Source organism: Skermanella aerolata KACC 11604, from assembly GCF_000936425.1.
Lineage (GTDB): Bacteria > Pseudomonadota > Alphaproteobacteria > Azospirillales > Azospirillaceae > Skermanella > Skermanella aerolata.
The window spans coordinates 225,797-456,482 of the sequence record NZ_AVFK01000002.1 but is presented as its reverse complement, the minus strand read 5'-3'; the positions used below and the strand labels follow the sequence as shown (position 1 = coordinate 456,482).

Sequence of the window (230,686 nt, the reverse complement as noted above, 5' to 3'; positions counted from 1 at the left end):
GGCTGGATGTAGTCGGGCGCAACGTAATCGGGGTCTCGGGTCCGTCCGGTCATGACAGGAAGTCTCCGACCAGGAATTCTAGCGCCTGATCCAGGCGGATATTGGGCAATCCGCGCCCGTGGCGGCCGGCCAGGGTCGGCGGCCGGAAATCCAGGAAGTTGAGCTTGCGGATGCCGTCGCGGTCCAGTAGCCGGTGATCGTCCGGAATTTCACCCGGATACAGCACCGTTGGCTCCGTCCGCCCCAGCGGAATGCCGCGCACGCAGGAAAGCTGACGGCCCTGATGCTCGGCCATCACGGTCTCCGTGCATTTGAGCGCGGCCAACGCCATGGTTTCGACGGCGGCGCCCTCGAACCGGATCGCGTTCCGCCGCTCGGCGACCAGCCCGTCCAGCAGGCGGCGCAGGTTGCCGTGCTGGTTCGACGGGATGTGGTCGGCCTTGGTCGCGGCGAACAGCACCCGGTCGATCCGCCCACCGAGCAGCCGGTCCAGCCAGCTCGATCGCCCGTGATGGAAGGATTCCAGCGTGGCGGACAGGGAGGTCTGCATATCGGCCAGGGCCGCCGGTCCGGCGTTGAGCGCGCCCAGCACGTCGACCAGCACGATCTGGCGGTCCAGGCGGGCGAAATGTTCGGCGAAGAAGCGGCGGACCACGTTGGTCTTGTAGGCCTCGAACCGCTCCTCCATCATCGACCACAGGGTATGCCGGCCGGCCCGGGCCGCCGGTTCCGGCAGCGGACAGAAGGCCAGCACGGGTGCACCGATCAGTTCGCCCGGCTCAACGAAGCGGCCGGGCTGGATCAGGCTGAGGAGTTGGTCGGACGCCCGGCAAGCGAGCAGGTAATTGGTGTACAGCTCGGCCGCCCGGCGGGCGACCGCCTCTTCCGCCGGCCCCGACGGGTCGCGGTTGGACAGGTAGGCCAGCCACTCGGCTGCCAATGCATCGCGCGGTGCGCGGCGCGAAAGCGCCAGCGTCTCACGCGACCACTCGGCGTAGGTGCGGTCGAGCAGAGGCAGGTCGAGCAGCCATTCGCCCGGATAATCGATGATGTCCAGGTTGAGCCGGGTAACGCCGCGCAGTCGCCGCTTCAGCAGCGAGCCGGGCATATAGCGGATCGCCACCCGCGCCTGACTGGTGACCTTGGTGTTGTTCGGCCAGGCCGGATCGGGGGCGGTCAGCCGGGCGATCTGGGTTTCGTAGTCGAAACGCGGGACTGCCTGATCGGGCTGCGGCTCCATGCGGGCGGCGATGAAGCGCCCGGTGGCGACGACGTCCAGGAACGGGAGCCTGTCGGCATGCAGCAGGTTGTCGATCAGCGCGGTCGTGAAGACCGTCTTGCCGGACCGGCGCAAACCGGTGACGCCGATGCGCAGGTTGCCGTCGAGCATGCGGTCGGTCAGTTCGCCGACCCGGTCGAACGCCCGTCCGCCCAGGTTGGTCAGATCGCGAAATGGTGAAGGAGGCAATGCGGTCTCGATCAGTCGAATGAATCTTGAATCAGATGAAGCCTGGAACACAAACACGTGGCGCCGGTCATCGTGCCCGGTCCTGCAATGCTTGATCCGGCAGCATATCGATCTTGTGCGCCCTGGCCCAACGGTGCGGATCGTCGCCCTGAACAGCCGAGGTGCCGACATCGGGTGCGGGATCGGGGCGGTTGTTCTCAAGCCTGTTGTCGTAGTTGCCCATGGGAGCATGGCCGCGGTCGCTGACCATTTCCGATACGCAGCTCTGCCTGCCGCCGCACCGGTTGTTGGCGACCATGTTGCCGGTGGCGCCGAAGATCAGCAATCCGTTGCGTCCGGCCTCGATGTCGTTGCCGACGACGGTGTTGAATTTCGCCTCGGAGTCGGTGCCCGGACGCATCCACTTGCCGGTCGTCAATCCGCCGACCGACAGGCCGTCGCGCTCGCAGCCCTTCATGATGTTGCCCGCGACGAAGTTGCCCTCGCTGCCGCCCTTCATCATCAGGCATGTGTGTCCGGGCGTGCCGTCCACGACATTGGCGACGATCTGGGAGTGGTTGACCGCCACCATGTCGATGCCGCCATCGCCGTTGCCGTTGCGGTCGGCACCGCTGTTGCGGACGATGTTGCCGTAAAGGAAGACGCCGTCCGCCTGGCTGAGCTTGATCCCGTCCTCACCCGCATCCTCGACCAGGTTGTCGGCGATCACCAGATTGCGGACATAGCGGGACTTGGCGCTGGTGTCGCTGCCGGACAAGCCGAACTGGATGCCATTGCCGCCGCTCCCCGCGACGATATGGAAGCCGAAGACTCCGGCGTTCTTGGTGCCGAAGCCGTACAGTCCCGTCTTATCGGAAACGATGCGAGCCTTGCCCCGGCCATCGGCCGAGATCAGCCGGATCGGTGCCCCGTCGTCGCCGCTGCGGGCGAATTTCACGGCGCCCTGATAGGTGCCCGCCTTCACCATCACGTCCGTTCCGGGTGTGGCCATCTGAAGCGCCGCGTTGATGTCGCTGACTGGGCCGTCCGGCGATACCCAGATCTGCTTCGCCTGTGCTCCCTCGCCGTCGAACGGCGGCGTCATCTGGGCCGCCGACGTCAGATTGTCGGCGCACCCGGTCAGAAGGAGAGCCAGGATAATCATACGCGTCATCGGCCGCTTCATCGGCTCCAGCTCCTTGTTTGCACGGGCTAGCCTCTCTCGACAGGATTTCTCCCAGGATATGGGGCTTGGGATCGTGGATCACACGGGGTTCGGGGCCGGTGAAGCCGTTAGGGCTACGCACCCCGAATAAGGAGACCTACGCCAGGACCGTTCGACAATCAGGACGTAAGCTCGAACATCAGCATCAGCGTGCGCTGAAAACCCCAGAAATTGTCGTCCGACACGACGTAGAGCATCACCTTGCCGTCCGGCTGCCGGACCGCCGAAATACCTTCGTAGTTGTCGACCGTCACCGGCTGCTCGAGGACGGCAAGCTCCGTCCCCGACAGTTCGGCACCGGGACGTATCTCGGACGCCGGGATACGCATGATCCGCGCGCCGAACCCTCCCAGGATCGAGGCCCGGCGTTCCAGCACCACGACATCGCCATTGGGCAGCGTCGTCGCATCGGTCGGACGATAGGGCGCCTTGCCGCGGTAGCCGAGACTGGCCCAGCCGTTCTCGCCACCGATCCAGGCGCGGCTGAAGCCGGCCTTGTCCTCGGTCCCCTCCTCGATCACCAGCAGGCGGCCATCGGACAGCGCCGTTACCGCTTCAAGACCGCTGTTGCCCTCGGCGCTCTGGATACCGGACGGGCGCGGCAGCTTCGGCAGCGGCGGAGACACCGGGCCGGCGGGGTTCGCCGGATACAGCTCTACCCTATGCCAGCGCTCGAAACTGACGGCCCAGCGCCCGTCCGGCAGCAGCGCCAGCCCTTCGGAATCGCGCCGGTTTCCCTTGACCCTGGTTCCGTCCAGATCGAGCAGAGGCATCACGGCGATGTCGCGAGCACCCGTCAGGTCGCCGGCGTCGTCGTAGTCGAGCACGCCGTTGACGACCGCTCCCTTGTCTGAGATCGCAACGAAACGCTGTCCGTCGGCGGAGACCTTGATACCGGACAAGCCGCCGAAATCCTCGTCGCCGTCGCTCAGCGCCAAGCCGCCGCGATAGCGCAGCACGCCGATATCCCTGCGCTCGGGGCGGCTGTCGTCCAACTGGACGCGATAGGAGTTCTGTGGTGGCCCATTGGCGATGAGGGGAGAGCAGCCGACTGCGGCAAGCGTGCCGAGCGTGACGATGAAGACCGCCCGCCGGGCGAATTCAGGAATAGCGACCATGGCCCCCTAGATGGCACTTCGGATGCTGCGGTGCGACAGAATTCGGCCGAGCGTCCCGGCTACCAAGGGCTAATCCCACGGCATGCCACGTCTGAGATGCAGGTGGGAAGTCCAACCCGGCAAACTCAGTCGGCTCTCAATCCGCGACTCCGAAAGATATTGCGGACCGTCCGGACTTGGGAGATGGCTGCCGGTTTGAGGGTGCGAATGCCGGGGAGCGGACAGCGCGTCTGCCATTCTTCAACGTCCATGCGCTGGAACGGAACCACATCGACCCGCTCCAGATCGGGAAAGGAAGCGGCGAACTCCGCCAGGGCCTCGACATGGGCCGGGTCGTCATTGAACCCGGGGACCAGTGCCAGACGCATCCACACCGGTTTATCCGTCTGCCGAAGGATACTGGCAAACCGGGCCAGCGGACCGGCGGGAACGTCCTGAACGGTCGCGGTATCGAACCCGGTGAGGTCGAGCACGACAAGATCGGTCAGGTGCAGCAGGCCCCGCGCAGCGAACAGGTTGCCGCTGCCCGTGGTATCGAGTGCGGTCGGTATCCCCATTGAACGGCAGCGGCGGAACAACTCGCGGACGAATTCCGCCTGCTCGAGCGGTTCGGCACCGGCAACCGTTACCCCACCGCCCGATACCCGCATGTAATCGGCATGCTGGGCGATCCGGTCGGTGAGTTTCTCGACGGTATCCAGACGTATGTCGCTGCCTTGGGCACTGCCCTTGCTTGGGCAGTGAACGCACCGCAGCGGGCAGCCGTGCAGAAAGATCACGAAGCGGACGCCTGGTCCGGCTCCTGTCCCGCGCGCCGAAATCGAATGTACTCGCCCGGACAGGTTGAAAGGCTCACCTGGGGGCGGCAATCGCATCACGTCGGAAGGAATGGTCATGACGCTGTCCGCTCCCGTCATCGATCCGAAGGTACGGCAACGATCAACCCGCTAACGATGACCGACGACGCCGGAGAATGCCTTGATCCATGTCAACGTTGTGAGATGCGACGGATCGGCGCTTCCAGTAACCGAATCTATACGCCTTGTGCTTACGATCGACCACCGGCCCCGATGACCGGATTACCCATACCGGGCCTTTACTGTAGACCGCAAAGCGGGAAAGCCATGACATCGCATCTGACGTACGAAATCGTTCATAAGTTCCGCGGCCAGGGCAAGATGAACGAGGCCGAAGACTGGATGCGCGCGAATATCAGAGGGCTTTGGGAGTTGGAGTTCCTTGGAATGTCCGAGGAAATCGACGACTTCAAGAAAACCAAGACCTATATATTCCATGTCCGCTTCAACTTCGGCCGGTCCGAGGATTTGAAGCGTTTCAAGGAAGAGTACATTCAGGGCAAGCCCCCTGCCCCTAAAGCCAAACTTCCAGTCGCAAAAAAGAAAGGTATTCTCAGCCGCATCTTTGGCTGACCGTTACGCACCGGAGGGGGAGAAACAGCAAATCGAGTGCCTGCTACGCTTCACAACGCCTGCTTAGGGTAGCTACGTTCATTCCGCTGGCACTTAAATATAAAAATCTATGCATATTCTATATGTATTCCGTGTCTACGCCGGAAAGTATATTTGAGAGTTAGCTTGCCTGTTGTACAAATTGGCGAATACTCTAGGAACGCGGCTGATATGGAAACATCCGCCCGTTGAAGCTACCGCTCCCGCATACGTTTGACGCGGTCAGGAGACCCGCCTTTGACCATAGCTAGCGCTCCTGATATGGACGACCATACCAAGCAGCTCGAACAGGCGCTGAGGGAAAAGGAGGCGGCACTCAAGGAACTCCAGCACCGTGCCAAGAACAGCCTTCAGCTGGTAATCAGCCTTCTGAAGTTGCAAAGCGGCCGCATCCGCGACCCTGACGCAAGGACAGCCTATGACCTCACCTTGCAGAGGATCGAGGCGCTTGCCATAGCCTACCGCCACCTCCATGAGTCGGGCACGGAAACCAAGGTAGAGTTCGGCCGCTACCTGACGGAACTGGTCACGACGACCAGCGCGAACCTGCCCGGTGGTGCACAGGGTACCGATATCGACGTTCAGTCGGAGAAGATCACGGGCGGATTGTCGCTCGCGGTGCCGCTTGGCTTGATCGTCAACGAGCTGCTGAGCAACGCGTTGCGCCATGCTTTCCCGGCGAAAAGCTGGATCCGGATCTCCTTGACTAACCCACAACCGGAAGTTCTCGAGCTGGTAGTGTCAGACAACGGCAGAGCCCTGCCCACCGGCTTCGATCCGGATGCCGATGCCGGCATGCTGCTGGCGGAGGCTCTGGCGGCGCAGTTGGGATCCGTGCTTGCAGTGGAAGCAACCGGCAGCGGGACAAGCGTGAAAATGTCGGTGCCGCTCTAGCGGACGTATATGCGGCCGGAGTTAGCATCTACCGTAAAGATGCTTTTCGTTTCAATCCGGTCGATTCTGGCAAGTATGACAGCATGCCGCAGCATGCAAGTTCGCGTACCAAGACGCCACTCTAAGCCCTATTCTCGCCAGTGTCCGGTGAAGTGGATAATCCACCCCACCGAGACAACTAGAGGAGGGAGTCCAGGATACGATGGACATTCCGGCTCCGCTGGAAGGGACAGACGATCGAGATTGAAATCGAGATCGGCATGAGCCTCTAACGGAGTCAGGAGGAGGTGTGTGAAGCACCTCTCCCGCTCCTCTAATTTACTTAAATCCGACCGGCTTGTGAAGCCCCCTGAACTCATGCCGATGCATGAAATCGTGAAGCACGGATGCAACGGCGACCCCAGAGCAACGATCTTTCGACGGCAGCGCCGTGACGCGATAAAAACGCCCGCCGAATTATTTTCGGCGGGCGTTTTTATCGCGTCACGGTCTCCAATGGATAGTTGGGCCGAAGCCCAACCACCAAGCAGATTAGTTCGTAACGTCGCGGCCGTTGACCATGCCGCGGCCGGTCGTCCGCTCGCTGATGCGGGCGCGCTTGCCGCGCAGCTCGCGCAGGTAGTACAGCTTGGCGCGACGGACGTCGCCCTTGCGGACCAACTCGATGCTGTCGATGCGCGGGCTGTAGAGCGGGAATATGCGCTCGACGCCTTCGCCGTAGCTAATCTTGCGGACGGTGAAGCTGGAGTTGACGCCGGCGTTCTTGCGGGCGATGCAGACGCCCTCATAGGCCTGGACGCGCTCGCGCGTGCCTTCGACGACCTTCACGTTGACGCGCAGCGTGTCACCGGGAGAAAACTCCGGCACCGGCCGCTTTTCGACCAGCTTCTGGACCTGTTCGGCCTCAAGTTGCTGAATGATGTTCATCGCACTCACCCCTTACATTCAACTGTGGCGCGCCGAAGTCCTGAAAGGCAGCCCGGCGGACCCGATTGTCATCTATTCCATCGTCGCGATGCGGTCGCGCCGCCGGCGCTTCCGCGGTTCTTCCACCTCGCGGGCGGCCTCGTAGAGGGACCACAAGTCCGGCCGTCTGGCCTTGGTGATCCGCTCGGCCTCGGCCAGCCGCCAGGCGCGTACCTTTTCGTGGTGGCCGGAAAGCAGGACTTCCGGCACCATGCGGCCCTGCCAGTCGGCCGGCCGCGTATAGTGGGGATATTCCAGCAACCCCCGCTCGAAGCTTTCTTCCCCCGCGGTCTCTTCGTTGCCCATGACGCCCGGCAACAGCCGGACGACGGCATCGATGAGAGCCAGCGCCGCCGGCTCGCCGCCGGACAGCACGAAATCGCCGAGGCTGACCTCTTCGGCCCCATGCGCTTCCAGAACCCGCTCGTCCACCCCTTCGTAACGCCCGCACAGCAGGGTCACGACCGGCTCCACGGCAAGCTCCCGGACGAGAGCCTGATCGAGCAGCCTGCCGCGTGGCGACAGGTAGATCACCCGGCCGCGTCCCGCACTTTCCGGACCGCCGGTAACGGCGGTCAGGGCAGCGTCGAGGACGTCGGCCCGCATCACCATGCCGGGACCGCCACCGAACGGAGTATCGTCAACCGTACGGTGCTTATCGCGTCCGAAGTTCCGGATGTCCACTGTTTCCAGGGACCATACCCGGTTCTCCAGGGCGCGTCCGGCAAGGCTGAAACCCAGTGGTCCCGGAAACATTTCCGGGAACAGGGTCAGGATGCGGACGGTCCAGACGGGGTCCATCACTCGGCCTCGCCATCGGCTGCCGAACCGGCACGCTCGGCTGCCGCTTCCGCCGCCTTTTCCCGCGCCTGCTCGGCGGCATCCGGAGGTGCCAAGAGGTCGTCAGTCAAGTCGGCGACGATACGGCCACCGGCGACATCCACCACCGGCACGAGCGCCTTGGTGAAGGGCACCATAACCGTGCGGCGCTCCGGCAAGTTGACTTCCAGCATGTCGCCGCCGCCGAAGTTATGGAGAGCTATGACCGTGCCGATACCGGAGCCGTCCGGCCTTTCAACCGAAAGACCGATCAGGTCGGCGTGATAGAACTCTTCCTCGTCCTCGGTAGGCGGCAGCCGGTCGCGGTCCACATGCAGCAGAACGCCCCGCAGAGCTTCCGCAGCGGTCCGATCGGAGACCCCCTGTACCCTCGCGAGCCAGTAGTCCTTCATCGCCGACTGGAGTTCGACGGTGAAGCTGCGGGTGCCGGTCGGGTCCATCAGCGGATTGTAGCCCGCGATGGCCGCAGGGTCCTCGGTGAAGCTCTTCAGCTTCACAAGGCCACGCACGCCATGAACGCCGACGATCTGGCCGACGCACACCGTGCTTCGCGCCTTGCCTGCGTTCCTGGCCTGGCTTGCGCCTTTGCCTGCGGGTTGGGTTGCCATGGGGAGGTACCGGGCCTGTCAGCGCAGCAGCTTATTCGGCGGAGCCGGCGGCTTCGGCTTCGGCGCGCTTGGCGGCGGCAGCCTGCTCGGCCTTGATGCGCTCCTGGGCCTTCGCCTTGGGGGCGGCCTTCTTCGGGTTGTTCGCCTGGGCCGGAGCCGGGACGATCTCGGCGCGGCCGAGGAACAGCGTAACGCGGTCGGTCGGCTGGGCACCGACGGACAGCCAATGCTTGGCGCGCTCGCCGTTCAACACGACGCGCTCCGGATGATCCTTCGCCAGCATCGGGTTGTAGGTGCCGATCTTTTCGATGAAACGGCCGTCGCGCGGGCTGCGGGCATCGGTGACGACGATGGAATAGAACGGGCGCTTCTTGGCGCCGCCGCGGGTCAGACGAATCTTCAGGGACATTGCTGAATTACTCTCTTCACTCAGGTTGCAGTCGTATCGGCTAAACTCTCAGCCCGGCAGATGGCACTGGGCGTCGATCGGAGATGCCTGCGGGAACGATCAACGATCCCAAGGCGAAATTCTATGTAGGCACGGCATAAGGCAGGCGGATCACGGGAAACCCTTCCCGCCGCCGCGGCCGCCCGGCATAAGACCGGCCAGACCCTGGCGCATGAAGCCCTTCTGACCCATCTTCTTGACCTTCTTCATCATGGTCTGCATGTCCTGGAACTGCTTGAGCAGCTTGTTGACGTCCTGGACCTGCACACCCGATCCCAGCGCGATGCGGCGCTTGCGGGATGCTTTGATGAGGTCGGGATTGCGGCGCTCCGCCTTAGTCATCGACGAGATGATGGCTTCCTGCCTCTTCAGGATGCCTTCGTCGATCTTGGCATCCTTGAGCTGGTTCTTGATCTTGCCGATGCCGGGCAGCATGTTGAGCATGCCGCCCATGCCGCCCATGTTGCGGATCTGCTTGAGCTGGTTCGCCATGTCGTCTAGGTCGAAGGTTCCCTTCTCCATCTTCTTGGCGAGCTTTTCAGCCTCCGCCTTGTCGATGTTCTCGGCGGCCTTCTCGACCAGACTGACGACGTCGCCCATGCCCAGGATACGGCCGGCGATGCGGTCGGGGTGGAACGCTTCAAGCGCGTCGACCTTTTCGCCGACGCCCAGCAGCTTGATCGGCTTGCCGGTGATCTGGCGCATCGACAATGCGGCGCCGCCGCGCGCGTCGCCGTCGATACGGGTCAGCACGATGCCGGTGATGCCGACGCGATCCTGGAAATTGGTGGCGACAGTGACAGCGTCCTGACCGGTCATGGCGTCCACGACCAGCAGCGTTTCGGCGGGCTTGGTGGCGTCGCGGACGGATGCCACTTCCGCCATCAGTTCGTCGTCGATCGCGAGACGGCCGGCGGTGTCGAGCATGACGACGTCATACCCTTCGGTCCGGCCCATCAGCATGGCGCGCTTGGCGATCTCGACCGGCTGCTGGCCGGGAACGATCGGCAGCGTGGCGACCTGAACCTGCTCGCCCAGGATCTTCAACTGTTCCTGAGCCGCCGGGCGCCGTGTGTCGAGCGACGCCATCAGCACTTTCTTGCGCTCCCGCGTCTTCAGGCGGAGAGCGATCTTGGCGGTGCTGGTGGTCTTGCCGGAACCCTGGAGGCCGACCATAAGGACCGGGACCGGCGCGGCAGCCTCGAGGTTGATGCCCTCGCTGACGGAGCCCAGCATCTCGACCAGATGGTCGTGGACGATCTTGACGACCATCTGGCCGGGCGTGACCGAGCGCAGGACTTCGGCCCCGACGGCCTTTTCCTTGACGCCGGCGATGAACTGCTTGACCACGGGCAGGGCAACGTCCGCCTCGAGCAGGGCGATACGCACCTCGCGCAAGGCGGCGCCGACGTCTTCCTCGCTCAGCGCGCCACGCCGTGTCAGGCGATCGAAGATGTCGCCCAGCCGTCCGGTCAGCCCTTCAAACATGCATCACTCGATCAAGGTTCGAAAATCCGAGCCGCTTCATTCCCATGTGCCGCAACGCGCCCAAACGAAAATGCGCCAGTGCGCGAAACTCGCGGACCGGCGGGCACCCGTAGGCGCATTGCATGCTCATGGGATTGAGCGGTGCTGGAACCTAGGGGAGCGGCGGTCCCAAGTCAACGGGAAGATGCGTCCCGCTTGGCTTCAGATCCGGTCGTTACACCAGAGCCAGGAAGGGGAGTTGTTGGGCCACGGCCCAACCTACGAAGCAGGAGCCTGTAGGTTGGGGCCGTGGCCCAACATGGACGCGCCGCCAAGTCAGACCCTTGCCGGCTCCGCCATCACTGACCGCTCGGCTGCTGCTGGGTGATGCAGTGGATGCCGCCGCCGCCCTTGACGATGTCGAGCGCTGGCACCTGGATCACCTCGCGGTCGGAGAAGACCTTGCGCAGGGTCCGGAAGGCTTCGTCATCCGCCGCGTCTTCATAGGCCGGCATGACGATGCCGCCGTTGGCGATGTAGAAGTTGGTGTAGGAGAGCGTCAGGCGGACGCCGTTGTGGTCGCGCCGTTCCGGCTGGCGGAGCGTGACCACTTCGATCTCCCGGCCGTTCGCGTCGCGGGCGGCCTTCAGCCGGTCCAGGTTGTCCTGGAAGATCTTGAAATTGGGATCGCCGGTATCGTCGGTCGTCAGGGCCAGCACCAGTCCCGGACGGGCGAAGCAGGCGATCTCGTCGATATGGCCGTCGGTTTCGTCCAATTCGTAGCCCTGGCCGAGCCAGATGACCTGACGAATGCCCAGATAGTCCTTCAGGTGCTGCTCGATCTCCGCCTTGGTCAGGTTGGGATTGCGGTTGGGATTGAGCAGGCATTCTTCCGTCGTGATCAGCGTGCCCTCCCCGTCCACGTGGATCGAGCCGCCTTCCAGGATCAGCGGAGCGCCGTAGCGCTGCATGCCGAGATGCTCGAGCATCCGTCGAGCCAGCTCCGCGTCGAGCTGGTGGTCGGGATAATTGTTGCCCCAGGCGTTGAAGCCCCAGTCGACACCCGCGACCTGACCGGTCCCGTCGACCACGAAAGTCGGGCCGGTGTCGCGGACCCAGCTATCGCTGATCGGCATGGGCAGCACTTCGATGCCGGGACCGCAAGCCAGCGACACTTCAGCCACGTCGGACTGATTGCAGACCATGGCGACCGGTTCGAACTGCGCGATGGCCTGGGCCACCTCGGCATAGGCGGCACAGGCGGCGTCGATACCGTTGGTGAATGTTTCGGGGCGGCAGGGCCACGCCATCCAGCAGCGGCTGTGGCTTTCCCATTCCGCAGGCATGCGGAACCCGTCCGCGACAGGGGTGGACATGGTTTCTAAGCCCTCTCAAAGAATACGCCCCGGGGACACTAACCACCGGGGCGCTGTCTTGGCAACCTCTCGGAACGGACATGATCCGCCTCCGGTAAAACCCTGAGTTTTCTAAAAAATTTGAAAAGAGGGAAAAAACGAAGGGAGGCCGCTGGCGCTCTATCGACGACGCTGGGCCGGAGGGTGCTGCACAGGAGCATCCGAAATAGGATATGCCGGTTCGTAGAATCGGGTCTGGGCGGCCGAACCAAGACGGACAAGGCCAAGGAATACGAGAAAATTCATGATACGCCTCTTCAGCAGTTTCTCCTGATGAAGAAGATATTCTTTTAACCTGCGGCCGGCAAGCCCCCGCGCACGGCCGCCAGGGCGGCCATGCGCGGCTCGCATGCAAGAAAAGCATTTCCGGGTTCAGGAAAACCTCAAGGAAAGCTGAAAAACTCAGGCGTTCGACGCGGACGCCATCTGTTCGTCGATCCTTCTGATTCTTTCCTGCCGAGCCATGATAACTCCAGCAGCGATGATGCCGGTCGTCACGATGGCGACGATGATCGTCGCAAGCGCGTTGATCTCCGGCGTCACTCCCAGCCGGACGCTGGAGAAGATCACCATCGGCAACGTCGTGGAAGCAGGACCCGACACGAAGCTGGCGATCACCAGATCGTCCAGCGACAGGGTGAAGGCGAGCAGCCAGCCGGACACGATCGCGGGCGAGATGATCGGCAGCGTAATCACGAAGAAGATCTTGGCGGGACGAGCGCCCAGGTCCATCGCCGCTTCCTCGATCGATTCGTCCAGGCTGACCAGCCTGCTCTGCACGATCACCGCGACGAAGGCCATCGTGAAGGTCACGTGGGCGATCGTGATGGTCGTCATACCGCGCCCTTCCGGCCAGCCGATCAACTGTTCGAGCGAGACGAACAGCAGGAGCAGGGATAGACCGGTGATCACTTCCGGCATCACCAGCGGCGCCGTGATCATGCCGCCGAACAGCGTCCGCCCCTTGAAGCGTCCGAACCGGGCCATCGCCATGCCGGCCATGGTCCCCAGGATGACCGAAATCGTAGCGCTCAGCGCCGCGATGCGCAGCGATAGCCAGGCCGCCGAGAGCATCTGCTGGTTATGCAGCAGCCCGACATACCACTTGGTCGACCAGCCGCCCCAGACGGTGACCAGACGGCTCTCGTTGAAGGAATAGATGATCAGCAGGATGATCGGCACGTAGAGGAAGGCGTAGCCGAACGCCAGCATGGTCAGCACGAAGCCGGAACGGCGCATCATTGCTTTGCGGCCTCCTGTTGCTTTTCCTGGAAATACTGGAACAGCATGATCGGCACGACCAGGAACAGCAGCAGCGCTATCGCCACCGCCGACGCCACCGGCCAGTCACGGTTGGAGAAGAACTCGTTCCACAGCACGGCGCCGATCATCAGCGTGTTGGGTCCCCCCAGCAGCGATGGGATGACGAACTCTCCCACCGCCGGGATGAACACCAGCAGCGAACCGGCGACGATGCCGGGCATCGACAGCGGCAAGGTGACCGCCAGGAACGCCTTGACCGGCCGGGCGCCAAGGTCGGCCGCGGCCTCCAGCAAGGTATCGTCCAGCTTCTCCAGCGTGGCGTAGAGCGGCAGGATCATGAACGGCAGATAGGAATAGACGATGCCGATATAGATCGAGACGTCGGTGTAGAGGATGTTCAGCGGCGTATCGATCACGCCCAGCCAGATCAGGAAGTTATTGAGCAGCCCTTCCTGCTTCAGGATGCCGATCCAGGCATAGACCCGGATCAGGAACGAGGTCCAGAACGGCAGGATGATCAGCATCAGCAGCGGACCGCGCCACGATGCCGGTGCCTTGGCGATGCCGTAGGCCATGGGATAGCCCAGCAGCAGGCACAGCACGGTCGAGACGAAGGCGATCTTCAGCGAATTGAGATATGCTACCGCATACAAGCTGTCCGTCAGCAGGAACATGAAGCTGGCGAAGTTCAGCTTGACCGTCAGCATCCCTCCCTCCGCCCAGTCCAGCAAGGCGGTATAGGGCGGGATCGCGATGTCGGCCTCGGCGAAGCTGATCTTCAGCACGATCGCGAAGGGGATCAGGAAGAACAGCAGCAGCCAGACATAGGGCACCAGGACCACGAGGCCACGCCCCGACAGGCCGAAACGGCTCAACAACCTACGGCTGGAACTTGTTTTCAGGCTCGAAGCGGGCTGGCTCATTGAGTCAGGACCACGCCGGCGAAGGGTTGCCAGGAGACATGGACGCGGTCCTCCCAGGTGATCGGCATCTCGGTCAGCCGGTTGAAGTTCGGCTGGGTGATGCGGACCATCTTACCGGAGTCCAGTTCGATCAGGTAGTTCGACAGGTTGCCAAGATAAGCGATCTCGCGGACCGTGCCGCGCGTCACGTTGCGGCCGCTGTCGACCGGCGGCGGCTCGCGGGAAATCGACATCTTCTCCGGCCGGACGGCGACCGAAACCGGCGTGCCCAGCGGCACCGGGACGCCGTGGTTGATGTAGAGGTCGCAGCCGGCTTCCTCGCTCTGGATCAGTACGTGGTCCGGTTCGTCCTCCAGGATGCGGCCGGCGAACATGTTGACCGACCCGATGAACTCGGCGACGAACTTCGTGGCCGGGTATTCGTAGATCTGCGCCGGCGTGCCGACCTGCGCGATCCAGCCGCTGTTCATGACGGCGATCCGGCTCGACATGGTCATTGCTTCCTCCTGATCATGAGTGACGATCACGAAGGTGATACCGACCTGTTCCTGGATATTGACCAGTTCGAACTGGGTCTGCTCGCGCAGCCGCCGGTCCAGCGCCCCCAGCGGTTCGTCGAGCAGCAGCAGCTTGGGCCGCTTGACGAGACTGCGGGCGAGCGCCACGCGCTGGCGCTGGCCGCCCGAGAGCTGGTGCGGCCTGCGCTTGGCGAAGCGGCCGAGCTGGACCAGGTCCAGCACTTCCGCGACGCGTACGCGGATCTGGTCGCGCGGCACGCGGTCCTGCTTCAGGCCGAAGGCTATGTTCTGCTCGACCGTCATGTGCGGGAACAGGGCATAGCTCTGGAACATCATGTTGACCGGACGCTCGTACGGCGGGATGTTCGACATATCCACGCCGTCGATGAAGATCTTGCCCGAAGTCGGGGTCTCGAACCCCGCCAGCATGCGCAGCAGGGTGGTCTTGCCGCTGCCGGACCCGCCGAGCAGCGAGAAGAACTCGCCCCGGTAGATCGACAGCGATACGTCGTCCACGGCGGTAAAATCGCCGAACTTCTTGGTAACCTTCTCGATCCGCAGGTAGGGCTGTTCCTTGGGGTCCTGCCAGGGCTCGAGCTTGATCTTGCGGCCGGACTGGGTCGTCGTCTGAGCCATCGGGTTCTCCCTGCGATCAAATATTCCGGCAAAGAGAAGCCCCGGCCGTCATCGGGCGGCCGGGGCATCGTCTGCTGAGCGTCGCCGCCCTGCTCTTCACCAAGGCTTACTGGCCGGTCTTGATCTTGGTCCAGGACCGGGTGCGCAGCCGTTCGGCCGCCGGCGCCACCGCCGACACGGTAAACATCTTCTGCTTGGCCGCATCGGTCGGAAAGACCGACGGATTGGACTTCACCGCCTCGTCAACGGTTTCCAGCGAAGCCGGCACCGCGTTGGCATAGTTGGTGTAGTTGGTGATGCCGGCCATCGTTTCCGGCTTCAGGATGAAGTTGATGAACTTGTGCGCGGCATCGACGTTGGGAGCATCCTTGGTGATCGTCATCATGTCGAACCAGAGCTGCACGCCCTCCTTCGGCACGACGTAGTCGACGGTCACGCCGGCATTGGCTTCCGCGGCGCGGGCCTGGGCCTGGATCACGTCGCCGGAATATGCCAGCGCCACGCAAGCGTCGCCGGCCGCGAGATTGTTGATGTTCTGCCCCGTGACGAAGTTCTTCACGTAAGGGCGGATCTTCATCAGCGCCTCTTCTGCCTTCTTCAGGTCTTCGGCCTTGTCCGAGTTGGGGTCGAGGCCGAGGTAGTGAAGCACGGTCGGGAAGGTGTCGGTCGCCGAATCGAGGATCGTGATGCCGCAGGGCGCCAGCTTCTTGGCGACTTCCGGGTCGAAGATCAGCTTGAAGCTGTCGAGCGGCGCATCCGGCATCAGTGCCTTGATCTTCTCGGCATTGATACCGATCCCGATCGTTCCCCACTGATAGATGACGCCGTACTGGTTGCCGGGGTCAGACCGCTCGACCTGCTTCATCAGTTCAGGGTCGAGGTTCTTCAGGTTCGGGATCTTCGACTTGTCGAGCTTCTGAAGTGCGCCGGCCTTGATCAGGCGGCTCATCGTGGGCTCGGCGGTCGGGACCGTGATGTCGTAGCCGGAGCGGCCGACCAGCAGCTTCTGCTCCAGAATCTCGAGGTTGTCGTAGATGTCGTAGTTGTACGAAATACCGCTGTCCGCCTTGAAATCCTCAAGGGTCGTCTCGCCGATATAGTCGTTCCAGTTGTAAATATTGACCGTCTGTGCCGACGCCAGCCCCGGCGCACCCACGGCGCTGGCTGCGGTGACCGCGGCAATGGCGCCGAACAGGCTGCTTACGATCCTCTGCTTCATCCCACTGAACCCCGACCTTGTAGGAAATTTCGTAAATCGGCGAAGCTGACACGGCACTTAGCCCAAACGGACGGTGCATTGCCGCATCGGTGGCTATTGCACCTATGGGCATGGGAATTGTCAACGGCGCCGCACGAACTTTTATGCAAACCACCGATTTACCGCGGCGGTTCCCGGGACGGCAAGACGCTTGGGAAGCAGGGATCAGGTAGCTGGCTTGACCTTGCCGTCCCTGGAAGGTCTATCGTGCGGGTATCGGCCACGAGGCTTGATCGAACATGGAAATCGAATGCAGACCGGGGAGACTGTTATGGCGGCTGGATGCTGCGGCGGCGGGTGCTCATCGTCGAAACCGCCGATAGACAGGACATACCGGCGCGTCCTGTGGATCGCGCTGATCGTCAACGCGGGCATGTTCCTGGTCGAGCTGATAGCCGGAGCCGCCGCCGGATCGGTGTCGCTCCAGGCCGACGCGATGGATTTCCTGGGAGATGCGGCAAACTACCTTATCTCGCTCCTGGTGCTCGGCATGGCGCTTCAGTGGCGCGCCCGCGCGGCACTGCTGAAAGGTCTGTCGCTGGGCGCCGTCGGTTTGTGGGTTGCCGGCCAGACCGCGTGGAACGCGGTCTATCAGACGGTGCCGCAGGCGGAAGTCATGGGCATCGTCGGCGCGATGGCGCTGGCCGCGAATGTCGGCTGCGCGCTGATGCTGTACTTCCACCGCGACGGCGACGCGAATCGCCGCTCGGTCTGGATCTGCTCCCGCAACGACGCCATCGCCAACATCGCCGTGCTCGCGGCGGCCCTGGGCGTGTTCGGCACCGGCACGGGCTGGCCCGACATCGCTGTCGCGGCCATCATGGCAGTCCTGTCGGTCTCCGGCGCTGCCCAGATCATCCGTCAATCGCTGGCGGAGCTGCGACCCGTTCAGATGACGGCGATTTGAAACGCAGTCCGGACCCACCTATACCAGAACCGGAAAATCCTGACCTTTCGAGCGTGCCTGGGATGCGACGCTGATGTCGGGCTGAAGAGGCCCGACCTACGGGTGACACCAGCGGGGAAGGCCGATTCCGACATCCGATCAAGCCGAGGTCGGGCCTCTTCAGCCCGACATCTAACGCCCCAAACCGGTCGAAACTTTCCGCCATGGGTGTAACAGGCTGCGATGACGCTTTGCCGCATGCTGACGTGTGCGGCAAACTTTGACCACGGCGCGGACCGCAGTATGGTGCGGCATGACTCAACTGAGACGCGCACTGACCGACCTTGATCGGCTTGACTGGCTGCGGCTGATTCGCACCGAGAACGTCGGTCCGGTCACCTTCGCCCGTCTGATGGAACGGTTCGATACCGCCGGGAAAGCGATCCAGGCGTTGCCGGACTTGGCTAAGCGCGGCGGACGCAAGGCTCCGCTGCGGATAGCCTCGCTGGCGGAAGCGGAACGTGAAGCCGCGGCGGTGACCAAGTACGGGGCGCGGCTGATTGCCTCATGTGAGCCTGACTACCCGCAGGCCCTCGCCGCGATTGACGACGCACCGCCCCTGATCTCGGTCAAGGGCCATCCTCACCTTCTGGGAAAGCGCGCCGTCGCCATCGTCGGTGCCCGCAATGCCTCGATCAACGGAAAACGCCTGGCGGAAATGCTGGCGCGCGATTTGGGAGCCGCCGGCTTCGTCGTCGTCTCCGGCCTTGCGCGCGGGATCGACGCCAGCGCCCATGCCGGCTCGCTGGCCAGCGGCACGGCGGCCGTGGTGGCCGGCGGAATCGACGTCGTCTATCCGGAGGAGAACCGGGCCCTTCAGGAGCGGATCGCCGAGCAGGGCGCCGTCGTCGCGGAATGTGCGATCGGCACCCAGCCGCTCGCCCGCCACTTCCCGCGCCGAAACCGCATCATCTCCGGGCTGGCGCTTGGTGTCGTGGTGATCGAGGCGACGCTGAAATCAGGCTCGCTGATCACCGCCCGCGTGGCGGGAGACCAGGGCCGCGACGTCTTCGCGGTACCCGGATCGCCGCTAGACCCGCGCTCGCAGGGCCCCAACCGTTTGATCCGCGACGGCGCCACCATGACCGAGAGCGTCGAGGACATTGTCCAGGCGCTGGCGAACAGTGAGTCACGACCGCTGCGGGAGCCGCAATCCGACCTTTTCTCGGCCGACAGGGGTATTCAAGTGGACGAGGCGACCGTGCGGGAAATCGGCGAACGGTTGCTCGAAAGCCTCAGTTACACACCGGTCCCCGTTGACGAACTCATCAGAGGGTGCCAATTGTCTGCGTCGGTAGTACGGATCGTGCTCACCGAACTCGCCCTCGCGGGCCGGGTTCAGGAGCTTTCCGGAAATCAGGTCGTCCTGATTCAGCAATAAAAACTGAAAAAGAGACCGAACGCAAACAAGAGGCGGAATTCGCTTGTCTGGCAGCAATCTAGTCATCGTCGAATCCCCGGCCAAAGCGAAGACGATCAATAAGTATCTTGGTCCGGACTTCACGGTTTTGGCCAGTTTCGGCCATATTCGGGATCTTCCTCCCAAGGACGGCTCGGTTCGTCCCGAGGAAGACTTCGCCATGTCCTGGGAACTTGGCGATCGGTCCAAGCGCCACGTCGATGAGATCTCGCGCGCCATCCGTGGCGTCGATCACGTCTTCCTCGCAACCGACCCGGATCGCGAGGGAGAAGCGATTGCCTGGCACGTCCAGGAGGTGCTGCGGGAAGCGAAGCTGCTGGACAAGGTCGATGTCCGCCGGGTCACTTTCAACGAGATCACCAAGGGCGCGGTGCTGGATGCTATGGCGCATCCTCGCGACCTCAACAAGGAACTAATCGAGGCTTACCTGGCGCGCCGGGCGCTCGACTATCTGGTCGGGTTCACGCTGTCGCCGGTGCTCTGGCGCAAGCTGCCGGGATCGCGCTCGGCCGGCCGCGTCCAGTCGGTGGCGCTCCGCCTGATCTGCGAACGCGAAGCGGAGATCGAGGTCTTCCGCCCCCAGGAATACTGGTCGATCGAGGTCGTGTTCCGGACCGCCGAAGGCGCCCTGGTCAAATCCAGGCTGACGCAACTCGACGGCAAGCGGCTCGACAAGTTCGCGCTCGGTGAAAAGGGTGTCGCGGAAGCCGTGGTCGAGCGGCTGAAGCCGCTCAGCTATGCCGTCCACTCGGTCGAGCACAAGCAAGTCCGGCGCAATCCGTATCCTCCCTTCACGACGTCGACCCTTCAGCAGGAAGCTTCGCGGAAGCTTGGCATGGGTGCCACGCGGACCATGCGGGTGGCCCAGAAGCTTTACGAGGGCGTCGATATCGGTGGCGAGACGGTTGGCCTGATCACCTATATGCGAACCGACGGCGTGCAGCTTTCGAACGACGCCATCGGGCAGGTCCGCGAGCTGATCGGGTCGCATTACGGGCCGGATTACCTGCCCGGCGCCCCGCGCATCTATAAGAGCACCGCCAAGAACGCCCAGGAGGCGCACGAGGCGATTCGGCCGACGGACCTCAACCGCCGGCCGGAAGAAGTAGCAGCTCAGCTCGAGCGCGACGAACTGCGGCTTTACGAGCTGATCTGGAAGCGCACCGTCGCCTCGCAGATGGAAAGCGCCGTGCTGGACCAGGTCGCGGTCGATATCGCGTCCGCCGACGGCAAGGCCGTGCTCCGGGCCACCGGCTCGGTCGTGGTGTTCGACGGCTTCCTGCGGGTCTATCAGGAAGAGCGCGACGATTCGGTGGACGAGAAGACCGCCGCCGAGGAAGACGCCGAGGCGCGCCTGCCTCCGGTCAAGGAAGGCGACCCGATGAACCGGGACGCCATCGACGCCGAGCAGCACTTCACCCAGCCGCCGCCGCGCTATACCGAGGCCAGCCTGGTCAAGAAGCTGGAAGAGCTTGGCATCGGCCGGCCCTCGACCTATGCCAGCATCATGCAGGTGCTCCAGGACCGCGACTATGTCGAGATCGACAAGCGGCGGTTCGTGCCGCACGATCGCGGCAGGCTGGTGACGGCGTTCCTGTCCAGCTTCTTCGAACGCTACGTCGAATACAACTTCACCGCCGACCTGGAAGCCAAGCTGGACGACGTGTCCGATGGAAAGCTGGACTGGAAGACCGTGCTGCGGGACTTCTGGAAAGCCTTCTCGGCGGCGGTCGAGGGCACAAAGGACCTGACGATCACCCAGGTCATCGATGAGCTGGACAAAGACCTCGGCCCGCACTTCTTCCCCAACGACACGCGGGACGGCCACGACCCCAGGGTCTGCCCGTCGTGCCACGCCGGCCGGCTGGGCCTCAAGCTGAGCAGGACGGGCGCCTTCATCGGCTGCTCCAACTATCCGGAATGCCGATACACGCGCTCGCTCGCGGTGGCGACGGGCAGCGAGGAAGCCGACGCGCTGGCCGATGGCCCGCGCGAACTGGGCGACGATCCGGAGACCGGCCTGCCGGTCAGCGTCCGGCGCGGCCCCTACGGCGCCTATGTCCAGCTGGGTCCGCCGCGAGAAGCGGAGGCGCCGGCGGAGGTCGTCGTCCCCGAACCGGAACCGGACGCGAAGAAGGCCAAGGGCAAGGCGAAAGCCAAGGCCAAGCCCAAGGACGCGCCGAAGCCGAAGCGCGTCTCGCTGCCCAAGGGCATGCCCCCGGCCGAGATCGATCTGGAAACGGCCCTGAAGCTGCTGGCCCTGCCGCGCGACATCGGTCCCCATCCGGAAACGGGTGAGATGATCTCGGCCGGGATCGGGCGATTTGGCCCGTATCTGAAGCTGGGTTCTACCTACAAGTCGCTGGCGGCCGACGATGACGTCCTGAGCATTGGCCTCAACCGCGCGGTGGTCCTCCTGGCGGAAGCCAAGAAGGGACCGGCGCAGGTGCCCGGCCGCGTGGTCGGCGACCATCCGCGCGACGGCAAGCCGGTCAGCCTCAACAACGGGCGCTTCGGCCCCTATGTCAAGCACGGCAAGGTGATGGCGTCGCTACCCAAGGCGATGGCGGCCAACGCCGACGAGCTGACCATGCAGCAGGCGGTCGAGCTGCTGGACGCCAAGATCGCCAAGGACGGCGGCAAGGTCCCCGCCGCGAAGGGCGCCAAGGCCAAGCCCGCGAAGCCCGAAACGGCGGTCGACGACGCCGGCGACGACGAGGCGAAACCGGCCAAGAAGCCGGCGGTCGAGAAGAAGCCTGCCGCCGCCAAGAAGGCCACCACGACCAAGACGGCCGCCAAGGCCACCGAAGCCCCGGCCGCCAAGCCGAAGGCCCGGGCCGCCGGGTGATCCCGTTCGGAGAAATCGACTCAGCATTGACCGACGAAGAACCCTCCAGGAAAGCAGCCTCCTTCCCCAGCCGGGAGGAGGTTCTGTCCTTTATCCGCAACAGCCCCGTACCGGTCGGAAAGCGGGAGATCGCACGCGAGTTCCACCTGCGCGGCGACGACCGCATCGCTCTCAAGGCCCTTCTGAAGGAGCTGGAAAGCGACGGCAGCGTCGAACGCGACCGCGCCCGCCGGCTGGCTCCCCCGGCGGCTCTGCCGGCCGTCGGCGTGCTCGAAGTGGTCGAGATCGACACCGACGGCGAGGTGCTGGCCCGGCCCATCGCCTGGACGTCCGAAGAGCCGCCACCGAAGATCTTCATGCAGCCGGAACGGCGCGGGCACCCTGCCCTGCTGCCCGGCGACCGGGTACTGGCTCAGCTTCAACGGCAGAACGACCGCACCTACAGCGGCCGGACGATCCGCAAGCTGGAAAAGACCGGTTCGGCTCGGGTACTGGGCATCTACGAGATGACTCCGGACGGCGCCCGCCTGCGTCCGACCGACAAGCGCCAGCGAGCGGAGTTCCTGGTCACTCCGGCCCACTCCGGCGACGCCGTGTCGGGCGAACTGGTGGTGGCGGAAGTGCTGCCGTCGAGCCGGTTCGGCATGAAGCAGGCGAAGGTGGTCGAGCGGCTGGGCGACATCGCCAACCCGCGCTCCATCAGCCTGATCGCCATCCACGGCCAGGACCTTCCGACCGTCTTTTCCGAAGCGGCGCTGGAAGAGGCGGAGCGTGCCGAAAAGCCGACGCTGGAAGGCCGCATCGACCTGCGCGACATCCCGCTGGTGACCATCGACGGCGCCGATGCCCGCGACTTCGACGATGCCGTCTGGGCGGAGACCGATCCGGACGTCGAAGGCGGCTGGCACATCGTCGTCGCCATCGCCGACGTCGCCTTCTATGTCCGGCCCGGCAAGCCGCTGGACCGCGACGCCTTCCGGCGCGGCAACTCGGCCTATTTCCCCGACCGCGTCGTGCCGATGTTGCCGGAAGCGCTGTCAAACGACCTCTGTTCGCTTCGTCCCGGCGAGGACAGGGCCTGCATGGCAGTCCACATGTGGATCGACGGCCAGGGCGAGTTGAAGCGGCACCAGTTCGTCCGCGGCCTGATGCGCTCGGCGGCGCGACTGACCTATGAGCAGGTTCAGGATGCCCGCGAAGGCCGTGCCGACGACACGGCCGGCCCCCTGCTCGACACGGTCATAGCGCCGCTGTATGCGGCCTATGAGGTCCTTAACGCCGCCCGTATCAGGCGCGGCACCCTGGAACTCGACCTCTCGGAAAGGCAGGTCCGGTTGAACGAGAGCGGCGGCGTCGTGGAGATCACGCCGCGCAAGCGGCTCGACAGCCACCGGCTGATCGAGGAGTTCATGATCTGCGCCAACGTCGCGGCGGCGGAAGCTCTTGAAGCGCGAAGCATGCCCAGCCTCTACCGCGTCCACGACCAGCCGTCGATGGACAAGCTGGAAACGCTGCGGAGCTTCCTGCAAGGCCTCGGCTACGGCCTGAACAAGGGAACGCTGAAGCCGGCCGACTTCACCCGCATCCTGGACCGGGCGCGCGGCACCGACGAGGCGTCGCTGATCAGCGAGGTCGTCCTGCGGTCCCAGGCGCAGGCCGCCTACAGCCCGGAGAACATCGGCCATTTCGGGCTGGCGCTGCGCCGCTACGCCCATTTCACCTCGCCGATCCGCCGCTATGCCGACCTGATCGTCCACCGCGGCCTGATCCGCGCCTTCGGCCTGGGTCCGGGCGGTCTGGACGACAACGAGGCGGCCCGGATGACGGAGATCGGCGACCACATCTCCTCGACCGAGCGGCGCGCGGCGCTGGCGGAACGGGATGCCGTGGACCGGTTCACGGCGGCCTTCCTGGCCGACAGGGTCGGCGCCACCTTCAGCGGCCGGATTACCGGCGTCACCCGCTTCGGCCTGTTCGTCGAGCTGGACGAGACCGGCGCCGACGGACTGGTCCCCGTCAGCACCCTGCCCGACGACCAGTACGAGCACCGGGAGAAGGAGCATGCGCTGGTCGGACGACGCCTCGGCAAGGTCTACCGGCTGGGCGCCGCCGTGAAGGTCAAGCTGACGGAGGCCGATGCCGTGCTGGGAAGCACCTTGTTCGCCCTGCTGGAGCCGGACGACTCGACGCCGGAATGGCTGCGCAAGGGAGGCGGAGGAAAGATGGCGCGGAAGGAGCGCGCCAAAGGGTCGCGCGCTCATCCTCGTGGCAGATAGGCGCGTGGCAGATAGGAAAGTACCGTCGGCTCCTCTACCAAATTCGCCGATTCGTGTTAAAAGTTACATCCATGAACATATCGCCCCTCCAGCAGCCTGAAACCGCGGCCGACCGGCTGGACATCGCTCCGCCGCCCGGTTCGTTCTGGAAAGGGCTTCTGCGGGGTATCCGCAGGCTGTGCCCGCGCTGCGGGGAAAGCCACCTGTTCTCCCGCTATGTCACCGTGGTTCCGGAATGTCCGCACTGCGGACTGGAAACCGACGCCTACCGTGCCGACGACGCGCCGCCCTACTTCACGATCTTCGTCGTGGGACATATCGTCGTACCGGGCATGCTTCTGCTGGAACAGAACGTGCACCCGCCTTCCTGGGTGCATATGGTAACCTGGGTGCCGGTCACTCTGCTGTTGACCTTGGCCTTGTTGCCCCCGATCAAGGGGGCCGTAATCGGAGCGCAATGGGCACTTCGGATGAAAAGCTGAGGTCGCGGCGGGGAATTCCCGGCCTGCTGCTGAGCGTCCTGCTGATAGCGGGATGCACCGCCGACCCGACTTCGCTGGCGGCCCAGCCGCCCGGCCCCCAGGTGGGCGAACAGGTCTTCGCGGTGGGATACGGCAGGATCGCCGAGATCTACCTGAACCCCGTGGACATGGGGCAGATCACGACCGACGGACTGCGCGGGCTGACCCGGATGGACCAGTCCATCTCGGTGGACCGGTCGGCCAGCATGGTCAGGCTGACCAGCAACGGCCACCCGATCGGCGAGTTCACGGCGCCGCCGGCCAACGACGCGGGCGGCTGGGCCGCCGTCACCGCGCAGGCGATCGAACGCGCCCGCCTGTCTTCGACGCCGCTCCGGCAGGCCTCTCCCGAAGACATCTACCAGACCGTCTTCGACGCCATCATGGCCGACCTGGACGCCTATTCGCGCTACACCAGCGCCAAGCGCGCCGGCAACGAGCGCGCCCAGCGCGAGGGCTACGGCGGGATCGGCATCGGAGTCGACGAGCGCGACGGCAAGTTCTTCATCACCGAACTGGTCGGCCACGCGCCGGCCGCCCGCGCCGGCCTGAAGACCGGCGAGGCCGTCATCGCCATCGACGGCGACCTGACATCCTATATGCCCCTGCAGGAGGTCCGCGACCGCCTGCGCGGACCGACCGGGACCCTGGTACTGGTCACGGTCGCGACCGAGAACGGCGCGCAGAGCCGCCGGGTGGCGCTCCGACGCGAGCGGGTCATCCCCAATACCGTGGCGATGTCGATCGACAACGGCATCGCCGTGCTGTCGATCGAGCGGTTCAACGCCGCGACATCGCTCAACCTCCGCGAGGCGATCGACGTCGCCCGCACCCAGATGGGCAAGAAGGCCATCGGCTTCGTGCTCGACCTGCGCGGCAATCCCGGCGGCTTGCTGGATCAGGCCGTCGCGGTTGCCGACCTGTTCATCCCGCAGGGCCAGATCATTTCCACCGCCGGCCGCCATCCCGACAGCATCCAGCGCTTCGAGGCGACCCTGGACGACCAGCTGGACGGGCTGCCGCTGATCGTGCTGGTGGATGGCCGCTCGGCCTCCGCGTCGGAGATCGTCGCGGCGGCGCTCCAGGACAGCGGCCGGGCCGTGGTGGTGGGCGCATCGTCGTTCGGCAAGGGCAGCGTCCAGACCGTCACGCGGCTGCCCAACGACGGCGAGCTCTTCCTGACATGGTCGAGGATCTACGCGCCGTCCGGCTACACGCTGCACCGCCAGGGCGTCACGCCGACGATCTGCACCAGCAAGGACCTGAGCGACCCCGATGCCGTCATCAGCCAGCTGAGGGCCGGGCAGCTCGGCATGCCGGGCACGTTGGCGAGCTGGCGGGCCGCCGCGCCCGATGACGAATCGGCGCTCAACCAGCTGCGCGCCTCCTGCCCCTGGAAGATCCACGAAGCCAACCTCGACCTGCGGGTCGCGCGCCAGCTGCTGGCTGACAAGGGGCTTTATCAGCGCGCCTTGCAGCTTTCGACCACGCTTCTGGCCGAACGGTGAGAACATCTTGGACGCAGGACGGTGCGGGGACTTGACATGAGCCCCGTGCTGGCTATCTTCCGCACTCACTTTGTCGTGCTACCGGGTCAACGCGATCCTGGGGCATCGCGGACGAACACGGGATTGTAGAGTTATGGCGAAGCAGAACACCGTTCTCATTCGGCTGGTCAGCTCGGCTGGCACCGGCTTCTTCTACGTGAAGAAAAAGAACCCCCGCAAGACCACCGAGAAGCTTGAGTTCCGGAAGTACGATCCGGTCGTGCGTCAGCACGTCGCTTTCAAGGAAGCGAAGATCAAGTAAGTCCAAGCCGACATCAGGCGCAGACACAGAAAAGGCCGTCCCTCGGGACGGCCTTTTCGCTTTTGCATCTTCGGCTCAGGTCTTCGATTTCCATCTACCCGGATCATCCGCCCGGACCATCGATCCGGGCGGGATTCAGGCACCGCCAAGGCTTCAGCCGACCGGCGCTTCGGCCACTCCCGATGCCACCGTGCGGTTCCGGCCGGAGCGTTTCGCCTGATAGAGCGCATCGTCGGCGCGCTTCAGGATCGCCTCGGCGGTGTCGCCCACGCCGTCGACCACGGCGACGCCGATGCTGATCGTGACCGTGATCTCGCCGACATCGGCCGACACCGTGAAGGTCTCCTCCCCAACGCGGCGGCGCAGACGCTCCGCGACCGCGTAGGCGGCGTCCCGATCGGAATCGGGCATGACGACGATGAACTCCTCGCCGCCGTAGCGCGCCACCAGATCGAAGTTCCGGAGGTTGCGGTTCGTCCGGTTCGCGACTTCCCGCAGGACTTCGTCGCCGACGCCATGGCCGTAGGTGTCGTTGACGGCCTTGAAGTGGTCGATGTCGAACATCAGGATCGCCACCGGCTTTTGGCTTTCCCAGCTCCGCTCCAGCAGGCGCGGCAGATGGGCGCTGACATAGCGGCGGTTGAAGACCCCGGTCAGGCTGTCGGTCAGAGCCATCGACAGGCTCTGCTCGTAGTTATGCCGCAGCTTTTCGTGATAGCGCTTGCGCCGGACCTGAGTGCGGACCCGCGCCAGAAGCTCGTTCCGGTCGATCGGCTTCAGCAGATAGTCGTTGGCGCCAAGTTCCAGGCCTTTCGCGACGCGGCTCAGATCGCCTTCGTCGGCGATCAGCAGGATCGGCGCCTGCCGTGTCCGTTCGTGGCTGCGAAGCTGCGAACAGAGACGAAGGCCATCCTCATTGAGCAGGGTAAGGCTGACGATGATCAGCTCGAAGTCCTCCGACATGCCAAGGTCGAGCGCCTTGGCGGACGTGTCGGCGGCCACCACGCTGTCGGTATCCCGGCGCAGGGTCTCGGCGATCTTGTCCAGATCGATCGGGCTGTCTTCGATCACGAGCACGCGGGCATTCGCCGCCGTCTCGTTCTTGACGGTCGTGGTCTGATCGAGGATGCCGAACTGTCCTGACGTCGATTCGCGCAAACGCCATTCGTCCATCATCATCTTCAGCCGCACGAGCGACCGGACGCGGGCGAACAGGGCGATGTCATTGACCGGCTTGGTCAGGAAATCGTCGGCGCCGGCCTCCAATCCGCGGACACGGTCGGCGGCATCCGACAAGGCGGTGATCATGACGATCGGAATATGCATCGTGGTCGGATCGGCCCGGATGCGCGCGCACACCTCGAATCCGTCCATCCCTGGCATCATGACGTCCAGAAGGATGATGTCAGGTGCTTCCTTTTTGATGCGTTCGAGCGCTTCCGGTCCATTGAAGGCCGTAATCACATCGAAATATTCGCGGGTGAGCTTCGCCGCCAGCAACTTTACGTTGGGCAGGACGTCGTCAACTACGAGAACGCGCGCCGACATGGCCCCTCAGTTTCCGGCCGCTTCCATCCGAGCCCCGTCAGCTCAGGAAGCGTTGAACGGTTTCGAGAAATTTCGCAACGGAGATCGGTTTGGCGATGTAATCCTCGCATCCCCCCTCCCGAATCTTCTCCTCATCACCCTTCATGGCGAATGCGGTCACCGCGATGATGGGAATCGCCTTCAGGTCGTCGTCTTCCTTGATCCACTTGGTAACTTCCAGCCCGGAAACCTCCGGCAACTGAATGTCCATCAGGATCAGGTCCGGCCGATGGAGACGCGCCAGCTTGAGCGCTTCCATCCCGTCCTTGGTCTGCAAGGTGGCATAGCCATGCGCCTCCAGCAGATCATGGAAAAGCTTCATGTTAAGTTCGTTGTCTTCCACGATCAGCACCCGCTTCGCATTCGCGGAGCCTGAGGATTCAACGCCGCCCCAAACTTGACCGACCGACATTATAACTCTCCATGAACCCTTACAACCAGCACTGCCACGGCTTTCTGCCAGGAAGGCCCGAGTGTACCGACGGCCGCACACCTACACCCACTTCTATAAGGCGAAGGTTAAGGTGTAGTTACCACGCAGATGTTGCAGGGATTTCGCGTTCACGAAAGACATACGACAAACGAGACCATTAAAGGGCAACAGCGTGGCGCTACGTCCACGCCTGAGGCACAATGACACCTTACACGGCTACCCCATGTCCGTCCACGTACAGTCGAGCCGGCAAGGCACCGGAATGATTACGATATCACAATATGAACGAACAGGTTGAGGATCCCGAAAAGGTACGCACGCTCGAAGGCCGCTCCCGCATCGTGGCGGAGCCGGGCCTCTGTCGCGACTGCGGCGCTCCCGTACCGCCTCGCCGGCCGCGCTGTCGGGAATGCGGATCGCGCCGCGTGACGCGTCATGCGGAACTTAACTCGCTCTCGATCGCCCATATCGACTGCGACGCCTTCTACGCCAGCGTGGAGAAGCGCGACAACCCGGCGCTTGCCGACCTGCCGGTGATCGTCGGGGGCGGCCAGCGCGGCGTCGTGGCGGCCTGCTGCTACGTCGCCCGCCTGTACGGCGTCCGGTCCGCCATGCCGATGTTCAAGGCGATGGCGCTGTGCCCCCATGCGGTGGTCCTGCCGCCCAACATGAAGAAGTATCAGGCGGTCGGCCGGCAGGTTCGCGCCACGATGCTGGAGCTGACACCGCTCGTCCAGCCGCTGTCGATCGACGAGGCCTTCCTCGACCTGACGGGGACCGAAGACTCCCTGGGCCTGAGCCCTGCCCGTTCGCTGATCCTGCTGGTCCGCCGGCTGGAAACCGAGATCGGGATCACCGCGTCGATCGGGCTCAGCTACAACAAGTTCCTCGCCAAGGTGGCCAGCGACCTCGACAAGCCGCGCGGCTTCAAGGCGATCGGCCGGGCCGAGGCCCTCGTCTTCCTGGGACCTCGCCCGGTCGGCCTGATCTGGGGCGTCGGCGCGGCGCTCCAGTCGAAGCTGGAGCACGACGGCATCACGACCATCGCCGAATTGCGCGACCGCGACGAGATCTGGCTAATGAAGCGCTACGGCGTCATGGGCCGGCGCTTGTACCGGTTCGCCCGCGGCGAGGACCTGCGAACGGTCGATCCGGACGAGGAGACCAAGAGCATTTCGGCGGAAACGACCTTCAGCCGGGATATCTCCGACCTGGGCGACCTGCGGAACCGGCTTTGGCCCCTGTGCGAGACGGTATCCCGCCGGATGAAGGCGGCCGGACTGCTCGGCGGTTCGGTCGTGCTCAAGCTCAAGACCGGCGACTTCAGGCTGGTTACCCGCAGCCGCAGGATCGGAGCACCCACGCAGGAGCCGGAAGCCGTCTTCGAGGCCGTCATGCCGCTGCTGGAGCGGGAGACGTCCGGCATCGCTTATCGCTTGATCGGAGTCGGCTGTGCCGACCTCACGCCGCTGGACCGGTCCGATATGCCCGACCTGCTGGCCCCGGAACTCCTGCTTGCACCGCGCGCCGACCCGCCGGCGGAACCGGCGCCCGACGTTCCGGTGCCCGCAACCGCTCCCGATCCACGGCGAAGCTTCGTCACGAGCGGCAATCCCAGCCCCATGCTGCCGGGATTCGAGCGGCTGTACAGGCGGAAGCGGCGCAGATAGCCGCTCCGCGGCCCCGTCAGCAGCGTGGCTTGGGCATCGACTCCAGCTTCTCCAGCACGGCGGTCACCGTGAAATCGCCGTAGTCGATCAGCATCGACTGCGCGACGCCGTTTTCCAGCAGGCTGAGGCTCATTTCGTATTCCGGCGCCGCCTCCTCGCTGGTAAGCGGAAAGAAAGCCATCCTCACCGGCCAGGTCGCCCCGTGGAACAGCTTGGCGTCGAAGCGGCTGTCGTTTGCCAGCTCCTTCCGGAGGCCGAGCACGGTATTGATCTCCGTCGCGCCATCGGTGTCGGAACCGTCGAAAACCGTGGTCGCGAACACCTTGTCGCCGGCCCTCGCATGGCGCAGGAGCTGGATCGTATGCATGGTCGGGAACATGGTGCCGCCCGGCAGCTCGATCTCCTGCGCCTCCGGCTTCAGGTAACGCGCGATGCCCGGCCGGCCCTCGCGGGACTCGGCGGTGCCGCGCAGCTCCTCGTCCACCTCGCCATTGACCAGCTTCCGCACGTTGAACCGGTAGGACTGGCCGTCCTTCGCCTCCCACGTGGCGTAGTTGGTCGTCATGTCGACCTGATCGCCCTCGGTGTACAGGAAGCGAAGCTGGAAGCGCTGCTCGATGGTCCATCCGTCGCAGGCGTCGGCCCACTCGAACATCATCTGCCCGCGCACGTCGGAAACCGTGCTGCTGCTGCGCGCGGAGGCCAGCGACATCTTGTAGATCGCCCGGTGCGGGGCGATCTCGACGGCGGCGGGGGCGACCGGAGCCGGCAGCGCCGAGGGTACTGATGTCAGCACTCCGACCAGCGCCAGGGCGACGGTTCGGGCGGCGGATCGGAAATCTTTCAAGGTGGTGACCACAAATTGTTTTACGGCGGTTTACGGCGTGAAGCTCATGAACAAGCATAGTATTTTCGCGCGCCCTAAAAACCCGGCGCAACCTTTTTTGGCGTTTCACCCATAAACATCGATTTTCGGCAGCGGAGGATATCCCGATGAATCACCCGAATGGGACAAAACTCCCGGTCCTGCTCCTGACAAGACGCTTCCCCGATGCCGTGACGGCCCGCGCCGCACGCGATTATCGGATCATCGTCAACGACGACGACCACGCCTACGGCCCGGACGAGATCGCGGCGAAGGCCAAGGGCGCAGACGCGGTTATGGTAAGTGCCGTCGACAAGATTCCGGGCGACCTGATACGCGCCCTGCCCGACTCGGTTCGCATGATAGCGACTTTCTCCGTCGGTACCGACCATATCGATCTGGCTGCGGCCAAGGAACGTGGCATCGTCGTCAGCAATACCCCCGGCGTCCTGACCGACGCCACCGCCGACATCGCCCTGCTGCTCCTGCTGGGCGCCGCCCGGCGCGCGTCGGAAGGCGAACGGCTGATTCGCGAAGACCGATGGGAAGGCTGGGCACCGACCCACCTTGTCGGGGTCCATGTCACCGGCAAGCGGCTGGCCATCCTCGGCATGGGCAGGATCGGTCAGGCGGTGGCCCGGCGCGCGCGCGGGTTCGACATGGAGATCCACTACCACAACCGTCGCAGGCTTCCGGCCGGCGAGGAACTGGGCGCCGTCTACCACGCCGACGCCGACGACCTGCTGGCCGTCGCCGATTTCCTGTCGATCCACAGCCCCGCCAGCCCGGAAACCCACCACTGGCTGAACGCCGAACGCATCGCCCGCCTGCCGGACGGCGCCGTGGTCGTCAATACGGCGCGCGGCAGCGTGGTGGACGACGAAGCCCTGATCGCGGCGCTCGCCTCCGGCAAGCTGGCGGCCGCCGGACTCGACGTGTTCGAGAACGAGCCTCGGCTTCACCCCGGCTATGCCCCCCTGGCAAACACCTTCCTGCTGCCGCATCTGGGCAGCGCCACCGACCAGACCCGCGACGCCATGGGCTTCACGGCGCTCAACAACCTGGATGCTTTCTTCGCCGGGCGGGATCTACCCAACCGCGTCGTCTGAGCCGCCCCCGGAACCGCGTCCGCCTGCCAGCGGGCGCCGGGGATCCGCGGCAGGGTCACGCAGCTTGCGGGGACCGGCGATCTCCAGCTGGATGATCTCGGCTCCGGGCTGCGGCGGCGCCGCGCGCCCGGCTGCCGGAAACTCCACGGCCCTGAAACCGGCCAGCCGGCTCAACACGATCTGCGGGAACTGTGCGCGATAGGTGTTGTAGGCCGCGATCTTGGCATAGCACCGTTCCCGGCGCAGAAGATCCTGTTCGGGCCCCGCCGCAGTTCCGGTTGCAGGTCTAGTTTCGGTATCGGCGCTGGCCAAAGCTTCCAGCACCGACTGCCAATGCTTTTGCATACGGTTGTATACTGAAACGACATACATGAATATGATAGATGATATGACGATAGCCGCATCCATATCGATACCTCCCGATGCGGCACGATCATACATGCGTGTGCTTCCAAAGGGAAATGTCTGTGAACGGTCGGAGCAGCGGGCAACTTGTCGCGCGGTGCCGCGCCCCGGCACCTGCTAACCTAGGACAAGGTCAGAAAATGGCCCGACCCTCAGATCGCAAGTATAGACATTGATCAAAACAGGAGCACGCATATGGCATCGTACATGATCAAGGTAGCCGGCGAAGGCGCTATCACAAAAGCGCACCGTACCGCCGATGTCGGTCCGACAAGCGGATCGTCCGTTGTTTATGAAATACAGAATGTCCCCGAAGGCGTCAGCCTTGAGGACGTGATTTCCGCTTTCCAGGGCTTCAAGCCGGACGAGAAGACGTACGAGTACGATTACGCCGCCCTGAAGGCCTAGGTTACGGCGAATCGCGGCACGGACAGGGGACATCCATCCCCGGTTCGTGCCGAGCCCCGCACTACGTCCGTGGCGTCACGCCGCTTCGTAGCGCTTGACCCACTTCTTCAACTCGGCGACATGTTCCGCCTCTTCCTCGGCGAACTCCTCCGCCATGGTGCGGATTTCGACGTCCTTGGTGGTGACGGCGACGTTCTGGTAGAAGGCATATCCGTTCTCCTCGCTCTGAAGAGCCAGGGCGAGCGCATATTCCGCCGTCATCAGATAATGGGAGCCTTCCATGGAAGTCGCTTCCGGGCTCTCGTCGTCCGGCCACTTGTAATCTTCCGGCTTCATGTCCGGCAGCGTGTGGAATCCAGAGCGCTTGCGGGCTTCAGCCAGATGCAGCCGCGAGAAATGGGCCATCTTGCCGAAAAATTCAGCCACTTCGCGGTTGCCGTAGGTCTTCATCGACTCTGCCAGATCGGAAAACCGCGCTGCGGCATCTTCCTCCAGCTTGATCGCATAGGCTAGGAATTCAGCGACGTCATTCATGATCAAACCAGCTTGGACAGTGGGAAAGACGGGTTGGCCCCGAGATTAAGGCCAGTCCAGCCCTTTGTCTTGCGCCGATCCTCTCAACCAGCTGCCGCGTGACGATTTGACATAGCCATTTATTGGTTGTTAACTATACAGACCCGTCTTTACTTTGCGGAGTGCCGGCTCCCGGCGCGCCGTTTCCGGCACGAGCACCGGCGCCAAAGACTGTTGCGCGCCGGCCCGCCCCGTCGGATGATTGGATGGGGAAATGACGACCGATCCGAAAACATCAGGGGGAACCGGACCATGAAAAGCATCCTCATCCCGGTCGAAGAAAGCGAATTGCTGGAATCGGTGCTGGAAACGGCCCTGCTGGTGGCGCGGCGTTTCGGCAGCCATATGGAAGGCCTGCATGTCCGGCCCGACTTCGCCGGGATCATCGCTGCGACCGGCATGGGGGCGCCATACGTCGTCGAGGACTTCCGCAAGGAGGACTGGGACAGCATCCAGCGCAGCCGGACGGAGTTCGAACGTTTCCTCAACCGCCACGACGTTCCGCTGGACGGCGGCGCCGGCACCGGCCAGCCCTGGGCGACATTCCGGATCGAAGCCCCGCCCGGCGACGACTTTATCGGCCAGCACGCCCGTCTGTTCGACTTGACGGTACTGGGCCAACCGTCACGGGGAGCGACGCCGCCCCGCATGAGCACGCTGGAAGCGGCCCTGTTCGACGGCGGCAGGCCCGTCCTCGTAGCGCCGCCGACGGCGCCGCAGAGAATCGGCGACTCCATTATGATAGCCTGGAACGCCAGCACGGAAACCGCACGGACCGTCGCCTTCGCCCGGCCCTTCCTGGAACGGGCCGAACGGGTCTTCATCCTGTCCGTCGAAGGCGGCATGGTGGCAGGTCCGTCGGCCGAGGAAGCGGCCCGCTATCTGACCAGATCGGGCGTTCCAGCCCAGGCCATGCACGTGCCGCAGAACCGGGGCGTCGGCGAGACGATCCTGGAGCACGCGAAAGCGCTGGAGGTCGATCTGCTGATCAAGGGCGCCTACACGCAGAGCCGGCTCCGCCAGATGATCTTCGGCGGCGCCACCAGCCATATCCTGGCGATGTCGAACGTGCCGGTGCTGCTGGCCCACTGACGGCATCGGCACGGCGCACAAGGTTCTTCCGAAATGGCTCCTGCCCTAAAGGCCCCTGGCTTCGCCCCTGTGGCCGGGCCGCGCCTGGATGGTCTGGAGGCTGGTGCGGAACAGCCATGTCAGCCAGAGCAGGATGCCCGTGAATTTGCATCCGTCCTCGATCACGTAAAGCACGAAGCCGCTTTCGAAGGAGCCGAGCAAGTTCAGCACCACCGGATTGTCGAAGGTGAAGCTGGCGGCGAAGAACAAGCCCGAGGCGATCAGGATCATCGGGCTGTTGCCGATCAACTGCTTGATGAATACAAGGCCGAAGGCGCCTGCCGCCGCCAGGTAGGCCAGCTTGATATAGCGCTCCCGGATGCCGAAGCCTTTCGGCAATACCTGTTCATGCAGCATGAAGGCGTCATCCGCCATCAGGAACAGGGTTAACATCCCCGCAGCGAGGAAGAAGCGCCGGAGATAGGGCGAACTGTTCTCCCGAATCACGGCATAGCTGAGAAAGCACACCCCGGCAGCGGCCGCCCACCCGAACAGCCCCAGCATGGAAACCAGACCGAGAAAGGGATGAAAGCCGATGATGTCGGCCGGATCGTTGAACAGCTCTTCGTAAGTGAAACTTGTCTGAATCACAGACAGTACGACAACGCTCAGGGAGCATAACAAAGCGGCCATCAACCACTTCAGACTTGATCCGCTTCGGGCTGGGCTTCGCCCCTCCGCTTCCACTCTGCTCCCGGCGACCGCTACCACTCCGTCCATCCCTCATGACACTTTTGTTAAGCAAGCATCATGTCGAGCTGAACATCGCGATGTCAAAGCCTCGAGGAGCGCGATAAGTGGTTAATGCGGCGATGGTTCGGTTAGTATGGCGAACCGAAAAGAGCATCCGGGAATCGATAACCTGAAGCGTTTCGTCCTGGACAGCGGGGTCAGCAGGATATGACGAAGCAACCGACCGAAACCTTTATGGAAGGCGGATGCCAATGCGGCTTGATCCGCTACAGGGTCGTTGGAGCACTCGTCGATCTCTATGTCTGCCACTGCCGGGAATGCCGGAAGCAATCGTCCTCCGCCTTCGGCATCTCGGTGATGGTCAAAAGCTCGGATCTGGTACGCTTGTCCGGCACGCCCCGGATATGGACCAGGCATGCCTCCGTCGCAGGCACCCTCGACTGTGCATTCTGCCCGCGATGCGGAACACGCCTATGGCACGGCGATCCCGATCGCGATCCGACGGTCAGCATCAAGGGCGGCTCGCTCGACATCCCGCCAGACCTATCCCAAGCCAAGCACATCTGGGCATCCCGAAAGCTCCAGGGGATCCTGATCCCGGAAGGTGCTGAAATCCATGCGGAAGAACCGCCCGGATAGAAAACCTTCAGCCCGATCAGTAACCGGTCCACCGACTGCTCTAATAGAGATGCTGTCCGCCGGTGACGAAGATCTCGGTCCCCGTCACATAGTTCGAATCCGCCGAACTGAGATAGAAGATCGCCGAAGCGACGTCGGAGGGCTGGCCCAGCCGGTGCAGCGGGATGCGCGGGATCAGGATGTCGGTTTCGGGCGACAGCATGGCCGTCTCGATCTCCCCCGGAGCGATGGCGTTCACGCGGACGCCGAGATCGGCGAACTCGACCGCCATTTCGCGGGTAAGCCCGGAAAGCGCCGCCTTGGACGTGCTGTAGGCCGAACCGGCGAAGGGGTGGACGGCGTGTCCGGCGATGGACGTGATGTTGACGATCGCGCCCTTTCCCTTGGCCAGCGACGCGGCGAACCCGCGCGCCAAGACCAGCGGCGCGAAGAAGTTGAGTTCGAACACCGCGCGCCACGCGTTGAGATCGCCGTTAAGGCAACCCAGCCTCTCCTTGATCGGCGTCTTCGGCGACACGCCGGCATTGTTGACCAGAGAGTGCAGCGGCCCGCCAGCCAGCACCTTGTTGGCCTCCCGCACAAATTCCGACCGGCTGTCGGGATCGCCCAGATCGGCGGCGATATGGTGCGTCCAGTTTGGATCGGCCTTGCAGTCCTCCGGAATCTCCTCCCGGGAGCAGGTGATCACGCGCCAGCCCTCCTGGCTGAAGCGCTGGACGGTGGCGTGGCCGATCCCCCGGCTGGCGCCGGTCAGGATGACGGTTTTTCTCTCGGGAACGGGCGTGTCGGACATGCCGCCGACATTACTCCATCGCCGGGACTGCTGCCAAGTTCGGCCTGCCAGCTTCAGCCGGTAAGTTCTAGCCCAGCAGCCGGAAAGCCGGCCCCGCCCTGCTTAGAAGTTCCGCACGGAAGGCCTCGACGGCGGCTTCGTCGTTCCGCAGCGATCGGGGAAGATCGATCGGCAGGTCGGCGAGGACGCGGGTCGGCGCGGCGGAGAGCAGCACCAGCCGGTCGGCAAGCTGGATTGCCTCCCGCAGGTTATGGGTGACGAACAGCACGGTCGTCGGCCGCGCGTGCCAGACATCCAGCATAAGCGCCCGCAGCCGCTGTGCCGTCAACTCGTCCAGCGACACGAACGGCTCGTCCATCAGCAGCAGGTCCGGCTGAACGACGAAAGCGCGGGCCAGCGCCGCGCGGCGCGCCATGCCGACCGACAGGCGGCTGGGATACTGGTCGCGGACGGCGGTCAGTCCGACCGCCTCCAGCAGCGCGGCGATCCGCTCGTCGTCGTCGGCGCCGCCGTCCAGGACCAGCGCCAGGTTCTGATAGACCGTGCGCCACGGCAGCAGGCGGGGGTTCTGGAACATGTAGCCAAGGACGGGACGGCTGCGGCCCGGCGCCGTGGGCAGGCCGATGCGGCCTTCGAAATCCTTGTCCAGCCCTGCGGCGATGTTAAGGGTGGTGGTCTTGCCGCACCCGGACGGCCCGACCAGGGCCACGAACTCCCCGCGCCGTGCCGTCAGGCGCAAGCCCTGGATCGCCACATGGGCCGGAGCATCGCCGACCGGGGGATACCGCTTGCTGTCGATCTCGATCGATAGGCCCGGCCCCGCAGACCGGTCCGCCGTTTCATCGGCAGACTGGGCGACAGGCTGGGCGACATGCGGAGAGACGTGTCGGGAGGAATAAGCTGTCATGCGTGGACTACCATCAGACGCCAAGGCGGCAGCATAGCCGTTAAGCTCCGTGACGCCTATGCCACTATCGATGCACTGGCCCCCGCCGCCGCCTTCGTGCTTGGCTCGCACGATGACGCGGAAACGTTGCTGGCTGCCTGCACTGGCGCTCCTTATCACGATCCTGCCGGCAGTTGCGGCTCCGGCTTCCCCCGACACCCGCCCAGGCTCGGACGTGCCTGTCCCTGACGGGTACCGCCTGGACCGTTACCGTGCCCCCGTCCCCGCCGAAGTGCCGGGCGCCACGACCGTCACGCTCGAACAAGCGGAAGCCCTGTATCGCACCGGCACCGTCCTGTTCATCGACGTCATGAAGGTGCCGCGCGGCGAATCGGCCGGCCTGGAAGGCAAGTGGCTGGTCGCCAAGCCGCATGTCGCCATCAAGGGCAGCACATGGCTGCCCGAAACCGGCGAAGGCATTCTCAAGCCGGAAATCGAGAGCTACTTCCGCGCCAACCTGGAACGCCTGACGGATGGCAACCCCGGCACTCCCCTGCTCTTCTACTGCGTCACGGATTGCTGGATGTCTTGGAACGCCGCCAAGCGGGCGCTGTCCTGGGGCTATACCCGGATCTACTGGTACCGTGACGGCATCGAGGTCTGGCAGCAGTTCGACCTGCCGACCGAGTTGGTCGATCCCATTCCCCTATCCAGGCCATGAGCCCCACGCGATGAGCCATCCTTACCGGTATGGCCGTGACCGCGCCCCACACTACATGTCAGGGTAGCCTGAACGGAAAATAGGATGGTGCCGGTGCGAGGATCGATCGCTGTAGCAGCCACCGCCGCCACATTGCTGGCCGGCTTCGCGCCGATGACATGGGCGCAGGCAGCAGAGCCACCGCCCGCTTCCTCCGCCACCTGCGTTCCCCAGGCCGGCTGGGTCGAACCGTCCAAAGGAACGGTTCCCGGGCCTCAACTCCTCCAGCGGGCCGCCGGGTCGGCCGTCGTCATGCTGGGCGAACGCCACGACAGCGCCGAGCAGCACCGCTGGCAGCTTCAAACCCTGGCGGGACTGCATGCCTACCGCCCCGATCTCGTCATCGGCATGGAGATGTTCCCGCGCCGGGTCCAGCCGGCCCTCGACCGCTGGATTGCCGGCGAGACGACCGAACGGCAGTTCCTGGAAGAAACCGACTGGCGAACCGTCTGGGGCTATGACAGCCAGCTCTACATGCCGATCCTCCATTTCGCCCGGATGAACCGCATTCCGGTCACGGCCCTCAATGTCGAGCGCGCCCTGACCAGTCGCGTCGGCAAGGAAGGCTGGACACAGGTCCCTGCCGACCAGCGCGAAGGCATCGGCGACCCCGCCGCCGCATCGGAGGCTTACACCGACTTCCTCGCCGACATCTACGCCGCCCACGGCCGTCCCGGCGGCGCCACCGCCGAGGTGAAGGAAGATCCCGCCTTCCAGCGCTTCCGCGACGTGCAGGTCCTATGGGACCGCGCCTTCGCCGAAGGTCTGGCCGCCGCCCACAGAAAGGCGGGATCCCTCGCGGTAGGCATCATCGGCGGCGGCCACCTGGAAAACCGCCACGGCGTCCCCCACCAGCTGAACGCCCTCGGCCTCCAGGACAACGTTGTCCTTCTCCCCTGGGCCGCCAACCGCCCCTGCGCCGACCTGACACCGGCCCTGGCCGACGCCGTCTTCGGCGTCTCCGCCGACCCGGAAACCGAAGAACCTTCATGGCGTCCCCGCCTCGGCGTCAGCCTCGCCCCGCAGGAAGGCGGCATCCGGATCGAGTCCGTCGCCAACGATAGCGTAGCGTCGGCCGCAGGCTTGCAGACCGGCGACATCATCCTGGCGGCAGCCGGGACGCCGACCAGCGAAGTCGGCAAACTGGTCGAAATCGTCAGCCGGCAGGCGCCGGGTACATGGCTGCCGCTGAGCGTGCGGCGGGAGGGTGCGACGCGAGAGGTCGTGGCGAAGTTCCCTGGTTTATGAAGAAAGGGGCGTTGCCGTGTAACTGCCCGATTATATGAGGGATTGAATTCCTAATTTGTTTTTGGTAAAAGTCGCAGCCGTCCTATACCAACCGCATTGAAGATTGACATGTGAGTTCCGGCAAAGATGTCGGGCTGAAGAGGCCCGACCTACAAAACCAAGCGTGGGCAAAAGCACGCTGGCGTAGGTCGGGCCTCTTCAGCCCGACATCTAATGCTCCAGACCGGTCAATGTTTAATGCCGTTGGTATTAGATAGCGGTTCTTTGACATCGTGAATCACCAAAAACGCTCCGGCGGGTCCGATCCGCCGACAGTTCGCGCGCGGTCGCCCTCCTCTGCCATCACTGCCGCCCCCATCACAGTGACGCCGGTAGTGACGCTCTCCCCGAAAATGATGACGTTCAGCCCGAAACAGTGACATTCGATGACCATCCACAGGTTTTTTCCGGAAGGTCTTCCGTCATCCCGTGCGCTTGTATGGCACCCCTACCGGGGATAAGAAGGGACGGGAGGTAACGATATGTCCATAGAACAGAACTACCCGCGCGACATGGTCGGCTACGGCGCCAACCCGCCCGACGCCAAGTGGCCCGGCGGGGCCAGGATCGCCGTCCAGTTCGTGATGAACTATGAGGAAGGCGGCGAGAACTGCGTTCTTCATGGCGATGCCGCTTCCGAAGCGTTCCTGTCGGAGATCGTCGGGGCACAGGCGCTCAAGGGCGTGCGCCATGTCAACATGGAGTCGATCTACGAATACGGCAGCCGCGCCGGGTTCTGGCGGCTGATGCGGATGTTTGGGGAACGGAAGCTGCCGCTGACGGTCTTCGGCGTTGCGATGGCGATGCAGCGCAACCCGGACGCCGTTGCCGCCATGATGGAGGCGGGGCACGAGATCGCTACCCATGGCTGGCGCTGGATCGACTACCAGTACATGAGCGAGGAGGAAGAGCGCGACCACATGCTCCGCGCCATCCAGGTCCAGACCGAGCTTACCGGCAGCCGTCCGCTTGGCTGGTATCTGGGCCGGTGCAGCCCCAATACCCGGCGGCTGGTGGCGGAGGAAGGGGGCTTTGTCTATGACGCCGACAGCTACGCGGATGAGCTGCCCTATTGGGACGACAGCCACGGCAGGCCGCAGCTCATCGTGCCCTATACGCTGGACGCCAACGACATGCGCTTCGCCACGGCGCAGGGCTTCAACTCCGGCGACCAGTTCTTCAGCTACCTGAAGGACAGCTTCGACGTCCTCTACGCCGAAGGGGCCTCGAAGCCGAAGATGATGTCGATCGGACTGCACTGCCGGCTGGTCGGGCGTCCCGGCCGCGCCGCCGCCCTGGCCCGCTTCCTCGACTACATCCAGAGCCATAACAGCGTCTGGGTCTGCCGCAGGATCGATATCGCGAACCACTGGATCGAGCACCATCCCTACCGGCCGGTCTCATCCAAGGGTTGATGCCTGCGGGAGGAACCCCTTCGCGCCGTCGGTGTTGGCTTTTTCGGAACCAGCAAGCACGGCGCGAAGGAGACGACAGGGCATGTTCAGACTTTTAGGCGGAGCAATCGGAATCATCTTCCTGATCGGCCTGCTGGTCGTCATCGGCCTGCTGACGCTGATCTTCTAGCCGAGGAAGAGGCCGCTTTAGTCCAGGCTCAGGTCGAGGGCGTGGAGTTCGACCCTGCCGCCGCTGGCCGACAGGATGTAGCCCTCCGGCACCTCCTGCCACACCGCCTCGATGGCATCGAGCGGCTCCGACAGGACCAGCACGTCGCCTTGGCTGCTCTCGAACCGGCAGCATCCCTGATCGACGCTGATGCCGCCACCCGACGCATGGAACAGCGTCGGCGATGCGTGGTCGCTGGAATGACGCAGGGCGAACAGGCGCTCGCCATCGGTCAGACAGGCGGTCATCCGGAACGGCTCGACGATGCCATGGGCGGCCATGACGCCCTCGACCTGCCGGCAGGTGCGGGCGAAGGCGGCATCGACGTTCTCTTCCACGCCGTTGGACAGCAGCAGGTAGAAGATCACCTCGCTGTCGGTGCTGCCCTCGCGGAAGGGATAGAGATCGTTGGATATCAGGTTCTCCAACTCGCGTCTGACGATCGGCCAGCCTCCGACCTGGCCGTTATGCATGAACAGCCAGCGGTCGTAGCGGAAGGGATGGCAATTGACCCGCGCCGTCGACGTCCCGGTCGATGCCCGGACATGGGCGAAGAACAGCCTGGACCGGATCTGCTCCGACAGGGAACGAAGGTTGAAGTCGTTCCAAGCCGGCATCGTGTCGCGGTACAGGCCCGGCTTCCTCAGCTCGCCGTACCATCCAAGGCCGAACCCGTCGCCATTGGTCGGAACATGGCCGCGCTGGGCGGAAAGCGACTGGTGGATCAACGAGTTGACGGGCTTGAAAAGAAGAGTGTCGATTGGAATCGGACGGCCCTGATAGGCCAGCCAACGGCACATGCTCACTCCGGAATATCGTTCGGTCTCATGGGGCTCACCCAATCAGGTAAGGTTAACCCCATGGCGGAATTATGTCGATGCCTGGACCCGAAACATTTCTTGCAGGTTGCGGTATAGGCCCCGGTACAGTGCCAATTTGGCCGCATGCCGCTCGGATGCTTCCGGATCCGGTTCGCTCACGAAGTCGCTGTCTGGGGGAGTGCAGACCGTCAGCGGGTCTTCTCCTGTCACCGCCAGACGCCCCAGCCGGGCAGCGCCGAACGCCGGCCCGACATCCCCGCCCGCATGGTAGGTCAGGGGCCTGCCCAGCACGTCGGCCAGGATGCCGCCCCACAAGCGGCTGCGGGCGCCGCCACCGATCACCGAGACGCTGGTGATCTCGGTGCCCGCTTCGCCAAGGACGCCTTGTCCGTCGGCGAAGGCGTAGGCCACTCCCTCCAGCACCGCGCGGGCAAGGTCCGCCCTGGTATGTTCATGGGTCAGGCCGAAGAAGACGCCCTTCGCGTGGGGATCGTTGTGGGGCGTACGCTCGCCCGACAGGTACGGCAGGAACAGCAGCGATCCGGTGCTCCGCCCGGCGGCCTCGACCTCCGCCAGAAGCTGGCTTTCACCGGCGGCTCCCGTCAGGCGGGTGACCCAGGTCAGGCAACTGGCGGCGCTCAGGATCACCGACATCTGGTGCCACAGGCCGGGAAAGCAGTGGCAGAAGGCATGGACGCCCCGGTCCGGATTAGGCGCGAACCCCGCATTGGCTACGAACAGGACGCCGGAGGTGCCGAGCGACAGGAAAGCCGATCCGGGCTTCAGCACCCCTACCCCGGCGGCCCCCGCCGCGTTGTCGCCCGCCCCGCCCGCGACTTCGACCGCATCGCCCAAACCCCAGGCGGACGCGACCTCCGGCAGCAGCAGGCCGGTCGGTTCGGTGCCCTCGAACAGCTCGGGCATCTCGTCCTCGTCCAGGCCGGTGGCGTCCAGCAGTTCCGGCGACCAGCGGCGGCCGGCGACGTCGAGCCAGAGCGTTCCGGCCGAATCGGACATATCGGAAGCGTAACGGCCGGTCATGCGCAGGCGGATATAGTCCTTGGGCAACAGCACCTTGGCGATCTGGCCGAAGATCTCCGGCTCGTGCTCGGCGACCCAGAGCAGCTTCGGCGCGGTGAACCCCGGCATCGCAAGGTTGCCGGCGATACGGGGAAGCTCCGGAACCCGGCGGGTCAGCTCGGCACATTCGGCTCCGCTGCGCCCGTCGTTCCACAGGATGGCCGGCCGCAGCACCCGGTCGCGGCCATCGAGCAGCGTGGCGCCGTGCATCTGGCCCGACAGGCCGATGCCGGTTACCTCGGCCATGTCGCGGGGATAGCAGCGCCGGAGTTCGGTCACCGCGGAGTTGGTCGCCTGCCACCAGCTTTCCGGGTCCTGTTCCGACCACAACGGGCGAGGACGGGACACGGTCAGCGGCGCCGTCGCCTGCGCGACCACGGTCTGGTCGTGGTCCACCAGCACGGCCTTGACGCCCGATGTCCCTAAATCGATCCCGAGATACACGGTCCCGCCTCCCTGCCCTTTTGCCCATCGCCACTCGCCGATCGCCATCCGTCTGTTGCCAGATCTTGCCGACACGGCTTTCATTTGTTTGCAGGCTATGTCATATCCGCCGGTCTCCACAACGCCGCAGCAGCATCCGAGGCACCCCATGGCATCACCGGCAGGTTCGATCGTCCTGAGGCACGGCCCCCTTGAATGCGGGATCAGTCCGTCCTGCGGCGGATCGATCACCCGGCTGATGCTGTACCGGGACGAGCAGCCGCCCATCCACCTGATGCGTCCCGCTCAGCCGCAGGGGATCGACCGCTCCGATCCCAACGACATGTCCTGCCATCCGCTTGTGCCGTTCTCCAACCGGATTGCCGGCAGCCACTTCGTCTTCCACGGCCGCGCGGTGGACCTGCCGCCTAACGCTCCCTTCATCCAGGACGTGATCCACGGCCACGGCTGGAAGACTCCGTGGAACGTCGTCGAGCAGGACGACCAGACGGCGCTCCTCTCGTTCTCGCATGAAGCCGATTGCTGGCCCTATCCATACCGGGCGACGCAGCGGTTCCACCTGGACGAGGATAGCCTGAGCATCACGCTGGAGCTGGCCAACCTGGGCGACCTCCCCATGCCGGCGGGATTGGGGCTGCATCCCTACTTCCCTAAGCCGCTTGGGACGACCCTGACGGCAGAGCTGGATGGCGTATGGCTGGGCGACGACCGGCACATTCCGGTCGAGCGCGTGCCCCTTCCGATCGGCTGGGATTTCCCACATGGGATAGCGCTGGACGAAGCCGTCCTGGACAACAACTTCACCGGCTGGAGCGGGCTTGCCGCCATCGACTGGCCCAGCGCCGGGACGCGCCTGACGGTCGAGGCCACGCCGCCGTTCCGGCATGCCGTGATCTACGTCCCGGCGCACCAGGACTACTTCTGCTTCGAGCCGGTCAGCCACATGACCGACGCGGTCAACCGGGCGGCGACGGGGGAAAGCGGGACCGGCTTCGCGGAACTGGCACCCGGACAGGTCTTCGGCGGCACGATCCGCTTCAAGGTTTCCAGCCTGCGCTGATACGCGGGATTGAACAATGCTCGGGCGTCGCGATATCTGAGCTTCAATCCGAACGAGACGCGACAGGACCGACCGTGAACGAGACGACCGAGACTCTGAACAAGGCGACCGATGCGGCCCACGACTTCGCCAACGACGCCGGGACCGCGTTCAACACCATCGCGAGCGGCTGCTCCGGCTTGTGGGACGCCGGCTTCACCGCGGCCGGGCTCGCCTGGGACGGCAAGACGACGGATGCCCTGGCGGTGATGTTCAGTCCGACGCTGACCTGCTACGACAGCGTGGTCGCGGCCGTCATGGGGTTGTTCCCCTTCCTGTCCTGAACACGCTTCTCCGAGCTAGGAACCCGCCATGGGCCAACCACTGCTGCATTTCCCCATCCTCGAAGGACATGAGGTCGCCGTCACGGAATGGGGAGCCGGGCGGTCCGCGACCGTCGTCCTGTGGCACGGGCTGGCCCGCAGCAGCGCCGATTTCCGCGACCTCGCCGAGGCGCTGGCGCCCCATTACCGCGTGCTGGCGGCAGACCAGATCGGCCGGGGCCTATCTCAATGGGCGCGGGATCCCGCAAGCGACTACAGCTTCGAAAGCTACGGCAGGATCGCGGTGGCCCTGTGCGATCATTTCGGCGTGGGACAGATGCGCTGGGTCGGGACGTCGATGGGCGGCGCCCTGGGCGTCAGGATGGCGGGCGGTCCGCTTCGCGACCGGATCACCCACCTCGTCATCAACGACATAGCACCGGAACTCCCGGCGCCGGCCGTGGAACGCATCCTCGCCTATGTCGGCAATCCGCCGGTGTTCGATACCATGGCGGAGCTGGAAGGCTGGCTGCGCAAGGCCTACCTGCCCTACGGGCATTTATCCGAAGCCCAGTGGCGCCATATGGCGCGGACATCGTTCCGCCGCCGTGACGATGGCAGGATCACCGCTCATTACGATCCTAAGATCGTACAGCAGTTTACCGGTCACCCGCGCGACTACGACCAATGGGAAGACTATGAGCGGATCGGCGCCCGGACGCTCCTTCTGCGCGGCGCCGACTCCGATCTGCTGCTGCCCGATCCGGCGAAGCGCATGACCGAAACCGGCCCGCGCGCGACGCTCGTCACCGTGCCCGCATGCGGTCATGCGCCGGCGCTGAACGTGCCGGATCAGATCGGCCGAGTGAGGGATTTCCTGGCCTCCTGATGCCACCAAAAAACCCGATTGTTCAGCTTTAGTTCTGTGGATAAACCAGATAGACTCGCAATGGAATCAACATTTTATTGCATGTCTCTCAGATGGTCTCTCAACGCCTCCCGGCAGATCGGGATAACTCGGACACCGGCGCGCCATGATGGCCGGCTCGCATGTCCTGATCGGAGCGGCAGCGTGGCTTTACATCGCCCATGACATGGGTCTGCCGCTGCTCGACCCGGTGGCCCTGGGATTGGCCGTGGCAGGATCACTGAGCCCCGATATCGACCACCCGAAATCCTGGGTCGGCCGCCGCGTGAAAGTCATTTCGGTACCGGTTTCAAAGCTGTTCGGCCATCGGGGCGTGACCCATTCGATCGTCGCCGTCGCCGCCTGCATCGCCTGCCTGCGCTGGGACGGTCAGCAATGGCATCACACCCTGCCCTTCGTCATCGGCTATGCCAGTCATCTGGCGGCCGACCTGATAACGCCGCAAGGCCTGTGCCTCGCATGGCCGCTACGCCGTACCTTCGCCTTTCCGCTGGTCAAAACAGGCTCCTTCGCTGAACAGGCCCTGGTGACGCTGGTGGCGGGTTGGCTCTTCGCCCGATCGATGGGAGCATGCTGATCGAAGAATTCGAACGGGGAAGACAGTGTTCAGCCTCTCCCCACGGCAGTAGCTCGCATGCCGTCCAAGCACCTGCGGATAGAAGTCTTGGTAGAGACTCGGCTGAATCTCATATAGCGGCTATAAAGACCGACCAACAATCAAAAAGCCTACTGGGGGAACAATGCCGGACGACAACGTGAAGACCCTAAATCAGAGCGTCGCCATGCGTGCCGCCCTTATGCACATCATGTTGCTTGACGACTACATAGGCGCTGTTTTGAGCCGGGCCGAAGCATGCGGCCCCGGCTTCTTGAGGGAGAGCCTGATCGACTACGTCGAAACGCTTCAGCGGGAGCGGCTCTCGTATTACCGCATCGGCCTTCAAAGTCCCGTTCCTTCGGAAGACGAAGATCAGGCCGCCGCACTGGAAGAAGCGGCCTGACCGTAATGATCGGGCGCTGTTGGGTCTGATGCCCCAACAGCGCGCTTCATCAATCCGCCGCGTTCAGACGCTCGGCCTCGCTGAGGAACGGATAGTCGGTATAGCCTTCGGCACCACCGCCGTAGAAGGTCTCCTGGTTCGCCGGGGTCAGCGGCGCATCGATGCGCAGGCGCTCCACAAGATCCGGGTTCGAAATGAACGGCCGGCCAAACGCCACCAGATCGGCGGCATTGGTGCGGCGGAGTTCCAGGGCGGCATCGCGATCGATCAGGTTGTTCGCGACATAAAGGCCCTTGAACAGGCTGCGGAGCTTCTGGAGATCGACCTGACCCGTGACCGCCCGGCTGCTGCCGGTGGCGCCCTCGACCAGATGCAGATAGGCAAGGCCGAAGCGGTTCAATTGCTCGACCACATAGCTGAACAGCGGTTCGGGATTGCTGTCGGCAATGTCGTTCGCCGGGCTGATCGGTGACAGGCGGATACCGACGCGGTCGCCGCCCCAGACCTTGACTACCGCTTCAGTCGCCTCCAAGAGCAACCGAGCACGGTTCTCGATAGAGCCGCCATAGGCGTCGGTGCGTTTGTTGGTGCCGTCACGCAGGAACTGGTCGAGCAGGTAGCCGTTGGCGCCGTGGACTTCGACACCGTCAAAGCCGGCCCGCTTCGCGTTCTCGGCAGCAACCCGGTACTGTTCGACCACACCGGGAATCTCGTCCAGTTCAAGGGCACGCGGCGTTACGAATGGCACGAAGCCGGCTTCGGTGAAGGCCTTGCCTTCCGGCTTAATGGCGCTGGGAGCGACCGGAAGCGCACCGTTCTCCTGGAGATCGGGGTGCGAGATGCGGCCGACATGCCAAAGCTGAAGGAAGATGCGGCCACCCTTGGCGTGGACGGCGTCGGTCACCTTCTTCCAGCCCGCGACCTGCGTGTCGCTGTGGATGCCGGGCGTGAAGGCGTAGCCCTTGCCCTGCCGGGAAATCTGGGTCGCTTCGCTGATGATCAGCCCGGCGGTCGCGCGCTGGCCATAATATTCCGCATGCATTTCATAAGGCGCATCATCTTTGTTGGCGCGGCTCCGGGTCAGCGGAGCCATGACGATGCGGTTGGCCAGAGTATAGGGACCGAGTTCGACGGACTGGAACAGGTCGCTTTCAGCATGGCTGCTCATTGCGCTTCCTTTTGTTTGAAGAATGAGAGGGTGAATTGGACCAATCGGTCCAAAATAGGTGCGGAATTGGTGATCTGCAACATCGCGTCAGTCCAATGCTGACAGGATTGTCGTGACAACATCGTCGAGCGCCTGAGTGTTCCGGTCGGCTTTCGCCATGACCTGAAGACCACATAGAGCGTTGACGAAATATCGGGCAAGGGAACGAGCATCGTGGCGGCGCGAGATGCCACCTTCCTCCTGACCACGCGCGATCAGGCGGTGGAACAGCTCTTCCATCCGGTCCAGATGACTGGAAACCGCTGTATGAACCGTTGGATCGTGGGGAGCGAGTTCGACCGCGCAGTTGACGGTCAGGCAACCTCGGCGGTCGCCATCCCCGCTTGGGCGTTCGATCACGCTGCGGAGCTGGACTTCGATTAGACGGCGGGCGCATCCGCCAGAGCAGACCGTCGCATCAAGCCGCGCGACCTCTCGGTCGCCATATCGACGGAGGGCCGCCATGAAGGCATCGTGCTTGCTGCCGAAGAATTCGTAGAAGCTGCTTTTGCTCAAGCCCATGGCATCGAGCAGATCCTGCATCGAGGTCGACGCATAGCCCTTGGTCCAGAAAACGTGCAGAGCACGATCCAGAGCTTCATCGGCATTAAATTCGCGCGGTCGTCCCATGGCAGGCGGCAGGCTCCCCAAATTCCTCACACTGAGGAGATGGGCCTTCCGGACCGTTCAGTCCACAAAAATCTTTTGCAATTCGGGCGGTAGATCAATTTCCTGATGGGGGCCGCCGAAAGCGATACCGGCGATTCGCCTGCATGGCCGGAGTCGCTTTATCGGCGCCATCAAGGGACAGGGTATGGAAAACGCCGGATCAGGCGGCTTCGGAAACCGGCATCACGCCACCCAGGGCACCGTAGCCGCGGCGGTCATGGCGCATCGTGTAGAGGAGGTCTTCCAGGCTTTCGCGAACGAAGGTATCGGTCTGACCCGCGAGTTCGGCTTCCGTAACTTCGATGAAGCGTTCGATCAAGCGGGCATGAACACGGCTCGACTGGGCGATGCGGAGATCAGTGTTGCGACGAACATCGGTCATGATCGGCTCTCTCTTGAGGGTTTCTTCGAAGTGGCGTCTTGCTGTCCACGAGCCGATACTGACCTGAGAAGCTTAACGACAAGTAAATAATGCTCGCTGAAGGCTGGCAGTTTAAGGATTACCACTTTTATAAAAGTCATAGCCTAGCTTGTCACAAGGCTTATCCGATCGAGCCTTTCAGTGTTTTGCCGATGGTCTTCATTTCGGTCTACCTCTTTCGAGTAAACCAGCTGGTCTCTCTGTTTCTGGGAGAGACGACATTGTAAGTTGATCTCTTTTTGTTGATACTGAAATTACTTAGCGCAATACAAAAGTTCGCAAAGGGAGGATTGGAATTGAACGATTTGGCGGTGATCGACAGCCATGTCCATCTCTATGATCCAGCCGCTCTTTCGTATCCTTGGATGGCTGACATTCCCCAACTGAACAAACCCCATTCACTCGCCGACTTCGCGGCGGTCTGCGGGCCGGTCAGAGTGGAAGGCTTCATCTTCGTCGAAGTCGATACAGCCCCTGGCGACCGGTTGGCGGAAGCGGAATGGGTCGCAACGCTTGCATCGCGGGACGACAGGATAAAGGCCATCGTAGCGGCGGCTCCGATCGAGTTGGGCGACGCTGCACGCGCTGACCTCGATAACCTCAAGGCATTGCCGCTGGTACGCGGCGTCCGCCGCTTGATCCAGTCGGAACCCGATCCTGACTTCTGCATTCGCCCTGATTTCGTCGCCGGGGTCAGGCTGCTGGCGGAATACGACCTCAGCTTCGACATATGCGTCTATCACCACCAATTGGGTGCGGCGGTAGAACTGGCGAAACGGTGCGGAGAGGTTCGCTTCGTTCTGGATCACGTCGGGAAGCCGGATATCCGTTCCGGATCGCTTGCCCCATGGCGTGAGCATATCCGGGCAATGGCCGAGTTGCCCAATGTCTGGTGCAAGCTGTCCGGCATGGCGACCGAGGCGGACCATCAAAACTGGACCCGCGATGACCTCCGGCCCTATATCGACCACGTGGTCGAGTGCTTTGGATTCGATCGGTTGATGTTCGGCGGCGATTGGCCGGTCAGCACACTGGCGACGGATTACCCGCGCTGGGTCGACACTGTGCTATGGGCGACAGGTTCCTGCTCGGAAATCGAGCGCAGGCAGTTGTTCCGTGACACGGCCGCCGGGTTCTATCGTCTGCCGTGAGCGCGGAGCCGCCGTACCGGCGACTCCGCGCTCACGGCATTCGAGCTCAGGCGTTGTAGTCCAGGTTCCAATCCCTGTAACGCTCCGGATCGTTGGTCCATTCCTCACGGACCTTGACGTGCAGGAACAAGTGGACCCGGCGCTCCATCATCTCTTCCAGCTCGGTACGGGCGGCGGCACCGATCTGCTTGATCCGCTGTCCGCCCTTGCCCAGAATAATCGCCTTCTGGCTGTCGCGCTCGATATAGACGACCATGGATATCTTGACGCTGCCGTCGTCGAGCTCCTCCCAGCCTTCCGGTTCGACCGTGGCCGAATAGGGAAGCTCCTGGTAAAGCTGAAGGAACAGCTTCTCGCGGACCAATTCGGCCGCCAGCAGGCGCATCGGGATATCGGAGAGCTGATCGCCAGGGAAGTGCCACGGTCCTTCCGGCATCCGCGTCGCCAGCAGGTTGCGCAGGTCCTCGACGCCATCGCCCGTCTCGGCGGAGATCATGAAGGTGTCGGTGAAGATGCCCTCAGCATTCAACGTGGTGGCGAGCGCCAGCAGCTTGTCGCGCTTGATCAGGTCGATCTTGTTGAGCGCCAGGATGGCTTCACGGCCGGAGTCCTTGAGGCGCGCGATAATCGCGCGCGTGTCGGCATCGATCGATTTGCGTGCCGCGTCCACCAGCAGCACGACGAGATCGGCATCGGTCGCACCCTGCCACGCGGCGGCCACCATGGCGCGCTCTAGCCGCTTCTTGGGCGAGAAGATGCCGGGCGTGTCGATGAAGACGATCTGGCTGTCGCCCTCGGTTGCGATCCCCAGCACCCGCGTACGGGTGGTCTGAACGCGCGGGGAAACGATCGAGACCTTCTGCCCGATGATATTGTTCAGCAAGGTCGACTTGCCGGCGTTCGGCGCTCCGACCAAGGCCACGAACCCGCAACGCGGGTGTTCGGGCACATATACCGTTTCGGGCGCCGCTTCCTGCGCGGCGGCCGGCTCTTGTTCGGGGACCTTATCGTCGTCCGGAGCGGAAGTATCGTTACTCATTGATCTGTGCTCCAACGCGGCGCAGCATGGCGCTGGCCGCAGCTTTTTCCGCCGCCCGTTTCGAGTTGCCTTCGGCGGTCACGGTCTCATGACCTTCGACATGCACCCTGACCTCGAATTTCGGGCTGTGATCCGGGCCGCTCTGGCCCAGAACTTCATATATCGGCAGGGGTTTGCCCCTGCCCTGCGCCCATTCCTGAAGCGCCGTCTTGACATCCTGCGGCGGCCCGGCGGTCCGGTCGATCCGCTCCGCCCATCGTTCGCGGATGAACTTTTCCGCGGCCGGGAGGCCGCCGTCCAGGTACATCGCGCCGATGATCGCCTCGCAGCTATCGGCCAGGATGGCGCCGTTGGTCCGGCCACCCGATTCCGCCTCACCCGTGGACAGACGCAGGTAGCGCCCCAGGTCGAAGGTCGAGGCGACGGAACTCAGGGTCTCCCACCGGACCAGACTGGCGAGACGGCGAGCCAAAGCCCCCTCCCGCTCGGCCGGAAAGCGTTCCAGCAGCCAGTTCGCGATGACGACGCCCAATACACGGTCACCCAGGAACTCCAGCCTCTCATAGGCAAGGCCCGGAGCCGGCGTACGCGACCCGCGCTTGCCGACCCTCTCCATGCCACTCAGGCTTGGATGGGTCACCGCGTCCGCCAGGAGCTCCGGACGCCTGAAATCGTGCCCCAGCGCAGCCGCAAGTTCGGAAAGGTCCGCGTCGACTGTCATCCCCTGTCCCACTCAGTTCACGCCGTCGAAAATGCGGCCGAAGCGAACGGCCCAAGGCCACTTCCAGAACTCCCAGAAGCTGGAGCCTTCGTCGATCGAGAAGAACAGGAACTCGGCCCGGCCGACAAGGTTTTCCACCGGCACGAAGCCGACCATCGAGCTGACGCGGCTGTCCAGCGAGTTGTCGCGGTTGTCGCCCATGGCGAAGAAGTGATCTTCAGGCACGGTATAGACCTGGGTATTGTCGAGTGAGCCCGTATCGCTTTCCTCGATGATCCGGTGCTTGCGGCCATTGGGAAGGGTTTCGACATACTGGGCGACCCGGATCTGGCGGCCGAACTGGTCGGTCGTGACGAAGTCTTCGACCCGGTCGCGCTTCACCGCCTCACCGTTGATATGCAGGATGCCGCCGATCATCTGGATACGATCGCCGGGTAAGCCAATGATCCGCTTGATGTAGTCGGTTTTGTTGTCGCGCGGCAGCTTGAACACGGCGACGTCGCCGCGCTCCGGCTTGGTGTAGAGCACCCGGCCGTCGAACACCGGCGCACCGAAGGCGACCGTGTATCGGCTGTAGCCATAGGAGAACTTGGAGACGAACAGATAGTCGCCCACGAGAAGCGTCGGGATCATCGAGCCCGACGGGATGTTGAACGGCTCGTAGGCGAATGTACGGACGCCGAACGCGATGACGACGGCGTAGACGACCGTCTTAATGGTCTCGCCGATGCCGCCGCTCTTGTTCTTCTGCATCGAATCGATCTGCTTTCTGGTCAGTTCTGTCATGGCATGACGCCACCCGAAGGCGGCTGCTCCGTGGCGTTCAGGTTTGGGTGGCGGGCGACCCGCTGCCGGATTGGCCGGTGTTGGGCTGGCCGGTGGTAGGCTGTCCGGCGGTAACTTCTCCGGCAGTGCCTTGTCCAAACGAGGGCACGGCCGAGATCAGCACGATGGCTTGCGCCAAAGGCAGGTCGTCGGTCAAGGTAAGATGGATGACGGCTGTCATGCCGGGTGGCGTGATTCGGTTCAAGCGCTCCAGCGCGCCACCCGTCAACTTCATGGTAGGCTGGCCGCCGGGAAGATTGACCACGCCCATGTCGCGCCAGTAGACACCTCGGTTCAGCCCCGTTCCCAATGCCTTGGCGCAGGCTTCCTTCGCCGCGAAACGCTTGGCATAGCTGGCCGCCCGCTGGTTGCGCCGGTCGGACTTTTGCCGCTCGACATCGGTGAAGACGCGGTCGAGAAATCGCTCGCCGTACCGCTCGAGGGTACGTTCGATGCGACGGATATCGATGAGGTCGTTTCCGATTCCAAGGATCATGATGTTTGTCGGGCGCTGCGTTCGTCATGGGCGGCAGCCAGGTCGCCGCGCGCGTCCGCCCGCGCCCGATCCATCAACGCCCGCATATGCCTGATGGTGGCGTCCAGCCCGCTGAAGATAGCCTCGCCGACCAGGAAATGGCCGATGTTCAGTTCCACGATGGTCGGAATGGCGGCGACCGGCATTACCGTGTCGAAGCTGAGGCCGTGACCGGCGTGGCATTCCAGGCCCACCGCTTCGGCATGGGCCGCCGCGATGCGGATGCGTTCGAACTCACGGGCACGGGCGGCATCCGTCTCCGCATCGCAGTAGGCGCCGGTATGGAGTTCGACCACGGGGGCGCCCAGGGCTGCCGCAGCATCCAGTTGGGCGGGATCGGGATTGATGAACAGCGAGACTCGGATGCCGGCGGCGCTCAGGTCGCGAATCATGGGCACCAAGGCATCGCGGTTGCCGGTCACGTCCAGACCGCCTTCGGTCGTTCGCTCTTCCCGCCGCTCGGGCACGATGCAGGCGGCATGCGGCCGGTGGCGCAACGCGATTGCCAGCATCTCGCCCGTGGCTGCCATCTCCAGGTTCAATGGCAGGTCGATCTCGCTGCGAAGGCGCTCGATGTCGTGGTCGGTAATATGGCGCCGGTCTTCCCGGAGATGCGCGGTGATTCCATCGGCACCGGCCCGGGCCGCGGCGAGGGCGGCCCTTACCGGGTCCGGATGGGGACCGCCGCGCGCGTTGCGGATCGTGGCGACGTGGTCGATGTTCACGCCGAGGCGCAGAGAGCGTTTCATGCTTCAAGCTCCAGCTTGCGGTGCCGGGCCTTCTTCGTCCGACGCATCAGGCTCCGCGCACGATAAGCCGAAACACCCGCCCGTACCGGAAAGAAAAAGAGGAACCAAGCGACGATCCCCGCCAGGGTGCCGCCCACCATCATGGGGAGGAAGACCTGCCCGGGCTGTTCGACTATGAGCATCAGGGTCAGCCCCTCCGGCGTCAGAGCTTCCGCCGGCTGTCCGGCCACCATAGACCCCAGCCGGTACGTCGCCAACCAGATGCCTGGAAAAGTCCACGGGTTCCCAACCGCCGTTCCCAGCGCCGATGCCAGCAGATTGCCCCGGACGAGGAGAGCCAAAAGGGCAGCGAGGGCGAAATGGAGGCCGATCAGTGGCGTGAAGGATACGGCGGCGCCGCAGGCGAAGCCGGCAGCGATCGAATAGGGCGTTCCCGGCAATCGCCCGATCCGGTGCGCCACATAGGTCGACGAACGCCGCCATCCTGACCGCGGCCAGAAGAAGTCGCGTATACGACGGTACCAACCATGCGGGATGCGGCGGCGGAACATGGGATGTGGGAATCACACTATCGGACAACACGGGACTTCTTTTAAATGGAGCTTCCCGACGGAAGCGCCATGCGGTCTATATGGAGGCGACGACACGTTCAGTCAGCGCCCACGTGCCCGATCGACCGAATTGATGACCGGAGTCGCCCGAAGAGCTGCGATGATATTGGTCAGATGCTTGACGTCCTTGACATCGATGTCGATCAGCATCTCGAAAAAGTCGGTATTGCGGCTGGTTATCTTCAGGTTGGTGATGTTGCCGCCATTCTTGCCGATCACGGTCGACAGGGTCCCGAGACTGCCGGCCTCGTTGGCGATGATGACGCTGATGCGGCCGACATGCTCGATCGCGTCGCCGCCACTGTCCCAGCCGACGTCGATCCAGCGCTCCGGCGTATCGGTGAAGCTCTCCAGCGTTTCGCAGTCGATCGTGTGGATCGTGACGCCCTTGCCGGTGGTGACGATGCCGACGATCCTGTCGCCGGGCAACGGATGGCAACAGCCGGCGTAGTGGACGGCCATGCCCGGGATCAGGCCGCGAATCGGCAGCGGGTTGTCCCGCTTGCCCTTGGCGCGCGCCGACCGGCTGATCGGAACGACCTTGTCGTCGCGGTCAGGCGGCGGCTTGTGACCGGGGAAGACCGAATTGAAGACTTCGCGGGCCGATTGGAGGCCGGCACCGACGCTGGCGAACAGGTCTTCGACCGATGACGCCTGGAAGATCTTGATGACGCCTTCCACTGCCTTTTCGGTGAATTCGTAGCCTTCCTGGCGGAACAGCTTCTGGAGCAGCGCCTTGCCGAGGTCGATGTACTGCGAGCGCTGCTGCGTCCGGATGAAGCGGCGGATGCGCGCCCGCGCCTTGCCGGTGACGACGAAGCGCTCCCAGGTCGGCGACGGGGTCTGGGCCTTCGACGTGAAGATCTCGACCTGATCGCCGTTCTGAAGCTGACTGCGCAGCGGCAGCATGCGGCCGTTTACCTTGGCTCCGACGCAGGTGTCGCCGATCTGGCTATGGACCGCATAGGCGAAGTCGACCGGCGTAGCGCCGCGCGGCAAGGCTATCAGGTCGCCCTTGGGCGTGAAGCAGAAGACCTGGTCCTGGAACAGTTCGAGCTTGGTGTGCTCCAGGAACTCTTCCGGCTTCTGCGCGTGCTCCAGAATGTCGAGCAGTTCGCGCAGCCAGCGGTACTGGCGGCCTTCCGTGCGCTGGCTGTTCTGCTTGTAGGCCCAGTGGGCGGCGACGCCGAGCTCTGCGACCTCGTGCATGTCGTTGGTGCGGATCTGGACCTCGATCCGCTGGCGCTCCGGTCCGATCACCGAGCTGTGGATGCTGCGGTAGCCGTTCGGCTTCGGGGTCGAGATGTAGTCCTTGAAGCGGCCGGGCACGACCGGGTAGCGGGCATGGATCACGCCCAGCGCCTGATAGCACTGCTCCACCGAATCGACCATGACGCGGAACGCCATGATGTCGGAAAGTTGTTCGAACGCGACGTTCTTGCGCTGCATCTTGCGCCAGATCGAGTACGCGGTCTTCTCGCGCCCCGTCACGCCGGCGTTGGGCAGGCCGTGTTCGTTGAGGGTGTGGCGCAGCTCGTCCAGCACGCGGCCGACCAGCCCCCCCTCGGCGGTCCGCAGGAAGGACAGGCGCGCCAGGATGCTGTCACGGGCGTCGGGATTCAGTTCGGCGAAGGAGAGGTCTTCAAGCTCGTCCTTCATCTTGTGAATGCCGATTCGCTCGGCCAGCGGCGCGTAGATCTCCAGCGTCTCGCGAGCAATGCGTTTACGCTTCTCCGGGTCACGGAGATGGTAGAGCGTCCGCATGTTGTGGACGCGGTCGGCCAGCTTGACCAGCAGGACGCGGATATCCTCCGACATCGCCAGCACGAGCTTCCGGAAGTTCTCCGCTTGCTTGGCTTGGTCGGTCTGCGTCTCGATGTTCTGGAGTTCGATCCGCGACAGCTTGGTCACGCCATCGACCAGCTTGGCTATGTCGCCGCCGAACAGCCGCTCGACATCCTCCAGCGTGGCAACCGTATCCTCGACCGTGTCGTGCAGCAAAGCCGTCACGATCGAGGCGGTATCCAGCTTCATCTGTGTGAGGATGCCGGCGACTTCCAGCGGGTGCGAGAAGTAAGGGTCACCATTCGCCCTGGTCTGCGAACCGTGAGCGCGCATGGAAAAGACGTAGGCGCGGTTGAGGGCATCCTCATCCGCGCTGGGATCATACGCTTTGACGCGCTCGACCAGCTCGTACTGCCGGATCATCGGCACTCACCCACGGCAAACGACAGCGTCAATGGTGGGATTTCGGACACTCGAACGGCAAGCCCCCGCCAATCGGCAGCCGATCGCTTATTCGTAGACCTTGCCGCTGTCATCGACATCACGATCGACAAGGGCGCCTTCCTCGCTGTCGACGTCGATACCTGGCTCGGCTTCCATGCCGGCAAGGACATCTTCCTCGTCGTCGCCATCGCCGTCAGCGTCGGCATCGATGTCGGCTCCAAGTTCGTCGCCCTCTCCCTCGCCGTCTTCGGCCATGCTCATCTGCTGTGCCCAGGCCTGCTCGCCGGCCATCAGTTCGACGATATCGTCCTCGGGCTCGTCAGCCTCGACCACTTTCTGGTGGCCCTTGATCAGCGCATTGCGCAGTTCGTCGAGGCCGATAGTTTCGTCGGCTATCTCGCGCAGCGCCACGACCGGGTTCTTGTCGTTGTCGCGGTCGATCGAAAGCGATGCACCGGTCGCGACGTCCCGCGCCCGTTGGGCGGCCATCATCACCAGCTCGAAACGGTTGGGAATCTTGAGGACGCAATCTTCAACGGTAACGCGTGCCATTACGGGCAAACTCCAACTATATGACAAGCCATTTTATATACGGCCCCTATACACGCGAAGCAAGTCCGACGGACCGGAAGCCTGGCTGCGATACCCGGTCAATCTTCCATCTCCTGCGCGACCGGTTCGGCGCGCTGATCGGCGGGAAGCGCCGAGATCAAGTCGGCTATGCCGGCGCCAGTGACGGGATGACGCCAATCCGGTGCGACATCGGCCAGTGGAAGAAGCACGAATGCACGCTCATGCAACCTCGGGTGCGGAATAATAGGACCGCTCGCCTCGGAGAAGACTTCGTCGTCGTAGGCAAGCAGGTCGAGATCGAGGATGCGCGCTTCGTTCCGGATGGTCCGGGTCCGTCCAAACTCCGCTTCCACGTGATGGAGCAAGCCGAGTAAATCCGCAGGCGGAAGGAACGTTTCAACCGCTATTACACCGTTGACAAACCACGGCTGATCGGACACTGGAACTGGAGCGGTCCGGAACCAGCGTGACTTTGCGGTAACTGTAACACCATGTTTCTCAACGGCTTCGACTGCGGCAACGCATATGTCTTGAGGAGATCCATAGGCGTCACTGGAAAGGTTTGATCCTAATGCGATCAATATCACTTTTGCTGCATCCTCCAGCGAACCTCTTGTCTGTTCGCAAGCATTGCCCTATCTCTACATGGTGGCCAATGTGACATTAATGCCTCCTCTCATAGCCACAGGGGCGGTTAAAACAAAATTGGCCGGCCGACGATAACCATTATAGTCAAAAAAGGTTCTAAGATGATTTTCTATCAAGAAGAACGTATCGCGATGTTCATTGACGGAGCAAATTTATATGCGGCCGCGAGAGCGCTGGGGTTTGATATCGACTACAAACGTTTGCTGGATCTGTTTGCATCTAAAGGGCGCCTAGTCAGAGCTTTTTACTACACCGCCCTTGTAGAAGATCAGGAATATTCTCCGATACGCCCACTGGTCGATTGGTTGGACTACAATGGATATACCATGGTAACCAAGCCGACCAAGGAATTCACGGACGCGTCCGGCCGCCGCAAGATCAAGGGCAACATGGACATCGAACTGGCCATCGACGTTATGGAGATGGCCGAACACGTCGATCATATACTGCTGTTCTCGGGCGACGGTGACTTCCGCCGGTTGGTCGATGCGGTTCAGCGCAAGGGCGTTCGGGTGTCGGTCATCAGCACCGTGCGCAGCCAGCCGCCGATGGTCGCCGACGAACTCCGCCGCCAAGCTGACAACTTCATCGAACTTCAGGACCTTTCGCCCTCGATCGCACGGGTGCATCAGCACCGTGATCCGCCGTCGAGCGATCCGCACGGCAACATGTACGAAACAGCCTGATATACTTCGCAGGTGGACTGAACAGAACAGGGCGCGGCATTTCGGCCGCGCCCTGTTTCTTTGACGATACTTTGAGATCTCATCAAGACCGCCTCGGTCGCGACAAGTCCCGAGTTCAGTCGAAATCCTTGCCTTTGCTGCGTATTACACGCGCTTTGTCGCGTTGCCAGTCACGATCTTTCTCCGCGGCGCGCTTGTCGCCCTTCTTCTTGCCGCGTCCAACCCCAAGTTCGACTTTGGCTATCCCGCGTTCGTTGAAGTAAATCGACAACGGTACGACCGTGACGCCTTCGCGCTTGATGGCGCCCATCAGGCGGTTCATTTCCCGCTTGTGGACCAGCAACTTGCGCGGCCGCTTGGTTTCGTGCTGGTAATACTGGCCCGCCAACTGGTATTCCGGAATATAGGCATTCACCAGATAAAGCGCGCCGTTCTGCTCGCCCGCATAGGATTCGGCAATGCTCCCTTTGCCGGAGCGGAGGGACTTGACCTCCGTTCCGACCAGCATGATTCCCGCTTCAAGGGTCTCATCGATGAAGTAATCGAACCGGGCGCGGCGGTTCTGAGCCGCGATCCGGCCCGAAACAGGACCCGGCTTAGCCATAGTGCTTCCTCTTCTTCTTGTTCGTCAGACAGTTTTGCTCAGTTGAGCACACCCGCCTTTACCATCGCTTCACGCACCGCTACCCGTGTCGCCTCGGTTACCGGAACGACCGGCAGCCGCAACTCTTCCGAGCAGATCCCGAGCAGGCTGGCGGCATACTTGACCGGTGCCGGGCTGGTTTCCAGGAAGAGCGCGTTATGAAGCGGCATCAACTGGTCGCGCAGCCGCTCCACGGTAGCCCAATCCTTCGCCTGCCAGGCGGCATGAAGCTGGGCCGATTGAGCCGGCGCCACGTTTCCGGTGACGGAAATGCATCCGTGCCCGCCCTGGGCCAGGAACGCGACGACGCTGGCGTCCTCACCCGTCAGCTGGCAGAACTCAGGGCCAATTTCGAGACGTGTCCTTAACGGTCTGGTTAAATCGGCTGTGGCATCCTTGACGCCAACGATATTGGGTAGCTTGGCGAGACGAGCCATGGTCGAGACCGACATGTCGATCACGCTGCGACCCGGTATATTATAGATGACGATCGGGATCTCGGCAGCATCATGGATCGCCTTATAATGCTGATAAAGACCTTCCTGGGTGGGCTTGTTGTAGTAGGGCGTGACTTGCAGCACCGCATCCGCGCCCGCCTGCTTGGCATGACGGGTGAAAGCGACCGCCTCGGCGGTAGAGTTGGAGCCGGCCCCGGCAATAACGGGAACGCGTCCGGCCGCGGCCTCGACGCAAAGCTCGACCACGCGCATGTGCTCTTCATGGGAGAGCGTGGGCGACTCGCCTGTCGTACCGACCGGAACAAGGCCGCTGGTGCCTTGGTTGATCTGCCAGTCGACGAAGGACTGGAAGGCTTTCTCGTCGACTTTGCCGTTCTTGAATGGTGTCAAGAGAGCAACGATGGACCCCGAGAACATACCAACCTCCGTGCGGGCAGAATAAATGAGGCGCGCACCTTACCCGCCAAGCCGCATAACGGCAAGTGCGCCCGCCTGATCCAAACAATGGTGATAGGATTTTCCCTCATGCTGGGAACCGCCGGCCTTGCGGCGGCCGACGGTCTCAGCGAGCGAGATTTGGGATTGTATCGGGCAGCTTTCAAGGCAGCGGAGGCAGCGCGGTGGCCGGAAGCGAATGCCATCGCATCTCAGGCGGGTGAGAAGTTGCCGGCCAAGGCCATCCAGTGGCTCGACATGGCACGAAGCGACACGGATGCCGGCTTCGAGGCGATCGCCGATTTCATCCGCCGCAACCCCGAATGGCCCAACCTGAACACGCTGCGCCGAAGCGCCGAAATGGCGATGCCGCTTTGGATGCCGGACGGTGACGTCAAGGCCTGGTTCGGCAAGTATCCGCCGCTTACGGGAGGGGGCGTGCTGCGTTACGCGACCGTCCTTCTGAACGACGGCAAGACCCGCGAAGCCACCGAATTGGTGCGCGAGCGCTGGGTTTCCGGCGGGTTCGGCGCCACGGAGGAGATGGACTTGCGCGCCCGCTTCGGCGACCTGCTGCGTCCGCGCGATCATATCGCACGGCTGGACCGGCTTGTCTGGGACAACGAGGAAGCGGCGGCCCGCCGGATGTTCAGCCTTATCGACGGCGGCCATCAGGCGCTGGCCGAGGCGCGCCTGTTCCTCGCCAACATGAAGAAAGGCAATGTCGATACGGTGCTGAACAAGGTGCCGCCCAGTCTTCAGAGCGATCCGGGCCTGCTCTATGAGCGGGCACGCTGGCGCCGCCGGAAGGACATGGACGACGGCGCGCTCGATATCCTGATGAACAGGCCGGCCGATATGGTCCGTCCGGCCGCGTGGTGGAGCGAGATGCATATCCTCGCCCGCCGCAGCATCGAGAAGGGCAACTACGCGGAAGCCTACCGGATTGCCCGCAACAGCGGGCAAAAGGACGGGCTCGCCCTTTCCCAAGCCGAGTTCCTGGCCGGCTGGTTGGCCCTCCGGTTCCTCAACAAGCCGCAGGAGGCCCTGAAGCACTTCGAGCAGTTATACGCTGCCGTCAGCGCGCCGATCAGCCGGTCACGCGGCGCATATTGGGCCGGACGCGCGGCGGAGGACCTGAAGCAGCCCGATCAGGCGCGTAGATGGTACGATCTGGCGGGCGAGCATGTAACGACCTTCTACGGCCAGCTTGCCCGGAAGCGGGTGCGCAACACCAACGATGCGGCGGTTCCCGGCGACGCCCGGATCGGGCAGGACGCGGTCGCCGCCTTCAATGCGGCGGAGCTGCCGCGACTCGCCCGGATGCTGAACCTGATCGATCCCGTAGCCGACCGCGAAGGCATCTTCGTCCGTCGCTTGGGATCGAACGCGAAGACGGCGCAGGACTATGCCCTGGTGACGCGGCTTGCCCAGGACCTCGTCCGGCCCGATCTGGCGGTCACCGTCGCCAAGCAGGCGGTCCAGGATGGCGTCACCTTGATCAATGCGGGCTATCCTGTAGTGAGCATGCCTGATCTGGGATGGCTGGAACCGGCGCTGGTCCACTCCCTCATCAGGCAGGAAAGCACGTTCAACGAGAATGCCGTCAGCCCTGCGGGCGCCCGTGGCCTGATGCAGCTGATGCCGGCGACGGCGAAACAGGTCGCCGGCCAGCTTGGGATGCAGCACACCAACAGCCGCCTGACGTCTGACCCGACCTACAACATAGCTTTAGGCAGCGCCTATATGCGGGAGCTGATAGACCGCTTCAACGGCTCCTACGTCCTCGCCATCGCCGCGTACAATGCCGGTCCCGGTCGTGTCAGGGAGTGGCTTCAGACCAACGGGGATCCCCGGGCCGAGGGTGTCGACGTCGTCGACTGGATCGAGTTGATTCCGATCTACGAGACGCGCAATTATGTCCAGCGGGTGATGGAAGCCGTCCATATCTATCGTGCCCGCATGGACGGGGGGCACGCCAAGCTTCTGCTGGAGGAGGATCTGAGACGCTGATGGAACAGGCGGGAATGGAACATGCGGCTGGGTCACTTGCGGCCATCGAGGTATGCGTCTTCGATGCTTACGGAACCTTGCTCGACGTCCGGTCGGCAACCGCCCGCCTGTCTCGGGATTTGGACGGCAAGGCGGAGCAACTAGGCGCCCTGTGGCGTCAGCGGCAGCTCGAATACACGTGGCTGCGCAGCCTGATGCACCGGCACCGGGACTTCTGGGGCGTGACCCGCGATGCCCTGGACCATGCATTCGGCGCCATCGGTTTGCCGGAAGACGAAGGCTTGAAGGCCCGGCTGATGGACGCCTACCTGTCGCTGGATGCTTATCCGGACGTGGCGCCGGCACTGATGCAGCTTCGCACCGATGGGATCCGGACCGCTATCCTGTCCAACGGCACTCCCGCCATGCTGAAGGCCGGCGTCGACAGCGCAGGGATCGGCGGCAGCCTGGATGCTGTGCTCTCCATCGAAGAAGTCGGCATTTACAAACCGGATCCATCGGTTTACCAGCTTGCCTGCGACCGGCTGGGTGTCCGGCGCGATGGGATCTGCTTCGTTTCCTCCAACGGATGGGATGTGGCCGGCGCGGCAACGTTCGGGTTCCAGACGGTGTGGCTGAACCGGTTCGGGCTTGAGCGCGACCGTCTGCCGGGCGAGCCATGCGTCGTCCTGGAAGGACTCGAGGAGTTACCGGCGCTGATCGCATCCGCCGCCCGCTGACGTTTCTCCGTTTCTCATGGTAGCCGACATGATTTCCACCACCTTGCCGACCTTTGCCGACGTCGAGGCCGCCGCCGTCCGTCTGGCCGGCCAAGCCGTCCTGACGCCCCTCCTGGAGTCGCCCTTGCTGAACGACCGCCTTGGCGGCCGGCTGCTGGTAAAGGCGGAAGTGCTTCAGCGCACTGGCAGCTTCAAGTTCCGGGGAGCCTTCAACCGCATGAGCCTTATTCCGGAAGCCGAGCGGCCACGTGGCGTCGTGGCTTTCTCTTCCGGCAACCATGCGCAAGGGGTAGCGGCCGCGGCGCGGCTGCTGGGGCTTCCGGCAACCATCGTGATGCCGTCGGACGCTCCGGCGATCAAGGTCGCCAATACCCGCGAATGGGGCGCTAGGGTCGTTCTGTACGACAGGTGGAAGGAAGACCGGGAGGCCATCGGCGCCGGTATCTCCGCTGAAACCGGCGCCACCTTGGTACGGCCTTACGACGATCCGTACATCATGGCGGGACAGGGGACCATCGGGCTGGAACTGATCGAGCAGGCAAAGGCGGCAAGTGACGGCCTGGACGCGGTGCTGGCGCCTTGCGGCGGCGGCGGCATGATCGGCGGAATAGCGCTGGCGGTTGCGGCGCGAAGCCCGGGCACCAAGGTCTATGCGGTTGAACCGGCAGGGTTCGACGATACGGCGCGGTCGCTCGCCGCCGGCGAGCGGCTGAGCAATGCCGCCGGAGCGTCATCCTTCTGCGATGCGTTGCTGGCGCCGATGCCGGGCGAACTGACCTTTGCGGTCAACTCGGCCCATCTGTCGGGGGGCTTCGCGGTCACCGATGCCGAAGTGGCGGCTGCCATGGCAATCGCCCGCGATAATTTCAAACTGGTCGTCGAGCCGGGAGGCGCCGTGGCGCTCGCGGCTGTTTTGTCGACCAAGATGGAACTTGGCGGCAGGACCATCGCGGTCGTGTGCTCCGGCGGCAACGTCGATCCGGAAGTATATGCCAAGGCTCTGGCGAGCGTACGATAGCTGGACGAGTAGGAAGGTATCGGGCCGTGGATGGCCCGATACCTTCCTGACTTCAAGGTTTTCCGTCAGTCGGCCGCGTCCAGCTTTACAGAGTCTCGCGCCATCATCCACTCGGTGACGAGAGGCGTCATCAGGCCGATCTTGCCGCATTTGGGGCATTCGCTTGCCAGCGCCGGCCGGTGCTGGACGAATTGACCACCCCGAGCACAGCCGCATTCCATCAGATAGCCGCTTTGGCGACGTTCGACGATTTTCATGTGCGGTCCCTCCATTCCCGGCAATAACGGATGAGATGGATATTCAGCACCGCTTCCCGGATGGCTAAACCGTCAGAACACATGCTTCCAAACCTAATCGTGCTCACGTCCTCACGCTTGGCGGTCCATTATTTAACGGAATTTTATCACTTGCCAAATGTGTTGGTGTCATGGACGAGACGACGAGCTTGAACATCAGCCCCTACCTTCTGCGGCCAATCCGCAAGCTCGAGGACGTGCTCGCAAAGCGGGAGGAAGACCAGCTGCGTAAAATCAGGCCTCCGATGACAGCGAACAACCGTTTCGTCCTGATCCTCGGAGGCAAGCGCTGACCCCTGCCCCAATCCTGTAACGCCAAGTTATAGAAAGGTTCATTTGCCATAAACGACGACACCGGGTATCCGCAGCGCAGTCCACAGGGCTGATCGCTTGCTGGAAAGGATGACCGGCGATGAGTTATCAGAAGTACGAGCGCATCGCTCCCCTGTATGATGTGCTGGATAAAGCCTATGAAGTCTCCTGGAAGCGAAGGCTTAGGGGCGAAGTCTTTCGAGGCTCGGTCGGATTGGTGCTGGATGCTGGGGCCGGCACCGGATGCAACATCCCATTCTATCCGCGAAACGCAACGATCGTTGCGGTCGACAACAGCCCTGCCATGCTGTCGCGCGCCGCGAAGCGGGCTGTCCGGGAAGGCGTCGAAGCCGAGTTCCTGGAAATGGACCTGACCCGCACCAGCTTTCCGGACAACCATTTCGACGCCATCGCAGTTACCTTGGTCTTCTGCGTCCTTCCGGAGGAGCTTCAACTTCCTGTGCTGCGCGAGTTGAGCCGGATCTGCAAGCCGACCGGGACGATTCGCATCCTCGACTACACGCTGTCCCGGAAGGCGCCGGTCCGCTTGATGATGCGGGTCGTCTCACCCTGGCTGAACTTCGCCTTCGCCGCTCGCTACACGGCACGGTACGAGTCGTATCTGGAACAGGCCGGGCTTTCCGTCGTCGAGAACCGGTTCGTCATGGGTGACGTCGTCAAGCTGCTGGTTGTCAGCCCACGAAGCCGCTAACGCGCTCCCGCTGTCCGCCGGGCGACTGCCGGAAGACCCGGCTGGACGGCAGGTGGACGGTGACCGAAGTACCGACTCCCGGGGCACTTTTGATGACAAGGCTGCCGCCATGAAGTTCGGTCAACGACTTGGTGATCGGCAAGCCCAGCCCCGTCCCTTCGTATTTGCGATTCAGCGTGCTTTCGACCTGGGCGAAGGGCTGAAAGGCGAGAGCCAGTTCATCCTCGCTCATGCCGATGCCGGTATCCTCGACCTGGATATCGACGCCGCCATCCGCCGCCAGTCCGGCGGACACCATGACGCTCCCGCCACTTTCGGTGAACTTGACCGCGTTCGACAAGACGTTGAGCAGGATCTGCTTGAGTTTCAATGTGTCGGCGACGACGGGAGGAAGTCCTTCATGGATGGACTGGCGAAGTTGAACACCGGCGCTCTCCGCACGGTTGATCACGACGCGAATCGAGGCAGATATGACGTCTCCGATGTCGTTGATGTCGTCGGAAAGCTCGGTCTTGGCGGCATCGATCCGGGAATAGTCCAGGATGTCGTTGATGACGGTCAGGAGATGCCTGCCGCTGTCACGGATATCGCGGGCATATTCGGTATACATCGGCAGGCCGTCCGGGCCGAAGCTGTCGTCGGCGATGATTTCCGAAAAGCCGATGATGGCGTTGAGCGGTGTCCTCAATTCGTGGCTCATGTTGGCGAGGAACTGGCTCTTGGTGCGGTTGGCCAATTCGGCCTGCTCCTTTGCGTCGCGTAACGATGTCTCGATCCGACGATGGTCCGAGACGTCGCGTGCCATCAGCAGGACCATGCGATCCGTCGGCGACGGAAGCGGCACACCTGTCAACTCGGCGCAGAATGCCGTACCGTCCGACCGGGACAACCAGACTTCGCATCGGGGCAGCCCGGCACCTGCCGACAGGGCGGCAAGGACGTGACCGCGATCGACCGCCGAGGTACCGGCGCCCAACAGGCTGGCAACAGGGCGCGCCAGGATGAAGTCGTCCGACTCGGCGCCAAGCATGGCCGTGCCGTTGCCGTTGACGTAATCGACCCGCCCGTTGCGGGCGATCATCACCAGCTCCGGGGTTGCCGTGACGATCGTTCGATACCGTTCTTCGCTTTCGCGCAGCCGCCTGCTCTCATCCACCAGCAGGTCCACGGTCTGGATGGAGCGCTTCGTGAGGCTGCTCAGCCTGAACAGCAGCCAGACCGTCGCCGCTCCGAGTAGCAACACCGCTCCCGGAAGCGCACCTGACGCCGCCTGCGCCGCGATGACGGGCAGAAGGATCAGCAGAACCACCGCTATCGCCAAGGCTCCAGTGATTCGCTGGACGGCACGCGCGTGCGCCTTGGCGGCGGCCTTGTCATATGCGTCGATGTTCATCGATTGCACCGGAAGAGCCGCCCTTCGCCTTTGCCTCATAAGCCGCTTCAATTAAGCGGCGACTGTCGTAAAGAAAACCGGAAGCTCGGGCAGGAAATATTACCGTGGAGTCGCCAGCCTGCGGATCAGCTCGGCCCGGACCGTGGCGGCATCCTCGTTGGGGATCTGGCAAGTGCCGGCGGCGAGATGGCCGCCGCCGCCGTACTCCAGCATCAGCGGCCCGACAGCGACCGGCGACGTGCGATCGATGATCGACTTGCCGACGGCAAACACCGTGTTCTGCTGCTTCAGTCCCCACAGGATATGCATGGAGACCCGGGCCTGCGGATGGAGTGCGTAGATCATGAACCGGTTGCCGGCGTGGATGATCTCCTCCCCGCGAAGGTCGAGGACGACGACATCGTCATGGACTTCGGCCAGACGCTTCACCTGATCGGTGAACATCTTCTCCTGCGCGAAGTACAGCTCGACCCGCTCAGCCACGTCGGGCAGCGCCAGGATGCTGTCGACGTCATGATCGCGGCAATAGTCGATCAGGGTCATCATCAACTGGTAGTTGGAAATCCGGAAGCTGCGGAATCGACCCAGGCCGGTGCGCGGGTCCATCAGGAAGTTCAGGAGCGTCCAACCCGTCGGCTTCAGGATATCGTCGATGCCGTAATCGGCGGAGTCGGCCTTGTCGACCGCCGCCATCATCGCCTGCGGCACCATGGAGAAACGCTCCAGCCCGCCGAAATGGTCGTAAACGACCCGCGCCGCCGAGGGGGCCTTGGGATCGATGATGTGATTGGACTGCTGGCCGCCGACGCGCTCGGCCTCGCTCAGATGATGGTCGAAGGCGAGGTGGACGCCGGGCACGAAGGGAAGGTTGGTCGTGATGTCGTTGGGACCGACCTCGACAAGGCCGTCCTGCATGTCCTTGGGATGGACGAAGGTGATCGTGTCGATCAGGTCGAGTTCGCGCATCAGGACGGCGCATGCCAAGCCGTCGAAATCGCTCCTGGTGACCAACCGATATTTCTGTCCGCCCATCTCGCCCCCGCTACCGCGTCGCACTACCGTTCAGAGGTAATACTTATGGGATAGAAGCGATGCCAGGGTCAAGCGGAGCGGACGACTCCCGGTGCGGCACTTGAGGGTGCATCACCGGGAGGCATACGGGTCAGTGCGCCGGGTCAGTGCGCCAGGATCTGGCTCAGGAACAGCTTCGTTCGTTCCGACTGCGGGTTGTTGAAGAACTCCAGCGGTTCGTTCTGCTCGACGATCTCGCCCCGGTCCATGAAGATCACCCGGTTGGCGACCGTCCGGGCGAAACCCATCTCGTGGGTGACGCAGATCATGGTCATGCCCTCGTTGGCGAGGCCGATCATGACGTCGAGCACTTCCTTGATCATCTCGGGGTCGAGCGCCGAGGTCGGCTCGTCGAACAACATGACCTTGGGGCTCATGCACAGCGAGCGGGCGATGGCCACGCGCTGCTGCTGTCCGCCGGAAAGCTGGCCGGGATACTTGTTGGCCTGATCGGGAATGCGCACCCGCTTCAGGTACTTCATCGCGATCTCTTCCGCCTGGGCCTTGGGCATCTTGCGGACCCAGATCGGCGCCAAGGTGCAGTTCTCCAGGACGGTCAAGTGCGGGAACAGGTTGAAGTGCTGGAACACCATGCCGACGTCGCGGCGGACGGCGTCGATGTTCTTCAGGTTGTTGGTCAGTTCGACGCCATCGACCACGATCTTGCCGCGCTGATGTTCTTCCAGGCGGTTGATGCAGCGGATCAGGGTGGACTTGCCGGAGCCCGACGGGCCGCAGATGACAATCCGCTCACCGCGCGCGACCGACAGGTTGATGCCCTTCAGGACGTGGAACTCGCCGTACCATTTATGGACGTCGCTGAGTTCGATCGCGACCTCGTCGCCCGGCCGGGGCGCCACGGTGCGGTTCGTGTCACTCATAGATGGTCTCCCCATTCATGGATGGATGCCGGGTCATCGCTTGTGACCCCGGTGGAGCTGGACTTCGAGCCACTGGCTGTACTTCGACATGAAGAAGCAGAAGATGAAGTAGATGAACGCCACGAACATGTACGACTCCTTGTAGAAGCCGCGCCATGCCGGGTCGGTCAAAGCCGCCTTCGACGCACTCATCAGGTCGAACAGGCCGATGATGATCACCAGCGACGTGTCCTTGAAGAAGCCGATGAAGGTGTTGACCAGCGGCGGGATCGTGATCGACAGCGCCTGCGGCAGGATGATCTTGCCGGTCTTCTGCCAATAGCTGAGGCCGAGACTGTCGGCCGCTTCGTACTGCCCCTTCGGGATCGCCTGGAGACCGCCCCGGATCACTTCGGCCAGATAGGCCGACGCGAACAGGATCAGGCCGATCTGGGCCCGCAGGAGCTTGTCGATGGTGACGCCGGTCGGCAGGAACAGCGGGAACATGACGGACGCCATGAACAGCACCGTGATCAGCGGCACGCCGCGGATCAGCTCGATATAGGTCACGCACAGCGACTTGACGATCGGCAGGTCCGACCGCCGTCCCAGGGCCAGCATGATCGACAGCGGAAAGGCCACCACAAGGCCGACGACCGACAGGATCAGCGTCAGCGGCAGGCCACCCCACAGGGTATTCGGTACGAACGGCAGGCCCAGGATGCCGCCCCACATCAGGGTCGCCACCACGATGCCGCCGGCCGCCCAGACGCCCAGTAGCCAGGGCCGCCAGAAGTTGCGGTTACAGCTCAACCCGAGCAGGCCGATGATCAGCAGGACGACCAGGATCGGGCGCCACTGCTCCTCGTAGGGGTAGAGGCCGAACAGGATCAGCCGGTATTTCTCATGGATGAAGGCCCAGCAGGCGCCGCCGGACGCCCGGCAGGTCTGGTTGGTCACCCCTTCGCCCGGCAGCACGCTGTTGAAGACCAGCCAGTCCAGCAGCGGCGGGATCACCTTGTACGCCAGCCACAGGATCAGGATCGTCAGGATCGAGTTGAACCAGTTGTTGAACAGGTTCGCCCTGACCCAGCCGAGCGGCCCCAGCGCCAGCGCCGGCGGCTTGACCATCTCTGCCGGCGAAGGGCTATCGGACACGGTGGCGTGGCCTTGAATGGAGAGGTTGTCTGCCATCGTCAGCGCTCCACCAGGGCTATGTGCTTGTTGTACCAGTTCATGAACAGCGAAATGCCGAGGCTGATGGTCAGGTAGACCGTCATCATGATCGCCACCGCCTCGATCGCCTGCCCCGTCTGGTTCAGGGTGGTGTTGGCGACGCTGACGAGGTCAGGATAGCCGATGGCGACCGCCAGTGAGCTGTTCTTGGTCAGGTTGAGGTACTGGCTGGTGGTCGGCGGAACGATGATCCGCAGAGCCTGGGGCAGCACGACCAGACGGAGGATCGTCCCCCTGTGAAGGCCCAGGGCGGATGCCGCCTCCGTCTGGCCCCAATTGACGGCCCGGATGCCGCTGCGAACGATCTCGGCGATGAAGCTGGACGTATAGACCGTCAGGCCCACCAGCAGCGCCGCGAATTCCGGGCTCATATTGGAGCCGCCCCGGAAGTTGAAGCCCTGAAGTTCCGGCACGTCGAGCGCCGTGGGGGCGCCTCCGGCGAGCCATGTCAGCAGCGGCACCGCGATCAGCACCCCGATCGAGGCGAGCACGATCGGAAACTGCTGGCCGGTAGCCTCTTGCCGCTTCCGAGCCCAGCGCGCCAGGAACCAGACGCCAACGATCGCCACCAGGATGGACAATCCCACCCAGATCCAGATCGGATCGTCGGCCAGCGCCGGGATCTTCATGCCGCGGTTGCTGAGGAACACGCCGGGTATCGGGTTCAAGGCCTGCCGGGGATTGGGCAGGCTCTCGCCGATCACGGCGTACCAGAAGAAGAGCTGAAGCAGCACCGGGATGTTGCGGACGATTTCGACGAAGGCCGAGGCCAGCTTGGCGACCAGGAAGTTGCTGGAAAGACGGGCGATGCCGATGATGGTGCCCAGAATGGTGGCGAGCACGATGCCCAGCACCGCGACCTTGATCGTGTTGAGGAACCCGACCAGCAAAGCATGGCTATAGCTGTTGGCGGGCGAATAGGCGATCAGGGACTCCCCGATCGCAAAACTTGCCTCGCGGTCGAGGAACGAGAAACCAGTCGCGATGTTCTGCCGCGCCAGATTTTCGAGCACGTTGGTTACCAGATACCAGCCGAGCAGTGCGACACCGCCGAGCACCAGTATCTGGAAGAAGACCGCGCGGGCGTTCGGATCGTTGATCAGGGAACGGCGCGGCGCCTGGGGAGCCGGGTTCCCGAGATTTCTGGAGATTGCCAACGATCACTCCTTTCCCGGTTGAAACGAAGGCCCGGCCATCCTGGCGGACGGCCGGGATCTGGATCGGAAGCGGCGATTTTCCGACTCTGCGTTCTCGCAAGCCTGGATACCGCCGCTCCCCCGGCTTCAGCGGACCGGCGGGGCGTACATCAGGCCGCCGTTGGTCCATAGCCCGTTCAGGCCGCGCTCCAGCTTCAGCGGGGTCTTGACGCCGACGTTGCGATCGAAGATCTCGCCGTAGTTGCCGACCGTCTTGATGATGTTGTAGGCCCACTTCTCGTTCAGGCCGAGCGCCTGGCCCATGCCCGGAGTGGTGCCCAGCAGACGCTGGACGTTCGGGTCCTGGCTCTTCGTCTGCTCATCCACGTTGGCGGAGGTGATGCCCCGCTCCTCGGCTTCCATCGTCGCGTAGATCACCCACTTGACGATGTCGAAGAACTCGTCGTCGCCATGGCGCACGGCCGGGCCGAGCGGCTCCTTGGAGATCAGCTCCGGCAGGATGATGTAATCGTCGGGGTTTGGCGCCAAGGTCGAGCGGATCGACGCCATGCCGGAAGCGTCCGTGGTGTAGACGTCGCAGCGGCCGGCGAAGAAGGCGGCATTGACCTCGTCGAAGGACTCGATGACGACCGGCTGGAAGGTCATGCCCTTGCTGCGGAAATAGTCGGCAAGGTTCAATTCGGTCGTGGTGCCGGACTGGACGCAAACGGTGGCGCCGTTCAGTTCCGTCGCGTGGGAAACGCCCAGCGACTTCGGCACCATGAAACCCTGGCCGTCGTAGAACGTGGTCGGCGCGAAGTTGAGACCCAGCGAGGTGTCGCGAGTCAGCGACCAGGTCGTATTGCGCGACAGGATGTCGATCTCGCCCGATTGAAGGGCGGTGAAACGCTGCTGGGCGGAGAGCGGCGTGAAGCGGACGGCCTTGGCGTCGCCGAAGATCGCCGCACCCACGGCGCGGCAGAAATCGACATCCAGGCCTTGCCAGTTGCCTTGGCTGTCGGGGTTGGAGAAGCCGGGCAGACCGGGATTGACGCCGCACTGGACGAACCCTTTCTGCTTCACTGCGGTCAGGGTCGGTCCCGCGACAGCCGCACTGGCCCCAAGAGCGATTGCGACTGCGGTCCCCATCGCGGCAAGAATTTTCGTTTTCATTCGGTCCTACCCTGTTTCTTAATTCGAAGTTTGAGCTTGCGAGCAACTGTTCGCACACCCCACGAAGTTCTAGCAATGTTTGAGCCACTTGGAATAGCGTTTGATTGTAGCTGCCCCCACAAAAGTGCATGACCCCAATCGCACCATCCCGTCTTTACGCTACGCATCATTGCTTCGATCGATCGAGTATGAGCTAAAACCTGCCCATCTGTCCCATCCGTTTTAGACGGGGGTTGGCCGGAGCGTTCCGGAATGCCAGACTGGAGTTCCTCTTCCGGCAGCTTATCCGATTGTTGATCGCACCAGCTCGCTAAAACGCCTCTTTTCTCAGCAGAAGCCATGAAAAACGTCAAGCCAGACACGATCCTTACCCATGCCGGCAGCAATCCCGGCGCCAACCATGGCATCGTCAATCCGCCGGTCTATCATGCCTCCACCATGCTGTTCCCGACCGTCGAATCCCTGGAGGACGCCGGGCATTCCTTCGAGGGCGTGCGCTACGGGCGGATCGGGACACCGACGTCGCAGGCGTTCGAAACCGCGGTCGCGGAGCTGGAAGGCGCCTACAAGGCGGTCACGGTGCCGTCCGGACTGGCCGCGATCACGACGGCGCTGCTGGCCTTCGTCTCGGCCGGCGACCATATTCTGGTGAGCGACAGCGTCTACGGCCCGAACCGCCTGTTCTGTTCCGACATGCTCAAGCGGATGGGTGTCGAGGCTGAGTTCTACGATCCGCTGATCGGCGCCGGCATCGGCCGGCTGATGCGCCCGAACACACGCGTCGTCTTCGTCGAATCGCCGGGCTCGCTGACTTTCGAGATCCAGGACGTCCCCGCCATAGCGGCGGCGGCGAAGGACGCGGGCGCGGTCGTCATGATCGACAATACCTGGGCGACGCCGCTGTTCTTCCGGCCGTTCGACCATGGCGTCGACTTGTCGATCCATGCCGCCACCAAGTATATGGTCGGCCATTCCGACGCGATGCTGGGCGTCATCACCGCCCGCACGCCGGAACTTTGGCATCGGCTGAAGCGCTATGCCGTGCAGTTGGGCACCTGTGCCGGGCCGGACGACATCTATCTTGGCCTGCGCGGGTTGCGAACCATGGGCACCCGGCTCCGCCAGCATCAGGCGACCGGGATCGAACTGGCCCAGTGGCTCCGAAACCGGCAGGAAGTCGCGCGCGTTCTCCACCCTGCCCTGCCCGACGATCCCGGCCATGCGCTTTGGCGGCGCGATTTCCTGGGCGCCAGCGGTCTGTTCGCGATGGAGCTGAAGCCGGTATCCAAGCAGGCCATATCGGCATTCCTGAACGGCATGGAGCTGTTCGGCATGGGCTATAGCTGGGGCGGCTACGAGAGCCTGATCCTTCCAGCCAACCCGGAAAAGCTGCGCACCGCGTCCACCTGGAAAAGCCAGGGTCCGATGATCCGGCTTCACGCGGGACTGGAGGACATCGGCGACCTGATCGCGGATCTCGAGCGGGGACTGAGCAGACTGGGAGAGGCGGCATGACCGCGACTACGCATGACGAATTGCTGGCCCTCGTCAGCTTCAATGCCGACGGACTGGTCCCGGCGATAGCGCAGCAGCACGATACCGGCGAAGTGCTGATGATGGCCTGGATGAACCGGGATGCCATTGCCGAAACGCTGGGCACCGGCCGGGTTTGCTATTACTCCCGGTCCCGCGCGGGACTGTGGCGAAAGGGCGAGACCTCGGGGCAGGTCCAGCACCTGAAGGAACTGCGCGTCGATTGCGACGGCGATACCCTGCTGCTGCTGGTCGACCAGGAGGGCGTGGCCTGCCATACCGGACGGCGCAGCTGCTTCTATCGCGCCGTCAGGGATGGCGGCGTCACCACTATCCTGGATGTCGAATCTCCACCCGAACGGCTCTACGGACCTCGCGATCCGCAGTAAGTCGAAATGTTTCGAGTGAGATTTTTAAGGCTTTGGAAAGGGTAATCTTCGTGGGCTTTTCCAAAAAATTTTGGAAGTCTCCTTTCCTTTGATCTAGATCAACGTAGCCCCCCAGGGTGTGAGATAGAAACACTCTTGTCTCTAACCCTCCCTGTAATCGCCTTTGAGCCAGGGGTTCTTCAAGAACCTCTGGCTTTTTTTATTTCGCGCCCAACGCTCATGATTAGAAGCGCACAAGTAAATTGCAGCCAAAAAAGAGGTGACAGGCTAGCTGTCACCCTGAGGCGAATGCGCGATGAGTAGAGGATGCGAACCAACCTCGTCCTCGATGCACTCATCGGGGATCCGGTCATAACCCGGTCGCATGGTTAATTTATCTGGACCCGGCGGTTGCCGACACTGCGCACGCGGGACATCACAGGTTTGTCACATTCTCCTATCGGCTTTCAGCGCGGCCGACGGAGGTAGCGCAGCAGCGCACTGATCAGCGCGATCGGCACGACGACGACGGCCCCGACCAGGATGTAGGGCAACGCCCAGTCCGCCACTCCCTTGAACAGTCCTCCTACGGCAAGCACCGTGTCCCAGGTATCGTTCAGTATCCCCATGGGATTGATATCGAAGAACGATATGGCCAACCCGACGATCAGTGAGAGTACGAGAATTCTGATGATCCAACTCATCGGGCCGAAACGCTCCATCTATTCCAGGTTCCATCATGCACCGTGACGGTGAACCGCTGTCAGATCGGTATCCGCGTACGAGAAAAAAACCACCGACCTGCGGAATAGTTGATGCAGCCAGACTGTTTTAAAGGAGTAGCACTGCGGAAGTCATGGATAAGCCGGGTTACACGGCAATAGGAGATGGCATGGTGGTGGAACACGAGCATTGGGCTGTCGCGAACCTGCTTATCGGCCGCTACGGTCGTCAAGCCGTCAGTCAGGCCGAGGCGCGCGCGGAAGATGCCGATGCGAATGGCGACCGCGAGGGCCGGGAGATCTGGCAAAGCGTAAAGGGAGCACTGAGCCGTCATCACGGCTGCCTGAGCCGGTACGAATAGCCGCCAGTTTCCAGCTCGGACACCCAGCATCGGACTTATGTCCTGATCTCGCAAATTAGGCTAATTTACCCGAATTATTTGCTGCTGATGCCGGCAAAATCCATGCCTGTGACGGCTGGATCCTGACCATCGCCGGCAAGCCAAACGCCCTGCCACCTCCCGCGCCATCCCGAGTTAGACAGCCCACGTTCTCAGACAATAGTCATAAGTCGAAGGTCGGATGTGACAGGGGACTTCGTCGATCAATCAACTGCCTTCCATTCAGGCTTTTTTCATCCCCAGAATCTGGGGATAACTCTGTGGATCGAGGTGCGCTCGTCCAGCCAAACCCTACCACTTGAACCCAATGCACATTTTTTAGGCACGCTCAGCGCATGATGCTGTCAAGCAAAACTTTCTAGTTTCAGGTGGAAGTTTAGCAGTGCAAAATCAGTATTCGTGTGCCATAGACACAACACTCCCAGCAATACTTTCGTGATCCCAGAGTAGTTGCATCCGAGCCTTCCAGCCACATCACTGACTACAAAACAGCCAGCCATCTAAGCATGGTTGGTGCAGATGCTTATCCGAACGACCTGGACAGGCCTTGGCCGGGCTCTCCCCCGTATATTACGAACATGAAGGTTCCTCCGAAGAGCCGGCGAGGACCGGTCACGCAGCCCGGCGGCATCGTTCCTCAGCGCCGCTTCGGTCCAAAACGCTTGCGCGGCGCACCGCGAAAGCCTTGCTTCGGCCGCCCGTGACCTGGATCGCGCTGGCGGCGTGCCCGGGACGCCAGAAGCTCGCCAAGGCGGGAGGAAAGGGCGGCCCTGCGCTGTGCAACGATGGCGCGATCCGGAAAAAGGTCCGGAAAACGGCGCGATGCCCAATAATAGAGATCGCAGGCACGCGAAAGGTCCTCCAGCGCCTGATCGTCCAGCCCCTCGGTCCGAGCCGGAACGACATGCCCGACAGCCATCGCCTCACGACGTTCGACCGCCTGTACGATCGTCGTGAACAGCCGGGCCTCCGCTTCCTTCTCCAGGTCGGCCGGAATGAACAGCAGGTTCAGCTTGTCCGCGAAAATCAGAGAACGCTCGTCCAGCAACGCCGCATGCCGCCGCAATGGTGCCAGTTCGGACACGGCATAGGGCGAACCATCGGTTTTCGCCGCCGAGAACCAATCGAGCAGGAGGGCCAGTTCCGACGTGCCGCTGTAATCCGCAAGGCGCGCCAGCATGCCACGAGTCGGCCGGACGGTAAGGGCCGTCTTCGGCCCCAGGCGTGGATCGGGGCGCCCCAGAAGGGTGCGCAAAGCCTGCGGCGTATTGCGGGCGACCACACCGAACTCACCCGTCTCGAACTGGCCGAAGCGTCCGGCGCGTCCCGCGATCTGGCGAACTTCTCCCGCGGAAAGCGGCCGAACAGCAGTGCCGTCGAATTTTTCCAGCGCCGTGAACAGGACACGCCGGACCGGCAGGTTCAGTCCCATGCCGATGGCATCGGTCGCCACGACGACGTCAACCTCCCCCGACAGGAACCGCTCCGCTTCCCGTCGCCTGACCTCCGGCGCCAAGGCTCCGTAAAGCAGGGCCGCCGTCAGATCGCGGGACTGGACGGCGTCGCGGATCAGATGGACATCGCGGCGGGAAAACGCGATCAGCGCATCGCCTCGCTCGACATCGTCCCACTCAAGCCTACGCTCGATCATCCGGAGAGGCGTCTTGCGCTCAAGCTCGACGATCTCCAGCGGCTCGCCCAGATGCGCCGCCACCCTTTCGACCAGGGATCGGGCCTCGGGCGCACCCAGGAGGTACACGGTGCCGGCAGGCACCCCCATCAAGGCCGATGTCCAGGCCCAGCCCCGGTCGGGGTCCGCCAGCATCTGTATCTCGTCGATCACGGCGACATCGACCGGCCGGTCCGGATCGAGCATCTCGATGGTCGATGAGAGGTGCCGGGCATCCGGCACTCTCGCCTCCTCCTCGCCGGTCAGCAGCGTCGTCGGCGTCCCATCCCGGTTCAAGCGATCGGCGACCTCAAGGGCGAGCAGGCGCAGCGGCGCCAGATAGAGGCCCGAGCGTGCCTCCCTGAGAGCCTCCAGTGCCCGATGGGTCTTTCCGGAGTTGGTCGGTCCCACCACCAGGACCAAGCGGCGGGCCATGCCGCGCGCCACCGGGAACAGACGTTCGAAGCGGGAGAAATCGAAGTGGCGGTCCACAAAGGCGCGCCCGCGCGCTTCAGCCCGGCCGCGTCGCCAGATATCGTATTCCCGGTCCCAGCGGCGCAGGATCTCGTCGGCGTCCTGATGATTGCGCCCCGCCCGAACCAGACGGTCGCATAGACTGCCGAAGGTCCAGCCGTCGTCGGGTGTCCCCGCCTCTTCGGTATAGATCCAGAGCCTTTCGGCGAGACGGCCGGCATCCTCGTGCAGGCGTTCGATCAGGGCGGCGTCGGCGTTCAGGAACCTGTGCAGGTCGGCCTCGTGCAGGCCGCTCAATTCGTCGACGTCGATCGTACGGGAGACCGCGAAGCGGATCGGCTGCGTCATCCCTGTCCACGGCATCTCGTCCGTCATGACCAGCTTGACCCGATCCCGTGCATCGCCGGGATGAAGCGAGATATGCGCACCGTCGAGCACGCGTCTTGCCGTCTCCAGCAAGCCGTTCCGCCGCAGTTGCCGGTCGAGTTGCCCCAGTATCTCCCGGACGATGGCTTCACGCCGTGCCGCGGGCACCAGCAGGTCTCGCTTGCCCCGGGGCAGAGGCAGCCCCAGCGGAGCCAGCCCGACCTGCTCCGCTCGTTCAATGCGGGCAAGACCGGCGTCCGCAAGGGTCAGGCAATCGGGATGATGGCGTGCGATTTCGTGGATCAGATCGGGATCGGCTTCGGCAGGCGCCGCAGGCGCTTCCGGGTGGTCGGCCATTCGGCGGCTCCAGAACTTCATTCAGCGGCGAACATGCGTGCAGCCACGCCACAAGGTCAACTAGCGACGTTGAGTTCATCCGAACTGGGAGAGATTTGAGGCCTGCAGGGGGTTTCTTGTTCCAACGTTCAAGGTTCCATGCCTTGAACGAGACGAAGGGCCCTTGATCGAGAAGAAGGGCGGGCACCGTCAGGTCCGTAAAGTTCAAAACAACGACATGAAACTTCAAAGGTCCATCATGTTCATTGCTTTGGTCGGACAATGCATCTTTCGGCCTTTAGTGATCTGTATCGAACTGGATAGGTCCAGCATTGCAATATCCAAAAAGTTTTATAGATATTTCTATCTCATTGGAGCAAATTTCCCTTCGAAAAGTAGGGACACTAACCCAATCGAGAAGAGCCTCGTGAATATCGGCGAGCTAACTTAAGGATGTGTTTGATGTCAGCGGTCGGCATGAACCATGACGAAATGCAGCGGTTGAACTTCCTGATGATCGATGACGAGACGCGCAAGGCCCTTGGCGAATTCGTGCCTGCGCTCAAGGAATTGCTGCCGTCGATCCTCGACGCCTTTTATTCTCACCTCAGGAAACACCCTGAGATGATGAAGTTCTTTTCCAGCGACAGCCGGGTAAGCCACGCCAAGTCAGCCCAGTTCGATCACTGGATGAAGCTCTTCTCCGGACGTTTCGATGCGGACTACTTCGCCTCGGTGAAGAAGGTCGGACTGACACATAGCCGCATCGGCCTTGAACCGCGATGGTATATCGGCGGTTATACCTTTACCCTCAGCATTCTGCTGGATGCGGCGACCCGCCAACATCGAAGCATGCTGCACCCGGAAGCCGCCCGGCAGAAACTGGCGTCCCTTCTCAGGGCCATCAACCAGGCGGTCATGCTCGACATGGACCTGGCGATCAGCGTCTACCTTGAAGAGAACAAGGCGACGCTTGACCGGAAAATGGACCAGCTTGCCGCCGATTTCAGCGGATCGGTGCTCGGCATCGTCCAGAATGTCAACGGCAAGGCGGACGAACTCTCGATAACCGCCGATACCATGTCCGCCTCGGCCGAAGAGACCAACCGGCAGGCGATTGCGGTTGCCGCCGCCGCCGAGCAAGCAAGTCAGAACGTCCAGACCGTCGCGTCCGCGGCGGAGGAGCTTTCCACGTCTATCCGCGAAATCACCGTCCAGGTCACCCGGTCGTCGGACCTGTCGAACCGCGCGGTGGCGGACGGAGCCAGGACCAACGAGTTGCTGGCGGCTCTGGCAAGTGCCGCGAACAATATCGGTACCGTGGTCGGCCTGATCAACGACATCGCCAATCAGACGAACCTGCTGGCGCTGAACGCGACGATCGAAGCCGCCCGGGCCGGCGAAGCGGGCAAGGGCTTTGCGGTCGTCGCCAACGAGGTCAAGCAACTCGCCACCCAAACCGCTCGTGCTACGGGCGACATCAAGGGTCAGGTGACGGAGATGCAGACGGTGACCGACGGCGCGATCGGTGCGATCAAGAGCGTGCTGTCCGGCGTGTCCGACATGAACGAGATCTGCACCCTGATCGCGGCCGCCGTGGAAGAACAGGCGGCGGCAACCCGGGAAATCGCCCGCAACGTGGATCAGGCCGCCGCCGGCACCCGCGAGGTCGCTCTCAACATCTCGGGTGTAACGGCGGCTTCCACCGAAACCGGCCATGCCCTGGTCCACGTTCAGCAGGCCGCCGGCAATCTGAACAGCCAGTCGGTCGCCCTTCAGAACGAGGTCGATACCTTCCTCAAATCCATCAAGGCAAGCTGACCGGCGGTCGAGGCCGCCGGACCGCAGTTCCGGGAGTTTGCAGTTCGTGGAATCTGCTGCGTCGCCTCAGCCTTCCGCTGGCGCGACGCGGAGGATTTCTCCGTCCGATTCGTCGGTCAGCAGATACAGATCGCCCTTGTTGCCTTGTATGACCGCCCGGATGCGCTCGCCAAGGCCACCGAACAAGCGCTCCTCGTGTTCGACGCGGGAGCCGTCCAGTTCCAGGCGAACGACATCCTTCGCTACCAGTCCGCCATTGAGCAGGCTGCCCTTCCACTCGGGGAATGCGTCTCCCGTGTAGAAGAGCATGCCGGACGCGCCGATCACCGGCGTCCATTGGTAAAGAGGGTCTTCCATGCCCTCAGCTTGCTGCTTGCCGGTGCCGACGGGCGAGCCGTCGTAATTGACGCCGTTCGAGACCACGGGCCAGCCATAATTCTTGCCCGCCTGGGGCCGGTTGACCTCGTCGCCGCCGCGAGGACCGTGCTCGTTAACCCACAACTCGCCCGTCGCGGGGTTCAGCGCCGCGCCCTGGATGTTCCGGTGGCCGTAGGACCAGATCTCCGGCAAGGCGCCGGGGCGGTTCACGAAGGGATTGTCGTCCGGCACGGATCCGTCCGGGTAGATCCGGACGACTTTCCCGAGATGGGAGTCGAGGTCCTGCGCCTGGGTGCGGAACTGTTCCTCCGACCGTTCGCCGAGGCCGATGAACAGGTGACCCTCCCGGTCGAAGACCAGCCTGGACCCGTAATGCTTGGTACTCCGCACCTTCGGCTTCTGTGAGAAGATCACCTTGAGATCGTTGAGGGCGCTGCCGTCCGCACTGAGCGCCCCGCGCGCCACGGCAGTCGAGTTGCCGCCCTCTCCCAGTTCGGAATAGCTTATATATACCAGCCGGTTCTGCCGGAACTGCGGATCTACTGCCACGTCGAGCAGACCGCCCTGCCCCCTGTTGTCCACTTCGGGCACGCCGGTCAACGGTTCCGACAACTTGCCGTCGGCCGTGACATGACGAAGATCACCCTCCTTCTCCGTTACCAGGAAGCCTCCATCGGGAAGGGCAGCCATTCCCCAGGGTTCCGTCAAGCCGTCGGCGAAGGTGGTGACATGGATTTCCACCTTTTCGGTACTTATGACCTTGTCCATGGCGAGTGCTGGACCGGAGGCGGCCAGCGTAGTCATCGCCAGAGCCAAGGCAGCGGTAACCGGAGAGACGTTGGGCATCGGTTGTAGTCTCCTGGACTTTGCGTTCTTCAGGAAACTGTAGTTATGGGCCAAAGCGGGTTGAGCAACAGGCATCGAACTTCAACTTCAATCCGATTATCCCACTATCTGGACATTAAGAAACCTATTTGACGCATCATCGCTCCGTGCATACGATCGACATCCGGGAATGCGGCGACGGAACGGCAACGATGGCGGGCGATCAAGCGGGAGTTCTGGAACGGCCTGAAAAACAGCAGGGAACCGGAACGCAGACACTGCTCCGCGGGCTGGCGTTGCTGGAATGCGTGGCCGACGGCATCGGCGACGTCAAGGGCATCGCATCCCGCCTGGGAACACCGAGAAGCACGACCCACAGGATGCTCAACAGCCTGGTTGCCGAAAGATATCTGCTTCACATTCCCTACAAAGGCTACCTGCTGGGCCCGAAGCTGATCCAACTCGGCATGAAAGCGCTCGAGCAGCGTCCGCTGATAGCACTCGCCCGCCCGCATATCGAGGCGTTGGCGATGCGCACCGGCGACACGGTCCATCTTGGCGTCCTTGAAGACGGCGATGTGTTCTACCTGGACAAGATCGCCGGCACACGCGGACTGGAGATGAGGTCGCGCGTCGGCCGGCGGATGGCCCTGGCGTCGACCTCTCTTGGAAAGGGCCTGCTGCTTGGGCTGCCGCGCGACAAGTGGCGGCAGTATTACGAACGTGCGGTCGACTCCGAGGTAGGGATGCCGGACCGTCCCTCACAGGACCGTCCGCCTCTGGCCCCGTGGCCGGAATTCGAGCGGCGGATGGCAAGCTATGTCGATCGGGGCTGGTCTTTCGACCTGGAGGAAAACGAGATCGGCATCCGATGCGTCGGCGCTCCCGTGCGGGATGTCCGCGACCAGGTGGTGGCGGCGGTCAGCGTCGCTAGTGCCGTGCCCTACATGCCGGATGACCGCATGGCGGAACTTGGTCCGGTCGTCCGCGCCACCGCCGAGGCGATTTCAAAGGAACTGGGATGGAAGCCGGAATGACGGCCGCCTTGATAGCGCTCGATTGGGGAACGTCGAGCCTGCGGGCTTATCTGATGGATGGGAAAGGCCGGGTACTGGAACGGCGCTCCAACGGGCACGGCATCCAGAACCTGCCTGTACCGGGCGCCGCCGGGTTCGAGCAGGTATTCAGCGCGTTATGCGGCGAGTGGCTGAACCGGTCTCCGAAGCTGCCCGTCGTCGCCGGCGGCATGGTCGGCAGCGCCCAGGGCTGGGCCGAAGCACCCTATGTCCGCTGCCCGGCCGATACTGCGACGCTGGCCGGAAGTGCCGTAACCGTGGAGAGCGCCGCCGGGGTCCGCCTGCTGATTGCGCCCGGCGTCATCTTCGACCCGGCGGACGACACGCCCGACGTGATGCGGGGCGAAGAGATCCAGATCGCCGGCGCGCTTGCGGACAATCCGGAATTCTCAGCCCGCGCCTGCGTGGCATTGCCCGGCACCCACTCCAAATGGGTCCAGGTCAGCGACGGCAGGATCGTCCGCTTCGCCACCTATATGACGGGCGAGCTGTTCGCTGTTCTGACCAGGCACTCGATTCTCGGCCGGCTGATGCCGAAGGGTACCGATAGCGGCGCCGAGACGCGCGAGGCCGCCTTTACCGCCGGGGTCGAAGCCGCGCGCAACGGCTCCACCGGGGACTTGGCGCATCAGATCTTCGCGGCCCGCACGCTTGGCCTGACACGCCGGCTGCCGGCGGACGCGCTGAAGGATTATCTGTCGGGGCTGCTGATCGGGAACGAACTGGTTTCGGGTCTTGCCCTTGTCCGGGACACCCTCGACTCCGATACACCGCTTGTCCTGATCGGCGAAGACGCCCTATGCGACCGCTATGTCAGCGCTCTCGCTGTGCTGGGCGTCCGGCCGGCTGCCAAGCTCGACAACACGGCCCCACGCGGCCTCTTTCAGTTCGCCGTCTCGGCCGGACTTGTCACGCCCAATTCCTCCGAAGGAGCGACCATCCCATGACCGGCACTCCCCTGGCCGCACGGATCGACACCGCCTTCGCCACCCTGCCGCTGGTAGCGATCCTGCGCGGCCTGACGCCTACCGAAGCGGAAGACACGGCGCAGGCACTGTACGAGCGCGGCTTTCGCCTGATCGAGGTGCCGCTCAACTCGCCCCAGCCGTTCGACAGCATCGCATCGATCCGCAAGCTGCTGCCGGCCGATGCGCTGGTCGGGGCCGGGACGGTGATGACGGTGGAGCAGGTATCGAGACTTTCCGATCTGGGCGCAGAGCTGGTCGTGATGCCCCATGCCGATGCCGAGATCATCCGGGCCGCCAAGGCGCGCGGCATGGTCAGCCTGCCCGGTATTACGACTCCGACCGAAGCCTTCTCCGCGCTGAAGGCAGGGGCCGACGCGTTGAAGCTGTTCCCCGCCGAACTGATCGGCCCGAAGATCGTGAAGGCGATGCGGGCGGTACTTCCCCCGGATGTCCGGCTGCTGCCGGTGGGCGGCATCTCGCCGGACACCATGACGGACTACCACGACGCCGGTGTCGCCGGGTTCGGGCTGGGATCGGCACTTTACACGCCCGGGATGACCGTGGCGGAGGTCGCTGAACGGGCCAATCGCTTCGTCACGGCCTGGAGCAGGCTGAAGGCTCGATAAGGCCTTTGCTTACTTTCCGGCGGGCTTACTCCTCGGCGGAAGGACAAAGGTTGACGTCGTCGATTCGGCACACTGCCGGGATAGTCACGTGGGGGCGGGAGCGTAGTCGGAACGAGCGGATTTCGATACGCCCCTGCCCCTCCAGCCATGTCACGGCCTTTTGGATCAGGCGCGGGTCGGTGCCCAGTTGTTCGCTGATGTGGTTGAAGGATACGGCGACGGCCTTCCGTTCGAGCAGGCGATTGCGGCAGGCGCCCGCCACCTTTTCAGCCAGTTCTGGAATGCCCTGGTCCTGACCCAGTTGAACGACGATCCCCATAGACGGTGTCCTCCCCAGAGAAGCGCCCTCGTTCTTTTTGTTGTTCGCGATCCTTCGGCCGGGCGGTTCTGCCTCCGGACTTAATCTTGTATGCGCTTGGTCTGCGACATTCTGTCGCCCCAGGTAGTTTGCCGTGCCTGAGGCGGCAAGGCTAGCCGATTTCGCCAAAGGTCGATTTTGAATAGACAGCGGCGTACCGCATTGCGGCATATGGTGTTAGGCTTACACGCTGCGCCCTGCCCCCATTTCCTCTGAGGCGAATTCATGGCGATCCACGTCGCACTCAATCACAAGACGTTCTACAAATATGACCGGCTGGTTTCACTGGGTCCGCAGATCGTCAGGCTACGCCCTGCCCCCCACTGCCGGACGCCTATTCTCAGCTATTCGTTGAAGGTCGAGCCTAAGCATCACTTCCTGAACTGGCAGCAGGACCCGCAGTCCAACTATCTGGCACGGTTCGTCTTCCCGGAGAAGACCGACTTCCTGTCGATCGAGGTCGATCTCGTCGCCGAGATCTCGGTCATCAACCCGTTCGACTTCTTCCTGGAGCCCAGCGCGGAGCAGTGGCCGTTTGAATACGAGCCCTGGCTTCAGCGGGAACTGCGCCCCTACATGGAGACGACGGAAGTCGGTCCCAAGCTCAAGGAATGGGTCGCCGGCGTGTCGCGCGACAAGATGCAGTCGGTCAACTTCGTGGTGGCGCTCAACCAGCGACTCCAGCAGGACATTGGCTACGTCATCCGGATGGAACCGGGCATCCAGACGCCAGAGGAGACGCTGACCCTCAGGACCGGGTCGTGCAGGGACAGTGCGTGGCTGCTGGTCCAGATCATGCGGAATCTCGGCCTGGCGGCCCGCTTCGTGTCCGGCTACCTGATCCAGCTCACGGCCGACCAGAAGAGCATCGACGGTCCCAGCGGCACCGAGGTCGATTTCACCGACCTGCACGCCTGGACCGAAGTCTACCTGCCCGGCGCCGGCTGGATCGGTCTTGACCCGACCTCCGGGCTGCTGGCCGGCGAAGGGCATATCCCGCTGGCCTGTACCCCCGACGCGTCGAGCGCCGCGCCGATCACCGGCGCCGTTGACGAAGCGGAGGTCGAGTTCGGCCACGAGATGTCGATCACCCGCATCTACGAAGCGCCGCGCGTCACTAAGCCCTATACCGACAGCCAGTGGGGCGCCATCGAGGCGCTGGGCCATAAGATCGATATCGAGCTGAACGAGGGCGACGTCCGCCTGACCATGGGCGGCGAGCCGACCTTCGTGTCGATCGACGACGCCGAAGGCGCGGAGTGGAACACGGCCGCCGTAGGACCTACCAAGCGCGCCTATGCCGCCAACCTGCTGGACCGGCTGATGCGCCGCTTCGCGCCCGGCGGTCTGGTCCATTACGGACAGGGCAAATGGTATCCGGGCGAAAGTCTGCCGCGCTGGGCGCTGACGATCTATTGGCGTCAGGACGGCGACGCGCTGTGGGCGAATTCCGACCTGCTCGCCAAGGAGACGGTCGATTACGGATTCGGCACGCAGGAAGCCGGGCTGTTCCTGGTGACGCTGGCGAAAAGGCTCGGGATCGACCCCAGCCTCGTGCTGGCGGCCTATGAGGACCCCTGGCACTACCTGCGCAAGGAATCCCAGCTTCCCGTCAACGTCGATCCGCTGGAAAGCAAGCTTGAGGACAAGGAGGAGCGCGCCCGCCTCGCCAAGGTCTTCCAGCGCGGGCTGAACGAACCGGTTGGCTTCGCCCTGCCGATCAACCGCCGGATGGACCAGAAGGGTCCGGTCTGGTTGTCCAGCACATGGCCGCTCCGCCAGGAACGGCTGCTGCTCGCTCCCGGCGACAGTTCGCTGGGCTACCGCCTGCCGCTGGGCTCGCTGCCCTGGGTCGATATGCGCGACTATCCCTTCACCTGGGAACAGGACCCGTTCGACACGCGTGGTCCGCTGCCGCCGCACGCGGTACCGCTGCGCCAGCGCACGGTCGAGCCGCCCAAGCCGGAAGCGCTCCGCCGGCAGGCCTATCAGGCCATGGCCGAGGTCCGCACCGAGATCCCGGAAGAGGGCAAGTCCGCCTGGTGGATCGTCCGCACCGCGATGTGCTGCGAGGCGCGCGACGGCAAGCTCTACGTCTTCATGCCGCCGATGAGCATGCTTGAGGACTATCTGGCGCTGGTCGGCGAGATCGAGGCGACGGCGCTCGAGCTGAACATGCCGGTCATTATGGAGGGCTACCCACCGCCCCGCGACCCGCGCCTGAACAGCATGGCGGTGACCCCGGACCCCGGCGTGATCGAGGTCAACATCCATCCGTCCCATTCATGGGACGAATTGGTGCGCAACAACTTCGCCCTTTACGAGGAAGCGCGGCTGGCGCGGCTGGGTACCGAAAAGTTCATGCTGGACGGCCGCCATGTCGGCACCGGCGGCGGCAACCATGTGGTGGTCGGGGGAGCGACGCCGAACGACAGCCCCTTCCTGCGGCGGCCCGACCTGCTGCGCAGCCTGATTACCTACTGGCAGAACCACCCGGCGCTGTCCTACATCTTTTCCGGGCTGTTCATCGGCCCGACCAGTCAGGCGCCGCGCATCGACGAGGCGCGCAACGATTCGCTCTACGAACTGGAAATCGCCTTCAACCAGATCGACCATGCGGCCGACAGCGGCTGGTGTCCGCCCTGGCTGATCGACCGCGTGCTGCGCCACCTGCTGACCGACATGCAGGGCAACACGCACCGGGCGGAATTCTGCATCGACAAGCTCTATTCGCCGGACAGCAGCAGCGGCCGGCTGGGTCTGGTGGAGTTCCGGGCGTTCGAGATGCCGCCGCACGCCCAGATGAGCCTGACGCAGCAACTCCTGATGCGGGCCATGATCGCCCGGTTCTGGAAGACGCCGTACAAGAACAAGCTGGTGCGCTGGGGCACCGAGCTGGCCGACCGCTTCATGCTGCCCCACTTCGTCCAGCAGGACCTTGCCGACGTGCTGGCCGACATGCGCGAGCACGGCTATGCATTCCAGGATGAGTGGTTCGCCCCCCACTTCAATTTCCGCTTTGCGCTGTGCGGCGAAGTGGCACATCGCGGCATCGTGATGGAGATCCGGCAGGCGCTGGAACCGTGGCACGTCCTAGGTGAAGAGCCGGGCGGCGGCGGCACGGTAAGATACGTGGACAGCTCGGTCGAGCGGGTTCAGGTCAAGGTTAGCGGTCTGACCGGTTCGCGTCATTCCGTCGTTTGCAACGGGCGCCTCGTTCCGCTGCATCCCACGGGCGTTGAAGGGGAATTCGTCGCCGGCGTGCGGTACAGGGCATGGCAGCCGCCTTCCTGCCTGCATCCGACCATACCGGTCCACAGCCCGCTGGTGTTCGATATCCTGGATACGTGGTCGGGACGGTCCGTCGGCGGCTGTTCATATCATGTTGCTCACCCGGGGGGACGCAATCATGAAACTTTCCCGGTAAATGCGCATGAGGCCGAGGGACGGCGACTTGCCCGCTTCTTCCCATTCGGTCACACTCCGGGACATATGGAGACGCCGCCCGAGCGGCGCAACCTGGAGTTTCCGTTGACCCTAGACCTACGCCTTGGCTGAAACTGAAGCACCAGAACCTGAAGAGCGTTCAGCCGTCGCCGGCCAGGGTCCCCCGACCAGCGACGGCCGCGTGCTGTATTACGGCACCGGCCCCGTCTTCGACGAGATGGTTACCGGAGGTGGCCGTCTGCGGCCACACTGGCAGAAGTTCATGGGTGCCCTTGGTGCCCTGGACCCGTCGCTGATGCATGAACGGTGGGAGGCGGCGCGCCGCCTCCTCCACCAGAACGGCGTCACCTACAACATCTATGGCGATCCGCAGGGAATGGAGCGGCCGTGGCCGCTCGACATGATCCCCCTGCTGATTCCCGCGGTCGAGTGGGAGAAGATAGAATGCGGGCTAGTCCAGCGGGCCAGCCTGCTGAACTCCGTTCTGGCCGATCTTTACGGCAAGCAGGACCTGGTCCGGTCCGGCCGCCTGCCACCGGCGCTGCTGTTTTCCGACAGGGGGTTCCAGCGCGCCGTGCACGGCGCCGTGCCGACCGGCGGGGTCTACCTGCATCTCTACGCCGCCGACCTCGCCCGGTCACCCGACGGACGCTGGTGGGTGCTGGGCGACCGAACGCAGACGCCGAGCGGCGCCGGCTATGCGCTGGAGAACCGGTCCGTCGTCAGCAGGATCCTGGCCGATGCCTTCAAGGACGGCAACGTCCAGGCGCTCGCCCCCTTCTTCACTTCGCTCCGCGAGATGCTCGTCAGTCTGGCCCCCGCGAAGACGCCGGATCCAAGGATCGTGCTGCTGACGCCCGGCCCCTACAACGAAACCTACTTCGAGCACGCCTATCTCGCCCGGCATCTCGGCATCACCCTAGTCGAGGGTGGCGACCTGACGGTGCGCGACCGACACGTCTTCCTGAAGACGCTGAGCGGGCTCGATCCGGTCCATGTCATCCTGCGCCGCCTGGACGACGATTATTGCGATCCGCTTGAGCTTCGGACCGACAGCTCGCTCGGCGTCGCCGGCCTGGTCCAGGCGGTACGTGCGGGTACCGTGACGGTCGCCAACGCGCTCGGGAGCGGGCTTGTCGAGTCGCTCTCGTTCAAGCCGTTCCTGCCCATGCTGTGCCGTCACCTGCTGGGCGAGGAATTGAAGATACCTGGCGTCGCCATGTGGTGGTGTGGCCAGAAGGAAGAGCGGACCTATGTCACCGAGCACCTGGACCGGCTCGTCATCAAGCCCGCCTTCGCCCATCTGGGAGTGGAACCGGTTTTCGGCGCATCGCTGACCAAGGCCGAGCGCGCCGCCCTGACGGCGAAGATCAACGAGCGGCCGGGAGACTTCATCGGGCAGGAGCAGCTCGGCCTGTCCACGGTGCCGACCTGGATCGACGACTCGCTCCAGCCGCGCCCGCTGGTGATGCGGGTATATCTCGCGGCCAAGCCGGATGGCGGCTATACGGTGATGCCCGGCGGATTGACCCGCATGTCCGCCACGGCGGGCCGGCTGATCGTGTCGATGCAGCACGGCGGCGGCAGCAAGGACACCTGGGTCCTAGGCCGCAGTCCATCGGAATACAGGGTCGCGACCTCGCGCATCCAGGGAGTGCCGTCGGAAGTCCGAAGCATGGAGCCCAGGACGATCGCGGCGCGCGAGGCCGAGATCAGGCCCCACAGCGGTGACCTGCCGTCGCGCGTCGCGGACCAATTGTTCTGGCTGGGACGCTACGCCGAGCGGTCGGAAAGCGTGCTGAGGATCCTGCGCGGCGTCTACAGCCGCCTGTCCGACGGCGCCAGGCCAGGGGCCAACGACCAGCTGGTGCCGCTGATGCGCCTGATGGACTGGTCCGGCATGGTGCCGCGCGACTTGGTCGACCTTGCGGAAAGCGGAACGGGCCGCGGTTTGCGGCAGGCGCTTCAGGGTGCGGTGTTCGACGGCAGCCATCCCAACAGCCTGCGCGCCAACGTGCAGCGCCTGCACCGGACCGGCGCCGGCGTGCGCGACCGCCTGTCGCTCGACATGTGGCGGGTGATCACGCAGCTCGACCGCCAGTGCGAGCCGGCATCGGCCCGCTCCCGCGTCGATACGGCGATGCTGCTGCGGCTGGACGACCTGATAACGACACTGGCCGCCTTGGCGGGTCTTGAGCAGGAAAGCATGACGCGCGGTCCCGGATGGCGTTTCCTGGACATCGGCAGGCGGCTGGAACGCGGGATCAACTGCGTGACGCTGATGCGCGGAACGCGCATCGCCGACGGCGCGGGCGACGATCCGGCGGTTCACGAGGTCCTGCTGGAACTGGGCGAGAGCTTCATGACATACCGCGAGCGTTTCTATACCACCGCCCAGCGGACGCCCGTGCTGTACCTGCTGCTATGCGACGAGACCAATCCCCGCGCGCTTGCCTACCAGCTCTCGCACCTGTCCCGGCATCTCGCCGCCCTGCCCCGTCCACCGATGATCGACTCCAAGTCCCAGCACAGTCCCACGGCGGCGGCTATCCGCCTTGTGGACGAGGCTCGGGAAGTGCTGCGCGAACCCGACATCATCCGCGACCGGTTCGCCCTCCGGAGCGCGCTCAACAGGCTCGCCGACCGGCTGCCTGAAATCTCGAACCTGCTGGCCCATGCCTATTTCAGCCATGCCTTCTCCCGCTCCGCCTGAACCCGCCGCACCGGAACCGGTTGCCGTGACGCCAGCCGCTCCGGTGCCGGACGAACCGGAACCCGTGCCGGAGCAAGTGCCGGAGCAAGGCCCGGAACCGACCGGACCATTACGCTATCGTACCCGTCACACGACGCGCTACGAGTACGGAGAGGGTGTGTCCGTCTCCCAGCACATCGTCCATCTGCTCCCGCGCGACAACCCCCGTCAGGTCTGCACCAGTGCCGTGCTGTCGGTCTCGCCCGAGCCGTCGATCCGCAACGAGTGGCAGGATTATTTCGGTAATCCGGAAGCCTACTTCGCGGTTCAGGAACCCCACCGGACGCTGGTCATCGAGTCACGCATCGAGCTTGAAGTGAAGCCGCCGGCTCCGCTCGATCCGACGGAAACGCCTTCATGGGAGACCGTATGCAAGCTGGCCGCCGATCCGGAGACGCCGGACGCGATCGACGCCAGCCAGTTCCTGTTCGACAGCGTGATGGTCCGCGCATCGCCGGCATTGGCAGAATACGCGGCTCCCTCCTTCAAGGAAGGAAGGCCGGCGGCGGACGCGGCGCTGGACCTGATGCGCCGCATCTTTACCGACTTCACCTTCGACTCGACCGCGACGACGGTGGCGACCCCGCTGACCGAGGTGCTGGCCCATCGGCGCGGCGTCTGTCAGGATTTCGCCCATCTTGGGGTCGGCTGCCTGCGTTCCGTAGGATTGCCCGCACGCTATGTCAGCGGTTACCTCCGTACGCATCCGCCTCCGGGACGGCCCAGGCTGGTGGGCGCTGATATGTCGCATGCCTGGTTTTCCGTCTGGTGCGGCGACGAGGCCGGGTGGATCGACCTCGATCCGACCAACGACAAGCCCGTTGATGCCGACTACATAACGCTGGCCTGGGGCCGTGATTACGATGATGTGAGCCCGGTCCGAGGGATAATTCTCGGCGGCTGGGGGCATACGCTGAACGTCCAGGTCGATGTTGAACCTATAGATGATTGAGCTATCCAACTAAACCCTTCGAATAATGATACCCCTACCAAAGTAGGATTATTTTTATTATAATCTCCCGTGAATTTTAAAAGCCTTGCGGGAGAAGGCGTGAAGGACAGGATCTCAAAAATTGCGATGGGGCTGGCCGACAGAACGTTGGCGAATATCGACGGTGACTTGTCGCTCAGCCAGGTCCACGACCTTATCCAGCCGTTCCAGCACTCGTCGCTGATCCAGCGTCGTCGCGCCGCGCTGATCGTTTCGCGTGCGCGACTGGTCGCTGGTGTCTTCTCGATCCTGACGCCGCTCTGGATCGTCATCGACATGTATCTGTTCACGTGGCCGCAATGGGGATATCTCGCGGCCCTCCGGATCGTGGCCAGCGCCGCCTTCGGAGCCTTGGCGGTCTGGTATCGAGGCGGGGAAGGCATCTGGCATGCGTGGAAGGCGCTGGGATGGCTGCTCGCCGTCCCGGTGATGTTCTTTGTCGCATCGCATCCCATGGTCAACCAGTTCGACCCTGACAGCCCGGCCGCCGCGATCGCGGCGGGCTACGCTTTCCTCCCCTTCGTCATGTGCGCCGGCCTCAGCGTCTTCCCCATCACGGCGCTGGAAGGGGTGCTCTTCGCATCGCCGCTGGTTCTGGCCCATCTCCTGGCCGGAGTTTACGGGTCGGCCATTTTCCCGTTCAATTCCTACCTGGGGGCGATGTGGCTGCTCCTCCTGCTGTCGTCGGTCGCCACGCTTGCGGCCATGAGCCAGCTCCACTTCCTGATGGCTTTGGTTAACCAGTCGTCGCATGACAAGCTGACCGGCACCTATGCCCGCCGGATCGGCGAGGAGATGCTGAACCTCCAGTTCGGCAACGCCCGCCGCAACAAGCGCCCGCTCTCCCTGGTTTTCGTCGATCTGGACGACTTCAAGAAGGTCAACGACCGCTTCGGCCACGACGAAGGCGACCGCGTCCTCCGCAATGCCGCCCAGTCCCTGCTGAGCGGGCTGCGCCAGGGCGATCTGGTGATCCGCTGGGGCGGAGAGGAGTTCCTGGTCGTGATGCCGGATACTGACACCCCCGGAGCGCTGACGGCCATCCGCCGTCTTCGCTCCGAAGGGCTGGGAGTCCGGCCGGACGGCAATCCGCAGACGGCCAGCATCGGTATCGCCGAATGCATCGCCGAAGCGCCGGAAAGCTCCACCCAGCTTGTCGAGATCGCCGACCACCGGATGTATACCGCCAAGCAGTCCGGCAAGGACTGCATCTGTGCCGGCGAGGAAGCGATGCCGGAGATCCTCGAAGCGAGAGAGCTCGAGACGGCCTGAGAAGCAGCAGTCAGTGCCCCAGCGACTGCTGCCGGACGGCGACACCTGACGTTTTCTCCTCCGGATGGGCGAACTGCTTGATCATCAACGCAGCCGCCGCAATCAGGCCCGGTATGGCCAGGATCGTGAAGATCTCGCTGAAGGTCATTTGCCGGCGGGAAAGCTCGGCCACCAGGAACGACCCGGCAATGCCGCCGAAGCGCCCCAGGCCCAGCATCCAGGCGACCCCCGTCGCTCGCCCATTGGTCGGATAGAAACCGGCGGCGAGGGCCGGCAGCGACGACTGCGCGGTGTTCATCAGGGTGCCGCCGACGAACACGACCACCACCAGCAAGCCAAGGTTGCCTGCCACCTGACCGATGGCATAGATGGCGAATGCCGTCAGCACGAAGCCGGTGGCGATGATCTTGTTGGCGTTGAAGCGGTCCATCAGCCAGCCGAACAGGATGGCACCGACACCGCCCAGAGGAAACAGGGCCGAGATCAGCGCCGCGTTGTGCTGCTCCAATCCTGCATCCCGGAACAGGATCGGCATCCAATTGATCAGCGCATAGAAGATCACCAGCCCCATGAAGTAGGTGATCCACAGCATCACCGAACCGACCGCATAAGACCTTGAGAGCACGACGCCGATGCCGCTCTTGCCCACCGGCTGCGCCATCGTCGCCTTTTCGCTCATGACGAAGGAAGTCGCGTTAGCGGCAGATGCCGAGATGCGGCGGAGCACGGCGCGGATGCGCTCAACCGGCGCGTTCTTGGCGACCATATAGCGGACCGATTCCGGGAGTAGAACGATCAGCAGAACCGTCAGGATCAGCGGAGCGACGCCACCCAGTATCAGCACGCTGCGCCAGCCCCAAATCGGGATCATCCAGGCCGCCAGGAAGCCGCCGAACGCGGCGCCTAGCGGAAAGCCGCAGAACATCGCGTTGGTCAGCATCGCGCGCTTGCCGTCGGGACAATACTCGCTCATCAGGGTGACGGCGTTGGGCATCGCGGCGCCCAATCCCAGTCCGGTGACGAAACGCCAGATGACGAGATGGTCCAGCTCAGCCGAGAAGGCGGAGGACAAACACGCGGCTCCCATCACAAAGACGGAGCCGACCAGCACCGTCTTGCGACCGAAGCGGTCGGCCATAGGACCGGAGGACAAGGCGCCGAATGCCAGGCCGAACAGGGCGGCGCTCAGCACGGGCGCCAGCGCCGGGCGCTGCACGCCCCATTCCGTTATCAGCGAGGGCGCTATATAGCCGATAGCCGCCGTGTCGAAGCCGTCGAGCAGGACGATGAAGAAACACAGGGCGAAGGTCAGCCACTGGTAAGGCGAAAACGGATTGTCGTTGAGAAAGTCTTGAACGTCGACACTGCGTTCCGGCGGCATCGGTTTCCCCCATTTATATTGTCGTTGTTTCTCATAACCGCCGTCGGCTCACCCGATCGGCATGCCCACGTAGTTCTCGGCAAGCATCGTGGCCGCCGCCCGCGAGTTCACGACGTTGTTCAACTCCGATACCTGAAGCCGGTTCTGGAATGCATCCTGGTCGGGGAAGCGGTGCAGCATGGACGTCATCCACCAGGAGAAATGCTCCGCCCGCCATACCCGCTTCAGCGCGATGTGCGAGTAGGCGTCGAGCCGGTCGCGGCTGCCCGATTTGTAGAAGCCGGCAATCCCCCGGCTCAGCACGACAACGTCGCCGACGGCGAGGTTCAGCCCCTTTGCACCGGTCGGCGGCACGACATGGGCGGCGTCGCCAGCGAGGAACAGCCTGCCGTACTGCATCGGCTCGAACACGAAGCTGCGCATGCCGATGATGCCCTTCTGGAAGATGCGCCCCTCGTTGAGCTGCGATCCTTCCGCCGTGTCGAGCCGAGCGTGAAGCTCCGCCCAGATGCGGTCGTCGGACCAGTTATCGACGCTATCCTTGGGATCGCACTGGAAGTAGAGCCGCTGGACATCGGCGGAGCGGGTGCTGACCAGGGAGAAGCCGCGCTCGTGGTGGGCGTAGATCAGTTCTTCCGAGGACGGCGGCGCTTCGACCAGGATGCCGAACCAGCCAAACGGGTAGATGCGGGAATACTGGCTTCTCTTGTCTTCAGGGATGTTCGAGCGGCACATGCTCTGCGAACCGTCGCAGCCGGCGACGAAGTCGCAGGCAATCTCACGCTGCTCGCCGTCCTGGATGAACCGGATCTTCGGGCTGTCACCGTCGATGCCGTGCAGACTGACGTCGCTGACGCCGAACAGGATCTCTCCGCCGGTCTCCAACCTTGCCTTGACCAGATCCTTGATGACTTCGTGCTGGGCGTAGACGGTGATCGCCTTGCCTCCCGTCAGGTCGCTGAGGTCGATGCGGTGCCCCTGCCCATCGAAACGCAGTTCGACACCGGTATGGACGAAGCCTTCCCGCTTCATCCGCTCGCCTACACCGATCTCGGTCAAGAGGTCGACAGTCCCCTGCTCAAGAACACCGGCGCGGATCGTGGACTCGATCTGTTCGCGGGTCCGTGTTTCCAGAACGACGGAAGAGATGCCTTCGAGATGCAGAAGATGAGACAGCAAGAGACCTGCCGGTCCCGCTCCGACGATGCCGACCTGGGTGTGCATCAGCCTTTCCTCCACGATGTTTTTGCTTACAACAGGGCGGCTGCGCATTGCGTCAGCGGCTACCCCGGAAAATTGACGTCAGGATAGCGGCTTAAGACGAACCGTGAATGGACAGATCCGTCTAGTCCTGGCATTTTTCGAACATTGGTAAATGTTCGCTATGCGAACAATCAGGGCTGAGCGGAAGCGGGACTGGATGACCGGCGAGATACCGACATATGAACTGTATGGCGAAGACAGCGCGGCGCCCGAGCTCGACATCTTGCACTGCGAAACCATTGCCGCCCGCAGCACCCTTCACGCTGGCCTGATAAGCCCGCACCGGCATGCCAACCTGTTCCAGCTCTTCTTTCTTAGATGCGGCACGGTGCGGATGACGCTGGACGGCAACGATCTGGAGCCGCCGACGCCGTGCTTACTGGCGATCCCGTCCATCACGGTCCACGGCTTCGCCTTTACCGGCGTTGATGGCTGGGTGCTGACGATGCCCGACGTCCTGATCGAGCGGCTGACGGCTCATGCGCCCGACCTGACACTTCACCTGGACAAGCCCCATGTCGTGGATGCCGTAGATCAGGACGTCGAAGCGCTGTTCAGCCGTATCGCAGACGAGTTCAGCGATATCAGGCCGGGACGGCTGCTGTCGATCCAGGCCTGTCTTGAATTGTTGCTGGTTTGGCTGGCGCGGCGCCTGCTGATCGAGCGTCAAGGCGGCGTCTCCTTGCAAAGCAAGGCGGAGACGCATGTCCGGCGTTTCAGGCAATTGGTGGAGACGGGGTTTCGGGAGCAGCGCCCGCTCGACCGTTATGCGCGGGAGCTTGGCATGACGACGACCCAGCTCAACCGGGTCTGCCGGACCGTTTTGGGCAAGTCGGCGCTGACGGTGATCCACGACCGCTTGGCTTTGGAAGCGAGGCGCGCCCTGGTCTACACGTCCATGTCGGTGGCCGAGGTCGGGTATGCCCTGGGCTTCTCCGATCCCTCGTACTTCACCCGGTTCTTCGTCCGGGCGGCAAAGACCGCGCCGTCCGAATTTCGCCGCAGCCAGCGCGAGCGGCTGCGGCGAAATTCGTAAGGTGCCGGCAGAACGCCGTTACGCAGACTGCCTTTACTGTGCGGCGGCCTGCTGAACGATGCGGTTCTGCTCTCGCGTCTTCAGGAACTGCACCTTGGGGAAGTCTTCCTGGGTGCGGTTCATGTGCCACGTGTTGCGCGACAGGAAGACCAGCGCGCCGTCGTGGTCCTCGGCAAGGTTGGCCCGGTTGCTGTCGACGAACCGCTTCATCTCCAGCGGGTCGTCACACTCGATCCAGCGCGCCGCATCGACGGACGCCGTTTCGAACCGGGCGGCAATGCCGTATTCGGCCTCGATCCGCGCCGCCAGCACTTCGAACTGAAGCTGGCCGACGACACCGACCAGCCAGTCGGAACCGAGCATCGGCTTGAAGACCTGACTGGCCCCCTCCTCCGCGAAATGCTCCAGCGCCTTCCGCAGATGCTTGACCTTCATGGGATCATCCAGCCGCACGCGCTGCAACAATTCGGGCGCGAAGCTCGGCACGCCGGTGAACCGCAGGTCCTCGCCCTCGGTCAGCGTGTCGCCGATCCGCAGGCTGCCGTGGTTCGGAATGCCGATGATGTCGCCCGGCCACGCGTCTTCCGCCAATTCGCGGTCGCGCGCCAGGAACAGCACTGCATTGTTGACGGCAAGCTGCTTGCCCGACCGCATATGCTTCAGCTTGACGCCGCGCCGGAAATGACCCGAGCACAGGCGGAAGAACGCGATGCGGTCGCGGTGGTTCGGGTCCATGTTGGCCTGGACCTTGAACACGAAGCCGGTGACCTTGGCCTCGTCCGGCTCGACCAGCCGGCCATCGGCCGGCTGCGGACGCGGGGGAGGAGCCAGCTCACCAAGACCGCGCAGCAGTTCCTGCACGCCGAAATTGTTGATGGCGCTGCCGAAGAAGACCGGAGTCAGGTGACCGGCTCGGTAGGATTCAAGATCGAACTCCGGACACAGCCCGCGCGCCATCTCTACCTCCTCGCGGAGGGTCGCGACGGCATGGGCGGGCAGAAGCTCGTCCAGCCGGGGATCATCCAGGCCTTCGCACTTGATGCCTTCGCTCGCCACGTCGCCTTGGGTCTTGTCCATCAGGACAAGCTGGTCCTTGAGCAGATCGTAGCAGCCGAGGAAGCCACGACCGGAGCCGATCGGCCAGCTTGCCGGCGTCACGTCGATGGCAAGCGTGTCCTCAATCTCGCTGATCAACTCGAACGGATCGCGGGCTTCGCGGTCCATCTTGTTGACGAACGTGATGATCGGCACGTCGCGCAGACGGCAGACCTCGAACAGCTTCCGCGTCTGGCTCTCGATACCCTTGGCGGCATCGATCACCATGACGGCGCTGTCGACGGCTGTCAGCGTGCGATAGGTGTCTTCGGAAAAGTCTTCGTGGCCTGGAGTGTCCACAAGGTTGAAGGTCCGGTCGGCATAGTCGAAGTTCATCACAGACGCGGTCACCGAGATGCCGCGTTCGCGTTCGACCTTCATCCAGTCCGACCGGGCGCGCCGCTGCTCGCCACGCGCCTTCACAGCACCCGCGAGCTGGATGGCACCACCGAACAGAAGCAGCTTTTCGGTCAGTGTCGTCTTCCCGGCGTCCGGGTGCGCGATAATCGCGAAGGTCCGGCGCCGGGAGACGGCTTCTTGCAGATCACTCATGCGATCCTCCGCCTGTCGTCTCCCAACTTAAACCTTCAGGCCTTAGCTGGCCGAGGAATAACCCCGGCGGCCGCCGCCCGTCGAACGGTCACGATCACGGTCCCGACGGGCCGGATTGAAACCACCGCGCTCGCCGTGCGGACGGTCGCCGCCGCCGCGATGCTCGGCAGGACGGCCGTCGGCATGACGATGCTCGGTGTGGGGCCGGTCACCGCTGCGCTCGGCATCCGGACGACGGGGACCGCCGCCAAAGCCGCCGGGACGGCCACCGGGAGCACCCTGCCCGCCACCACGGTACGGACGCTTGGCATAACCGCCGGGAGCGGAGGCGCCGCGCGGACGCTCGGACGGCTCGAGGCCGGCGATGGTGTGGTTGGTCAGCGCCTTGCCGATGTAGTTCTCGATCGCCTTGACCTGCTTCCAGTCGTTCCGGGTAAAGAACGAGTAGGCGGTGCCGGTTGCGCCGGCCCGGCCGGTGCGGCCGATACGGTGCAGGTAATCTTCCGCGATCTTCGGCAGGTCGAAGTTGATGACCTGGGTGATGTCGGAGATGTCGATGCCGCGCGCTGCCACGTCGGTGGCGATCAGCAGCCGGATACGGCCGCGACGCAGGTCATCGATCGTACGGTTACGCTGGTGCTGCTTCATGTCGCCATGAAGAGCGCCGGCGGCATGGCCCTTGGCGCACAGCTCCTCGGCCAGACGGTCGGCATCGCGCTTGGTGGCGGCGAAAACGATGGTCTTGCCTTCGGCATCGGTCGAGACGAGGTGATCGAGCAGGCGATGCTTGTGGCCGAGATCGTCGGCGCGAAGCAGGCGCTGGTCGATGGTGTCCAGGCTGACCTGCTTGCCGGCGATGTCGATCCGCTCCGGGTTCTTCAGCAGACGGGCGGCAAGGCGCTCCATCGGGCCGTCGCAGGTGGCGGTGAACATCAGCGTCTGGCGGGTCGGCGGGCAGGCGGCGGCGATCTGCTCGACCGGCTCGATGAAGCCCATGTCCAGCATGCGGTCGGCTTCGTCCAGCACCAGCAGCTCGAGGCCGCTGAGGTTGACGCGGCCGCGCTCCAGGTGGTCGATCAGGCGGCCCGGCGTGGCGACGATCAGGTCGACACGACGCTCCAGCATGCGAAGCTGTTCACGGTACGGCATGCCGCCCAGGATCACGCCGGTCTGGACGCGGTCGAACTTGGAATATTTGCGGACGGCGTCCAGGATCTGGGTCGCCAGTTCGCGGGTAGGGGACAGGATAAGGACGCGCGGCCCGAAATTGCCGGGTGTGCGCGGGGTCTTCAGTTTTTGCAGAGCCGGCAGCACGAAGGCCGCGGTCTTGCCAGTTCCGGTATTGGCCGACGCAACCAGATCCCGACCAGCCAGCGCCAGGGGAATAGCTTTTTCCTGGATCGGAGTCGGCTCATTGTAGCCAGAGGCTTCAACGGCCTGGAGAAGGGTCGGGTGCAGGTCGAGTTCAGCGAAAGTCATGGTCAAAAAGGTCATCCTCGGTACGTGTTTCCCTAAAGCGGGGCACGCGGCCGCCACTTTGGGACAAGACAAAGGCAACGCTCTCACCGGAAGGACCGATGATGAACGTCGCGCGTAACGAGCGGCTGCTTTCGGAAAATGAGCGAGCGGGTCAATCGGGCGAAAGTCGCGTCCGAAGGTCCGCAATACAATATCCGCAAGGCACGAGGGGCCGAAATGCGGATACGGCACCATGCCGACCGTCGGGGGCCCAAGCCACTCAACAAGGGCTTAAATAGCATCTCCGTCAGAAATTACCAGAGATGATTTCCAGTAAATCCGCGCCCGCGACAAGCTGGCATACCCCGAAGGCCAGTGCCGGCGGTATTACCACCAGAATAGACCCTGTCATGAACCCGCCAAGTTGCCCAAAGCTCGCGGTGGGATCGAGGTCGGCGAACCGACCGCCTTCGACGCCCAGAGAGCTCCCACGCTCAACGCATCCTGGATCGGCCTGCCGCCAAGCAGGCCATGGATCAGGCCCGCGATGAAAACATCCCCAGCACCCGTGCTGTCCACCACGTCGGCCGGCACGGCGGAAACGTTGACGACACCGGTTGGGCCGTAGGCGGTGGCTCCTCGGGCACCATCGGTCACGACCATCCACCGCAGCGCGTCACCGGCAAGGCCCTGGGCATAGGCCAGGGGATCGGCAAGTTCCCGCTCGCTCATATGCGCCGCCGAGTTGACAAGGACATGGGCAGGCCAGTCGCCGGTCCCTGGGGGCGGCGCGTGGGACACGACGAGGCAGCGGTCGAGACGTGCCCGCATCAGGCCGGCCACTGCCGTACCGTAAGTCTTTATATAGAGCGCATCGGCTGGCTCGTCCGCGTCGGGAAGAGGTGGAGCGTCGGAAGCCTGCGCCGTTCCCCGGATGATGGTGCGCTCTCCGTCCGGGTCGAGCAGCACCATGACAGGCGGCGACGGCTCGTCAAGCCGGCGCACGCGCGACGTGTCGGCGCCGAAGCCGGCGAGTTGCGAAAGCATGTCGTCACCCGTGGGGTCGCCGCCGACTTCGGCGAACAGGCTGACGTCGTGCCCGGCGAGACAGAGCGCCACCCCGGTATTGGCGCCGCCTCCCCCCAGGCGTCCCGGCTGGAATCGGCCTTTCAGCTGGGCGCCATTGCTGACGGGACCATCGAGCCTGACGACGATGTCGAAGTTGATACGGGCGACGATCTGAATTTTGACCATGACAAAGGACTCGAGAAAACTGTTCACGGGAGGGCTTGGCCGGGTGATGATCGGTGTTCCGGCCGGCGCCGGACGACTTCACTCGACTTTCGAAAGGTGGGTCACCAATTGGGAAGGATGGCGCAGTGTATTCCTGTACGCATTTCCAATCCACCGCCACTCTGGCGGCCCCTTCTGACCCATTGCCGGTCCATCATGAGGGACCTGGGCGCGCCGGCTGTCCTGATCGACGGTTGCTTGCGTGATACGCCCTTCGGGCCGAGGATCATCGCCACCCTGGACCTTCCGCCCCAGATGGGCAAGACGGCATTGTCCGGGCATCCAGCCTACCGGCTGGTGATGAGGGACGCGGCTGGAATGGTCGCGTTCTCCCGCATGGCTGCCCATGGCGCCAGCGGCATCGACCCGATCACCGCCAGTCGGGAGCAGGAGGAGGTGATGTGGCAGGTGATCGTGCTGCCGGCGGGAGTGGTGCTGATCGCGCGCACGGAACAGGCCGATTTCGGCCCGTTCCTGCTGGAGGAAAGCGATCCCGATGAGCGGCGGATCGATCTGGTCAACCTGCAACTGGACTTCGCAGTGGAGACGGGTGCCGATAACGTCCGGCACGCCTGACCGCAGGGCCGACTACATCAGCCCTTATACGCCACCCGCCAGACCGTATCGGCGGCGTCGTCCGCCACCAGGATCGAGCCATCCGGCAGTTCGGTGATGCCGCAAGGGCGGCCGTAGACTTCGCTTTTCGACTGCTCGGCGACGAAGCCGCTCAGGAAGTCCTCTGCCGGGCCGCTGGGCCGACCGCCGGCGAATGGGACGAACAGCACCTTATAGCCCGACAGGTCGGCGCGGTTCCAGGAGCCGTGCTGGCCGATGAAGGCGCCGCCCCGGTAGCGTTCCGGGAACTTGGCGCCGCGATAGAACATCAGGCCGAGCGACGCCGTGTGCGAGCCGACCGCCAGATCGGGAACGATCGATTTCTCGACCAGATCCGGCCGCTTGCCGGCAAGGCGCGGATCTTCGATCGAGCCGAAATAGGCATAGGGCCAGCCATAGAAGCCGCCGTCGCGGACGCTGGTGATGTAGTCGGGGACCAACTCGTCGCCCAGTTCGTCCCGCTCGTTGACCGCCGTCCACATGGCGCCGGTCTCCGGTTCCCAGTCGAGGCCGACGGGGTTTCGGAGGCCTGAGGCGAACAGACGTTCGCCGCTGCCGTCAGGGTTGATCTCCAGGATCGCGGCGCGGCGCTCCTCCTCCTCGATGCCGTATTCGGCGACATTGCTGGCCGAGCCGACAGTGACGTAGAGCTTCGTGCCATCGGGGCCGACGCGGATGTTGCGGGTCCAGTGGTTGTTATAGCCACCGGCCGGCAGGTCGAGGATCTTGCGGCCCTGGGCCTCGATCCGGGTCTGACCCTCGGCATAGGGGAAGGTGAAGACGCCGTCGGTGTTGGCGACGTAGAGGGTGTCGCCGAGCAGAGCCATGCCGAACGGCTGATTAAGGCCGATGAGAAAAGTTTCGCGGATTTCCGGCACGCCGTCGCCGTCGGCATCGCGCAGCAGGGTGATGCGGTTGGCGCTCTGGCCGAGTGCGCGCGACCGCATGTCGCCCTGAACGGCGGGAGAGTTGGGGTTGTGGGTCGGCTTGAGCTGGGTCCGTGCTTCGGAAACCAGGACGTCGCCGTTGGGCAGCACGTGGAACCAGCGCGGGTAGTCCAGACCCGTGGCATAGGCAGTCACTTCGAAACCGTCCGGCGCCGAAGGCTTCATGCCCCCCGGCCAGCCTACCACGGTCGAGAAGTTGAGCGCCGAGGGCGTTTCATAGGGCTTCGGCAGCGGAGGAACGGTCGGCTGAGGCGATGCGGTCGAGGTCATGGCGTGACTTCCGTCTTTCTCAGGTTCGTCCAGGGGCAGCGGAGAAGCCGAGCCGCCTGTCGGTCAGATAAGGGTTCGATGCGCGGATGACGGCGAACGCCGCCGGATCGATATCCGCAATCAACACTCCCGCGGCCGTTTCGGATGCACGGGCCAGATCGGAGCCGTCCGGAGCGGCGATGCCGGAAAGACCCGCATAGGTGAAGGCGTCGTCGCGGCCGGCATGGTTGGCATAGGCCACGAACACCTGGTTTTCGAAAGCGCGGACCGGGACGATCGACCGCGCGATGAAAGCGGCATGGTCGCAAACCGGCAGGGCGGTCGGCACCAGCACGAGGTCGGCGCCGCTGGTAGCCAAATGCCGCACCATTTCCGGGAACTCGACGTCGTAGCAGATCACCATGCCAGCCTTGAGACCGCCGATCCGGAAGACCGGCGGAGCGGTGTCGCCGGGGTGGAACAGCGACTTCTCGTAGTCACCGTATAGGTGCATCTTGCGATAGACGTGTCGTCCGCCGTCCGGCGTCACGGCGACCGCGCTGTTGTACACGACGCCGTCGGCGGCCTCGGCAAAGCCCGCGACGATGGCGATGCCGGTTTCAGCAACGATGGTTTGCAGGCGCTCGACGTGCTTGCCGTCGGCGGGTTCCGCCGTCGCTCGAATGGTCTCCCCTGCCCCGTAGCCGGTAAGCGCCAACTCGGGCGCCAGCAGGCACGCCGCTCCGGCGCCGACGGCTTCAACAGCCGCGGCCTGGATGGCACGAAGGTTCGCTTCGATATCGCCGCCAACCGCTTCCATCTGAAGCAGGGCAAGGCGGAAGGGTTTGTTTTCCGGGGTCAATCTTTCGAACTCCAGGCGCCGAGCAGCTTCGGCAGGTCGCCAAACCGGGCGATCAGACCGAAGATCAATGCCGCCACGGCGACGAACAGGATGCTGACCGCCGCCATGGTCGGCGTGTAGCCGTAGCGGAGCGAGTTGAAGATCTTGATCGGCAGCGTTTCCAGCGTGAAGCCGACAGCCATATAGGCGACGATGTACTCGTTGAGCGACAGCACGAACGCGAAGGCGAAGCCGGAGATCAGGTAGGGCCGGATCAATGGCAGGACGATGGTGCGGAGGATCGTCCTGTCGTCGGCTCCCATGGTCGATGCCGCTTCGACCAGCGAGCGGTCGATCGACGCGAAACCCAGCGACAATGTCACCAGCGGCAGGGTGACGAAGAAGATGCCGTGCGCAACCACGACGGTCCACGGCTGCCCGTAAGCTCCCACCGTGGTCCAGAACGCCAGGAACCCCAGTGCGGTGATGACGGGAGGCAGCACGAACGGCGCTGTTCCGAGCATCTGGAACACTCGCGCCCAGGGCGCGTGCCGCCGCCACAGGAACCACGACAGCGGGAAGGCGATGCAGACCGCCAAGGCCGCGGCCAGCGTCGCCACCACCACCGATGCCGTCAAGGAACCGCGCCATGCGGCATCGGTAAAGACCGAGCCGTACCAGCGCATCGAAAATCCGACCGGCGGAAACACCAGCGTCCGTTGGGCATTGACGGAGACACCCGCGATGACGATCAGGGGAGCCGCCATGAACAGAGCCACCAGCCCGAACAGAACGCGGCGGAACAGGGTACCGGTCATGTCGCGGCGTCCTTTCGTCCGACCAGAAGCGCCAACCCGACCAGCGACAGCGTTACCAGGACCAGGAACACCGCCATGGCCGCCGCGAACGGCATGTTCGACTGATAAACCGCCTGATCCGTGATCAGCACGGACAGTGTCCAGTGCTGCGGGCGGCCGAGCAGTTGCGGCAGCAGATACGATCCCAGCGCGAAGACGAAGACCATGATGAAGGTCGCGACGATGGTGTTGCGTAGCGCCGGGACCACGACGGTCAGGAACGCCTTCAGCGGATGTGAGCCCAGTGTCCGCGCCGCCTCCATCAAGGTCGGGTCCAGTCGCGCCATCGCCGGGTACAGCACCAGCACGGTATAGGGGAAAGCCTGATAGACCATGCCGGTCAGGACGGCGCCGAAGTTGGGCGTCAGCGCAACCGGCTTGTCCATCATGCCGAGCCAGACCAGCAGGTTGGAAATGCCGGCGGTGCGCGACAGCAGCGTGGACCACGCGAAGCCGATGATGACTTCGGACAGCGACAGCACCGACAGCAAGGCCACCAGCCAGCTCACTTGAACCCAGCGTTTGGCGCGCGCCAGTTCATAAGTGAAGGGGAACCCGACTATCACGCAGATCAAGGCGACGCAGGCCGCCAGCCCGAGCGAGAAGCTGAGGACGCCGCCGAAGAAGGTGGAGAGGAAGCGGGCGTAGCTCTCCAGCACGAAGTCGGGCGTGTAGAAACCGCCTTGCTGGCGGCGGAAGAAGCTGACCATGACCATGATGCCGAACGGCACCACGAAGAACACCGTCAGCATGACGGCCGGGAAGGCCAGCGGCGAGTAGTCGGCGATCCGCCGGGGCGGCTCCGGCCTCACGATGACAGGACCCGGCAGGCTTCGGGGTCGAGCCTCAACCCGACGGTGTCGCCCACCTGAAAAGCCGCGCGCTCGCGCGGCGAGGTCACCGCGACGATCTGGGTGCCGCCGGCATCCACGAAGGTTTCGATGCTGGCTCCCAGGTCGCGGATGAAGCTGATGCGCCCGGTCAGCGGCGCTTGGTCGGCGGGGACCAGATGGACGTCCTCCGGCCTGACCGACAGGGTGGCCTGATCGCGTCCCGCACCGAGCGCCACTCCCGGAATCGTCCCTCCCGGCGCCGACACCCCCTGCCCGTCCATGGCTTGCCGTACCGGCAGCAGGTTGGTCGAGCCGATGAAATCGGCGACGAAGCTGTTGACCGGCTTGCGGTAGATTTCGACCGGAGAGGCTGCCTGCTGAATGCGCCCGTTGCCCATGACGACGACCAGATCGGCCATGGTCATGGCCTCGCGCTGGTCATGGGTCACGACGATGGTGGTGATGCCCAGACGTTGCTGAAGCTTCCGCAACTCGACCTGCATGGCCTCCCGCAGCTTGGCGTCCAGGGCTGACAGCGGCTCGTCCAGCAGGAATAGCTTGGGCGACAGCGCCAGGGCGCGGGCGATGGCGACGCGCTGGCGTTGGCCGCCGGACAGTTTCGAAACCGGACGGCCGGCAAAGCCGCCGAGATCCACCAGCGCCAGCAACTCCTCCGCCCGCTTGACCTGATCGGCCTTGCCGACGCCTCGGATGCGGAGCGGATATGCCACGTTCTCGCCGACGTTGAGGTGCGGGAACAGGGCCAGCGACTGGAAGACCATGCCGAAGTCGCGCTGATGCGCTGGGAGCTTCGTGATGTCCTTGCCATCGATCAGGATGCGGCCAGAGGTCGGTTCCTCAAGGCCGGCGATCGTCCGCAGTAGTGTCGTCTTGCCGCAACCGGATGGTCCCAGCATGCAGACGAAGGTGCCGTTGGGGACGGACAGATCGACGTGATCGACCGCCGCGACGTTGTTGAAGCGTTTGGAAATGCCCTCAAGGACAAGGCCGGACATCGGGCCTCCAACTGGATCGGGAAATCGGTACGCCGCTCCCCGACGCCTGGGGATCGGGGAGCGGCGGCACGGACAGGTGTCAGCCGGCGACGATCAGTTCGGTCCACTTCTGGTTCAACCAGTCGGACTTGGTCTGATACAGGTCGTAGCGCGGGATGATCGGCGCGATGTCGGACGACACCGACGCGAACTCGTCGTCCGTCAGGTCGGTGACTGAGCGTGCGACCGTCGGCGCTGTGCCGACGTTGCGCGACAGGGTCGCCTGGATCTTCGGCTGCGACATGTAGTCGATGAAGACGTGGGCTTCCGCCGACTTGGTCGAAGCGCTGGAGATCGCCCAGCAGCCGCTGTCGAGGATGCCGCCTTCCTTGGGGAAGGTCGAGCGGACGGGGTTGCCGTCGGCGGCGGCGAGGCCAGTGACGTCGTGATAGTACTGGCCCATCGGGATCTCGCCCGACTTCAACGCCTGCTCGAACTGCGCCTCGTCCCTGTACCACAACCGGACATTGGGCTTCAGCTCGGCCAGCTTCTGCATGACTTCGAGGATGCCGTCCTCGGTGTCGAGCTTGTTGGCACCGCCGAAGAAGGTCTTGGCCGTGACTTCCAGCAGGAAGGAGTTAGACACCAGCGCCAGCAGGCCCAGCTTGTCCTTGTTGGCGGGGTCCCACAGGGCGGTCCAGGAGGTCGGTGCCTCCGGATAGACGTCGGTGTTGGTGACCAGCGTGATGTACCACGACACCGCACCGATGCCGGCGATCCGTCCGTCCGGGTACTTGTTGACGAACTGCGGCAGCAGGTTCTTGACGTTGGGGATCTTGGCCGGGTCGAGCGGTTGCCACAGGTCGATTGCCTGCCCCTTGAGCATGGCGACCTGGGACATCATCGACACGTCGGCCGGAGCCTGCTTCGCCTTGGCCGCCTGGGAAAGCTGAACCAGCCACGCCTCACCCGTAGGCTCGGAGATTGACTGGACTTCGATGCCGGTGGCGGCGGTGAAATCCGGGAAGATGTGCTGGTCGAAGGACTCCTGGAAGTATCCGCCGTAGACGCCGACCTTCAGCGACTTGTCCTGTGCCCTGACGATCGACGGCATCGAGAGCAGTGCTGTCCCGACGGCGGCACCTGCCAGAACCGTGCGCCGGGTGACTGCCGTCTTTCCAATACCGGTCTTGGCATTATCGGTCATCGTTTCACCTTCCTGTTCTGTCTTTTTGCGTTTTTATTGCTTGTTGCCGATCAACGGGCTGAAGACCATCAGGCTGAGGATCTCGAACAGCATCTGGGCGCCCGCCTGGGCCGTGTTGGTGCTGGCGTCGTACTGAGGAGCCACCTCGACCACGTCGCCGCCGACGATGTTCAACCCCTTCAGTCCGCGCAGGAGTTCCAGAGCCTCGCGCGTGGTCAGCCCACCGATCTCAGGCGTGCCGGTGCCCGGCGCGAAGGCGGGGTCGAGGCTGTCGATGTCGAAGGAAACGTAAGTCGGGCCATCGCCGACCACGGCACGGGCGCGCTCGATCACGGCCGGGATGCCGAGGCCCGTCAGTTCCTCCGCATGAACCACGGTCATGCCGCTGTCGTAGGAGAACTCCCACAGGTATTCAGCCGGGCCACGGATGCCGATCTGGATCGTGCGCTTCGGATCGAGCACGCCTTCGAGTACCGCTTCCCGAAATGGGCCGCCGTGGTGGAACTTGGTCCGGTCGAAGCCGCCGCTGGTGTCGCAATGGGCGTCGATGTGGATCATCCCAACCGGCCGGTCCTTGCCCAGGGCTTTCAGGATCGGCAGCGAGATCGAGTGATCGCCCCCGACCGACAGCGGGGCAACGCCGGCGTCGCGGATGCGGGCGATGTGCGCCTCGATATCCTCGTGCGAGAGGTCCAGGCTGAACCGGCTGCGGAACGGCACGTCGCCGATATCGGCGACCCGCAGGTCCGACACCGGGGCCGTCTTCAGCACGTGGTTGTAGGGACCGATTCGCTCGATGGTACGCAGAGCGCGCGGGCCGAACCGGGAGCCGTTGCGGTTGGTGACGCCCAGATCCATCGGAACGCCGAGGATAGCGACTTGAAGGTCGCCGAAATCTGGGTTCTCGGGATCGATCGGCCGATGGGGAGCCGTCAGGAAGGTCGGCATGCCGGCATAGGGAGCCAGCCGGGTTCCGTTGGAGAAGATGGTGTCCGCGACCTTGCGGAATTCCGGATCGAAGATGTCGCCGCCGCCGAGCGATCCGTACTTGTCCCGCAGGCGTTGCAGTTCGTCCTTATCCATGGATGGCTTTACCTCATGATGAGTCCGCGGAACCGGTCGGGCAGCGTCTCGATCGCAGCCCTGTCCGCATTGGCGAAAGCGATGCGCAGATGGCGCTCGTTGCCGGGTCCGAAATAGCTGCCGGGCAGGCAGAGCACGCCGCGCTCAACCGCCAGGGCCTCGGCGACCGTAGCGGCAGGTGCGTCGAACGGGTGGCGCAGGAAGGCGAAATAGGCGCCGATGGCGTCCAGCTTCCAACCTTCCAGTTGGGCGACGGCAGCGCGGAAACCGTCCGCCCGCGCGACGATCTCCCGCCGGTTCTCCTCCCGCCACGCCACCATCGGCTCCAGAGTGGCAGCCAGCGCATGCTGCCCGGCGCGCGGCGCGCAGATCTGGAGGCAGTCCATCACCTTGGCGAATTCGCCCAGGAAGTCTTCGCCCGCGATTACGGCGCCGAGCCGGTGACCGGGGACGCAGAAGGATTTGGAGAAGCTGTAAAGCTCGACCAGCGTTTCCCGCCAGTCCGGCTCGTCGAACAAGCCATGGGGCTTGGCGCCGGCATCGGACAGGAAGTCGCGGTACGTCTCGTCCAGGATCAGCGCCACGCGGCGCTCGTGGCAGACCTTGAAGATCGCCCGAACCGTTTCCGGCGGATAGACGGCGCCGGTCGGGTTGTTCGGGCTGATCAGGACGACCGCGCGCACCCGACCGTCGATGGCCGCCGCGATGTGGTCCGGATCGGGGATGAAGCCATCCTCGGCCAGCGCCGGGACCGCCCGCGCCTCGATCCCGAGCATGTCCAGCGTCATCTTGTGATTGAAGTACCAGGGGCTCGGTAGCAGGATCGCGTCGCCAGCCTTCGCCAGCGCCATGGCCGCGATGAAGAACGCCTGATTGCAGCCCGACGTGACCGCGACTTCACCGGATGCTATCCGGCAACCGAATGTCGCCGAGACATGCGCCGCATATGCGTCGCGAAGGTCCGCGTCACCCAGGATCGCACCGTATCGCGCCATCAGCGGAGACGCCGCCGCACTCGCCAGCGCTTCCAGGATATCGGGATGCGGCGGGTAACCGGGAACGGCCTGCGCCAGATCGACCAGCGGGCCAAGATCGCCCTTGTAGCGGGTCGCCCAGGCCTGCGCCTCGGGGATCGGCGGGCTCGATGTCGCGAGCAGATGAGGGTTGACGGGTATCACCAGAAACCTCCAGACGCGGGGAGTATTCCCCGCCTGTCTTTCGGTGATACAGCGTTAATTTCCCGAAATCCAGGGAGCATCGTTAGATGCCGATGCTCCCTTTCGTCTGGTCATACCGGATCGCTTAAACGACGGAAACCTTCAGCTCGGTTACCCCGTCCACGCCGCCGACCAGCACGTTGCCGCGCTTGACCGCGCCGACGCCGGCGGGGGTGCCGGTGAAGATCAGGTCACCGGCGGCAAGCGTGAAGTAGTCGGACAGGTAGCTGATCATCTCCGGCACCTTCCAAATCATCTGGTTTAGGTCGCCTTCCTGGCGCAATTCGTCGTCGCACTTCATCCAGACGCGGCCCTGGTTCGGATGGCCCAGTTCGGATGCCGGAATGATCTCCGTGCAGGGAGCGGACGCGTCGAACGCCTTGCCGATTTCCCACGGACGGCCAAGCTTCTTGGCCTCGCCCTGAAGGTCGCGGCGGGTCATGTCGAGCCCGACGCCGTAGCCGTAGACATGGTCGAGTGCCTGATCGATCGGGATGTTCTTGCCGCCCTTGGCGAGCGCCACGACCAGTTCCAGTTCGAAATGGACGTCGTCGGAGCGGTCCGGGTACGGGAACTTGCCGTCGGTGACCAGATTGTCCGGGTTCTTCTGGAAGAAGAAGGGCGGTTCGCGGTTGGGATCGTGGCCCATCTCGATCGCGTGGGCGGCGAAGTTACGGCCGATGCAGTAGATCCGGTGGACCGGGAAAAGAGCGTCGGAGCCGCGAATCGGCAGGCTGGGGGTGGCGGCGGGTTCGAAGGCCCAGCGGCCGGTGTTTGAGGCACTCATTGACGGACTCCAGCGTAATATTCGACACGTTTTTCAATGGCGCCGACGAGTTCGGACACCAGGATGGCGAAAGCGAAGACGAGAATGGTCAGGGCCCAGAACCGCTCCATCAGGAAATTGCGGGAGTAAAGCTCGAACAACTCACCATAACCGATGACCGAGACGAGAAGCTGCCCGATCACCACTCCCTTCACACCGCGGATCATGCCCAGGCGGATGCCGGCGAGAATCTCCGGCAGGGCCGCCCAAAGCAGGATTTTCAGATAGACGTCGCGCTGCGACGCCCCGAACGAACGGCTCATTTCGACCAACGAGCCTGAGATGTGCTTGACGCCGGCCTGGGTGTCCAGGGCGATGATCCAGACCGCGAACAGGAAGACCGTCGCGACGATGGTCGCGTCGCCCAGCCCGAACAGGATCATCAGGATCGGCACCAGGGCCGACAGCGGCGCGCTGACGAACAGGTTGACCCACATGCCGAGCAGCCTGTCCGCCGCCCGGAACCGCCCCATCAGCACGCCGAGCGATACGCCGGCGACGATGGCCAGCACCATGCCGGTGACGAAGCTTCGCAGCGTGACGGCGGTGGCGGCCAGGAACTGCTTGGTCTGAATCAGCTCGACCATCGCGACGACGACGGAAGACAGCGGCGGGATCAGGAACATCAGGTCCAGCTGGCCGACGATCTCCCAGATCAGGCACCAGACCAGCAGCGAGGACATCATGGGCAGGCGGTAACCGAACAGCATCATGACGGCATCTCCCCTTCCCCGCTCAATCGACAAACTGCTTCAGGCCGTCCCAGATATCCTCGACCGTGTCGAGATACCGGCGGTCGCGGCGGATTTCGTCGGGCGTGCCGTCGCGCGGGATATCCGGCTCGATGATCCGGGAAACCCGGCCCGGCCGGCGCGACAGCAGGACGATCCGATCGGAGACGTAGACCGCTTCCTCGATGCTGTGGGTGACGAAGATGAAGGTCTTGCGCTGGACGCGGCGCAGGTGCAGCAGGTCTTCCTGGAACTTGCGCCTTGTCTGCTCGTCCACGGCGGAGAACGGCTCGTCCATCAGCAGCACGTCGGCGTTGACCGCCAGCGCTCGGGCCAGTCCGACGCGCTGGCGCATGCCGCCGGACAGTTCGTGCGGATAGCGTTCCTCGAACCCGGCAAGACCGACCTCGGCGATGTAGCGCCGCGCGGTCTCGTGCCGCTCCGCCTTTGGCGTTCCGCGCAGTTCCAGCCCGAAGGCGACGTTGCGAAGCACGGTCGCCCAGGGCATCAGCGCGAAGTCCTGGAAGACGAAGGCCCGCTCCGGCCCTGGTCCAGTGACCGCCTTGCCCTTGACGAAGACCTGACCGGCGGAAGGCTCCAGCAGGCCGGCGATCATCTTCAGCAGCGTGGTCTTGCCGCAGCCGCTGGGACCCAGCAGGGAGATCAGCTCGCCTTCCGGGAAGTCGAGATCGATTTCCTTGAGCGCCTGGAAGCCGCCGTAGAACTTCGACAGGCCGCGGACTTCGACGATGTTGTCACGGATTGCTGGCATTGGGCGCTCGTGGATGCGTGGCAGGGCGGCCGGCATCAGGCAATCTCCCTTTTCTCGGGCCGGAACAGGGTCAGCTCGACGCGCTGCAAACCCCCTACGGTGACGGCGGAGAATACGATGATGGAAACGACTGTCGCGTACATCTCGGCATAGTTGGCGACCGAGCGGTGATAGGTGATCAGGTCGCCGATGCCGGTCGGCGTGATCAGCAGCTCGGCCAGCACGATGCCGATGAAGCCTGCCGAGATGCCGAGCCGCAAGCCGGCGAAGATCAGCGGGCTGGCGTCGGGAATGACGATCTTCGCCACCTGCTGCCAGCGCGTCCCCTGGAACGACCTGCACATCGCGACCAGCGACGGATTGACGTTGCGGACCGCCTTGTAGCAGTTCAGCACGATCACCGGCAGCGCCAGCACGCAGACCGCCAGCACCTTGGACGTCATGCCGATGCCGTAGACGAAGGTGATCAGCGGGATCAGCGCCGCCATCGGGGCCGCCTGCATCACGATGAAGACGGGAGCGGCCAGCCATTCCGCCATCGGCCGCAATCCCATAAGGACGCCGATGGACACCCCCAGCACGGCCGAGATCGCGATGCCGATCAAGAGCGGCTGGAGCGTCGTGGCATAGGCCCCGATCAGGCTGCCGTCCAGCACCATGCCGACGAAGGCCATGAAGGTCTGGGAGAACGGCGGCAGCGCGTAGTTGATCGGGATCTGCCCCGCGATTTCCCAGGCGCCGGCGAACAGCCCCAGGGACAGCAGGCGCCACAGCAGGGTGTGATCCCGCGTGGCCGCCCACCTGATCCAGCCCGGTACTTCATTGTTAGGGACGGAGATATGAGCCATTACTTGCGGCCGACTTTCTGCAAAGCCTGATCGAGCGGCCCGAGCGTCCAGAAATCCTCGACCTTCAGGCTTGCCGGGTCGCCCTGGATCTGGCCGGCCACGGTATAGAACTCGAAGTCGTCGCGCGCCGCATCGGCGCCGCCGCCGTTCGCCGGGAACAGCCCGACCTCGACCGCGTCGGCGTAGTAGGGCTTGATGTCCTCGACCACCTCGGGCGGCAGGTCCGGCAGCAGGCTGTACTTGCTTCGGAATTCCGTGACCACGGCCGGATTGGCGTTGATCTCGCGGAAGGTGGTCAGCAATTCCTCGGTCAGGATGTTGACCGCGTCCTTTTCCTTCTGGAGGAAATTGGTGTTGGCGTAGAGCGCCTCGTCGCTGGCGTCGATGCCTTCGACCGGCAGCACCTTGAACTTGCCGGGCGCCTTGGTCTCCAGCAGCCGCCAGCCGGCCGAATCCACGATGGTCGCCTTGACGTTGCCCTGGAGCAGGGCTCCGGTCCGGACTTCGGACCCTGGAACGTAGCTGACCTGTCCGTATTTGATGCCGTTCTTCTTGGCGAGCAGGTTCATGATCGCCTCGGTGCCGGAACCGCGCGAATGAACCGCGATCTCCTGGCCGTTGAGGTCGGACCAATCCTTGTAGAACTCCGTGTTGACCACGGGATAGAAGCGCAGCGTGCTCATCTGGTAGAAGATGCGGATGGGAGCCCGGACCTTCTGGAGCAGAGCGTAGGGCGTGCCGACGCCGACATCAGCCTGCCCGCCGACGACGGCCTGGGCGGCGATGTCTTCCGACTTCAGATAATTGATCTCGATTTCGACGCCGCGCTCCTTTGCGCGCTCCAGCGCCGTCAGGAAACCCAGCGCCTCGACCGACGCGATATCGCCGAAAGCGACCCGGATCTTGCCGGCGGCGAAGGCATCGGATGCCCAGCCGCCAAGCCCGGCGGAGAGCGCCAGCGCCGCTCCGAGATGGACCGCTTTCCGGGCAAACCTTGATGGAGTTGGTAATTTCATCGCTTCCTCCCAGGAAGGCCGCCTGTCACCGACATCGATGACGGCGGTGGTGTGAACTTCGCTCACCGGGTGGGTTGATCCCAACCATTCGTAACCAATAAGACAATGGTAAACAGATTGTTTATGGGACGTCAAGCAATCCCCTTGCGTAATAGCCTAGTTTCGGGCGATTATCTTCTGACCAATCCGAACATTGGTTGAGAGATCATGACAACTGACGGTGTCGATCCCCAAGGCACGCTTACCCAGCTTCGCGCTTTCCTGGCGCAGGCTCCGCTGTCGGTGGACAGCCGCCTCCCGCCCGAGCGCGAGCTATGCCAGCAACTCGGCGTCAGCCGGGGGGAGTTGAGGAAGGCGCTCGCGACCCTGGAGGCGGAAGGCCAGCTCTGGCGCCATGTCGGCAAGGGCACCTTCATCGGCGCCCGCCCGGCGGAAAGCCTCGCGGACCTGTCCACGGCGACCAGCAGGACCAATCCGGCCGAAGTGATGCAGACCCGCATCCTGATCGAGCCGGAAATCACAAGATTAGCGGCGCTGAACGCGACGGCTGCCGACATCGCCGAAATGCGAACCTGCATGGCGCGCTCACGCTCAGCCACAAGCTGGCGGCAGTATGAGTCATGGGACAATCGCCTGCACCGCTCCATCGCGGAGGCGACCCGCAACACCCTGCTGCTCGCCATGTTCGACACGCTGAATGCAGTGCGGCGCGCCGTGGTCTGGGGACGGCTGCGGGCCAACAGGACCCGTCCTGACCCCGACCACCACAGCTTCAAGGAGCACGAGGAGATCGTCGGCGCGATCGCCGACCGCGACATGAACGAGGCGGCGCAGGCCATGCGGCGCCATCTCCAAACGGTGGAGCGTAAGCTGCTGAACTACAGCCAATAGACCATATTGACGGGACTCTTTTTGCCTCGGTCGAATCGCAGGCCGCGACTCATCTCCGGTCATGCTGTTGAGCCGCCACAGGAAAGCCCACAACCTGTGGAGGATACTTTCGTTACTTCTCGCTCGTGCTCGGCGTTGTTTTCCTGCTGATCGGCATTGCCGGCTTCGTTCCGGGCCTCATGCACAGCCCCGAACACGTGGGCGATGTCGAGGTCACGCAGAATTTCGGACGGCTGATGGGATTGTTCCCGGTCAACGCCCTGCACAACGTCGTTCATATCGTCTTCGGTATCTGGGGTATCGCCGCGTATCGCAGCTATACCGGCGCGCGGGGTTACTCCAAGGCCGTGGCGGCCCTCTACGCCGTGCTCGCGGTCATGGGTATCATTCCCGGCCTCAACACCACCTTCGGCCTGATCCCGCTGTACGGTCATGACATCTGGCTGCATGCCGTCATCGCCATCGCCGCCGCCTATTTCGGCTTTGTCGCCACCGACCGGAGCGTCGGGTATTCGAGCACGACGACCACCACGAACCACCGGATCTAAGAAGGCTGGCCGTGGCCGCCCGGCATTGCCGGGCGGTTGTGCTTACCGCCCGGTTTACAGTTCCCGAAGCGTCAGGCCTTGACCTTGGCAGCCCGTTTCGGCTTCTCGGCGACTTCCTTGGAAGCGGCCGTGGTCTTTGCTTCGGTCTTGGATGCGGATGTCTTGGCAGCGACGGCCGGCTTGGATGCGGCGGCCTTGCGCGTCTTCTTCGGAGCCTCAGTGGTCTCAGCAGCTTCAGCAGGTTCGGCGGCCTCCACCTTGGGCGCCGCAGTCTTCTTGGCACGCGACTTCTTTACAGGAGCAGGCTCCTCCGCCGTGGTCGTCGCACCTTCGGGCGCAAGGGCAGCCTCGGCCGATCCGAGCTGACGCGACAGGTCGTCCGTCGGACCATCCGAATCAGCCGCATCGTCTACCCAGCCGTCCTCGGCACGAATTTCCTGAACAGCCATCGACCAATGCACGTCGCCGCGCCCATCCGGGCAGCCTTCGCGCTCCCAGATTTCGTAGGCGCGCTGTTTGATACGGTCTTCCTGTTCTGGTGACATGATGTCCTCCAAGCACGGTTGTTTTAGGCCCAAACACATGCCACCGCACGATGTTCCGGGATTGAATAATCATAAAGAAGAGGCTCTGGGAAGCAAGTTCCCAGAGCCATTCAGTTCATCCGCCAATCAGGTTGGCGTCAGGGAGGTTGGTCGTTCTTACGATCGCCGGGCAAGGTGCCGGGATCAGTGGGCCGAGGCGCCTTCGGCACCGATGCCGGTTTGAGAGCGGATGTACTGCGCTTCGAAGGCGCGCTCCTCGGCACGGGCGTTCTCGCTCTTGTCGATGATCGAGAAGAACCACGACCCGAGGAAGGCCAGCGTAACCGAGAAGATCGCCGGGTTGTCGTAGGGGAACGGTGCGCTGCCCTTCGGGTGGGCCAGCACGCTTTCCCACACGGTCGGTCCCAGGATCACCATCACGGTGGCGCTGATCAGGCCCATGAAGCCGCCGATCAGGGCGCCGCGGGTGGTCAGCTTGGACCAGAACATCGACAGGACGATGATCGGGAAGTTGGCGCTCGCCGCGATGGCGAAGGCAAGACCGACCATGAAGGCGATGTTCTGCTGCTCGAAGGCGATGCCAAGGACGATAGCCAGGACACCCAGGGCGACGGTCGCCATCTTGGAGACCCGGATTTCCTGCTGCTCGTTAACCCGGCCACGGCGGAACACCGAGGCGTAGAGGTCATGGCTGACTGCCGAAGCACCCGCCAGCGTCAAGCCCGACACGACGGCCAGGATGGTGGCGAAGGCGACGGCGGAGATGAAGCCCAGGAACAGGTCACCGCCGACCGCCTTGGCCAGATGGATCGCCGCCATGTTGTTGCCGCCCAGCATGTTGGTCAGTGGATTGACCGTGCCGTCGGGACCGGGACGGAAGAACTCGGGGTTGTTCATCAGCAGGACGATGGCGCCGAAGCCGATGATGAAGGTCAGGATGTAGAAGTAGCCGATGAAGCCTGTCGCGTAGAAGACCGACTTACGGGCTTCCTTGGCGTCGGCGACGGTGAAGAAGCGCATCAGAATATGCGGCAGCCCGGCGGTGCCGAACATCAGCGCGATGCCGAGCGAAATCGCGGATATCGGATCGCTGACCAGCGTACCCGGCTGCATGATCGCCAGATGCTTCGGGTGCATGTCCACGGCGGCCTGGAACAGCGCACCGAAGTTGAAGTTGTACTGGACCAGCACCATGATCGCCATGAACGAGGCGCCGGAGAGCAGCAGGACGGCCTTGATGATCTGGACCCACGTGGTCGCCAGCATGCCGCCGAACGTCACGTACAGGATCATCAGGATGCCGACCATGACGACGGCGTAGACGTATTCCAGACCGAACAGCAACTGGATCAGCTTGCCGGCACCGACCATCTGGGCGATCAGGTAGAGCGCCACGACGACCAGCGAGCCGGAAGCGGCCAGCAGGCGGATCGGTGTCTGCTGGAGCCGGTACGAGGCCACGTCGGCGAAGGTGTACTTGCCGAGGTTGCGGAGCTGCTCCGCGACCAGGAACAGGATGATCGGCCAGCCGACCAGGAAGCCGATCGAGTAGATCAGGCCGTCGAAGCCCGACGTGTAGACCAGCGCCGAAATACCGAGGAAGGACGCTGCCGACATATAGTCGCCGGCGATCGCCAGACCGTTCTGGAAGCCGGTGATGCCGCCGCCGGCGGAGTAGAAGTCCTTGGCGGTCTTGGTCTTGGACGCGGCCCAGTAGGTGATGCCCAAGGTTCCCGCCACGAAGAGCAGGAACATGACGATGGCGGTCCAGTTGGTCGCCTGCTGCTGGACGGCGCCCGCGATCGCATCGGCAGCGAACGCGGTACCGGCCGTACCGACGGTCAGGGCGGCGGCCGCTCCCGCGATTTTCAGGGAAATGCGCTTCATCGTCTGGCCTCCTCGATGATCTGCCGGTTCAACTCGTCGTATTCGGAATTGGCGCGACGGACATAAATTCCGGTCAGCACGAAGGCCGTCACGATGATGAAGAGGCCGGCTGGAATGCCAAGCGTGATAACGCCGTAGATCGGTATCCCGAGCACCGAAGGCGCGAATGCGACAACCAGAATGAAACCGTAATAGATTGCCAGCATCAGGATCGATAGCTGCCAGCCGAATTTAGTTCTCTTTTGAGTCAATTCGGCGAATTTTGGATTGTTCCTGATCCTGCGGGTCAGTTCTTGTTGCATTTGGGGTCTCCTCGGAAGGCTGTTTTTACAAGGCCGCCTCCATCGAGCAATCTTTAATCTTATCTTCAGCATTTGGGACCCCCGACCTTGGTCTATGGTTAATAAATTTCGAGAAACACGCGGCAAACGGAATTAAACTAAGGAATGGAAACCTGGGTCGTGGCCCTGGTGTCGCTTGGCACTCTGCTCGTCCTGTTCGCCGTCGCATGGCAAGGCGACCGCTGGGCCGCGTCCGGGCGTCCGCCTACCCGCGCGCCGCTTCTCTACACCCTCAGCCTCGCGGTCTACTGCACGTCCTGGACCTTCTACGGCTCGGTCGGGCGGGCCAGCGTCAGCGGTTTCGACTTCCTGCCGATATATCTCGGACCGATCCTGATGCTGGGACTGGGATGGCCGGTACTGGCGCGGCTGGTAAGGATCGCCAAGGCGGAAAACACCGTCTCGATCTCCGACTTCCTGTCCGCCCGCTACGGCAAGAGCCGGGCGGTAGCGGCCCTGGTAACCGTGACGGCGGTGATCGGCGTCATGCCCTATCTGGCGCTCCAGTTGAAGGCGATCACCATCAGCTTCGAGGCGCTCACCGGCGCAGATACCGCCGACCGCCTGGTATCGGCGGATACCGTGCTGCTGGTGACGGCATCCATGGCCGTCTTCTCCATCCTGTTCGGCGTCCGCAACATCCACGCGACCGAACATCACCGGGGACTGGTCCTGGCCGTAGCCTTCGAATCGCTGGTCAAGCTGGCCGCCTTCCTGGTGGTAGGGATCGTCGTGACCTTCGCGATCATGGGCGGACCGGCGGAGCTTTGGGGCCGGGTCGCGGCCGATCCCCGGCTGAGCAGCCTGATGGTGCCGGATCTGGCGACGTGGAGTTGGTGGACCATGACGCTGCTGTCCGCCTTCGCCATCCTGTGCCTGCCCCGGCAGTTCCACGTCGCTGTGGTCGAGAACGTCCATGTCGATGACGTACGGACGGCGGCGCGCCTGTTCCCGCTCTACCTGATCATCATCAACCTGTTCGTCATGCCGGTGGCCCTGGCGGGGGTCCTGCTGTTCCCCGACGGCACCGTCAGCGCCGATACCTTCATGGTGTCGATCCCGATGGCCGAGGGATGGCCGGCCGTGGCGCTGATCGCCTTCATCGGCGGGCTGTCGGCCGCGACCGGGATGATCATCGTCGCGGCGGTGACGCTCAGCACCATGCTCTGCAACGATGTCGTCGTCCCGGGCCTGATGAGGATACGGCCTGGCAACGCGGCATGGCGCGACGATCCGGCCCGGATGCTTCTGGTGGTCCGGCGTTCCGCCGTCGTTGGGATCCTGGCGCTGGCTTACGGTTTCCACCGGGTTATCGGCGAGACCTATCCGCTGACTACGATCGGGCTGGTGTCGTTCGCCGCGGTGGCCCAGTTCGCCCCTGCCCTGTTCGGCGCCATCCTGTGGCGGCGCGGCAACCGGGCCGGGGCTATCGGCGGCATCGCTATGGGCTTCGCCGTCTGGGCCTATACGGCCCTGGTGCCGTCCGTCGCCGACGCCGGCTGGATCGATGCCGGCCTGGTGGTCCATGGACCGCTGGGGATCGGCTGGCTCAACCCGCGCGCCTTGATTGGCTGGCCGGGACCGGATCCGCTGACCCATTCGGTCATGTGGAGCCTCGGCCTCAATCTGACCTGCTACGTCGGCTTGTCTCTGACGATGCGGCAAGGGGAGATCGAGCGGCAGCAGGCGGAGCGATTCGTCGGAATGGGTTCCGACGGCACCGCTCCCGCCTTGCGCGGCATGACGCGGATAGCCGACCTGCACGCGCTGGCCGCACGCTATGTCGGGTTCGAGCGAGCCGACGCCGTCTTCGCCGGCCGGCCCGGCTGGCTTGACAAGGCCGATGCGGAAGCGGTCCGGCAGACCGAAAACTTGCTGGCCGGCGCGCTCGGCTCCGCGTCCGCCCGCGTCGTGGTCGCCGGCATGCTGAAGGGCGGGCGGCTGTCGCAGCTCGACGCACGGTCGATGCTGGACGAGGCGTCGAAGGCGATCCTGGCCAACCACGACCTGCTGCGGACCACGCTGGAAAGCATCGCCCAGGGAATCTGCGTGGTGGACCGCGCAAACCTGCTGGCGACCTGGAACCGGCGCTTCGTAGAGCTCAACCAGCTGCCGAACGGGTTGCTGAAGGCCGGCATGCCGCTAAGCGACGTGAAAGCCCTCATCCGCCCGCGCAACGACGGGACGGAGCTGGAGGTGGCGACCCATCCCATGCCCGACGGCGGATTCGTCATAACCTATACCGACGTGACGGAGCGCAGCCGGGCAGCCATGGAACTCCGGGAAGCCAATGAAAGCCTGGAGCGCCGGATCGGAGAGCGGACCGCCGACCTGCTCATCGCCAAGGCGGAGGCCGAGCGGGCGAACCAGGGCAAGACGCGCTTCCTCGCCGCCGCCGGTCACGACCTGATGCAGCCGCTCCACGCCGCCCGCCTGTTCCTGTCGGCCCTGGCGGAACGGAGCGGCGATCCGCTGGTCGGTCAGACCGACGCTTCGCTCCGGTCGGTCGAGGAGTTGCTGGGCGAGTTGCTGGACGTCTCCAAACTCGACTCCGGCGTCGTGACGGCGAAGCCTTTGGACTTCAGGATCGACGAACTCTTAGGCCCGCTGAAGGCCGAGTTCACCGCCCAGGCCGGTGCCCACGGGTTGGGCTTCCGGATGGTCGGGTCGACCGCCGGTGTGCGCAGCGATCCAGCCTTGCTGAGGCGCATCCTGCGCAACCTCCTCAGCAACGCGATCCGCTATACCGGCTCCGGCCGGGTGCTGCTGGGATGCCGTAGGGGACCGAACACCCTCCGGATCGAGGTGTGGGACACTGGCATCGGCATTCCGCCGGACAAGCTGGAGGACATCTTCATCGAGTTCCGCCAGCTGGAGGACGCGCCGGCGGAACGCGGCAAGGGCTTGGGCCTGGGCCTCAGCATCGTGGAGCGTCTTGCCGGAATCCTGGGCCACAGCGTCTCGGTAAGGTCCACTCATGGCCGGGGCAGCTGTTTCGCGATCGAAGTCCCGCTGGCGGCCGGGCCTGTCAGCGCACCAAGGACAGTTCCGCAGCGCCGGGCACGGAACTTCAACGACGCGCTGGTCCTGTGCATCGACAACGATCCGGCCGTCGTACAGGGAATGGAAACCCTGCTGACGGGCTGGGGCTGCCGTGTGCTGGCCGCATCAGACGGAGCAAGCGCGCTTGCCGTCCTGGACGGCAGGGTGCCGCAGGCAATCCTGAGCGATTACCACCTCGACCGGGGCGCCACCGGCATCGAGATCCTGGAGGAACTGGCGCGGCACTTCGGGTCGCCAGTTCCCACCGCCCTCATCACGGCGGACCGCAGCGGTGCTATTCAGGCGGAAGCCGCCGAGCGCGGCTACGCCGTCGCCCATAAGCCGATCCGCCCCGGCGCGCTCAAAGCCCTGGTGTCGCGCCTGACAGCTGGGCATCGTCCCGGCCCAAGCTCATCCCTCACCCCGTTGCCCGCCCTGCCTGCTCCTCGCGCGGAGGCTCGACCACCAGACGTCCCGCAGCGATGATCACCTGCGTCCGGCTGTAGAGGCCCAGCTTCCGCAGGATCACCGTGACGTGGGCCTTCACGGTGGCTTCCGACACGGCCATTTCGAAGGCGATCTGCTTGTTGAGCTTTCCGGCGGTGATTCCGGCCAGGACGCGCAGCTGCTGGGGCGTCAGTGTAGCGACACGGGCGGCGAAGTCCGGTTCGTCCTGCTCCTCGGGAGCGTCCTCGAAGCCGTCGCCAAGTTCGGGAAACCAATCGCCACCGTCCAGCACGGTCCGCAGGGCCTCGGCGATCCGCTCCACCGGGGCCGATTTCGGCACGAAGCCCGAGGCGCCGTAGCCCAAGGCCCGGTGGACTGTGGCCGGATCCTCCAGGGCCGAGACTATGACGACGGGAATAGCCGGGTATTGTCCCCGCATCAGGAAAAGGCCGATAAAGCCGTTCATCCCAGGCATGTGCAGATCCAGCAGGATCAGGTCGACTGCGCCACTGACCGATTCGATCGCTTCCATCGCCGGATCGAAGGCCCCGGCTTCCAGGATCAGCGCACCTGGAAAAGCCTGAGCCACGGTCTGGCGCAAGGCTGCCCGCATCAGCGGATGGTCGTCGGCAATGAGGATGGTGCAGGCCGGCATTTCGGCTCTTTCGCGTTTCGCTCCCGATGAACGATTATCAGGTGCGGCTGTCCCGGCTGCAACCAAGGCATACGGCTATATCGAACGCTAAAGTCGAAGCGCGTTTGCCGCTGAGTCTTTAGCCGACGATTCGCCAGCTTCCGTCCGGCTGCTGGCATGCTTGACCGAATGCCGACTGCACCCGGCCCCCGACGACGACCTGCTGCTGGAACTCGCGGCAATAGGCGCCGGATGCGGCCCAGCCCTCTCGGGTCGTTCTGACGGCGCCTGCGTTACCGTTATACGGATTGCTCCACTGGATCGGGGCACCCACCGGCGCCGCGTAGGCCTGCGCCGCCGCCCTCCTCGCATAGACCTCGTCGGCGCGGTCGAGCGAACTGCCGAAACCCGAACCCAGCAGACCGCCGAGCAGGGTTCCGGCGCCGACCGCGGCCAGCTTGCCGGTTCCGCCGCCGATGCCCGATCCGGCCCAGCCACCCAGCGCAGCACCACCCAAGGTTCCTAGGAACTGCTTGGTTCCGGAACCGAAACCCGGCGAAGCGTACGAGCCGCCGGGATAGAGGTTGACGCCGGTTCCGACATTGAAACCGTTATATCCGGTGCCATACCCGACGCTGGCGTAGGGTGAGCACCCCGCGACCATCGCCAGCGCGACAAGCGCCAGAACCGGCTTCTTCATCATACCCTCCTCGGAGTCGGTGGACTCCGGGTGATCATCTCCAGGTTACTGCACGATCTGCCAGGTGCCGTCCTGTTGCTGGCAAGCCCGGCCCGTCGCCTGTTCCGCCCGGCCGCCGACATAGATGGTCTGGTTGAACTCGCGGCAGTACTGGCCATTGGAAGTCCTGCCCTCCCGGGTCGGCGTCACGGTGCCATAGTTGCCACTCTCCGGATTTTCCCACCGGATCGGCTCGCCGATCGGGGCGGAATAGGCACGGTCGGCTGCCCTGGTGGCATAGCTCTGGTCAGCGCGGTCGAGCGACTTGCCGACTTCGCCGCCGAGCAGCGCCCCCAGGAGCACACCGCCGGCGGTCGCCGCCAATTGGCCCGTTCCCTTGCCGAACTGCGCGCCAGCCAGACCGCCCGCAGCGGCACCACCCAGCGTTCCCACACCCTGTTTCGTCCCGATGCCTTCAGCGCATCCGGCAGTCGCCAACAGCGACGCGGACAATAAAGTCGAAAGGACAAGCTTACGCATCATGCACCTCTGGTTTCGCATCCAGAGAGATAAACACATGAGACGCCGAATTAAGCCCCATACGAAAGGGCTACAACTCCTCGGCATTTGGTCAGCGTTGCGGAACCCAGGGACGAATGCCCCGCTCCGCCGTGACCGTCTCGACCCTTGGCTCGGGACCCAAAAGGTAAACCGCGTGGGCACCACCGCGCAGCAGGCGCCAACGGTCGATCACAACAGGGGCGCGGCATCCTCTTGGCGCCGGATCGGGCGTGATCACGATATCCGCTATCCGGCAATCCTCCGCCAGCGCATCCCGGCTCTTCGCGAGAACGACGATATAACCGCCGCGTCGGTAGAGGCATCCCTGCCGATCGCAACTGAGCATACCGTCGGCGCTCCTCCCCTCGCGCGGCCAGACCGTGCTTTCGGTCGACCCGTCACGGCGCAGCCAGACCCCGGCGTCGAATTTGCCCGACGTCTTCGTGGACAGCGCCAGCCCGCCCGACGCTTCCCGCACGGCCATCAGCTTCCCCTGATCGTCGATCAGGATATCGGGCCGGAGCGTGAAGGCCAGCGACATGACGCCCAGCGCTATGACCGGCAGCCCCCACAGCCGCCAGCGGCCCCGCCACAGCATAAGCCACAAGCCGCCGGACACCATCAGTGCCAAGCCCCAGGGCGGCATGGCCGGAACCAGCTTGGTGGAACCGGGAAGCGCCGCCACGATGCGGGCTGTTTCCAGGATAACGGTGACGCCCCAGCCCATGACGGTCAGTGGCCATTCCTCAAGACCGAACGGAAAGGCAAGGTATGAGATCATGCCGGCCGGCATGACCCAGACGGATGTCACCGGGACCGCGATCATGTTGGCGATAACGCCGTAGTACTGGATCTGCTGAAAATGGTAGAGCGAGAACGGCATCGTCGCCAGGGTCGCGATCACCGAAGTCACGGCGATGCCGGCCAGATGCATCCAAAGGCGGCCGAACCATCCCAGTTTCCTGCGCATCTCCCCCCAGGGGCCGCTGATGACCTCGTATGCCGAGATCAAGGCGACGACCGCACCGAAAGACATCTGGAAGCTGGCGCCCACGACGCTGTCCGGCTCCTTCAGGATGACGATGGCAGCGGCGAAGGCGATCAGGCGCATGCTGAGCGGGTTGCGGTCGAGAAGGATGGCGAGCATGGCAAGACTGGTCATCAGGACGGACCGTTCGGTCGGGACCGGCGACCCTACCAGCAGCATATAGGCAAAGGCGCCGGCGACGGCCGCCACGGCCGCTATCTTCTTGATCGGCCAGTTCAACGCCACGGGTTCGATCAGCGCCAGCAAAGCCCTGACGGGCAAGAACACCAGCGCTGCAACCAGACTGACATGGATGCCGGAGATCGAGAGCAGATGGGCAAGGCCCGATGCCCGGAAATCGTCCATCACGGAGTCAGGGATGGCAGTCTGCTGGCCGGTCAGGAAAGCGCCGATGACGCCGCCCTCCGCCCCACCGACCGTTTCGCCGATCCTGGTCCCCATCGATACCCGCAGCCGCTCCGCCGCCGCCATGACCCCGGTCCAGAAATCGAGCGGCCTGTCCTCTATCCGCTGGACCTTGCCGACCGCGTAGCCGACGCCGCCGATCCCGGCGAAGAAGGCGGAGCGGCCGAAATCGAAGGCGCCGGGCATGGCCGGCCCCGGCGGCGGCGAGACGACCGCCACGATCCGGACCCGTTCGCCCGGCAGCGGCAGTTCCGAAGCGTTCCGCAGGCGCAGCCTGACACGGCCCGGAGTAGCCGCCGGATCGATCCGGGGAATCGACAGGTCGGTCAGCACGACCCGTCCGCCTTTTTCAAGCTTGTCGATGCTGAGGACACGTCCGGTAACCGGAACCGGTCCGACTTCCTTCACCAGCATGGGAGCGGAAACCAGCGCGGTTCGCACCTGAGCCGCGGCAAACCCGAGAGCCGGGGCGAACAGCACCAGGCAAACCAGCAATGCAAGGTCGAACCGGCGCAGAAGCATGGCCGACAGTGCCAGCAGCGACGCCGCGATGGCTCCGCTCCAATCCGGCGGCTCGGCCGGCAGCAGGAAATAGCCGACGACGCCCAGGCCGATGCCCACGGGTATCCAGAGAATCCAGCGCTCCCGCTCCGCCGCGAAGCAGGCGCCCAGCCGGCGTAGCGGGTTGCGCCACCCAGACCCCCGGCCCGCGAGCGCACCAGCCATGCCGTAAACTGTGGTCCGCGATGCGTGACTACCCATCATTCCGCCGGTTGGGGTGCATGGCCGGCCCCAGTGTGATATGTCTGCCCAAACCATTCTAGCAGTCCAGATCGGAATTGCGGTAACGATGACCGTCGTCACGCGTTTTGCGCCCTCGCCCACCGGATTTCTCCATATCGGCGGGGCGCGTACAGCCTTATTCAATTGGCTGTTCGCCCGCCATCACGGCGGCACCTTCCTGTTGCGGATCGAGGATACCGACCGCGCCCGCTCCACCGAAGCGGCGGTCGAGGCCATCCTCGACGGCTTGAAGTGGCTCGAACTAGGCTGGGACGGCGACGCCGTGTCGCAGTTCGAGCGGCGCGGCCGCCATGCCGAAGTCGCGCACCAGATGATGGAGGCCGGCCACGCCTATCGCTGCTACGCCAGCCCGGAAGAGCTGGAAGCGATGCGCGCCGAACAGAAGGCCGCCGGCCAGCCGATGCGGTACGATGGGCGCTGGCGCGACCGCGACCCGGCGGAAGCACCCGCCGGGGTCTCGCCCGTGATCCGGCTGAAGGCGCCGCAGGAAGGTGAAACCGTCTTGGCCGACCATGTCCAGGGAGAGGTGCGGGTCCAGAACGCGCAGCTCGACGACATGGTCCTGCTGCGGGCGGACGGCACGCCGACTTACATGCTCTCGGTCGTGGTCGACGACCACGACATGAACGTGACCCATGTGATCCGCGGCGACGACCACCTGACCAACACCTTCCGCCAGATCCAGATCTATCGCGCGATGGGCTGGGACCTGCCCCAGTTCGCGCATATCCCCCTCATCCATGGGGCTGACGGCGCGAAACTGTCGAAACGGCACGGCGCGCTGGGCGTTGATGCCTACAGGGACATGGGTTACCTGCCGGAAGCCGTGCGCAACTACCTGCTTCGGCTTGGCTGGGGTCACGGCGACGACGAGATCATCTCGACCGAACAGGCGGTCGAGTGGTTCGATCTCGGCGGCATCGGAAGGTCGCCGTCGCGCTTCGATTTCGCTAAGTTGGACAACCTGAACGCGCATTACATGCGATTGGCTGACGACGCCCGTCTGGTCGGCCTGATCGTGCCGCTCATCGAGGCGAAATCAGGAGCACCGGTGAATTCAGAAGCCCGCGACCTGTTGACGCGGGCAATGCCGGGACTGAAGCAAAGGGCGAAGACGCTTGTTGAATTGGCGGACTCGGCGCACTTTTACGTAGTGGCCCGGCCGCTCAAGATGACCGACAAGGCGGCCGACTTGGTTACCGGCGAAGGGGCTGCGGTACTGGCGGAATTGGCCGAGCGGCTGCGTCCTTTCGACGCTTGGGATGCCGCATCGATCGAGGCGGAAGTGAGGCAATACGCTGAAAATAAGGGACTTAAGCTTGGCAAGGTAGCTCAGCCGTTACGGGCGGCCCTGTCCGGCTCGACAGTTTCTCCACCAATTTTCGAGGTTGCCGAGTTATTAGGGAAAACAGAAACACTGGCGCGCATTGCGGATATTGCGCAACCGCGCTAAGGCCCACGCGCTGCGTTGCCAACACAGCTTCGCAGCATTATTCTCACTTGATATGAGACGGTTCGGGTTTTCCCGACGCCGCAATCACAAGGAAGTGCCGAGATGAGCCAGAAAACGGTTACGCTGACTGATAACAGCACCGGGAAGACTTACACGCTGCCGGTGCTCCCAGGCACTACCGGCCCTGAAGTGATAGATATTCGTAAACTTTACGCCGATAGCGGTTATTTTACCTACGACCCCGGCTTTACTTCGACCGGTAGCTGCGAGTCCAAGATTACCTATATCGATGGCGATGAAGGTATTCTGCTGCACCGCGGCTATGCGATCGAGGATCTGGCAAAGAACTGCAATTTCCTTGAAGTCTGCTACCTGCTTCTCCACGGCGAGCTTCCGTCCCCCGAACAGCTCGTCACCTTCGACAAGACCATCACCTATCACACGATGGTCCATGAGCAGATCAACTACTTCCTGCGTGGCTTCCGCCGCGACGCCCACCCGATGGCGATCCTCTGCGGCGTGACCGGCGCCTTGTCGTCCTTCTATCACGACAGCACGGACATCGAAGATCCCAAGCAGCGGATGATCGCCTCCCACCGGCTGATCGCCAAGCTGCCGACAATCGCCGCGATGGCCTACAAGTACTCGGTCGGCCAGCCCTTCATGTATCCGCGCAACGATCTCAGCTATGCGGAAAACTTCCTCTACATGACGTTCGGCGTGCCCTGCGAGCCGTACGTGAACAATCCGGTGCTGAGCCGGGCGATGGACCGCATCTTCATCCTGCATGCCGATCACGAGCAGAACGCCTCGACCTCCACGGTCCGTTTGGCGGGCTCGTCGGGCGCCAACCCGTTCGCGTGTATCGCCGCCGGCATTGCGTCCCTGTGGGGCCCCGCCCATGGCGGTGCCAACGAGGCGGTGCTGAAGATGCTCCAGGAGATCGGCGACAAGGACCGCATCCCCGAGTTCATCAAGCGCGCCAAGGACAAGAACGACAGCTTCCGGCTGATGGGCTTCGGCCACCGCGTCTACAAGAACTTCGATCCGCGCGCCCAGGTGATGCGAGAGACCTGCCACGAAGTGCTGGGCGACCTTGGCATCAAGAACGACCCGCTGCTCGACATCGCGATGGAGTTGGAGCGTATCGCTCTCGAGGACGAATACTTCATCGAGAAGAAGCTGTACCCGAACGTCGATTTCTACTCGGGCATCATCCTGAAGGCCATGGGCTTCCCGACCAGCATGTTCACCGTGCTGTTCGCCGTCGCCCGCACCGTGGGCTGGATCGCCCAGTGGAAGGAAATGATCGAAGATCCGGGACAGAAGATCGGCCGTCCGCGTCAGCTCTATACCGGTGCGACGCAGCGGACGTTCATTCCGCAGAACGAGCGTGGCTGACCGGCGCGTCACTTCCCATATCGGCTCGGGCGGGTCCAATGGATCCGCCCGCAATCCCCCTGTGAGCATTGCGACGACTCGCGGCGCCCGCATCTTCCCTCAGGCGGCTAACGACAACCGTGCTCCCATGCGGGTGCGGCTGCTGCGTCTGGCGCGCTGGATCCTCCTGCTGGCTATCGTCGGCGGAATAGCCTGGTACCTGCTGCGGCACTAACCCGCTGCGGTATCGACCCAATGAAAAAGGGCGCTCCGTGGAGCGCCCTTTTCGTTCTCGCGCGACTATGGCGCCGCTACGTAGATTTCACCTACGAACGTTCGATCAGTTCCACCTTGTAGCCATCCGGATCCTCGATGAAGGCGATCACGGTGGTGCCGTGCTTCATCGGGCCGGGCGGACGCGGGATCTTGACGCCTTCCGCCTCCAGCTCCTTGCAGGTGCCGTAGATATCCGGCACGCCAAGCGCGATGTGACCATAGGCGGTGCCGAGCTGGTAAGGCTCCTTCTGGTCCCAGTTGTGCGTCAGCTCCAGGACGGTATGGTCCGATTCTTCGCCATAGCCGACGAAAGCCAGCGTAAAGCGGCCGCCTTCGAAGTCGGTACGGCGCAGCAGCTTCATGCCGAGCAGGCGGGTGTAGAAGTCGATCGATTTGTCCAGGTCATAGACCCGCAGCATCGTGTGCAGCATGCGGAAATTCGCCATCTCATATCCCTCCGGTTTTCTTGGATACCGTATCAACGTTTGACGTGCCGTTCCGGCCTTCGAGTATGCCGAATACCACGTCTGCCGCGCGCTCGCTCGGCGGCGGACCTCCCTGCCCCAGCCAGCGCGCGACTTCGGCAACTCCGTCCCGCTGCTCAGTGCGGGCGGCGGGATCGTCGAGCAGTCTGCCGACCGCCCCCGCCAGATTTGCCGGCGTGCAGTTCTCCTGAAGGAACTCAGGCACCAGCATCCGGTCCAGCATGATGTTGACCAAGTTGGCGTATCTGACGTGGATGAAGCGCCGGTAGAGTCCGACGGTGACCGGGTGCATTCGATAGGCGATGACGGACGGCAGCCGCGCCAGCGCCAGTTCCAGCGCTACGGTCCCCGACGCCGCCAGCGCTACTTCCGACGCGGCAAAGGCGTCGTACTTGTCCTGGTCTCCCTCGACCAGGATTACCGGTACCGGCCACCCCGCGGCCTCGGCCGCAACCGTGTCGCGCACGTGGGGCACGGTAGGAACGACGGCGACAAGGCCGGGTTGGCTCGGCGCCAGACGCTCCAGCGTCGCCTTGAAGTCCGGCAGCAGGCGGCTGATCTCGCTCCGGCGGCTGCCGGGCAGGACCGTCAAGAGACGGGTATCGGGAGAGATACCGTGCTTGGCACGGAAGCGACCGGCATCTCCCGAGGCCGCACCTCCCTCTACGATGGAATGACCAACGAAGGTGCAGGGCAACCCTTCCCGCTCGAAATAGGGCGGCTCGAATGGCAGGAGAGCCAGCAGGTGATCCAGAAAGGCGGCGATCTTCCGTGCCCGTTTGGGCCGCCATGCCCATACCGTCGGCGCCACGTAATGGACGAAAGGAATGCCGGAGCCTTTCAGGCGCTTGGCGACGCGGAAGCAGAAGTCCGGTGCGTCGATCGTCACGACGACATCAGGTCGCCTGTTCCGGATCTCCGCAGTCGTCTGCTTCAGCCGCCGGATCAGGTTGGGCAGCCGGGGCAGAAGCTCGGCGATGCCCATCAGCGATAGCTCGTGGAGCGGGAACAGGGTTTCGAGCCCCTCCGCGATCATGCGGTCGCCACCGATCCCGGCGAAGCGGATGGGACCGTCCGCCTTGCGCTTCATGGCGGCCATCAGGCGCGCGCCGAGCAGATCGCCGGAGGGTTCGCCGGCAATCAGGAAGACCAACGGTCCTGTTTTGGAACTCACGGAGTGTTGTCCAATCCAACCACGAAAAGACCGAGCCGATCGGCCTGTGCTGCTATCGCATCCCGGTCCAGCGCGATGGTCTTGCCTGCCTCGACAGCGATGCCGCGCAGGCCTGCGGCTGCACACCGCTCCACCGTGACGACGCCGACGGTGGGCAGGTCGAAGCGAAGATCCTGGGTTGGTTTGGTCATCTTGACCAGAACGCCGCCGGGACCGTCCCGGCGCAGGGCCGCGCAGCGCTCGATCAGGGCGTCGGTACCCTCGATCGCCTCGATGCCGAGCACCAGGCCTTGCTGAACGATGACGGCTTGACCGACATCCAGCGGCCCCAGGGCACGGATCACGGCGACACCGCGCGCGATATCTCCTTCGGCCTGCTCGTCGGGCCTGAGACCGCCAAGCGGTCCCGCCGGTGTCAGAAGATCTCGGAAAACGTCATGGGCAGCCACCACGTGAAAGCCTTCGCCTTCGAGCTCCGCCGTAACCGCCTTCAACAATCCGTCGTCGCCAAGCGCACGGGCGCCGATGCGGGCGAAAAAGCGGGCGCCCCGCCAATCCGGCTTAAGCTCGACAAGGCTGGGACGGCGTACCCGGCCGGCCAGGACGATATCGCGCGCACCGGCGGCGCGCAAGGCGTCGAGCATAGTGCCGGCTGCTCCCAGGCGGACCCAGAGATCGACATGGCGTCCGATGCCCTCGGGCTCCGCATGGCCTTCCAGGCCAAGCACGAACGCCTCGCGGCCGATCGACCGGCAGGCCTCCAGCAGCCTCACCGGCAGGTCGCCGCCGCCCGCGATGATCCCGAGCTTAGGAAGCATTCTCCACGCGGGGCTGGCAGATCGGACGCGACGCTTCGGCGCGGATGAAGGACAGGATGTCGCCGACCACGGGCTGATCGCCGAACTCCTCGCCGACTTGGTCGATCCGCTCGGCCAGCGTCTTGTCCGCCGCGAAAAGGGTCTTGTAGGCTGCGCGGAGCGTGCGGATAGCGTCCTTGTCGAACCCGCGCCGCTGAAGGCCGACGAGATTCAGGCCATTGAGACGGGCACGGTCACCCATCACGAGGCCGAACGGGATGACGTCCTGCTCGACACCCGACATGCCGCCGATCATGGCATGGGCACCGATCCGGACGAACTGGTGGACCGCCGACAGGCCTCCCAGGATCGCGTGGTCGCCGACACGAACATGGCCGCCGAGCGTCGCGTTGTTGGCCAGGATGACGTTGTTGCCGACGATGCAGTCATGCGCGACATGGGACGCCATCATGAACAGGCAGTTGTCGCCGACCTTCGTCACCATGCCGCCGCCTTCCGTGCCCGGATTCATCGTGACGTGCTCACGGATGCGGTTGTTGGCGCCGATGATCAGTTCGGACGGCTCGCCATGGTACTTCAGGTCCTGAGGAGCATGGCCGATCGAAGCGAACGGGAAGATCTGGGTGCCCGGACCGATCCGGGTTCTCCCCTCGACGACCACATGCGAGTGGAGCCGGACGCCATCCTCCAACACCACATCGGGACCGACCACGCAGAATGGGCCGATTGTGACGGAAGCGCCGATCCGGGCGGCCGGATCGACGATCGCGTGGGGGTGGATGGATACTGTCATGCTGCCTGCTCACTCATCCAGGATCATGGCGGCGAAGGTCGCTTCGGCGCAGAGTACACCGTTCACCTTCGCCTCACCCTTGAACTTCCAGACATTGCGCCGGTGCTGGATCTTCGTAACATGGATATGCACGGTGTCGCCCGGCGTCACCGGACGGCGGAAGCGGGCATCGTCGATCGACATGAAGTAGACCAGCTTGCCTTCGGACTCCGCACCCAGCGTATGGACGACCAGGACGCCCGCCGTCTGGGCCATGGCTTCCACGATCAGGACGCCCGGCATCACCGGCCGCTGAGGAAAATGGCCCTGGAAGAAATGCTCGTTGATCGACACGTTCTTGATGCCGACGGCGCTGACATTAGCGATGGCGTCCGTGATCCGATCGATCATCAGCATAGGATAGCGGTGCGGGATCATTTCCATGATACGCAGGATATCGATATCTATGCCCGGGGCGTTTTCCGCCGTCTTGTTCTCAGATGTAACTTCCATAACTATTCTTCCTTGAGACGGGACCGCTTCCCGCGGGTCAGGTTTCCCAGGGTCGTGACCTGACGGAACCATTGCTTCATGGGAACCGCCGGGGACCCTCCGACCTCGGTTCCCGCCGGCACATCGCGCATGACGCCGGACTGGCCCGCGATACGAGCACCGGCGCCAATCTTGAGGTGCCCGGCGATGCCGGCCTGCGCTGCCAGCACGACATGGTGATCAAGTCGCGTACTTCCTGAGATACCGGACTGCGCGACGATGACGCATCCCGGTCCCATGGTCACGTTGTGCCCGATCTGGACCAGATTATCAATCATCGACCCGCGCCCGATCACGGTGTCGGGTCCGGCACCACGATCGATAGTCGAGTTGGAGCCGACCTCGACATCGTCCTCGATGATCACGCGGCCGAGCTGGGGAACGCGGACGAAACCCGTCGGGTCCATCGCGAAACCGAAGCCGTCCGTTCCGATCCGGACCCCCGGATAGATGTTGACACGGCTGCCGATCAGACAGTGACTGAGCGACGCACAGGCGCCGATCGTCGTGTCGTCGCCGATCTCGACCCGTTCGCCGACGACGGCGTTGGATGCGATCCGGCACCGCGCGCCGATCCGGGCACCCGCGCCGACCACGGCACCGGCCGCGACTTCCGTCCCCTCGCCGATTTCGGCGGTTGGATCGACGATGGCGCCGGCGGCGACACCGGAACGGGGAGCCGGCAACGGATAGAACGCCTGGGCCACAAGGGCGTAGGCGGTATAGGGCTTGCGGGTCACCAGCAGCGCCATGCCCTGGGGGGCGCGCGACACGACATCGGGGTGAACCAGACAGGCTCCGGCCCGGCTGGCTCTGAAAGCTTCGACGTACTTCTTGTTGTCAAGGAAGCTGACATCCGTCGGGCCAGCGGCGTCGAGAGGAGCCACGTCGGTGAATACCGTGTCCGGGTCCGTTCCGGGACCTATCTCCGCACCGGCTATAGTAGCCAGTTTCTGGAGCGTGAAGGGTCCTGCAACGGTGAAAAAACGAGGATCCGGCATGGCTCCCTTCTTTATGAGGTTTCGATGGCTGCCTTTGCCCCGGATACAGGCCCGGGGTCAAGTCAACTCTTGGGTACCGTTACCGGAACCGTCGGCAATTTTTTGTTCAATCGGTCAAGCACGGCCGATGTCAGGTCCAGGGACTTCTCCGCGAGCACCACCTGCTGTTTCGCGAGGACCAGCGTCGCCTTCTGCTCCCCGGCCACCTCGGTCACGATCTGGAGAACTGTATCCCGGACCTTGGTCATGGACTCGTTGAAGGCCTGATCCAGGACGCGCTTGCGCGCCTGGACGGTACGCTGGACGTCGGCGACCTGCTGCTCGAACTCCCGCCGCTTCTGGCCGAAATCGTCGGGAGACAGGACGGAACGCTGGCGGTTCAACTCCTGCTCGACCGCACGAAGCCTGTCTTCCTGCTTGGAGATCTCGTTCTGATAAGTCTCGCGCTGGGCTTCGAGCTGCTTCTGAATGTTCTTCGAGGCAGCCGCCTCCTGGAGGATGAACTGAACGTCCACAACCGCGACGACCGAAGCCGGAAGTTCGGCCCAGGCACCGCGAGGCTGCCCTGCCATAAGGCAGAGAACCATCGCGATGCCGGCCAAGCCCGGGACGAGACGACGCCGGAGCGGAAGTTCAGCCACCATGGATCAGAACCGCGTTCCGAAGCTGAAACGGAACTCTTCCACCTTGTCGTAGTCTTCCTTGATGATCGGGAAGGCCAGATCGACGCGGATCGGACCGAGCGGCGACCGCCAGGAGATACCGACGCCCGCGGCGAGGCGGAGGGAGTTGTCATCGACAAGCCGCTCAGCACCGATCGGTGTAGCGTCCACTTCGCTTAGAGTGCCGATATCCGTAAAGGTATGACCAGTGACGCCGAATTCATCCGGCAGACCGATCGGGAAAGCCAGTTCGGCGCTGGCACGGGCGAACCGGTTGCCGCCGAGGGAGTCGTCGCTGTTCAGTTCGCGAGGACCGACGCCGGCCGGCGCGAAGCCGCGCAGGCTGTCGCCGCCCAGGAAGAACCGATCGGAAATCGCGACGTCCTCGCCGAAGCCGACGATATAGCCCACTTCGCCCAGGAAGCTCAGCACGGTGCCTTCGGTGACCGGGAAATAGACGCCGGCGCCCAGCCTGTTGCGCGAGAAATGCGCGTCGCCGCCAAGACCCGCGATCTCGTTGTTGAGGCGGATGAAGTAGCCTTCGGTCGGATTGATGCGGCTGTCGCGCGCGTCGTACATCAGTTCCTGGCCGACCAGCGAGACGATCCGGGTACCTTCCTGCTCGCGGATGAAGCGCGACGCATCGGCCGCCACGTTCTCGATCTCGGTCTGCTGAAGCGTGTAGTTGAGGCGCTGCCTCAACCGCTCGGTCAGCGGATAACCCAAGCGGAAGCCGATGCCGGTGTTGGCTTCGTCGTAGGAGCTTTCGTCCTGGTTGTCGCGGGTGATGCGGAAGACATCCACGCCGGCCGCCAGATCGCGCTCCAGGAAGTACGGTTCAGTGAAGCTGAGATCGAACTCCTGGGTGCGCCCCGACACCGTGGCGGAGAAGCGCAGGTCCTGTCCGCGGCCCAGAAGGTTGCGTTCCCGAATGCCGAAGTTCGCCAACGGACCGTCGATGGTCGAGAAGCCGGCGCCGATCTCGATTTCACCGGTAGACTGTTCCTGGACATCAACCTGGATGACGGAACGATCAGGCTGGACGCCCTCGGCGGTCGTAATGTTGACGCGCTCAAAGAAACCGAGGTCGCGGATGCGGCGCTCTGACCGGCGCAGCTTGGAGGTATTGAACGGGTCGCCTTCCACCAGGAGCATTTCGCGCCGGATCACTTTGTCCAGCGTGCGGACGTTGCCCGTGATGTCGATCCGGTCCACGAAGACCCGGGGACCTTCGCCGATATCATAGACGACGTCGATGGTCCGCTGCTCGCGATTGCGTACGATGCGCGGCTGAATATCGACGAACGCGTACTGAAGATCGCCGACGGCATTGGTGAGGTTGGTGATCGACGTCTCGACCTCTTCCGCGTTGTACCAGTCGCCCTCTTCGGTGGTCAGCCGGTCCTTCAGAAGGTCCGGATCCAGGTCGCGGAGTTCCGTCTCCACGCCGATCTTGCCGAACTTGTAACGTTCGCCCTCCTCCACCGTGAAAGTGATGAAGAAGCCGTCGCGGTCGGGCGTCAGCTCCGCCACGGCGGAAACGACGCGGAAGTCGGCATAGCCGCGCGAAAGATAGAAACGGCGAAGCTTGTCGCGGTCGAACGTCAGCCGATCCGGGTCATAGGTATCGTCGGTCGTCAGGAAACGGTACCAGCGCGACTCGCGGGTCTGGATCTCTTCCCGCAGCTTGCTGTCGCTGAACATCTCGTTGCCGACGAAGTTGATCTTGCGGACGCCGGTACGGGCGCCCTCATCGATCTCGAAAACCAGATCCACCCGGTTCTGGTCGAGTTGGATGACCTTCGGCTCGACCGTCGCTGCGAACCGGCCGCTGCGGCGGTAGACTTCCAGCAAGCGCTGCACGTCGTTCTGGACGCGGGTGCGCGTATAGACGACGCGGGGACGAAGCTGGACTTCGCGCTCCAGGTCGGCGTCTTCGATCCGCCTGTTGCCTTCGAAGGCGATCCGGTTGATGATCGGGTTTTCGACCACATTGACGACAAGGGTATTGCCGTCGCGGCGGAGGGTCACGTCGGCGAACAGACCGGTGGCGAAAAGCGCCTTCAGCGAGTCGTCGATCCGCTGCGGGTTGAAGGGATCGCCCTGCTTGACGACCAGATACGAGCGGACTGTGGCCGGCTCGATCCGCTGTGTGCCTTCAACTTGGATGCCCGCAATGTTGCCGCCTGAAAAATTGGCCTGCGCCACCGTCGTCGGCTGCCCCTGACCAAACCCCTGAGCCAGCGCAATCGCGGATGTCGCCGTGGTCGCGCACGCAGCCAGCAGGCAGGCCGCCATAAACCTGTTCAGCCCCAACTCAGACCCCCAATAAAACTACTTATCCCGTCAGGAAATCAGATCACGGAAAAAATCGACGACACGAAGATGCACCAGGTCGTTCCACGTCGCGAACACCATCAAGGTAAGCACCAGCGCCAGCCCGATCCGAAAGCCATACTCCTGAGCCCTATCGCCGAGGGGCTTACCACGGATCGCCTCAACGGCATAGAACAACAAGTGGCCACCGTCCAACATCGGGATGGGGAAAAGGTTTATCAGTCCCAGATTTACAGACAGAATGGCCATGAACCATATCAGTGCCACGATGCCGCTTTGCGCCACCTCGCCCGACATCTGCGCGATTCGAAGCGGCCCGCCCAGTTCCTCGGTTCCGCGAGAACCGCTCACCATCTGGCCTACTGCGCCGAGCGTCCCCACCGTCAGGTTGACGGTCTCGCGGCCTGCCTGCCAAAGCGCTGTCAGCGGATCGTGGCGGCGGTATTCCATGCCGGCACGGCCGATACCGAGAAGCCCGATGGTGTGGGAATTGCCCATGCGGTCGGTGACCGTGGTCACCTGCGGCGTCACGCTGATGGGAAGCCGCTGCCCGTCGCGCTGGACGACGAGCGCCAGCGGAGTGCCCTGATTGAACCGGACGATCTGCTGCACTTCCTCGAACCGCTCGATCGCTTGGCCGTCGACCTCGACGATGACGTCGCCCGGCAGCATGCCGGCCTGGGCAGCGGCGCTTTCCGGCTGAACCGATCCGATGTCAGCCGGCGTGAAGGGCTGGCCGTAGATCGAGAAAAGCAGCGTCAGGCCAATGATCGCGAACAGGAAGTTAGCGATGGGACCGGCGGCCACGATGGCGGCGCGCTGGCCTAGACGCTTGTGAAAAAATGAGATCTCTCGCTCGGCCGGCGTCATCGACCGGACGGCACCGCTGGGTGTGCTGGCGGCATCCGCGTCGCCGAACATCTTGACGTAGCCGCCGAGCGGGATGGCGCTGAATTTCCAGCGCGTGCCCGCCTTATCGGTGCGACCGAACAATTCCGGTCCGAAGCCGATCGAGAAGGTTTCGATCCGCACCCCGTTGCGCCGCGCCACCCAATAGTGCCCCAGCTCGTGAACGAACACGAGAACGGTCAACACGACCAGGAATGGGATGACATAGGTCCACAGACCGCCGAGGAATTCCATTGGTTCTCCAACCGCCCGCGGTTCAGGTTTCGTCGTTTCGCCGGGCCAATATCATACCCGCCTCGCGGCGGGCTTCGGCATCGATATGGCGTACCGTATCCAAATTATCGAGGCGGGAATAAGGCAGCTTCTCCAGCGTTCCTTCGACCACGGCTTCGATGTCGAGAAAACCGATCCGGCCATCGAGAAAGCCCTGGACAGCTACTTCGTTCGCCGCGTTCAAAATTGTAGGAGTGCCCCCGCCGCTTTGCAAGGCGTGGCGGGCCAGCCGCAGTGCCGGGAAGCGGACCGGGTCAGGCGCCTCGAAGGTAAGCGCTCCGGCGCTGAGCAGATCGAGCCGCGCCGCCGGCGCTTCGATCCGGCTCGGCCAGCCGAGCGAGAAAGCGATGGGTGTGCGCATGTCGGGCGTGCCGAGCTGAGCCAGGACCGACCCGTCCACGTATTCAACCATGCTGTGAATGACGGACTGGGGATGGACCAGGACGTCGACGCGGTCTTCCGGCATGGCGAAGAGGAAATGCGCCTCGATGATCTCGAGGCCCTTGTTCATCATCGTCGCACTGTCGACCGAGATCTTGGCGCCCATGCTCCAGGTCGGATGAGCGCAAGCCTGGGCTGGTGAGGCAGCGGCCATGGTCGCACGGTCGGCCTGACGGAACGGTCCTCCCGATGCCGTCAGGATCAGGCGACGAATCGACTCGCGCCGCTCGAAGTCGAAGACCTGGAATATCGCGTTATGCTCGCTGTCCACCGGCAGCAGCGTGGCGCCGCTGTCGCGTACGAGGTCCATCATAAGAGGACCGGCGCAGACGAGGCATTCCTTGTTGGCGAACGCGACGATGGCGCCGCGGCGCGTCGCGGCCAGGGTCGGCTCCAAGCCGGCTGCGCCGACGATTGCCGCCATCACCCATTCGGCAGGCCGCTGGGCGGCTTCGACGACCGCCTCCGGCCCGGCCGCGACCTCGATCCCGGTGCCGGCAAGGGCGTCGCGCAGTGGTTCGTATCCGGCTGGATCGGCGATCACGGCAAGCTTGGGCTGCAGTGCGCGCGCCTGCTCGACCAGATGGGCGACGTTACGGCCGGCGGTCAGCGCTTCGACGACATAGGCGTCCGGATCGCGGGCGATCAGTTCCACCGTGTTGCGTCCGACCGACCCGGTCGACCCGAGAACCGTCACATGCCGAGGTTGATTCGGCGCATTGATTTGTTGGGCGGCGGCTACCACCATTCGAGAACTTTCCCCAGGGTCGCGTGGAACAGCGCAAAGACCGGCGCTGCGACAATAAGCCCGTCTACGCGGTCAAGCAAACCGCCATGTCCGGGGATGAGATGCCCGCTGTCCTTCTTGTCGAAGTACCGCTTGACGCCCGACTCGAAGAAGTCGCCGGCTTGACTTACCACGGCCAGGACGGCGGCCAGCACGGCTGCGAACCCGGGCCGGGCGGCGCCATAGGCAACTGCCACGCCGGCACCGAAGATAGCGGCGCTGACCATTCCGCCGATCAGTCCCGCCCAAGTCTTCTTCGGACTTATACGAGGTGCCAGCTTAGGCCCGCCGATCGTCCTCCCGGCAGCATAGGCCCCGATGTCGGTGGCCCAGACGGCAAACAGCAGGTAGATGAGCAGTCCCAGCCCGTCCTCCGCAATGCCCCGTACCCAAAGCAGGGAAAGACTGCCGAAGACGATGTATGGAATTCCAAAAGCCAGGAGACGGCGATGCTGTGCGTGCCCGACGGTCGCCGCCACGAACAGGGCCACCGTCAGCAAAGCCGCCAATCCGAGCGAAAACTCGACCCCGGCGATGAAGTCGACTACGAGGACCGCCCCGACGGCGCCGATCGCCAGCAAGGCAATCGCGAGGGTCCGTTCCGGTTCGACGAGCCTTACCCACTCTGCGGCTGCGAGCAGGGCGAACGCCAGCATCAGGAGCTGGAAGATCCAGCCCCCGAAGTATACCGCCAGCAGAACAAGGGGGCCGAGAACCAGTGCCGAGAGGAACCGGGTGCGGAGGTCCCCCGCCCTACCGCGTCCCGACGGCGCCGTAGCGCCGGTCGCGCTGGTTGAATTCTCGGATTGCATCTTCCAGATCGCGCTTCGTGAAATCGGGCCACAGCGTATCGACGAAGACCAACTCGGTATAGGCCGACTGCCACAACAGGAAATTGCTGATACGCTGCTCCCCGCTGGTCCGGACCAAAAGGTCGGGATCGGGGACGTCGCGTGTCAGCAGACGGGCGGAGAAGCTTTCCTCGGAGATCTCGTCAGGGCTCAACCGCCCTTCCAGGGCATCGCGCACCATCTGACGGGTGGCTTCCACGATTTCCTGCCGCGCACCGTAACTCAGCGCGATGATCAGATTGAGTTCTTTGTTGTTCCGGGTAAGCTCTTCGGCCTTTTCGATCATGGTCACGATATCGCCGGACAACTTCGTACGGTCGCCGATCACCCGCAGGCGGACGCCGTTTTTATGAAGTTCCGCGATTTCGCTGCGCAGATAGAAACGCAACAACTGCATGAGGTCGAAAACCTCACCTTCGGGCCTGCGCCAGTTTTCCGACGAAAAGCCGAACATGGTGAGGTATGGAACACCAAGCTCCCTGGCAGCCTCGACGGTGCGGCGCACAGCCTCGACTCCCTTGCGATGGCCGGCGGTCCGTGGCAAGCCGCGGGCCTTCGCCCACCGGCCATTGCCGTCCATGATAATGGCGACATGCTTCGGAGGCGCGTACGGCACGGTCGAAATCTCCTGCATCGAGATCAGACCTGCATGATCTCTTTTTCCTTGGCCGTCAGCGCTTCGTCAATTTTCTTGATGTGGGCGTCTGTCATCGATTGGACCTCTTCGGCCCAAGTCTTGTGCTCATCCTGACTGATATCGCCGCCCTTTTCCATACGCTTCAGCATGTCCATTCCGTCGCGCCGCACATTGCGGACAGCGACACGAGCCTGCTCGGCATAGCGGGAAGCGACCTTGGACAGTTCGGTCCGGCGCTCCTGGTTCAAATCGGGAATAGGCACACGTACGTTCTGGCCATCGGTCTGGGGGTTGAGCCCGAGACCGCCTTCGCGGATAGCTTTTTCCACCGCCTTGACCATGCCGCGGTCCCATACCTGTACGGTAATCAGCCGTGCCTCGGGCACGCTGATGGTACCGACCTGATTGAGCGGCATCTGCTGGCCATAAGCCTCGACGGTGATTGGCTCCAGGAGGCTTGCAGAAGCGCGCCCGGTACGCAGGCCTCCGAATTCTTTGCGCAGCGACTCGAGGGCGCCGTCCATGCGGCGGCTCAGATCGTCAATATCAGGGTCGGCCACTTTAGTTCAGCCCTCTTCCGTGATGATCGTGAACTTGCCGCGTCCCGCCATGACTTCGGCGAAAGCTCCGGCCGTGTGGATCGAGAACACCAGGATTGGAATTTTATTCTCGCGCGCCAAAGAAATCGCCGATGCGTCCATGACCTGAAGGTCCTTTGCCAGGACTTCCAGGTGGGTCAGCGACTCGAAGCGCTGTGCCGAGGGATCCTTGTTGGGATCGGCGGAGTAGACGCCATCGACCTTGGTCCCCTTCAGCAAGGCATCGCAGCCCATTTCGGAGGCGCGCAGCGCTGCGGCGGTATCGGTCGTGAAGAACGGATTGCCGGTGCCGGCACCGAAGATCACGACGCGCCCCTTCTCCATATGACGCACGGCGCGTCGGCGGATGTAGGGTTCACAGACGCTGGCCATCGGTATGGCGGACTGGACGCGGGTCTGGACGCCGCGGCGCTCCAGCGCACTCTGCATCGCCAGTGCGTTGATCACGGTGGCGAGCATGCCCATGTAGTCGGCCGTCGCCCGCTCCATCCCGGTAGCGGCTCCGGAAACGCCCCGGAAGATGTTGCCGCCGCCGATCACGAGGCACACTTGCACGCCCATACCGACGACCGACTTGACCTCGCCCGCGACGCGGTCGACGATTTCAGGGTCGAGCCCGTATTCCCGGTTGCCCATCAAGGCCTCGCCGGAAATTTTCAGCAGGACGCGACCATACCGGGCGTTGGTGGGCATCGCCCCCTCCATCGCAGCCATCAACACAAATCCTCAGAAACAGCTTCGATCCAGCGGCCGAGTCCCGACATTGCCGGCTCCCGGCCGATGGTGACAGTAGCCGTCAACCTCAGCGGCCGACATTCGCCTGTGCGGCGACCTCGGCGGCAAAGTCGGACTGCTCCTTTTCGATGCCTTCACCCAGGACATAGCGAACGAAGCCGGCGACCTTGATCGGAGCACCGATTTCCTTCGCGAAGTTTTCGACGACCTTGCGAACCTTGTTCTCGCCGTCGATCACATAAACCTGCTCGAGCAGCACCACTTCTTCATAGTACTTGCGCAGCCGGCCTTCGACCATCTTGGCGATGATCTCCTCCGGCTTGCCGCTGGCGCGCGCCTGATCGGCCAGAACGCTCCGTTCGCGATCGAGTGCCGAAGAATCCACGTCTTCGATGTTAAGTGCTTCCGGACGGGCAGCCGCGATGTGCATGGCGATCTGCTTGCCCAATTCGAGCAGCCGGTCCCGGTCACCGGTCGATTCCAAGCCGACCAGCACACCGATCTTGCCCAGGTTGGGGGCGAGAGCGTTGTGGACGTAGCTGGCGACGGCGCCGGAGCCGACCTCGATGCGAGCGATACGGCGAAGATTCATATTTTCGCCAATCGTCGCGACCATATGAGTGATCTCTTCGGCGATGGTACGCCCGGCATCCGGGAACTGTGCCTGCTGAAGGGCGTCCAGATCGCCGTTGCCAGTCAGCGCCTGACGGGCGACTTCACTGGCGAATGCCTGGAAACGCTCGTTGCGGGCGACGAAATCGGTTTCAGAGTTCACTTCGACCACCGCGCCAACGGTGTCGGAGGTGGCAACCGCGACAAGCCCCTCGGCTGCGACGCGGCCCGCCTTCTTGGCGGCGGCGGCAAGACCCTTCTTGCGCAGCCAGTCGACGGCCCCTTCAAGGTCGCCGGACGTTTCCGTCAGCGCCTTCTTGCAGTCCATCATACCGGCGCCGGTCTTTTCGCGCAGCTCCTTGACGAGCGAGGCTGTGATTTCGGCCATCTTCGGTCTCTTCCTGAATGATCGGTCTTATCAGTTCACCAAAAAAAATCGGCAACCGGACGCGGCGACCGCGTCCGGTTGCCCGCTCAGGCGAATTAGGCCTGCGCGCCTTCCGTCACGGGAGCGGCATCGCCCTCGGCGACCGGAGCGGCTTCCTCGTCGGTCGGCAGCTCTTCCTCGACGCCCTCTTCCTGCTCGCCGACATCGATGCCCGACGCGATCATCTCCGCCTGGAGACCGTCGAGGACGGAACCGGCGATCAGGTCGCAGTAGGTATCGATGGCGCGCAGCGCGTCGTCGTTGCCGGGGATCGGGAAAGCGACGCCATCGGGATCGGAGTTGCTGTCGATGACCGCAACGACGGGAATGCCCAGCTTATTGGCTTCCTGAACCGCGATCGACTCCTTGTTGGTGTCGATAATGAACAGGATGTCCGGCAGGCCGCCCATCTCCTTGATGCCGCCCAGCGCCCGCTCCAGCTTGTCACGCTCGCGCGTGAGTTGGAGGGTTTCCTTCTTGGTCAGGCCGATATTGGTGTCCTGAAGCCGCTCTTCCATTTCGCGCAGGCGCTTGATCGACTGGGAGATGGTCTTCCAGTTGGTCAGCATGCCGCCGAGCCAGCGATGGTTGACGTAGTACTGACCGCAGCGCGAAGCGGCGTCGGCAACCTTCTCCTGGGCCTGGCGCTTGGTGCCGACGAACAGTACGCGGCCACCGCCCGCCACCACGTCGCGAACCGCCGTCATGGCGCGGTGCAGCATGGGGACGCTCTGCTCAAGATCGATGATATGAACGCCGTTGCGCACGCCGAAGATATACGGCTGCATCTTCGGGTTCCAGCGACGCGTATGGTGACCGAAGTGAACGCCGGCTTCCAGCAGCTGGCGCATGGTGAATGAAGGCATCGGCATGGAAAACAGTCCTTTTCCGGTTACTCCGCCGCGAGCGTGGTCCGCACCATGCGAACACCGGAGCGGGCCATCGGCGAATGTGCCGAAGGACCGCAAGCCCGCGTGAGGTTTTGCGACGCGCGATAGATAGCTTGCCGCCTTCCGTTTGGCAACCTCCGTCATCAGGCGTCGCAACCTGCCTGGAAACGTCGTTTGTCCGATTCGCCGGGTCCCGGCGGTAGACGATCGTTTTCTTCCTAAGCGCCGTTATCCATAAGGGGCAAAAAACGCTTATAGTTGTCATTATCACCGCCAAGTACATACCAACGCGTTTAAAGAAACCATATGGCAGCATGTTATAATATCCAAGTATTCATTATCATGGTTTCTTAAACACGAATATGTCGAATTTGATTTCTTTGCATTGAAATTGAAACGCTTTTGAGTCAAAAAATAAATTGTCCACGGCTGGACCGTCCGCTGGACAAGAATTATCCAGTAATTATGCCTCTGAAGCACGTGCTTCAGTGATCGCTAGAGTTTTGCCAAAGATAAGGAAGAAAACTATGTCCTATGCATCCGAGTATCGCATTGGATTTGGAGCTGAGCTTGATGTCAGCAAGCTCTTCGTCCATGTCGACGATACCGAAAACTTCGACGAGAACAGCTTCGCACCGGTCGCCGAGCGCTTTAACAAATATGGTGTCGCCGTATTGGTGTGCAAGGAACGGCCCGAGCCGCGCGTCAACAGTGTCGCGCTTAAGCAGTACTTCGGCAATGTGATCCTGCACGACCGCGCTGACGAAGACGGTATCGTTCCGATCGACCCCACGGACCCGATCCCCGGCTATCTCGGCTCCACCTGCGCCGATCATCCGCCCCACACCGACGGCGCCTTCTCGCTGGAACCGGAACAGGTCCTGACCCTGCAATGCATCGTCGCCACCACGGATGGCGGCATGACCCAACTGGTCAGCGGCGACTCGGCCTATGACTATATGGCGCGCAAGCACCCGAAGCTGTTGCCGGCGCTGTTCCGTCCCGATGCGATGAGCATTCAGCGGACCGATATCCGCTGCCTGCGCCCGATCTTCAACTGGGTCGGCGGCCGGGTGCAGATGGTCTACCGCGAAGACGATGTGGCTGCCACGATCATTCACCCCGAAGCGACCGAGGCGTTCTCGGTACTGCGCGAGTTCATCATCGATCCGGAAAACATCGTCGAGTTCCGCCTGCAACCGAACTGGATTGTCGTTCTCGACAATCTTCGCCTGCTGCATGGCCGCACTGCCTTCCCGACCAGCCAGGCTCGACGGATGAACCGGCTGAACTTCGACGGCACCGGCCCGTTCGGCCGCTATCTCAGCTTCGGCATCATCCCCACCTTCAGCGAACTGGCCGTCGCAGCCTGAATCAAGAAGGCCCGGCGGTGGAAGCCGCCGGGCCTTCTTGACTGGGCTTGCAGGGATGTCATGTTTTCTAGGTAGCGGTTTGAACTATGGATCGCCGCCGGCAGCCCGTTCGGCTGATACAAGCGCGGTTGATCAGTAACTCAGTAATCGAAGCTTCGGTCCGGTGAAGCGGCGGGATGCAGCATCCCTTACCGCCGCACCTTCTCGAAGGTTACGCCACGCGTGCTGAGTCGGCCCGGTCGGAGCGAACCTGCTCCAGGAAACGTCCGACTTCACGCTTGAGAATGTCGGCCTGATGAGACAGGTCATTCGAGAACTCGCTGATCTGCCCGGCAGCACCACCCGTATCGCGAGCGGCACTTTCGACGAGGCCGATGTTCCTGGAAACTTCCTGGGTCCCCATGGCCGCCTGATCGACATTGCGCGCGATCTCGCTGGTCGCGGCAGTCTGTTCGGAAACCGCCGATGCGACCGATGCGCCGATACCGCCGATTTCAGCAATGACAATCGAAATCGAGCCGATTGCCTTGACCGCATCGGCGGTGCCTGTCTGGACGGCTGCGATCTGGGCGGCGATTTCTTCGGTTGCCTTGGCGGTCTGGTTTGCCAATCCCTTGACTTCGCTTGCGACCACCGCAAACCCTTTGCCGGCTTCGCCGGCCCGTGCGGCTTCGATCGTCGCGTTCAATGCCAGCAGGTTGGTTTGGCTCGCAATGTCATTGATCAGGTTGACGATCTGCCCGATGCTTTCGACCGTTTCGGATAGACGCTGGATCAGGCGGGTCGTTTCCTTGGCCTCCAGGTCGGCCCGCGACGCGACCGTCCGCGAGCGTTCGACCTGAGACGCGATCTCGTTGATGGAAACAGCCAGTTCTTCCGTCGCGGCCGCGACGGTCTGAACATTGCCCGATGCCTGTTCGGCGGCGCTCGCTACCGACGTCGCCTGCGTGCTGGTCTCGGTTGCCGTGGATGCCATCTGCCTTGAGGACGACTGCATCTGGGACGCGGCCGTAGTGACCGCGTCCACAACGGTTCCGACCTGGCTTTCGAAGGAGTCGGCCAGACCGCGCAAGGCAATCCGGCGATCACTGTCGGCTTGGCGCTTCTGCTGCTCCTGGCCCTGTTCAAGGCGGAGCTTCTCGATCGCGTTATCCTTGAACACATTGATGACCCGGCCCATCTGTCCCAGCTCATCCTTCCGGTCCACCATCGGCACCGTGATCGTCAAATCGCCCTCGGCCAGCCGGAGCATCGCCTGGGAAAGGATGCCGATCGGCTTACTGACCAGGACTCTCAGGAGAATCAGCAGAAGTCCGATTACGATCGCCAATATGATCGCCGCAGCGACGATCGAGTTCGTGACAACCCGTTCCACTTCCTTCTTGAGCCCTTCCTGGCTCCAGAAGACGGTTAGCTTTCCGATCGGGTCGGGGGAAGTGCCAAAGAACACGTCGGTCACGATCACCGTGTTGCCACGGAATTCATAACCCAGCGTGTATTCCGCGGCTCCCGCCAGCCGAATGGCCCGTCCATCACGAGCAAGATCGTCGGAACCGACCTTCGAAGCCGATTCGTCGCCATGCTCCACAAGGACTTCACCGGTCTTGCCTGTCACGCGAAAGGCGAATGCCTGCGCATCCTCGCCGGACGACAGCCGGGCGAACATCTTCACCATGGCAGCGGCCTGCTTGAAATTGATCGCCGGGGCGATCTGCGCGCCGACGAGTTCGGTAATCGTGGCCTGCGAGTTCGCGGCGCCAGCCTTCAATATTTCCTGCTGGGACTGCCCGGATAGCCAGATCATGATGCCGAAGCCGATCAGAACCGCGACAGCGATAGCGAGAGCCACCTTGCGGCCGATGGACACAACGCGATCTCCCTTGCCGTCTTTCGGCTTCCTTACAGCTGATCCAGTGACATCAGACATCAACTTCTCCTTCTTCGAGCATACCCATTGCCGACCTCAGCACGTCCACCACCCGGTCTCATTGCCAATCCGATTTCCGTGGCAGACCAGTGGCTTCGGCCCCCATAAAGCAAGGCGGTGGAAAGTTAAAGTTGCAAGATTTTAGACTAAATACAACTAAAATAGCCAAAAATCCTGCTTATGCATCTCAAAGCGTCTCAAACTTCTTCAAGAATGAGATTTTTATCCGTACATGAGTATATCCTATTACCTAACCGCGATATGCATGACAGTTTGTCGCGTTTGAACCCCACGGTATAGTGCGGGGAGTGAACAAGTCCTGAAAATTGTAATCAACAACCAACCCAATGCCGCATCCTTCTATCACAGGCTTCAAACTGAAGTTGAAATGCCTACTATCCCATAAGCAGGTCGGTGGATGAGGCCCAGTTCCGACGGCCTCCACCGCCGTCAATGATGAAGCCCATTTAGATATTTTTAAGAGTGTCGATAGCAAATAAGTTATAGTACTTTCGACCTTACACCAAGAGTCATATAGCGCCTGAGGAGAAATCGTGGTGAAGAACAAGCTGTCATTCGTGGCGGTAGCGCTTGTCGCGCTTGGCCTGTCGGGCCAGGCCGTGGCGCAGGCCAAGATCGAAGTCGGTGTTACCTGGGCCGGCAAGTCAGGCGCCACTACCCGGCTTTACACAAGCATGAAAGACCGGCTGCAGGAAATCGCACCGCAGATCTCTCTCGAATTCGCAGGTGAGCAGGCAGATATCGCCAAGGTCGAAGAGACGATCAAGAAGTTCGACTCTTCAAAGGCAGCTACTGTAGCTTTGCGCGACAGCGCAGCCACCCTGCTGGCTACGCTAAAGACCGTGAATCCGACTTTTCTCGGCGGGACTAATAATCCCAAGTTTTACGGAACGATCAAGAACATACAGGCCCCCGAAGGCAATATCACCGGCGTCACCTACTTCCTCCCCAAGGATATCATCATCCGGAGCTTCATTTCCCTGCTTCCGGAAGCGGACTTCTTCAGCTTCATTGGCGACACGAAGCACTCCAGCTTCGCTGTCGACAAAGAAGGATCAGAAGAAGCCTGCAAGCAGTTGAAGTTGCGCTGCACCTTCAATGCCGTTACGACGGCGGATGAAGCTAAAGACATCGCGGCGCGCAACCCGGATGGCGCCAAGGCTTTCGTGCTGATGAACCACGGGCTGCTGATCGACAATACCAAGGCCATCGTCGCCAGCGCCGGCAAAGTTCCTACTTTTGCGTTCGGCGATGCATCGGTCAAGGACGGCGCCGTCGCTGGCCTGGTTGCCGATGTCGGCAAGCTTGGCGTTCAGCTCGCCGATGCCATCAACGACGTTCTGGTGAAGAAAAAGCCTGTCTCTGCGGTTCCGGTCGGGTTGGACAACCAGCCTCTGCTCGTCATCAACATGGGCAGCGTCAACCGCCTCGGCCTGAATATCCCGCTCGAGATTCTCTCGACCGGAACGGTCGTGGATTGATTTCGGGCGTCTTTCGACGAAAAGAAGGGCCGCGACGGTTCGCCGTCGCGGCCCTTCTTTTCAGCTTCCCATGTCCGCACCGACCATCCTTGAACGCTCAGGATGACCGAACAAGCGATGGATGCTACGGTTCGCCTGTATAGGGTGGGATACAACTTGGCGGCATCGGTCCCTTGTTGCGACGACCTCCTTGAATTTCTTCCCAGGCATGGGCAAGCAGTCCGACGGCGCGTCCGAGGATGAAGATTCCGCGTCCGAGCGGGGGCGCAAAACCCAGTTCTCCCAGCACAGCCGCAATCGCTCCGTCGATGTTCGTCGGCAGCAGAAAACCTTTTTGAGCTTTCAGTTCGGCTTCGATCAGCAGCGTCACCGCCAAGTGGTTGCCGGCGATCGTCCCGTCCGATTTCGCCTGCTCGAGAATCTCGAAGATCCGTGCGGAGCGAGGATCGATCGGATGGAGATGTTTGCCGAAGCCCGGAACGAATTTTTCTCCCGCAGCCCTGCGCTCCGCCAGTTCACAGCGAACCGCCTCTTCCAGGGAGTCGAATCGGGATGCCGACTCTAGGATCTTCTCGAACAGCTCCATGCACTGTTGACCGGCACCGCCATGATGATCACCGAGCAGGGTGATGGCGGAACCCAGGGCGGCATTCAGCCCGATACCGCACGTGGCGCCCATCCGCGCCACTGCGGATGACGGAGACTGAGGTCCGTGATCGACCGTTGCGACCAGAACCGCCTCCAGCAGCCGCGCTTCCGCATCGGAAGGCAGTTCACCCCTGAGCATCAGCCAGATGGTCGGGACAAATCCCACTTTGCCAATCAAGTCCTGAATCGGAATGCCCCGGAGATTGACGATACCGGGTTTGAGTTCAGTGATCCCCGTGCTCCACCATGCGAGCATCTGGTCCTTGTCGACCGGAGGCTTATGGGGCTTGCCGCGGGCAACCGCTTTTTCCGATCCGCTCATCGCGCGGCACTCCCTTTGAGAACCTCGATTTCCTCCTGCGAGAAACCAAGCTCGGCAAAGATCTCGTCGTTATGCTGGCCAAGCAGCGGAGGCGGCGTATCCACGGTAGGATCGCCGCCGGACAGTCTGAAACCGCTCCTGCTGACGGTGATATCGCGGTCGATACCGGGAACGCGCGGCAACGTCCGCAGGAAGTTGCGCTCCTGAATATGAGGATGCTTAAGGATATCCGGCACCGTCATGACCCGTCCCGATGGGACACCCTCGGCATTGAGCCTTTCCTCCCAATGCTCGGCCGTGTCTTCGACCAGCGCGTCCTCGATCTCGTCCTTCAGGGTCGCCCGGTTGGCCATCCGCGCGGTCCTGCTGCTGAAGCGGTCGTCGGCTGAAAGATCCGGGCGTCCGATCAGCCGGCAGAGCGTGACGAACTGGTCCTGCGTATTGGCCGAAATGTTGATTTCGCCGTGACTGGTCTTGAACAGGCCCGACGGACTGGCCGTGATGTTCTCGTTGCCGGACGGCTTCGGCTTCTTGCCGGTGATCAGATAATTGGCGACAGCCCAGCCCATCGTGACCAGCGTGGATTCGATCAGCGAGACATCGGCGAACTGCCCTTCACCACTCACCGAACGCCGGAATAGGGCAGCGCAGACCGCGAAAGCCGCCGTCAACCCACCGATCGTGTCGCAAACCGGAAAGCCGACCCGCAGCGGAGCCGACTGGTCGTCGCCGGTTACGCTCATGATGCCGGACAGGCCCTGAATGATCTGGTCATAGGCCGGCTTGTTGCGCCACGGACCATCCTGTCCGAAACCCGAGACGGCGCAATAAACCAGATCGGGCTTGATCTCCTTGAGCGCCTCGTAGCCGCAGCCCAGCCGGTCCATCACACCAGGACGGAAGTTTTCGAGAACCACATCGGCGGTCTTGACCAGCCGCCGGAAGGCCTCCTTGCCCTCCGGGGACTTGAGGTTCAGGGTGATCGACTTCTTTCCCGCGTTTTGGGCAAGAAAACCCGTCCCCATCCCCTTCGAGCTGAGTTCGGGATCCATACCGAACTGGCGCGCAAGGTCGCCGGCCCCGGGAACCTCGACCTTGATCACTTCCGCTCCCAGGAGCGCTAACTGAAACCCGCAGAATGGACCCGCCAACACGTTGGTCAGGTCGATGACGCGGACACCTTCAAGCAAGGATGACACATGGTTCTCCAATCATGAAACGGAGGAAGAAGGGGTCGTGCACACCGCTGGGTGTACTCAGATGTCGACGGGCTCGTCGGTTTTGGATGATGGCTGCGCCATGCCGACGTAGACCGCGCTGCCGACCACCAGAACTGTCCCGCCAACGGCCATCGCATCTGGAAAGTCGTCGAAGAGGAGGACGCCGAACAGCAATCCCCAAACGAGCTGCGTGTACTGGAAGGCGGAAACGCTCGACACCGGAGCCCAGCGCAGGGCCTGAACCAGAAAGAAGTGGCCGGATGACATCAGAAGACCGGTGACGAACATCCAGCCGAGGTCCGGCCAATCCGGCTCGATGTAGACCGATGGAAGCATCGGCAGCGAGAAACCAAGGATGCCGATCACATGGGCAGCCACCAGCGCGCCGCCCGGTTCACCCCCGCCGACGGTGCGCAGGATCATGGCATTGCAAGCGAACAGCACGGCCACCGCCAGCGATGCCAGGTAACCCGAATTGAAGTCCGTGACGCCTGGACGCAGGATGATCAGGATGCCTGCGAATCCGACGGCGATCCCGATCCAGCGCCTCCAGCCCACCCTCTCGCCGAGAACCACGGTCGACAGGCCGGCGGCGAACAAAGGACCGGAAAACTGCACCGAATAGGCGGTCGACATCGGAAGCCTGCTGAGCGCATAGAATACGCAGACCGCCATGGAGCCGGAAATCACCGCGCGCATGAGCACCATTCCCGGGCGGGCGATCCGGATCCTTCCCTGGCGCCTTGCGTAAAGCAGCATCAAAGCCACCGGAAGCAAAGCCGCCAAGGACATGTACGCCATAAGCTGGAAGATGGAATAATGGGAGCTAAGTGACTTTACTATTGCATGAAAACTTGGAAACAAGGCAAAGGCAGCAACAGCCGCCCATAATCCGTGCGAGGTTTTATTCTGAGGCATGCAAAGCATTGCGCGGGCGAGCAAATCGCACCTCCGGATTGAACCAAATACTCAAATCTCGAATGAGTTCAATGGATTGAACGATCGATGTAAATTGATAAGCTTTAGCTCTAATTCTGTCAAGAAAGAGTTTTTATTAAAATCAATGGAATACTGGAGTATGGATTTACTTGGGAATGCACTTATAGGACAATCTAGCCTTGCTGCTTGACTTCACTTCTGCACTATACAGGGCGCACGCAAATAGAAACGCCGTGCCGGGCGCTGTTGCGAGCCCAGGCACGGCGTTCGCGGCCGCAATCCTATTGTCCGTCCGGCTTATGACCCGGCTTTTAAGCCTGATCAGAGATCCAGTACATCGGCGACACCGGGAATCGCCTTGATCGCCGCCCTGCCCTTCGCCGAAACCGCATAGGCGCCGGGCAGCGCGATCTCCGCCTCTCTCAAGCCGCCCACATCGACAAGGATCGATATCCTGCCCCTTCCCCGTCCGATCTGTTCGAGGATATTCCGAAGATGCGGCGCTGCAGCGGGCTCGTTGAGGACGATCTGCAATCCTTCCGCCGCAAGGGCGACCTCGTCCTCCAGCGGCTTCACCTGGTGGCAGGTCAGCCGCATATCCTCGCCCTGGACCTGCACGTCAACCATCAGGACGACGCTCTTGCCCGGCTCGAGCAGGTCGCGCGACGTTGCTAGAAGCTCGGAAAACAGGGTGACCTCGTAGACGCCGGTCGAATCCGACAGGCTGACGAAGGCGAAGCGGTTACCGCTCTTCGCCACGCGCTCCTGCCGGTTGATCACGACACCGGCCATCGGGAATCGAGTGGAACCGCCGCCACTGGCCTTCTTCAGCAGATCGGCTGAATTCACCACGCGCAATCGCGCCAGCGGCTTGGCGAAGCCGTCCAGCGGATGGGCCGAGAGATAGAAGCCGATGGCGCCGAATTCATGCGCCAGCCGGTCCAGTTGGTCCCAATCGGCGACCTTGGGCAGGTCGGGCACCTTCAGCGTCACGCCCGCACCGCCGCCGAACAGACTAGACTGGCCGCTCTCGCGCTCGGCGACGGCGGCCTGAGCGTACCGGATCAGGGTTTCGACACCGCCATGGACCTGCCGCCGGTTCGGGTTGAGACTGTCGAAGGCACCGGCGCAAGTCAGGTTCTCAAGCTGCCGCTTGTTGATGACCTTGGTGTCCAGGCGCCGCGCGAGGTTGAACAAGTCGGTGTACCGGCCCGTCTCTTCCCGCTGCTTGACCAGAGCTTCCATGGCCTGCATGCCGACACCCTTGACGGCGGCAAGCGCGTAGCGGATCGCGCGCTCGCCGTCCGGCATCGCTTCCACACGGAATACCGCGTTGGACTTGTTGATGTCGGGCGTCAGCAAACGGATCTTCAAGCGCACCAGCTCCTGCCTGAAGGTATTCAGCTTATCGGTATTGCCGAGGTCGAGCGTCATGGACGCCGCGAGGAACTCGACCGGATAATTGGCCTTCAGGTAGGCTGTCTGGTAGGCGACCAGGGCATAAGCGGCAGCGTGCGACTTGTTGAAGCCGTAGCCGGCAAACTTGTTCACCTGATCGAAGATCAAGCCGGCCTGATCGCCATCCACGCCTTTGCCGACGGCACCGTCGATGAACAGCTTGCGCTGGGCGTCCATCTCCGCCTGGATCTTCTTGCCCATGGCCCGCCGCAGCAGGTCGGCGCCGCCCAGCGAATAGCCGGACAGCACCTGGGCGATCTGCATGACCTGTTCCTGGTAGATCATGATCCCGAAGGTGTCCTTCAGGATCGGCTCGAGCCAGGGATGCATGTAGTCGGCTTCTATCTCGCCGTTCTTCACCGCGATGTAGGTCGGGATGTTGTCCATCGGACCGGGGCGATACAGCGAAACCAGCGCGATGATGTCGTCGAAGCGGTTCGGCTTGAGGCGTCGCAGGACGTCGCGCATGCCCGAACTTTCCAGCTGGAACACGCCGGTCGTCTCGCCGCGAGACATCATCTCATAGGTCCTGGAGTCGTCCAGCGGCAGGTTCGACAGGTCGATGGTCTCTCCGCGCTCGACGATCAGCTCGACTGCGCGTTGCAGCACGGTCAGGGTCTTGAGACCAAGGAAGTCGAACTTAACCAAGCCGGCCTGTTCGACGTATTTCATATTGAACTGGGTGACCGGCATGTCGGAGCGTGGATCGCGATAGAGCGGCACCAGCTGGTCGAGAGGCCGGTCGCCGATCACGACGCCGGCGGCATGGGTCGATGCGTGACGGAACAGGCCTTCCAGGCGGAGCGCGATCTCGATCAGCCGCTTGACCGACTCGTCGGAGTCCCGCGCCTGCTGAAGCATGGGCTCGCCGTCGATCGCCTGTCCCAGGGTGACCGGATTGGCCGGGTTGTTGGGCACCAGCTTGCAGATCTTGTCGACCTGCCCATACGGCATCTGAAGCACGCGTCCGACGTCGCGGAGCACCGCGCGAGCCTGGAGCTTACCGAACGTGATGATCTGGGCGACGCGGTCGTAGCCGTAGTAATCCTGCACATAACGGATCACCTCGTCCCGGCGGTCCTGGCAGAAGTCGATATCGAAGTCGGGCATCGAAACGCGTTCGGGATTGAGGAACCGCTCGAACAGCAAGCCGAAGCGTAGAGGATCGAGGTCGGTGATCGTCAGCGACCAGGCGACGACCGATCCGGCGCCTGAACCGCGCCCTGGCCCGACGGGAATGTCGTGCTTCTTCGCCCATTTGATGAAGTCAGACACGATCAGGAAGTAGCCGGGAAACTTCATGTTCTCGATCACGTTCAGCTCGAAGTCGAGCCGCTCGCGATAGGTCTTTTCGGTCTGCGCCCGTTGCTCGGGCGTCATATCGGGCGTGAACACCTGATGTTCGAGCCGATCGGTCAAGCCGATATGAGCTTGGTGCCGAAGTTCCTCCGGCTCGGTTCGGCCTCCTGCGGCCGCCGCGGTAAAGGCGGGTAGAATCGGCTTGATCGGTCGAAGCAGGTAACTGCACCGGCGCGCGATGACCAGAGTGTTGTCTACAGCCTCCGGTAGGTCTGCGAACAGGGCGCGCATTTCCTCAGCCGACTTGAATCGGTGCTGCGGTGTCAGGCGCCGACGTTCGGCTTCTACGACATAAGCACCCTCGGCTATGCAAAGCAGGGCGTCATGGGCTTCGTACATGTCCTCTGTCGCGAAGAAGCAGTCGTTGGTCGCGACCAGCGGCAGATCCATGCGATAGGCAAGATCGACCAGATCAGGTTCGATCCGATCCTCGACCTCAAGCCCGTGGCGCATCAGCTCGACATAGAGCCGGTTGGGAAACAGCCGCTGAAGCTGTCCCGCGACTTCCTCCGCCACGGCTTTCTGGCCTTCGGCGAACAGTCTGCCCACCGAACCAGACGGACCACCGGTGAGTGCGATCAATCCTTCGGTGAAGCCTTCAAGGTCGCTCAGGGAGATCTGCGGCGCCGATGTCGGATCGCCTTCCATGAAGGCCTTGCTGACCAGCTTCGTCAGGTTGACGTAACCAGTCTCCGACTGGACAAGCAGCGTCAGCTGGTCAGGCATGTTCAAGCCCTTGCCTACCGGCTTGCCGCCGCCATTGGCACTCGGCCCCATCCGGCGGATGCCGACCTGACATCCAAGGATCGGCTGAACACCGGAGTCGGCCGCAGCAAGCGAGAATTCCAGTGCGCCAAACAGATTGCCAGTGTCGGTAACCGCTACCGCCGGCATCTCCTTCTTCTGGCAGAGCTTGACCAGCTCCTTGATCTTGATCGCCCCCTCGGAGAGCGAATAGGCGGAGTGGACTCGCAGGTGGACGAAATCGGCGATCGGCATGGAGGATGGGACTCAGGCAACGGTCAGGGAAGCGGTACCAACATGCCAAGACCGCGCCTCTGCGTCATGTGCAAGTTTTTCTTGACGCCCCTGCGCTCGTGATCAGGAAATGCATCCACGCATAACCCGTCATGACGGGATGCGAGCATTGGCTCCGGAACTCGTCCTCGATCCGCTGGAATCAGGCGGCTAATCGCCGGGCGAGTTACCAGCTATTCCTATCCCTTTTCGCTCTCGAAAACCCGGTGGCCAGCGGTCCCAAATGATTTACACCTTCGAATTGGCGTCTATGCTGCGCGACTCGGGGCCATGATGAGGCCCAGCCGCTTTCCCGGCACCATCAGCCTGTGATCGATCCGAAGAGGTGGCAAACCGCCGTTCGCAACAGACCTCAGACCATCGGTTCCCCAATCGCTGGACCAGAACATGCCGACTCAACTCCAATTGTCCTCGTACTAAATCGGCCGTGCTGTCCTAATGCAGCTTCGGATCGATCGTCATGCAAGGCTGGTCTTCAGGAACTCGACCGTTCGGCGCCATGCGAGTTGCGCCGCTGCGGCATCGTAGCGCGCCGGATTGGTATCGTTGTTGAAGGCGTGATTGGCGCCCTGATAGATATGAATGTTGTAATGGACATCGGCCTTCTTCAGCGCTGCTTCGAAAGCCGGAATACCTTCGTTGATGCGGTCGTCCAGGCCGGCATAGTTGAGCAGAAGCTTTGCGCGGATCTTGGATACATCGTCAAGCGGCGGCGTCCGTCCATAGAAGACGACGCCCGCGTCGAGCGACTGCGACACCGTTGCCAGTGAGCCGACCATGCCGCCGCCCCAGCAGAAACCTATTGCGCCAACTTTGCCGGTCGAACCTTCATGTCCTTCAAGGAAGCCGACCGTACGCACGAGGTTTTCGACCGTCGCCTTGTTGTCCAACTGGCCTATCAGCGCACGCGCCTGATCCTCATCGGCTGGCGTTCCCCCCAGAGGACTCAGCAGGTCAGGCCCGACGGCCAGGAAGCCCTCCAGCGCAATGCGGCGCACGATGTCTTCGATGTGTGGGTTGAGTCCACGGTTCTCGTGGATGACGATGACGGCTGGCAGCTTCCCGGCGCCCTTGGGTTTAGCCAGGTAGCCTTTGATGTCGCCTGGCGCCCCGCTCCAGATGACCCGGGAGGTTTCCAGACGAGGATCGGCCGGCGCTACGACCTCCGCCAGAGCGTAGTTGTTCTCAAGCAGCGGAAGCAATGCCGACGCCGCGGCCGTGCTGCCGGCAAGGGCGGTCAACCGGCTGATGAAGACGCGGCGGTCCAGGGGTGCGTGGGTGTACTCGTCATAGAGGTCGATGATCTTCTTGTCCATGATGCGCCCTTCTGCCCTTCCTCGCTGCCATCCGGAGGCCCCTGCAAGCGCTCCGGCCGAACAACAAGGTAGACCATCCTTCAATGCTGGACCAGCACACCGTCCCGCAGTTCGAGCACCCGGTCCATCCGAGCGGCGAGGTCGAGATTGTGGGTCGCAACCAAAGCCCCGAAATCTCCAACCCGGACGAGGTCTGCCAACATGGCAAAGACACCCTCCGCCGTCTTGTGGTCGAGGTTGCCAGTCGGCTCATCCGCGATCAGCAGCTTGGGCCGGTTGGCAAGCGCCCGGGCGATGGCTACACGTTGCTGCTCTCCACCGGACAATCGCGCCGGCCGGTGACTGGCGCGCGCGCCGAGCCCGACCATTTCCAGCAGTTCCATGCCGCGCTTGCGTGCCGCTGATTTAGGAACGCCCGCGATCATCTGCGGCAGGACGATGTTTTCCAGCGCGCTGAATTCCGGCAGGAGATGGTGGAACTGATAGACGAAGCCGATGGATTGCCGACGCAAGGCCGTGCGGTCCGCGTCCGACAGAGCATTGGCCAGCTTGCCGGCGATCCGGATATCGCCGCCATCGGCCTTCTCGAGCAAGCCTGCGATATGCAGCAGCGTCGACTTGCCGGCTCCCGATGGACCGACGAGCGCCACAAGCTCGCCCCCCTTGACCTGAAGCGATGCGCCGCGCAGCACGTCAAGCGGCTGCCCGGCCTGTCTGAACGTCCTGACGACGCCATCGATCCGGATCATCGGCTCCGCCGGATTTCCACCGGCCAAAAGATCGCTCCTCGACTCACTCATAACGCAATGCCTCGACCGGATCGAGCTTGGCAGCCCGCCATGCCGGATAGATGGTGGCGCCGAACGACAGCCCGAGCGCCATGAGGACGACGCGGCTCACTTCCCCATAGTCGATCTCTGCCGGCAATTGGCTGAGAAAGTAGATTTCCGCCGAAAAGAGTTCGGTGCCGGTCAGGTTCTGGAGGATCTGTCGGATGGCCTCGATGTTCTCGGCGAACGCGACGCCCAGCACCAGGCCGAAGACCGTGCCGATGACGCCGATGCTTGCCCCCGCCAGGAAGAAGATGCGCAGGATCATGCCGCGCGTGGCGCCCATGGTCCGCAGGATCGCGATATCGCGGCCCTTGTCCTTGACCAGCATGATCATGCTGGAAATGATGTTGAAGGCGGCGACCAGGATAATCAGCGTCAGGATCAGGAACATGACGTTGCGCTCGACCGAGAGCGCGTTGAAGAAGCTGGCGTTGGACTGCTGCCAGTCCACAAGTCTGGCCCGGCCGCCTATCACATCCTGAACGGGTGCCCGGTATTGGGAAATCAGGCGCGGCTGCTGAACCATCAGCTCGAGGGTCGTTACGGCGTCGGGAACCCGGAAGAACACCTGCGCCGCCGGCAGCGGCATGAAGATGAAGTTATTGTCGTACTCGAACATACCGACGTCGAATATCGCTGCGATGCTGTAGGCCCTCATGCGCGGAACGGTACCGAACGCACTGGGATTGCCTTGGGGGCTGATCAGCGTCAGTTCGTCTCCCACCCGAAGCCCGAGCCTTTGAGCCATGCGGATGCCGATCGCGACGCGCTCGTCACGGAAATCGTCCAGAGTCCCACGAACGATGTGGTTGGACACGGTTGGCCGTACCTTGAAATCCTCGGGTGAAATGCCCCGAACGATAGAGCCCGATGACACCCCACGCACCGTCACCAGCGCCTGTGCCTCGACGGTAGGCGTAACAGACGTCACGCCCGGAATGCCCCGCAGCCGATCGGCCATCGCCCCGTAGTCGGTCAGCGGTCCCTGAAGTGCGTAAACGTTCATGTGGCCGTTGAGACCCAGAACCCGCCCCAGCAGCTCGGATCGGAAACCGTTCATAACGGCCATCACGATGATCAGCGTCGCCACGCCAAGGCCGATGCCCAGGAGCGAAAAGCCGGCGATCACCGAAATGAAGCCTTCCTGCCGTCGCGCGCGAAGATAGCGCATCGCGACCATGCGTTCGAAAGCGCCGAAAATCATGCCTGTCAGGCCTTTTTGGACTTGGAGTGGATCGCCGCTGGCCGGCGGCCGCCGGAGTTCGAAGGTCCGCCGGCCGCTCCGGCTATCAGGAGGCCAGCTTCGCGAAAGCGGCTTCGCGCGACAGTTCCTCGCGTTCACCCGTGGCGCGATGCTTTAATTCGACCACGCCGTTCTTCAGGCCGCGCGGCCCGATCGTCAGATGCCAGGGAACCCCGATCAGATCCATGTCGGCGAACTTGGCGCCTGGCCGCTCGTTGCGGTCGTCATACAGCACCTCGACCCCGGCGGCATTGAGGTCACGATACAACTCTTCGCAGACCCGGTCGCATTCGGCATCGCCGGTCTTCAGGTTGATCAGGCCGACCTTGAAGGGCGCCACCGACTCCGGCCAGATGATACCGGCATCGTCATGGCTCGCCTCGATGATCGCGCCAACCAGCCGCGACACGCCGATGCCGTAGGACCCCATCTCGACGGTGATCTGCTCGCCGCCCGGACCGGCGACCACGGCACCCAGCGGCGCCGAGTATTTGGTGCCGAAATAGAAGATGTGGCCGACTTCGATGCCGCGCGCATTGACCAGTTCTTCAGGCGTCAGCGGCGACGTCGCGGGATCGTGCTTTTCGTCGGTCGCGGCGTAGATGTTGGTGTATTTCTCGAAGAACGGGCCGAGATCGTCGTCAAACCCCGGTGCGCTCTCCAGCACGTTCAAGTCCAGCCACTCCTTGTCGCAGAAGACGCCGCTCTCACCCGTTTCCGCTAGGATGATGAACTCATGGCTGAGATCTCCGCCGATCGGACCGGTATCGGCCTGCATCGGGATGGCCTTCATGCCGAGGCGTGCAAACGTCCGGAGATACGCCAGGAACATCTTCTGATAGGAGCGGCGTGCGCTGGCACTGTCGATGTCGAATGAGTAGGCGTCCTTCATCAGGAACTCACGCCCGCGCATCACTCCGAAACGGGGCCTGATCTCGTCCCGGAACTTCCACTGGATGTGATAGAGGTTGCGGGGCAGATCACGGTAGCTCTTGACCGCGGAGCGGAAGATATCGGTGATCATCTCCTCATTCGTGGGGCCGAACAGCATCTCACGATCGTGCCGGTCCTTGATGCGGAGCATCTCCTTGCCGTAGTCGTCGTACCGTCCGCTCTCCTTCCAGAGCTCGGCCGGCTGGATGGTCGGCATCAGCAGTTCCTGCGCGCCCGCGGCATCCTGCTCTTCCCGGACGATCTGTTCGATCTTCTTCAGGACGCGGAAACCCAGCGGCAGCCAAGCATAGATGCCGGCGCTCGTTTGCCGGATCATGCCGGCTCGGAGCATCAGCCGGTGCGAGACGATCTGCGCCTCGTTGGGGTTTTCCTTGAGGGTAGGCAGGAAATAGGCGGACAACCGCATTCGGGGTCTCTCGGGGCTCGTGGAGGATCGGGCATTCGGCCCGGTCCAATGGCGAGAGGACTGTAGGGAATAGCGGCGCGCAAGTCCATGGCCGGGGGTGACGCACCCGCCCCCGGCCCGCATTGCCGCTTACTTCGGAAGCGTGCCCTGAACGCCCTCGACATAATAGGCCATCGAGAGGATCTCGGGATCGGTCGCGGTCTTGCCCTCGGCGATCACGACCTTGCCGGACTGGTCCTTGATCGGCCCGGTAAAGGGGTGCAGCGCGCCGGACTTGATGTCCGCGATTGCCTTGTTACCCAGCTCCTTGACGTCAGCTGGGATGGCATCGTTGAAGGTCGGCAGGAACACGGTACCGGTCGCCAGACCGCCCCAGTAATCCTCGGCCTTCCAAGTGCCGTCCAGTGCCGCCTTGACGCGCTGTTCGTAGTAGGGATTCCAGTCGTCGACGACCGATGTCAGGTGCGCCTTGGGCCCGAAACGGCTCATATCGGACGATTGTCCGAAGGCATAGATGCCGCGGGCCTCCGCCTCCTGGATCGGTGCGGGGCTGTCGGTGTGCTGAGCCAGAATGTCGGCGCCCTGATCGATCAGGGCCTTGGCGGCGGCGGCCTCCTTGCCTGGATCGTACCAGCTGTTGACCCACACCACCCGGACCTGGGCTTGCGGATTGACGCTGCGCAGGGCCAACGTGAAAGCGTTGATGCCGCTGACCACCTCGGGGATCGGGAAGGAACCGATATACCCGATGATGTTCGACTTGGTCAGCTTGCCGGCGATCAGGCCGCAGACGGTCCGGCCCTCATAGAAGCGGCCCGAGTATGTCGCCACGTTGGTCGAGCGCTTATAGCCGGTAGCATGCTCGAACTTGACCTTGGGGAAGCGCTGCGCGACCTTCAGCGTCGGGTTCATGAAGCCGAAAGAGGTGGTGAAGATCAGCCCGTGGCCGCCTTGGGCAAGCTGCTGGATCACCCGCTCGGCATCCGGACCCTCGGCGACATTTTCGACATAGGTCGTCTCGACCCTATCGGCGAAGACTTCGGCTACGTGTTTGCGGCCAAGATCGTGCTGATAGCTATAACCATGGTCGGATACCGGGCCGACATAGACGAAACCCACCTTCAGCTTATCGGCGGCAAGCGCCTTGCTGCCAAACGTACCGCCAAGGGGGCTTGCAGTGAGAGCTGCGGCGGTCCCGGCCACCGATAGGCCGAACTGGCGTCTGTTCATCATTGTTCTTGTTCCCTCCGCGAGAGTTGGGTCACTCAACCCAGTGATCTGACCGGTGATCTGACTGTTCGGCAAGATGCTGACCAACTGGCAGCCTCGACGCACGCCTATCCATTCAGGATGAAGTCCCGGGAAAGGGTGGAATAGCCGGATTTTTGGTGAAAGACCTTACGCATTTTCGACGTAACTGACGCTGTTCGTGCTGTTGAACCGCTCGGCGTGCAAGAATGCGCCTATACCTTTTCGTGTGCACCAAATAAGCGATTCATGCAACAGATTTTGGCTGGATGTCTCAGAGACCGTGCTTGGCGGATATTCTTGGATCATCCAGAAAATAAGTGACGGTCATGTAGGCAGGTCGTAAAGTTGAGCACATAAGAAAAATGGCCGCGCTGTTACCGCAGCGCGGCCTGAAGTTAGGGAGGAATCGCCACCAGGCGTCGGTAAGAGGGATAAACCCTCTCAGCGAAAAAAATTATTGTATGAGGAACTGAACAAGGCAAGCCACAAAATGGGGCTTGCCTTTCCTTTTGCTTATTTTTCTGCTTTTTTGATTATCTCCTAGGCTACTGAATAGGTTTCATTCAATACATTGCCTAAAAAATTGGCTCAGTAACCTGTAAAACCGGCTCTCTTGGCTCGAATCCAGGGTGGACTTATCTGCTCCAGTCGGTCATGAACCGGACAGCCTAAATTATGGGCACCCGGCAAATAGCCGAGACTCATCAGGAATTCCCCGACTATCTCCCCGCCGGTAAAGCGGAATTGTTTCTTGAACAGCTTGACCCATTCCGGCTTCGGCAGCGGATGATGAGCATCGATCCATGCGGCGAAGCCACCATGGCTTTGCCGAAGCGACTGCACCCGCCGGGCGTTCTCGATCACCGCATCGATCTTCAACCGGTTGCGGATTATCCCGGCATCGGCAAGCAGACGCGACCGTTGCTCGTCGCCGTAAGCGGCGATACGATCCACGTCATAATCCTCGAAAGCCGCCGCAAAGGCCGCGCGTTTCTTCAGGATCGTCAGCCAGGATAAGCCCGCCTGATTGATCTCCAGCACCAGGCGCTCGAACAGGACACGTTCATCCGCGGAGGGAAATCCGTATTCGGTGTCGTGGTAAGGCCCATGCCATGGGTGGCCGGGAGCGGCTTCGCAATATGTCAGGCCCATGGCGGTGCCCTGCTCCGATCGGTCAGTTCCGGAAGGAAATCAGTCCGGATGTAACGGTTAGATAGATCAGCACCCAGACGATCGCGGAAACTACCGTCGTGATCAGAAACTTGAGGCCGATCCTGGGCTTCGCCGGCGCTCCGGCCGCCTTGCCCGCGTCCGTATCGTCAGGTGTATGAGCGCCCCAGGGAAGGACGGCGAAAAGCACCGTCCACCAAACCACGAAATAAATCGCTACTGCCGTGATCCAACCCATCGATCAGGCCTGCTCCAACTCGACCAAGGTCCCGAGGAAGTCCTTCGGGTGGAGGAACAGGACCGGCTTGTCATGGGCGCCGATCCGGGGTTCGCCATCACCTAGTACGCGGGCACCCTCGGCCTTCAGCTTGTCACGGGCCGCCAGGATGTCCGGCACCTCGTAGCAGACGTGATGGATGCCGCCCGACGGGTTGCTCGCCAGGAACTTGCCGACTGGGCTTGCGTCGCCGAGCGGATAAAGAAGCTCGATCTTGGTGTTGGGCAACTCGACGAACACGACAGTCACACCATGCGCCGGCTGATCGACCGGCGCTGATACCGTGGCGCCGAGCGTATCACGGTAAAGAGCCGTCGCCTTTTCAAGATCGGGTACGACGATTGCCACGTGGTTGAGCTTGCCGATCATGGTTCCCCCTTTGGTCTTGCTGATTGCCGGCTGCCATAGCCGGACAGGCCACACCTATAGCCGAACCAGATGGACTTCGGTGAGCGGCTTTTTGCCCTGGGTCGCATTGAAGCTGCGGCGAACTGCGATACGTGCGGCCTGCCGCACCGCTTCGTCGTCGAGCCTGGACTGGACGGGCAGATCCTCGACCGCCTTACGGACGGCGAAGCCCACCTCCGCCAGGATCTCTCCCGCCTCCGGCCCCTCGATCAGGCCCATCACCGTCACTTGGGGCTGAGTGACGAGCGCGCCCTCCGCATCGATGACGAGGGTGGCGACGGCCGCACCGTTATACATCATCCGGTGACGCCCGCGCATGACTCCGGCATCCAGCGGGACTATCCGCTTACCGTCGAGAGCCAGCCTGCCATGCTGCACCTGCCCGACGATCTCGGCGGGTCCGGGGGCCAGCCTTATGATCGATCCGTTCTCCGGGATAATAGTATCCGGAACCTGGCATGACCGTGCAATACGGGCGTGCTCCGTCTGGTGGCGGATTTCGCCATGGATTGGAACTGCGAGCTTCGGTCGCACCCACTGATACATCCGTGTCAGTTCGTCCTGCGCCGGATGTCCGGAAACGTGGACGAAAGCGTCATCGGCGGTAACGACCTCTACCCCTTGAGCGATTAGCAGGTTCTGTACGCGGGCAATCGCCCGCTCGTTGCCTGGGATCTCCCGAGAGGAGAAAATGACCGTATCGCCCTTCTCCAGCACGATCTCAGGATGATCGTCGGCCGCGATCCGCGCCAGAGCGGAGCGTGGTTCGCCCTGGCTGCCGGTGCAGATCAGAACAGCCTTTTCCCGCGGCAGGTACCCGGCATCGTGTTCCGTCAGGAAAGGCGCCGCATCCCTTAGGTAGCCGCTCGCGCGGGCCGCCTCATTGATGCGCCAGAGCGAACGGCCTACAAGAGCCACGTTCCGGCCATTTGCGGCAGCGGCTGCCGCGATGCTGTCCAGCCGGGCAACGTTGGTCGCAAAACAACTGATGGCGATCCTGTCCTCGTACCGGCCGAACAGCCGGACGAGGCTTTCCCGGACGGCAGCCTCGGAACCGGATGTACCCGTGACCGTCGCATTGGTGCTGTCGCAGACCATGGCCAAGGCGCCCTCGTTACCCAGCCGGATCAGAGCGGCCTCATCCGTCGGCCCTCCGGTGACGGGAGACGGATCGAGCTTCCAGTCGCCGGTATGGAGTACAGCTCCCAGCGGCGTCCGGATGATGAGCGCGCTCGGCTCCGGCACTGAATGGGTCATCCTGACCAGTTCGACGTCGAAAGGACCGGCCATGAACCGGCCCGAAATCGGCAGCTCGTTGATAACCACCTGACCGGTCAGGTTCTTCTCGATCAGCTTGGCCCGCAGCACGGAGGCGGTGAACGGCGTTGCATAGATCGGGCAGCGGAGTTGAGGCCAGAGATGGGCTACCGCGCCGAGGTGATCCTCGTGGGCGTGGGTGATGACCAATCCCGCCAGATCGTCGCGGCGCTCCGCAATGAATGACGGATCGGGCATGACGACATCGACGCCGGGCATCGTCTCGTCCCCGAACGATATTCCCAGATCGACCATCAACCACTTGCCGTCATGACCATAGAGGTTCAGGTTCATGCCGATTTCCCCAGAACCTCCAAGTGGTAGAAACCAGAGGTCATGGGGGCCGGGACGGTGCGGATCCGGGAATGAGTTCATGAAATCATATTCCGCTTGTGAACGAGCAACAGTCCGCGCAGCGTCAATTCATTGTCGATATGATGAATCATGGATGTGGCTTCGGCAAACTGCGCGCCAAGCCCTCCGGTCACGATAACGGTGACGGGCGGATCTCCTGTCGGCGACAGTTCGGCCTGTATCCGGGTGAGCAATCCTTCGATCATACTGAGATAACCCCAGAACATCCCGGATTGCATTGCGCCTACGGTCCCGCGTCCGATGACCGTCGCCGGCCGCACGATGTCGACCTTGGGAAGCTGAGCCGCCACACGGTGAAGCGCATCCAGCGCAAGACTGGGCCCGGGCGCAATGATGCCGCCACAGAAGGCCCCATCGGCATCGACCACGTCGAACGTCGTTCCCGTACCGATATCGACGACGACCAGAGGTGACGGATAGATCGAAGTCGCAGCCAGCGCGTTGAGAAGGCGGTCGGCTCCCGCTTCCCGCGGATTGTTGATCCGGATTTCAAGACCGAGATGGATACCCGGCGCGCCGACCCGCATCGGCTCCACGCCGAAATGATCGATACAGAGGCGCTGAAGGTTGAACGTTGCAGCGGGTACGACGCTGGCGAGGATGGCTGCGTCGACATCCTCCCGCTTCAGTCCGCTCATGGTCATCAGGGCGACAAGCCAGACCGCGTATTCGTCCGCAGTTCGGCGGCCGTCGGTTGCAATCCGCCACTGGCCCCTCTTGCGATCACCGTCGAAGATGGCGCAGACCACATTCGTATTGCCGGCGTCGATCGCAAGCAGCATGGCATTGGCCCCTCGGTCAATCGGTCTGGGAAGGAGTCCCCGGCAGGGAAGATGAGGCCAATTCAGGGAAGAAGACGTCGCCGGCCGTGATCCGCATCCGCTCTCCCGATGGCAACTCCAGAAGGAGTGCGCCGTCGCCGTCCAGATCGGCGAAGGATCCAGCCAGGGTCCGCTTCTCCAGTCTTACGGTGACCGGTCCGCCGATACCACGAGCCGTCTGTAGCCAGCCCTCGCGGATGCGATCGAATCCCTCTTTGAGCCAGACATCGTACCAGGTGCTGAAAGCCTGGAAAAACCGGACAAGAACCGGACCCGGCTGATTTATCCGGCTACCCTCGTTGCATAAGGATGTCGCTGGAAATTCGGCGTCGGCCGGGTAGTGCTGAACGTTGATGCCGATGCCCAGGACCAGCCATTCAAGTCCGCCGGATCCGTCCGTTTCCGATTCCAGTAAGATGCCTGCAACCTTTCGATCATCGATCAGGACATCGTTAGGCCACTTGCAGCAGCAGACGGCCTCAGGGAGCAGTGGTTGCAATGCATCGGCCAGTGCCCCGGCTGCGGCAAACGACAGTTGCGCCGCAGTCGCGGTGGAGCACTTCGGTCGCAGAATGATGCTGGCGTAGACATTACCCTCGGGCGAGGACCAGGGGCGCCCCCGGCGGCCCCTGCCCGCTTCCTGCCGTCCTGCCCAGACGAGGGTGCCGTGCTCGGCCCCCTCGTCCCGGGCAAGTCGCTTGGCCTCTTCGTTGGTGCTCCCCAGGCAATCATAGGCAACGAGCCGATATTCCGGAGGAAGTCCCGGCAGTGTGCTCGCCTGAGGCGCCTGCCTGGTCATCCGGCGGCGAACAGCGACGCGGCGGCCGCAGCGGCGCCGTTCAGAAGCGGAGCCGGGAAGAAGAAGAACAGGAGGGTAAACAGGCTGGTCCCTGCGATGACCAGCGAAACCTCGCCGCTGATGGTTCGGTCAAGCGCTTCGACCGGTTCGTCGAAATACATGACCTTGATGATACGCAGGTAATAGTAGGCGCCCACCACGCTCGCCAGGACGCCCATCACCGCAAGCGAGTAGAGATGCGCTTCGATAGCGGCCTGGAAGACGAACAGCTTGGCGAAGAAACCAGCTGCGGGAGGAATGCCGGCCATCGAGAACATGAAGATCAGCATGGCAAGTGCCAGCATCGGGTGAGTCTTCGACAGACCCGCCAGATCGGTGATCTCCTCGACCATCCGGCCGTTCTGGCGCATGCAAAGGATGACGCCGAACGTTCCGATGTTCATGAAGATGTAGATCGCCATGTAGAACATCACGCCGCGGACACCCAGTTCGGTGCCTGCCGCGAGGCCGACCAGCGCGAACCCGATGTGGCCGATCGAGCTATAGGCCATCAGACGCTTGATGTTCGTCTGGCCGATCGCGGCGAAAGACCCCAGCACCATCGATGCCAGTGCCGTGAAGTAGATGATCTGGCGCCATTCGTCGACCATCGAACCGAACGGCTCGATCAGCAAACGGACGAACAAAGCTACCGCTGCAACCTTGGGGGCTACGGCGAAGAAGGCGGTGACCGGCGTGGGAGCACCTTCATAGACATCCGGCGTCCACATGTGGAAAGGCACGGCGGAGATCTTGAAGGCCAATCCGGCGGCAACGAAGGTCAACCCGACGACCAAGCCGATCCCGGCATGACCGGTAGCCTGGCCATGGGTGGCGAACTGACTGGCGAGCATCGAGAAGTTGGTCGTGCCGGTGAAGCCATAAATCAGCGATGCACCGTACAGCAGCATACCCGACGACAGGGCACCCAGGACGAAGTATTTGAGCCCTGCCTCGCTCGATTTGGCGAAGTCGCGACGGAAGGCGGCGATAACGTAGAGGGCGAGGCTCTGAAGTTCGAGCCCAACATAGAGCGAGATCAGATCGTTCGCCGACACCATCATCAGCATACCGATCGTCGCCAGAAGCATCAGCACCGGAAACTCGATCCGCTTCATCTGCTCGCGCTCAATGTAATGGATCGAGATCAGAACGGACAGTGCCGAGCCTAGCAGCACGAGCACTTTCATGAATGCGCCGAAGCTGTCCATGATGAACAGGTTGCTAAAGGTGATCTGCTTGGTTCCCGCACCGGTAAGGACCAGGACGACGGCGATCAGCAGCACGCCGACCGTCAGGTAGGAAATCAAGCGGGTACTGGTGTCGCCTCGAAAGACGCCGAGCATCAGCAGAACGAGGGCCGATACCGCCAGGAAGATCTCCGGAGCGGCCGGAGCGAGATCGGGAAACGGAGTCATGTCTGTTCTTCTCCCGCCTTATCGAACCGCGACGCTGGTGCCGACGCCGTCGGTCAGAGCGGTCTGGTAGTTCTGGATCAATGCCTCGACCGACACTGAAATCACATTGAGGAAGCTGGCCGGATAGATGCCCATCCACAACACCACGACGACCAGCGGCGCAAATATCGCGATCTCCCGAGGGGTAAGATCGAGCATGCCTTTGACGTCGTCGCGAGTGATCTTGCCGAACACGACCCTGCGGTACAGCCACAGCATGTAGGCAGCCCCCAGGATGATCCCGATCGTCGCCAGAAGGGCCACCCAGGTATTGTCCTGGAACGCTCCGACCAGGATCAGGAACTCGCCGACGAAGCCGCTGGTACCGGGAAGACCGACCGATGCCAGCATCATCAGCATGAACACGACGGCATAGCGCGGCATGTTCTGGACCAGACCGCCGTATCGGGCGATCTCCCGCGTATGCAGACGATCGTAAACGACACCGACGCAAAGGAAGAGCGCGCCGGAAACGATGCCATGGCTGAGCATCTGGAAAACCGATCCCTCGACGCCCTGCTGCTTGAGCGAGAACATGCCGATGGTCACGAAGCCCATATGCGCGATCGACGAGTAGGCGATCAGCTTCTTCATGTCCTCCTGCGCCAGAGCGACCAGCGAGGTGTAGATGATCGCAACGACGCTCAGGGTGTAGATCAGGGGCGTGAAGTAAGCCGAAGCTTCGGGGAGGATCGGGATGGAGAATCGCAGGAAGCCGTAACCGCCCATCTTCAGCAGGACGCCTGCAAGAATGACCGAACCGGCCGTCGGCGCTTCGACGTGGGCGTCCGGCAGCCAGGTGTGGACCGGCCACATCGGGACCTTCACGGCGAAGGACGCGAACAGCGCCAGCCACAGCCAGATCTGCATGCTCCGCGGGAATTGGGTCTGCATCAGCGTCGGCAGATCGGTAGTGCCGGCCACGAAGTACATGGCCAGGATCGCCAGCAGCATCAGCACCGAGCCGAGCAGCGTGTAGAGGAAGAACTTGAAGGCCGCGTAGACGCGCCGCGCGCCGCCCCAGACACCGATGATCAGGAACATCGGGATCAGCACGCCTTCGAAGAAGACGTAGAAGAGCATGAAGTCCAGGGCGCAGAACATGCCCACCATCAGGGTCTCCAGGACCAGGAAGGCGATCATGTATTCCTTGACGCGGACTTTTACCGACTCCCAGCTCGCGAGGATGCAAAGAGGGGTGAGGAAGGTCGAGAGCAGCACGAACAGCACGGAAATGCCGTCGACGCCCATATGGTAGTTGATGTTGAACGCGGGGATCCAGTCCGCGCGCTCGACCATCTGGAATGCTGCGGTCGTGTTGTCGAAGTTCAACCAGATGAACAAGGACAGCACGAAGGTGATCAGCGAGGTCCACAACGCCACATTACGGGCGTTGCGCGCCACTACGTCAGGCTCACCGCGGATCAATAAGATGAACGCGGCTCCGACGAGCGGCAGGAATGTCGTTAGCGACAGGATGGGCCAGCCAGCCATGATCAGTCTTGCCTCGCCGTATCAACCGAAGAAGTAGAACCAGCCGACGAGCAGGACCACACCGATCACCATGACGAATGCATAGTGATAGACGTAGCCGGACTGCAAGCGGGCGGCACGAAAAGCGACGTCGCGGGTTGCGGCGGCGATGCCGTCAGGTCCGACGCCATCGATGATGGCACCGTCACCCGATTTCCAGAGGCCGTAGCCAAGATACCGGGCCGGCTGGACGAACAGCCGGTCGTACAACTCGTCGAACATCCATTTGCGATAGACGAACCGGTAAACCCCGCCGAGCGCATTCGTGACGATGCCGGGGAGCTGCGGCACGAACATGTAGAACAGGTAAGCCAGCGCGATACCGATCACGCCCGCGATGAAGGGAGCCAGCGGGACCCAGGAGGGAACGTGGTGCGCCGCCTCGACCGTATCGTGCTCGTGCAGCACGAAGATCGCTTCGCCCCAGAAAGCCTCCCGGCCCTCGCCAACGAACCAGTTGTAGGCGAACATGCCGGAGAACAGGGCACCGACGGCGAGAACCGCAAGCGGAACCGTCATGATCGCGGGGCTCTCGTGGACATGGGCCATGACCCGGTCATTGGCGCGCGGGCGGCCATGGAAGGTCAGGATGATCAGACGCCAGGAGTAGAAGGCGGTCATCAAGGCGGCTGCGATGCCGAGCCAGAAGGCATAGGCGCCGACGCCGGAGTGTGCCGCATAGGCCGCCTCCAGGATCATGTCCTTGGAGTAGTATCCGGCAAAGAAGGGAATGCCCGCCAAGGCAAGGCTGCCGATCCACATCATCGCATAGGTGATCGGGATCAGGCGCCAGACACCGCCCATCTTCCGGATGTCCTGCTCGTCCGACATGGCGTGGATCACCGATCCCGCGCCGAGGAACAACAGGGCCTTGAAGAAGGCGTGGGTCATCAGGTGGAACATCGCGGCGCTGTAGGCGGAAACGCCGAGCGCAAAGAACATGTAGCCGAGCTGGCTCATGGTCGAGTAGGCGATGACACGCTTGATGTCATACTGGGTCAAACCGATCGTCGCGGCGACGAAGGCCGTCGAAGCACCGACGATCGCGATGACGTTGAGAGCTATCGGCGCGTATTCGAAGATCGGCGACAGACGCGCGACCATGAAGACGCCGGCGGTCACCATCGTCGCGGCATGGATCAGCGCCGACACCGGCGTCGGGCCTTCCATGGCGTCCGGTAGCCAAGTGTGGAGACCGAGCTGGGCCGACTTGCCCATGGCGCCCATGAACAGCAGCAGGCAGGCGACGGTCAGGGCATCCAGGTTGAAACCCAGGAAGTTCATCGTCTGTCCGGCCTTGCTGGCGGCGGCGGCGAACACCGTGTCGAAGTGGACGGAGCCGAACAGATAGAAGATCGCCATGATGCCGAGCGCGAAACCGAAGTCGCCGACTCGGTTCACGATGAAGGCCTTCATGGAAGCGTTGTTGGCGCTGGGCTTCTCGTACCAGAAATTGATCAGCAGGTACGAAGCGACACCGACGCCTTCCCAGCCGAAATACATCTGAACGAAGTTGTCCGCAGTCACCAGCATCAGCATGAAGAAAGTGAACAGGCTGAGATAGGCCATGAACCGCGGCTTGTGGTGGTCATGGCTCATGTAGCCGATGGAGTAGACATGGACCATCGACGACACGACGTTGACCACGATCAGCATGACCGCTGTCAGCGTATCGAACTTCAGGGCCCACGAAACCTCGAAGGTGCCGCTGTCGATCCAGGTAAAGAGTTCGATCGTCCGGGCATTGCCGTGAAGCGCCACGTCCACGAACAGCCAGATCGAAAGCAGGGCGGATAGCAGAACAGCGCCAGAAGTAATGTACTGGGACCCCCGGTCGCCGATCAGGCGCCCGAAGAACCCTGCGATGAATGCCGCCAGCAGCGGCAGGAAAATTGCTGCAATTTCCATGATCGCCGCCTCAGCCCTTCATCATATTGATGTCATCCACCGCGATGGTGCCGCGATTGCGGAAGTAGACGACGAGAATGGCAAGACCGATGGCAGCCTCGGCAGCGGCGACAGTCAGGATGAACATCGCGAACACTTGACCGACAAGGTCATTGAGGAACACCGAGAACGACACCAGATTGATGTTGACTGCCAGCAGGATCAACTCGACGGACATCAGGATGATGATCACGTTCTTCCGGTTCAGGAAGATTCCGAAGACGCCGAGCGTGAACACGATCGCCGCGACGGTGAGGTAATGGGCGAGACCGATTTCCATTCAGACACCTCCCCGGGTCGGCACCTTGCGGATCGCGACCACTTCGTCCCGACGGCGCGAGACCTGATTACTGATGTTCTGACGGCGTACGCCCTCACGCGACCGCAGGGTCAGCACTATGGCGCCGATCATCGCGATCAGCAGGATCAGGCCGGATGCCTGGAACAGATAGACGTAACGCGTATAGATCAGCAATCCCAGCGCATGGGTGTTGGTGACCTGATCGGGTGTCGGAGTCGGAGCCGCGACGACCGTCGTAAGATCCGGTGCTATGACCCAGGTTCCCAGTACCAGGGCCAACTCCACCAGCAGGACAAGCCCTACTGTGATCCCGATCGGCAGGTATTGGAGAGTGCCCACCCGGAGTTCGCGGAAGTTGATGTCCAGCATCATGACCACGAACAGGAACAGCACTGCGACGGCACCGACATAGACGATCACCAGGATCATCGCGACGAACTCCGCGCCGATCAGCACGAAAAGGCCCGCCGCGTTGAAGAAGGCAAGGATCAGGAAGAGCACGGAGTGCACGGGGTTGCGGGCCGTTATGACCATGACGGCTGATGCCACCAGGATCGCGGCAAAAAGGTAGAAGGCCAGGCTCTGCACGATCATGGCGTTCCCCGCCTCTTAAGATGAGGGAAGGTGTCTGTGCTCACTTCCAGGTCCCTTTGTCGGGTTCTTGCAGTGTCTTGCGGACCATCCGGGGACACGCCGCCGCAGCGGCGCAGACCCCACATGTGTTGGGGCTTTTTAGCGGTAGGGAGCGTCGGTCGCAACATTGGAGGCCAGCTGGGCTTCCCAGCGGTCACCGTTCGCGAGCAGCTTTTCCTTGTTGTAGAAGAGTTCCTCACGGGTTTCCGTGGCGAACTCGAAATTCGGACCCTCGACGATGGCATCTACCGGGCAGGCCTCCTGGCACAGACCGCAATAGATGCACTTCGTCATGTCGATATCGTAGCGGGTCGTCCGGCGGCTGCCATCATCACGCGGCTCCGCCTCGATCGTGATGGCCAGCGCCGGGCAAACGGCCTCGCACAGCTTACAGGCGATGCAGCGCTCTTCCCCGTTGGGATAACGGCGCAACGCGTGCTCTCCACGGAACCGCGGGCTGATCGGCCCTTTCTCGAACGGATAGTTCAGGGTAACCCGCGGCCGGAACATGTAGCTGAAAGTCAGGCCCAGTCCGGACAGCAATTCCGTCAGGAAGAAGCCCCGCGCAGTGCGATCCAGCAATGCCATGTCTTCAGTTCTCCTGTCATGGAGCCGGCGGGATTTCTGGTCCGCCGGACACGCATGAAATCATGCAAGGGTTACGAGGGCAGCCAGCCGAAGGTGACGAGGACACCAGCGGTCAGGACGACCCAGAACAGCGAGAACGGCAGGAAGATCTTCCAGCCCAACCGCATCAGCTGGTCATAGCGATAGCGAGGCACCGTCGCGCGGACCCACAGGAACACGAAGAGCACAAACGCGATCTTCAACGCGAACCATATCGGCCCGGGTATCCAGTTGAACGGCGCGATATCGAACGGCGGCAGCCAGCCGCCCAGGAACAGGATCGACGTCATCGCGCTCATGAGGATCATGTTCGCGTATTCGCCGAGGAAGAACAGGGCGAAGGTCATCGCCGAATATTCGACGTTGTAGCCGCCGACCAATTCCGACTCGCCTTCCGGCAAGTCGAACGGTGCGCGGTTCGTCTCGGCAAGGGCTGAGATGAAAAAGACGACGAACATCGGCAGCAGCGGGATCGCGAACCATACCGTTCGCTGGGCGTTGACGACGTCGCTCAGGTTGAGCGACCCGACGCAGAGCAGAACGGTGATGATCACGAAGCCGATGGACACTTCGTAGGAGACCATCTGCGCCGCGGATCGGAGACCGCCGAGGAAGGCATATTTCGAGTTGGACGCCCAGCCGGCCATGATGATGCCGTAGACGCCCAAGGACGAAATCGCGAACAGATACAGCACGCCGACATTGATGTCGGCGAGCACCATCCCATCGTCGAACGGGATCACCGCCCAGGCGATCAGCGCCAGAAGGAATGTCAGCATCGGAGCGAAGACGAACACCATGCGGTTTGCACCCGCAGGGATGACCGTTTCTTTGCCAAGCAGCTTCAGGCCATCGGCCATCGGCTGCAACAGGCCGAACGGGCCGACGATATTCGGTCCCTGCCGAAGCTGCATGGCCGCCAGCACCTTGCGTTCCGCATATGTCAGGTAGGCGATACCCACCATCAGCGGGACGATGATCGCAACGATCTGGAGAACGATGATAATCGTCGGCCAGGCGTAGCCGGTCCAAAGTTCAGCCATGGGTGCCGGTCCTCTCCCTGGCGGCCAGCACGAACGTCTCGGTGCATTTGGCCATGGTGGCCGAGGCGCGGCTGATCGGGTCGGTCATATAGTAGTTTTCGATAATCGGCTCGAACGGTGCGTTTTCGATCGTGCCGGCACGCCCGAACGTACCCCACTCGGCCGCAACCAGAGCTTCGATGCTACGGAACACGGGGCTGGCGTCGGCCAAGCGCTTCCGCACATGAGACAAGCTGTCATATGGCAGCTTGACACCAAGCTGTTCGCCCAGGGCCCGGATAATCTTCCAGTCCTCACGCGCCTCGCCCAATGGGAACGCAGCCATGCGAGCCATCTGGACCCGGCCCTCGGTATTCACATACAGGCCGTTCTTTTCGGTATACGCGGCTCCAGGCAGGATCACGTCGGCGCGGTGGGCGCCACGGTCGCCATGATGCCCCTGGTAAATCACGAAAGCCTTGCCGAGGCTTGCAGTGTCGATTTCGTCAGCACCCAGAAGGTAGACGACGTCGATCTGCCCCGCACTTGTAGCAGACAGGATTTCCGCAGTGGCTTTGCCGCCCTGTCCAGGCAGGAATCCGAGTTCCAGGCCGCCGACCCGTGCAGCAGCCGTGTGCAGCACGTTGAAGCCGTTCCAGCCGTCCTGGACCAGATTGAAGCTTTCGGCCAACTGGCGAGCCAGAGCATGGACCGCCGGACCGTCCGCTCGGCGCAACGCACCTGAGCCGAGAATCAGCATCGGCCGCTTGGCATCCTTCAGCACGTCGCAGAAGGCGTGCTTGCCGTCGACCACGTCCTGGAGCGTCTGAGGACCGGCGCCCAGGTATGTGGTCGGATATGTCAGATCCAGCTGCTGACCGATGACGCCGACCTTCAACCCGCCCATCAGATAACGCTTGCGGATGCGGGCGTTGACTATCGCCGCTTCCCAGCGCGGATTGGTCCCGATCAGCAGGATCGCATCCGCCTGCTCGATACCGGCGATCGTCGTGTTGAACAGGTAGCCTGCGCGGGCGGAAGTGTCGAAAACAGCGCCATCCTGACGGCAGTCGAGGTTCCTGGATCCTAGGCCTTCGACCAGATCCTTGAGCGCCACCATCGACTCGGCGTCGACCAGATCGCCGGCCAGCGCCGCGATCCGTTCGCCCGGTACACCCTTGACCTTGGCGGCGATGGCCGCGAAGGCTTCGGCCCAGGTGGCCGGCTGAAGCTTGCCGTCCTTGCGGACATAGGGGCGGTCCAGCCGCTGGCGCTTCAGACCGTCGTAGGAGAAGCGGCTCTTGTCGGCCAGCCACTCTTCGTTGACGTCCTCGTTGAGGCGCGGGATGACGCGCATCACTTCCGGACCGCGCGTATCGACGCGGATGTTGCTCCCGACCGCGTCCATCACATCGATGGTCTCGGTCTTTCGCAGTTCCCAGGGACGGGTCGTGAAGGCGTAGGGCTTCGAGGTCAAGGCTCCGACCGGACAGACATCGATCAGGTTGCCGGAAAGCTCCGACGAAATGGCCTGCTCGATGTAGGTGCCAATCTCCATGTGCTCGCCGCGACCGGTGGCACCCAACTCGGGAACGCCGGCGATTTCGTCCGCAAAGCGGATACAGCGGGTGCAGTGGATACAGCGGGTCATGATCGTCTTGATCAGCGGACCGAGATACTTGTCCTTGACCGCTCGCTTGTTCTCTTGGAACCGCGACCGGTCGAAGCCGTAACCCATCGCCTGGTCCTGAAGATCGCACTCGCCGCCCTGATCGCAGATCGGGCAATCCAGCGGGTGGTTGATCAGCAGGAACTCCATGACGCCCTTGCGGGCCTTATGGACCAGATCGGTATTGGTCTTGATGACCATGCCTTCTCCGCAAGGCATGGCACAGGATGCGACAGGCTTGGGAGCCTTCTCCATCTCGACCAGACACATGCGGCAGTTAGCGGGAACCGACAGCCGTTCGTGATAGCAGAAGCGCGGGATTTCGATGCCGATCTGCTCGCAGGCCTGCAGCACGGAAGTACCCGGCTCGACCTCGACCTCGATCCCGTCAATCGTTAGTTTGGGCATAGTGATGTCTCGTCGCTACGTTCGGCTACCGGTTCATTCCGCCGCGACACGCTGGGTGCCGGTATACTGCAGGATGCGCCGTTCCATTTCGGGGCGGAAATGCCTGATGAGGCCTTGAACCGGCCAAGCCGCCGCGTCACCCAAGGCGCAGATCGTGTGCCCCTCAATTTCCTTGGTGACATCGAACAGCATGTCGATCTCGTCGATACGGGCCTTACCTTGCACCATGCGTTCCATCACGCGCCACATCCATCCCGTACCTTCGCGGCAGGGTGTACATTGGCCGCAGCTTTCATGCATGTAGAACTTCGACAGGCGCGCGATCGCTTTCACCACATCGGTCGACTTGTCCATCACGATGACGGCGGCCGTGCCAAGACCCGAGCGCTGATCGCGAAGACTGTCGAAGTCCATCAGGACCGTATCGCAGATCGACCGCGGCAGAAGCGGAACGGACGAGCCGCCAGGGATGATCGCCAGCAGGTTGTCCCACCCACCGCGCACGCCGCCGGCATGCTTTTCGATCAACTCCTTCAGCGGAATGCCCATCTCCTCTTCCACGTTGCACGGATTGTTCACATGCCCCGAGATGGAGAAGACCTTCGTGCCGGTGTTCTTCGGGCGTCCCAGTCCCGCGAACCATGCAGCACCGCGCCGCAGGATGGTCGGGACCACCGCGATGCTTTCGACGTTGTTGACGGTCGTGGGGCAGGAATACAGGCCAGCCTGCGCAGGAAACGGCGGCTTATTGCGCGGCTGCCCCTTCTTGCCTTCCAGGCTTTCGATCAGCGCAGTTTCCTCGCCGCAGATATAGGCACCGGCACCGCGATGCAGATACAGATCGAAGTCCCAGCCGGACCCGCAAGCGTTCTTGCCGATCAGACCGGCTGCGTAGGCCTCGTCGATCGCCCGCTGAAGGTTGGAGCCTTCGTTGTAGAATTCGCCGCGGATGTAGATGTAGCAGGCGTTGGCACCGATCGCGAAGCTGGCGATCAGACAGCCCTCGATCAGCTTATGCGGATCGTGGCGCATCAGATCCCGGTCCTTGCAGGTACCGGGCTCGCCCTCGTCGGCGTTGATCACCAGATAATGCGGCCGTGCGCCCGTCTGCTTGGGCATGAAGGACCACTTGAGGCCGGTGGAGAAGCCGGCGCCGCCACGACCGCGCAGACCCGACTCCTTGGTCTCGTTGATGATCCAGTCCCTGCCCTTCAGGATCAGGTCTTTGGTATTGTCCCAATCGCCCCGCGCCCGTGCGGCCTCCAGCCCGAAGTCTTCGAAGCCGTAGAGATTGGTGAAAATGCGGTCTTCGTCCCGAAGCATCACAACCCCTCAGTCATCGCCCTGGGTGGAACTTGCCGTCTGCGCCGAATTCGACTTCGGCACGGGCGTCTTGAGCGAGGTTAGCCCTCCGGCCGGACTGGACGTCTGGCGTCCGCTTACCGGACCGGCGACCGGGCGTTCGCCACGGGCGAGTGCGTCCAGCAGCTTTTCGGTGCTCGGGCCGTCGAGATCCTCGTAGTAGTCATCGTTGATCTGAACCATCGGCGCATTGACGCAGGCACCCAGACACTCGACTTCGATCACCGTGAACTGACCGTCCGGCGTGGTCTCACCCAGGCCGATGCCAAGCTTGCGTTCGCAAGCCTTGACGACTTCGTCCGAACCCCGGAGCCAGCAGGGCGTCGTCGTGCAGACCTGGACGAAGTGCTTACCCACCGGCTTCAAATTGTACATCGTGTAGAAGGTTGCGACCTCGTACACGCGGATGCGCGGCATTTCGAGCATGTCCGCGACGTAGTCCATCGCCACCCGCGGCAGCCAGTTGTCGTTCTGCCTTTGCGCCAGATCGAGCAGAGGCATTACGGCGCTGGCCTGTTTGCCGGGCGGGTACTTCGCGATGATGTGTTTGGCACGCTCCAGGTACTCAGGCTCGAAGGCGAATTCCTTCGGGCCCTCGGGAGCGGCTGTTCCGTTTGCACTCATCGATCGATTTCTCCGAACACGACATCCATGGACCCGATGATCGCCACGGTATCCGCCAGCATGTGGCCCTTCGACATGAAGTCGAGACCCTGGAGGTGGGCGAAACCGGGAGCGCGGATCTTGCAGCGATACGGCTTGTTGGTTCCATCGGATACCAGGTACACCCCGAACTCACCCTTGGGCGCCTCGACCGCCGTATAGGTTTCTCCAGCGGGTACGTGGTAGCCTTCGGTATAGAGCTTGAAGTGGTGGATGAGGGCTTCCATCGACCGCTTCATTTCGCCGCGGCGCGGCGGAGCGATCTTGTGGTCCTGAACCTTCACCGGTCCGTCCGGCATCTTTTCCAGGCACTGACGGATGATCTTGTTCGACTCGCGCATTTCCTCCATCCGGACGAGATAGCGCGCATAGCAGTCACCCGTCAGTCCGACGGGGATGTCGAAGTCCATCTGGTCGTAGACATCGTAGGGCTGTGCCTTGCGCAGGTCCCAGGCTACGTTCGACGCACGCAGCATGGGACCGGTGAAGCCCCAATCCAGAGCCTCCTGCTCGCTGACGATGCCGATGTCGACGGTACGCTGCTTGAAGATCCTGTTCTCTGAAAGCAGTCCTTCCAGATCGTCCATGAACTTCGGGAAGCGCTCGGTATAGGCCCAGATATCGTCGGCGAGGCCCGCCGGCATGTCGAGAGCGACTCCGCCGGGACGGAAGTAGTTGGCATGGAGCCGGGCGCCGCTGACGCGCTCGTAGAACTCCATCAGGATCTCACGCTCTTCGAAGCCCCACAGGGACGGCGTGATCGCTCCAACGTCGAGCGCGTATGTCGTGATGTTCAGCAGGTGGTTCAGGATCCGGGTGATTTCGCTGAACATCACGCGAATGTACTGAGCACGAGGAGGCGGCGTGATGTGGAGCAGCTTCTCCACGGCCAGCGCGAACGCATGCTCCTGACACATCGGCGAGACGTAGTCCAGGCGGTCGAAGTAGGGGGTTGCCTGGATGTAGGTCTTGTACTCGATCAGCTTCTCGGTGCCACGATGCAACAGGCCGATATGGGGATCGGCCCTCTCGACCACTTCGCCGTCCATCTCGAGCACGAGGCGAAGCACCCCGTGAGCCGCAGGGTGCTGCGGCCCGAAATTCATGGTGAATGGCTTGATCTTCGATTCGGCGGCGGTTGTAGCGGTAGGCATTACTTGTTGCTCCCCGGCTGGGCGGCACCTGTCGGGGCTTCAGCCTTTTCATCGCCCGGAAGCATGACGTTCGTCATGCCCTCCCATGGGCTGAGGAAATCGAACGAGCGGAAATCCTGCGTCAGCTTGACCGGCTCGTAGACGACCCGCTTCTGCTCGTCGTCGTAGCGCAGTTCCACGTAGCCGGTCATCGGGAAATCCTTGCGAAGAGGATGCCCCTCGAAGCCGTAGTCGGTCAGGATGCGACGCAGATCTGGGTGATCCGAGAAGAAGATGCCGTACAGGTCCCAAGCTTCGCGCTCGAACCAGGGAGCTGCGCTGTAGACCTCCGCCAGGGACGGTACGGGCGTGTCTTCGTCCGTGTTGACCTTCACGCGGATACGCAGGTTATGCTTCAGGCTGAGCAGATTATAGACCACCTCGAAGCGCTCTTCGCGTGACGGATAGTCGGCGCCGCACAGATCCATCAGCTGCTTGAACTGACAGTTTGAGTCGTCGCGCAAAAATGTCATCACGCGAACGATCGATGCGCGCTGTACGATTATGATCAGCTCGCCAAGTTCGATACCGGCGGATATCAAGGTATCCGCCAGGCGCGCCTGTAGATGATCGCTCAGTTCCTGAAGCGCTTGGTCGCTCATGATCCGGGACTGCCTTGCTTAACGCGCGATGCGATTGCCGCGCTTGATCTTCTTCTGGAGCTGCAGAATCCCATAAACCAGGGCTTCAGCAGTCGGCGGACAACCGGGAACGTAAATGTCGACCGGGACGATACGATCGCAGCCGCGCACCACCGAGTAGGAATAGTGATAGTAGCCACCGCCGTTGGCGCAGGATCCCATCGAGATCACCCACCGCGGTTCGGCCATCTGGTCGTATACCTTACGAAGCGCCGGCGCCATCTTGTTGCACAAAGTCCCCGCCACGATCATCACGTCACTTTGACGCGGGCTCGGACGAGGAATGACGCCGAATCGGTCGAGGTCGTAACGCGGCATGTAGGCGTGGATCATCTCCACGGCGCAACAGGCCAAGCCGAAGGTCATGGGCCACAGCGACCCGGTACGTGCCCAGTCGAGCAGGGAGTCGAGCTGAGCTACGACGAAGCCCTTGTCCTGCACTTCGTCGGTGACCGTCTTGAGATACGCATCCTGATCGGCACCGGGTGCGAGAGGCGCCCCTTTGCCCGGCAAGATCAGGCCGGAGGACGTCTGGCCGGGAGCCGTGCCCTGGCTCACGGACGGCTGGGTGGAAGTCACTCCCATTCCAGCGCTCCTTTCTTCCATTCATAGATGAAGCCGATGGTCAGCACGCCGAGGAACACGACCATCGACCAGAAACCGAACAATCCGATGTCACCAAGGGATATGGCCCATGGGAACAAAAACGCAACTTCGAGGTCGAAAATGATGAACAGAATGGCGACCAGATAGAACCGCACATCGAACTTGCTGCGGGCATCGTCGAACGGCTCGAAGCCGCATTCGTAAGCGGAAACCTTCTCGCTGTCCGGCTTCTGTGAAGCCACCAGGAATGATGCCCCAACGGCGGCACCTGCGATGACCATCGCGATCCCAAGGAAGATCAGGATCGGCAGGTATTCGACGACCAGCGGATTGGCCATAACGCTCCTCGCATGAGACTGCTTTTAGCATGACGAGCCAGGCTCGTGATGGCCGACTCCAAGCCAGCTTGGCAGTTTTTCAATTGGTTACCCGACCCGTCGGGCAGGGGCGAATATAGGCTGAAAGGGAGATCAAGGAAAGACAATTAGGCGAATTTTCGAACGGCGAAAACGCCCCATAGCTTGCGCTGAGCGTTTGAATTTGTTCAGATTTTCTAAGGAAAATGGCGCGAGTGACGGGACTTGAACCCGCGGCCTCCGGCGTGACAGGCCGGCGCTCTAACCAACTGAGCTACACCCGCGTCTTGGTGGCCGGTAAGTACGACATGGCCCTGCCCCTGTCAATGGCCGAACGAAAAGAAAGCGAGGTTCTTTGCTAGACCTGTCTGTTTCTCAAACGGAATGGGCGGTTCAAGAAACTGTCGACGATTATCGGGCAAGGACGAGGTGCGCCAATAAACCGCACCCTGACGCGGGGGACGGATTGGCGAAAACCGCAAGTCGCTGAAGCAGTAGTGGGAGGCTGGATGGTGGGCGATGACGGGTTCGAACCGCCGACCCTCTCGGTGTAAACGAGACGCTCTACCGCTGAGCTAATCGCCCATCCATGTCGAACCGCTTCTAGCAATCTTCAGCGGGACACACAAGACCGTGAAATCGTCTTCTCAGCGATCAGAGCGACTCACGCTCCGCTCCTTGGACTGACAAGGTCGAAAAGAAACCGGCCGCCCGATAGAGCGGCCGGTTTCCAATTTCGGCTTGGAAGCCTTAGTTCAACGCGTCCTTCAAGATCTTGCCGGCCTTGAACTTCGGTTGTTTCGAAGCAGGAATGTTGATCTTCTCGCCAGTCCGCGGGTTGCGTCCCTCGGAAGCCGCACGGTCGGATACGTCAAAGGTCCCGAAGCCGACGAGGCGGACTTCTTCGCCCTTCTTGAGCGACTGGATGATGCCATCGAAGACGGCATCGACGGCCTTGGTGGCATCTATCTTAGACAGCCCTGCCGCATCCGCCACAAGCGCAACGAGATCGTTCTTGTTCACTGGTGAGCCCCCCTTGGAAAACCGCATAAACAAAGCTTGAACCCTCCGGCTCAATCCTCGCGCGGAAAGTGTATACCGACACCGCCGCACCCGGAGCAATACAGGGCGCGGCGGTTGAGGGAATTTATGCGTTTTCCAGGTGTGATCTCAATGCCGAATTACTTCCTCGTGGTCACCATCGGCCACCGGTGGCGCTACCTTCGTCGCTTCAGAAGGCTCGCTCCATTCGATCGGGACCAGTGTCTGCGTCAACGCATGGTGGAGAACATCATCCGCCATGCTTACCGGGATTATCTGGAGACCCTTCTTCACGTTCTCCGGTATCTCGGCCAAGTCCTTTTCGTTGTCTTTCGGGATCAAAACCGTCTTCAAACCGCCCCGCAGAGCGGCCAGAAGCTTCTCCTTGAGACCACCGATCGGCAGCACCCGACCGCGCAACGTGATCTCGCCAGTCATGGCGACATCTTTACGCACCGGGATGCCAGTCAGCACGGACACGATCGACGTGACCATCGCGACGCCGGCGGAAGGACCGTCTTTCGGAGTCGCCCCTTCAGGCACGTGGACGTGGATGTCCTTCTTGCCGAACAGATCGGGCCTGATGCCGAACACCGTTGCCCGCGACTTGACGTAGCTTTCGGCCGCCTGGACCGACTCCTTCATGACGTCGCCCAACTTGCCCGTCGTCGTGACCTTGCCCTTGCCGGGAAGCATCACGGCTTCGATCGACAGCAGTTCGCCGCCCACTTCCGTCCAGGCCAAGCCGGTGGTGACGCCGACCAGATCCTCGAGTTCAGCTTCGCCGAAGCGGAATTTCTTCACGCCGGCGTACTTGTCGAGGTTGCGCCGGGTGACCTGGATCTTGTCGAGACCCTTCATCAGGATCTCCTTGATCGCCTTACGGGCGAGGTTGGCGATCTCCCGCTCAAGGCTGCGGACGCCGGCCTCGCGGGTGTAGTAGCGGATCAGGTCACGCAATGCGTCGTCCGAAACCGTGAACTCACCCTTCTTCAAGCCGTGCGACTTGAGCTGCTTGTCCAGCAGGTGCCGTTTGGCGATTTCGACCTTTTCGTCCTCGGTATAGCCGGCAACGCGGATGATCTCCATACGGTCCAGCAGCGGCTGCGGCATCCGCAGCGTATTGGCCGTGCAGACGAACATCACGTCCGAAAGATCGTAATCGACCTCCAGATAATGGTCGGCGAAGGTAGCGTTCTGCTCCGGATCAAGCACCTCCAGCAGCGCCGATGACGGATCGCCGCGCCAATCGGCACCCAGCTTGTCCACTTCGTCCAGAAGGAACAGGGGATTGGACGACTTGGCCTTCTTCATGCCCTGGATGACCTTGCCGGGCATCGAGCCGATATAGGTCCGGCGATGGCCACGAACCTCGGCCTCGTCCCGTACGCCGCCGAGCGACATCCGGACGAAATTACGGCCGGTCGCCTTGGCGATCGACTTGCCGAGCGATGTCTTGCCGACGCCAGGCGGACCAACGAGGCAGAGGATCGGTCCCTTGACCTTGGTCATGCGCTGCTGAACGGCAAGGTATTCGAGGATGCGCTCCTTGACCTTTTCAAGACCGAAATGGTCGGAATTCAGCACGCCTTCGGCGAGCTTGATGTCGCGCTTGATCTTGGTACGCTTCTTCCAGGGGATGCTGACGATCCAGTCCAGGTAGTTGCGGACAACGGTAGCTTCCGCCGACATCGGGCTCATGGAACGCAGCTTCTTCAGCTCCGCCAGCGCCTTCTCCCGTGCATCCTTGGACAGACGGGTCTTATTGATCCGGTCTTCGAGCTCGGCCACTTCATCGCGGCCGTCTTCCGACTCGCCGAGCTCCTTCTGGATAGCCTTAAGCTGCTCGTTCAGATAATACTCGCGCTGGGTCTTCTCCATCTGCCGCTTGACGCGGTTACGGATGCGCTTCTCGACCTGAAGAACACCGATCTCGCCTTCCATGAAGGCATAGACTCGCTCAAGCCGCTCTCCGACCGTCGCCGTCTCCAGAAGCTGCTGCTTCTCGGGGATCTTCAGCGCCAGATGGGAGGCGACGGTATCGGCCAGCTTGCCGGCTTCGTCAATCTGATTGATCGACACCAGCACTTCCGGCGGGATCTTCTTGTTGAGCTTGATGTACTGCTCGAACTGGGAAACGACGGCGCGCGACAGGGCTTCAAGCTCCTGCGACTCGCCGGCCTTTTCCTCGATCAGTTCGGCATGAGCCTGGAAGAAGTCGTCGTTCTCGGAAAACTTCGTGATCGAGGCGCGTTGTCCGCCTTCTACCAGAACCTTTACGGTGCCGTCAGGCAGCTTCAGCAACTGAAGCACGGTACCGATAGTGCCGACGGAATAGATGTCCGCAGGCGTGGGATCATCCTGTGAAGCGTTCTTCTGAGTGACCAGCAGGATCTGCTTGTCGTCCTTCATCACGTCTTCCAGCGCGCGCACCGACTTTTCGCGCCCTACGAACAGCGGCACGATCATGTGCGGGAAGACGACGATGTCCCTCAGCGGCAGGACCGGATACAAAGCTCCACGGGGGATTTCAAACATATGATGCGCCTCTCGTGTGAAGGCCGTCAGCCCGAAATAGGCCTGAAAAGAGTCTCACCCCTTGGTGGGCGTAAGAACAGTCATTGGCTGTTCCTAACGTGGCCCAAGTCCCCTGCCCCTTCAAGGTCTTGACATGTTGAAGAGGCATCATAGGGACGTCAGGCCCGTTTCATGCGCCGGGAGCGAGATCGCCGCGCCGGTCGGAATAGATGTAGAGAGGCTTGGCCCGTCCCTCCACGACTTCCTTGTTGATCATGATTTCCTCCACTCCCTGGAGCCCAGGCAGTTCGAACATCGGATCGAGCAAGATGCCTTCCATGATCGACCGAAGGCCCCGCGCTCCGGTCTTGCGGGCGATCGCCTTGTGGGCGATGCCCTTCAAGGCCTCGTCGGCAAACTCGAGGCGTACGTCCTCCATCTCGAAGAGCCGCTGGTACTGCTTGACCAGCGCGTTCTTTGGCTTGGTCAGAATTTCCATCAGCGCCGCTTCATCCAGGTCCGATAGGGTCGCGACGACAGGCAAACGGCCGACGAACTCGGGGATCAAGCCGAATTTCAGGAGATCTTCCGGCTCCACATCCCGAAGGATGGCGCCGGTCTGACGTTCGTCGGGACCGCGTACGTCCGCGCCGAAGCCGATCGATGTACCACGCCCCCGCTGGGCGATGATCTTCTCCAGACCGGCAAACGCACCGCCGCAGATGAACAGGATGTTGGTGGTATCGACCTGGAGGAATTCCTGCTGAGGGTGCTTGCGTCCCCCCTGCGGCGGTACCGAAGCGACCGTTCCTTCCATGATCTTCAGCAGTGCCTGCTGCACGCCTTCGCCGGATACGTCACGGGTGATCGACGGGTTGTCGGACTTTCGGCTGATCTTATCGACCTCGTCGATATAGACGATCCCGCGTTGGGCACGCTCGACATTGTAGTCGGCGGCTTGGAGCAGCTTCAGGATGATGTTCTCGACGTCCTCGCCGACGTAACCGGCTTCGGTCAGCGTCGTCGCGTCCGCCATGGTGAAGGGAACGTCGATAATCCGAGCGAGGGTCTGCGCCAGCAGCGTCTTGCCGCAGCCCGTCGGGCCGATCAGCAGGATGTTCGACTTCGCCAGTTCGACGTCGTTGTGCTTGGTGCCGTGGGCGAGTCGCTTGTAGTGATTGTGGACCGCGACGGATAGTACCCGTTTCGCGTGGTCCTGCCCGATGACATAGTCGTCCAGAACGGCATGGATATCGCGCGGCGTCGGCACGCCATCCCGCGACTTTACCAGCGTTGTCTTGTTCTCTTCGCGGATGATGTCCATGCAGAGTTCGACGCATTCATCGCAGATGAACACTGTCGGGCCGGCAATCAGCTTGCGGACCTCGTGCTGGCTCTTTCCGCAGAAGGAGCAGTAGAGGGTATTTTTCGAATCGCCGCCGGTGGACTTGGTCATATGGGCTCCGTCACAGCACCGAGTGACGTTTGGTCCGGCGGGCGGTCGATAAACCGTAGCAAACGAGCCGTTCCAAACGCCTTTAGAAACAGGTTGTCCCGGGAGAGCCCTTCATGGGCGCGCCCGGTGGCGGGTCCGGAAACCGATCCCGCCACACAGGGACAATCCTATTCAACAACACGTAATACACGGCGATCAATATCTAGTTGGCACTATCGTGCCGGGATCTAGCTGGTCCGCTCACGTGCTCGAAGTATCGCCACCGGTAGAAGGACGGCTTGCGACGACTTCGTCGATCAGGCCGAAGCTTTTGGCTTCCTCGGGCGACATGAATTTGTCGCGTTCCATGGCCGCCTCGATCACGTCCAGCGTCTGGCCGGTGTGCCGTGCATAGATGTCGTTGAGGCGCGACCGGAGCTTCAGGATTTCCTGAGCCTGGATTTCGATGTCGGCAGCCTGGCCCTGGGCACCGCCGGACGGCTGATGGACCATGATCCGGCTGTTTGGCAGCGAGAATCGCTTCCCCGGCGCGCCGGCGGTCATCAGGAGCGAGCCCATGCTGGCGGCCTGACCGATGCAGACGGTCGAAACCGGCGGCCGGATGTACTGCATGGTGTCGTAGATCGCGAGACCCGACGTGACGTAGCCGCCCGGTGAGTTGATGTAGAAGGAGATGTCCTTGTTTGGATTCTCCGACTCCAGGAACAAGAGCTGCGCGCAGATCAGGCTGGCCACGCCGTCATTGACCGGGCCGATCAGGAAAATGATGCGCTCCTTCAAGAGGCGCGAATAGATGTCGAACGCGCGCTCGCCACGATTGGTCTGTTCGATGACCATCGGAACCAGAGCGTTCATCCGCGGCTCGAAATCGTACATGCTTTTCGACTCTCCCGTTCCCCATGTGCCGACCGCACCGCCTCAGGCGGCATGATGGGCTTTGATCCTTGCGGCGGCCCGCCGGAGAATTCCGGCGGTACCGCCTTACGGTTCGGATCAGGCCTGGGCCGTACCTTCGGCTTTGGCTGTACCTTCAGCCTCGTCCGTACCTTCGGCTTCGTCCGGATCGCGCACCAGTTCCTCGACCGATACGGTCTTCTCATCTACCTTAGCGAGTTCAAGGATGAAGTCGATGACCTTATCTTCGAACAGGGGCGCCCGGATGTTGTCGATCGCCCGCGGCGTATTGCGGAAGAACTCGAACACCTCGCGCTCCTGACCCGGATAACGCTGAGCTTCGGCGACCAGTGCCTTGTTCAGCTCGTCCTGGGTCACCTGAATATTGTTGCGCCGACCCACTTCTGAAAGGAGCAGGCCCAACCGGACGCGACGTTCGGCGATGGAGCGATACTCGGCCCGAAGCTCGTCCTCGCTCTTGCCGGCCTCTTCGGCATCGGGACCCCCGCGCTTCAGTTCTTCCTGAAGCCGGTTCCAGATGGTCTCGAACTCGATGTCGACCATGCCGGGAGGCACGTCGAAGCTGTGGGTTTCGGCCAGCTTGTCGAGCAGGGTCCGCTTCACCCGGCTACGCGAGATGCCCGCGTAATCCTGGCCGATACGGTCCTTGATCATCTGCTTCAGGGCGGCGAGGTCTTCAGCGCCGAACTTCTTGGCGAATTCGTCGTCGATGACGGCCGGGGCCGTCTCGCGGATCTCTTTGACGTCGACCTCGAACACGGCCTCCTTGCCCTGGAACTCGGCGGCGCCGTAGTTCTCGGGGAAGGTCACCGTGATGGTGCGGTGATCGCCCGGCTTGCTGCCGACCAACTGCTCTTCGAAGGTGCCGACGAAGCTGTTGCTGCCCAGCTCGAGCTGGTGATCCTTGGCATCCATGCCCGGCTTCGCTTCCCCGTCGAGGGTGCCGGCGAAGTCGATGACCAGGATGTCGCCGGTGCGGGCTTCCCGCTCTTCGGCGATAGGCTTGCTGTCACGGCTGCTCTTGGACAGACGCTCCAGCGTCTCATCCACCTGCTTGTCGTCCACTTCGGCGACGACTCGCTCCAGTTCGATCGTGGAGAAATCGACAGGCTCGATGTCGGGCAGCAGTTCGACCGCAAGATCGTATTCCAGGTTGCCGCCCTCTTCGAACGAGGTGACCTGGATCTTGGGCTGAAGCGCCGGACGGAGACCACGCTCGTCGATCGCCTTCTGGGAGCTGTCGTTGACGGCGCGCTCCAGCACCTCTCCCATGACCGACTGGGCGTAGCGCTGCTTCACGATCGGAAGCGGCACCTTGCCGGGGCGGAAGCCCGGCAGCCTTACGGTCCTGCTCAGCTCCTGGAGCCGGCTGTTGACCTGAGTCTCGATCTCCTGGGCGGGGATGACGACCTTGTATTCACGCTTGAGGCCGTCGGCGCTCGTCTCGGTAATCTGCATTGGACTGGAAGCCTGTTTCGTTGGCGACCGGTGCGGCCGGTCGCGGCTTGAGAACCTCGGGTACGGCTGACCTTGTGGTGCGGGCGAAGGGACTCGAACCCCCACGACTTCCGTCACTGGAACCTAAATCCAGCGCGTCTACCAATTCCGCCACGCCCGCACAGGCAGCCCCGCGCAGGCGATTTAAGTCACCCGCCCGCCGGGTTCGCCTCTATAGCACACCGATTTCTGGACAAACAGGCTAAATGGACAAGTCGCGAGAACCGGCTGAAACGCGGCTCTCACCCGCAGGCCCAGTTCAAGCGCGACAGCCCGGCGTTCAAGCCAGGACCCGCTCGCTGAAGAGTTCGGCGAAGGAGCTGAGCGCCAGCGTGCGCAATTCGTCCGCCGTATCGACCCTCTCGTAGTGGACGCTGAAGCGGACATGAGTGATGCCGACACTGTCTTTGGACACTGCGAGCACCCGCGCGGTTTCCACGGACTTGCCGCGGGTGGTCCGCCGATACACCGATCCTTCAGTGATGTCTGCCGGAGCCTTCTGCCGTCTCAAGAACATGTATGCCGTCCCGCGCTGGCTTGGTTAATGTCAGTGGGATCAAGACTAGCCAGCGGCTGTTTATGAACAGTTAAAGGCGGTTAGGTGCATTTTATGTAAAAAGCCATCAGTTTATCCTGTACTTTTCAGATGCGCGCGCACTTGCGAGGAGGTGCTGATTTTACCATCCCCGGTATAGGCCTCGTGATTGGCCTCGATATGGGTCAGTTTATACCGGTAATTGATCATCATTCCGGCTGACTGACGCAAGCCGTTGTCTGAGGTGTCGGCCAGCCAGTTCAGCCGCTCCATGCGGGCGCCGTTGGACAGATGGAAATGAGCGACCGGATCGCGGGCACGATTACCCGACTTCACGTCGACCAGATACGTGGCGCCAAGCCGAAGCAGGATTGGCTTGAGGACCTTGAGCACAGCATCGTCGCGGTGCCATCCAGGCCGGTCCAGCAGTGCCTGAAGGCGGTCGCAAGGCTCTGGCACGACGTTGTCGGGATCGGCGAAAAGCTCGGCGATACGGTTTCGCTCGGACGCGGTCAACACACCCTCTCCGCCGCTTTCCCGGTCAAGTTCCGCATCTAGCCAGCGCCTGAAACCGGGAATCGGAGACAGCGTTGCGAAGTTCTTGAGGTTCGGGAACTCGGCCGCAAGACTGTCTACGACGCGCTTGATCAGGAAATTGCCGAAACTGATGCCGGCCAGTCCCTTCTGGGCATTCGAGATCGAGTAGAAGATGGCGGTATCCGCCGTCTGCGGATCCTGTACGGGCGCCGCCTCGTCCAGCAGGGTCTGGACGTTGCCGGACATGCCGGTCACCAGCGCCACCTCGACGAATATCAGGGGTTCGTCCGGCATCCTCGGGTGGAAGAAGGCGAAGCAACGGCGGTCCGAGTCGAGCCGATCCTTCAGGTCCTGCCAACCGCGGATCGCATGGACCGCCTCATAAGCGATCAGCTTCTCCAGGAGCGATGCCGGGCTGTCCCATGTGATCCGGCGCAACTCCAGGAAACCGACGTCGAACCAGTTCTTCAACAGTGACTTCAGGTCGGCTTCGAGCGCCGACAGCAGCGGATCGCCACGCGACCACTCCAGCAGTTGCGCTCGCATGTCCACCAGGAACTTTATGCCTTCGGGCAGACCGTTGAACTGGGTCAGCAACCTCATCCGTCCCGGTTCGAGCGCACTCCGCAGCGCCCGCTCGGCGTCGCCGCGCGATGCCGGATCACCGGCCTGATGGAACACGTCGACCGCCCGGTCCACGGTGGCGCGGTCCACGTCGAAATCGCGGGCCAGCACGTGGAGGAAGTTGCGCCGGCCCGTCGAGTCGAGGCCGAGATAGGTCCGGCCCAGCTCCGCGGCGCGCGCTCGGGCGCTGACTTCACCGCCGCGCCCTTCCAGGCAGGCCTGCATCTGAAGACGGAGCCGGTCGGCATCCTCTCGCGGCAGATGGGGACGTGGCGTGGCGCCCACCGCCTCGCGGGAGAAGGCCGCTATATCGCGCCACGCGGTCCTCAGGTTCTCGATGGTACGGTCAAACAGCGACGGCGCCGCCTGCTCTTCAATGGAAGTCGGTAACTGGGTCATGCCGCTGATTTTGAAAGAGTCGTGCCGTGCGGATCAAGGGTAAACGGAAGTGTCGCAACCATCTTCACGGGACCGTCACGAAGCCTTCCGCCAAGTCTCGCAACACTCCCGGCAAAACCTCCGCAATGTCCTCCGCGATCAGCCCATGGCCGAATCTCGTGGCTGCCTCGCCATGAAGCCATGCGGCAGCGGCGGCGGCATGGAACGTCGGCATGCCCTGTGCGATCAAGCCCAACGCCAAGCCCGCCAGGACGTCACCCGCCCCTGCCGTCGCCAGCCATGGCGGTGCGTTCCCATTGATCGCGGCACTGCCGTCCGGCCGCGCGATCACGGTATCCGGCCCTTTTAGCAGCACGATCGCCCCGGCGCGACCGGCGGCGGCACGTGCCTGCGACAGTCTGTCGCCTTCGATGCCGAACAGCCTCTTGAACTCTCCGGCATGGGGCGTCAGCAGGCATTGCCCCGTAAGCCGTCCGAAGAGTTCCGCGGGTGCCTCGGCGAATGCGGTGATGGCGTCCGCATCGATGACCGTCGCCTTCGCTGCATCCAAGGCTTCCTCCACCCTGCGGCGCGTCGCGGCGGAGATGCCGGCTCCCGGCCCGATCAGGACGGCGTTACGGCGCGGATCGGCCATCAGGCCGGAAAACGACTCGGCAGCGGTGAGAACGGTCACGATGGTTCCGGGATCGGACGCGGCATAGATCGGAAAAGACTCTTCCGGACAGGCGATGCTGACCAGCCCCGCCCCTGCCCGCCGCGCCGCCCGTGCAGCCAGCCTTGCCGCTCCCGTCATGCGGACGCCTCCCAGCACTACGGCATGACCACGATCGAACTTGTGCCCGTCGGCCTTGGGCCAGGGGAAGTGCGGCAGCCACAAGGCGGGGTCATTGTGAAAAATCCTCGGCGCGATCTTCTCAAGCACGGGGTCGGCGATGCCGATATCCGCAACCACGACCGTCCCGCACAAACCGCGCCCCGGCATGAGAAGGTGCGCGGGCTTCCTTCGAAAGAAAGTGACGGTCAGCGCCGCCGGCGCCGCAGTGCCGAGCACCAGGCCGGTGTCTCCATCGACGCCACTCGGCACGTCCACCGCGACGACCGGAATGGCGCGAATGCCCAGCTGCTCCACGAGATCACGCACGGCGCCTTCCAGCGGCCGCGCCAGTCCGGCACCGAACAGGGCATCGACCACCAGCGCCGCCCCGTCCAGCAGACCGGATGACAAGGCGAGCACTTCGCCCCTCCAGCGCCCTGCCATAACGGCGGCATCGCCGCGCAGGGCGTCCACCTTACCCAGCAGTCCGAGCCGGACCGGCCAGCCGAGCTGGTCAAGCAGGCGCGCCACGACGAAGCCGTCTCCGCCGTTGTTGCCAGGGCCGCAGAGGACGGTCACCGGGCCAACCGGCCATCGAGCCGCGATCTCGCGGACCACCGCGGCGCCTGCCGATTCCATCAGGACCTCACCGGACCTGCCGCTCTCGATGGTCAGCGCATCGGCGCGGTACATCTCTGCGACGGTCAGGACGGCGTTCCGAAGGTTCATGACGGTTCTCCCGAACAAGCGCTTCACGAGGGATCAACGGCTCGGAACGAAAAAAGGCCGCGGCGGTCTCTCATTGGGACCGATCGCAGCTTACCGGCGCAACAGCACCGCTGGATGAATGATGACGTCATCAAGGGAAGGTGGGGCGACGGATGGGACTCGAACCCACGACCACTCGGACCACAACCGAGGGCTCTACCAACTGAGCTACCGCCGCCACCGTTGGGGCCGTGTCTATGCCAAATCGCAGGAACCTCGTCAAGGGCGGAAAACGCTGATTTCCCGTCCTTACCCGCATCGTGGCTCGGTCTGCCGGCGCGTCAGCGTTGCACGAACCTATATGCCACTTTTTTAGACATCTTGATCATGGAAACATCAGTTGCTTGCCAGCCATTACGGCATACACTCGCCGAAAACCGCCGGGCGGAACATTTACCCTTGGCACTACGGCGTTGGCATGCCTCGTGCTTTACGGGATGATGAGCACCGCTCGGTGGCGCGCCGCCATCCACGGGGAGTCGTTGATCAGCATCATGAAAAAAATCGAAGCCATCATTAAGCCGTTCAAGCTCGACGAAGTGAAGGAAGCCCTTCACGAGGTCGGCATCAAGGGCATTACCGTCACCGAAGCCAAAGGCTTCGGAAGACAGAAGGGTCATACGGAACTTTACCGTGGCGCGGAATACGTCGTGGATTTCCTGCCCAAGGTGAAGATCGAGGTCGTGATGGACGACAGTCTGGTCGATCGCGCGATCGAAGCGATCCAGACGGCCGCCCATACCGGCCGCATCGGCGACGGAAAGATCTTCGTGACTCCGGTCGAAGAAGTCGTCCGCATCCGTACCGGTGAGAAAGGCAGCGACGCCGTCTGACCGGGATGCCGATCGGGGCTGGGCTTACCCGAGCCCATGACGTCGGGCACGTGACTGCGGGACAGTCATAAACCCCTGCCATGCATGGCTCGGGGTCCCAGGTGATGCCCCCTAACCGGCAGGCCTTGGCGCCGGTCCGCAGCGGCCGCGCGTCCGGCTTCCAAAGCGCAGGCGCAAGCCGTCCGACCATCTCGACGGACATCTTTTTCGTCTTGATGCCGGATCGTCATAATACCGGTTTGCCATAATGCCACCTACGGGCAAGCTGTGGATTGTGCGTCCGGAAAGGTCGTGACATAACAACGCCCGCGCGCGTCACCAAATCGGCCTCACTCCGCCCAGGCCAAGGTGGAGATGAGCCAGCGTCAACCATAGAAAACGGATTCCGAGGAATGTCTGACATCAGCAAGGTCTTCGACCTGATCAAGGAACACGACGTCAAGTACGTCGACCTTCGCTTCACCGATCCGCGCGGCAAGATGCATCACACCGCGCAGCACATCTGCACGATCGAGGAAGATTCGTTCACCGACGGCATCATGTTCGACGGATCCTCGATCGCCGGCTGGAAGGCGATCAACGAATCCGACATGGTCCTGTTGCCGGACGCTGCGACCGCCGTGCTGGATCCGTTCGCCGCACAGCCGATGCTGAACATCTTCTGCGACGTCTACGATCCGGCCAGCGGTCAGCCCTACAACCGTGACCCGCGCTCGATCGCCAAGGCCGCGCAGTCCTACATGGAGTCGGCCGGCATCGGCGACACCGCCTATTTCGGTCCGGAAGCCGAGTTCTTCGTGTTCGACGACGTGCGTTACGAAGTCTCGATGAACGAGTGCTTCTATAAGGTCGACAGCGAGGAAGGCCCCTACAACAGCGGCCGGACCCAGCCCGACGGCAACCTGGGCCACCGCCCGACCATCAAGGGCGGCTACTTCCCGGTCCCCCCGATCGACTCGGCTCAGGACCTGCGGGCCGAGATGCTGACCGTGCTGGGTGAAATGGGCGTCGAGATCGAGAAGCATCACCACGAAGTGGCCGCTTCTCAGCACGAGCTGGGCATCAAGTTCGCCACGCTCGTCAAAACAGCCGACAACATGCAGCAGTTCAAGTATGTCGTGCACAACGTCGCGGCCGCCTACGGCAAGACCGCCACGTTCATGCCGAAGCCGGTGTTCGGCGACAACGGTTCGGGCATGCACTGCCACCAGTCGATCTGGAAGGAAGGCCAGCCGATCTTCGCCGGCTCCGGCTACGCCGACCTGTCCGACATGGCGCTGTACTACATCGGCGGCATCATCAAGCATGCCCGTTCGCTGAACGCCTTCACCAACCCGTCTACCAACAGCTACAAGCGCCTGGTTCCGGGCTACGAAGCTCCGGTTCTGCTGGCCTACTCGGCCCGCAACCGTTCCGCTTCCTGCCGCATCCCCTACGTCGCCAGCCCCAAGGGCAAGCGCGTCGAAGTGCGGTTCCCCGATCCGTCGGCCAACCCGTATCTCGCTTTCGCCGCCATGCTGATGGCCGGCCTCGACGGTATCCAGAACAAGATCCATCCCGGCGAAGCGATGGACAAGAACCTGTACGACCTGCCCGCGGAAGAGCTGGCCGCGGTTCCGACCGTATGCGGTTCGCTCCGTCAGGCGCTCGACAGCCTGGAAGCCGACAACGATTACCTGACCAAGGGCGACGTGTTCGCTCCGGACATGATCGAGGCCTATATCGAGCTGAAGCGCGAAGAGCAGATGGCCTTCGAGACCTCGCCGCACCCGATCGAGTACAAGATGTACTACTCGGTCTGATCCTGCGGGATCCGGCAGCTCACTTTTTGGGCAAAATGGAAGGGGTGGCGGATTTTCCGCCGCCCCTTTTCATTTGGGTTTTTCCGAAAAATCTGTCAGTGCAAACTTTACCGGGACTAAAAAATCGTGCAGGTTTATGCATGATTTTGCAGACAGCGGGCTGATGCCGGTTGAAGTCTCCGGAAAGTGCGATGCGTGACGATCCCTCGAGCCTGCCGTTGCGCCTGAGCGGTGTTCGCTACTCCGTCGGCGAAGCGACGCTGATTCCGGCGCTTTCCCTAACTCTCGGCGGACACGGGATAACGGTCATTCTCGGACCGAACGGTGCCGGCAAGAGCCTGACCCTCCGTCTCTGCCACGGGTTGATAAGACCGACGGCCGGTTCGGTGGAATGGCTGGGTCCCGGCGCCGCGACAATCCGCCGCCGCCATGCCATGGTCTTCCAGCGTCCCGTGATGCTGCGCCGCTCCGCGCGCGGTAACCTCATCCATGCCCTGGCCCTGGCCGGATTCGGCTACCGAAGCCGCCGCACGGCCGCCGGCGCGGCCCTCGAACGATTCGGCCTGATCGATCTGGCCGACAGGCCGGCGCGCGTCCTCTCTGGCGGCGAGCAACAACGTCTGGCGCTCGCCCGCGCCTGGTCGCTGCGCCCCGAAGTGCTGTTCCTCGACGAGCCGACCGCCAATCTCGACCCGACCGCGACCAGAGCGGTCGAGTCGATGATCGAGGAGTTCGTTCGCGACGGCATCCGGATCGTCATGACGACCCATGACCTCGGCCAAGCCCGGCGCCTCGCAGACGAAGTCATGTTCCTGAACCGTGGAATGCTGATCGAACATGCGCCCGCGGCCTCATTCTTCGACCAACCGCGGACCAAAGAAGCCGCGGCCTTTCTCAGAGGAGATCTCCTGTGCTGACAGAACTGAACCGGCGCCTGTTCGGCGCCTTGGTGGCCGCCGGCCTGTCCTTGGCCGCCGGCCTGCCCGCGGTCGCCCAGGACGAATTCATCACCGTCGCATCGACCACATCGACCGAGCAGTCCGGTCTGTTCGACTATCTCCTCCCCCTGTTCAAGGCGAAGACCGGTCTTGACGTCCATGTCGTCGCCCAGGGCACCGGACAGGCGATCGAAACCGGCCGGCGCGGCGATGCGGACGTTCTGTTCGTCCACGATACCAAGTCGGAGGAGAAGTTCGTCGCCGATGGCTTCGCCAAGAAGCGATACGACGTCATGTACAACGACTTCGTCATCGTCGGGCCAGCGGCCGATCCCGCAGGCGTCAAAGGCCTGAAGGACGCCGAAACCGCCCTGAAGAAGATCGCCGCCGCCAAAGCGCCCTTTGCGTCGCGCGGTGACGACAGCGGCACCCATAAGGCTGAACAGCGCCTTTGGCAGATGGCGGAAGTCGACGTCACATCCGCCGGTACCGGCGGCTGGTACCGTTCGACCGGCTCCGGCATGGGTCCGACGCTCAATACCAGCGCCGCGATGGACGCCTACGCGCTGACCGACCGGGGGACTTGGCTGAACTTCCGCAACCGGGGCAACCTGACGATCCTGGTCGAAGGCGATAAGCGGCTGTTCAATCAGTACGGCGTGATGGCTGTGAACCCGGCAAAGCACCCGCACGTGAAACTTGAGGACGGAGCGCTTTTCGTCAATTGGCTGCTGTCTAAGGAGGGACAGGATGCCATCGCCGGCTATAAGATCAACGGCGAACAGCTTTTCTTCCCCAACGCCGAAAAATCCGGCTCCTGACCGCGGGGTCCTGAGCGGGGCGGCACCGTGGATCGATCCATGTCCGACCTGATGAACACCCAGGAAGTAGCGGCCTATCTCCGAATCAAGGAGCGCAAGATCTACGATCTCGTGCGTCAGGGCGGCATCCCCTGCACGCGCGTCGGCGGCAAATGGCTGTTTCCCAAGGACAGGATCGACCAGTGGCTGGAGCGTGCCGCCCCCGTGATGCCGGAACACCGCGCGCGCGCGACAGCCGTCGCTCCCCGTGTCATGGCCGGGAGTCACGACCCGTTCCTCGAATGGTGCGTCGCTTCTTCCGGCTGCGGCCTCGCGATGCTCAGCGGCGGCAGCCTCGACGGCCTGGAACGGCTGGCAGTCGGCCAGGCCGCGGCCTGCGGCATTCACATTCTCGACCCGGAGTCCGGCACGTACAATGTGCCGGTACTGGAACGTACGCTGCCCGGCCATGACATCGTCGCGGTGGAATGGGCTTGGCGTGAGCAAGGGTTGGTTGTTGCTCCCGGCAATCCGCACGGCATCGCTTCGCTCGAAGACGTCGCGGCAGGCCGTGTGAGAATGGCGATCCGTCCGCCAGGGTCGGGTGCCAGGGTCCTGATGGACCATCTGCTCGACAAATCGGGCATCCTCCTGAACGAGCTTTCGCTCACGGAGTCGCCGGTACGGAGTGAGTTGGAGGTCGGCTTGACGGTGCTGGACGGGAGGGCCGACACAGGGCTGGCCGTCCGGGCCATAGCCCGGCAGCTTCGCCTTGACTTCGTCCCGCTGCACCGGGAGCGATACGATCTGATCGTCCGGCGGCGGGATTATTTCGAGCCCGAAATGCAGGCCCTGCTGACGCATTCCCGCTCTGCCGACGCCTTGGCCAAGGCCGACGACCTGCAGGGTTACGATCTCTCGTCGGTCGGACGCGTCTGGTACAACGCACCCTGAGATCGTCCGTGCTAAAAACCATAAAAGGTGATCTTAAAACGAAACGGCGCCACGACTGTTGTCGGGCGCCGTTTCGTTTTAAGATCACCTTCTGGGAAGGTGGCTCCCGGTGCTGGACTCGAACCAGCGACACGCGGATTAACAGTCCACTGCTCTACCAACTGAGCTAACCGGGATCAACGAGGCGGTTTTTAGCAGCCGAGTTTCTGGTTCGCAAGAGGAAATTTCACGGAAAATGAGAAGCCGTACTCAGCGGATTCCAGCCGCCCTGCGGATCGCCTGGATATCCTGATCGAGCTGTTGGAGGAACCGGGAACGGTCCTGCTTGCCCAGCGGAGCGGGGCCGCCGGTGATAAGGCCGGACTCCCGAAGATGCTGGCTCAGCTCGCGTCCGGCCAGCGCCTGCCCGATCGTAGCGTCGGTGAACGGTTTGCCGGTGCTGCCGATCACGCGGGCACCGTTCTTCAGGCAGCGGGAAGCCAGCGGAATATCGGCGGTGATCACGATGTCGCCGGCACCGGCATTGGTCGCAATCCAGTCGTCCGCCGCGTCGAACCCGGCTCCCACCACGACCAGCCGGATACGTTCGTGGAGCGGTATCCGGAATGGGCTGTTGGCGACCAGGGTGACGCTGAGCCCATAACGCTCGGCGACACGATAGACCTCGTCCTTCACCGGGCAGGCGTCGGCATCGACATAGACATGCAGCACTTGGGAAGTCCTCGTTTTACAAAACTTAACCGGACTCGTTTTATCACAGAGCGTAACGCGATTGACGGGAAGACCAATGGACTGGCGGCGAACGGCGGGAATGGCGGCATTTATAGGCATGGCCCTGACGGTCCCGACATTGCCGGCATCCGCCACTCCGGCTGAAGCACGGTCCGTCGCCGTAGCTTCCAATTGCAAGCCTGGCAAGATCGAACCGCTGCGTCAGACTGTCGGCAACAGTCCCGAAACCGTCTTCAAGGTGATGTGCACGGGAGGCAAGTCCAAGGACGTCTTCGTTCTGGTCCAGTGCCGTGTGCACCAGTGCGTATTGCTGCGATGAAGTGGAATGCGGCCATGCCAGCAAGTCGGCGGATCCGGATAAGGGCCGTCATCGCCGCCACCCTGATCGGCGTCCTGCCCGGCGGCTGCTCGATGCTGGAAGGTCCGGCCACCGCGGCGACGGCTGGCGTTTCCACGGTCCTGCTGATCAACACCGGCAAGACCATCACCGACCACGCGGTGTCCTATGCTCTCGACGAAGATTGCAGCATGGTCAACTATGAGAAGACAAGGCATTACTGCCGCGATTGGCCGGATGTGACGGCGCGTGCCGAGCCGGAACTATACTGCTACAAGACCCTTGCCCAGGTTGAGTGCCATGCCCGGCCGGAGCCCTATGGCAACAAGGAAACTCTGGTCGGAATCCGCCCGGCTTGGCCCACCCCTGCGGCACCGCCGAAGTAACGCTACGCCATTGCGCCGTCAATCCCGGTGTTTGCGCGCGTATAACGCTGCCAAAGCCCGCATAGTCTGCTGATGCTTGGCTCCCGCCTTGGTCGGCGGAACCGGATTGGTCGTACCGAGCTTCAAGGGAGATGCCGATCTCGGAGCGGGGGCCGCCGGACTGGGCCGGGGCGGCAGAGCACCCTGCCCCATCAGCGACAGCGCCTTGTCCAAGGCTTCCGGCGACAATTCGCGCGGCGGTCCGGGCTTCGGCACCGGAACTTTAGGCGCGGGCGCCCGGACGATTGCCGGTGACGGGGGCTGCGCTACGGCAGCACTCTTTTCGGCTGCGGGTTTCGTCACCCGCTCGATCGTCCCCGTGACGATGCCTTTCAGGTAAGGCTCCACAAGTCCGCGAAGCAGTCGGTCGTCCGCCTGCGCCCAGCCCAGCAGTATATCCTGCGCACGGGCGCGACTGCCCTGGGATGCGACCAGCGCTTCCTTGATTTTCGAGGATGTATAGCTGTCGGACATTGGCGGCCACCGCGACGAAACTGCGGCTACAGTGTTTCGCCTTGAGGTTAATAAACTGTAACGTCCGCGTTTCAGTCTACGGCGAAAGTCGCTTTCCGGGACCACGGCACGCTATTCGCCCTACTCGTTGGTTCCGGTAAATCTGAATTTGGCTTCAACGCCCGCTGCCCAATGTTTTTCGGATGTCGGAGGAGCATCGGATGAGTAGGCAATCTCATTATTCGGCATGCCACGCCGCATCCAGTCGAGAATATACCCGTAGTCCGTCCGGTCCTCTGTTCCTGGAGGAAGAACCGGCAATGCGAGAGGTAAAGGGACCTCAACCGCGTTATCGCGCGTATATCGATCTTTCTTCGACATTGGCCAACCTTAAGCTGATGATTTTGAGATCGTCACCATCCTTGCGGTATACCACAAAGAAGATTGGAGAAGCCTTCGCAATTTCCAAGGCAACCAGCGCATTGAAGCGGGGAGGCCGTCTGGATGCTCGACATCGAGCCTCTTGAGGATTCTCGACCAGTTCAATCTATTTGCGATTGCAAAATCTCTCGGCCGTTTCTCATAATGAGCAAGCCTGTTAGCCTCGTCCCAGACTATCTGGCGGAAGCTTTCGGCATGCCTGCGATAACCATGCTTATTCAATTTGTTCGCCCTGTACCTCATGCCGCAGCGAAGATCCATGCAATAAGTTAAATTTGCATGCATCGGAATGCGGATGCTTGTGGGGACGGGCAGCCGCGGATGGTTCTGAGCGACGCTGTCAGCCGCCTCATCTATAAACCTGAGCACTCTCGCCAAAGCCATGGGTTTGGGATTACAATCGAAATCATGATAGTCGAGATCTACTCGGACCTGATTTGTCCCTGGTGCTATATCGGCAAGCACCGGCTGGAACGCGCCCTGACCGAACGAGCACGTTTGCCGCTGGAGCGCCGTTGGCAGCCTTATGAACTGAACCCCGACATGGCGGTGGGCGGCATCGATCGCTTCGCTTATCTGTCCACCAAGTTCGGCGGAGCCGAGCGCGCGCGGCAGGTCTATAGCGTGATCGAGGAAACGGCCGAGCGCGACGGCCTGCCCATGAGCCTCGACCGGATCAAGCGCACGCCCAACACCTTGGCAGCCCATCGGCTTGTCCGCTTCGCCAGCCGCGTTCAACTCGCCGACCGGATGACGGACCTGCTGTTCGCAGCCTATTTCGTGGAAAGCCTGGACATCGGCGACCGCGAGGTGCTGCTTGCCAAAGCGGCGGAAGCCGGGCTCGACCCAGATCTGGTGCGCGACCACTTGGCCGGAAACGCAGACGTGGCGGCCATTCGGGCAACGGAGTCGGTCGCCCGTCAGATCGGCATCCAGGCGGTACCCTGCTTCATCTTCAACCGGCGCTATGCGCTGGCTGGGGCACAGGAGCCGTCTGCCTTCATGCCGCTGCTCGATCTGGCGGCAGAGGAGGTCACGCCCCTGCCCCATCGGGTCATGCGACCAGCTTAGCCAAATCCTGCATCAGCCGGTTGACGCCTTTCACCCGCGTCGCCGTATCGTCCCAGGTGCGGGTATAGACCAGCTTATGGTCGGGCCGCAGCTTCATCGTGCCGACCTGCTTGCCGATGAAGATGATCAGTTGGTCCGGCCGGGCGAACGAGTTGTTGTGGAACGACAGCACGGCACCCTTCGGTCCGGCATCGACCCTCTCCACTCCAGCCGCGCGGCAAAGCTGCTTGATCGTCATGACGTCGAGCAGGTTCTCCACTTCGTCCGGCAGCGGTCCGAAACGGTCGATCAGTTCGGCTGCGAAACTATCGATCTCCTGCCGGTCCACCAGTTCCGAAATCCGGCGGTAAAGCCCGAGCCGGACGTTCAGGTCGGCGATGTAGGCCTCCGGTATCAGCACCGGCATCCCGAGGTTGATTGATGGCGTCCATTGGTCTTCCGCCTCCGACAGCGTGCCGGCGCCGCTCCGCGCCGTCGCCACCGCTTCCTCCAGCATGTGCTGGTAAAGCTCGACGCCGACTTCCTTGATATGACCGGACTGCTCCTCGCCCAGCAAATTGCCGGCGCCTCGGATATCCATGTCGTGGCTGGCCAGCTGGAAACCGGCGCCTAAGCTGTCCAGCGTCTCGATCACATGGAGGCGCTGGGTCGCGGTGGCCGACAGCACCGTCTTCGGCGCATAGGTCAGGTAAGCGTATCCCCGGACCTTCGAGCGGCCGATCCGGCCGCGCAACTGGTAGAGCTGCGCCAGCCCGAACAGGTCGGAGCGGTGGATGATCATCGTATTGGCATTGGGAACGTCCAACCCGGACTCGACGATGTTGGTCGCCAGCAGCACGTTGAACTGGCCGTCGTCGAAGGCGGTCATGACCTCCTCCAACTGGGTCGCGGCCATCTGGCCGTGCGCCATCACGACCTTGACCTCCGGCACCAGTTCCTGGAGCCGTTCGTAGACGCGCGGCAGATCTTCGAGGCGCGGGCAGACGTAATAGGTCTGCCCGCCGCGATAATGCTCGCGGAGGATCGCTTCGCGGATCACCACGGGATCGTAAGGCAGAACGAATGTCCGCACCGCCAGCCGGTCGACCGGCGGGGTCGCGATCAGGCTCAGCTCGCGCACTCCCGCCAGAGCCATCTGAAGCGTGCGCGGGATCGGGGTCGCGGTCAGGGTCAGCACATGGACATCGGCGCGAAGCTGCTTCAGCCGCTCCTTCTGCTTGACGCCGAAATGCTGCTCCTCGTCCACGATCACCATGCCGAGGTTCTTGAACTGGACCGTCTTGGACAGCAGCGCATGGGTGCCGATCACGATATCGACCGTTCCGGCTGCGAGACCGTTCTTGGTCAGCTTCTGATCCTTGGCCGTCACCAGCCTGGAGAGCTGCCCGATCCGCACCGGCAAACCGGCGAACCGCTTCTCGAAGGTGCGCGAGTGCTGGCGTGCCAGCAGCGTCGTCGGCACCACCACAGCGACCTGCATCCCCGAAAGCGCCGCGATGAAGGCCGCCCGCAGCGCCACTTCGGTCTTGCCGAACCCGACATCGCCGCAGACCAGACGGTCCATCGGACGGCCGGACTGCAAGTCCTCCATCACCTCTTCGATGACGCGAAGCTGATCCTCCGTCTCCGGATAGGGGAAGCGCGCCGCGAATTCCGCGTAGATTCCATCCGGCGCCGAAACGGCCTGCCCCCGCCTCAACTCGCGCTCCGCCGCGATCTTCAGCAGCGCTTCGGCCATGTCCTTCAGGCGCTTCTTGACCCGCGCCTTGCGGCCCTGCCAGCCGACGCCGCCCAGTTTGTCCAACTGCGCCGTATCGGCAGCCGAGCCGTAGCGCGACAGCAGTTCGATGTTCTCGACCGGCAGGTACAGCTTGTCGCCGCCCTCGTAGATCAGCCGCAGGCAGTCGTGCGGAGCGCCGGTCACCGTCAGCGTCTCGAGCCCGTCGTAGCGCCCGATGCCGTGATCGACATGGACCACCAGATCGCCTTCGCTCAGGCTCGACAGCTCGGCGATGAAGTTGGCCGAGCGCTTCCGCTTCTTGGTCGGCCGCGCCAGCCGGTCGCCCAGGATATCCTGTTCGGTGATGACCACGACATCTGGAGCGGCGAAGCCGGTTTCGATGCCCAGGACGATCAGCGCCGTCGTTCGCCGGTCGAGCCGCCGGGCACCTTCCCAGCTTTCGCAGATCTCGACCCGCTCGATCCCATGGTCGCGCAAAACCGTCAGCAGCCGGTCGCGCGCACCCTGGCTATAGCCGGCGACGACGCAGCGCCGATCCTGTTTCTGAAGGTCCTCGATATGCGACTTCAGGGCGTCGAAGACATTGACGTCGGGCCGGGCACGGGCTTCGGCGAAGTCGCGGCCTCGCCTCCCTTCGGCGTCGACGCCGGCCTGCCCCTCCGCTAGCGCGAACGGGATCAGCTGACCGACCGCACGGGCCGACAGCAGATCGTCCCAAGCCGCCTCATCCAGGAACAGCATCGCCGGAGGCAGCGGCTTGTAGACGGGATTGTTGGCCTTCTTCTCGACCGACTGGAGCGTCTTCCGTGCATGGTAGAAATCGGCGATCTGGGAGAAGCGGGCGTCCCGCGACTCCTCCGCCTGCGGGTCTAGGGTCACAGCCGCATCCGGAACGTAGTCCAGGATCGTTTCCATGCTGGAATGAAACAGCGGGAGCCAGTGCTCCATGCCGCCATGCTTGCGCCCGGCGCTGACCGCCTCGTATAGCGGGTCCTCGTCCAGCACGACGCCGAACAGCTCGCGGTAGCCGGACCGGAACCGGGCGACTGATTGCTCGTCCAGAAAGACCTCGGACATCGGCTTCAGCGCCACTCCGTCGCGCTTCTCCGTCGTCCGCTGGCTCATCGGGTCGAAGGCCCGCACGCCTTCCAGCTCGTCGCCGAACAGGTCGAGCCGTAACGGCTCCTCGGTCCCCGGCGGGAACAGGTCGATGATGCCGCCCCGGATCGCGAACTCGCCCGCCTCGCGCACGGTCTGCGCCCGCGTGTAGCCGTTATGGGCCAGATAGGCCTGCAACTTGTCCAGGTCGATCCGGTCGCCGATCTTGGCAACGAACGTCGCGTGGCTGAAGGCGCCGCGCGGCGGCACCTTCTGAAGCAGCGCATTGACCGTCGTCAGGATCAGCCGCGCCCGTCCCTTGGACGGCTCGATCAGGCGGGTTAGGCCTTCGACCCGGCGGCTGACGATATCGACGTTGGGCGACACGCGGTCATAGGGTAGGCAGTCCCAAGCCGGGATCTGGACAAGTTCCACCTCCGGCGCGAAGAACGCTACCGCTTCGGCCAGACGCGCCATGCGCTGATCGTCCAGCGCCACGTGCAGCAACCCGCCGGCCCCGCGCCGCTTGGCGATGTCGGCAAGGATGCGGGCGTCCTGCCCTTCCGGCGCACCGGCGATCAGAAGGCGGGACGGGCGGCCGGGGTCGAGGTTTATCTTGATCAAGGCGGGAATATCAGACTGGAAAGAGCGTCAGGCGACGGTCGTTTTGAAATTGAACGCGACCAACAGCCGCATCACGTCGTTGTCGTGCTCCGGCGGAACCGGCTCGCGCGCGGACATCCAGTTATAAAGATCGGGATCGCTCAATTCCAAGAGCCGCTCGTACCGTTCCAACTGGCCCTCGCCGAAATTCGGCAGGTGCCGGTCGGCGAAGCGGCCGAGCAGGAGGTCCGCCTCGCGGGTGCCGCGGTGCCAACTCCGGAAGGTCAGGCGCTTGCGCCGGACTTCGATCGTCTCGGCGGGCTTTTCGGCAGGAGTCTCGGCGGGCGTCTCGGCAGTCATGGGGGTCACCCTCTAAAGTGCGGCCCCCACGATATAGCCCCCGGAAGCGACGCTGTCAGCGAGTTAAATCGCCCGCATCACTCGGCCTTGGCCGACTTGTCGTCCCCGGTGATGGCCTTGAAATCGGACTTCCGGATCAAGATGTTGGTTCCCTTGGTCCGATCCACTACCTGGGATATCTGCACGTCCGAGGCCGCGGACAGATAGGCATAGGCGACGGCGCGGTCCATGCCCAGCCGCTCCTCCAGGAACCGGAGGGCTTCTCGGACAGAATCCTGCGTCGCCAGATCCAGGTCCGGATTCAACCCTACCGGGATCCAGTACTCGTCCGTTTCCGCGAACAGCTTCTTCAGGGTCCCCGATGCGGACGGGATCGCCGGATCGCCCTGTTTGAGCAGCGTCATCCTGAAGGTAGGCCGCTGGGAATGCTCCAGCGCGGTCAGGGCCACTTCGCCGTCACCCTGCGCCATGTGCGGGTCGCCGGTGTAGAACATCGCTCCCTTGACGAAGACCGGCAGGTACAGGGTCACTCCGGCGCCGAACTCGTTGATGTCGATATTGCCGCCGAAGACGTCGGGCGGGATCGAGTTGACCGGCTGGTCGGTTGCGGATGCGACGCCCATGATGCCCATGAAGGGTTTGGCCGGAAAGACGACTTCCTTGCCATCCCGGTTCTTGATGACGCCGTACCAGTCGTCGCCCTGCTTGCGGATCGGCGTGAAGACGGAGACGTTGCCGTATCGGTCGGGAAACTCCGGGGTCGCGTCTTCGGCCGGGCTGGTATTCTCGGGAAATTCGCCGGGCAGCGCACCCTTGCCGTGACGGTTGGAAATGACGCCGTAGGGAACCCGCGGCACGACGGACAGGACATCCACCTTCAGGACGTCGCCCGGCTCCGCCCCTTCCATCTCGACCGGACCGGTCACGATATGCGGCCCGTCCTTCTTGAAGTCATGGGGCATACCGGACGACGCGATCCGGCGGGCATCGTCCAGGATCATGGTCTCGGGAACGCCCTTGGACGTGAAGAACTTGACGGGATCGCGCCCCTGGTCTTCCAGGATACCTTCGTGCGACACCGTGTCGAACACCACGGTAGCGCCGCTCGGAACGGTCAGTACGGGCTTCGTGGTCGCATTGGGCAGGTAGCCCCACTTGATGGTCTCAAGCGTCGAGGGCACGTAGTAGATCCCCTCCGGCATCCCCGGCACCGGCACCTTGCCCGGCTTGTCGCTAAGCGGCTGCAAGGGCATTTCCTGGGCAAGCGCCTCCTGAAAAGCCAGCGGCCCGGATATCAGGAACAGGCTGCACAGCAGCATTCTCTTGAACGGCATAGTCTTCTCCCGCATCTGCGATGGCGTGGACAAAGCTTTCCGTCACCTGGCGGCCTCGGGATCAGGCATTCTTTCTGCCTGTTATGGCATTCTTTCTGCCTGTTATGATTGTGGCCCCGGACGCTAACGCGTCGCGGAGCCACAAGGACCAACCATCTTGCAGGATCGAAGTTCCGCCGTCAGGCGCAACGGACATCCGTCAGGAACCGTGCCACCTCGTTCCGCAGCCGGTCCGCCTCCCGCGCTAGACCGCCGGCTGCCGAAAGCACCTGCCCGGCCGCCGCCCCCGTTTCCGTCGAAGCCTGGGAAACGCCGACGATGTTGCCGGACACCTGCTGGGTTCCCATCGCGGCCTGCTGGACGTTGCGGGAGATATCGCCGGTCGCGGCGTTCTGCTGCTCGACCGCGGCGGCGACGGCGGCGGAGATCTCGTTGATCTGCGAAATCGTCCGTCCGATGTCGCGGATCGCATCGGCGGCCCCGCCGGTGGCCTGCTGTATCTCGGTCACCTTGGCCTGGATCTCGCCGGTCGCCCTGGCGGTCTGGGTCGCCAGCGCCTTGACCTCCGATGCGACCACGGTGAAACCCTTGCCAGCTTCACCGGCACGGGCGGCTTCGATGGTGGCGTTCAGCGCCAGCAGGTTGGTCTGACCGGCGATGGAGTTGATCAGTTCGATCACCTGCCCGATCTGCTGGGCCGCTTCGGTCAGTCCCTGCATCAATCCGTCGGCTCGGCCGGCATCCTCGACAGCTCGGGCGGTGATCCTGACCGAGTCCGACATCTGGCGGCTGATCTCCTGGATCGAGGCCGACAATTCCTCGGCCGCCCCCGCCACCGTGTTGACGTTGGTCGTCGCCTCCTCCGACGCCGCCGCGACGATCGTCGCGCGATGCGACGCCGTTTCAGCCGTCCTGGTCATCGCACCGGCGCTGTGTTCCATCTCGGTCGCGGCGGACGAAACGGCCTCGACGACGCCCTGGACGCTGGACTCGAAGCCGTCGGCAAGGCGCAGCAGCCCAGCCTTGCGCTCTGCCGCCGCCTGCCGCTCGATCTCTTCCTGCCGGGCCTGGAGCCGCTTGACCTCCTGGGCGTTCGCCTTGAAGGTCTCGACCGCCCGCGCCATGCCGCCGATCTCGTCCGCCCGCTCGGTGAACCTGACCTCGACGCCGAGGTTGTTGCCTGCCAGCTCACGCATGACGGTGCTGAGGTCGCGGACGGGCCGGGAGATGCTGCGCGCGATGAAGAACGCCATCGCGATGCCGCCCAGCAGGGCGGCTCCGGCCAGGACGGCTCCCTGCCGACGCGAGTCGACCGCCGTATCGGTCATGTCCGAAAAGGTCTTCCCCTGCAGGTCTATGCTGGCCCGGTGGAGGCCGGCGATGCTGTCGGACAGGGCCTCGGCGGTGCGGATCCGCCCTTCGCTGGCCGCAACGAACCGATCGGTCGCCTGGACGACGGCGGCCAAGGCCTTGCGGTACTCGTCGAGGATCGGCGGCAGCGCCGCCGCGAACCGCTGAAGCCTGCGGCCGTCTCCGGCAACCGCCGAGTAGGCCGTCAGCACGTCGACGAAGCGTGCCGCTTCCCGGTCGGCGATACCCGCATCCGCAGGATTGCGTGACGACATGTAGCGGGTCGCCGCCAGGGAGCTGTTCCGCCCGGCCTCGTCCAGACGGACCGTCAGGTCGATGACTTCGGGCTTCCCCTCCCGCAGGGCCGCAGCGATGATGGCGGACGTCGTCGTGCCCAGCGCCGTCGCGGCCTTGACCAGTCCGGCGCCGCCGACGCGCCGCTCCGATACCGCGGCGATGCTCTCCATCACGGCCTGATCGTACCCGTTGCCGGCGACCGAGATCGCTTCGAGCAGCGCCCCGTCGGCCCCCGCCGCGCTCTGGCCGATACCTCCCAAAGCCTCGCCCAGCGACGCCACCGCCGCCTTGGCCGCGCCCAGGTCGGCATCGGTTTCCGACAGGGCGTACTGGGTCAGCGCGGTCCGCGCCTCCTCCATCCGGATCGCAAGGCTGCTGGTGACCGCCGCCGCATCGCTGACCTGTCCGAGTTCTCCGATGCCGGCGACCGTCGTCACGGCATTGCGGTCGGATCCGAAAGCGATCATCCCCAGCAGGACCAGCGGGAGGGCGAAGCCGCCGGATATCCTCCACGCAATCGGAACGTTCGAGAGCTTCAAGCTGATAGGCATGCCATTCTCCCCGCGCAGGCCAATGGCGCTACTGGACGTTCCGGATGCGCGCGATCGTTTCCGCGCCGAACTTCTTCTCGAAATCGGGCATCGCCACGGCCGCCGCCTTGGCAAAGCCGGCGCGGTCGAAGTCGGCAACGACCTGGAGACCCTGTTGCTGCAGCGTCTTGACGCCGTTGGCCTGGGCTTCCGCCGCCGCCTTGCGCGACGCCTGCCCGCCTGCCTGGGCGGCCTCCCGGAACGCCGACTTGTCCTCGTCGGACAGGTCTTCGAACGCGTCGATCCCGATCAGGAAGGCGGCGGGATCGTAGCTGTGGGAGGTCAGCGTCAGGTACTTCTGAACCTGGGCGAACTTGGCCGACAGGATCGTGGCGATCGGGTTCTCCTGCCCGTCGAACTGGCCGCTCTGGAGCGCTCCATAAAGCTCCGGAAACGGCAACTGGGCGACGTCGGCTCCCAGTGCCTTGAACCCGAGGACCATGACCTCGCTCTGGGGGACCCGGATCTTCAAGCCCTTGACGTCTTCCGGCGCGGTGACGGGGCGCTTGGAGTTGGTCATGTGGCGCATGCCGTTCTCGCCCCATGCGAGTGCGACCATGTCCTTGGCGCGGAACTTCTCCAGGTACTCCTGGCCGATGGCGCCGTCGAAGACGGCATGGGCATGGACGGCATCGCGGAACAGAAAGGGGATGCCGAAGATGCCGACGTCGGGCACGAAATTCAGCATGGGAGCGCCAGTCACGAAGGTGACGTCGACGGTGCCCAACTGGACCGCCTTGATCGCCTCGACCTCGCCGCCCAAGGCCGCGTTCGGATACAATTCGACCTTGTAGCGGCCACCGGTACGCTTCGTGACTTCCTCGGCGAACGCGGCGGCTCCGGCCCCCAACTGAGACTCCGGCCCAAGGATATGACCGAGCTTGAGTATCCGCGCCTGCTGGGCCTGTGCCCCGCCGGCTCCAGCCAGCAGCAATGCGGTCGTCATCAATACGGCGGCACGAAATTTTCGGAACATCATCGATACCTTTGCTGAACAACTCTCAGCAAGTTACCTAAAAGTGGGTAATCCTAAAATTCGTCTAAACGGTTTATTATGTTGCGCTGCATCTATGCACTTCGTTCGGATTCATCTTTTCCGAACGTTTCGGCAGACGGTTGGACCGGCCCGCCTCCGTCGTGCCGCCACGTCGAGCGGCGGGAGCGCCGATATCACTCGTGCCACCATGGCATGCAATGCCGGTATGGCCGATGCGACTGTCATGTCCATGCGTGACATACCTCCCGGGCGGCGTGCAAGGTTTCGGCGACCTAATAAGGTGCATCGCAACCAAGATCTCGGTGATACCGACGCCGGTTTGCGGAGATTAGCGATCCCAATAGGGCGGATCGCCGAAGGCCGTTCGCAGATGCGCCGCCAATGCCCGCAGCTTGGCGGACGGCCGCCTCCCCTCAGGGTGCGCCATGAAGATGAACTCGTCCTCCGGCCGAGCGCCGACATCGACCACTTCCAGCTTCCCGGCTTCGATGGCGGACCCGACGATGAACATCGGCATCAGGGCGATGCCCAGCCCGGCGATGGCGGCATCGCGCAGCATGTCGCCGTTGTTGGCGCGCAGGGCTACTTGGGCACGCACCATCACGGTTCCGTCCGGCAGCGGAAAACGCCAATCCGCGACGCCGCGATTGGTATAGAAGAGCCCTCGATGCCCGTCGAGGTCCTCGATGGATCCCGGAGCCCCATGCCGTTCCAGATAGCCCGGCGATGCGACCAGCACCCGCCGGCTGGCCGCCAGCTTCCAGGCCGTCAGGCGGGAGTCGCCAAGCGGTCCGTGCCTCACCACGGCGTCGAAACCGTCAGCGGCGGCATCGACGCGCCGGTCGTCGAGGTCGAGCGTCAATTCGATCCGGGGATGCTGCACCAGGAACGGGTAGAGGGCAGGCCCCAGATGCATCCGCCCGAAGGTCACCGGCGCCGAAATCCGCAGCGGTCCCGCCAGCGTGCCGCGCCGTTCGGCAAGGTCGGCCGCCGCTTCCTCGACCTCGCGGACGATGCGTCCAGCGCGTTCCAGGAAGGCGGACCCGTCTTCCGTCAGCGACAGCTTGCGGGTCGTCCGGTGCAGCAGGCCGGCGCCGACGCTTCGCTCAAGCTCGGCCAGCCGCTCGCTGACGACCGATTTCGACAGCCCGAGGCGCCTAGCCGCCTCGCTGATCGAACCGGCTCCCGCGACGGCGACGAACGCCGCGATGCCATCCAGCTTCATCGTTCGGCCCTGATTGTTCGACAGTTCCAAATAACAGGTCTGGTAAACGCAGCCTAATCCTAACGCCGGCACCATGCCATATCCTCGTCGATCGGAAGCGACACCGCGCCGCGCCTCAACATCGGAGACCACCCATGGGACGCCTGCAAGACAAAGTAGCCCTGATCACCGGCGCCAGCGCCGGCATCGGCCGCGCCACCGCCAAGCTCTTCGCGGCGGAGGGAGCCAAGCTGGTCGTCGGCGCCCGCCGCGAAGCGGAACTCTCCAGCCTGATCGCCGAGATCGAGGCGGAAGGCGGCACCGCCGTGGCGCTGGCCGGCGACGTTCGCTCTGAAGACTACGCCAAGGCCCTGGTGACGCGGGCGGCCGAGCGATTCGGCCGGCTCGACATCGCCTTCAACAATGCCGGCACGCTGGGCGAGAGCGGTCCCAGCACCGGCGTATCGGAGGACGGCTGGAACCAGACCATCGCGATCAACCTGACCGGCGCCTTCCTAGGCGCCAAGCACCAGATCGCGGAGATGCTGAAGCACGGCGGCGGATCGGTGATCTTCACCTCGACCTTCGTCGGCTACAGCTTCGCCTTCCCTGGCGTCGCGGCCTATGCCGCCAGCAAGTCGGGCCTGATCGGCCTGACCCAGGCGCTGGCCGCCGAGTTCGGCCCTCGCAACGTGCGGGTCAACGCCGTGCTTCCCGGCGCAGTCGATACCGCCATGTACCGGGAGATGAACGACACGCCAGAGCAGGTCGACTTCATCACCGGCCTCCACGCCCTCAAGCGCGTAGCATTGCCGGAGGAACTGGCCCGCTCCGTCCTTTATCTGGCATCCGACGACAGCGCCTTCGTTACCGGCACGGCCTCGCTGATCGACGGCGGCGCCTCCATCACCCGCACGTGAACCCGTCCCACAACTACAGATCAAGGACCCCCGTCATGAACAGACTCAACGGCAAGCGCGCCCTCGTCACCGGCGGCACCAGCGGCATCGGCCTTTAAACGGCCCGCCAGTTCCTGGAGGAAGGCGCCCGCGTCGCCGTCACCGGCACCAACCCCGCCACCCTGGATGCAGCCCGCAGTGAATTGGGCGACGAGGTGCTGGCGATCCGCGCCGACGCCGGAGACGCCGCCGGCCAGCAAGCGGTCGCCGAGGCGATCCGCCAGGGCTTCGGCGGCCTGGACATCCTTTTCGCCAACGCCGGAGTCGCCGACTTCCGTCCGGTCGAGCTGTGGGACGAAGCCGGCTTCGACCGCTCGGTCGCGATCAACCTGAAAGGTCCGTTCTTCCTGGTCCAGGCTCTCCTGCCCATCTTCGCCGATCCCGCGTCGATCGTGCTCAACACATCGATCAACGCCCGCATCGGCATGCCGAACTCCAGCGTCTACGCCGCCACCAAAGCCGACCTGATCTCCCTAGCCCGAACCCTGTCCGGCGAGCTGATCCAACGCGGCATCCGCGTCAACGCCGTCAGCCCCGGCCCGGTCTCCACCCCGATCTACGGCAAGCTCGGGCTGTCGGAGGATGATTTGAAGGCGATGACCGCCACCATCCAGGGCCAGATCCCGGCAGGCCGCTTCGGCAATCCGAGCGAGATCGCCAAGGCGGTGGTGTTCCTGGCATCAGACGAGTCGGCTTATACGGTCAGCAGTGAGTTGGTCATCGATGGGGGGATGAGTAACTTGTGACGGTGGCGCTCCACCTTGCGGGTAAGCTCATGACTGGATATATTACCGGATACAAACCGGAGGCCGATCATGAGCAACACGTCTCAGAAACGCGCGATCAAGAACTATCGGCATCGTCTCGCCGAACGCGGTATGGCCCGGTTCGAAGTGCTGGCACTGGAGGCGGATCGCGACCTCATACGGTCTCTCGCAAAACGCCTTGCTGACGATGGGCCGGAAGCAAACCGGATTCGTTCGATAGTCAGCCAGAGCGTTGAAGGCGCTCCTCCACCAAAGGGGGGCATTCTGGAAGCCCTACGGCGGTCGCCCTTGGTCGGAGCCGACCTCGACCTAACGCGGTCGCGTGAAACCGGCCGCAAGGTTGACCTGTGACTCGCTATCTGCTCGACACCAACATAATCAGCAATATCATCAAACCGACTCCTTCGGACTCGCTGCTGACCTGGATGGCAGAGCAAATTGACGAAGATCTTTTCATCTCCGCCCTCACTATCGCTGAAATCCGGCGCGGCATTTTGGAAAAGCCTGCTGGGCGCAAGCGCGACCAACTTGAAGCTTGGTTCTCCAGCCCGGAAGGCCCTTCAGCGCTCTTCGGCGGCCGAGTGCTATCTTTCGATGAGAAAGCTGGCATAATCTGGGCGCGACTGATGACCGAAGGAAAAACAATGGGACGACCTCGCAGTGCGCTTGACACTATCATTGCCGCAACTGCCGAAGCCAACGACTGTATAGTTGTCACCGACAACGAAAAGGATTTTATCGATGTTCAAATTCTCAATCCCCTTCGTGGATGACCATAACGGGCAAATAGATGTTTCATGAATCTTTTAAATAGATAGATTATATGAAAAACTCTTGAACGCATCTTAAAGCTAAAGAAAATTTGACAAACCCTTAATGATTTTCAAAATAAATAATTAAGATGCAAAAACTCAACAAGCTATGCAAATGCTCAGCCTCGAATGACTATAATCGAATCAAAGCGCTTTTTGTTGACGGAATCTATTGTGTCAATTTTTTGAATCTTCCCTCAACTCAATCCCAATCCTCCCCGCCGCCCCCCTGATATGCCCCGCCATCGCCCCCGCCGCCCGCGCCTCATCCCGCCCGTTCAGCGCCGCGACGATGGCCTCGTGCTCACTCACCGTCTCCCAGATCCGTTCGTGGTGGATGAACGGCAGGCGCTGGATTTCATCCATGACGCCGTTCACGGTGCGGAATAGCTCCATCACCATGCGGTTGCCGCTGCATTCCACGATGGCGCGGTGGAAGATGCTGTCGCATTCGGCGACGGCGATCAGGTCGCCGGCTTCGACGGCGGTGCGCATCCGCGCCACCGACTGGCCGATCGTGGCCAGATCCTCCGCCTTGGCGTTCCGGGCCGCCAGGGCGGCCGAGCGCGGTTCCAGCATCAGGCGGGTCTCGTAGACTTCCAGCGGGGAGTAGCGGTCGGCGAAACGCCATTTGGCCTGGGGCGCTCCGTCCTCGTCAGGGCCAAGGACGAAGACGCCGCGCCCAACCTCGACCCGGACGAGCCCCAGGGTTTCCAGCACCGACAGGGCCTCGCGCAGGGAGGCGCGGCTGATGCCGAATTGTTCGGAAAGCTCGCGCTGGGCCGGCAGCCGGTCACCCGGCTTCAGGGTGCCATCGAGAATCATCGCCTGGATTCGCTGAACCGCCGATCTGGGAACCAGCACTCGCCCGCCGATCACATTCATCCGAACTCACTCCCCTGCCCTGCGGATTCGCGTGCTGTCCCCTTTTAGCCAGTTGACCCTATCCTGGAAACTCGCTCAAATCCACTGGTCTGGCCGGTCAGACCAGTTGCGAACAGCAATCAACGACAACGGCGCACCGGCCACAGGGATCGGCCACCGTCACGATAAGCATCGAAGCATCATCACAGGGAGCGTTGGGAGACGACATGCGCAGGACATTTCTGAAGGCCACCCTCAAGACCGCCGCGGCCGCCGTGATGGCGACCGCCGTCTGTGCCATCGCCGGCAATGCCGCCCAGGCCGCCGACCTCACGGTAGGCGCTAATATCGGCAACGTGCCGTGGGAGTTCCAAGACGCCACCGGCAAGAATGTCGGGTTCGAGATCGATCTGGTGGAAGAGATCGGCAAGCGGCTCGGCAAGTCGGTGGAGATCGTCAACATCCCGTTCAACGGGCTGTTCTCGGCCGTCCAGTCCGGCCGGATCGACATGGCGGTGTCCTCCATCACGATCACGGAAAAGCGGCTGGAATCAGTCAGCTTCGCCCAGCCCTACTATGACAGCGACCAGTCGCTGACCGTGATGGCAAAGAGCGGCCTGTCCAAGGTCGAAGACCTCAAGGGCAAGACGGTCGGCGTCGATACCGGATCGACCGGCGACATGTGGGCGACGCAGAACGTCGCCAAGTACGGCTTCTCCGATATCCGCAAGTTCGAAGGGCTCCAGCCCGCGATGCTCGACCTCGCGGCAGGCCGACTCGACGGCTACATCAGCGATATCCCGGCGCTGCTCTACTACAGCAAGGACAAGCCGCAGTTCAAAGTCGCCCAGCGCATCCCGACCGGAGAGCGTTATTCCATCATGCTCGCCAAGAACAGCCCGCTGGCGCCGCAGGTCAACGACCAGATCACCGCCATCAAGAAGGACGGCACGATGGCGACGCTGCACGAGAAATGGTTCGGCGCGAAGCCGGAAGCCGGCACCAGCACCGCCGAAGTGCTCGACATGCCGAAGCCGAAGTCCTGAAGCTGGAAAAGCCTTGAGACACGGCGGGAGCAGAATACCGACGCATGGATATACTTGACACCTTCTTCAACTGGACCGTCTTCCGGGACTCCTTCCCCCTGCTCCTGCTGGGGCTGACCACCACGATCAGCCTCGGCGTCACCAGCATCCTGATCGGGCTCGTCAGCGGCCTGTTCGTGGCTCTGGTCCGGATGTACGCGCCGACGCCGTTCGCGGCCCTGGCGGTCGCTTATATCGACCTGTTCCGTGCCATTCCGATCCTGGTGCTGTTGGTCTTGATCTACTACGCCCTGCCCTTCGTCGGGTTGCGGCTGTCGCCCTTTGCGGCAGCCACGTCGGCGCTGTCGCTGGTGAGCTGCGCCTATTCCGCCGAGATCTTCCGGGCCGGCATCCAGGCGGTGCCGTCCGGCCAGTTCGAGGCGAGCAAGGCGCTCGGGCTGCGGTACTGGAGCATGATGACCTTCGTCATCCTGCCCCAGGCCTTCCGGGTGGTCATTCCGCCGATCACCAACAACTGCATTAACGTGATGAAGGACACGGCCCTCGCCTCCGTCGTCGCCATGCCGGACCTGCTGAAGCAGGCTACCCAGGCCCAGGCGCTGGCGGCCAATCCCACTCCGCTGGTCGGTGCGGCATTGATCTACCTGCTTCTGCTGCTGCCGATGGTCCGCATCGTCGGCACGCTGGAGCGGCGCTTCGCAATTGGAAAACGCTGATGGGCATCATCACTCCCCAGCCTCTCCACCCCGAGGCCTTCACCCCCTTCGGCGACGTCATCCAGGCAGGCCTGGGGGAGGTCAGCCGGGTCAACGACGGCCGCGCCGACCGCTTCGACAGCGGCGCCAGGCTGGACCGCCTGCTGGCGGAGACGGTTCCCGTCGCCGCCGTCTACCGGATCGACGCCTCCACCCTGCCGCTCCGGATCGGGCGGCTGGAACGGCATCCGCTGAGCAGCCAGCTCTTCATTCCGATGAACGCCGGCCGCTACCTGGTGGTCACCGTGCCATCGGACATCAAAGGCAACCCGATCCCGGCGGAGGCAGCCGCCTTCGTCGCGACCGGGTCCCAGGCCATCAACTATCAGCCCGGCGTCTGGCACTGCCCGCTGGTGGCGCTGGACCAGCCGGCCGACTTCGTCATGGCGATGGGAAAGGCGCTCGACCCCGCCATCGATTGCCAGTTCTTCGATCTGCCCGCCGCCCTGACGGTCGGCCCGCTATCCAATCAGGTTCAATAGGAGTTATACCGGCATGCTGCCTGCCCTCGACCTCGATTACGTCCGGGCCCAGTTCCCGGCGCTGGCCGGCGACTGGGTTTTCTTCGACAATGCCGGCGGGTCGCAGACCTTGGTGACGGTCGCGGAGCGCATTTCCGACTACCTGCTGACCAGCAACGTTCAGCTCGGCGCCAGCTACGCCGTCTCGCAGCAATCGGGCGCGCGGGTCCGCGACGCCCATCTCAGCATCGCCGAACTGATCGGAGCAGCCCGCCCCGATGAGATCGTCATGGGGCCGTCCACGACGGCGCTGATGTATACGCTGGCCGCCGCCCTGGCGGAGGAGATCGCACCAGGCGACGAGATCGTCGTCACCGATACCGACCACGAAGCCAATATCGGTCCCTGGCTGAAGCTGGCGGAGCAGAAGGGCGCCGTCGTCAAGACCTGGGCCGTCCGCCCGGAAACGCTGGAACTGGAGCTTGCCGACCTCGACGCGCTGATGACGCCGCGTACCAAGCTGGTCTGCTTCACCCACGCGTCCAACATCCTGGGCACGATCAACCCGGTCGCCGAGATCACCCGCTTCGTCCACGAACGCGGCGCCCGCGTCGTCGTCGATGCGGTGGCGCTGGCGCCGCACCGCGCGGTCGAGGTGGCGGCTTGGGACGTCGATTTCTACATCTTCAGCTTCTACAAGGTCTACGGCCCACACCATGCCGTGCTTTACGGCAAGTACGACCACCTGCTGGCCCTGCCCAGCCTGAACCACTTCTTCATCGGGCGGGACGTCGTCCCGTACAAGCTCCAACAGGGCAACGTGAACTACGAGCTGTCGGTCGGCTGCACCGCCATCACCGACTATATGGTGGAACTGGGCGGCCGCACCGGCAGCCGGACCGATCGGCGCGGCCAGATCCTGGCCGGTTTCGACGCCATCGCCCAGCAGGAGGAGCAGTTGGCCGAGCGCCTGCTCTCCTTCCTGCGCGGCCGCAACAGCGTCCGCATCATCGGCAATCCCTCCGCCGACCGTGGACGGCGGGTGCCTACCATCAGCTTCATCGCCGAGAACCATCGATCGGACGAGGTCGTGACCCGCGTAGACGAGCACCGGATCGGCATTCGCTACGGCGATTTCTACGCCCGCCGCCTTATCGAAAAGCTGGACCTGACCCGTCATGCCGGCGTCATCAGGGTTTCCATGGTCCACTACAATACGGTGGCCGAGGTGGACCGTCTGGTCGAGGCTTTAGACCGGATCTTGTAGGCGGTTTGAGACTAATACCAGGGGCCGAATACATCGACGTGTGGGGAACATGCTTGTTGGGCCACGGCCCAACCTACGGTCCCCTGCTTCGTAGGTTGGGCCGTGGCCCAACACTTGCTTACCGCCCGTCAGACCCGTCGGCTCCTGGCATCAGACGATCGTCCCTTCCGGCAGGTCGTAGCAATGGTCGGCGATCGCTCCTGATGTCGTCAGCCAGATGTCGTCGCGCCGGGCCGCGATATGGGCAAGCGCCCGGCGCAGGTGCCGCAGCCGGTAGGGCTGGCCGACCAGATACGCGTGAAGCGCTATGCCCATGACCAGCGGCCCTTCAGCCGCCTGCTCCAACATCTCGTCGAACTGATCGACGATCATGTCGGCAAAATCCGCCGCCGTGTCCTTGCGGCCCACGATCGACGGTATGTCGTTGAGTTCCTGCGGATAGGGCACCGAAAGGATCCTGCCGGTCCTGGTCTTCAACCAGACCGGCTGATCGTCCATGCACCAGTCCAGCACGTATCGGTAGCCCTGCTCGTGCAGCAGGTCGGGAGTCACCCGGCTTTCCGATATCCAGGGGCCGAGCCATCCCGCCGGGGCCTTGCCTTCCCGCCGCGCGATCTCCGCCGTGCTTTTAGCGATCAGCGCCGCCTCGGCGGCTTCCTCCAGCGTGCCCTGGCGGGCGGCATTGGTCCAGCCGTGGCCGACGATCTCGTCACCCCTGTCGCGGAAGGCCGCCACCAGTTCCGGGCAGTAGCCGTACAGGGAGCCGTTGACCAGCACCGATGCCGAGTAGCCGAGCTTGTCGAACAAGTCGAGCAGCCGCCACGCGCCGACCCGGTTGCCGTAGTCCCGCCACGCGTAGTTGAGGACGTCGGGCTGCGGCCCGGCTGCGGAAAGCTCCGCCCCCATCCCTTCGCCGAAGGCGAAATGCTCCAGGTTGAGGCCGATATAGACCGCCAGCCGCTTTCCCCCCGGCCAGTCCCAGGCGGGCCTCCCCCTGATCGGGGAATACGTGTAGCGTCCGTGATCCGGCAAGCCGCCACCGGAATATTTGTCCATGCGGGAGAAACCTTATTGCGTGTCCTGTCTCGGTCCGACCGCAACGTTAGCCGAGGGTGCTCGGCCGCTCCCAGCCCCCAATGCCGGTACCCCTGTGGCGCGATAGCCCACCCCCGTTTCCATCCGGTCACGCGGATTGACTCGTCATACCCCTTTCGGTTCTCATGCTAAGAAATAAGCAAATGGAGGACTCGCATGAACCTCACCCCAAGGATGGCGATGGCCGGCATGATGGCCGCAGCACTTCTTTTATCCACTTCCGTCCTGCCCGCTAAGGCCCAAACCGCCGATCCGGCGGAGCCTGCACCGGTCGAAGCCGCAGCTCCGGCTCCCGAGCCGCCGAAGGCCGACATCGCGAGCGCCGTCACCTGCCAGGTGCTGATCGGCCAGTTCGACGACAGCGTCGCGGCCGCCAAGGTGGAGGACGCCGTGAAGGCATCGGCGCGCACGTTGCGCGGCGAGGGCAACAAGGCCTGCAACGCCTGGGACTATCAGGCCGGCATCGGCAGCATCAGGGTCGCGATAGAGACGATTGGCCGCAAGCCGATACGCTGATGCCGCGGCCTGTCGGACCGGTGCGGTTACAAAGCTGAAATCTTTGTAACTTACGGTTCACGTTAAGTTAAAAAATCTCTCCAGCCGGACGATGGAACGCCCCGAACAGCCCCAGCCTCGGGATGGTCGGGCGGCTCTCTCGTCGCAGGGACGTCATGAAGCTCAAGACGACCATCGCTGCCGGGTATTTCACGGTCATTGGCCTCGTCGCCGTCGTCGGTGTGGTCGGGCTGCTCGGCCTTTATCAATACGCCGCCTCGGTCGAGAACGGCACTGCCGCAACCCGCTTGTCACTGGCGATGGGCGAGGTTCGCGCCCTGGAATGGAGCGCCCTTCGGGGCGACCTGTCCGCCTCGGCGGACGCCCAGGGCCGGCTCGCATCGATCGTCGACCAGTTCGCGACGCGCGGAATGGCGGCGGAACAGGCGTCCGCCGACCGTTACGCGCAGGCGTTCCAAAGCTTCGTCGGCATCGAGGAGAAGCTGCTGGCGGGCGACACGGTCATCGGCAAGTCGGTCCAGCAACTGGCCTCGCTGTCGGATGTACTGGTTACGTCCCAGGTGAAGCTCGCCCGCGCCGCCGGCCGCGACCTGGAAGAGGCGGAGGCGGCGGCACGAGCCGCGACTACCCTCGCCGATCTCGTGGAGTCGATCCGTGACGGCGTGGTCAATGCACAGCTTGCGGAAATGGCGTTCCTGAACCACCCCGACAGCAGCGAGATCACCCCCGCCCTGGAAGCGCTCGATGAGGCTGCCAGCCTGACCGCCCGCCTGCCGCCGGAAGACGGCGGTCCCGCGCGAGAGATCATCGAGGCCTACACCATATCCATCGGCGAGACCTCGGCGGCCTATGCCGGGTACGAGAGCTACCGCGAAGTCATCCTCCGGCTGCTCGGCGAGCTGGACCGGCTCCACTCGTCCCTGCCGCCCGGCACCGATGCCTCGACCCGGTTCGAAGCGGCGGAACTTACCGCCTGGGCTTGGCGCGCGCGGGCGAACGGCACTTTGGGAGAAAGCCTCAGCATCCCGCGCATCAGCCATCCCGAGCTTGACGCGATGAAGGCGCTGGCCGTCCGGGTAATCGACCTGACCAGACAGATGGCAGCCGCGCGGTCCGAACTTCTTCAACTCTCGACCGTGGACGAAGCGCAGTCGCGGGGCATCGCCTTCTCCATGGAGAACATAAAGGAGCGCTATTTCGCGACCCGCTCGGCCGCCGAAGCCAAGGCCGTCGAAGCCCGCGAAGGCTATATCCGCGCCATGTCCGCCGCCGACCGGGGGCGCCAGATCCGGGCAGCCTCTCTCCAGGTCGCCCTGGCGCTATCCGATCTTTCTTCCGGTAAGCGCGAAGTTCTTCGGGAAGAGATCGCCGGCACCATGGCTCGAGTCGCGGGACATCTGGACGAGATCGCCCAGCAGACGGGGCAAACCGACCATATCGCGACCATGCGCGCCTTGCTGGCTCCGCTTGAGGCAAGTTTCGTCCAGCAGATCGACCTCCAGTCCACGGCTGTCCGCCTGGCGCGCGACATGAACGCGGCGGCAGTCGAAGCTTCGCAGCAGGCCCGCACTCTCTCGGATTCGGGATTGGCCGCCGCGGAAGCGGGGAAGCAGAACTCGGTCGTCTTCATCGTCACCACTCTGGCGCTCGCCACGCTGGCGGGACTGGGCTTCGCCTTCGTGCTGGGCCGCCATGTCTCCCTAGGCGTCACGCGCATGAGCGAGGCGATGAGCGCCATCGCGCATGGACAACTGGATACGGACATTCCCAACCAGGGGCAGCGGGGCGAACTGGGCCAGATGGCCGAGTCGCTGGTCGCCTTCAAGGACAACGCCCGTCTGCGGATAGAAGCGGAACAGCGTGCCCAAGACGCTCGCCATCAGGCCGATGCCGAACGGCGCGAAGTCCTGGGGCAACTTGCCGGCACCTGCGAAAGCCGGCTGCTGCCGCTGGCCCAGCAGGTTTCCTCCGCGTCCCGCCGTCAGTCGGACGATGCGCGTCAGCTTCTGGACATGGCCGAGCAGGCCATGAAGCGCTTCGGAACGGTCGCCGACGAGGCCGGGAGCACCGGCCGCAATCTCGGCTCCGTCGCCTCCGCGACGGAGGAGATGGCCGCCTCCATCGCCGGTATCGCGCACAGCATGCTGTCCACCGCGGAACTGGCGCGCCGGAGCGTGACGGAGGCCGACCGCGTTCGCGACAATCTGGAAAGTCTTGTCCAGGTCGCGGCAAGTGTCGGCGATGTGGTGGTCCTGATCCGGGAGATCTCCGAACAGACCAACCTGCTGGCACTGAACGCCACGATCGAGGCCGCCCGCGCCGGCGAAGCGGGCAAGGGCTTCGCCGTGGTCGCGAGCGAGGTCAAGAGCCTCGCCAACCAGACTGCCCGGGCGACCGAGGAGATTTCGGCCCGGATCGACGGCATCCGCGCGGAAACGCTGAGCGCCACCGACGCTATCCGGGGGATCTCCTCGATCATCGAACAGATGGACATCGCCACCGGGTCGGCAGCCGGCGCCGTCGAACAGCAGCGCAGCACGACGCGGGAGATCGCGCAGACCACCCAGGGGGTTTCGTCCAGCGTCGACCGCATCAGCACCGACATCGCCGTCGTCAGCGACCGCGCCCGTGAAACGGAAACGGTCGCCCGCGCCCTTCAAGCGGCAGCCGAAAGGCTGGGCGGAGAGGCGGACGATATGGAGCGGACGGTCAACGACTTCATCTCTCAGATACGCTCTCTTTGAAAATCGCGGGTATACTCAGAAAACATGCAAAATCCTATCGTTAACAGATCGGAAGTTTTTAGTTTAGATAGTTAAGGTATGAATTCCGCCGCACACTTCGACAGCACCGTCCACTCCCATCACGACCTCTACCTCGTCGGGCTAGCGGCGCTTATTTGCCTGTTCGCCTGCTATACCGCATTCTCCCTGCTGGGGAATGCGCGGGAATTCTCCTACACCCGCCGATACCTGTGGGGTGCCGCCGCAGCGATCGTGGCGGGTTGCGGTGCCTGGGCAACTCATTTCGTCGGCATGCTGGCGTGGCGACCGGGATTCCAGATCGGCTATGACGTCGGCCTGACGGTCTGGTCGTTCGTACTGGCCATCGCAGGCTCATCGGCCGGCCTCTCGGCAATGCTGAGCGGCCGGCGTTCGGAGCGGACGCGAGCAGCATGGGCAGGTGTCCTGGCCGGCGGGACCATCACCGCCATGCACTATACCGGCATGGCTGCCGTCCGAATGCCGGCGGCGATCGATCACAGCGGCATCGCCGTGGCGGCTTCGGCCGTCATCGTCATCGGCATGAGCACCCTGGCATTCCGGATCGCAGGCCGTACCGACGGCTCGGCGGACTATCTGCGACGTCTGGCCGCCGCTGTGGCACTCGCCGCCGGCATCTGTGGCCTGCACTTCACCGGCATGGCGGGCCTTTCCGTGATCCACGACCAGTCCCTCGACGTGTCCCGGCACGTCCTGGCGCCGACTTCGCTCGCCATCGCTGTTGCGGCGGTCACCGTGATGATCGTCGCCTTCGGCCTGACCGGATCGATCCTCGATCAGCACTTGGCATCGCGCGCTGCCCGCGAATCGAACCGGTTGCGCCGCTACATAACGGAGCTGGAAGCGACCCAGCGGGAGTTGAAGGCGACGACCACGGAACTGACGATGGCGCTGGAGGCCGCCGCAGCAGCCAGTCAGACCAAATCGCAGTTCCTCGCCACGATGAGCCATGAATTGCGGACACCGCTCAACGCGATCATCGGCTTTGCGGATCTCATGGTCACGGAAATCCACGGCCCGCTCGGCGACGAACAGTATCGGGACTATGCGCGGCTGGTCAGCGACAGCGGCTCGCACCTGCTGAGTCTGATAAACGACGTACTCGATCTGGCGCGACTCGATGCGAGCCAGCTGAACCTGATTGAAGACGTGATCGAAGTCGACCGGCTGCTCCACGACGCCGTCCGGCTGATCGGTCCGCAGGCAGGCAAAGCGGAAGTTTCGGTGTCCTGGCGCTCCGAGCAGCCGGGCATCCGCTTGCGGGCCGACACGCGCCGTATGCGGCAGGTCATGCTCAACCTGCTGTCCAATGCGGTGAAGTTCACGCCGCACGGCGGCTCGATCGACATCGACGCCAGGATGACGAAGCAGCCTTGCGGAATTGGGCTTGAGATCACGGTGAGCGACACCGGCATCGGCATGGCGCCCGATGAAATCCCGCTGGCTCTGGAACGGTTCGGGCAGATCGACAACGGCCTGGACCGCCGCTTCGAAGGGACCGGCCTGGGGCTTCCGCTCGCAAAGCTCCTGATGGAAGTCCATGGCGGCAAACTGGAAATCGCAAGCTTACCCGGGAACGGGACGAGCGTGATCCTGTCCATTCCCTCGGACAGGGTTATCGAACCAGCACCGGATATGCTTGCGGTCGGTCGATAGACCGTAACATTTCCCCTGGACATATTGCGATGCAATATAAAATCCCCGTACGATAGTAATTTAGAGGATTGGCAAGCCGTTTGTTGCATGCAACACTTTGTCCATTGCCAATACCATCAACAGGGCACGGCTAACATAAACGCGAAAAAACGCGATGGGAGGACGAAACCAATGACCGACGATGCGGGCAAACAAACAGACGCGTCCAATACTTCTACCTCCAATAGTGATGAGGTCACGCAAGACCTTGAAGCGACCCCACCGTCGCGCCGCGGCTTTCTGACAGGTGCCGTGGCGGCTGCCGCCGGTACGGCTGCGGCTGGACTTTCGATGCCCAATATCGCCCGTGCTCAGACCGTGACGATGCGGTTCCAGAGCACGTGGCCGTCGCGCGATATCTTTCACGAATTCGCCCAGGACTACGTCAACATCGTTAACGGACTTTCCGGCGGCCGGCTGAAGCTGGAACTGCTGCCGGCGGGCGCGGTCGTCGGCGCGTTGCAGCTTCAGGACGCGATCATCGCCGGCGCCCTCGATGGCGGGCATGGCGTCGCCGGCTACTGGTACGGCAAGAACAAGGCCTTCTCCCTGTTCGCCACCCCGCCGTCGTTCGGCTGGAACGCCAACCAGATGCTGGGCTGGATTCGCTATGGCGGCGGTCAGGCGCTCTATGACGAACTCGTGCAGGACGTGCTCAAGCTCAACCTCGTCGGTTTCCTGATGGCTCCGATGCCGACCCAGCCGCTCGGCTGGTTCAAGAAGGAAATCAAGACCGCGGAGGACATGAAGAACCTCAAGTACCGCACCAACGGCCTTGCCGCCGACATGAACCAGGAACTGGGCGCCGCCGTCACCATCATGGGCGCCGCAGACATCGTTCCGGCGATGGACAGGGGCCTGCTGGACGGCGCCGAGTTCAACAACCCGACTTCCGACCGCATCCTGGGCTTCCCCGACGTCAGCAAGGTCTACATGGTGCAGAGCTACCATCAGGCCAGCGAGTGCTTCGAGGTCATCTACAACAAGAACAAGTACGATAGCCTGGGGAAAGAGCTTCAGCAGGTCCTGAAGATCGCCGCCGACGCCGCATCGGCCGACATGGTGTGGAAGACGATGGCGCGCTATCCCAAGGACATGCAGGCGATCAAGGATCGCGGCGTCAAGGTCTACAAGACGCCGGAAGCCGTCCTTCAGGCCCAGTTGAAGGCTTGGGACAACGTCGTCGCCAAGCTGTCCGCCGACCCGTTCTTCGCCAAAGTGATCGACAGCCAGAAGACCTGGGCCAAGCAGGTCGTCGGCTTCGAGATGGAATGGGAAGTTCCCCGCGAACCCGCCTACAAGCACTTCTTCTCCTGACGGGAGCGGCGCTCATCGGGCCGGTGGCGGGCATTGCCCGCCGCCGGCCTTTGCTTTTCAGCCCGCCAGGGAAAATCGGCGGGGAGGCAGGCGCAGGACGTGGTCGGGCGCCCTTTCGTGGAACGCCTTCACCGCTTCCACGATGCGGCGGGCCAGCATGTCGGTCATGTCGAGGTGTGCCGCGCATTTCTCCGGCACTATGATGTCGATATCGTGGTCGTACCCCAAGTCCGTCGTCCGGACATCGACATCCTCGAGCTTGGGTCGTAGATGGTCCGCGAGCTTTACCGCATAGTCCTGCGGATCGAACCGGTCGTTCCAGTCCCGATCCGCATTGAGCCGGTTGGTGCTCAGAGTGATTTCTATCTTGATCATGTCGTTCTCGACATCCAGAGCGGCCAAGTTCAAGGCGTTACGTCTCCTTGAGACCGATGGTAAAACAGCGATCCTCTACAAATCGTTTCTAATACGGATCGTTTCCCATCCTCCTCGCCATGCCGTGAGGTCGCAGCAGCCAACCAACATTTGATTACGACGGGAAAATAAGCAGAATGACGCGCTCTCGCTCCGCCCCGGCTCCCGGTTCAAGGCCGATTCACAGGGCGCCAGTCCATCGTATGGAAGTTCGAAATGCCGAAATTGTCGTTCCCCAAGGAAAAGATCTCGATCCTTCTGCTCGAGGGGATTCACGATAACGCCGTCGCCGATCTGGCCGACCACGGCTATGCCAACGTCACCCGGCTGCCCAAGGCGCTGGACGAACAGGACCTGATCGAACAACTGGCGGGCGTCCATATGCTGGGCATCCGCTCGCGCTCGCAGCTTACGGAAAAGGTGCTGCGCGAAGCGGACAAGCTGATGGCCATCGGCTGCTTCTGCATCGGCACCAATCAGGTGAACCTCCCCGTGGCGCGCCGGCTGGGTATACCGGTGTTCAACGCGCCGCACAGCAATACCCGCAGCGTCGCGGAACTTGTGATGGGCGAGATCATCATGCTGATGCGGGGGATCTGGGACAAGTCGCGCATCGTCCACGAAGGCGGCTGGATGAAGTCGGCCAAGGACAGCTATGAGATCCGCGGCAAGGTGCTGGGCATCGTCGGCTATGGCCATATCGGAACGCAGCTTTCCATCATAGCCGAAGCGCTCGGCATGCGAGTGCGCTTCTTCGACGTGCAGAAGAAGCTGGCGCTCGGCAACGCCCAGTCCTGCCGTACACTGGACGAGTTGCTGACCCTGTCGGACGTGGTCAGCCTGCACGTGCCGGACACGGCACAGACCCGCAACATGATCGGGCCTGAGCAGCTCAAGGCGATGAAGAAGGGCAGCTATTTGATCAACGCCGCGCGCGGCAGCATCATCGACATCGACGCCCTTGCCGACGCCCTGAAGTCGCGCCACGTGCTGGGCGCCGCGATCGACGTCTTCCCGGAGGAACCGGCCGGCGACGCCGACGAGTTCGTCAGCCCCTTGCGCAACCTGCCCAACGTGATCCTGACGCCGCATATCGGCGGCTCGACCATAGAAGCGCAAGCCAATATCGGCAACGAGGTCGCGCGCAAGCTGATCGAGTATTCCGACAACGGTTCGACCATGGGTGCCGTCAACTTCCCCGAAGTGCAGCTTCCCGTACGCGAAAGCGGGGTCCGTTTCCTGCACATCCACGCCAACGTCCCAGGCATCCTGCGCAAGCTCAATGAAGTGTTCTCCTCGCGCGGGCTCAACATGGCGGCCCAGTATCTCCAGACCGATCCGGAAATCGGCTACGTCGTGTTCGACGTCGACGGTGAAGTGGACGACCAGGAGATCCTCGCAGACATCCGCGCCATCGACGGCACGCTGCGCGCGCGAGTGCTCTACGACCGCCGCGCCTGAGCCGACAACTGCGCCGCCAGGACCGCCCGGCTCAAAGCCGGGCGGTAGTTCTTTACTGTTAAATCGGTGACAGTGTCATATCTATTACTTAGCAGGAACGAACGGTTTGCTCAATTGGCGGCAGGTGCCGCCGCTCCTACCAGCTTGAACACCGCTTGCCCGTGTCCACTCGCCTACCCTCGCCTGCAAACCTATCTTCAATGTTCCGCAAGCAAACTTTCGTCGAAGCTGATAGATTACGCTCAGTTGCGCTAGAGGGAGTTACGCCGGGCGAAGACCCATTGGATCGGATTTGCAGCCGTATTCATCCTTCCTTGTATCGAGGAACGTGATAATCAAATTCGCAACGAGCAAGAATAAGCAGGAGGAGACAACATGAAACATCCGCGTTCCACGCTAAGCCCTTGGACCGCCTTATCCCGCCGCACCGTCCTGGGCCTCGGCGCTGGTCTTGGAGCATTGGCATTGGGGGCGATGTCCGTTGCCACCCCTACCCCGGCAGCTGCACAGAGCGCTTATCCCAGCCGCCCTGTCACTCTCGTGGTGCCGTTCCCCGCCGGCGGTTCGACCGATCTGGTGGCGCGGCTGGTCGCCTCCAGGATGACCGGCGTGCTCGGTCAGCAGATCGTCGTCGAGAACAGGGGAGGCGCCGGTGGCAACCTCGGCTCGGCGGCCGTCGCCCGTGCGGAGCCTGACGGCTATACCATCCTGATGGGCACCGTCGCGACCCATGCGCTCAACCCCGCCCTTCAGAAGAAGATGCCTTACGACGCGGTCAAGGACTTCGCGCCGATCTCTCTGCTGGCGCTGATCCCCAACGTGCTGGTGGTATCCAACGACTTCCCCGCGAAGAACGTCAAGGAGCTGATCGAGCTGCTGAAGGCCAAGCCGGGCGAGTACAGCTACGCATCCTCCGGCAACGGCACCCCGCTGCACCTGTCCGGCGAGTTGTTCAAGAGCATGGCCGGGGTAGACATGGTCCACGTCCCATACAAGGGCGCCGGTCCCGCACTGGTGGACGTGATCGCGGGCCACGTGCCGATCATGTTCGACAACCTGCCGCCGTCGCTGGAACAGATCCGGGGCGGCAAGCTGCGCGGACTTGCGGTCACGACGAAGGAGCGGGCGCCCTCTATCCCCGACCTGCCGACCATCGCGGAAACGCTCCCTGGTTACGAGACCTATAGTTGGAACGCCTTCTTCGCTCCGGCCGGCACGCCCAAGGCTGTGATCGACAAGCTCAACGCGGCGTCGCTGGCAGCCCTGAAGGACCCCGAGGTTTCCGCCAAGCTGGCCGACCTCAGCGCTACCGTGGTCGGCTCGACACCCGAGGAACTGGCGACCCACGTCAAGGATGAGCTTGCCAAATGGGCGCCCGTGGTGGCGGCCTCCGGCGCTCGCATCGATTGACGCGTCCCGATCCATCCACCCCTCCCTCCAATCCAACCCCAAGCAAGCAAAGTGGCGCCCAGCCTCCAAGGCCCAGGAGCGCCACACCCAAATGAGCTGGGAGGCTCAAACACGAATGCGTAGACTGACCCTGATCGCTGCGGCCCTTGCCCTCTTCTCCGGCACGGCCGCCGCTCAATCCGATTACCCGACCCGTCCGATCACCGTCATCGTGCCGTTCACCGCCGGCGGCCCGACCGACACCGTCGCCCGTCTGGTGGCGGAACCGATGACGCGGGCGCTGGGCCAGCAGGTCATCATCGAGAACGTCGGCGGCGCCGGCGGCACTCTCGGCGCCCGGCGGGTTGCTACCGCCGATCCCGACGGCTACACGCTGCTGCTGCATCACATCGGTCAGGCGACCAGCGCCTCGCTGTACCGCAAGCTGTCCTACAGCCCGGCCAAGGACTTCGCCGGCATCGGCCTGATCACCGACGTGCCGATGACCATCATTTCCCGTGCCGATTTCCCGGCCACCTCGATCAAGGAGCTGATCGAGACGATCAAGACGAAGAAGCAGGACATCACGCTGGCCAATGCCGGTGTCGGCGCTGTGTCGCATCTCTGCGGCATGCTGCTACAGTCGGCGCTCGGCGTGCAGGTGACGACCGTTCCTTACAAGGGAACCGGCCCCGCCATGACCGACATCCTCGGCAGTCAGGTCGATATCCTGTGCGACCAGACCACCAACACGACCGGCCATATCGGTACCGGCAAGGTCAAGGCCTTCGCCGTGACCACCAAGGAACGCCTCAAGACCCTGCCGAACCTGCCGACCATGGACGAATCCGGCGTCAAGGGCTTCGAAGTGGTGGCCTGGCATGGCCTCTATGCGCCCAAGGGAACGCCGAAGCCGATCGTTGACAAGCTGGCCGCCGCCCTCCAGGGCGCGTTGAAGGACGAGAAAGTGATCGCCCGACTGGCTGACCTCGGGGCCGAGCCGGTCTCTCAGGAAGCAGCCACCCCGGCGGCGCTCGACAAGTACCTCGCCGATGAAATCGCCAAGTGGAAGCCGGTGATCGAATCCGCGGGTGTTTACGCCGACTGACAATTCAGCTTAACTGCTGGGTTGGATCGGTTCCCGAGGGGAAGAGGCTGTTTTCGGGCGGCCCCTTCCCCTCGGGAGCTTTCCAACGGAAAAGTCCAAGAACGACAGACAAGTACCGGATCGAATGATCAAAAGGTACGGGGGAGGCAAAAAGCCATGGCTGCAATGATGGAGAAGCCGAGGGACGTCGTCAGCGGGGTGGTCGTGATGGCTATCGGCGCCGGCTTCCTGCTGAACGGCCTGGAGTTGGAACGCGGCAGTTCCTTCCGGATGGGTCCGGGCTATTTTCCGACGGTTCTCAGCGTCCTGATGATCGGCCTCGGAATGCTGATCACGATCCTGGCGATCCGCAAGCCGGCGACGGACAGCGGTTTCGGCGGGTTGCCCTGGAAGGGGCTGGCCCTGATCATCGGCGCCACGGTGCTGTTCGGCTTCACTCTGCGCGGTCTTGGGCTGGCGCCCGTCTTGGCGATCACCGTCCTGGCGACCGCCTGGGCCAGCCGCTATGCGACCTTGCGCGCCTCGGTGCCGCTGGCTCTTGGCCTCGCTGCCTTCTGCGCCTTCCTCTTCATCAAGCTGTTGGGACTGCCGCTGCCGTTGACCGGTCCCTGGCTGACCGCTTCCTACTGGTCGCCACCGGAAACGACATCGTCAGTTACCGTACCCGTGGAAGAAGCCGCGACCTCCTCCGACGCCACCCGCGCCGTCGCTACCCGATAGGAGATCCCAACAATGGAATTGCTCGGCGATCTCGGGCTTGGCTTCGCAACGGCGCTCAGTCCCTACAACCTGCTCTACTGCTTCATCGGTGTGCTATTGGGAACCGCCGTGGGCGTGCTCCCAGGTCTTGGTCCCGTCGCCACCATCGCGATGCTGCTGCCGATCACGTTCGGCCTGCCGCCGGTTTCAGCGCTCATCATGCTTGCGGGCATCTATTACGGCGCCCAGTACGGCGGCTCGACGACGGCGATCCTGATCAACCTGCCGGGCGAAAGTTCGAGCGTGGTCACGGCGATCGACGGCTACCAGATGGCGAAGCAGGGCCGCGCCGGCCCGGCGCTCGCCACCGCCGCCCTCGGCTCCTTCTTTGCCGGCACGGTCGCGACGTTCCTGCTCGTGCTGGCGGCCCCGCCCCTGGCGGAGGTCGCGCTCAAGTTCGGCCCGGCGGAGTATTTCTCGCTGATGGTGCTCGGCCTCGTGGCCTCGGTGGCTCTCGCCAGCGGCTCGCTGCTCAAGGCCTTCACGATGATCGTGCTAGGATTGCTGCTGGGTCTGGTCGGCAGCGACGTGGAAACCGGCACCCAACGCTTCACCTTCGACATGCCGGAATTGGCCGATGGCCTCAACT

Annotated in this window: 214 protein-coding genes, 5 tRNA genes and 2 pseudogenes (2 of these 221 cut by a window edge); 76 read left to right on the top strand and 145 right to left on the bottom strand. The window is 63.1% G+C overall.

Features of this window, described 5'->3' with window-relative positions; translation table 11 throughout:
- The 5 genes from N826_RS05135 to N826_RS05115 all read right to left on the bottom strand — a co-directional run.
- On the bottom strand, positions 1–53 hold the beginning of the coding sequence (locus N826_RS05135) for a YcjF family protein (RefSeq protein ID WP_044426283.1). Its footprint begins 970 nt before the window's first position; only the first 53 of its 1,023 coding nucleotides appear in the window; the start codon lies at positions 51–53; the stop codon falls past the left edge of the window.
- Complete coding sequence (locus N826_RS05130; RefSeq protein ID WP_052830842.1) at positions 50–1,468, bottom strand: YcjX family GTP-binding protein; 1,419 nt, start codon at positions 1,466–1,468, stop codon at positions 50–52. Before N826_RS05130 ends, N826_RS05135 begins: the two co-directional genes overlap by 4 nt.
- Positions 1,469–1,535: 67 nt before the next feature.
- The gene (locus N826_RS05125; RefSeq protein WP_169789287.1) at positions 1,536–2,621 is read right to left on the bottom strand and encodes a right-handed parallel beta-helix repeat-containing protein; all 1,086 of its coding nucleotides are present in this window, start codon (positions 2,619–2,621) and stop codon (positions 1,536–1,538) included.
- Positions 2,622–2,791: 170 nt separating this feature from the next.
- Positions 2,792–3,790 (bottom strand): esterase-like activity of phytase family protein, encoded by a 999-nt coding sequence (locus tag N826_RS05120; protein ID WP_044426281.1) that lies wholly within the window; start codon positions 3,788–3,790, stop codon positions 2,792–2,794.
- A 125-nt stretch (positions 3,791–3,915) separates the two neighbouring features.
- Positions 3,916–4,686 carry a 4Fe-4S cluster-binding domain-containing protein gene (locus tag N826_RS05115; RefSeq protein WP_169789286.1) on the bottom strand — a complete coding sequence of 257 codons (771 nt, stop codon included), beginning with the start codon at positions 4,684–4,686 and terminating at the stop codon, positions 3,916–3,918.
- Between the two features lie 228 nt (positions 4,687–4,914).
- Here N826_RS05115 and N826_RS05110 point away from each other — a divergent pair, with 228 nt between their 5' ends.
- Together N826_RS05110 and N826_RS05105 are read left to right on the top strand one after the other, a co-directional pair.
- Positions 4,915–5,220 (top strand): hypothetical protein, encoded by a 306-nt coding sequence (locus N826_RS05110; RefSeq protein ID WP_044426280.1) that lies wholly within the window; start codon positions 4,915–4,917, stop codon positions 5,218–5,220.
- A 276-nt stretch (positions 5,221–5,496) separates the two neighbouring features.
- A complete protein-coding gene (locus N826_RS05105; RefSeq protein WP_147040111.1) occupies positions 5,497–6,153 on the top strand; it encodes a sensor histidine kinase in 657 nt (218 codons plus the stop codon).
- Between the two features lie 531 nt (positions 6,154–6,684).
- Here N826_RS05105 and rplS read toward each other — a convergent pair.
- From rplS to N826_RS05055, 10 genes are all read right to left on the bottom strand, one after another.
- Positions 6,685–7,080, bottom strand: a complete 396-nt coding sequence (gene rplS / locus N826_RS05100) for a 50S ribosomal protein L19 (protein ID WP_044426278.1) — start codon at positions 7,078–7,080, stop codon at positions 6,685–6,687.
- 72 nt (positions 7,081–7,152) lie between these two features.
- A complete protein-coding gene (gene trmD / locus N826_RS05095) occupies positions 7,153–7,920 on the bottom strand; it encodes a tRNA (guanosine(37)-N1)-methyltransferase TrmD (protein WP_044426277.1) in 768 nt (255 codons plus the stop codon).
- Positions 7,920–8,567 (bottom strand): ribosome maturation factor RimM, encoded by a 648-nt coding sequence (rimM, locus tag N826_RS05090; protein ID WP_052830840.1) that lies wholly within the window; start codon positions 8,565–8,567, stop codon positions 7,920–7,922. Before rimM ends, trmD begins: the two co-directional genes overlap by 1 nt.
- Before the next feature lie 31 nt (positions 8,568–8,598).
- Positions 8,599–8,976, bottom strand: a complete 378-nt coding sequence (gene rpsP, locus N826_RS05085; protein ID WP_044426274.1) for a 30S ribosomal protein S16 — start codon at positions 8,974–8,976, stop codon at positions 8,599–8,601.
- A gap of 150 nt (positions 8,977–9,126) precedes the next feature.
- Positions 9,127–10,503: a signal recognition particle protein gene (ffh, locus tag N826_RS05080; protein ID WP_044426273.1), complete on the bottom strand. Its 1,377-nt coding sequence runs from the start codon at positions 10,501–10,503 to the stop codon at positions 9,127–9,129.
- A gap of 338 nt (positions 10,504–10,841) precedes the next feature.
- Positions 10,842–11,858, bottom strand: a complete 1,017-nt coding sequence (aguA, locus tag N826_RS05075; protein ID WP_044426271.1) for an agmatine deiminase — start codon at positions 11,856–11,858, stop codon at positions 10,842–10,844.
- A 441-nt stretch (positions 11,859–12,299) separates the two neighbouring features.
- On the bottom strand, positions 12,300–13,136 hold the full coding sequence (locus tag N826_RS05070) for an ABC transporter permease subunit (protein ID WP_044426413.1): 837 nt from the start codon (positions 13,134–13,136) through the stop codon (positions 12,300–12,302).
- Positions 13,136–14,083, bottom strand: a complete 948-nt coding sequence (locus N826_RS05065) for an ABC transporter permease subunit (RefSeq protein WP_044426270.1) — start codon at positions 14,081–14,083, stop codon at positions 13,136–13,138. Before N826_RS05065 ends, N826_RS05070 begins: the two co-directional genes overlap by 1 nt.
- Complete coding sequence (locus N826_RS05060; protein WP_044426269.1) at positions 14,080–15,237, bottom strand: ABC transporter ATP-binding protein; 1,158 nt, start codon at positions 15,235–15,237, stop codon at positions 14,080–14,082. The genes N826_RS05065 and N826_RS05060 overlap by 4 nt, the downstream gene beginning before the upstream one ends.
- A gap of 106 nt (positions 15,238–15,343) precedes the next feature.
- Positions 15,344–16,456, bottom strand: coding sequence for a polyamine ABC transporter substrate-binding protein (locus tag N826_RS05055; RefSeq protein ID WP_147040113.1), 1,113 nt, complete (start codon positions 16,454–16,456; stop codon positions 15,344–15,346).
- 310 nt (positions 16,457–16,766) lie between these two features.
- On the opposite strand from N826_RS05055, the gene N826_RS05050 reads away from it, so the two are divergent.
- The 7 genes from N826_RS05050 (at position 16,767) to rpmG (ending at position 26,315) form a co-directional block, all read left to right on the top strand.
- Positions 16,767–17,402 carry a cation efflux transmembrane domain-containing protein gene (locus N826_RS05050; protein WP_044426268.1) on the top strand — a complete coding sequence of 212 codons (636 nt, stop codon included), beginning with the start codon at positions 16,767–16,769 and terminating at the stop codon, positions 17,400–17,402.
- Between the two features lie 292 nt (positions 17,403–17,694).
- Positions 17,695–18,822, top strand: a complete 1,128-nt coding sequence (gene dprA / locus N826_RS05045) for a DNA-processing protein DprA (protein ID WP_044426267.1) — start codon at positions 17,695–17,697, stop codon at positions 18,820–18,822.
- Between the two features lie 43 nt (positions 18,823–18,865).
- Positions 18,866–21,709 carry a type I DNA topoisomerase gene (topA, locus tag N826_RS05040; RefSeq protein ID WP_044426265.1) on the top strand — a complete coding sequence of 948 codons (2,844 nt, stop codon included), beginning with the start codon at positions 18,866–18,868 and terminating at the stop codon, positions 21,707–21,709.
- Positions 21,710–21,735: 26 nt separating this feature from the next.
- The gene (gene rnr, locus N826_RS05035; protein WP_084720486.1) at positions 21,736–23,985 is read left to right on the top strand and encodes a ribonuclease R; all 2,250 of its coding nucleotides are present in this window, start codon (positions 21,736–21,738) and stop codon (positions 23,983–23,985) included.
- Positions 23,986–24,056: 71 nt separating this feature from the next.
- Positions 24,057–24,467, top strand: coding sequence for a DUF983 domain-containing protein (locus N826_RS05030; protein ID WP_052830839.1), 411 nt, complete (start codon positions 24,057–24,059; stop codon positions 24,465–24,467).
- Positions 24,443–26,014, top strand: coding sequence for a S41 family peptidase (locus tag N826_RS05025; RefSeq protein ID WP_044426264.1), 1,572 nt, complete (start codon positions 24,443–24,445; stop codon positions 26,012–26,014). Before N826_RS05030 ends, N826_RS05025 begins: the two co-directional genes overlap by 25 nt.
- A 133-nt stretch (positions 26,015–26,147) precedes the next feature.
- On the top strand, positions 26,148–26,315 hold the full coding sequence (gene rpmG, locus N826_RS05020; protein WP_044426262.1) for a 50S ribosomal protein L33: 168 nt from the start codon (positions 26,148–26,150) through the stop codon (positions 26,313–26,315).
- A gap of 153 nt (positions 26,316–26,468) precedes the next feature.
- Here the strand turns inward: rpmG and N826_RS05015 are convergent, their stop codons facing one another.
- Complete coding sequence (locus N826_RS05015; protein ID WP_044426261.1) at positions 26,469–27,863, bottom strand: PleD family two-component system response regulator; 1,395 nt, start codon at positions 27,861–27,863, stop codon at positions 26,469–26,471.
- Between the two features lie 37 nt (positions 27,864–27,900).
- Complete coding sequence (locus tag N826_RS05010) at positions 27,901–28,314, bottom strand: response regulator (protein WP_044426260.1); 414 nt, start codon at positions 28,312–28,314, stop codon at positions 27,901–27,903.
- 302 nt (positions 28,315–28,616) lie between these two features.
- Here N826_RS05010 and N826_RS05005 point away from each other — a divergent pair, with 302 nt between their 5' ends.
- A complete protein-coding gene (locus tag N826_RS05005) occupies positions 28,617–30,005 on the top strand; it encodes a DNA polymerase IV (RefSeq protein ID WP_063772191.1) in 1,389 nt (462 codons plus the stop codon).
- A 16-nt stretch (positions 30,006–30,021) separates the two neighbouring features.
- Here N826_RS05005 and N826_RS05000 read toward each other — a convergent pair whose 3' ends face one another.
- Complete coding sequence (locus N826_RS05000; RefSeq protein WP_244619418.1) at positions 30,022–30,852, bottom strand: cell envelope integrity EipB family protein; 831 nt, start codon at positions 30,850–30,852, stop codon at positions 30,022–30,024.
- A 146-nt stretch (positions 30,853–30,998) separates the two neighbouring features.
- Here N826_RS05000 and N826_RS04995 point away from each other — a divergent pair, with 146 nt between their 5' ends.
- Positions 30,999–31,979, top strand: a complete 981-nt coding sequence (locus N826_RS04995) for a 2-hydroxyacid dehydrogenase (protein WP_044426259.1) — start codon at positions 30,999–31,001, stop codon at positions 31,977–31,979.
- Here N826_RS04995 and N826_RS04990 read toward each other — a convergent pair.
- Positions 31,959–32,420, bottom strand: a complete 462-nt coding sequence (locus tag N826_RS04990; RefSeq protein WP_044426258.1) for a hypothetical protein — start codon at positions 32,418–32,420, stop codon at positions 31,959–31,961. The genes N826_RS04995 and N826_RS04990 overlap by 21 nt on opposite strands.
- Positions 32,421–32,579: 159 nt before the next feature.
- Here N826_RS04990 and N826_RS04985 point away from each other — a divergent pair, with 159 nt between their 5' ends.
- Positions 32,580–32,792 carry a hypothetical protein gene (locus tag N826_RS04985; protein ID WP_044426257.1) on the top strand — a complete coding sequence of 71 codons (213 nt, stop codon included), beginning with the start codon at positions 32,580–32,582 and terminating at the stop codon, positions 32,790–32,792.
- Between the two features lie 75 nt (positions 32,793–32,867).
- Here the strand turns inward: N826_RS04985 and N826_RS04980 are convergent, their stop codons facing one another.
- Positions 32,868–33,326: a ferritin-like domain-containing protein gene (locus N826_RS04980; RefSeq protein WP_044426403.1), complete on the bottom strand. Its 459-nt coding sequence runs from the start codon at positions 33,324–33,326 to the stop codon at positions 32,868–32,870.
- 291 nt (positions 33,327–33,617) lie between these two features.
- Between N826_RS04980 and N826_RS04975 the strand changes: the two genes are divergently transcribed.
- On the top strand, positions 33,618–34,457 hold the full coding sequence (locus N826_RS04975) for a universal stress protein (protein WP_044426256.1): 840 nt from the start codon (positions 33,618–33,620) through the stop codon (positions 34,455–34,457).
- Positions 34,458–34,502: 45 nt separating this feature from the next.
- Here the strand turns inward: N826_RS04975 and N826_RS04970 are convergent, their stop codons facing one another.
- Complete coding sequence (locus N826_RS04970) at positions 34,503–35,087, bottom strand: hypothetical protein (protein WP_147040115.1); 585 nt, start codon at positions 35,085–35,087, stop codon at positions 34,503–34,505.
- 309 nt (positions 35,088–35,396) lie between these two features.
- Between N826_RS04970 and N826_RS04965 the strand changes: the two genes are divergently transcribed.
- Complete coding sequence (locus N826_RS04965) at positions 35,397–35,828, top strand: GFA family protein (protein ID WP_044426253.1); 432 nt, start codon at positions 35,397–35,399, stop codon at positions 35,826–35,828.
- Positions 35,829–35,868: 40 nt separating this feature from the next.
- Here N826_RS04965 and N826_RS04960 read toward each other — a convergent pair whose 3' ends face one another.
- Positions 35,869–36,621 carry an SDR family NAD(P)-dependent oxidoreductase gene (locus N826_RS04960; protein ID WP_044426252.1) on the bottom strand — a complete coding sequence of 251 codons (753 nt, stop codon included), beginning with the start codon at positions 36,619–36,621 and terminating at the stop codon, positions 35,869–35,871.
- A 67-nt stretch (positions 36,622–36,688) separates the two neighbouring features.
- The gene (locus N826_RS04955) at positions 36,689–37,528 is read right to left on the bottom strand and encodes an ABC transporter ATP-binding protein (protein ID WP_084720484.1); all 840 of its coding nucleotides are present in this window, start codon (positions 37,526–37,528) and stop codon (positions 36,689–36,691) included.
- A 112-nt stretch (positions 37,529–37,640) separates the two neighbouring features.
- Here N826_RS04955 and N826_RS04950 point away from each other — a divergent pair, with 112 nt between their 5' ends.
- The 4 genes from N826_RS04950 to N826_RS46290 all read left to right on the top strand — a co-directional run bounded on the left by N826_RS04950 (position 37,641) and on the right by N826_RS46290 (position 41,138).
- The gene (locus N826_RS04950) at positions 37,641–38,228 is read left to right on the top strand and encodes a PQQ-dependent catabolism-associated CXXCW motif protein (protein WP_044426251.1); all 588 of its coding nucleotides are present in this window, start codon (positions 37,641–37,643) and stop codon (positions 38,226–38,228) included.
- 93 nt (positions 38,229–38,321) lie between these two features.
- Positions 38,322–39,515 (top strand): ChaN family lipoprotein, encoded by a 1,194-nt coding sequence (locus N826_RS04945; RefSeq protein WP_169789285.1) that lies wholly within the window; start codon positions 38,322–38,324, stop codon positions 39,513–39,515.
- Between the two features lie 521 nt (positions 39,516–40,036).
- The gene (puuE, locus tag N826_RS04940) at positions 40,037–40,969 is read left to right on the top strand and encodes an allantoinase PuuE (RefSeq protein ID WP_211099208.1); all 933 of its coding nucleotides are present in this window, start codon (positions 40,037–40,039) and stop codon (positions 40,967–40,969) included.
- Positions 40,970–41,051: 82 nt separating this feature from the next.
- Positions 41,052–41,138: a small membrane protein YohP gene (locus N826_RS46290; RefSeq protein WP_445009340.1), complete on the top strand. Its 87-nt coding sequence runs from the start codon at positions 41,052–41,054 to the stop codon at positions 41,136–41,138.
- A gap of 17 nt (positions 41,139–41,155) precedes the next feature.
- Here N826_RS46290 and N826_RS04935 read toward each other — a convergent pair whose 3' ends face one another.
- Positions 41,156–41,977: a class II glutamine amidotransferase gene (locus tag N826_RS04935; protein ID WP_044426249.1), complete on the bottom strand. Its 822-nt coding sequence runs from the start codon at positions 41,975–41,977 to the stop codon at positions 41,156–41,158.
- Positions 41,978–42,046: 69 nt separating this feature from the next.
- Entirely contained in the window at positions 42,047–43,522 is a 1,476-nt protein-coding gene (gene xylB, locus N826_RS04930) for a xylulokinase (protein ID WP_044426400.1), read from the bottom strand.
- Positions 43,523–43,670: 148 nt separating this feature from the next.
- Here xylB and N826_RS04925 point away from each other — a divergent pair, with 148 nt between their 5' ends.
- From N826_RS04925 to N826_RS04905, 5 genes are all read left to right on the top strand, one after another.
- Positions 43,671–44,582 (top strand): aldose 1-epimerase, encoded by a 912-nt coding sequence (locus N826_RS04925; protein ID WP_044426248.1) that lies wholly within the window; start codon positions 43,671–43,673, stop codon positions 44,580–44,582.
- A gap of 74 nt (positions 44,583–44,656) precedes the next feature.
- A complete protein-coding gene (locus tag N826_RS04920; RefSeq protein ID WP_044426247.1) occupies positions 44,657–44,905 on the top strand; it encodes a hypothetical protein in 249 nt (82 codons plus the stop codon).
- A 28-nt stretch (positions 44,906–44,933) separates the two neighbouring features.
- On the top strand, positions 44,934–45,773 hold the full coding sequence (locus tag N826_RS04915; RefSeq protein ID WP_044426246.1) for an alpha/beta fold hydrolase: 840 nt from the start codon (positions 44,934–44,936) through the stop codon (positions 45,771–45,773).
- Positions 45,774–45,918: 145 nt separating this feature from the next.
- Positions 45,919–46,389 carry a metal-dependent hydrolase gene (locus N826_RS04910; protein ID WP_052830837.1) on the top strand — a complete coding sequence of 157 codons (471 nt, stop codon included), beginning with the start codon at positions 45,919–45,921 and terminating at the stop codon, positions 46,387–46,389.
- Positions 46,390–46,552: 163 nt separating this feature from the next.
- On the top strand, positions 46,553–46,813 hold the full coding sequence (locus N826_RS04905) for a hypothetical protein (protein WP_044426245.1): 261 nt from the start codon (positions 46,553–46,555) through the stop codon (positions 46,811–46,813).
- A gap of 49 nt (positions 46,814–46,862) precedes the next feature.
- On the opposite strand, the gene N826_RS04900 is transcribed toward N826_RS04905, so the two are convergent.
- From N826_RS04900 to N826_RS04890, 3 genes are all read right to left on the bottom strand, one after another.
- On the bottom strand, positions 46,863–47,981 hold the full coding sequence (locus tag N826_RS04900) for an alkene reductase (RefSeq protein WP_044426244.1): 1,119 nt from the start codon (positions 47,979–47,981) through the stop codon (positions 46,863–46,865).
- A gap of 87 nt (positions 47,982–48,068) precedes the next feature.
- On the bottom strand, positions 48,069–48,650 hold the full coding sequence (locus N826_RS04895; protein WP_044426242.1) for a TetR/AcrR family transcriptional regulator: 582 nt from the start codon (positions 48,648–48,650) through the stop codon (positions 48,069–48,071).
- 199 nt (positions 48,651–48,849) lie between these two features.
- A complete protein-coding gene (locus N826_RS04890; RefSeq protein ID WP_044426240.1) occupies positions 48,850–49,071 on the bottom strand; it encodes a hypothetical protein in 222 nt (73 codons plus the stop codon).
- A 335-nt stretch (positions 49,072–49,406) separates the two neighbouring features.
- Here N826_RS04890 and N826_RS04885 point away from each other — a divergent pair, with 335 nt between their 5' ends.
- Positions 49,407–50,261, top strand: coding sequence for an amidohydrolase family protein (locus tag N826_RS04885; protein WP_044426398.1), 855 nt, complete (start codon positions 49,407–49,409; stop codon positions 50,259–50,261).
- 46 nt (positions 50,262–50,307) lie between these two features.
- Here N826_RS04885 and era read toward each other — a convergent pair whose 3' ends face one another.
- The 9 genes from era to folK all read right to left on the bottom strand — a co-directional run bounded on the left by era (position 50,308) and on the right by folK (position 58,130).
- Entirely contained in the window at positions 50,308–51,300 is a 993-nt protein-coding gene (gene era / locus N826_RS04880) for a GTPase Era (protein WP_084720482.1), read from the bottom strand.
- Complete coding sequence (gene rnc / locus N826_RS04875; protein WP_052830836.1) at positions 51,293–52,021, bottom strand: ribonuclease III; 729 nt, start codon at positions 52,019–52,021, stop codon at positions 51,293–51,295. Before rnc ends, era begins: the two co-directional genes overlap by 8 nt.
- A 12-nt stretch (positions 52,022–52,033) precedes the next feature.
- On the bottom strand, positions 52,034–52,807 hold the full coding sequence (gene lepB, locus N826_RS04870; RefSeq protein WP_044426238.1) for a signal peptidase I: 774 nt from the start codon (positions 52,805–52,807) through the stop codon (positions 52,034–52,036).
- 37 nt (positions 52,808–52,844) lie between these two features.
- The gene (gene acpS / locus N826_RS04865; protein WP_084720481.1) at positions 52,845–53,342 is read right to left on the bottom strand and encodes a holo-ACP synthase; all 498 of its coding nucleotides are present in this window, start codon (positions 53,340–53,342) and stop codon (positions 52,845–52,847) included.
- Complete coding sequence (locus tag N826_RS04860) at positions 53,339–54,130, bottom strand: pyridoxine 5'-phosphate synthase (RefSeq protein WP_044426237.1); 792 nt, start codon at positions 54,128–54,130, stop codon at positions 53,339–53,341. Before N826_RS04860 ends, acpS begins: the two co-directional genes overlap by 4 nt.
- On the bottom strand, positions 54,127–54,681 hold the full coding sequence (locus N826_RS04855; protein ID WP_044426236.1) for a DUF2062 domain-containing protein: 555 nt from the start codon (positions 54,679–54,681) through the stop codon (positions 54,127–54,129). Before N826_RS04855 ends, N826_RS04860 begins: the two co-directional genes overlap by 4 nt.
- Positions 54,682–54,783: 102 nt before the next feature.
- Positions 54,784–56,949 carry a RelA/SpoT family protein gene (locus tag N826_RS04850; RefSeq protein WP_044426235.1) on the bottom strand — a complete coding sequence of 722 codons (2,166 nt, stop codon included), beginning with the start codon at positions 56,947–56,949 and terminating at the stop codon, positions 54,784–54,786.
- Between the two features lie 87 nt (positions 56,950–57,036).
- Positions 57,037–57,522, bottom strand: a complete 486-nt coding sequence (gene rpoZ, locus N826_RS04845) for a DNA-directed RNA polymerase subunit omega (RefSeq protein ID WP_044426234.1) — start codon at positions 57,520–57,522, stop codon at positions 57,037–57,039.
- 98 nt (positions 57,523–57,620) lie between these two features.
- Positions 57,621–58,130 carry a 2-amino-4-hydroxy-6-hydroxymethyldihydropteridine diphosphokinase gene (gene folK / locus N826_RS41490; protein WP_052830835.1) on the bottom strand — a complete coding sequence of 170 codons (510 nt, stop codon included), beginning with the start codon at positions 58,128–58,130 and terminating at the stop codon, positions 57,621–57,623.
- A 162-nt stretch (positions 58,131–58,292) separates the two neighbouring features.
- Here folK and N826_RS04835 point away from each other — a divergent pair, with 162 nt between their 5' ends.
- Complete coding sequence (locus N826_RS04835; protein ID WP_044426233.1) at positions 58,293–58,877, top strand: LabA-like NYN domain-containing protein; 585 nt, start codon at positions 58,293–58,295, stop codon at positions 58,875–58,877.
- Between the two features lie 115 nt (positions 58,878–58,992).
- Here N826_RS04835 and smpB read toward each other — a convergent pair whose 3' ends face one another.
- Positions 58,993–59,481 carry an SsrA-binding protein SmpB gene (smpB, locus tag N826_RS04830; RefSeq protein ID WP_044426232.1) on the bottom strand — a complete coding sequence of 163 codons (489 nt, stop codon included), beginning with the start codon at positions 59,479–59,481 and terminating at the stop codon, positions 58,993–58,995.
- Positions 59,482–59,519: 38 nt separating this feature from the next.
- On the bottom strand, positions 59,520–60,395 hold the full coding sequence (gene dapA / locus N826_RS04825; RefSeq protein WP_044426231.1) for a 4-hydroxy-tetrahydrodipicolinate synthase: 876 nt from the start codon (positions 60,393–60,395) through the stop codon (positions 59,520–59,522).
- Between the two features lie 108 nt (positions 60,396–60,503).
- On the opposite strand from dapA, the gene N826_RS04820 reads away from it, so the two are divergent.
- The 3 genes from N826_RS04820 to N826_RS04810 are packed head-to-tail and all read left to right on the top strand — an operon-like array spanning position 60,504 to position 64,163.
- A complete protein-coding gene (locus N826_RS04820; protein ID WP_244619419.1) occupies positions 60,504–62,426 on the top strand; it encodes a lytic transglycosylase domain-containing protein in 1,923 nt (640 codons plus the stop codon).
- 14 nt (positions 62,427–62,440) lie between these two features.
- A complete protein-coding gene (locus tag N826_RS04815) occupies positions 62,441–63,145 on the top strand; it encodes a haloacid dehalogenase type II (RefSeq protein ID WP_044426393.1) in 705 nt (234 codons plus the stop codon).
- Positions 63,146–63,173: 28 nt separating this feature from the next.
- Positions 63,174–64,163, top strand: a complete 990-nt coding sequence (locus N826_RS04810; RefSeq protein WP_044426392.1) for a threonine ammonia-lyase — start codon at positions 63,174–63,176, stop codon at positions 64,161–64,163.
- 65 nt (positions 64,164–64,228) lie between these two features.
- Here the strand turns inward: N826_RS04810 and N826_RS04805 are convergent, their stop codons facing one another.
- On the bottom strand, positions 64,229–64,420 hold the full coding sequence (locus N826_RS04805) for a hypothetical protein (RefSeq protein ID WP_044426229.1): 192 nt from the start codon (positions 64,418–64,420) through the stop codon (positions 64,229–64,231).
- A 170-nt stretch (positions 64,421–64,590) separates the two neighbouring features.
- Between N826_RS04805 and N826_RS42820 the strand changes: the two genes are divergently transcribed.
- The gene (locus N826_RS42820) at positions 64,591–64,752 is read left to right on the top strand and encodes a hypothetical protein (protein ID WP_157599319.1); all 162 of its coding nucleotides are present in this window, start codon (positions 64,591–64,593) and stop codon (positions 64,750–64,752) included.
- 119 nt (positions 64,753–64,871) lie between these two features.
- Complete coding sequence (locus N826_RS04800) at positions 64,872–65,483, top strand: class I SAM-dependent methyltransferase (RefSeq protein ID WP_044426228.1); 612 nt, start codon at positions 64,872–64,874, stop codon at positions 65,481–65,483.
- On the opposite strand, the gene N826_RS04795 is transcribed toward N826_RS04800, so the two are convergent.
- The 6 genes from N826_RS04795 to N826_RS04770 all read right to left on the bottom strand — a co-directional run bounded on the left by N826_RS04795 (position 65,464) and on the right by N826_RS04770 (position 72,352).
- Positions 65,464–66,876 (bottom strand): sensor histidine kinase, encoded by a 1,413-nt coding sequence (locus N826_RS04795; RefSeq protein WP_052830834.1) that lies wholly within the window; start codon positions 66,874–66,876, stop codon positions 65,464–65,466. The two genes, N826_RS04800 and N826_RS04795, sit on opposite strands and share 20 nt — an antisense overlap.
- A gap of 99 nt (positions 66,877–66,975) precedes the next feature.
- Positions 66,976–67,908 (bottom strand): DHH family phosphoesterase, encoded by a 933-nt coding sequence (locus N826_RS04790; protein WP_044426227.1) that lies wholly within the window; start codon positions 67,906–67,908, stop codon positions 66,976–66,978.
- Between the two features lie 143 nt (positions 67,909–68,051).
- Positions 68,052–68,828, bottom strand: coding sequence for an amino acid ABC transporter ATP-binding protein (locus N826_RS04785; protein WP_044426226.1), 777 nt, complete (start codon positions 68,826–68,828; stop codon positions 68,052–68,054).
- A 33-nt stretch (positions 68,829–68,861) separates the two neighbouring features.
- Positions 68,862–70,001, bottom strand: coding sequence for an amino acid ABC transporter permease (locus N826_RS04780; RefSeq protein WP_044426225.1), 1,140 nt, complete (start codon positions 69,999–70,001; stop codon positions 68,862–68,864).
- 2 nt (positions 70,002–70,003) lie between these two features.
- Positions 70,004–71,194 carry an amino acid ABC transporter permease gene (locus N826_RS04775; protein WP_044426388.1) on the bottom strand — a complete coding sequence of 397 codons (1,191 nt, stop codon included), beginning with the start codon at positions 71,192–71,194 and terminating at the stop codon, positions 70,004–70,006.
- A gap of 132 nt (positions 71,195–71,326) precedes the next feature.
- The gene (locus N826_RS04770; protein ID WP_044426224.1) at positions 71,327–72,352 is read right to left on the bottom strand and encodes an amino acid ABC transporter substrate-binding protein; all 1,026 of its coding nucleotides are present in this window, start codon (positions 72,350–72,352) and stop codon (positions 71,327–71,329) included.
- Between the two features lie 339 nt (positions 72,353–72,691).
- Here N826_RS04770 and metC point away from each other — a divergent pair, with 339 nt between their 5' ends.
- On the top strand, positions 72,692–73,867 hold the full coding sequence (gene metC / locus N826_RS04765; RefSeq protein ID WP_044426223.1) for a cystathionine beta-lyase: 1,176 nt from the start codon (positions 72,692–72,694) through the stop codon (positions 73,865–73,867).
- Complete coding sequence (gene hisI / locus N826_RS04760; RefSeq protein WP_044426222.1) at positions 73,864–74,274, top strand: phosphoribosyl-AMP cyclohydrolase; 411 nt, start codon at positions 73,864–73,866, stop codon at positions 74,272–74,274. The genes metC and hisI overlap by 4 nt, the downstream gene beginning before the upstream one ends.
- A 446-nt stretch (positions 74,275–74,720) precedes the next feature.
- On the opposite strand, the gene N826_RS04755 is transcribed toward hisI, so the two are convergent.
- Entirely contained in the window at positions 74,721–74,957 is a 237-nt protein-coding gene (locus N826_RS04755) for a DUF6460 domain-containing protein (protein WP_052830851.1), read from the bottom strand.
- Positions 74,958–75,145: 188 nt separating this feature from the next.
- Between N826_RS04755 and N826_RS04750 the strand changes: the two genes are divergently transcribed.
- Positions 75,146–75,337, top strand: coding sequence for a hypothetical protein (locus N826_RS04750; protein ID WP_044426220.1), 192 nt, complete (start codon positions 75,146–75,148; stop codon positions 75,335–75,337).
- A gap of 676 nt (positions 75,338–76,013) precedes the next feature.
- Here the strand turns inward: N826_RS04750 and N826_RS04745 are convergent.
- Complete coding sequence (locus tag N826_RS04745) at positions 76,014–78,242, bottom strand: SUV3 domain-containing protein (protein WP_052830833.1); 2,229 nt, start codon at positions 78,240–78,242, stop codon at positions 76,014–76,016.
- 441 nt (positions 78,243–78,683) lie between these two features.
- On the opposite strand from N826_RS04745, the gene N826_RS04735 reads away from it, so the two are divergent.
- The gene (locus tag N826_RS04735) at positions 78,684–80,042 is read left to right on the top strand and encodes a globin-coupled sensor protein (RefSeq protein WP_052830832.1); all 1,359 of its coding nucleotides are present in this window, start codon (positions 78,684–78,686) and stop codon (positions 80,040–80,042) included.
- Positions 80,043–80,108: 66 nt separating this feature from the next.
- On the opposite strand, the gene N826_RS04730 is transcribed toward N826_RS04735, so the two are convergent.
- Positions 80,109–81,266: a PQQ-dependent sugar dehydrogenase gene (locus tag N826_RS04730; RefSeq protein WP_052830831.1), complete on the bottom strand. Its 1,158-nt coding sequence runs from the start codon at positions 81,264–81,266 to the stop codon at positions 80,109–80,111.
- Positions 81,267–81,457: 191 nt separating this feature from the next.
- On the opposite strand from N826_RS04730, the gene N826_RS04725 reads away from it, so the two are divergent.
- From N826_RS04725 to N826_RS04715, 3 genes are read left to right on the top strand one after another with little or no spacing between them, the layout of a single operon-like run.
- Positions 81,458–82,282, top strand: coding sequence for an IclR family transcriptional regulator (locus tag N826_RS04725; protein WP_044426381.1), 825 nt, complete (start codon positions 81,458–81,460; stop codon positions 82,280–82,282).
- Positions 82,279–83,268: a 2-dehydro-3-deoxygalactonokinase gene (locus N826_RS04720; protein WP_244619420.1), complete on the top strand. Its 990-nt coding sequence runs from the start codon at positions 82,279–82,281 to the stop codon at positions 83,266–83,268. Before N826_RS04725 ends, N826_RS04720 begins: the two co-directional genes overlap by 4 nt.
- Complete coding sequence (locus N826_RS04715) at positions 83,265–83,915, top strand: 2-dehydro-3-deoxy-6-phosphogalactonate aldolase (RefSeq protein WP_044426216.1); 651 nt, start codon at positions 83,265–83,267, stop codon at positions 83,913–83,915. Before N826_RS04720 ends, N826_RS04715 begins: the two co-directional genes overlap by 4 nt.
- A 25-nt stretch (positions 83,916–83,940) precedes the next feature.
- On the opposite strand, the gene N826_RS04710 is transcribed toward N826_RS04715, so the two are convergent.
- The gene (locus N826_RS04710; RefSeq protein ID WP_044426214.1) at positions 83,941–84,234 is read right to left on the bottom strand and encodes a hypothetical protein; all 294 of its coding nucleotides are present in this window, start codon (positions 84,232–84,234) and stop codon (positions 83,941–83,943) included.
- A gap of 264 nt (positions 84,235–84,498) precedes the next feature.
- Here N826_RS04710 and N826_RS04705 point away from each other — a divergent pair, with 264 nt between their 5' ends.
- The 4 genes from N826_RS04705 (at position 84,499) to N826_RS04690 (ending at position 92,735) form a co-directional block, all read left to right on the top strand.
- The gene (locus N826_RS04705) at positions 84,499–87,831 is read left to right on the top strand and encodes a transglutaminase family protein (RefSeq protein WP_044426213.1); all 3,333 of its coding nucleotides are present in this window, start codon (positions 84,499–84,501) and stop codon (positions 87,829–87,831) included.
- Positions 87,824–90,433 carry a circularly permuted type 2 ATP-grasp protein gene (locus tag N826_RS04700; protein ID WP_244619421.1) on the top strand — a complete coding sequence of 870 codons (2,610 nt, stop codon included), beginning with the start codon at positions 87,824–87,826 and terminating at the stop codon, positions 90,431–90,433. Before N826_RS04705 ends, N826_RS04700 begins: the two co-directional genes overlap by 8 nt.
- Before the next feature lie 25 nt (positions 90,434–90,458).
- Positions 90,459–91,424 carry a transglutaminase family protein gene (locus tag N826_RS04695; RefSeq protein ID WP_244619422.1) on the top strand — a complete coding sequence of 322 codons (966 nt, stop codon included), beginning with the start codon at positions 90,459–90,461 and terminating at the stop codon, positions 91,422–91,424.
- Positions 91,425–91,523: 99 nt separating this feature from the next.
- Positions 91,524–92,735: a diguanylate cyclase gene (locus N826_RS04690; protein WP_244619423.1), complete on the top strand. Its 1,212-nt coding sequence runs from the start codon at positions 91,524–91,526 to the stop codon at positions 92,733–92,735.
- Positions 92,736–92,745: 10 nt separating this feature from the next.
- On the opposite strand, the gene N826_RS04685 is transcribed toward N826_RS04690, so the two are convergent.
- Positions 92,746–94,116 (bottom strand): MFS transporter, encoded by a 1,371-nt coding sequence (locus tag N826_RS04685; RefSeq protein WP_044426211.1) that lies wholly within the window; start codon positions 94,114–94,116, stop codon positions 92,746–92,748.
- Positions 94,117–94,164: 48 nt separating this feature from the next.
- The gene (pobA, locus tag N826_RS04680) at positions 94,165–95,340 is read right to left on the bottom strand and encodes a 4-hydroxybenzoate 3-monooxygenase (RefSeq protein WP_044426210.1); all 1,176 of its coding nucleotides are present in this window, start codon (positions 95,338–95,340) and stop codon (positions 94,165–94,167) included.
- 196 nt (positions 95,341–95,536) lie between these two features.
- On the opposite strand from pobA, the gene N826_RS04675 reads away from it, so the two are divergent.
- Positions 95,537–96,415, top strand: a complete 879-nt coding sequence (locus N826_RS04675) for a helix-turn-helix domain-containing protein (RefSeq protein WP_044426209.1) — start codon at positions 95,537–95,539, stop codon at positions 96,413–96,415.
- 33 nt (positions 96,416–96,448) lie between these two features.
- On the opposite strand, the gene N826_RS04670 is transcribed toward N826_RS04675, so the two are convergent.
- From N826_RS04670 to N826_RS04660, 3 genes are all read right to left on the bottom strand, one after another.
- Positions 96,449–98,062, bottom strand: coding sequence for a peptide chain release factor 3 (locus tag N826_RS04670; RefSeq protein ID WP_044426208.1), 1,614 nt, complete (start codon positions 98,060–98,062; stop codon positions 96,449–96,451).
- A gap of 42 nt (positions 98,063–98,104) precedes the next feature.
- Positions 98,105–99,541, bottom strand: coding sequence for a DEAD/DEAH box helicase (locus tag N826_RS04665; RefSeq protein ID WP_084720506.1), 1,437 nt, complete (start codon positions 99,539–99,541; stop codon positions 98,105–98,107).
- 387 nt (positions 99,542–99,928) lie between these two features.
- Complete coding sequence (locus N826_RS04660) at positions 99,929–100,774, bottom strand: PfkB family carbohydrate kinase (RefSeq protein ID WP_044426207.1); 846 nt, start codon at positions 100,772–100,774, stop codon at positions 99,929–99,931.
- A gap of 195 nt (positions 100,775–100,969) precedes the next feature.
- Here N826_RS04660 and N826_RS04655 point away from each other — a divergent pair, with 195 nt between their 5' ends.
- The gene (locus tag N826_RS04655) at positions 100,970–101,389 is read left to right on the top strand and encodes a hypothetical protein (RefSeq protein ID WP_044426206.1); all 420 of its coding nucleotides are present in this window, start codon (positions 100,970–100,972) and stop codon (positions 101,387–101,389) included.
- A 17-nt stretch (positions 101,390–101,406) separates the two neighbouring features.
- Here the strand turns inward: N826_RS04655 and N826_RS04650 are convergent, their stop codons facing one another.
- The 13 genes from N826_RS04650 to N826_RS04590 form a co-directional block, all read right to left on the bottom strand.
- Positions 101,407–102,645, bottom strand: a complete 1,239-nt coding sequence (locus tag N826_RS04650) for a PQQ-dependent sugar dehydrogenase (protein ID WP_084720476.1) — start codon at positions 102,643–102,645, stop codon at positions 101,407–101,409.
- A gap of 19 nt (positions 102,646–102,664) precedes the next feature.
- The gene (locus N826_RS04645) at positions 102,665–103,486 is read right to left on the bottom strand and encodes a carbon-nitrogen hydrolase family protein (protein ID WP_211099206.1); all 822 of its coding nucleotides are present in this window, start codon (positions 103,484–103,486) and stop codon (positions 102,665–102,667) included.
- Positions 103,483–104,283 carry an ABC transporter permease gene (locus N826_RS04640; RefSeq protein ID WP_044426204.1) on the bottom strand — a complete coding sequence of 267 codons (801 nt, stop codon included), beginning with the start codon at positions 104,281–104,283 and terminating at the stop codon, positions 103,483–103,485. The genes N826_RS04645 and N826_RS04640 overlap by 4 nt, the downstream gene beginning before the upstream one ends.
- Positions 104,280–105,134 carry an ABC transporter permease gene (locus tag N826_RS04635; protein ID WP_044426203.1) on the bottom strand — a complete coding sequence of 285 codons (855 nt, stop codon included), beginning with the start codon at positions 105,132–105,134 and terminating at the stop codon, positions 104,280–104,282. The genes N826_RS04640 and N826_RS04635 overlap by 4 nt, the downstream gene beginning before the upstream one ends.
- Positions 105,131–106,171, bottom strand: a complete 1,041-nt coding sequence (locus N826_RS04630) for an ABC transporter ATP-binding protein (protein WP_044426202.1) — start codon at positions 106,169–106,171, stop codon at positions 105,131–105,133. Before N826_RS04630 ends, N826_RS04635 begins: the two co-directional genes overlap by 4 nt.
- A gap of 79 nt (positions 106,172–106,250) precedes the next feature.
- Positions 106,251–107,357: an ABC transporter substrate-binding protein gene (locus N826_RS04625; RefSeq protein ID WP_044426201.1), complete on the bottom strand. Its 1,107-nt coding sequence runs from the start codon at positions 107,355–107,357 to the stop codon at positions 106,251–106,253.
- Between the two features lie 33 nt (positions 107,358–107,390).
- Positions 107,391–108,440: an agmatinase gene (gene speB / locus N826_RS04620; RefSeq protein WP_044426200.1), complete on the bottom strand. Its 1,050-nt coding sequence runs from the start codon at positions 108,438–108,440 to the stop codon at positions 107,391–107,393.
- Positions 108,441–108,448: 8 nt separating this feature from the next.
- Positions 108,449–109,618 carry an aminotransferase gene (locus tag N826_RS04615; RefSeq protein WP_244619424.1) on the bottom strand — a complete coding sequence of 390 codons (1,170 nt, stop codon included), beginning with the start codon at positions 109,616–109,618 and terminating at the stop codon, positions 108,449–108,451.
- A 124-nt stretch (positions 109,619–109,742) separates the two neighbouring features.
- On the bottom strand, positions 109,743–110,444 hold the full coding sequence (locus tag N826_RS04610; protein WP_044426199.1) for a fumarylacetoacetate hydrolase family protein: 702 nt from the start codon (positions 110,442–110,444) through the stop codon (positions 109,743–109,745).
- Positions 110,441–111,196, bottom strand: a complete 756-nt coding sequence (locus N826_RS04605; protein WP_044426198.1) for an ABC transporter permease — start codon at positions 111,194–111,196, stop codon at positions 110,441–110,443. Before N826_RS04605 ends, N826_RS04610 begins: the two co-directional genes overlap by 4 nt.
- Positions 111,197–111,218: 22 nt before the next feature.
- Entirely contained in the window at positions 111,219–112,022 is an 804-nt protein-coding gene (locus N826_RS04600) for an ABC transporter ATP-binding protein (RefSeq protein ID WP_044426197.1), read from the bottom strand.
- On the bottom strand, positions 112,022–112,834 hold the full coding sequence (locus N826_RS04595) for an ABC transporter permease (protein ID WP_044426196.1): 813 nt from the start codon (positions 112,832–112,834) through the stop codon (positions 112,022–112,024). Before N826_RS04595 ends, N826_RS04600 begins: the two co-directional genes overlap by 1 nt.
- Positions 112,834–113,916 carry an ABC transporter substrate-binding protein gene (locus N826_RS04590; protein WP_211099205.1) on the bottom strand — a complete coding sequence of 361 codons (1,083 nt, stop codon included), beginning with the start codon at positions 113,914–113,916 and terminating at the stop codon, positions 112,834–112,836. Before N826_RS04590 ends, N826_RS04595 begins: the two co-directional genes overlap by 1 nt.
- Positions 113,917–114,057: 141 nt before the next feature.
- Between N826_RS04590 and N826_RS04585 the strand changes: the two genes are divergently transcribed.
- Together N826_RS04585 and N826_RS04580 are read left to right on the top strand one after the other, a co-directional pair.
- Positions 114,058–114,741 carry a FadR/GntR family transcriptional regulator gene (locus N826_RS04585; RefSeq protein ID WP_044426195.1) on the top strand — a complete coding sequence of 228 codons (684 nt, stop codon included), beginning with the start codon at positions 114,058–114,060 and terminating at the stop codon, positions 114,739–114,741.
- A 122-nt stretch (positions 114,742–114,863) separates the two neighbouring features.
- Positions 114,864–115,289, top strand: a pseudogene (locus tag N826_RS04580) (DUF4383 domain-containing protein); the annotation flags it as partial.
- A gap of 71 nt (positions 115,290–115,360) precedes the next feature.
- Here the strand turns inward: N826_RS04580 and N826_RS04575 are convergent.
- From N826_RS04575 to N826_RS04565, 3 genes are all read right to left on the bottom strand, one after another.
- The gene (locus tag N826_RS04575) at positions 115,361–115,846 is read right to left on the bottom strand and encodes a DUF2934 domain-containing protein (RefSeq protein WP_211099204.1); all 486 of its coding nucleotides are present in this window, start codon (positions 115,844–115,846) and stop codon (positions 115,361–115,363) included.
- A gap of 171 nt (positions 115,847–116,017) precedes the next feature.
- Complete coding sequence (locus tag N826_RS04570) at positions 116,018–117,721, bottom strand: cation acetate symporter (protein WP_044426192.1); 1,704 nt, start codon at positions 117,719–117,721, stop codon at positions 116,018–116,020.
- Positions 117,718–118,023 carry a DUF485 domain-containing protein gene (locus N826_RS04565; RefSeq protein ID WP_044426191.1) on the bottom strand — a complete coding sequence of 102 codons (306 nt, stop codon included), beginning with the start codon at positions 118,021–118,023 and terminating at the stop codon, positions 117,718–117,720. Before N826_RS04565 ends, N826_RS04570 begins: the two co-directional genes overlap by 4 nt.
- 144 nt (positions 118,024–118,167) lie before the next feature.
- On the opposite strand from N826_RS04565, the gene N826_RS04560 reads away from it, so the two are divergent.
- Positions 118,168–121,590, top strand: coding sequence for a NahK/ErcS family hybrid sensor histidine kinase/response regulator (locus tag N826_RS04560; protein ID WP_063772189.1), 3,423 nt, complete (start codon positions 118,168–118,170; stop codon positions 121,588–121,590).
- On the opposite strand, the gene N826_RS04555 is transcribed toward N826_RS04560, so the two are convergent.
- The 4 genes from N826_RS04555 to N826_RS04540 form a co-directional block, all read right to left on the bottom strand.
- Positions 121,523–122,206: a response regulator transcription factor gene (locus N826_RS04555; RefSeq protein WP_044426190.1), complete on the bottom strand. Its 684-nt coding sequence runs from the start codon at positions 122,204–122,206 to the stop codon at positions 121,523–121,525. The two genes, N826_RS04560 and N826_RS04555, sit on opposite strands and share 68 nt — an antisense overlap.
- Before the next feature lie 118 nt (positions 122,207–122,324).
- Positions 122,325–122,885, bottom strand: a complete 561-nt coding sequence (locus tag N826_RS04550) for an RT0821/Lpp0805 family surface protein (protein ID WP_157599323.1) — start codon at positions 122,883–122,885, stop codon at positions 122,325–122,327.
- Between the two features lie 45 nt (positions 122,886–122,930).
- The gene (locus tag N826_RS04545; protein WP_308518112.1) at positions 122,931–123,317 is read right to left on the bottom strand and encodes an RT0821/Lpp0805 family surface protein; all 387 of its coding nucleotides are present in this window, start codon (positions 123,315–123,317) and stop codon (positions 122,931–122,933) included.
- Positions 123,318–123,495: 178 nt separating this feature from the next.
- Complete coding sequence (locus N826_RS04540; protein ID WP_044426187.1) at positions 123,496–125,604, bottom strand: ComEC/Rec2 family competence protein; 2,109 nt, start codon at positions 125,602–125,604, stop codon at positions 123,496–123,498.
- A 124-nt stretch (positions 125,605–125,728) separates the two neighbouring features.
- On the opposite strand from N826_RS04540, the gene gltX reads away from it, so the two are divergent.
- The 3 genes from gltX to N826_RS42815 all read left to right on the top strand — a co-directional run bounded on the left by gltX (position 125,729) and on the right by N826_RS42815 (position 128,750).
- Complete coding sequence (gene gltX / locus N826_RS04535; RefSeq protein WP_044426186.1) at positions 125,729–127,135, top strand: glutamate--tRNA ligase; 1,407 nt, start codon at positions 125,729–125,731, stop codon at positions 127,133–127,135.
- Between the two features lie 102 nt (positions 127,136–127,237).
- Positions 127,238–128,536, top strand: coding sequence for a citrate synthase (gltA, locus tag N826_RS04530; RefSeq protein ID WP_044426185.1), 1,299 nt, complete (start codon positions 127,238–127,240; stop codon positions 128,534–128,536).
- Positions 128,529–128,750 (top strand): hypothetical protein, encoded by a 222-nt coding sequence (locus N826_RS42815; protein ID WP_147040119.1) that lies wholly within the window; start codon positions 128,529–128,531, stop codon positions 128,748–128,750. The genes gltA and N826_RS42815 overlap by 8 nt, the downstream gene beginning before the upstream one ends.
- Before the next feature lie 91 nt (positions 128,751–128,841).
- Here N826_RS42815 and gloA read toward each other — a convergent pair whose 3' ends face one another.
- The 16 genes from gloA to rpsB all read right to left on the bottom strand — a co-directional run bounded on the left by gloA (position 128,842) and on the right by rpsB (position 143,735).
- A complete protein-coding gene (gloA, locus tag N826_RS04525; RefSeq protein WP_044426184.1) occupies positions 128,842–129,237 on the bottom strand; it encodes a lactoylglutathione lyase in 396 nt (131 codons plus the stop codon).
- 1 nt (position 129,238) lies between these two features.
- The gene (lpxB, locus tag N826_RS04520) at positions 129,239–130,450 is read right to left on the bottom strand and encodes a lipid-A-disaccharide synthase (RefSeq protein WP_044426183.1); all 1,212 of its coding nucleotides are present in this window, start codon (positions 130,448–130,450) and stop codon (positions 129,239–129,241) included.
- Positions 130,447–131,268, bottom strand: coding sequence for an LpxI family protein (locus tag N826_RS04515; protein WP_044426182.1), 822 nt, complete (start codon positions 131,266–131,268; stop codon positions 130,447–130,449). The genes lpxB and N826_RS04515 overlap by 4 nt, the downstream gene beginning before the upstream one ends.
- Entirely contained in the window at positions 131,258–132,061 is an 804-nt protein-coding gene (gene lpxA / locus N826_RS04510; protein WP_044426181.1) for an acyl-ACP--UDP-N-acetylglucosamine O-acyltransferase, read from the bottom strand. The genes N826_RS04515 and lpxA overlap by 11 nt, the downstream gene beginning before the upstream one ends.
- A gap of 9 nt (positions 132,062–132,070) precedes the next feature.
- Positions 132,071–132,553 carry a 3-hydroxyacyl-ACP dehydratase FabZ gene (fabZ, locus tag N826_RS04505; protein ID WP_044426180.1) on the bottom strand — a complete coding sequence of 161 codons (483 nt, stop codon included), beginning with the start codon at positions 132,551–132,553 and terminating at the stop codon, positions 132,071–132,073.
- Positions 132,554–132,555: 2 nt separating this feature from the next.
- Positions 132,556–133,593, bottom strand: a complete 1,038-nt coding sequence (lpxD, locus tag N826_RS04500) for a UDP-3-O-(3-hydroxymyristoyl)glucosamine N-acyltransferase (protein WP_044426179.1) — start codon at positions 133,591–133,593, stop codon at positions 132,556–132,558.
- Between the two features lie 62 nt (positions 133,594–133,655).
- Positions 133,656–134,237, bottom strand: coding sequence for an OmpH/Skp family outer membrane protein (locus tag N826_RS04495; protein ID WP_084720473.1), 582 nt, complete (start codon positions 134,235–134,237; stop codon positions 133,656–133,658).
- 3 nt (positions 134,238–134,240) lie between these two features.
- Positions 134,241–136,553 (bottom strand): outer membrane protein assembly factor BamA, encoded by a 2,313-nt coding sequence (gene bamA / locus N826_RS04490; RefSeq protein ID WP_044426178.1) that lies wholly within the window; start codon positions 136,551–136,553, stop codon positions 134,241–134,243.
- Between the two features lie 48 nt (positions 136,554–136,601).
- On the bottom strand, positions 136,602–137,735 hold the full coding sequence (gene rseP / locus N826_RS04485; RefSeq protein ID WP_044426177.1) for an RIP metalloprotease RseP: 1,134 nt from the start codon (positions 137,733–137,735) through the stop codon (positions 136,602–136,604).
- Positions 137,736–137,757: 22 nt separating this feature from the next.
- On the bottom strand, positions 137,758–138,963 hold the full coding sequence (locus N826_RS04480; RefSeq protein WP_044426176.1) for a 1-deoxy-D-xylulose-5-phosphate reductoisomerase: 1,206 nt from the start codon (positions 138,961–138,963) through the stop codon (positions 137,758–137,760).
- A complete protein-coding gene (locus N826_RS04475) occupies positions 138,954–139,814 on the bottom strand; it encodes a phosphatidate cytidylyltransferase (protein ID WP_052830829.1) in 861 nt (286 codons plus the stop codon). The genes N826_RS04480 and N826_RS04475 overlap by 10 nt, the downstream gene beginning before the upstream one ends.
- Positions 139,756–140,487 carry an isoprenyl transferase gene (locus N826_RS04470; protein WP_044426175.1) on the bottom strand — a complete coding sequence of 244 codons (732 nt, stop codon included), beginning with the start codon at positions 140,485–140,487 and terminating at the stop codon, positions 139,756–139,758. Before N826_RS04470 ends, N826_RS04475 begins: the two co-directional genes overlap by 59 nt.
- A gap of 5 nt (positions 140,488–140,492) precedes the next feature.
- Positions 140,493–141,050 (bottom strand): ribosome recycling factor, encoded by a 558-nt coding sequence (gene frr / locus N826_RS04465; protein WP_084720472.1) that lies wholly within the window; start codon positions 141,048–141,050, stop codon positions 140,493–140,495.
- A gap of 6 nt (positions 141,051–141,056) precedes the next feature.
- Positions 141,057–141,794, bottom strand: a complete 738-nt coding sequence (gene pyrH, locus N826_RS04460; protein ID WP_211099214.1) for a UMP kinase — start codon at positions 141,792–141,794, stop codon at positions 141,057–141,059.
- A gap of 97 nt (positions 141,795–141,891) precedes the next feature.
- Positions 141,892–142,824, bottom strand: a complete 933-nt coding sequence (gene tsf, locus N826_RS04455) for a translation elongation factor Ts (protein ID WP_044426172.1) — start codon at positions 142,822–142,824, stop codon at positions 141,892–141,894.
- A 95-nt stretch (positions 142,825–142,919) separates the two neighbouring features.
- Entirely contained in the window at positions 142,920–143,735 is an 816-nt protein-coding gene (rpsB, locus tag N826_RS04450) for a 30S ribosomal protein S2 (RefSeq protein WP_044426171.1), read from the bottom strand.
- Between the two features lie 545 nt (positions 143,736–144,280).
- Here rpsB and N826_RS04445 point away from each other — a divergent pair.
- Complete coding sequence (locus N826_RS04445) at positions 144,281–145,126, top strand: TauD/TfdA family dioxygenase (protein ID WP_052830828.1); 846 nt, start codon at positions 144,281–144,283, stop codon at positions 145,124–145,126.
- Between the two features lie 211 nt (positions 145,127–145,337).
- Here the strand turns inward: N826_RS04445 and N826_RS04440 are convergent, their stop codons facing one another.
- Positions 145,338–146,993: a methyl-accepting chemotaxis protein gene (locus N826_RS04440; protein ID WP_052830827.1), complete on the bottom strand. Its 1,656-nt coding sequence runs from the start codon at positions 146,991–146,993 to the stop codon at positions 145,338–145,340.
- Positions 146,994–147,610: 617 nt separating this feature from the next.
- Between N826_RS04440 and N826_RS04435 the strand changes: the two genes are divergently transcribed.
- Positions 147,611–148,555, top strand: coding sequence for an ABC transporter substrate-binding protein (locus N826_RS04435; protein ID WP_044426169.1), 945 nt, complete (start codon positions 147,611–147,613; stop codon positions 148,553–148,555).
- Between the two features lie 124 nt (positions 148,556–148,679).
- Here the strand turns inward: N826_RS04435 and N826_RS04430 are convergent, their stop codons facing one another.
- From N826_RS04430 to N826_RS04230, 41 genes are all read right to left on the bottom strand, one after another.
- On the bottom strand, positions 148,680–149,525 hold the full coding sequence (locus N826_RS04430) for a citryl-CoA lyase (RefSeq protein WP_044426168.1): 846 nt from the start codon (positions 149,523–149,525) through the stop codon (positions 148,680–148,682).
- Complete coding sequence (locus N826_RS04425; protein WP_044426167.1) at positions 149,522–150,724, bottom strand: CaiB/BaiF CoA transferase family protein; 1,203 nt, start codon at positions 150,722–150,724, stop codon at positions 149,522–149,524. Before N826_RS04425 ends, N826_RS04430 begins: the two co-directional genes overlap by 4 nt.
- Before the next feature lie 57 nt (positions 150,725–150,781).
- Positions 150,782–151,663, bottom strand: a complete 882-nt coding sequence (locus N826_RS04420; RefSeq protein ID WP_244619437.1) for a DMT family transporter — start codon at positions 151,661–151,663, stop codon at positions 150,782–150,784.
- A 342-nt stretch (positions 151,664–152,005) separates the two neighbouring features.
- A complete protein-coding gene (dnaE, locus tag N826_RS04415; RefSeq protein WP_044426165.1) occupies positions 152,006–155,500 on the bottom strand; it encodes a DNA polymerase III subunit alpha in 3,495 nt (1,164 codons plus the stop codon).
- A gap of 497 nt (positions 155,501–155,997) precedes the next feature.
- A complete protein-coding gene (locus N826_RS04410; RefSeq protein ID WP_044426164.1) occupies positions 155,998–156,855 on the bottom strand; it encodes a dienelactone hydrolase family protein in 858 nt (285 codons plus the stop codon).
- Positions 156,856–156,935: 80 nt separating this feature from the next.
- Positions 156,936–157,604 (bottom strand): ABC transporter ATP-binding protein, encoded by a 669-nt coding sequence (locus tag N826_RS04405; RefSeq protein ID WP_052830826.1) that lies wholly within the window; start codon positions 157,602–157,604, stop codon positions 156,936–156,938.
- Positions 157,605–157,647: 43 nt separating this feature from the next.
- Positions 157,648–158,892: a lipoprotein-releasing ABC transporter permease subunit gene (locus tag N826_RS04400; RefSeq protein ID WP_044426162.1), complete on the bottom strand. Its 1,245-nt coding sequence runs from the start codon at positions 158,890–158,892 to the stop codon at positions 157,648–157,650.
- An 85-nt stretch (positions 158,893–158,977) separates the two neighbouring features.
- Positions 158,978–160,291 carry a proline--tRNA ligase gene (proS, locus tag N826_RS04395; RefSeq protein WP_044426161.1) on the bottom strand — a complete coding sequence of 438 codons (1,314 nt, stop codon included), beginning with the start codon at positions 160,289–160,291 and terminating at the stop codon, positions 158,978–158,980.
- Positions 160,292–160,420: 129 nt separating this feature from the next.
- Complete coding sequence (locus tag N826_RS04390; protein ID WP_044426368.1) at positions 160,421–161,521, bottom strand: BMP family ABC transporter substrate-binding protein; 1,101 nt, start codon at positions 161,519–161,521, stop codon at positions 160,421–160,423.
- 609 nt (positions 161,522–162,130) lie between these two features.
- Positions 162,131–162,694 carry a DNA-3-methyladenine glycosylase I gene (locus N826_RS04385; RefSeq protein WP_044426160.1) on the bottom strand — a complete coding sequence of 188 codons (564 nt, stop codon included), beginning with the start codon at positions 162,692–162,694 and terminating at the stop codon, positions 162,131–162,133.
- 22 nt (positions 162,695–162,716) lie between these two features.
- Positions 162,717–162,950 carry a DUF1467 family protein gene (locus N826_RS04380; RefSeq protein ID WP_044426159.1) on the bottom strand — a complete coding sequence of 78 codons (234 nt, stop codon included), beginning with the start codon at positions 162,948–162,950 and terminating at the stop codon, positions 162,717–162,719.
- Positions 162,951–162,953: 3 nt separating this feature from the next.
- A complete protein-coding gene (gene mce, locus N826_RS04375; RefSeq protein ID WP_044426158.1) occupies positions 162,954–163,358 on the bottom strand; it encodes a methylmalonyl-CoA epimerase in 405 nt (134 codons plus the stop codon).
- A gap of 54 nt (positions 163,359–163,412) precedes the next feature.
- Positions 163,413–165,089 carry a ribonuclease J gene (locus N826_RS04370; RefSeq protein WP_044426157.1) on the bottom strand — a complete coding sequence of 559 codons (1,677 nt, stop codon included), beginning with the start codon at positions 165,087–165,089 and terminating at the stop codon, positions 163,413–163,415.
- Positions 165,086–165,871 carry a type III pantothenate kinase gene (locus N826_RS04365; protein WP_044426156.1) on the bottom strand — a complete coding sequence of 262 codons (786 nt, stop codon included), beginning with the start codon at positions 165,869–165,871 and terminating at the stop codon, positions 165,086–165,088. Before N826_RS04365 ends, N826_RS04370 begins: the two co-directional genes overlap by 4 nt.
- 16 nt (positions 165,872–165,887) lie before the next feature.
- Complete coding sequence (locus tag N826_RS04360) at positions 165,888–166,709, bottom strand: biotin--[acetyl-CoA-carboxylase] ligase (protein ID WP_044426155.1); 822 nt, start codon at positions 166,707–166,709, stop codon at positions 165,888–165,890.
- Positions 166,706–168,166, bottom strand: coding sequence for an NADH-quinone oxidoreductase subunit NuoN (nuoN, locus tag N826_RS04355; RefSeq protein WP_044426154.1), 1,461 nt, complete (start codon positions 168,164–168,166; stop codon positions 166,706–166,708). Before nuoN ends, N826_RS04360 begins: the two co-directional genes overlap by 4 nt.
- A gap of 18 nt (positions 168,167–168,184) precedes the next feature.
- Positions 168,185–169,699 carry an NADH-quinone oxidoreductase subunit M gene (locus N826_RS04350; protein ID WP_044426152.1) on the bottom strand — a complete coding sequence of 505 codons (1,515 nt, stop codon included), beginning with the start codon at positions 169,697–169,699 and terminating at the stop codon, positions 168,185–168,187.
- 21 nt (positions 169,700–169,720) lie between these two features.
- A complete protein-coding gene (gene nuoL, locus N826_RS04345) occupies positions 169,721–171,646 on the bottom strand; it encodes an NADH-quinone oxidoreductase subunit L (RefSeq protein WP_044426151.1) in 1,926 nt (641 codons plus the stop codon).
- A 10-nt stretch (positions 171,647–171,656) separates the two neighbouring features.
- Positions 171,657–171,965 (bottom strand): NADH-quinone oxidoreductase subunit NuoK, encoded by a 309-nt coding sequence (gene nuoK / locus N826_RS04340; protein WP_044426150.1) that lies wholly within the window; start codon positions 171,963–171,965, stop codon positions 171,657–171,659.
- The gene (locus N826_RS04335) at positions 171,966–172,580 is read right to left on the bottom strand and encodes an NADH-quinone oxidoreductase subunit J (protein ID WP_044426149.1); all 615 of its coding nucleotides are present in this window, start codon (positions 172,578–172,580) and stop codon (positions 171,966–171,968) included.
- A 138-nt stretch (positions 172,581–172,718) separates the two neighbouring features.
- Complete coding sequence (gene nuoI / locus N826_RS04330; protein WP_044426147.1) at positions 172,719–173,207, bottom strand: NADH-quinone oxidoreductase subunit NuoI; 489 nt, start codon at positions 173,205–173,207, stop codon at positions 172,719–172,721.
- Between the two features lie 71 nt (positions 173,208–173,278).
- Positions 173,279–174,289, bottom strand: coding sequence for an NADH-quinone oxidoreductase subunit NuoH (gene nuoH / locus N826_RS04325; RefSeq protein ID WP_044426146.1), 1,011 nt, complete (start codon positions 174,287–174,289; stop codon positions 173,279–173,281).
- The gene (nuoG, locus tag N826_RS04320; protein ID WP_044426145.1) at positions 174,282–176,345 is read right to left on the bottom strand and encodes an NADH-quinone oxidoreductase subunit NuoG; all 2,064 of its coding nucleotides are present in this window, start codon (positions 176,343–176,345) and stop codon (positions 174,282–174,284) included. The genes nuoH and nuoG overlap by 8 nt, the downstream gene beginning before the upstream one ends.
- Positions 176,346–176,378: 33 nt before the next feature.
- Positions 176,379–177,668: an NADH-quinone oxidoreductase subunit NuoF gene (gene nuoF / locus N826_RS04315; protein WP_044426144.1), complete on the bottom strand. Its 1,290-nt coding sequence runs from the start codon at positions 177,666–177,668 to the stop codon at positions 176,379–176,381.
- A 9-nt stretch (positions 177,669–177,677) separates the two neighbouring features.
- Positions 177,678–178,331 (bottom strand): NADH-quinone oxidoreductase subunit NuoE, encoded by a 654-nt coding sequence (gene nuoE / locus N826_RS04310; RefSeq protein WP_044426143.1) that lies wholly within the window; start codon positions 178,329–178,331, stop codon positions 177,678–177,680.
- Positions 178,328–179,524: an NADH-quinone oxidoreductase subunit D gene (locus N826_RS04305; protein WP_044426141.1), complete on the bottom strand. Its 1,197-nt coding sequence runs from the start codon at positions 179,522–179,524 to the stop codon at positions 178,328–178,330. The genes nuoE and N826_RS04305 overlap by 4 nt, the downstream gene beginning before the upstream one ends.
- Complete coding sequence (locus tag N826_RS04300; protein WP_044426139.1) at positions 179,524–180,165, bottom strand: NADH-quinone oxidoreductase subunit C; 642 nt, start codon at positions 180,163–180,165, stop codon at positions 179,524–179,526. The genes N826_RS04305 and N826_RS04300 overlap by 1 nt, the downstream gene beginning before the upstream one ends.
- Positions 180,166–180,183: 18 nt before the next feature.
- Positions 180,184–180,789, bottom strand: coding sequence for a NuoB/complex I 20 kDa subunit family protein (locus N826_RS04295; RefSeq protein WP_244619426.1), 606 nt, complete (start codon positions 180,787–180,789; stop codon positions 180,184–180,186).
- On the bottom strand, positions 180,780–181,148 hold the full coding sequence (locus N826_RS04290) for an NADH-quinone oxidoreductase subunit A (RefSeq protein ID WP_044426138.1): 369 nt from the start codon (positions 181,146–181,148) through the stop codon (positions 180,780–180,782). Before N826_RS04290 ends, N826_RS04295 begins: the two co-directional genes overlap by 10 nt.
- Before the next feature lie 225 nt (positions 181,149–181,373).
- Positions 181,374–181,450 (bottom strand) — tRNA-Asp (locus N826_RS04285).
- A 226-nt stretch (positions 181,451–181,676) separates the two neighbouring features.
- Positions 181,677–181,751, bottom strand: a tRNA-Val gene (locus N826_RS04280).
- A gap of 165 nt (positions 181,752–181,916) precedes the next feature.
- Entirely contained in the window at positions 181,917–182,189 is a 273-nt protein-coding gene (locus N826_RS04275; RefSeq protein ID WP_044426136.1) for an HU family DNA-binding protein, read from the bottom strand.
- Positions 182,190–182,336: 147 nt separating this feature from the next.
- On the bottom strand, positions 182,337–184,745 hold the full coding sequence (gene lon, locus N826_RS04270) for an endopeptidase La (protein WP_044426135.1): 2,409 nt from the start codon (positions 184,743–184,745) through the stop codon (positions 182,337–182,339).
- 169 nt (positions 184,746–184,914) lie between these two features.
- A complete protein-coding gene (gene clpX, locus N826_RS04265; RefSeq protein ID WP_044426133.1) occupies positions 184,915–186,180 on the bottom strand; it encodes an ATP-dependent Clp protease ATP-binding subunit ClpX in 1,266 nt (421 codons plus the stop codon).
- A 240-nt stretch (positions 186,181–186,420) separates the two neighbouring features.
- On the bottom strand, positions 186,421–187,056 hold the full coding sequence (clpP, locus tag N826_RS04260) for an ATP-dependent Clp endopeptidase proteolytic subunit ClpP (RefSeq protein WP_044426132.1): 636 nt from the start codon (positions 187,054–187,056) through the stop codon (positions 186,421–186,423).
- 117 nt (positions 187,057–187,173) lie between these two features.
- On the bottom strand, positions 187,174–188,553 hold the full coding sequence (gene tig, locus N826_RS04255; protein WP_044426130.1) for a trigger factor: 1,380 nt from the start codon (positions 188,551–188,553) through the stop codon (positions 187,174–187,176).
- 75 nt (positions 188,554–188,628) lie between these two features.
- Positions 188,629–188,713 (bottom strand) — tRNA-Leu (locus tag N826_RS04250).
- 159 nt (positions 188,714–188,872) lie between these two features.
- Positions 188,873–189,007 carry a hypothetical protein gene (locus tag N826_RS45670; RefSeq protein WP_280178418.1) on the bottom strand — a complete coding sequence of 45 codons (135 nt, stop codon included), beginning with the start codon at positions 189,005–189,007 and terminating at the stop codon, positions 188,873–188,875.
- 213 nt (positions 189,008–189,220) lie between these two features.
- Entirely contained in the window at positions 189,221–190,687 is a 1,467-nt protein-coding gene (locus N826_RS04240; protein ID WP_044426128.1) for a malonyl-CoA decarboxylase, read from the bottom strand.
- A gap of 64 nt (positions 190,688–190,751) precedes the next feature.
- The gene (locus tag N826_RS04235) at positions 190,752–192,230 is read right to left on the bottom strand and encodes a bifunctional ADP-dependent NAD(P)H-hydrate dehydratase/NAD(P)H-hydrate epimerase (RefSeq protein WP_044426126.1); all 1,479 of its coding nucleotides are present in this window, start codon (positions 192,228–192,230) and stop codon (positions 190,752–190,754) included.
- A gap of 141 nt (positions 192,231–192,371) precedes the next feature.
- Positions 192,372–192,447, bottom strand: a tRNA-His gene (locus N826_RS04230).
- Positions 192,448–192,763: 316 nt separating this feature from the next.
- Between N826_RS04230 and N826_RS04225 the strand changes: the two genes are divergently transcribed.
- The 5 genes from N826_RS04225 to N826_RS04205 all read left to right on the top strand — a co-directional run bounded on the left by N826_RS04225 (position 192,764) and on the right by N826_RS04205 (position 197,596).
- Complete coding sequence (locus N826_RS04225; RefSeq protein ID WP_037447826.1) at positions 192,764–193,102, top strand: P-II family nitrogen regulator; 339 nt, start codon at positions 192,764–192,766, stop codon at positions 193,100–193,102.
- 392 nt (positions 193,103–193,494) lie between these two features.
- A complete protein-coding gene (gene glnA, locus N826_RS04220; RefSeq protein ID WP_044426125.1) occupies positions 193,495–194,904 on the top strand; it encodes a type I glutamate--ammonia ligase in 1,410 nt (469 codons plus the stop codon).
- A gap of 191 nt (positions 194,905–195,095) precedes the next feature.
- Positions 195,096–195,821: an ATP-binding cassette domain-containing protein gene (locus tag N826_RS04215; RefSeq protein WP_044426123.1), complete on the top strand. Its 726-nt coding sequence runs from the start codon at positions 195,096–195,098 to the stop codon at positions 195,819–195,821.
- On the top strand, positions 195,818–196,663 hold the full coding sequence (locus N826_RS04210; protein WP_425600597.1) for an ABC transporter substrate-binding protein: 846 nt from the start codon (positions 195,818–195,820) through the stop codon (positions 196,661–196,663). Before N826_RS04215 ends, N826_RS04210 begins: the two co-directional genes overlap by 4 nt.
- Positions 196,664–196,702: 39 nt before the next feature.
- Complete coding sequence (locus N826_RS04205) at positions 196,703–197,596, top strand: helix-turn-helix transcriptional regulator (protein ID WP_211099203.1); 894 nt, start codon at positions 196,703–196,705, stop codon at positions 197,594–197,596.
- 100 nt (positions 197,597–197,696) lie between these two features.
- Here N826_RS04205 and N826_RS04200 read toward each other — a convergent pair.
- Both N826_RS04200 and N826_RS04195 read right to left on the bottom strand, forming a co-directional pair.
- A tRNA-Asn gene (locus N826_RS04200) sits at positions 197,697–197,772 on the bottom strand.
- 73 nt (positions 197,773–197,845) lie between these two features.
- Complete coding sequence (locus N826_RS04195) at positions 197,846–198,304, bottom strand: YaiI/YqxD family protein (RefSeq protein ID WP_211099213.1); 459 nt, start codon at positions 198,302–198,304, stop codon at positions 197,846–197,848.
- Between the two features lie 103 nt (positions 198,305–198,407).
- On the opposite strand from N826_RS04195, the gene N826_RS04190 reads away from it, so the two are divergent.
- Both N826_RS04190 and N826_RS04185 read left to right on the top strand, forming a co-directional pair.
- Entirely contained in the window at positions 198,408–198,647 is a 240-nt protein-coding gene (locus N826_RS04190; RefSeq protein ID WP_044426120.1) for a hypothetical protein, read from the top strand.
- A gap of 14 nt (positions 198,648–198,661) precedes the next feature.
- A complete protein-coding gene (locus N826_RS04185) occupies positions 198,662–199,051 on the top strand; it encodes a hypothetical protein (protein ID WP_052830824.1) in 390 nt (129 codons plus the stop codon).
- Between the two features lie 18 nt (positions 199,052–199,069).
- Here the strand turns inward: N826_RS04185 and N826_RS04180 are convergent, their stop codons facing one another.
- Positions 199,070–199,564, bottom strand: a complete 495-nt coding sequence (locus N826_RS04180) for a hypothetical protein (protein ID WP_044426119.1) — start codon at positions 199,562–199,564, stop codon at positions 199,070–199,072.
- A gap of 828 nt (positions 199,565–200,392) precedes the next feature.
- Between N826_RS04180 and N826_RS04175 the strand changes: the two genes are divergently transcribed.
- Entirely contained in the window at positions 200,393–201,055 is a 663-nt protein-coding gene (locus N826_RS04175; protein ID WP_044426118.1) for a DsbA family oxidoreductase, read from the top strand.
- Here N826_RS04175 and mfd read toward each other — a convergent pair.
- The 6 genes from mfd to N826_RS04145 all read right to left on the bottom strand — a co-directional run bounded on the left by mfd (position 201,039) and on the right by N826_RS04145 (position 210,650).
- Complete coding sequence (mfd, locus tag N826_RS04170; RefSeq protein ID WP_044426117.1) at positions 201,039–204,518, bottom strand: transcription-repair coupling factor; 3,480 nt, start codon at positions 204,516–204,518, stop codon at positions 201,039–201,041. The genes N826_RS04175 and mfd overlap by 17 nt on opposite strands.
- A 27-nt stretch (positions 204,519–204,545) precedes the next feature.
- The gene (locus N826_RS04165; RefSeq protein ID WP_044426115.1) at positions 204,546–204,857 is read right to left on the bottom strand and encodes an FAD assembly factor SdhE; all 312 of its coding nucleotides are present in this window, start codon (positions 204,855–204,857) and stop codon (positions 204,546–204,548) included.
- Positions 204,858–204,934: 77 nt separating this feature from the next.
- A complete protein-coding gene (locus N826_RS04160; protein WP_044426363.1) occupies positions 204,935–206,191 on the bottom strand; it encodes an acetamidase/formamidase family protein in 1,257 nt (418 codons plus the stop codon).
- A 179-nt stretch (positions 206,192–206,370) separates the two neighbouring features.
- Positions 206,371–208,389: a methyl-accepting chemotaxis protein gene (locus tag N826_RS04155; protein WP_044426114.1), complete on the bottom strand. Its 2,019-nt coding sequence runs from the start codon at positions 208,387–208,389 to the stop codon at positions 206,371–206,373.
- Between the two features lie 28 nt (positions 208,390–208,417).
- Entirely contained in the window at positions 208,418–209,374 is a 957-nt protein-coding gene (locus tag N826_RS04150) for a DctP family TRAP transporter solute-binding subunit (RefSeq protein ID WP_044426361.1), read from the bottom strand.
- Between the two features lie 379 nt (positions 209,375–209,753).
- Entirely contained in the window at positions 209,754–210,650 is an 897-nt protein-coding gene (locus N826_RS04145; RefSeq protein WP_044426359.1) for a LysR family transcriptional regulator, read from the bottom strand.
- A gap of 134 nt (positions 210,651–210,784) precedes the next feature.
- Here N826_RS04145 and N826_RS04140 point away from each other — a divergent pair, with 134 nt between their 5' ends.
- The 4 genes and pseudogenes from N826_RS04140 to N826_RS04125 all read left to right on the top strand — a co-directional run bounded on the left by N826_RS04140 (position 210,785) and on the right by N826_RS04125 (position 213,128).
- Entirely contained in the window at positions 210,785–211,549 is a 765-nt protein-coding gene (locus N826_RS04140; protein WP_044426113.1) for an SDR family oxidoreductase, read from the top strand.
- 110 nt (positions 211,550–211,659) lie between these two features.
- Positions 211,660–212,334: pseudogene (locus N826_RS04135) on the top strand (SDR family oxidoreductase); the annotation flags it as partial.
- 69 nt (positions 212,335–212,403) lie between these two features.
- The gene (locus N826_RS04130) at positions 212,404–212,706 is read left to right on the top strand and encodes a hypothetical protein (protein ID WP_044426112.1); all 303 of its coding nucleotides are present in this window, start codon (positions 212,404–212,406) and stop codon (positions 212,704–212,706) included.
- Entirely contained in the window at positions 212,703–213,128 is a 426-nt protein-coding gene (locus N826_RS04125) for a type II toxin-antitoxin system VapC family toxin (protein WP_044426111.1), read from the top strand. The genes N826_RS04130 and N826_RS04125 overlap by 4 nt, the downstream gene beginning before the upstream one ends.
- Positions 213,129–213,344: 216 nt before the next feature.
- Here N826_RS04125 and N826_RS04120 read toward each other — a convergent pair whose 3' ends face one another.
- Complete coding sequence (locus N826_RS04120) at positions 213,345–214,052, bottom strand: FadR/GntR family transcriptional regulator (protein WP_044426110.1); 708 nt, start codon at positions 214,050–214,052, stop codon at positions 213,345–213,347.
- A gap of 206 nt (positions 214,053–214,258) precedes the next feature.
- On the opposite strand from N826_RS04120, the gene N826_RS04115 reads away from it, so the two are divergent.
- The 4 genes from N826_RS04115 to N826_RS04100 are packed head-to-tail and all read left to right on the top strand — an operon-like array spanning position 214,259 to position 217,560.
- Positions 214,259–215,077, top strand: coding sequence for a transporter substrate-binding domain-containing protein (locus N826_RS04115; RefSeq protein ID WP_044426109.1), 819 nt, complete (start codon positions 214,259–214,261; stop codon positions 215,075–215,077).
- Positions 215,078–215,121: 44 nt separating this feature from the next.
- Positions 215,122–215,793 (top strand): amino acid ABC transporter permease, encoded by a 672-nt coding sequence (locus tag N826_RS04110; protein ID WP_044426108.1) that lies wholly within the window; start codon positions 215,122–215,124, stop codon positions 215,791–215,793.
- Positions 215,793–216,314 (top strand): ureidoglycolate lyase, encoded by a 522-nt coding sequence (locus tag N826_RS04105; protein WP_044426107.1) that lies wholly within the window; start codon positions 215,793–215,795, stop codon positions 216,312–216,314. Before N826_RS04110 ends, N826_RS04105 begins: the two co-directional genes overlap by 1 nt.
- 13 nt (positions 216,315–216,327) lie before the next feature.
- Complete coding sequence (locus tag N826_RS04100) at positions 216,328–217,560, top strand: cysteine desulfurase-like protein (protein WP_044426106.1); 1,233 nt, start codon at positions 216,328–216,330, stop codon at positions 217,558–217,560.
- A 150-nt stretch (positions 217,561–217,710) separates the two neighbouring features.
- Here N826_RS04100 and N826_RS04095 read toward each other — a convergent pair whose 3' ends face one another.
- Positions 217,711–218,616, bottom strand: a complete 906-nt coding sequence (locus N826_RS04095; RefSeq protein WP_044426105.1) for a polysaccharide deacetylase family protein — start codon at positions 218,614–218,616, stop codon at positions 217,711–217,713.
- A gap of 195 nt (positions 218,617–218,811) precedes the next feature.
- Between N826_RS04095 and N826_RS04090 the strand changes: the two genes are divergently transcribed.
- From N826_RS04090 to N826_RS04075, 4 genes are all read left to right on the top strand, one after another.
- Positions 218,812–219,171, top strand: a complete 360-nt coding sequence (locus N826_RS04090; protein WP_147040127.1) for a hypothetical protein — start codon at positions 218,812–218,814, stop codon at positions 219,169–219,171.
- Between the two features lie 155 nt (positions 219,172–219,326).
- Positions 219,327–221,915 (top strand): methyl-accepting chemotaxis protein, encoded by a 2,589-nt coding sequence (locus N826_RS39670; protein ID WP_052830823.1) that lies wholly within the window; start codon positions 219,327–219,329, stop codon positions 221,913–221,915.
- Positions 221,916–221,993: 78 nt separating this feature from the next.
- Complete coding sequence (locus N826_RS39665; protein ID WP_052830822.1) at positions 221,994–223,610, top strand: sensor histidine kinase; 1,617 nt, start codon at positions 221,994–221,996, stop codon at positions 223,608–223,610.
- A gap of 171 nt (positions 223,611–223,781) precedes the next feature.
- Positions 223,782–224,966 carry a TRAP transporter substrate-binding protein gene (locus tag N826_RS04075; RefSeq protein WP_044426103.1) on the top strand — a complete coding sequence of 395 codons (1,185 nt, stop codon included), beginning with the start codon at positions 223,782–223,784 and terminating at the stop codon, positions 224,964–224,966.
- Between the two features lie 57 nt (positions 224,967–225,023).
- Here the strand turns inward: N826_RS04075 and N826_RS04070 are convergent, their stop codons facing one another.
- A complete protein-coding gene (locus N826_RS04070) occupies positions 225,024–225,374 on the bottom strand; it encodes a hypothetical protein (RefSeq protein ID WP_044426101.1) in 351 nt (116 codons plus the stop codon).
- A 222-nt stretch (positions 225,375–225,596) separates the two neighbouring features.
- On the opposite strand from N826_RS04070, the gene serA reads away from it, so the two are divergent.
- The 5 genes from serA to N826_RS04045 form a co-directional block, all read left to right on the top strand.
- Positions 225,597–226,841: a phosphoglycerate dehydrogenase gene (serA, locus tag N826_RS04065; RefSeq protein WP_044426100.1), complete on the top strand. Its 1,245-nt coding sequence runs from the start codon at positions 225,597–225,599 to the stop codon at positions 226,839–226,841.
- A gap of 375 nt (positions 226,842–227,216) precedes the next feature.
- The gene (locus N826_RS04060) at positions 227,217–228,251 is read left to right on the top strand and encodes a Bug family tripartite tricarboxylate transporter substrate binding protein (protein ID WP_211099202.1); all 1,035 of its coding nucleotides are present in this window, start codon (positions 227,217–227,219) and stop codon (positions 228,249–228,251) included.
- Positions 228,252–228,366: 115 nt separating this feature from the next.
- Complete coding sequence (locus tag N826_RS04055) at positions 228,367–229,338, top strand: tripartite tricarboxylate transporter substrate binding protein BugD (RefSeq protein ID WP_044426098.1); 972 nt, start codon at positions 228,367–228,369, stop codon at positions 229,336–229,338.
- Positions 229,339–229,494: 156 nt separating this feature from the next.
- Entirely contained in the window at positions 229,495–230,058 is a 564-nt protein-coding gene (locus N826_RS04050; protein WP_084720467.1) for a tripartite tricarboxylate transporter TctB family protein, read from the top strand.
- A gap of 12 nt (positions 230,059–230,070) precedes the next feature.
- Positions 230,071–230,686, top strand: partial view of a tripartite tricarboxylate transporter permease gene (locus N826_RS04045; RefSeq protein ID WP_044426097.1) — the 5' end (the start) only. The gene runs 884 nt beyond the window's last position; 616 of the gene's 1,500 nt are visible here — the first part of the coding sequence; it begins with the start codon at positions 230,071–230,073; its stop codon lies beyond the right edge, outside the window.

Excerpts from the sequence above, each read along its gene's own strand:
- N826_RS05125 (WP_169789287.1), bottom strand. The coding sequence starts at position 2,621 with ATGACGCGTATGATTATCCTGGCTCTCCTTCTGACCGGGTGCGCCGAC.
- N826_RS05120 (WP_044426281.1), bottom strand. The coding sequence starts at position 3,790 with ATGGTCGCTATTCCTGAATTCGCCCGGCGGGCGGTCTTCATCGTCACG.
- N826_RS05115 (WP_169789286.1), bottom strand. The coding sequence starts at position 4,686 with ATGACCATTCCTTCCGACGTGATGCGATTGCCGCCCCCAGGTGAGCCT.
- N826_RS05110 (WP_044426280.1), top strand. The coding sequence starts at position 4,915 with ATGACATCGCATCTGACGTACGAAATCGTTCATAAGTTCCGCGGCCAG.
- rplS (WP_044426278.1), bottom strand. The coding sequence starts at position 7,080 with ATGAACATCATTCAGCAACTTGAGGCCGAACAGGTCCAGAAGCTGGTC.
- trmD (WP_044426277.1), bottom strand. The coding sequence starts at position 7,920 with ATGGACCCCGTCTGGACCGTCCGCATCCTGACCCTGTTCCCGGAAATG.
- rimM (WP_052830840.1), bottom strand. The coding sequence starts at position 8,567 with ATGGCAACCCAACCCGCAGGCAAAGGCGCAAGCCAGGCCAGGAACGCA.
- rpsP (WP_044426274.1), bottom strand. The coding sequence starts at position 8,976 with ATGTCCCTGAAGATTCGTCTGACCCGCGGCGGCGCCAAGAAGCGCCCG.
- ffh (WP_044426273.1), bottom strand. The coding sequence starts at position 10,503 with ATGTTTGAAGGGCTGACCGGACGGCTGGGCGACATCTTCGATCGCCTG.
- aguA (WP_044426271.1), bottom strand. The coding sequence starts at position 11,858 with ATGTCCACCCCTGTCGCGGACGGGTTCCGCATGCCTGCGGAATGGGAA.
- N826_RS05070 (WP_044426413.1), bottom strand. The coding sequence starts at position 13,136 with ATGCGCCGTTCCGGCTTCGTGCTGACCATGCTGGCGTTCGGCTACGCC.
- N826_RS05065 (WP_044426270.1), bottom strand. The coding sequence starts at position 14,083 with ATGAGCCAGCCCGCTTCGAGCCTGAAAACAAGTTCCAGCCGTAGGTTG.
- N826_RS05060 (WP_044426269.1), bottom strand. The coding sequence starts at position 15,237 with ATGGCTCAGACGACGACCCAGTCCGGCCGCAAGATCAAGCTCGAGCCC.
- N826_RS05055 (WP_147040113.1), bottom strand. The coding sequence starts at position 16,456 with ATGAAGCAGAGGATCGTAAGCAGCCTGTTCGGCGCCATTGCCGCGGTC.
- N826_RS05050 (WP_044426268.1), top strand. The coding sequence starts at position 16,767 with ATGGCGGCTGGATGCTGCGGCGGCGGGTGCTCATCGTCGAAACCGCCG.
- dprA (WP_044426267.1), top strand. The coding sequence starts at position 17,695 with ATGACTCAACTGAGACGCGCACTGACCGACCTTGATCGGCTTGACTGG.
- N826_RS05030 (WP_052830839.1), top strand. The coding sequence starts at position 24,057 with ATGAACATATCGCCCCTCCAGCAGCCTGAAACCGCGGCCGACCGGCTG.
- N826_RS05025 (WP_044426264.1), top strand. The coding sequence starts at position 24,443 with ATGGGCACTTCGGATGAAAAGCTGAGGTCGCGGCGGGGAATTCCCGGC.
- rpmG (WP_044426262.1), top strand. The coding sequence starts at position 26,148 with ATGGCGAAGCAGAACACCGTTCTCATTCGGCTGGTCAGCTCGGCTGGC.
- N826_RS05015 (WP_044426261.1), bottom strand. The coding sequence starts at position 27,863 with ATGTCGGCGCGCGTTCTCGTAGTTGACGACGTCCTGCCCAACGTAAAG.
- N826_RS05010 (WP_044426260.1), bottom strand. The coding sequence starts at position 28,314 with ATGTCGGTCGGTCAAGTTTGGGGCGGCGTTGAATCCTCAGGCTCCGCG.
- N826_RS05005 (WP_063772191.1), top strand. The coding sequence starts at position 28,617 with ATGAACGAACAGGTTGAGGATCCCGAAAAGGTACGCACGCTCGAAGGC.
- N826_RS04995 (WP_044426259.1), top strand. The coding sequence starts at position 30,999 with ATGAATCACCCGAATGGGACAAAACTCCCGGTCCTGCTCCTGACAAGA.
- N826_RS04990 (WP_044426258.1), bottom strand. The coding sequence starts at position 32,420 with ATGTATGATCGTGCCGCATCGGGAGGTATCGATATGGATGCGGCTATC.
- N826_RS04985 (WP_044426257.1), top strand. The coding sequence starts at position 32,580 with ATGGCATCGTACATGATCAAGGTAGCCGGCGAAGGCGCTATCACAAAA.
- N826_RS04980 (WP_044426403.1), bottom strand. The coding sequence starts at position 33,326 with ATGAATGACGTCGCTGAATTCCTAGCCTATGCGATCAAGCTGGAGGAA.
- N826_RS04975 (WP_044426256.1), top strand. The coding sequence starts at position 33,618 with ATGAAAAGCATCCTCATCCCGGTCGAAGAAAGCGAATTGCTGGAATCG.
- N826_RS04965 (WP_044426253.1), top strand. The coding sequence starts at position 35,397 with ATGACGAAGCAACCGACCGAAACCTTTATGGAAGGCGGATGCCAATGC.
- N826_RS04960 (WP_044426252.1), bottom strand. The coding sequence starts at position 36,621 with ATGTCCGACACGCCCGTTCCCGAGAGAAAAACCGTCATCCTGACCGGC.
- N826_RS04955 (WP_084720484.1), bottom strand. The coding sequence starts at position 37,528 with ATGACAGCTTATTCCTCCCGACACGTCTCTCCGCATGTCGCCCAGCCT.
- N826_RS04950 (WP_044426251.1), top strand. The coding sequence starts at position 37,641 with ATGACGCGGAAACGTTGCTGGCTGCCTGCACTGGCGCTCCTTATCACG.
- puuE (WP_211099208.1), top strand. The coding sequence starts at position 40,037 with ATGTCCATAGAACAGAACTACCCGCGCGACATGGTCGGCTACGGCGCC.
- N826_RS46290 (WP_445009340.1), top strand. The coding sequence starts at position 41,052 with ATGTTCAGACTTTTAGGCGGAGCAATCGGAATCATCTTCCTGATCGGC.
- N826_RS04935 (WP_044426249.1), bottom strand. The coding sequence starts at position 41,977 with ATGTGCCGTTGGCTGGCCTATCAGGGCCGTCCGATTCCAATCGACACT.
- N826_RS04925 (WP_044426248.1), top strand. The coding sequence starts at position 43,671 with ATGGCATCACCGGCAGGTTCGATCGTCCTGAGGCACGGCCCCCTTGAA.
- N826_RS04915 (WP_044426246.1), top strand. The coding sequence starts at position 44,934 with ATGGGCCAACCACTGCTGCATTTCCCCATCCTCGAAGGACATGAGGTC.
- N826_RS04910 (WP_052830837.1), top strand. The coding sequence starts at position 45,919 with ATGATGGCCGGCTCGCATGTCCTGATCGGAGCGGCAGCGTGGCTTTAC.
- N826_RS04905 (WP_044426245.1), top strand. The coding sequence starts at position 46,553 with ATGCCGGACGACAACGTGAAGACCCTAAATCAGAGCGTCGCCATGCGT.
- N826_RS04900 (WP_044426244.1), bottom strand. The coding sequence starts at position 47,981 with ATGAGCAGCCATGCTGAAAGCGACCTGTTCCAGTCCGTCGAACTCGGT.
- N826_RS04895 (WP_044426242.1), bottom strand. The coding sequence starts at position 48,650 with ATGGGACGACCGCGCGAATTTAATGCCGATGAAGCTCTGGATCGTGCT.
- N826_RS04890 (WP_044426240.1), bottom strand. The coding sequence starts at position 49,071 with ATGACCGATGTTCGTCGCAACACTGATCTCCGCATCGCCCAGTCGAGC.
- era (WP_084720482.1), bottom strand. The coding sequence starts at position 51,300 with ATGAGTAACGATACTTCCGCTCCGGACGACGATAAGGTCCCCGAACAA.
- rnc (WP_052830836.1), bottom strand. The coding sequence starts at position 52,021 with ATGACAGTCGACGCGGACCTTTCCGAACTTGCGGCTGCGCTGGGGCAC.
- lepB (WP_044426238.1), bottom strand. The coding sequence starts at position 52,807 with ATGACAGAACTGACCAGAAAGCAGATCGATTCGATGCAGAAGAACAAG.
- acpS (WP_084720481.1), bottom strand. The coding sequence starts at position 53,342 with ATGATCCTTGGAATCGGAAACGACCTCATCGATATCCGTCGCATCGAA.
- N826_RS04860 (WP_044426237.1), bottom strand. The coding sequence starts at position 54,130 with ATGAAACGCTCTCTGCGCCTCGGCGTGAACATCGACCACGTCGCCACG.
- N826_RS04855 (WP_044426236.1), bottom strand. The coding sequence starts at position 54,681 with ATGTTCCGCCGCCGCATCCCGCATGGTTGGTACCGTCGTATACGCGAC.
- N826_RS04850 (WP_044426235.1), bottom strand. The coding sequence starts at position 56,949 with ATGATCCGGCAGTACGAGCTGGTCGAGCGCGTCAAAGCGTATGATCCC.
- rpoZ (WP_044426234.1), bottom strand. The coding sequence starts at position 57,522 with ATGGCACGCGTTACCGTTGAAGATTGCGTCCTCAAGATTCCCAACCGT.
- N826_RS04835 (WP_044426233.1), top strand. The coding sequence starts at position 58,293 with ATGATTTTCTATCAAGAAGAACGTATCGCGATGTTCATTGACGGAGCA.
- smpB (WP_044426232.1), bottom strand. The coding sequence starts at position 59,481 with ATGGCTAAGCCGGGTCCTGTTTCGGGCCGGATCGCGGCTCAGAACCGC.
- dapA (WP_044426231.1), bottom strand. The coding sequence starts at position 60,395 with ATGTTCTCGGGGTCCATCGTTGCTCTCTTGACACCATTCAAGAACGGC.
- N826_RS04820 (WP_244619419.1), top strand. The coding sequence starts at position 60,504 with ATGCTGGGAACCGCCGGCCTTGCGGCGGCCGACGGTCTCAGCGAGCGA.
- N826_RS04815 (WP_044426393.1), top strand. The coding sequence starts at position 62,441 with ATGGAACATGCGGCTGGGTCACTTGCGGCCATCGAGGTATGCGTCTTC.
- N826_RS04810 (WP_044426392.1), top strand. The coding sequence starts at position 63,174 with ATGATTTCCACCACCTTGCCGACCTTTGCCGACGTCGAGGCCGCCGCC.
- N826_RS04805 (WP_044426229.1), bottom strand. The coding sequence starts at position 64,420 with ATGAAAATCGTCGAACGTCGCCAAAGCGGCTATCTGATGGAATGCGGC.
- N826_RS42820 (WP_157599319.1), top strand. The coding sequence starts at position 64,591 with ATGGACGAGACGACGAGCTTGAACATCAGCCCCTACCTTCTGCGGCCA.
- N826_RS04800 (WP_044426228.1), top strand. The coding sequence starts at position 64,872 with ATGAGTTATCAGAAGTACGAGCGCATCGCTCCCCTGTATGATGTGCTG.
- N826_RS04795 (WP_052830834.1), bottom strand. The coding sequence starts at position 66,876 with ATGAACATCGACGCATATGACAAGGCCGCCGCCAAGGCGCACGCGCGT.
- N826_RS04790 (WP_044426227.1), bottom strand. The coding sequence starts at position 67,908 with ATGGGCGGACAGAAATATCGGTTGGTCACCAGGAGCGATTTCGACGGC.
- N826_RS04785 (WP_044426226.1), bottom strand. The coding sequence starts at position 68,828 with ATGAGTGACACGAACCGCACCGTGGCGCCCCGGCCGGGCGACGAGGTC.
- N826_RS04780 (WP_044426225.1), bottom strand. The coding sequence starts at position 70,001 with ATGGCAGACAACCTCTCCATTCAAGGCCACGCCACCGTGTCCGATAGC.
- N826_RS04770 (WP_044426224.1), bottom strand. The coding sequence starts at position 72,352 with ATGAAAACGAAAATTCTTGCCGCGATGGGGACCGCAGTCGCAATCGCT.
- metC (WP_044426223.1), top strand. The coding sequence starts at position 72,692 with ATGAAAAACGTCAAGCCAGACACGATCCTTACCCATGCCGGCAGCAAT.
- hisI (WP_044426222.1), top strand. The coding sequence starts at position 73,864 with ATGACCGCGACTACGCATGACGAATTGCTGGCCCTCGTCAGCTTCAAT.
- N826_RS04755 (WP_052830851.1), bottom strand. The coding sequence starts at position 74,957 with ATGAGTTGGATCATCAGAATTCTCGTACTCTCACTGATCGTCGGGTTG.
- N826_RS04750 (WP_044426220.1), top strand. The coding sequence starts at position 75,146 with ATGGTGGTGGAACACGAGCATTGGGCTGTCGCGAACCTGCTTATCGGC.
- N826_RS04745 (WP_052830833.1), bottom strand. The coding sequence starts at position 78,242 with ATGGCCGACCACCCGGAAGCGCCTGCGGCGCCTGCCGAAGCCGATCCC.
- N826_RS04735 (WP_052830832.1), top strand. The coding sequence starts at position 78,684 with ATGTCAGCGGTCGGCATGAACCATGACGAAATGCAGCGGTTGAACTTC.
- N826_RS04730 (WP_052830831.1), bottom strand. The coding sequence starts at position 81,266 with ATGCCCAACGTCTCTCCGGTTACCGCTGCCTTGGCTCTGGCGATGACT.
- N826_RS04725 (WP_044426381.1), top strand. The coding sequence starts at position 81,458 with ATGGCGGGCGATCAAGCGGGAGTTCTGGAACGGCCTGAAAAACAGCAG.
- N826_RS04720 (WP_244619420.1), top strand. The coding sequence starts at position 82,279 with ATGACGGCCGCCTTGATAGCGCTCGATTGGGGAACGTCGAGCCTGCGG.
- N826_RS04715 (WP_044426216.1), top strand. The coding sequence starts at position 83,265 with ATGACCGGCACTCCCCTGGCCGCACGGATCGACACCGCCTTCGCCACC.
- N826_RS04710 (WP_044426214.1), bottom strand. The coding sequence starts at position 84,234 with ATGGGGATCGTCGTTCAACTGGGTCAGGACCAGGGCATTCCAGAACTG.
- N826_RS04705 (WP_044426213.1), top strand. The coding sequence starts at position 84,499 with ATGGCGATCCACGTCGCACTCAATCACAAGACGTTCTACAAATATGAC.
- N826_RS04685 (WP_044426211.1), bottom strand. The coding sequence starts at position 94,116 with ATGCCGCCGGAACGCAGTGTCGACGTTCAAGACTTTCTCAACGACAAT.
- pobA (WP_044426210.1), bottom strand. The coding sequence starts at position 95,340 with ATGCACACCCAGGTCGGCATCGTCGGAGCGGGACCGGCAGGTCTCTTG.
- N826_RS04675 (WP_044426209.1), top strand. The coding sequence starts at position 95,537 with ATGACCGGCGAGATACCGACATATGAACTGTATGGCGAAGACAGCGCG.
- N826_RS04670 (WP_044426208.1), bottom strand. The coding sequence starts at position 98,062 with ATGAGTGATCTGCAAGAAGCCGTCTCCCGGCGCCGGACCTTCGCGATT.
- N826_RS04665 (WP_084720506.1), bottom strand. The coding sequence starts at position 99,541 with ATGACTTTCGCTGAACTCGACCTGCACCCGACCCTTCTCCAGGCCGTT.
- N826_RS04660 (WP_044426207.1), bottom strand. The coding sequence starts at position 100,774 with ATGGTCAAAATTCAGATCGTCGCCCGTATCAACTTCGACATCGTCGTC.
- N826_RS04655 (WP_044426206.1), top strand. The coding sequence starts at position 100,970 with ATGAGGGACCTGGGCGCGCCGGCTGTCCTGATCGACGGTTGCTTGCGT.
- N826_RS04650 (WP_084720476.1), bottom strand. The coding sequence starts at position 102,645 with ATGACCTCGACCGCATCGCCTCAGCCGACCGTTCCTCCGCTGCCGAAG.
- N826_RS04640 (WP_044426204.1), bottom strand. The coding sequence starts at position 104,283 with ATGACCGGTACCCTGTTCCGCCGCGTTCTGTTCGGGCTGGTGGCTCTG.
- N826_RS04630 (WP_044426202.1), bottom strand. The coding sequence starts at position 106,171 with ATGTCCGGCCTTGTCCTTGAGGGCATTTCCAAACGCTTCAACAACGTC.
- N826_RS04625 (WP_044426201.1), bottom strand. The coding sequence starts at position 107,357 with ATGACCGATAATGCCAAGACCGGTATTGGAAAGACGGCAGTCACCCGG.
- speB (WP_044426200.1), bottom strand. The coding sequence starts at position 108,440 with ATGGATAAGGACGAACTGCAACGCCTGCGGGACAAGTACGGATCGCTC.
- N826_RS04610 (WP_044426199.1), bottom strand. The coding sequence starts at position 110,444 with ATGAGTGCCTCAAACACCGGCCGCTGGGCCTTCGAACCCGCCGCCACC.
- N826_RS04605 (WP_044426198.1), bottom strand. The coding sequence starts at position 111,196 with ATGATGCTGTTCGGTTACCGCCTGCCCATGATGTCCTCGCTGCTGGTC.
- N826_RS04600 (WP_044426197.1), bottom strand. The coding sequence starts at position 112,022 with ATGCCGGCCGCCCTGCCACGCATCCACGAGCGCCCAATGCCAGCAATC.
- N826_RS04595 (WP_044426196.1), bottom strand. The coding sequence starts at position 112,834 with ATGGCTCATATCTCCGTCCCTAACAATGAAGTACCGGGCTGGATCAGG.
- N826_RS04585 (WP_044426195.1), top strand. The coding sequence starts at position 114,058 with ATGACAACTGACGGTGTCGATCCCCAAGGCACGCTTACCCAGCTTCGC.
- N826_RS04570 (WP_044426192.1), bottom strand. The coding sequence starts at position 117,721 with ATGAAGCGCATTTCCCTGAAAATCGCGGGAGCGGCCGCCGCCCTGACC.
- N826_RS04565 (WP_044426191.1), bottom strand. The coding sequence starts at position 118,023 with ATGCAACAAGAACTGACCCGCAGGATCAGGAACAATCCAAAATTCGCC.
- N826_RS04560 (WP_063772189.1), top strand. The coding sequence starts at position 118,168 with ATGGAAACCTGGGTCGTGGCCCTGGTGTCGCTTGGCACTCTGCTCGTC.
- N826_RS04555 (WP_044426190.1), bottom strand. The coding sequence starts at position 122,206 with ATGCCGGCCTGCACCATCCTCATTGCCGACGACCATCCGCTGATGCGG.
- N826_RS04550 (WP_157599323.1), bottom strand. The coding sequence starts at position 122,885 with ATGAAGAAGCCGGTTCTGGCGCTTGTCGCGCTGGCGATGGTCGCGGGG.
- N826_RS04540 (WP_044426187.1), bottom strand. The coding sequence starts at position 125,604 with ATGGCTGGTGCGCTCGCGGGCCGGGGGTCTGGGTGGCGCAACCCGCTA.
- gltX (WP_044426186.1), top strand. The coding sequence starts at position 125,729 with ATGACCGTCGTCACGCGTTTTGCGCCCTCGCCCACCGGATTTCTCCAT.
- gltA (WP_044426185.1), top strand. The coding sequence starts at position 127,238 with ATGAGCCAGAAAACGGTTACGCTGACTGATAACAGCACCGGGAAGACT.
- gloA (WP_044426184.1), bottom strand. The coding sequence starts at position 129,237 with ATGGCGAATTTCCGCATGCTGCACACGATGCTGCGGGTCTATGACCTG.
- N826_RS04515 (WP_044426182.1), bottom strand. The coding sequence starts at position 131,268 with ATGCTTCCTAAGCTCGGGATCATCGCGGGCGGCGGCGACCTGCCGGTG.
- lpxA (WP_044426181.1), bottom strand. The coding sequence starts at position 132,061 with ATGACAGTATCCATCCACCCCCACGCGATCGTCGATCCGGCCGCCCGG.
- fabZ (WP_044426180.1), bottom strand. The coding sequence starts at position 132,553 with ATGGAAGTTACATCTGAGAACAAGACGGCGGAAAACGCCCCGGGCATA.
- lpxD (WP_044426179.1), bottom strand. The coding sequence starts at position 133,593 with ATGCCGGATCCTCGTTTTTTCACCGTTGCAGGACCCTTCACGCTCCAG.
- N826_RS04495 (WP_084720473.1), bottom strand. The coding sequence starts at position 134,237 with ATGGTGGCTGAACTTCCGCTCCGGCGTCGTCTCGTCCCGGGCTTGGCC.
- bamA (WP_044426178.1), bottom strand. The coding sequence starts at position 136,553 with ATGGCGGCCTGCCTGCTGGCTGCGTGCGCGACCACGGCGACATCCGCG.
- rseP (WP_044426177.1), bottom strand. The coding sequence starts at position 137,735 with ATGGAATTCCTCGGCGGTCTGTGGACCTATGTCATCCCATTCCTGGTC.
- N826_RS04480 (WP_044426176.1), bottom strand. The coding sequence starts at position 138,963 with ATGGTGGTAGCCGCCGCCCAACAAATCAATGCGCCGAATCAACCTCGG.
- N826_RS04475 (WP_052830829.1), bottom strand. The coding sequence starts at position 139,814 with ATGCAATCCGAGAATTCAACCAGCGCGACCGGCGCTACGGCGCCGTCG.
- N826_RS04470 (WP_044426175.1), bottom strand. The coding sequence starts at position 140,487 with ATGCAGGAGATTTCGACCGTGCCGTACGCGCCTCCGAAGCATGTCGCC.
- pyrH (WP_211099214.1), bottom strand. The coding sequence starts at position 141,794 with ATGGAGGGGGCGATGCCCACCAACGCCCGGTATGGTCGCGTCCTGCTG.
- tsf (WP_044426172.1), bottom strand. The coding sequence starts at position 142,824 with ATGGCCGAAATCACAGCCTCGCTCGTCAAGGAGCTGCGCGAAAAGACC.
- rpsB (WP_044426171.1), bottom strand. The coding sequence starts at position 143,735 with ATGCCGATGCCTTCATTCACCATGCGCCAGCTGCTGGAAGCCGGCGTT.
- N826_RS04445 (WP_052830828.1), top strand. The coding sequence starts at position 144,281 with ATGTCCTATGCATCCGAGTATCGCATTGGATTTGGAGCTGAGCTTGAT.
- N826_RS04430 (WP_044426168.1), bottom strand. The coding sequence starts at position 149,525 with ATGAGCGGATCGGAAAAAGCGGTTGCCCGCGGCAAGCCCCATAAGCCT.
- N826_RS04420 (WP_244619437.1), bottom strand. The coding sequence starts at position 151,663 with ATGCCTCAGAATAAAACCTCGCACGGATTATGGGCGGCTGTTGCTGCC.
- dnaE (WP_044426165.1), bottom strand. The coding sequence starts at position 155,500 with ATGCCGATCGCCGATTTCGTCCACCTGCGAGTCCACTCCGCCTATTCG.
- N826_RS04410 (WP_044426164.1), bottom strand. The coding sequence starts at position 156,855 with ATGGACAAGAAGATCATCGACCTCTATGACGAGTACACCCACGCACCC.
- N826_RS04405 (WP_052830826.1), bottom strand. The coding sequence starts at position 157,604 with ATGATCCGGATCGATGGCGTCGTCAGGACGTTCAGACAGGCCGGGCAG.
- N826_RS04400 (WP_044426162.1), bottom strand. The coding sequence starts at position 158,892 with ATGATTTTCGGCGCTTTCGAACGCATGGTCGCGATGCGCTATCTTCGC.
- proS (WP_044426161.1), bottom strand. The coding sequence starts at position 160,291 with ATGCGGTTGTCCGCCTATTTCCTGCCTACCCTCAAGGAAAACCCCAAC.
- N826_RS04390 (WP_044426368.1), bottom strand. The coding sequence starts at position 161,521 with ATGAACAGACGCCAGTTCGGCCTATCGGTGGCCGGGACCGCCGCAGCT.
- N826_RS04385 (WP_044426160.1), bottom strand. The coding sequence starts at position 162,694 with ATGGGCCTGACATATTGCGAAGCCGCTCCCGGCCACCCATGGCATGGG.
- N826_RS04380 (WP_044426159.1), bottom strand. The coding sequence starts at position 162,950 with ATGGGTTGGATCACGGCAGTAGCGATTTATTTCGTGGTTTGGTGGACG.
- mce (WP_044426158.1), bottom strand. The coding sequence starts at position 163,358 with ATGATCGGCAAGCTCAACCACGTGGCAATCGTCGTACCCGATCTTGAA.
- N826_RS04370 (WP_044426157.1), bottom strand. The coding sequence starts at position 165,089 with ATGAACTCATTCCCGGATCCGCACCGTCCCGGCCCCCATGACCTCTGG.
- N826_RS04365 (WP_044426156.1), bottom strand. The coding sequence starts at position 165,871 with ATGCTGCTTGCGATCGACGCCGGCAATACGAATGTGGTCTGCGCCATC.
- N826_RS04360 (WP_044426155.1), bottom strand. The coding sequence starts at position 166,709 with ATGACCAGGCAGGCGCCTCAGGCGAGCACACTGCCGGGACTTCCTCCG.
- nuoN (WP_044426154.1), bottom strand. The coding sequence starts at position 168,166 with ATGACTCCGTTTCCCGATCTCGCTCCGGCCGCTCCGGAGATCTTCCTG.
- N826_RS04350 (WP_044426152.1), bottom strand. The coding sequence starts at position 169,699 with ATGGCTGGCTGGCCCATCCTGTCGCTAACGACATTCCTGCCGCTCGTC.
- nuoL (WP_044426151.1), bottom strand. The coding sequence starts at position 171,646 with ATGGAAATTGCAGCAATTTTCCTGCCGCTGCTGGCGGCATTCATCGCA.
- nuoK (WP_044426150.1), bottom strand. The coding sequence starts at position 171,965 with ATGGAAATCGGTCTCGCCCATTACCTCACCGTCGCGGCGATCGTGTTC.
- N826_RS04335 (WP_044426149.1), bottom strand. The coding sequence starts at position 172,580 with ATGATCGTGCAGAGCCTGGCCTTCTACCTTTTTGCCGCGATCCTGGTG.
- nuoI (WP_044426147.1), bottom strand. The coding sequence starts at position 173,207 with ATGGCATTGCTGGATCGCACTGCGCGGGGCTTCTTCCTGACGGAATTG.
- nuoH (WP_044426146.1), bottom strand. The coding sequence starts at position 174,289 with ATGGCTGAACTTTGGACCGGCTACGCCTGGCCGACGATTATCATCGTT.
- nuoG (WP_044426145.1), bottom strand. The coding sequence starts at position 176,345 with ATGCCCAAACTAACGATTGACGGGATCGAGGTCGAGGTCGAGCCGGGT.
- nuoF (WP_044426144.1), bottom strand. The coding sequence starts at position 177,668 with ATGCTTCGGGACGAAGACCGCATTTTCACCAATCTCTACGGCTTCGAA.
- nuoE (WP_044426143.1), bottom strand. The coding sequence starts at position 178,331 with ATGAGTGCAAACGGAACAGCCGCTCCCGAGGGCCCGAAGGAATTCGCC.
- N826_RS04305 (WP_044426141.1), bottom strand. The coding sequence starts at position 179,524 with ATGCCTACCGCTACAACCGCCGCCGAATCGAAGATCAAGCCATTCACC.
- N826_RS04300 (WP_044426139.1), bottom strand. The coding sequence starts at position 180,165 with ATGAGCGACCAAGCGCTTCAGGAACTGAGCGATCATCTACAGGCGCGC.
- N826_RS04295 (WP_244619426.1), bottom strand. The coding sequence starts at position 180,789 with ATGGGAGTGACTTCCACCCAGCCGTCCGTGAGCCAGGGCACGGCTCCC.
- N826_RS04290 (WP_044426138.1), bottom strand. The coding sequence starts at position 181,148 with ATGGCCAATCCGCTGGTCGTCGAATACCTGCCGATCCTGATCTTCCTT.
- lon (WP_044426135.1), bottom strand. The coding sequence starts at position 184,745 with ATGTTTGAAATCCCCCGTGGAGCTTTGTATCCGGTCCTGCCGCTGAGG.
- clpX (WP_044426133.1), bottom strand. The coding sequence starts at position 186,180 with ATGACCAAGTCCACCGGCGGCGATTCGAAAAATACCCTCTACTGCTCC.
- clpP (WP_044426132.1), bottom strand. The coding sequence starts at position 187,056 with ATGTACGATTTCGAGCCGCGGATGAACGCTCTGGTTCCGATGGTCATC.
- tig (WP_044426130.1), bottom strand. The coding sequence starts at position 188,553 with ATGCAGATTACCGAGACGAGCGCCGACGGCCTCAAGCGTGAATACAAG.
- N826_RS04240 (WP_044426128.1), bottom strand. The coding sequence starts at position 190,687 with ATGACCCAGTTACCGACTTCCATTGAAGAGCAGGCGGCGCCGTCGCTG.
- N826_RS04235 (WP_044426126.1), bottom strand. The coding sequence starts at position 192,230 with ATGAACCTTCGGAACGCCGTCCTGACCGTCGCAGAGATGTACCGCGCC.
- N826_RS04225 (WP_037447826.1), top strand. The coding sequence starts at position 192,764 with ATGAAAAAAATCGAAGCCATCATTAAGCCGTTCAAGCTCGACGAAGTG.
- glnA (WP_044426125.1), top strand. The coding sequence starts at position 193,495 with ATGTCTGACATCAGCAAGGTCTTCGACCTGATCAAGGAACACGACGTC.
- N826_RS04215 (WP_044426123.1), top strand. The coding sequence starts at position 195,096 with ATGCGTGACGATCCCTCGAGCCTGCCGTTGCGCCTGAGCGGTGTTCGC.
- N826_RS04205 (WP_211099203.1), top strand. The coding sequence starts at position 196,703 with ATGTCCGACCTGATGAACACCCAGGAAGTAGCGGCCTATCTCCGAATC.
- N826_RS04190 (WP_044426120.1), top strand. The coding sequence starts at position 198,408 with ATGGCGGCATTTATAGGCATGGCCCTGACGGTCCCGACATTGCCGGCA.
- N826_RS04185 (WP_052830824.1), top strand. The coding sequence starts at position 198,662 with ATGCCAGCAAGTCGGCGGATCCGGATAAGGGCCGTCATCGCCGCCACC.
- N826_RS04180 (WP_044426119.1), bottom strand. The coding sequence starts at position 199,564 with ATGTCCGACAGCTATACATCCTCGAAAATCAAGGAAGCGCTGGTCGCA.
- N826_RS04175 (WP_044426118.1), top strand. The coding sequence starts at position 200,393 with ATGATAGTCGAGATCTACTCGGACCTGATTTGTCCCTGGTGCTATATC.
- N826_RS04165 (WP_044426115.1), bottom strand. The coding sequence starts at position 204,857 with ATGACTGCCGAGACGCCCGCCGAGACTCCTGCCGAAAAGCCCGCCGAG.
- N826_RS04160 (WP_044426363.1), bottom strand. The coding sequence starts at position 206,191 with ATGCCGTTCAAGAGAATGCTGCTGTGCAGCCTGTTCCTGATATCCGGG.
- N826_RS04155 (WP_044426114.1), bottom strand. The coding sequence starts at position 208,389 with ATGCCTATCAGCTTGAAGCTCTCGAACGTTCCGATTGCGTGGAGGATA.
- N826_RS04150 (WP_044426361.1), bottom strand. The coding sequence starts at position 209,374 with ATGACGACCGCATTGCTGCTGGCTGGAGCCGGCGGGGCACAGGCCCAG.
- N826_RS04145 (WP_044426359.1), bottom strand. The coding sequence starts at position 210,650 with ATGAAGCTGGATGGCATCGCGGCGTTCGTCGCCGTCGCGGGAGCCGGT.
- N826_RS04140 (WP_044426113.1), top strand. The coding sequence starts at position 210,785 with ATGGGACGCCTGCAAGACAAAGTAGCCCTGATCACCGGCGCCAGCGCC.
- N826_RS04130 (WP_044426112.1), top strand. The coding sequence starts at position 212,404 with ATGAGCAACACGTCTCAGAAACGCGCGATCAAGAACTATCGGCATCGT.
- N826_RS04120 (WP_044426110.1), bottom strand. The coding sequence starts at position 214,052 with ATGAATGTGATCGGCGGGCGAGTGCTGGTTCCCAGATCGGCGGTTCAG.
- N826_RS04115 (WP_044426109.1), top strand. The coding sequence starts at position 214,259 with ATGCGCAGGACATTTCTGAAGGCCACCCTCAAGACCGCCGCGGCCGCC.
- N826_RS04110 (WP_044426108.1), top strand. The coding sequence starts at position 215,122 with ATGGATATACTTGACACCTTCTTCAACTGGACCGTCTTCCGGGACTCC.
- N826_RS04105 (WP_044426107.1), top strand. The coding sequence starts at position 215,793 with ATGGGCATCATCACTCCCCAGCCTCTCCACCCCGAGGCCTTCACCCCC.
- N826_RS04100 (WP_044426106.1), top strand. The coding sequence starts at position 216,328 with ATGCTGCCTGCCCTCGACCTCGATTACGTCCGGGCCCAGTTCCCGGCG.
- N826_RS04095 (WP_044426105.1), bottom strand. The coding sequence starts at position 218,616 with ATGGACAAATATTCCGGTGGCGGCTTGCCGGATCACGGACGCTACACG.
- N826_RS04090 (WP_147040127.1), top strand. The coding sequence starts at position 218,812 with ATGAACCTCACCCCAAGGATGGCGATGGCCGGCATGATGGCCGCAGCA.
- N826_RS39670 (WP_052830823.1), top strand. The coding sequence starts at position 219,327 with ATGAAGCTCAAGACGACCATCGCTGCCGGGTATTTCACGGTCATTGGC.
- N826_RS39665 (WP_052830822.1), top strand. The coding sequence starts at position 221,994 with ATGAATTCCGCCGCACACTTCGACAGCACCGTCCACTCCCATCACGAC.
- N826_RS04075 (WP_044426103.1), top strand. The coding sequence starts at position 223,782 with ATGACCGACGATGCGGGCAAACAAACAGACGCGTCCAATACTTCTACC.
- serA (WP_044426100.1), top strand. The coding sequence starts at position 225,597 with ATGCCGAAATTGTCGTTCCCCAAGGAAAAGATCTCGATCCTTCTGCTC.
- N826_RS04060 (WP_211099202.1), top strand. The coding sequence starts at position 227,217 with ATGAAACATCCGCGTTCCACGCTAAGCCCTTGGACCGCCTTATCCCGC.
- N826_RS04055 (WP_044426098.1), top strand. The coding sequence starts at position 228,367 with ATGCGTAGACTGACCCTGATCGCTGCGGCCCTTGCCCTCTTCTCCGGC.
- N826_RS04050 (WP_084720467.1), top strand. The coding sequence starts at position 229,495 with ATGGCTGCAATGATGGAGAAGCCGAGGGACGTCGTCAGCGGGGTGGTC.